The sequence below is a fragment of the Criblamydia sequanensis CRIB-18 genome, assembly GCF_000750955.1.
GTDB lineage: Bacteria > Chlamydiota > Chlamydiia > Chlamydiales > Criblamydiaceae > Criblamydia > Criblamydia sequanensis.
The window spans coordinates 1-230,686 of the sequence record NZ_CCEJ010000007.1 but is presented as its reverse complement, the minus strand read 5'-3'; the positions used below and the strand labels follow the sequence as shown (position 1 = coordinate 230,686).

173 protein-coding genes, 5 tRNA genes and 2 pseudogenes (1 of these 180 cut by a window edge) are annotated in these 230,686 nt (G+C 37.4%); 96 read left to right on the top strand and 84 right to left on the bottom strand.

Going from position 1 to position 230,686, the window contains the following annotated elements:
- On the bottom strand, window positions 1-1,055 hold the 5' portion of the coding sequence (locus CSEC_RS08025; protein ID WP_202593699.1) for an NADP-dependent isocitrate dehydrogenase. 388 nt of this gene lie to the left of the window's left edge; 1,055 of the gene's 1,443 nt are visible here — the first part of the coding sequence; the start codon lies at window positions 1,053-1,055; its stop codon lies beyond the left edge, outside the window.
- A gap of 68 nt (window positions 1,056-1,123) precedes the next feature.
- Between CSEC_RS08025 and CSEC_RS08020 the strand changes: the two genes are divergently transcribed.
- Window positions 1,124-2,161 carry a KpsF/GutQ family sugar-phosphate isomerase gene (locus CSEC_RS08020; RefSeq protein WP_154017662.1) on the top strand — a complete coding sequence of 346 codons (1,038 nt, stop codon included), beginning with the start codon at window positions 1,124-1,126 and terminating at the stop codon, window positions 2,159-2,161.
- A gap of 26 nt (window positions 2,162-2,187) precedes the next feature.
- Here CSEC_RS08020 and CSEC_RS08015 read toward each other — a convergent pair whose 3' ends face one another.
- On the bottom strand, window positions 2,188-2,724 hold the full coding sequence (locus CSEC_RS08015; protein ID WP_041017918.1) for a hypothetical protein: 537 nt from the start codon (window positions 2,722-2,724) through the stop codon (window positions 2,188-2,190).
- Between the two features lie 242 nt (window positions 2,725-2,966).
- Between CSEC_RS08015 and CSEC_RS08010 the strand changes: the two genes are divergently transcribed.
- Both CSEC_RS08010 and CSEC_RS08005 read left to right on the top strand, forming a co-directional pair.
- Complete coding sequence (locus CSEC_RS08010) at window positions 2,967-3,293, top strand: hypothetical protein (protein WP_041017959.1); 327 nt, start codon at window positions 2,967-2,969, stop codon at window positions 3,291-3,293.
- A 106-nt stretch (window positions 3,294-3,399) separates the two neighbouring features.
- Window positions 3,400-4,626 carry a hypothetical protein gene (locus CSEC_RS08005; protein ID WP_041017917.1) on the top strand — a complete coding sequence of 409 codons (1,227 nt, stop codon included), beginning with the start codon at window positions 3,400-3,402 and terminating at the stop codon, window positions 4,624-4,626.
- Between the two features lie 91 nt (window positions 4,627-4,717).
- Here CSEC_RS08005 and CSEC_RS08000 read toward each other — a convergent pair whose 3' ends face one another.
- From CSEC_RS08000 to nrdR, 6 genes are all read right to left on the bottom strand, one after another.
- Window positions 4,718-5,521, bottom strand: a complete 804-nt coding sequence (locus CSEC_RS08000; protein WP_041017916.1) for a TrmH family RNA methyltransferase — start codon at window positions 5,519-5,521, stop codon at window positions 4,718-4,720.
- Window positions 5,522-5,625: 104 nt separating this feature from the next.
- Entirely contained in the window at window positions 5,626-6,837 is a 1,212-nt protein-coding gene (locus CSEC_RS07995) for a CinA family nicotinamide mononucleotide deamidase-related protein (RefSeq protein ID WP_041017915.1), read from the bottom strand.
- A gap of 6 nt (window positions 6,838-6,843) precedes the next feature.
- Window positions 6,844-7,557, bottom strand: a complete 714-nt coding sequence (locus CSEC_RS07990) for a hypothetical protein (protein ID WP_041017914.1) — start codon at window positions 7,555-7,557, stop codon at window positions 6,844-6,846.
- A complete protein-coding gene (lspA, locus tag CSEC_RS07985) occupies window positions 7,558-8,115 on the bottom strand; it encodes a signal peptidase II (protein WP_053331906.1) in 558 nt (185 codons plus the stop codon).
- Window positions 8,116-8,256: 141 nt separating this feature from the next.
- The gene (locus CSEC_RS07980; RefSeq protein ID WP_041017913.1) at window positions 8,257-8,622 is read right to left on the bottom strand and encodes a TraR/DksA family transcriptional regulator; all 366 of its coding nucleotides are present in this window, start codon (window positions 8,620-8,622) and stop codon (window positions 8,257-8,259) included.
- 424 nt (window positions 8,623-9,046) lie between these two features.
- On the bottom strand, window positions 9,047-9,523 hold the full coding sequence (gene nrdR, locus CSEC_RS07975) for a transcriptional regulator NrdR (protein ID WP_041017912.1): 477 nt from the start codon (window positions 9,521-9,523) through the stop codon (window positions 9,047-9,049).
- Window positions 9,524-9,667: 144 nt separating this feature from the next.
- On the opposite strand from nrdR, the gene CSEC_RS07970 reads away from it, so the two are divergent.
- Complete coding sequence (locus CSEC_RS07970; protein WP_041017911.1) at window positions 9,668-13,447, top strand: hypothetical protein; 3,780 nt, start codon at window positions 9,668-9,670, stop codon at window positions 13,445-13,447.
- On the opposite strand, the gene CSEC_RS07965 is transcribed toward CSEC_RS07970, so the two are convergent.
- The 3 genes from CSEC_RS07965 to CSEC_RS07955 all read right to left on the bottom strand — a co-directional run bounded on the left by CSEC_RS07965 (window position 13,441) and on the right by CSEC_RS07955 (window position 24,113).
- On the bottom strand, window positions 13,441-14,541 hold the full coding sequence (locus CSEC_RS07965) for an FUSC family protein (protein ID WP_041017910.1): 1,101 nt from the start codon (window positions 14,539-14,541) through the stop codon (window positions 13,441-13,443). The two genes, CSEC_RS07970 and CSEC_RS07965, sit on opposite strands and share 7 nt — an antisense overlap.
- 15 nt (window positions 14,542-14,556) lie before the next feature.
- Window positions 14,557-15,144, bottom strand: coding sequence for a class I SAM-dependent methyltransferase (locus tag CSEC_RS07960; protein ID WP_053331905.1), 588 nt, complete (start codon window positions 15,142-15,144; stop codon window positions 14,557-14,559).
- A 65-nt stretch (window positions 15,145-15,209) separates the two neighbouring features.
- The gene (locus CSEC_RS07955; protein ID WP_041017909.1) at window positions 15,210-24,113 is read right to left on the bottom strand and encodes a hypothetical protein; all 8,904 of its coding nucleotides are present in this window, start codon (window positions 24,111-24,113) and stop codon (window positions 15,210-15,212) included.
- A gap of 245 nt (window positions 24,114-24,358) precedes the next feature.
- Between CSEC_RS07955 and hemF the strand changes: the two genes are divergently transcribed.
- Together hemF and CSEC_RS07945 are read left to right on the top strand one after the other, a co-directional pair.
- Window positions 24,359-25,150: an oxygen-dependent coproporphyrinogen oxidase gene (gene hemF, locus CSEC_RS07950; protein ID WP_041017908.1), complete on the top strand. Its 792-nt coding sequence runs from the start codon at window positions 24,359-24,361 to the stop codon at window positions 25,148-25,150.
- Between the two features lie 62 nt (window positions 25,151-25,212).
- Window positions 25,213-26,229 carry a hypothetical protein gene (locus CSEC_RS07945; RefSeq protein WP_041017907.1) on the top strand — a complete coding sequence of 339 codons (1,017 nt, stop codon included), beginning with the start codon at window positions 25,213-25,215 and terminating at the stop codon, window positions 26,227-26,229.
- A gap of 19 nt (window positions 26,230-26,248) precedes the next feature.
- On the opposite strand, the gene CSEC_RS07940 is transcribed toward CSEC_RS07945, so the two are convergent.
- A complete protein-coding gene (locus CSEC_RS07940) occupies window positions 26,249-26,935 on the bottom strand; it encodes a hypothetical protein (RefSeq protein ID WP_041017906.1) in 687 nt (228 codons plus the stop codon).
- Window positions 26,936-27,028: 93 nt separating this feature from the next.
- The gene (locus CSEC_RS07935) at window positions 27,029-27,979 is read right to left on the bottom strand and encodes an NAD-dependent epimerase/dehydratase family protein (protein ID WP_041017905.1); all 951 of its coding nucleotides are present in this window, start codon (window positions 27,977-27,979) and stop codon (window positions 27,029-27,031) included.
- 72 nt (window positions 27,980-28,051) lie between these two features.
- Here CSEC_RS07935 and CSEC_RS07930 point away from each other — a divergent pair, with 72 nt between their 5' ends.
- Both CSEC_RS07930 and CSEC_RS07925 read left to right on the top strand, forming a co-directional pair.
- Entirely contained in the window at window positions 28,052-28,660 is a 609-nt protein-coding gene (locus CSEC_RS07930; protein WP_041017904.1) for an HAD-IB family hydrolase, read from the top strand.
- Window positions 28,661-28,736: 76 nt separating this feature from the next.
- Complete coding sequence (locus tag CSEC_RS07925; RefSeq protein WP_041017903.1) at window positions 28,737-29,576, top strand: hypothetical protein; 840 nt, start codon at window positions 28,737-28,739, stop codon at window positions 29,574-29,576.
- Between the two features lie 224 nt (window positions 29,577-29,800).
- On the opposite strand, the gene CSEC_RS07920 is transcribed toward CSEC_RS07925, so the two are convergent.
- Window positions 29,801-30,637 (bottom strand): DUF6492 family protein, encoded by an 837-nt coding sequence (locus CSEC_RS07920; protein ID WP_053331904.1) that lies wholly within the window; start codon window positions 30,635-30,637, stop codon window positions 29,801-29,803.
- A 130-nt stretch (window positions 30,638-30,767) separates the two neighbouring features.
- Between CSEC_RS07920 and CSEC_RS07915 the strand changes: the two genes are divergently transcribed.
- From CSEC_RS07915 to CSEC_RS07905, 3 genes are read left to right on the top strand one after another with little or no spacing between them, the layout of a single operon-like run.
- Entirely contained in the window at window positions 30,768-31,988 is a 1,221-nt protein-coding gene (locus CSEC_RS07915) for a glycosyltransferase (protein WP_053331903.1), read from the top strand.
- Window positions 31,985-33,265 carry a hypothetical protein gene (locus CSEC_RS07910; RefSeq protein WP_041017902.1) on the top strand — a complete coding sequence of 427 codons (1,281 nt, stop codon included), beginning with the start codon at window positions 31,985-31,987 and terminating at the stop codon, window positions 33,263-33,265. The genes CSEC_RS07915 and CSEC_RS07910 overlap by 4 nt, the downstream gene beginning before the upstream one ends.
- The gene (locus tag CSEC_RS07905; RefSeq protein ID WP_041017901.1) at window positions 33,255-34,697 is read left to right on the top strand and encodes a lipopolysaccharide biosynthesis protein; all 1,443 of its coding nucleotides are present in this window, start codon (window positions 33,255-33,257) and stop codon (window positions 34,695-34,697) included. Before CSEC_RS07910 ends, CSEC_RS07905 begins: the two co-directional genes overlap by 11 nt.
- A gap of 11 nt (window positions 34,698-34,708) precedes the next feature.
- Here CSEC_RS07905 and CSEC_RS07900 read toward each other — a convergent pair whose 3' ends face one another.
- Window positions 34,709-35,425 carry a class I SAM-dependent methyltransferase gene (locus CSEC_RS07900; RefSeq protein ID WP_053331902.1) on the bottom strand — a complete coding sequence of 239 codons (717 nt, stop codon included), beginning with the start codon at window positions 35,423-35,425 and terminating at the stop codon, window positions 34,709-34,711.
- Window positions 35,426-35,528: 103 nt separating this feature from the next.
- Here CSEC_RS07900 and CSEC_RS07895 point away from each other — a divergent pair, with 103 nt between their 5' ends.
- From CSEC_RS07895 to CSEC_RS07805, 19 genes are all read left to right on the top strand, one after another.
- Window positions 35,529-36,923, top strand: a complete 1,395-nt coding sequence (locus CSEC_RS07895; RefSeq protein ID WP_053331901.1) for a TolC family protein — start codon at window positions 35,529-35,531, stop codon at window positions 36,921-36,923.
- Window positions 36,924-38,156: a multicopper oxidase family protein gene (locus tag CSEC_RS07890; protein ID WP_041017900.1), complete on the top strand. Its 1,233-nt coding sequence runs from the start codon at window positions 36,924-36,926 to the stop codon at window positions 38,154-38,156.
- A gap of 100 nt (window positions 38,157-38,256) precedes the next feature.
- Complete coding sequence (gene asnB, locus CSEC_RS07885) at window positions 38,257-40,245, top strand: asparagine synthase (glutamine-hydrolyzing) (protein ID WP_053331900.1); 1,989 nt, start codon at window positions 38,257-38,259, stop codon at window positions 40,243-40,245.
- An 8-nt stretch (window positions 40,246-40,253) separates the two neighbouring features.
- A complete protein-coding gene (locus CSEC_RS07880) occupies window positions 40,254-41,189 on the top strand; it encodes an NAD-dependent epimerase/dehydratase family protein (RefSeq protein WP_041017899.1) in 936 nt (311 codons plus the stop codon).
- 3 nt (window positions 41,190-41,192) lie between these two features.
- The gene (locus tag CSEC_RS07875; RefSeq protein ID WP_041017898.1) at window positions 41,193-42,254 is read left to right on the top strand and encodes an NAD-dependent epimerase/dehydratase family protein; all 1,062 of its coding nucleotides are present in this window, start codon (window positions 41,193-41,195) and stop codon (window positions 42,252-42,254) included.
- A 12-nt stretch (window positions 42,255-42,266) separates the two neighbouring features.
- Entirely contained in the window at window positions 42,267-44,234 is a 1,968-nt protein-coding gene (asnB, locus tag CSEC_RS07870; RefSeq protein WP_041017897.1) for an asparagine synthase (glutamine-hydrolyzing), read from the top strand.
- 14 nt (window positions 44,235-44,248) lie between these two features.
- A complete protein-coding gene (locus tag CSEC_RS07865) occupies window positions 44,249-45,388 on the top strand; it encodes a glycosyltransferase family 92 protein (protein WP_053331899.1) in 1,140 nt (379 codons plus the stop codon).
- A gap of 11 nt (window positions 45,389-45,399) precedes the next feature.
- Window positions 45,400-46,272, top strand: coding sequence for an alpha-1,2-fucosyltransferase (locus CSEC_RS07860; protein WP_041017896.1), 873 nt, complete (start codon window positions 45,400-45,402; stop codon window positions 46,270-46,272).
- Window positions 46,273-46,307: 35 nt separating this feature from the next.
- On the top strand, window positions 46,308-48,065 hold the full coding sequence (locus CSEC_RS07855) for an ABC transporter ATP-binding protein (protein ID WP_041017895.1): 1,758 nt from the start codon (window positions 46,308-46,310) through the stop codon (window positions 48,063-48,065).
- Window positions 48,062-49,195 (top strand): glycosyltransferase, encoded by a 1,134-nt coding sequence (locus CSEC_RS07850; protein WP_053331898.1) that lies wholly within the window; start codon window positions 48,062-48,064, stop codon window positions 49,193-49,195. The genes CSEC_RS07855 and CSEC_RS07850 overlap by 4 nt, the downstream gene beginning before the upstream one ends.
- A complete protein-coding gene (locus tag CSEC_RS07845; protein ID WP_041017894.1) occupies window positions 49,196-50,377 on the top strand; it encodes a glycosyltransferase in 1,182 nt (393 codons plus the stop codon).
- Complete coding sequence (locus CSEC_RS07840) at window positions 50,374-51,525, top strand: glycosyltransferase family protein (protein WP_041017893.1); 1,152 nt, start codon at window positions 50,374-50,376, stop codon at window positions 51,523-51,525. Before CSEC_RS07845 ends, CSEC_RS07840 begins: the two co-directional genes overlap by 4 nt.
- A complete protein-coding gene (locus CSEC_RS07835) occupies window positions 51,522-52,523 on the top strand; it encodes a hypothetical protein (protein WP_041017892.1) in 1,002 nt (333 codons plus the stop codon). The genes CSEC_RS07840 and CSEC_RS07835 overlap by 4 nt, the downstream gene beginning before the upstream one ends.
- On the top strand, window positions 52,520-53,968 hold the full coding sequence (locus CSEC_RS07830) for an MBOAT family O-acyltransferase (protein WP_041017891.1): 1,449 nt from the start codon (window positions 52,520-52,522) through the stop codon (window positions 53,966-53,968). Before CSEC_RS07835 ends, CSEC_RS07830 begins: the two co-directional genes overlap by 4 nt.
- An 80-nt stretch (window positions 53,969-54,048) precedes the next feature.
- The gene (locus CSEC_RS07825; protein ID WP_041017890.1) at window positions 54,049-55,347 is read left to right on the top strand and encodes a nucleotide sugar dehydrogenase; all 1,299 of its coding nucleotides are present in this window, start codon (window positions 54,049-54,051) and stop codon (window positions 55,345-55,347) included.
- A gap of 23 nt (window positions 55,348-55,370) precedes the next feature.
- A complete protein-coding gene (locus CSEC_RS07820) occupies window positions 55,371-56,492 on the top strand; it encodes a DegT/DnrJ/EryC1/StrS family aminotransferase (protein ID WP_053331897.1) in 1,122 nt (373 codons plus the stop codon).
- Complete coding sequence (locus tag CSEC_RS13475) at window positions 56,452-58,164, top strand: Gfo/Idh/MocA family oxidoreductase (RefSeq protein ID WP_079978013.1); 1,713 nt, start codon at window positions 56,452-56,454, stop codon at window positions 58,162-58,164. Before CSEC_RS07820 ends, CSEC_RS13475 begins: the two co-directional genes overlap by 41 nt.
- Before the next feature lie 6 nt (window positions 58,165-58,170).
- Window positions 58,171-59,268 (top strand): non-hydrolyzing UDP-N-acetylglucosamine 2-epimerase, encoded by a 1,098-nt coding sequence (gene wecB / locus CSEC_RS07810; protein WP_041017947.1) that lies wholly within the window; start codon window positions 58,171-58,173, stop codon window positions 59,266-59,268.
- The gene (locus tag CSEC_RS07805; RefSeq protein ID WP_041017889.1) at window positions 59,265-60,530 is read left to right on the top strand and encodes a glycosyltransferase family protein; all 1,266 of its coding nucleotides are present in this window, start codon (window positions 59,265-59,267) and stop codon (window positions 60,528-60,530) included. The genes wecB and CSEC_RS07805 overlap by 4 nt, the downstream gene beginning before the upstream one ends.
- Here CSEC_RS07805 and CSEC_RS07800 read toward each other — a convergent pair.
- On the bottom strand, window positions 60,515-61,840 hold the full coding sequence (locus tag CSEC_RS07800) for a hypothetical protein (protein ID WP_053331896.1): 1,326 nt from the start codon (window positions 61,838-61,840) through the stop codon (window positions 60,515-60,517). The genes CSEC_RS07805 and CSEC_RS07800 overlap by 16 nt on opposite strands.
- Window positions 61,833-62,669 (bottom strand): glycosyltransferase family 2 protein, encoded by an 837-nt coding sequence (locus tag CSEC_RS07795; RefSeq protein ID WP_041017888.1) that lies wholly within the window; start codon window positions 62,667-62,669, stop codon window positions 61,833-61,835. Before CSEC_RS07795 ends, CSEC_RS07800 begins: the two co-directional genes overlap by 8 nt.
- A 127-nt stretch (window positions 62,670-62,796) precedes the next feature.
- On the opposite strand from CSEC_RS07795, the gene CSEC_RS07790 reads away from it, so the two are divergent.
- Both CSEC_RS07790 and CSEC_RS07785 read left to right on the top strand, forming a co-directional pair.
- Window positions 62,797-64,116: a glycosyltransferase gene (locus CSEC_RS07790; protein WP_041017887.1), complete on the top strand. Its 1,320-nt coding sequence runs from the start codon at window positions 62,797-62,799 to the stop codon at window positions 64,114-64,116.
- Window positions 64,117-64,268: 152 nt separating this feature from the next.
- Window positions 64,269-65,726, top strand: a complete 1,458-nt coding sequence (locus CSEC_RS07785; RefSeq protein ID WP_041017886.1) for a coiled-coil domain-containing protein — start codon at window positions 64,269-64,271, stop codon at window positions 65,724-65,726.
- On the opposite strand, the gene CSEC_RS07780 is transcribed toward CSEC_RS07785, so the two are convergent.
- The 4 genes from CSEC_RS07780 to waaF all read right to left on the bottom strand — a co-directional run bounded on the left by CSEC_RS07780 (window position 65,723) and on the right by waaF (window position 70,790).
- Window positions 65,723-67,222: a bifunctional ADP-dependent NAD(P)H-hydrate dehydratase/NAD(P)H-hydrate epimerase gene (locus CSEC_RS07780; protein ID WP_041017885.1), complete on the bottom strand. Its 1,500-nt coding sequence runs from the start codon at window positions 67,220-67,222 to the stop codon at window positions 65,723-65,725. The two genes, CSEC_RS07785 and CSEC_RS07780, sit on opposite strands and share 4 nt — an antisense overlap.
- Window positions 67,223-67,234: 12 nt before the next feature.
- Window positions 67,235-68,257 (bottom strand): NAD(P)H-dependent glycerol-3-phosphate dehydrogenase, encoded by a 1,023-nt coding sequence (locus CSEC_RS07775; protein ID WP_041017884.1) that lies wholly within the window; start codon window positions 68,255-68,257, stop codon window positions 67,235-67,237.
- A 98-nt stretch (window positions 68,258-68,355) separates the two neighbouring features.
- Complete coding sequence (locus CSEC_RS07770; protein WP_053331895.1) at window positions 68,356-69,720, bottom strand: UTP--glucose-1-phosphate uridylyltransferase; 1,365 nt, start codon at window positions 69,718-69,720, stop codon at window positions 68,356-68,358.
- Window positions 69,717-70,790 carry a lipopolysaccharide heptosyltransferase II gene (gene waaF / locus CSEC_RS07765; protein ID WP_041017883.1) on the bottom strand — a complete coding sequence of 358 codons (1,074 nt, stop codon included), beginning with the start codon at window positions 70,788-70,790 and terminating at the stop codon, window positions 69,717-69,719. Before waaF ends, CSEC_RS07770 begins: the two co-directional genes overlap by 4 nt.
- A gap of 267 nt (window positions 70,791-71,057) precedes the next feature.
- Between waaF and CSEC_RS07760 the strand changes: the two genes are divergently transcribed.
- The 3 genes from CSEC_RS07760 to ruvA are packed head-to-tail and all read left to right on the top strand — an operon-like array spanning window position 71,058 to window position 75,529.
- The gene (locus CSEC_RS07760) at window positions 71,058-74,411 is read left to right on the top strand and encodes a hypothetical protein (RefSeq protein ID WP_041017882.1); all 3,354 of its coding nucleotides are present in this window, start codon (window positions 71,058-71,060) and stop codon (window positions 74,409-74,411) included.
- Complete coding sequence (gene ruvC, locus CSEC_RS07755) at window positions 74,411-74,905, top strand: crossover junction endodeoxyribonuclease RuvC (RefSeq protein WP_041017881.1); 495 nt, start codon at window positions 74,411-74,413, stop codon at window positions 74,903-74,905. Before CSEC_RS07760 ends, ruvC begins: the two co-directional genes overlap by 1 nt.
- A 15-nt stretch (window positions 74,906-74,920) precedes the next feature.
- Entirely contained in the window at window positions 74,921-75,529 is a 609-nt protein-coding gene (gene ruvA, locus CSEC_RS07750; RefSeq protein ID WP_041017880.1) for a Holliday junction branch migration protein RuvA, read from the top strand.
- Between the two features lie 48 nt (window positions 75,530-75,577).
- On the opposite strand, the gene CSEC_RS07745 is transcribed toward ruvA, so the two are convergent.
- The 3 genes from CSEC_RS07745 to mnmE form a co-directional block, all read right to left on the bottom strand.
- Window positions 75,578-76,228, bottom strand: coding sequence for a superoxide dismutase (locus CSEC_RS07745; RefSeq protein ID WP_079978012.1), 651 nt, complete (start codon window positions 76,226-76,228; stop codon window positions 75,578-75,580).
- Window positions 76,229-76,291: 63 nt separating this feature from the next.
- The gene (gene nth, locus CSEC_RS07740; protein WP_041017879.1) at window positions 76,292-76,915 is read right to left on the bottom strand and encodes an endonuclease III; all 624 of its coding nucleotides are present in this window, start codon (window positions 76,913-76,915) and stop codon (window positions 76,292-76,294) included.
- 9 nt (window positions 76,916-76,924) lie between these two features.
- Window positions 76,925-78,301: a tRNA uridine-5-carboxymethylaminomethyl(34) synthesis GTPase MnmE gene (gene mnmE / locus CSEC_RS07735; RefSeq protein WP_041017878.1), complete on the bottom strand. Its 1,377-nt coding sequence runs from the start codon at window positions 78,299-78,301 to the stop codon at window positions 76,925-76,927.
- A gap of 206 nt (window positions 78,302-78,507) precedes the next feature.
- Between mnmE and CSEC_RS07730 the strand changes: the two genes are divergently transcribed.
- A complete protein-coding gene (locus tag CSEC_RS07730; RefSeq protein WP_041017877.1) occupies window positions 78,508-79,404 on the top strand; it encodes a phosphatidylserine decarboxylase in 897 nt (298 codons plus the stop codon).
- Between the two features lie 16 nt (window positions 79,405-79,420).
- Here the strand turns inward: CSEC_RS07730 and CSEC_RS07725 are convergent, their stop codons facing one another.
- Window positions 79,421-80,152, bottom strand: a complete 732-nt coding sequence (locus tag CSEC_RS07725; protein WP_041017876.1) for a Bax inhibitor-1/YccA family protein — start codon at window positions 80,150-80,152, stop codon at window positions 79,421-79,423.
- 283 nt (window positions 80,153-80,435) lie between these two features.
- On the opposite strand from CSEC_RS07725, the gene secA reads away from it, so the two are divergent.
- From secA to CSEC_RS07710, 3 genes are all read left to right on the top strand, one after another.
- Window positions 80,436-83,504: a preprotein translocase subunit SecA gene (secA, locus tag CSEC_RS07720; protein WP_041017875.1), complete on the top strand. Its 3,069-nt coding sequence runs from the start codon at window positions 80,436-80,438 to the stop codon at window positions 83,502-83,504.
- A gap of 163 nt (window positions 83,505-83,667) precedes the next feature.
- Window positions 83,668-84,945 carry a hypothetical protein gene (locus CSEC_RS07715; RefSeq protein ID WP_041017874.1) on the top strand — a complete coding sequence of 426 codons (1,278 nt, stop codon included), beginning with the start codon at window positions 83,668-83,670 and terminating at the stop codon, window positions 84,943-84,945.
- A gap of 103 nt (window positions 84,946-85,048) precedes the next feature.
- Window positions 85,049-85,639, top strand: a complete 591-nt coding sequence (locus tag CSEC_RS07710) for a hypothetical protein (RefSeq protein ID WP_041017873.1) — start codon at window positions 85,049-85,051, stop codon at window positions 85,637-85,639.
- A 16-nt stretch (window positions 85,640-85,655) separates the two neighbouring features.
- Here the strand turns inward: CSEC_RS07710 and trpS are convergent, their stop codons facing one another.
- The 4 genes from trpS to CSEC_RS07685 all read right to left on the bottom strand — a co-directional run bounded on the left by trpS (window position 85,656) and on the right by CSEC_RS07685 (window position 91,368).
- Window positions 85,656-86,732 carry a tryptophan--tRNA ligase gene (gene trpS, locus CSEC_RS07705; RefSeq protein WP_041017872.1) on the bottom strand — a complete coding sequence of 359 codons (1,077 nt, stop codon included), beginning with the start codon at window positions 86,730-86,732 and terminating at the stop codon, window positions 85,656-85,658.
- A 9-nt stretch (window positions 86,733-86,741) separates the two neighbouring features.
- On the bottom strand, window positions 86,742-87,965 hold the full coding sequence (locus CSEC_RS07700; protein WP_237559223.1) for an amino acid permease: 1,224 nt from the start codon (window positions 87,963-87,965) through the stop codon (window positions 86,742-86,744).
- Between the two features lie 3 nt (window positions 87,966-87,968).
- Window positions 87,969-89,177, bottom strand: a complete 1,209-nt coding sequence (locus CSEC_RS07695) for an amino acid permease (protein WP_041017870.1) — start codon at window positions 89,175-89,177, stop codon at window positions 87,969-87,971.
- A gap of 547 nt (window positions 89,178-89,724) precedes the next feature.
- The gene (locus tag CSEC_RS07685; protein WP_041017868.1) at window positions 89,725-91,368 is read right to left on the bottom strand and encodes an FAD-dependent thymidylate synthase; all 1,644 of its coding nucleotides are present in this window, start codon (window positions 91,366-91,368) and stop codon (window positions 89,725-89,727) included.
- 304 nt (window positions 91,369-91,672) lie between these two features.
- Between CSEC_RS07685 and CSEC_RS07680 the strand changes: the two genes are divergently transcribed.
- The 3 genes from CSEC_RS07680 (at window position 91,673) to nrdJ (ending at window position 96,271) form a co-directional block, all read left to right on the top strand.
- Window positions 91,673-92,548, top strand: coding sequence for a hypothetical protein (locus CSEC_RS07680; RefSeq protein WP_041017867.1), 876 nt, complete (start codon window positions 91,673-91,675; stop codon window positions 92,546-92,548).
- A gap of 294 nt (window positions 92,549-92,842) precedes the next feature.
- Complete coding sequence (locus CSEC_RS07675; RefSeq protein WP_053331894.1) at window positions 92,843-93,850, top strand: hypothetical protein; 1,008 nt, start codon at window positions 92,843-92,845, stop codon at window positions 93,848-93,850.
- A 408-nt stretch (window positions 93,851-94,258) separates the two neighbouring features.
- Window positions 94,259-96,271 carry a ribonucleoside-triphosphate reductase, adenosylcobalamin-dependent gene (nrdJ, locus tag CSEC_RS07670; protein WP_041017866.1) on the top strand — a complete coding sequence of 671 codons (2,013 nt, stop codon included), beginning with the start codon at window positions 94,259-94,261 and terminating at the stop codon, window positions 96,269-96,271.
- Window positions 96,272-96,505: 234 nt separating this feature from the next.
- On the opposite strand, the gene CSEC_RS07665 is transcribed toward nrdJ, so the two are convergent.
- Both CSEC_RS07665 and CSEC_RS07660 read right to left on the bottom strand, forming a co-directional pair.
- A complete protein-coding gene (locus tag CSEC_RS07665; RefSeq protein WP_041017865.1) occupies window positions 96,506-97,261 on the bottom strand; it encodes a metallophosphoesterase in 756 nt (251 codons plus the stop codon).
- 153 nt (window positions 97,262-97,414) lie between these two features.
- Window positions 97,415-98,527 (bottom strand): alpha/beta hydrolase family protein, encoded by a 1,113-nt coding sequence (locus CSEC_RS07660; protein WP_041017864.1) that lies wholly within the window; start codon window positions 98,525-98,527, stop codon window positions 97,415-97,417.
- A 322-nt stretch (window positions 98,528-98,849) separates the two neighbouring features.
- Here CSEC_RS07660 and CSEC_RS07655 point away from each other — a divergent pair, with 322 nt between their 5' ends.
- The 5 genes from CSEC_RS07655 (at window position 98,850) to CSEC_RS07635 (ending at window position 105,966) form a co-directional block, all read left to right on the top strand.
- Window positions 98,850-99,701: a substrate-binding periplasmic protein gene (locus CSEC_RS07655; RefSeq protein ID WP_041017863.1), complete on the top strand. Its 852-nt coding sequence runs from the start codon at window positions 98,850-98,852 to the stop codon at window positions 99,699-99,701.
- 268 nt (window positions 99,702-99,969) lie between these two features.
- The gene (locus CSEC_RS07650) at window positions 99,970-100,659 is read left to right on the top strand and encodes a sulfite exporter TauE/SafE family protein (RefSeq protein WP_041017862.1); all 690 of its coding nucleotides are present in this window, start codon (window positions 99,970-99,972) and stop codon (window positions 100,657-100,659) included.
- Window positions 100,660-100,825: 166 nt separating this feature from the next.
- Window positions 100,826-102,916 (top strand): ABC transporter substrate-binding protein, encoded by a 2,091-nt coding sequence (locus CSEC_RS07645; protein WP_237559221.1) that lies wholly within the window; start codon window positions 100,826-100,828, stop codon window positions 102,914-102,916.
- 10 nt (window positions 102,917-102,926) lie between these two features.
- Window positions 102,927-104,420, top strand: coding sequence for an ABC transporter permease (locus CSEC_RS07640; RefSeq protein ID WP_041017861.1), 1,494 nt, complete (start codon window positions 102,927-102,929; stop codon window positions 104,418-104,420).
- Window positions 104,421-104,430: 10 nt separating this feature from the next.
- Window positions 104,431-105,966 (top strand): ABC transporter permease, encoded by a 1,536-nt coding sequence (locus CSEC_RS07635; protein ID WP_041017860.1) that lies wholly within the window; start codon window positions 104,431-104,433, stop codon window positions 105,964-105,966.
- A gap of 456 nt (window positions 105,967-106,422) precedes the next feature.
- Here CSEC_RS07635 and CSEC_RS13530 read toward each other — a convergent pair.
- From CSEC_RS13530 to CSEC_RS07590, 10 genes and pseudogenes are all read right to left on the bottom strand, one after another.
- Window positions 106,423-106,548: pseudogene (locus CSEC_RS13530) on the bottom strand (IS982 family transposase); the annotation flags it as partial.
- Between the two features lie 493 nt (window positions 106,549-107,041).
- Window positions 107,042-107,446, bottom strand: coding sequence for a response regulator (locus CSEC_RS07630; protein WP_041017859.1), 405 nt, complete (start codon window positions 107,444-107,446; stop codon window positions 107,042-107,044).
- Window positions 107,447-107,491: 45 nt separating this feature from the next.
- A complete protein-coding gene (locus CSEC_RS12760; RefSeq protein ID WP_053331893.1) occupies window positions 107,492-109,573 on the bottom strand; it encodes an ATP-binding protein in 2,082 nt (693 codons plus the stop codon).
- A gap of 29 nt (window positions 109,574-109,602) precedes the next feature.
- Window positions 109,603-110,997 carry an exopolysaccharide Pel transporter PelG gene (pelG, locus tag CSEC_RS07620; RefSeq protein ID WP_041017858.1) on the bottom strand — a complete coding sequence of 465 codons (1,395 nt, stop codon included), beginning with the start codon at window positions 110,995-110,997 and terminating at the stop codon, window positions 109,603-109,605.
- A gap of 20 nt (window positions 110,998-111,017) precedes the next feature.
- Window positions 111,018-112,511: a GT4 family glycosyltransferase PelF gene (gene pelF / locus CSEC_RS07615; protein ID WP_041017857.1), complete on the bottom strand. Its 1,494-nt coding sequence runs from the start codon at window positions 112,509-112,511 to the stop codon at window positions 111,018-111,020.
- Window positions 112,511-113,608 (bottom strand): tetratricopeptide repeat protein, encoded by a 1,098-nt coding sequence (locus CSEC_RS07610; protein WP_041017856.1) that lies wholly within the window; start codon window positions 113,606-113,608, stop codon window positions 112,511-112,513. Before CSEC_RS07610 ends, pelF begins: the two co-directional genes overlap by 1 nt.
- A 14-nt stretch (window positions 113,609-113,622) precedes the next feature.
- Window positions 113,623-114,996, bottom strand: coding sequence for a GAF domain-containing protein (locus CSEC_RS07605; RefSeq protein WP_041017855.1), 1,374 nt, complete (start codon window positions 114,994-114,996; stop codon window positions 113,623-113,625).
- A gap of 103 nt (window positions 114,997-115,099) precedes the next feature.
- Complete coding sequence (locus tag CSEC_RS07600) at window positions 115,100-119,023, bottom strand: tetratricopeptide repeat protein (protein WP_041017854.1); 3,924 nt, start codon at window positions 119,021-119,023, stop codon at window positions 115,100-115,102.
- A 53-nt stretch (window positions 119,024-119,076) separates the two neighbouring features.
- On the bottom strand, window positions 119,077-121,338 hold the full coding sequence (locus tag CSEC_RS07595; protein WP_041017853.1) for a polysaccharide deacetylase family protein: 2,262 nt from the start codon (window positions 121,336-121,338) through the stop codon (window positions 119,077-119,079).
- 35 nt (window positions 121,339-121,373) lie between these two features.
- Entirely contained in the window at window positions 121,374-122,231 is an 858-nt protein-coding gene (locus tag CSEC_RS07590) for a glycoside hydrolase family 191 protein (protein WP_053331892.1), read from the bottom strand.
- 250 nt (window positions 122,232-122,481) lie between these two features.
- On the opposite strand from CSEC_RS07590, the gene CSEC_RS07580 reads away from it, so the two are divergent.
- On the top strand, window positions 122,482-122,970 hold the full coding sequence (locus CSEC_RS07580) for a hypothetical protein (RefSeq protein ID WP_041017851.1): 489 nt from the start codon (window positions 122,482-122,484) through the stop codon (window positions 122,968-122,970).
- A 6-nt stretch (window positions 122,971-122,976) separates the two neighbouring features.
- On the opposite strand, the gene CSEC_RS07575 is transcribed toward CSEC_RS07580, so the two are convergent.
- Together CSEC_RS07575 and CSEC_RS07570 are read right to left on the bottom strand one after the other, a co-directional pair.
- Window positions 122,977-124,851, bottom strand: a complete 1,875-nt coding sequence (locus tag CSEC_RS07575) for a CocE/NonD family hydrolase (RefSeq protein ID WP_041017850.1) — start codon at window positions 124,849-124,851, stop codon at window positions 122,977-122,979.
- Window positions 124,852-124,951: 100 nt separating this feature from the next.
- Entirely contained in the window at window positions 124,952-125,362 is a 411-nt protein-coding gene (locus CSEC_RS07570) for a hypothetical protein (RefSeq protein WP_053331891.1), read from the bottom strand.
- Window positions 125,363-125,646: 284 nt separating this feature from the next.
- Here CSEC_RS07570 and CSEC_RS07565 point away from each other — a divergent pair, with 284 nt between their 5' ends.
- The 12 genes from CSEC_RS07565 to CSEC_RS12745 all read left to right on the top strand — a co-directional run bounded on the left by CSEC_RS07565 (window position 125,647) and on the right by CSEC_RS12745 (window position 139,684).
- The gene (locus tag CSEC_RS07565) at window positions 125,647-126,837 is read left to right on the top strand and encodes an MFS transporter (protein ID WP_041017849.1); all 1,191 of its coding nucleotides are present in this window, start codon (window positions 125,647-125,649) and stop codon (window positions 126,835-126,837) included.
- A complete protein-coding gene (locus CSEC_RS07560; RefSeq protein WP_041017848.1) occupies window positions 126,801-129,074 on the top strand; it encodes an AMP-binding protein in 2,274 nt (757 codons plus the stop codon). The genes CSEC_RS07565 and CSEC_RS07560 overlap by 37 nt, the downstream gene beginning before the upstream one ends.
- A 42-nt stretch (window positions 129,075-129,116) precedes the next feature.
- Window positions 129,117-129,755: a hypothetical protein gene (locus tag CSEC_RS07555; protein ID WP_041017847.1), complete on the top strand. Its 639-nt coding sequence runs from the start codon at window positions 129,117-129,119 to the stop codon at window positions 129,753-129,755.
- 221 nt (window positions 129,756-129,976) lie between these two features.
- Window positions 129,977-131,149, top strand: a complete 1,173-nt coding sequence (metK, locus tag CSEC_RS07550; protein WP_041017846.1) for a methionine adenosyltransferase — start codon at window positions 129,977-129,979, stop codon at window positions 131,147-131,149.
- A gap of 22 nt (window positions 131,150-131,171) precedes the next feature.
- Entirely contained in the window at window positions 131,172-132,230 is a 1,059-nt protein-coding gene (locus CSEC_RS07545; protein WP_041017845.1) for a polysaccharide biosynthesis/export family protein, read from the top strand.
- Between the two features lie 8 nt (window positions 132,231-132,238).
- Window positions 132,239-135,151, top strand: coding sequence for a hypothetical protein (locus tag CSEC_RS07540; protein WP_041017844.1), 2,913 nt, complete (start codon window positions 132,239-132,241; stop codon window positions 135,149-135,151).
- Between the two features lie 5 nt (window positions 135,152-135,156).
- A complete protein-coding gene (locus CSEC_RS07535; RefSeq protein ID WP_041017843.1) occupies window positions 135,157-135,927 on the top strand; it encodes a hypothetical protein in 771 nt (256 codons plus the stop codon).
- Between the two features lie 405 nt (window positions 135,928-136,332).
- A complete protein-coding gene (locus tag CSEC_RS07530; protein ID WP_041017842.1) occupies window positions 136,333-136,689 on the top strand; it encodes a hypothetical protein in 357 nt (118 codons plus the stop codon).
- A 318-nt stretch (window positions 136,690-137,007) separates the two neighbouring features.
- Window positions 137,008-137,526 (top strand): hypothetical protein, encoded by a 519-nt coding sequence (locus tag CSEC_RS13230; protein WP_202593698.1) that lies wholly within the window; start codon window positions 137,008-137,010, stop codon window positions 137,524-137,526.
- 20 nt (window positions 137,527-137,546) lie between these two features.
- Window positions 137,547-138,545, top strand: a complete 999-nt coding sequence (locus CSEC_RS07520) for an inverse autotransporter beta domain-containing protein (protein WP_041017841.1) — start codon at window positions 137,547-137,549, stop codon at window positions 138,543-138,545.
- 87 nt (window positions 138,546-138,632) lie between these two features.
- Window positions 138,633-139,145, top strand: coding sequence for a hypothetical protein (locus CSEC_RS12750; protein ID WP_053331889.1), 513 nt, complete (start codon window positions 138,633-138,635; stop codon window positions 139,143-139,145).
- A gap of 20 nt (window positions 139,146-139,165) precedes the next feature.
- Window positions 139,166-139,684, top strand: coding sequence for a hypothetical protein (locus CSEC_RS12745; protein WP_053331888.1), 519 nt, complete (start codon window positions 139,166-139,168; stop codon window positions 139,682-139,684).
- 38 nt (window positions 139,685-139,722) lie between these two features.
- On the opposite strand, the gene CSEC_RS07505 is transcribed toward CSEC_RS12745, so the two are convergent.
- The 7 genes from CSEC_RS07505 to CSEC_RS07475 all read right to left on the bottom strand — a co-directional run bounded on the left by CSEC_RS07505 (window position 139,723) and on the right by CSEC_RS07475 (window position 147,968).
- On the bottom strand, window positions 139,723-140,994 hold the full coding sequence (locus tag CSEC_RS07505) for an OmpP1/FadL family transporter (RefSeq protein WP_041017840.1): 1,272 nt from the start codon (window positions 140,992-140,994) through the stop codon (window positions 139,723-139,725).
- A 25-nt stretch (window positions 140,995-141,019) separates the two neighbouring features.
- Window positions 141,020-142,465 (bottom strand): cytochrome P450, encoded by a 1,446-nt coding sequence (locus CSEC_RS07500; protein WP_041017839.1) that lies wholly within the window; start codon window positions 142,463-142,465, stop codon window positions 141,020-141,022.
- A 90-nt stretch (window positions 142,466-142,555) separates the two neighbouring features.
- A complete protein-coding gene (locus CSEC_RS07495) occupies window positions 142,556-146,005 on the bottom strand; it encodes a penicillin-binding transpeptidase domain-containing protein (RefSeq protein WP_041017838.1) in 3,450 nt (1,149 codons plus the stop codon).
- A gap of 174 nt (window positions 146,006-146,179) precedes the next feature.
- Window positions 146,180-146,548 carry a hypothetical protein gene (locus tag CSEC_RS07490; protein ID WP_154017660.1) on the bottom strand — a complete coding sequence of 123 codons (369 nt, stop codon included), beginning with the start codon at window positions 146,546-146,548 and terminating at the stop codon, window positions 146,180-146,182.
- 177 nt (window positions 146,549-146,725) lie between these two features.
- Window positions 146,726-147,142 (bottom strand): hypothetical protein, encoded by a 417-nt coding sequence (locus CSEC_RS07485; protein ID WP_041017836.1) that lies wholly within the window; start codon window positions 147,140-147,142, stop codon window positions 146,726-146,728.
- 133 nt (window positions 147,143-147,275) lie between these two features.
- Window positions 147,276-147,710, bottom strand: coding sequence for a hypothetical protein (locus tag CSEC_RS07480; protein WP_041017835.1), 435 nt, complete (start codon window positions 147,708-147,710; stop codon window positions 147,276-147,278).
- 66 nt (window positions 147,711-147,776) lie between these two features.
- Entirely contained in the window at window positions 147,777-147,968 is a 192-nt protein-coding gene (locus CSEC_RS07475) for a hypothetical protein (protein WP_041017834.1), read from the bottom strand.
- A gap of 161 nt (window positions 147,969-148,129) precedes the next feature.
- Between CSEC_RS07475 and CSEC_RS07470 the strand changes: the two genes are divergently transcribed.
- Genes CSEC_RS07470 through recD form a run of 3 tightly spaced genes read left to right on the top strand, consistent with a single transcriptional unit; the run spans window position 148,130 to window position 156,695 of the window.
- The gene (locus tag CSEC_RS07470) at window positions 148,130-151,498 is read left to right on the top strand and encodes an exodeoxyribonuclease V subunit gamma (protein ID WP_041017833.1); all 3,369 of its coding nucleotides are present in this window, start codon (window positions 148,130-148,132) and stop codon (window positions 151,496-151,498) included.
- Entirely contained in the window at window positions 151,495-154,905 is a 3,411-nt protein-coding gene (locus tag CSEC_RS07465; RefSeq protein ID WP_041017832.1) for a UvrD-helicase domain-containing protein, read from the top strand. Before CSEC_RS07470 ends, CSEC_RS07465 begins: the two co-directional genes overlap by 4 nt.
- A complete protein-coding gene (recD, locus tag CSEC_RS07460) occupies window positions 154,905-156,695 on the top strand; it encodes an exodeoxyribonuclease V subunit alpha (protein WP_041017831.1) in 1,791 nt (596 codons plus the stop codon). The genes CSEC_RS07465 and recD overlap by 1 nt, the downstream gene beginning before the upstream one ends.
- On the opposite strand, the gene CSEC_RS07455 is transcribed toward recD, so the two are convergent.
- Together CSEC_RS07455 and CSEC_RS07450 are read right to left on the bottom strand one after the other, a co-directional pair.
- Window positions 156,646-157,248, bottom strand: a complete 603-nt coding sequence (locus CSEC_RS07455; RefSeq protein WP_041017830.1) for a hypothetical protein — start codon at window positions 157,246-157,248, stop codon at window positions 156,646-156,648. The genes recD and CSEC_RS07455 overlap by 50 nt on opposite strands.
- Window positions 157,241-157,447, bottom strand: a complete 207-nt coding sequence (locus CSEC_RS07450) for a hypothetical protein (protein ID WP_154017659.1) — start codon at window positions 157,445-157,447, stop codon at window positions 157,241-157,243. The genes CSEC_RS07455 and CSEC_RS07450 overlap by 8 nt, the downstream gene beginning before the upstream one ends.
- Before the next feature lie 244 nt (window positions 157,448-157,691).
- Between CSEC_RS07450 and CSEC_RS07445 the strand changes: the two genes are divergently transcribed.
- From CSEC_RS07445 to CSEC_RS07415, 7 genes are all read left to right on the top strand, one after another.
- Complete coding sequence (locus tag CSEC_RS07445; RefSeq protein WP_041017828.1) at window positions 157,692-158,492, top strand: SET domain-containing protein-lysine N-methyltransferase; 801 nt, start codon at window positions 157,692-157,694, stop codon at window positions 158,490-158,492.
- Between the two features lie 43 nt (window positions 158,493-158,535).
- Complete coding sequence (locus tag CSEC_RS07440) at window positions 158,536-160,353, top strand: ABC-F family ATP-binding cassette domain-containing protein (RefSeq protein ID WP_041017827.1); 1,818 nt, start codon at window positions 158,536-158,538, stop codon at window positions 160,351-160,353.
- Window positions 160,354-160,417: 64 nt separating this feature from the next.
- A complete protein-coding gene (locus CSEC_RS07435; RefSeq protein WP_041017826.1) occupies window positions 160,418-161,485 on the top strand; it encodes a hypothetical protein in 1,068 nt (355 codons plus the stop codon).
- Window positions 161,482-162,339 (top strand): c-type cytochrome, encoded by an 858-nt coding sequence (locus tag CSEC_RS07430; RefSeq protein WP_053331887.1) that lies wholly within the window; start codon window positions 161,482-161,484, stop codon window positions 162,337-162,339. The genes CSEC_RS07435 and CSEC_RS07430 overlap by 4 nt, the downstream gene beginning before the upstream one ends.
- Before the next feature lie 5 nt (window positions 162,340-162,344).
- Window positions 162,345-163,376: an alpha/beta hydrolase family protein gene (locus tag CSEC_RS07425; RefSeq protein WP_041017825.1), complete on the top strand. Its 1,032-nt coding sequence runs from the start codon at window positions 162,345-162,347 to the stop codon at window positions 163,374-163,376.
- Between the two features lie 139 nt (window positions 163,377-163,515).
- On the top strand, window positions 163,516-166,131 hold the full coding sequence (locus CSEC_RS07420; protein WP_041017824.1) for an alpha/beta hydrolase family protein: 2,616 nt from the start codon (window positions 163,516-163,518) through the stop codon (window positions 166,129-166,131).
- A 131-nt stretch (window positions 166,132-166,262) separates the two neighbouring features.
- On the top strand, window positions 166,263-168,254 hold the full coding sequence (locus CSEC_RS07415) for a hypothetical protein (RefSeq protein WP_041017823.1): 1,992 nt from the start codon (window positions 166,263-166,265) through the stop codon (window positions 168,252-168,254).
- Window positions 168,255-168,312: 58 nt separating this feature from the next.
- Here the strand turns inward: CSEC_RS07415 and CSEC_RS07410 are convergent, their stop codons facing one another.
- The gene (locus tag CSEC_RS07410; RefSeq protein WP_041017822.1) at window positions 168,313-170,199 is read right to left on the bottom strand and encodes a PfkB family carbohydrate kinase; all 1,887 of its coding nucleotides are present in this window, start codon (window positions 170,197-170,199) and stop codon (window positions 168,313-168,315) included.
- A gap of 159 nt (window positions 170,200-170,358) precedes the next feature.
- Here CSEC_RS07410 and CSEC_RS07405 point away from each other — a divergent pair, with 159 nt between their 5' ends.
- On the top strand, window positions 170,359-171,363 hold the full coding sequence (locus CSEC_RS07405; RefSeq protein ID WP_041017821.1) for a hypothetical protein: 1,005 nt from the start codon (window positions 170,359-170,361) through the stop codon (window positions 171,361-171,363).
- Window positions 171,364-171,410: 47 nt separating this feature from the next.
- The gene (locus CSEC_RS07400) at window positions 171,411-172,154 is read left to right on the top strand and encodes a glycerophosphodiester phosphodiesterase (RefSeq protein ID WP_041017820.1); all 744 of its coding nucleotides are present in this window, start codon (window positions 171,411-171,413) and stop codon (window positions 172,152-172,154) included.
- Window positions 172,155-172,163: 9 nt separating this feature from the next.
- Here the strand turns inward: CSEC_RS07400 and CSEC_RS07395 are convergent, their stop codons facing one another.
- Both CSEC_RS07395 and CSEC_RS07390 read right to left on the bottom strand, forming a co-directional pair.
- A complete protein-coding gene (locus CSEC_RS07395) occupies window positions 172,164-174,383 on the bottom strand; it encodes an ATP-dependent DNA helicase (RefSeq protein ID WP_041017819.1) in 2,220 nt (739 codons plus the stop codon).
- Window positions 174,384-174,473: 90 nt separating this feature from the next.
- Window positions 174,474-176,138 carry an RNA polymerase sigma factor gene (locus tag CSEC_RS07390; RefSeq protein ID WP_041017818.1) on the bottom strand — a complete coding sequence of 555 codons (1,665 nt, stop codon included), beginning with the start codon at window positions 176,136-176,138 and terminating at the stop codon, window positions 174,474-174,476.
- 275 nt (window positions 176,139-176,413) lie between these two features.
- Between CSEC_RS07390 and CSEC_RS07385 the strand changes: the two genes are divergently transcribed.
- Window positions 176,414-177,184 carry a competence protein CoiA gene (locus CSEC_RS07385; RefSeq protein ID WP_154017658.1) on the top strand — a complete coding sequence of 257 codons (771 nt, stop codon included), beginning with the start codon at window positions 176,414-176,416 and terminating at the stop codon, window positions 177,182-177,184.
- A gap of 2 nt (window positions 177,185-177,186) precedes the next feature.
- On the opposite strand, the gene CSEC_RS07380 is transcribed toward CSEC_RS07385, so the two are convergent.
- The gene (locus tag CSEC_RS07380; protein WP_041017817.1) at window positions 177,187-178,149 is read right to left on the bottom strand and encodes an F-box protein; all 963 of its coding nucleotides are present in this window, start codon (window positions 178,147-178,149) and stop codon (window positions 177,187-177,189) included.
- A gap of 170 nt (window positions 178,150-178,319) precedes the next feature.
- Here CSEC_RS07380 and CSEC_RS12740 point away from each other — a divergent pair, with 170 nt between their 5' ends.
- The gene (locus tag CSEC_RS12740; protein ID WP_161780975.1) at window positions 178,320-179,132 is read left to right on the top strand and encodes a DNA/RNA non-specific endonuclease; all 813 of its coding nucleotides are present in this window, start codon (window positions 178,320-178,322) and stop codon (window positions 179,130-179,132) included.
- Here CSEC_RS12740 and CSEC_RS07370 read toward each other — a convergent pair.
- From CSEC_RS07370 to CSEC_RS07355, 4 genes are all read right to left on the bottom strand, one after another.
- Window positions 179,129-180,343: a hypothetical protein gene (locus CSEC_RS07370; protein ID WP_041017816.1), complete on the bottom strand. Its 1,215-nt coding sequence runs from the start codon at window positions 180,341-180,343 to the stop codon at window positions 179,129-179,131. The genes CSEC_RS12740 and CSEC_RS07370 overlap by 4 nt on opposite strands.
- A gap of 151 nt (window positions 180,344-180,494) precedes the next feature.
- Complete coding sequence (locus CSEC_RS07365) at window positions 180,495-181,379, bottom strand: aldose epimerase family protein (RefSeq protein WP_041017815.1); 885 nt, start codon at window positions 181,377-181,379, stop codon at window positions 180,495-180,497.
- Between the two features lie 13 nt (window positions 181,380-181,392).
- Window positions 181,393-181,833, bottom strand: coding sequence for a hypothetical protein (locus CSEC_RS07360; RefSeq protein WP_041017814.1), 441 nt, complete (start codon window positions 181,831-181,833; stop codon window positions 181,393-181,395).
- A complete protein-coding gene (locus tag CSEC_RS07355) occupies window positions 181,833-182,675 on the bottom strand; it encodes an RluA family pseudouridine synthase (protein WP_041017813.1) in 843 nt (280 codons plus the stop codon). Before CSEC_RS07355 ends, CSEC_RS07360 begins: the two co-directional genes overlap by 1 nt.
- A 114-nt stretch (window positions 182,676-182,789) precedes the next feature.
- Here CSEC_RS07355 and rpsT point away from each other — a divergent pair, with 114 nt between their 5' ends.
- Both rpsT and CSEC_RS07345 read left to right on the top strand, forming a co-directional pair.
- Window positions 182,790-183,083, top strand: a complete 294-nt coding sequence (rpsT, locus tag CSEC_RS07350; protein ID WP_041017812.1) for a 30S ribosomal protein S20 — start codon at window positions 182,790-182,792, stop codon at window positions 183,081-183,083.
- Window positions 183,084-183,210: 127 nt separating this feature from the next.
- Window positions 183,211-183,894, top strand: coding sequence for a phosphocholine cytidylyltransferase family protein (locus CSEC_RS07345; protein WP_041017811.1), 684 nt, complete (start codon window positions 183,211-183,213; stop codon window positions 183,892-183,894).
- Here the strand turns inward: CSEC_RS07345 and CSEC_RS07340 are convergent.
- The 11 genes from CSEC_RS07340 to pgeF all read right to left on the bottom strand — a co-directional run bounded on the left by CSEC_RS07340 (window position 183,878) and on the right by pgeF (window position 191,358).
- The gene (locus CSEC_RS07340; RefSeq protein WP_041017810.1) at window positions 183,878-184,972 is read right to left on the bottom strand and encodes a CDP-glycerol glycerophosphotransferase family protein; all 1,095 of its coding nucleotides are present in this window, start codon (window positions 184,970-184,972) and stop codon (window positions 183,878-183,880) included. The two genes, CSEC_RS07345 and CSEC_RS07340, sit on opposite strands and share 17 nt — an antisense overlap.
- 3 nt (window positions 184,973-184,975) lie before the next feature.
- Window positions 184,976-186,040 carry a hypothetical protein gene (locus CSEC_RS07335; protein ID WP_041017809.1) on the bottom strand — a complete coding sequence of 355 codons (1,065 nt, stop codon included), beginning with the start codon at window positions 186,038-186,040 and terminating at the stop codon, window positions 184,976-184,978.
- Complete coding sequence (locus CSEC_RS07330; protein ID WP_053331884.1) at window positions 186,037-186,594, bottom strand: UvrB/UvrC motif-containing protein; 558 nt, start codon at window positions 186,592-186,594, stop codon at window positions 186,037-186,039. The genes CSEC_RS07335 and CSEC_RS07330 overlap by 4 nt, the downstream gene beginning before the upstream one ends.
- 181 nt (window positions 186,595-186,775) lie before the next feature.
- Window positions 186,776-186,847: transfer RNA gene (locus CSEC_RS07325), tRNA-Lys, on the bottom strand.
- A 2-nt stretch (window positions 186,848-186,849) separates the two neighbouring features.
- Window positions 186,850-186,924 (bottom strand) — tRNA-Glu (locus CSEC_RS07320).
- A gap of 171 nt (window positions 186,925-187,095) precedes the next feature.
- Window positions 187,096-187,647, bottom strand: a complete 552-nt coding sequence (gene frr, locus CSEC_RS07315) for a ribosome recycling factor (protein WP_041017808.1) — start codon at window positions 187,645-187,647, stop codon at window positions 187,096-187,098.
- A gap of 2 nt (window positions 187,648-187,649) precedes the next feature.
- On the bottom strand, window positions 187,650-188,378 hold the full coding sequence (gene pyrH / locus CSEC_RS07310) for a UMP kinase (RefSeq protein ID WP_041017807.1): 729 nt from the start codon (window positions 188,376-188,378) through the stop codon (window positions 187,650-187,652).
- 245 nt (window positions 188,379-188,623) lie between these two features.
- Entirely contained in the window at window positions 188,624-189,472 is an 849-nt protein-coding gene (gene tsf, locus CSEC_RS07305; protein WP_041017806.1) for a translation elongation factor Ts, read from the bottom strand.
- Between the two features lies 1 nt (window position 189,473).
- Window positions 189,474-190,313 carry a 30S ribosomal protein S2 gene (gene rpsB, locus CSEC_RS07300; protein ID WP_079978015.1) on the bottom strand — a complete coding sequence of 280 codons (840 nt, stop codon included), beginning with the start codon at window positions 190,311-190,313 and terminating at the stop codon, window positions 189,474-189,476.
- A gap of 146 nt (window positions 190,314-190,459) precedes the next feature.
- Window positions 190,460-190,530: transfer RNA gene (locus tag CSEC_RS07295), tRNA-Gly, on the bottom strand.
- 84 nt (window positions 190,531-190,614) lie between these two features.
- Window positions 190,615-191,358, bottom strand: coding sequence for a peptidoglycan editing factor PgeF (gene pgeF / locus CSEC_RS07290; RefSeq protein WP_041017805.1), 744 nt, complete (start codon window positions 191,356-191,358; stop codon window positions 190,615-190,617).
- Between the two features lie 82 nt (window positions 191,359-191,440).
- Between pgeF and CSEC_RS07285 the strand changes: the two genes are divergently transcribed.
- Window positions 191,441-192,847, top strand: a complete 1,407-nt coding sequence (locus CSEC_RS07285) for an NAD-dependent succinate-semialdehyde dehydrogenase (RefSeq protein WP_053331883.1) — start codon at window positions 191,441-191,443, stop codon at window positions 192,845-192,847.
- A gap of 48 nt (window positions 192,848-192,895) precedes the next feature.
- On the opposite strand, the gene CSEC_RS07280 is transcribed toward CSEC_RS07285, so the two are convergent.
- A complete protein-coding gene (locus CSEC_RS07280; RefSeq protein ID WP_041017929.1) occupies window positions 192,896-193,213 on the bottom strand; it encodes a DMT family transporter in 318 nt (105 codons plus the stop codon).
- Between the two features lie 61 nt (window positions 193,214-193,274).
- Between CSEC_RS07280 and CSEC_RS07275 the strand changes: the two genes are divergently transcribed.
- A tRNA-Thr gene (locus CSEC_RS07275) sits at window positions 193,275-193,347 on the top strand.
- Window positions 193,348-193,703: 356 nt separating this feature from the next.
- Here the strand turns inward: CSEC_RS07275 and CSEC_RS13130 are convergent.
- Window positions 193,704-193,782 (bottom strand) — tRNA-Thr (locus tag CSEC_RS13130).
- Window positions 193,783-194,059: 277 nt separating this feature from the next.
- Between CSEC_RS13130 and CSEC_RS07270 the strand changes: the two genes are divergently transcribed.
- Window positions 194,060-194,839 (top strand): hypothetical protein, encoded by a 780-nt coding sequence (locus CSEC_RS07270; RefSeq protein ID WP_154017657.1) that lies wholly within the window; start codon window positions 194,060-194,062, stop codon window positions 194,837-194,839.
- Between the two features lie 564 nt (window positions 194,840-195,403).
- Here the strand turns inward: CSEC_RS07270 and CSEC_RS07265 are convergent.
- Together CSEC_RS07265 and CSEC_RS13370 are read right to left on the bottom strand one after the other, a co-directional pair.
- The gene (locus tag CSEC_RS07265) at window positions 195,404-196,372 is read right to left on the bottom strand and encodes an Lpg1974 family pore-forming outer membrane protein (RefSeq protein ID WP_041017803.1); all 969 of its coding nucleotides are present in this window, start codon (window positions 196,370-196,372) and stop codon (window positions 195,404-195,406) included.
- A gap of 25 nt (window positions 196,373-196,397) precedes the next feature.
- The gene (locus CSEC_RS13370; protein ID WP_202593697.1) at window positions 196,398-197,549 is read right to left on the bottom strand and encodes a hypothetical protein; all 1,152 of its coding nucleotides are present in this window, start codon (window positions 197,547-197,549) and stop codon (window positions 196,398-196,400) included.
- Window positions 197,550-198,128: 579 nt separating this feature from the next.
- Between CSEC_RS13370 and CSEC_RS07255 the strand changes: the two genes are divergently transcribed.
- Window positions 198,129-198,377, top strand: coding sequence for a hypothetical protein (locus tag CSEC_RS07255; protein ID WP_041017802.1), 249 nt, complete (start codon window positions 198,129-198,131; stop codon window positions 198,375-198,377).
- Window positions 198,378-198,422: 45 nt separating this feature from the next.
- On the opposite strand, the gene CSEC_RS07250 is transcribed toward CSEC_RS07255, so the two are convergent.
- A complete protein-coding gene (locus CSEC_RS07250) occupies window positions 198,423-199,097 on the bottom strand; it encodes a hypothetical protein (RefSeq protein ID WP_041017801.1) in 675 nt (224 codons plus the stop codon).
- Window positions 199,098-199,695: 598 nt separating this feature from the next.
- On the opposite strand from CSEC_RS07250, the gene CSEC_RS07245 reads away from it, so the two are divergent.
- The 4 genes from CSEC_RS07245 (at window position 199,696) to CSEC_RS07230 (ending at window position 207,864) form a co-directional block, all read left to right on the top strand.
- Entirely contained in the window at window positions 199,696-205,143 is a 5,448-nt protein-coding gene (locus tag CSEC_RS07245) for an RHS repeat-associated core domain-containing protein (protein ID WP_041017800.1), read from the top strand.
- 2 nt (window positions 205,144-205,145) lie between these two features.
- Window positions 205,146-205,691, top strand: coding sequence for a hypothetical protein (locus CSEC_RS07240; RefSeq protein WP_154017656.1), 546 nt, complete (start codon window positions 205,146-205,148; stop codon window positions 205,689-205,691).
- Window positions 205,672-206,253, top strand: a complete 582-nt coding sequence (locus CSEC_RS07235) for a hypothetical protein (protein ID WP_041017798.1) — start codon at window positions 205,672-205,674, stop codon at window positions 206,251-206,253. The genes CSEC_RS07240 and CSEC_RS07235 overlap by 20 nt, the downstream gene beginning before the upstream one ends.
- A 291-nt stretch (window positions 206,254-206,544) precedes the next feature.
- Entirely contained in the window at window positions 206,545-207,864 is a 1,320-nt protein-coding gene (locus tag CSEC_RS07230) for a hypothetical protein (RefSeq protein WP_041017797.1), read from the top strand.
- A gap of 336 nt (window positions 207,865-208,200) precedes the next feature.
- Here CSEC_RS07230 and CSEC_RS07225 read toward each other — a convergent pair whose 3' ends face one another.
- Together CSEC_RS07225 and CSEC_RS07220 are read right to left on the bottom strand one after the other, a co-directional pair.
- The gene (locus CSEC_RS07225) at window positions 208,201-208,944 is read right to left on the bottom strand and encodes a hypothetical protein (protein WP_041017796.1); all 744 of its coding nucleotides are present in this window, start codon (window positions 208,942-208,944) and stop codon (window positions 208,201-208,203) included.
- 120 nt (window positions 208,945-209,064) lie between these two features.
- Window positions 209,065-209,739 (bottom strand): hypothetical protein, encoded by a 675-nt coding sequence (locus CSEC_RS07220; protein ID WP_041017795.1) that lies wholly within the window; start codon window positions 209,737-209,739, stop codon window positions 209,065-209,067.
- A gap of 318 nt (window positions 209,740-210,057) precedes the next feature.
- Here CSEC_RS07220 and CSEC_RS07215 point away from each other — a divergent pair, with 318 nt between their 5' ends.
- From CSEC_RS07215 to mvaD, 4 genes are all read left to right on the top strand, one after another.
- Window positions 210,058-210,309 (top strand): helix-turn-helix domain-containing protein, encoded by a 252-nt coding sequence (locus tag CSEC_RS07215; protein WP_336884493.1) that lies wholly within the window; start codon window positions 210,058-210,060, stop codon window positions 210,307-210,309.
- A gap of 107 nt (window positions 210,310-210,416) precedes the next feature.
- Window positions 210,417-210,605 (top strand): HipA N-terminal domain-containing protein, encoded by a 189-nt coding sequence (locus CSEC_RS13365; protein ID WP_202593695.1) that lies wholly within the window; start codon window positions 210,417-210,419, stop codon window positions 210,603-210,605.
- Entirely contained in the window at window positions 210,602-211,522 is a 921-nt protein-coding gene (locus tag CSEC_RS07205) for a HipA domain-containing protein (protein WP_041017793.1), read from the top strand. The genes CSEC_RS13365 and CSEC_RS07205 overlap by 4 nt, the downstream gene beginning before the upstream one ends.
- A gap of 87 nt (window positions 211,523-211,609) precedes the next feature.
- Complete coding sequence (gene mvaD / locus CSEC_RS07200) at window positions 211,610-212,725, top strand: diphosphomevalonate decarboxylase (RefSeq protein ID WP_041017792.1); 1,116 nt, start codon at window positions 211,610-211,612, stop codon at window positions 212,723-212,725.
- A 248-nt stretch (window positions 212,726-212,973) separates the two neighbouring features.
- On the opposite strand, the gene CSEC_RS07195 is transcribed toward mvaD, so the two are convergent.
- Window positions 212,974-214,032 carry a S66 family peptidase gene (locus tag CSEC_RS07195; RefSeq protein ID WP_041017791.1) on the bottom strand — a complete coding sequence of 353 codons (1,059 nt, stop codon included), beginning with the start codon at window positions 214,030-214,032 and terminating at the stop codon, window positions 212,974-212,976.
- Between the two features lie 264 nt (window positions 214,033-214,296).
- Here CSEC_RS07195 and CSEC_RS07190 point away from each other — a divergent pair, with 264 nt between their 5' ends.
- A complete protein-coding gene (locus CSEC_RS07190; protein WP_053331882.1) occupies window positions 214,297-214,758 on the top strand; it encodes an NUDIX hydrolase in 462 nt (153 codons plus the stop codon).
- A 186-nt stretch (window positions 214,759-214,944) separates the two neighbouring features.
- Entirely contained in the window at window positions 214,945-215,709 is a 765-nt protein-coding gene (locus CSEC_RS07185; RefSeq protein WP_041017790.1) for an SDR family oxidoreductase, read from the top strand.
- Window positions 215,710-215,724: 15 nt separating this feature from the next.
- Here the strand turns inward: CSEC_RS07185 and CSEC_RS07180 are convergent, their stop codons facing one another.
- From CSEC_RS07180 to CSEC_RS07170, 3 genes are all read right to left on the bottom strand, one after another.
- On the bottom strand, window positions 215,725-216,816 hold the full coding sequence (locus CSEC_RS07180) for a protein kinase family protein (RefSeq protein ID WP_154017654.1): 1,092 nt from the start codon (window positions 216,814-216,816) through the stop codon (window positions 215,725-215,727).
- Window positions 216,817-216,954: 138 nt separating this feature from the next.
- Entirely contained in the window at window positions 216,955-218,661 is a 1,707-nt protein-coding gene (locus tag CSEC_RS07175; RefSeq protein ID WP_079978009.1) for an arylsulfatase, read from the bottom strand.
- Between the two features lie 118 nt (window positions 218,662-218,779).
- Window positions 218,780-219,535: a hypothetical protein gene (locus CSEC_RS07170; RefSeq protein WP_041017788.1), complete on the bottom strand. Its 756-nt coding sequence runs from the start codon at window positions 219,533-219,535 to the stop codon at window positions 218,780-218,782.
- A gap of 107 nt (window positions 219,536-219,642) precedes the next feature.
- Here CSEC_RS07170 and CSEC_RS07165 point away from each other — a divergent pair, with 107 nt between their 5' ends.
- The gene (locus tag CSEC_RS07165) at window positions 219,643-220,158 is read left to right on the top strand and encodes a GNAT family N-acetyltransferase (protein ID WP_053331880.1); all 516 of its coding nucleotides are present in this window, start codon (window positions 219,643-219,645) and stop codon (window positions 220,156-220,158) included.
- Here CSEC_RS07165 and CSEC_RS07160 read toward each other — a convergent pair.
- Window positions 220,155-223,196, bottom strand: coding sequence for a tetratricopeptide repeat protein (locus CSEC_RS07160; protein ID WP_079978007.1), 3,042 nt, complete (start codon window positions 223,194-223,196; stop codon window positions 220,155-220,157). The two genes, CSEC_RS07165 and CSEC_RS07160, sit on opposite strands and share 4 nt — an antisense overlap.
- 75 nt (window positions 223,197-223,271) lie before the next feature.
- Between CSEC_RS07160 and CSEC_RS12735 the strand changes: the two genes are divergently transcribed.
- The 5 genes from CSEC_RS12735 to CSEC_RS07135 all read left to right on the top strand — a co-directional run bounded on the left by CSEC_RS12735 (window position 223,272) and on the right by CSEC_RS07135 (window position 230,617).
- On the top strand, window positions 223,272-225,683 hold the full coding sequence (locus tag CSEC_RS12735) for a response regulator (RefSeq protein ID WP_053331879.1): 2,412 nt from the start codon (window positions 223,272-223,274) through the stop codon (window positions 225,681-225,683).
- Window positions 225,680-226,732 (top strand): HEAT repeat domain-containing protein, encoded by a 1,053-nt coding sequence (locus tag CSEC_RS07150; RefSeq protein WP_041017786.1) that lies wholly within the window; start codon window positions 225,680-225,682, stop codon window positions 226,730-226,732. Before CSEC_RS12735 ends, CSEC_RS07150 begins: the two co-directional genes overlap by 4 nt.
- Window positions 226,722-228,128 carry a glycosyltransferase family 2 protein gene (locus CSEC_RS07145; protein WP_041017785.1) on the top strand — a complete coding sequence of 469 codons (1,407 nt, stop codon included), beginning with the start codon at window positions 226,722-226,724 and terminating at the stop codon, window positions 228,126-228,128. The genes CSEC_RS07150 and CSEC_RS07145 overlap by 11 nt, the downstream gene beginning before the upstream one ends.
- Before the next feature lie 54 nt (window positions 228,129-228,182).
- Window positions 228,183-229,721, top strand: a complete 1,539-nt coding sequence (locus tag CSEC_RS07140) for a BTB/POZ domain-containing protein (RefSeq protein ID WP_041017784.1) — start codon at window positions 228,183-228,185, stop codon at window positions 229,719-229,721.
- Between the two features lie 299 nt (window positions 229,722-230,020).
- Window positions 230,021-230,617 (top strand): hypothetical protein, encoded by a 597-nt coding sequence (locus CSEC_RS07135; RefSeq protein ID WP_041017783.1) that lies wholly within the window; start codon window positions 230,021-230,023, stop codon window positions 230,615-230,617.
- On the opposite strand, the pseudogene CSEC_RS13525 reads toward CSEC_RS07135, so the two are convergent.
- Window positions 230,597-230,686: pseudogene (locus tag CSEC_RS13525) on the bottom strand (VOC family protein); the annotation flags it as partial. The gene CSEC_RS07135 and the pseudogene CSEC_RS13525 sit on opposite strands and share 21 nt — an antisense overlap.

The window sequence follows — 230,686 nt, the reverse complement described above, 5'->3', positions numbered from 1 at the left end:
TGGACAGGCTTTAATTCTTTTGGCTTTTGATTCAGTCTTTGAATCACAGCTTCCGCAAATTCTTTTGTCCCCACTTTCTCGCGGCTTATGCCTTCTTTGTAAATGTCATAGGTATGAATTCCATCCTCTAAGGTCTTTAGCCAAGCATTATGGATGGTCTCAGCAAGTTTTGGCTCTCCGATATGCGCAAGCATCATTACGGCAGCCAGCAGTAAACCGGAAGGGTTTGCTAAATTTTGACCCGCTCTTCTTGGAGCTGAGCCATGGATCGCTTCAAACATAGCAAGAGTCGGCCCAATATTTGCCGATCCTGCAAGTCCAACAGAGCCGGCAATTTGAGCTGCCACATCCGAAAGAATGTCTCCATAAAGATTTGGCATTACAATCACATCAAAAACTTCCGGTGTATCCGCAAGTTTTGCAGCCCCAATATCTACAATCCAATGCTCATTTTCAATTTCAGGATACTCTTTTGCAATTTCATCAAAAATTTTATGAAAAAGCCCATCGGTTAATTTAAGGATGTTATCTTTAGAAAAACAGGTCACTTTTTTTCGATTTTGGGCTTTGGCAAATTCAAAAGCATATCGAATAATTTTTTCAGAGCCAGGCCTTGATATAATTTTCAGAGCGTGAACCGTGTCTTGGCTTTGCCTATATTCAATGCCCGTATAGAGATCCTCTTCGTTTTCTCGAATGACCACAAGATCCATATTAGGGTGTTTAGTTTTGACAAAAGGATTATAAGCCACACAAGGTCTTATGTTTGCAAAAAGCCCAAGCACGGTTCTTACGGTGACATTCAAACTTTTAAAGCCGCCTCCTTGAGGAGTTGTGATAGGCGCTTTTAAGAAAGCTTTTGTTTTCCGGATAATGTCCCAAGTTTTGGGCTCTATCCCGCAAGATTCGCCCCTTAGATAAACTTTTTCCCCAATTTCAACTTCATGAATATCGATGTTTGCTTTCGAAGCAAATAAAATCGCTAAAACGGCATCCATGATTTCAGGTCCAATTCCATCTCCTCGAGCTATTGCAATAGGTATTTTTTTCATCATGGCCTTCCTAATAAAAAGTGACTTTATTCTTGCAAAGTAGCTTGTTTCAAATTTTTATGCCAGAGCATATGAAAAAATCAGAGCTTGCAACTTCTAACAAAAAAGAACTATATTTGAAGACAAATAAAAAAAGTAAGGAAACTCTCTTGTTAAAAAAGCTTCTAGAAGAAGAACGTGAAAACTTAGAGTATTTTTTTGATAAAATTGATTTAGAGGCGCTTGAAAAAGTTTATTCTATTTTGAAAGCTTGTAAAGGCCTCATCATCTTTTCCGGCGTTGGCAAAAGCGCTCTTGTCGCTAAAAAAATTGCCGCAACCATGACTTCTACAAATACCCGAGCCATTTATCTCTCCCCTATGAACGCTCTTCATGGGGATATAGGGATTGTTAGCAAAGAAGACGTCTTCGTTTTGATCAGCAAGAGCGGAGAGTCTGAAGAGCTTGTTCAACTTCTTCCTTTTTTACGTAACAAGAAAGCCACTTTAGTGGCGGTTGTATCAAATTTATCAAGCAGGCTTGCAAAAGCATCGGACCTCGCCCTTTGTTTGCCTGTAAAAAAAGAGCTTTGTCCTTTTGATTTAGCACCCACAACATCAAGTATTGTACAAATGATCTTTGGCGATGTGATTTCTATCGCCTTAATGCGAGAGAAAAATTTTTCAATTGATGAGTATGCCTTTAATCACCCTGCAGGTCAAATCGGCAAACGACTTACTTTTAAAGTCGGAGATCTTATGCTAACCGGTTCTGAGATTCCAATAGCGCAATCAGAAAGCAAGCTAATTGATTGTTTAGTTGAATTATCTAATAAGCGATGCGGCTCTCTTTTGATTTCAAACAAAAGCTTGGAACTTCTTGGAATATTTACTGACGGAGACCTTCGTCGCGCGCTTCAACAACTTGGCTCTAAAGCACTTGACCTTCCAATAAAAGAACTGATGAATAGCAACCCTAGGACTATCACTCGGGATTCATTAGCAAGAGAAGCCCTGAAATTAATGGAAGGAAGTAAAAAAAATGAAGTGACCGTATTACCTGTTGTCGATGAGCATAAAAAAATACTTGGGCTTCTTAAACTTCATGACTTAATTCAAACCGGAATTTAACCCCCGATTGCCCCCTAATCAGGGGTTTAAGAGTCTTCAGCGTCCTCTCCGATAAATCCGATTCTTGTAAACGATCTTCTCGAAAAATAAGGGAAAAAAAGATCGCATTTCCATTTCTTTTCACTTTGGTTAACTTTTTTTTGTAAGTCGAAGGAAGGGTTATGAACGATAATTTTTTCGCTGTATTTAGAAGATTTTAACCAAATCCCAATCCCATAGTCATTCTTATCTTCAAGATAGCTTACTTTTTTTATTAAAGATAATGGCAGTGTGATTTGCCTTTTATTATTTTCGACATATTGTAAAAGTTCTTCACTCACAATGATTTCATTTGGTTTTCTTTGAAGCCGCATGAGTCTCCTATAAGGCAAAAGACCGTAGGTAAGTAAGGAGGCGCTTAAAATAAGAATCGGCAAGCCCCAGATTTTTAAAAGGGGTTCTCTTATAAAACTGCCAGAAAATGCTAAAAGAAGAACCCCTACCCCTGCTATAAAACTGCCTTTAAAAAGAGCTTTTTTTTCGACTTTAGGGGATACGGAGGAATATATTTTTAATAAATCCATTTGAGGCTCTTTTACTTATGCGTTTCATTTCAAAATTTTTATCATCTTTATCCGATAGATATTTTGCAAGGAAGAAGGAGGTCATCCAAGAGATGGAGCCATCTTCCGTAAAACTTTAATATTCAACTTTTTTTAATAAAGGGAATAAAAAAAAGGATTTTCTTCTATTTTTTAGCAAGTAAAATTTGACCAAATTAAAAAAAAATGTTAACCCTTCTTTAAAAGCTAAAAGGGAGGAAATCGTGGACCTTGTAACTACATTGATCAGTTTAATTAGCGGAGCTCTTGGCGGAAATGCTACTGGGGCTGTAATGAAAGAAAAGAGCATGAGCACTCTTGGAAACAGCGTAACAGGAGCTGTTGGCGGAGGACTCGGAGGCCTTTTAATGCAAGCGCTCGGTTTGCTTGACAACCCTGAAATTGCAAATGCGGCAGGTCAAGGTGTTGAACATCTTCTTGGCAATCTTGATCTTCAAGCCCTACTTTCAAGCATTGGAGGCGGCGCTGGGGGCGGTGTTGTTTTAACTATTCTTACAACTCTTCTTAAAAGCTATTTAAAATCACGATAAATTGTTCGTGCTTTTAAGCACTCTCTTAGATATCTTAAGTTAAAGGGTGCCCTAATAGCCTATTAGGGCATCTTCATATAACCCCTGGATGAAGGAATCGCTTTAAATGGCAGGCTTAATTGCGTCACTAATTGCAGCGTTTCTAGTCATGTTTACAGACATTGCTTTCTCAGAACTTTATACAACGCTTCTATTCTTATTCGGCGGTCTTTTCCTTTATTATTTATATTCTTTGGCTCAGGCCTCAAGTTTAAGCGCTATCCAAAAGATGCAGCAAAACCAAACTCCTTTTTCCTCAGATATCCTGAATAAGGACCCTTGGTTAACCTATTCAAATGCCTACCTCTCTGTGTTTGTCATTTTTTCAATCTATCTTATCTTTGACACAATCATTAAAAATGCGATTGGAATAAAAGGAGCCTTGGCTCTTTGGCTAATCGGTTTCGGATTAGGCACCTGGATTTTAAGTAAATCAGATGAGCGTTTAAGAAGTTATTTCAGTCCGTTTTTTCTAATCGATCGATTTTATACTCTTGGGAACAAAGCTATCTCTCAAGATAAAGATAAAGAACTGCTAAATCATCTCGATGCTTTAAGTGAAATTGCCTGCAATGCTATTGAGCATGTCCAACCAAGCTTAAGCATTACTTCCGCTCAATCTATAAGAAAATTGTCCAAAGATTATCTAACGGCTGCAAAAAGCCTCGGTCATACAGAAAAACGCGAGCCGAATAGTGAAGATCCCGTCATTTTCATGTTGTTTTATATCTTTCAGCGCTACGAAATGATCAGTGATTATGCTATTCGGAAAAGCTTTGAACCGGTGATAGCATCCATTGTGACCTCCCTTGGCGAGATGACTATAGATGCGGCTAAGTATGATATCTCCCTTGCCATCTACCCTATTTTGGAAACAGGTAAGATCGCTTCAAAAGCTGAAAAAAATGGATTCAAGGAAATCGGAGATAAAGCGACATTGACGCTTCTTGAATCAGGAAGACGCATCTTAAAAGAAATCGATGTTTCCTATCTTGAGCTTAAAGAAACTTTTTTTGCCCTTATTAGCCAAATTGAAAACATTTCTAAAGAAGCCTTTAGACAAGATAAGAATGTCAATATTGAACTTCTTATCCATCCTTTCACTATCCTATTAAATTTTTTCAAAGATGAAAAGCTCGCAAACCATAAAGACACCCCGATTATTGTAGCTGATATTAAAAGGGTCCTCAATGAGTTCCAACAGCTTGAGTTGATCTTAAAGACCATGCCTCCTCTTCCGACACTGGAAGAGACTTCTGCGATTGAAGAAAACGAAGAAGAACAATCCAAGTAATAGTTAAATCAATTTGATTTTTCGGATCGTTTCGTTGAAACCTGCATTTGTTTTTGCAAAAAATAGGGTCAAAAAAAATCTTTTATCCTTTCTAACTTCGCTGTCTAAGTGCCTCAAACATTAAAAGGGTTGCGGCCATGGCAACATTAAGAGAATCCGCTCTCCCAAGCATTGGGATTTTTACTTTAATGTCAGCTTTGTCCATCCAAAGAGGGCTTAAGCCAAGCTTTTCTGTTCCAAACGCAATAGCAATCGGTCCTTTTAAATTAGCTTTTGTAAATTCAATATCGCTATGAGGAGTTGCAGCCACAATGGAAATTTGATTTTTTTTAAGCCATTCTAAAAGTGCCTTACCTTCCATCTCAAAAACCGGAACTGTAAAGACGGTCCCGACACTTGCTCGAATAACATTCGGATTATGGATATCAGTCAAAGGATCAGCTACTATTAAAGCTGTGGCATCGACAGCATCAGACGATCTTAAAATGGTTCCCAAATTTCCAGGCTTTTCTATAGCTTCTGCCACAATTATGAGAGGATTTTCTGTTTTTTTTATAAGCGCTTCTAAATCACTCAAGGTTCTATGATGCTTACGCCCTATCCCGATAAGCCCATCCGGTCTATCTCTATAGGAAATTTTTCTAAATACAGACTCTATGCATTCAAAAATTTCAACCTTCTCTTTTCTAAAAGCTTCTATAAGGGCCTCTTCATTCTCCTCTAAAAAGAGAGCGGGGCAATAAAATAAACATTCTAATTTTTGGCCTGATTCCTGAGCCCTAAGTAATTCTCGATGCCCTTCGATGAGGAAGGCTTGATCCCCCTCTCGCGCTCTTCGCTGCATTAATTTGACAGCTCTTTTAATTTTTGGGTTTTGTAAACTGGTCAGGAGCATTGGATACCCTTTTAAATTAGTTTTGGAAAGTCAAGGTCACAAACGAATTCTCTCAAAACCTTTTTTTGGATGAACTCGTAATCGGTGGGCTGCATGAGGTGACCTTAAAATTTAAGCGTATGGTATAAAAAACTAAGAAGACGGTTTGCCCCTTCTTCCCGGATCATTTCTCGGGAGCCGAAAGCCTGTATTTTTTTAACTTTTGGAAGACTATCTTTAAAAGCCAAGGCCATGAAAATGGTTCCGACAGGTTTATCTAAAGTCCCTCCGTCCGGGCCTGCAATCCCTGTAATAGAAGCTCCGATATCCGAATTGAACCTAAGAAGAGCGTTTTTTGCCATAGCTAAGGCTGTTTCAAAGCTTACAGCTCCTTTTTCTTGCAATGTTTCATGGGGAACATTTAGCAAATCCTCTTTTATTTCATTAGAATAGGCTATCAATGACCCCTTAAAAACTAAAGAAGCTCCCCTTTGAGAAGTGATTTTGGAACTCGCAAGGCCGCCGGTGCAAGATTCAGCAAGACTTAAAGATAATTGTTTTTTCTTTAAAAGAGACTGAAGCCCTTCTTCAATAAGCCCATTTGTCGAATCATAAATGTAATCTTTGTATTTCTGATTGATTTCTTGAATAACTTTTTCAAACTCACCTTCCCTTAATCCACCGGGCAAGTCATAAGCTATGATCTCAAGAAGCCCAGGTTTTGGATAGATGCCAAAACTTAAAGTTCGATATTTACTCTTAAACTCTCTTAAAAAAGGGTCTACGTCCCCTTCTCTAAGGTCGGTCATGAAAAAAGTTTTTTCTTTTCCGCCCGCTTCTTTTATTTTAATTCTAGGCAGAACTTCTTTTTCTAAAAGATACGCCATCTCATAGGGAACCCCCGGAAGCAGAAAGATTTTTTTAGACTGCAAGTTAATAAGTTGTCCGGGCGCTGTTCCATAAGGGTTCTCAAGTATTTCGGCCCCGGCAATAACACTTGCTTGGTTAGCCAAGGTCTTAAACTCCCCGAATTTTTCTTTAAGGCGAATTTTTAAGGGTTCATTTAAGGCCATTTTTAAATTAAGAAAGTCAGCAACTGATTCTCTTGTAATGTCATCAAGTGTCGGCCCAAGGCCTCCCGTAATAATGACACAATCGCTCTCATCAAGAGATAGGGAAAGTTTTTTTTGTATTTCCCCTTTTTCATCTTGAATCATGTATATAGCGGAGATTTTCAACCCCAAACGAGTCAAATCTTTTGCAATGAGGGCTGCATTTGTATTCGCAATTTTACCCATTAACAGTTCATTGCCTATCGATAAAATTGAAACTTTCATTTCGGCTTAACCTTTGTTTGGGAGGGCAACTTTTAAACCTTGCGAGAGAAGGGCCGGGTGATTATTGATAAAACGGTAGCATTCTTTACCAATCCGTGCCGGAAAATTGATTCGCTCATTATTGACGATAAAGGGGGTTGGCGTCGTGTTTTGCCTTTGCCAAACAAGTAATTTTTTAAAAATGTTTGTATTAGGAAAGAGAGGGCTTTGATCAATTTTAATAATTTCTTCCGTCTCTTGATTTTTCATAAGCTGCGGGTACGAAAATAAAAGGCCAAAGAAAAAGGAGCCTTCCCCAAAAACCATCGATCGAAATTGCCCATCTTCATTGGAATAAGAAAGGGTATGCATTTGAACTTGAATGATCGGTTTTTTTATTTTTAGTAGATCTGTTTCGTGATTGATTGGAATTCTGAAGATAGAATCGGGATCGTTCGTTAAAAATGCAGCAAATAAGGCTCTATTTAATTCTTGAGGATGGCTTGCTTTTTCTATTTGATTCAGAACCGTCTCTTTATAATTTTCGATAAAGCTTTCTTCCGGAATTAACCAATCTTGATTTTTTATCACCCCTCCGGCTTTAAAAAGCCAAAAAGGTTTTAAAGTTTTAAAAAGAAGCCTCAGTTCATTTTCCGAAAGAAGCATGGGAGCTTTTATAAATTTAGACGCTTCCAAAGGCTTTGGATAGGAGGAAGACCCTATTTGAATTTCGGGATCCATTTACTTGACAGCCTTTCTTTCAATCTGTCCGTTTTTTAACTCAAATAAATAAGCCATGGCCATCCAGGCGACAGAAATAAATATAGCTGTGTCGGCAATATTAAAAACAGGGTAGCTGTATCCCCAAAAAACAAAATAGAACATATCGATCACATGACCATATGTAAAGTAGTCTATGATATTTGCAATCGCGCCCCCGATCAAAAGAGCGTAAGGAAAAAAAAGAGTTTTTCCAAAAGAAAATCGGCAGGCATAAAAAATGAGGAATAAGATAAGGGCGATTCTAAACAGTAAAAGGACTTCTTGATACTCAGAAAAAAGACTCCAAGCCGCCCCTTTGTTGGCTGTATGCACAATAGAGAACTGAACACCTAAAAAATTTTTGAAAACGCCAAAACCGCCATAGGGGTAAGAGCAGAAGAAACACATCTTAGGAAGTTTATTCTGCACCACATACTTGAGCCACTGGTCAAAAAAAAGAACTCCGGCAAAAAGAGAAAGCGAAAATAAAAAATTTCGATTTTTCAGGAGCCTCAGGCTAGTTAGGGAATTTTTCATGAAATTTGATTGCAACTTTTTTTAGGAGACGATTAAAGGCCTTACCGAAAAATTGGCGATTTAAAGATGCCACACTTCAGAATATTTTCTAAAGAAATTAGCTAAAACTCCAATTTTTCGTTAAATAATGTAAAACATTATTTAAATAAGCCCTCTTTCCAACTGCTCTTGAGCTTTGACTGTCATAGTAGCATAGGGAATAGCGTCGAGCCTAGCTTTTGGGATTTCCTCGCCTGTTACATCGCAGATTCCATAAGTATTATCAGCGATTTTTTGAAGCGCTCTTTCAATTTGTCTCAACAAATTGTACTCTTGAGTTGTCACTTCAAGACTAATGGTTCTATCAAAATCATCGGTACCCTGGTCGGCTTGATGTTGCGAATATCCGGTAGCCTCATCAGGTTTTTTTACTTCCTCTGTAGTCCCACGCAATTGCTTTAGAATTTGCTGATGCATTTCTTCTAAACGCTTTTTAAATTGGTCTACTTCCTTTTTTTTAAGAGGCATTCTTTGAACTCCTTAAAACGAAATGTTTCTTCTATAAGAGGGAAGTTAACGAAAAGGGTTAATCCATTAAGCCTTGTTAAACTTTCAAATTTTTCCTAATTATAGAGTATTTCTTTTATCCGCGTTACTTAAATCATGAACTTAAGCCGCGAAATTGTAAGATATTTTTTAATATATTAACTTTTACCGTAGCGGTATTTGCAATTTAACGCATTGATAGTAAAGCCCCCAAAAAGAGCACTACGGTTTAGTGCCGAGGCGACTTTAATTAACCTAAGAGACTTATTTCTGTCTACAAATTTTTAAATTCTAAAAAGATGTCAAGAGTTTAGTTAATATCTTCTTATTTTTCAATATTTTGTATCAGGCGGTCTTCTAAAGTTTATTTGAATAGAAAAGACCTTATCAATCAAAAGATAGCCAATCAAAATTTTTTAGATAAGACAGGTTCTTTCTGATCTTGCACAAACTTGATTGCTTCCATTAAATCACCAAGGTCTGTAAACCGTCGATAAACGCAGGCAAATCGAATATAGGCAATCGGGTCTAAGCCTTGAAGTTTTGCCATGACCATCTCCCCTATTTCTTTCGTAGTGACATCTTTTACTTGTCTTTGCATAAGAGTAAATGTGATTTGATGGGCTATAGCGAACATTTGCTCATGGCTAATTGTAGTATGTCTGCAAGCCGCTTCTAATCCTCGAATTAGCTTGCCTTCATCAAAGTCCTCATATCGACCGTCTCTTTTAAGAACTTGTTGAACAAGTTGAAAGGTTTCAAACGTTGTGAAACGTCTTTGGCAATTAAGACACTCTCTGCGCCTTCTTATGGCATTGATTTCAGGAGCTTCTCTTGAATCTGTGACTTTAAGCTCAGAGTGATTACAAAAGGGACATTTCATTACATAATACCTTTTTGTCTATTGTCAATGGCTATTTACTTTAATAATTTTGCCCTGTTGAGGATATTTTAAGATACAATAATTCAAATGAACTCTTTAGTATGACTTAAAAAAACCTAAAAAATAACCCTATGTGAACTGGATATGAACCATATCTCATCCCTTCCTGAAAAAAGTAGTGATAGCCCATGGCCTGCTAAATCTAATCTAAAAAAAGAATTTTTCTTAAGTAAGGAAGAGGTCTTTAATGAAGTGCATCAACTTTTAGAAAATAAAGAAAGCATGCAGAGAAAAATTAAGGACAGCTCACCTTCAACTCTCGCTCGGAATTGCGCTCTTTTATTATGTCCCTATCAAATGGAACTTTGCATTGAGGAAAAAAACATTCTACTGGAGCTTCTTTTTTTAAATCTTGAAAGACTAATTGAATTATGTCCCGACCCTCAATGCCAGTCCTTACTATCAAGAGCCTCAAAGGAATTAAGTCGAGAGTGCTTTTATAAACTGTCAGAGCAATTTTTTTTTAACGTATTTAAAGAAGAAGTTCCTGACCGAAACCTCCTTCTCAAGCTTACCCTTGATTTATTAAGGACAAATAATAATCTTGAAAGCCATCTCAATTTGTTGACTTTTATTGGAGATGCGATTCGTTATGAAATAAAAGAGGCAAGAGCAGAGGAAATTTGTAAATGGCATTTACCAGGGGAATTAAGTAAAAAATTATTTCTTCAAAACTATAAAGACAAAGATAATCAAGCCGGTTGGAATCTTCTTAAACGATTGATCATAGTTTTCAACGGTAAAGGCATAATAGAAGAAGAAATAGCTTTAAAAACAGCTTTTGGAGAAGACCTTTTCTCTTTAATAGAAGAGGCTATAGCAAGATCTAAGGGCATGTGGATTTTAGAGGTGTTTTCCAAAATCAAAAGCCTCTTTCAATCCCATAAGAAAAAAAACGATCTTATAAAAGATCTTGTAACCTTAGAGCTTAAGAAAGGCAATTTCGAAAACGTAAAAACCATTATTCATGTTTTAAAATTAAGTCATGAAGACATTGATCTTTTTTTCAAAACCATAGTCAAGCTATGTTTTAATCATTTTGAAATGACAAAAAATGAGACCGCTTTGGAAATGGCCTATCTCTGTATTTGTTTCCAAAGTAAAAAGAAACTCCGCTTTTCTTCTCTCTTATTGCAAAAAATTATCTTAGAAAGATTACGAAGTTTTGAGGCCATCCGATTAAATCTATTACAAGACCTATTGCCCCTCTTGACCTTACGCCATGAAAATACCATAAGAAGGCTTTACGACCTTCTTATTTATATGAATGCCAATGAAGTTTATGGACTTCTTAATTGGATAATAAAAAATGATTCTCACAATTTTAATTTTGAATCCCTTCTTGAGACTATTTTAGAAAACGCAGAAAATTCAGGGAAGCATCAATTTTTTAGATTTTATGTCTGCTTTAGCCTTCTTTTTAAGCATCGCAAAAAAATATTTAACGAGACAAGACTTCTTAAAATTATTTCTTTGATGTGTGAAAAAAAAAGTAGTTCCTTTTCAAGAAGTTTTTTAAGCACTTTCAATAATAATCCTCTGACACTCTTATTAAGAGATAAGCACCTCGAAAAGATGACAAGCCTCTTTAACCTGCAATTAGAGGAATTAACTCAAGAGGATCGAGATCTGGCTGTAAAATTACTTTTAAATAGGGCTGATTTTCCAGCACTAAGTCTTGAATCGACTTCAAATCTTTTTCAAAAAGCTCTTTTAGATACAAATGGAAAAGACAACTACCCTAAACATGATCCTCAAACCATAATTAGCCTTATAAAGTTGAGAATCGAGTTTATAGAAGAAAACAAGGTTTTAGATCTGGAATTCAAACCGGGAAGCGTAGACTTTATTTTTTTTAAATTGAATGAGGATAACGCTTCGATTACGCTTTTATTGATGAAATTGATCTCGATCATTATCAAAGAGAAAAAAATCGAACATTCTTATCTACCCGTTGTTTTAAAAGAGATATCAAAGAAAATAAGAACAGTCAGGAATCCCGAAAACCCTGCCTTTTGGACGGGAGAGTTTAACAAAATCCAAGAATCTCTTCTTTCTTACTATCCAAAAGATTTAAGCCTTCTTAAAGTGGTCGCGGAAGTATCCGAAGATCACCCCGATTATGCGATTCTTGTTTTGCAAACGTGGTTTAACTTAAAAAAAATAAAAGGACCCGTCACTAACCAGGAGGGACGGTTAAGTCAAAGAAGAAGAATTTTTACCTCTTTTTTTCCAAAACTCCTTCGATGTTTAAAACCGGAAACCTCGATCCTTGTTCTAACTTTTTTAAATTTTGCAGATGTTAAGCACAATATCAAAGGGGAAAACTACCAGGACTTTATTTCATTTGCCCTTGAAAATTTTTTAAAAGTAATCCATCAATCCACGCCGGAACAAATTTTAACCTTGTTTCCTCTTCTGCAATCCCTTCTTTCTAAAAACCACCTTGGAATTAAAAAAGAAATAATAGGGTTTCGTATTCTAAAAAGAATCCCCTTAATTTTTATGGAAAAAGGAGGCGACTTAAAGGGATTTAACCAACTTGAAGAAACTTTATTTTTATGCTTCCCTCGATTTAAATTTGATCAAATGGAATTTAAAATGAAGTTCTATAAAGAAACGATTGCTCTTAAAAAAGAATATTTAGATGAGCTTTTTCTAAGTTATAAAAGCGCAAATAGCGAAGAAACAAAAAATATTTTAGAAAAGTCCATTTTTACACAAGTTAGAAGCTCTTTAAAACCCTCCACTCCACAAAAGCAAGTCGCTATCTATCTAAAAAAAGTCCTCTTTAATCCAAGATTGCTAAATAGACCCACTTATTTTGCTAACACCACTAGTCTATTGGAGGCCATAGAAGGATATAGCTTTTTCGAGTTAAGTTTAGCATCTGAACTTCTAGATGAGTACTTCAATTACATCAAGACGTTAAGTAAGAAGGAAAGGGGGTTGAAAATCCTATATCATCTGGCTTTATGCACAAAAAATTTCTTGCCTTTACAATTGGATGTGTTTGTAGACCTCTTCCTCTGTTTAGCAAGTTTACGATGGCAGAAATACTCGGAGTATCAATCAGCCCGAATTCATTTGGCAAACATTTTCAAGAAGACTTTGCTTTTTTTGGTTTACACCTCAGAGGAACAAAGGCAAAAAATTCAATTTCTTTGCTGCTTATTTAAAATCATGATTCTTTCAGATCCAAAAACAATTGAGAATAGATCTTTTGCCTTAGTTGATAAAATGACTGCTCTATCTTCCAAAGACTATGTTGAAATGTTTAAACTTTTTAATATTTATCAAGAAAAAGAGGCTATTCAAGATTTTCAAAAAATTCTTTATTTTTGGATAGAAATAATTCCGAATCCGGAGGTATTGACCGAAGTTCACGAACACCTCATCACTTACTCGCTCTCCTCAAAAAAAGCGAATTACCGACTCCCGGATTTTTTTGAAAGTTTTGAAATTTGCCTGAAAAAAATACCTGGAATTCTCAACTTTAAAAATAACTTGCAACACCTTGTTTATCAATCACTTATATGCAGTATAAAACAAATTCCGATCTCTCATGACTTTAAGAAGAACATGGAGGCTACAGGGGCTTTTTTAAGGACTTGTTTTGATTTAAACCTAGTAGAAGGTGGTTCTTTGTTTGATTTATGGTTAACTACCGCCTCATCGCAATTGAAGACAAATAATATAATCGAAATTCTACCTGCACTTTTTTCCTCGAGTAATTTAGAAAATAAAAAATTAATACTGTCAATTCTGCAAAATGCTTGTAACGAACTTGTCCAAATAGACAAAAAAATTAAGATTGCGGCATATATTTCAAAATCATTAGCTTTATTAGATAAGCCTTATTGAGCTTGAGCATAGATTTGATGAACCCTATTATCCAATTTGCAAAGCTCTTCACCTAAAAGCCGCAAGTTAAAAAAGAAAACAAAAAAGCTTTCAATTTCTTGAAGGGAAAAGGATGATGTCATTTTCCCTTCTCTAATCCTCTTTAATTCTAAATCTAAAAGCTCTAATGATCCGAGAAGGTCAACCGGACGATCTCCCGCTTTTTTACTCTCAAACATATCGGCTAGCTGATCCATCGCCTTATTTGTTTTTCTGATTGTGTCTTTAGTAGATTCCCCTAACCCTTGGTCAATAAATTCTTGGACATATTTTTTTCGGGCTAACTTTAAATCTAAAATAGCTTCATAGGCTCTTTCTAGATGTTCTAAGATAAACATCCAATCTTCTATGGAGGTGCGAGTCCTTATTTCAATACGGGATTCTTCAAGGAAAGTGTTTGTTTCTCTTAAAAGCGCCACAATTTCCCTTTTTTCTTTCTCATAGAGCTTCTCTTCGCCATCTTTTTTCAGAATCTCCTGAAATAAATTTTTCATTTTTTTTAAGATGATAGCAATGTTTAAGCGAACTCTGCTTGTCGCATTCATAGGCCAAAGGGAATGGGTCACTATGACGGCAACAAGTATTCCAAGACAGGAATCCATTAAGCGAAAAAAGCCGAAAGTCCAAGGGCTGATATCCGGTTTTAAACGCCAAAGGACCATTAAAATAGTCACTGTAAGAGAAGCTATTCTAACGCTGTCTTTGATTCTTAAAAGAGAGCAAAGCATAACCGTAACAAAATTACTAAAACCAAGCGAGAGAGCATTCGACCCTAAAGTGACAGTTGATATTCCTGCCACAAAAATACCGACAAGGGTTCCTAAAAAACGAACCCATGCAGCCATGTAGGTGCCCCCTAGATGAGCTTGAACCACAACAATTGCAGTAACGACAGTCCACATTCCGCTTACAAGCGCATCAGGTCTATTTAAAACCTGGCTAAAACCAACCCCTAGAAAAAGCCCTAAGGTCGCGGCCACCCCTATTTTTATAGCAAAACGAAGCTGTAAAAAATCGACCCACTCCTCAAAAGATGTTAGCGGTTTACTTTCCATTTAGACCTTAAAAGTTCAAATAGGTTTTGGTTTGGCATGAAGAGCATCGACATTGCTATTGCTTTTAACATACGCATAGATACGAGTATGGTACATATCGTTTAGCTGCAAGCATTGGACCGGGTCCCATCCGGGAACAGAAAATGTATTGCTAATCACTATGGTGCCGGGCTTCAGCTCTTCTTCAAATTTAGCTTTAAGGTCTTGCATTGCGCGGGGATAAAGATAGCAATAAACAATAGAGGCATCGCTTAAATTAACATGAAAAAAATCTTTTTTAACAAATTTTAAGTTGGCTAGCCTTTCCATCTTATTCCAAAGAAGAGAAGTATAAAAAGGAACAGGGGATGTTTCAAAGCCAATGATCTGGCAGTGGGGAAGCTTTTTAGCGATTTGTATAGCCATTCCTCCCCAACCGGAACCTAAATCATAAACAATGCCTTGTGTCTCATTAGACATTAAAGCGAGCGCTTTATTCTTTGCTTTATCTGAAGTCGGCATAGGTGAGATGCCATTTCTTAAACTCCAGAATACGACAGAAACCCAAACCCATAGAATGAAAAAAAAGGAGATAAAAAAAAGGATTATGATAAACGCTTTCACTTAAAATTCCTTACGGGGCATTTTGTGTTCAAAAAAGGATTTATTCAAGGTCAAATGGTTAGGTTTCATTCCAAGGCTTTTTTAAAGCTTTCATCCTTTAATAAACCAGGATTTTCCTTATAAAAACCTTTTTTTAAGGCTTGAAAAAACAGTTGTTTTCCTTTGCTTTTTAAATTAGGGTCATCGCTTTTAACCAAATTAGAAAGCCAGCCATGAAAGTGATCCAAAGATTTCGGCGCCGCGTGTTTGATTAACTCAGCATTTATTTTTTCCACTATCCCTATGATTTCCCTCTTCCTTAGGAAAGGAAACAACCCAAATAAAAGCTCGGGTTTCTCAAAATAAAAGGCTAAGAATCTAGGCATATCAAGCAACGCTTTCGCCTCCTTCCTCCCTTCAATTTTTTGATTTTTAAATAAATGAACTATCCAATCATCTAACGATTTCAAGGATTCCAAGCAAATTTTTTGACCTAAAAGAAGCCCATTCATTTCCCTAAAAAGAATAGAGCTTTCTTCTTTATCTAAAAAAGGAAGAAAATCTAAAACAAAGGAAGGCCTTGAGGTAAAAACTGCTAAATTTTTCTTTTGGGTTAGCGTTTCTTTAAGATTTGCAATTATTTCATCAACAAACACCCGGTCAAGATTTTTAGATAAAAGAGTCTCAATCCAAAGGAATTTATTTTTTAAAGATTCAATGGAAGTAGGCTCCTTTATCAGCAAATTGTTTAGTTTTTTTATAAGCAACTGCTGTTCTTCTTTTTCGATAAAAGGTAAAAATTGCGTAACCTCCGATGGTTTTAAAATATAGAGTTCAAGCATCCTATCATTCATTAACCATTGCTTAGCTACCTCAAAAAAGGATTTATCTTTAAAAACATGAGATAACCAAGAATAGAGAAGTTCTGCATTAAACACAGATTTTGTAATCTCCTCAAAAAATCCTTGCGTTCTTTGAATGAGAGCCAAACGCTGCGTTTCTTCCACTCGAGAGAGAAAATAGAAAAATTCGGAAGGGTTTCTAATAAAATAATAGGACTTAAGTAAAGAAGTTATAAACTTTATTCTTGTTGCATTTTTAGAATTAAAGAAAAGGGTAAACCATTTTCTTAAATTTAAAATTTGCAGCTCCTTAATTTCCTCTTCCTCCGGATCCATCATGGCATCAGATATGTTTATAAAGGTGTGGCTATGTTTAAGTTCGGGGCTGCTTGTTGCAAGCATTTCAAATCTCGGATCTTTTTGTATCAAAGAATCGTATTCTTCATAGACTGTAAAGGCGAGTTCAGAAATCGTCTCGAAATATCTTATAGGATTGCGTTTAAAGATATTTTGCCCGTGGGCTAATTTTGCAAAACTGAATAGAAAATCCATTGTTTTCATTTTTCGAATAAAGCTATTATTTTGATTCATAATGGCTAATTCATCTGTCCCCTCTTGGATTACTTCACGGAAAGTCCCAATCTCATAGAGATAGCTAAAAAAGCGTATACAAATTTTTTCTCCAAAATACTGACCCTCCAACTTTTCATTTTCGAAAAGACATTTATCATTAGGAATAAGGGCTAGTCCAATCCAATGATAAAAAGGCTCTATTAATTTTTTACCCATTATTTTTTTAAAATTCTTTTCAAAATTGCTTCCTTCTAAAACTTTTATATTATTTAAGATTTTTTCTATTTTGACATTTCCTTTAATCACATTTTCAATGCCTAACTCTTTAATATTCGTACCTTTAACAATTAAATTGACGGGAATGTGAATAAATTCTTTCGAAGCAACAAACAACTTTTCCATTAGATTCCAAAAACGATCTATATGACTATGAAATATATAGGAGCCGGCGCAAGCAAGCATATTAAAGCCGTGTTTTAAAGCTAAAATCTCTTTTTGACTTATAAGAAAATCTACTAGATTTTCCACTAATTCTATTTTGCGTAAGGGACTGATTTTGGCATCTGCCCAGGTTTTTAATTCGATATAAGCAAATGCTTCAAATAAGACTTCTTGGTGTTCCGGAATATAGGCCATAGCGGTTAAAACAGAATAGATTAAATCTTTTGACAACTCCAAATGGTAATCCATAAGCTCTTCTTGACGGAGCGCATAAGGAGATACAATAAAGTCCCTAAATAGAGGCCCGAATTTTGTTATAGCATCGGGTCTTGAAATGATCAAATTCGATAAGATATTCTTGGCCACTCCATAAGTTTTACCTTGAAGCGTTAAATTAAGAGACTCGGTTACGATTAGTTGATGAAGTAGTTCTATCGCAATTTCTAAAAAACGAGTTCTTAAATTCATGAGGGACTTAACAGTCTCTTTAGACGCCTTTAATTTAAAAAGAGAATCAATAGCACAGCTATCTTCCGAAAAGAGCATGATTCTTCCGGCCATGCTTGACTCGACTTTTTTCTTCTCAACTTCTATTCCATAGTATTCTAAAGCCCTTAAACTTAGATTGTTTAAGACGGAAAGAACGGTAGGCACCTGTTCAGTTTTAGCAAACAGATAAACAAAAGAGATTATAAGGCTGCTTGTAAGCTCTCTTTCATTTGCAGAACCATAACCAAAAAGAGGCATTTCCTGAAGATACGCTCCAAGAGATACAAAAAAATCATTTTGATTGCTGGTCAAATAAAAATTTTTTAAATGCGCATGCTTATGAATCTTTAATCTTGCTTCCTGGTTGAGAATGATACTTTTCTTTCCGGCTTCCGATGCTTCTAAAAGAGCTTCAAACCGGATAGGATCTTCTTTAAGGATAGCTTGAGAGAGCAAATCCTTAAATGAAGGCATATTCTCATCTTCAATGTGTTTGATACACCAGGCAAGAATTTCCGGAAACTTTTCGTAGGACACAAAACCATTTAAGAGAAACTCTGTTAAAATAGGTTGAGCATTAGCCGGATCCTCCTTACCACTTAAGATTTTTTCAACAAGTAAAGAAAATAGAGAAGCAAATTCATCCGCGTCGGTAAGACCCAAATTTAAATGCAATTTGAAGAAAAAATAAGGTGAAATTCCTAAATTTCTGGAATATAGCTCAAAGAGAAAAGCCGACATGCCCTTTATTGAAAATTGGCCATCGGGGTTTGCTATAGATAAGATTTTAATAATAGTGCCTAATGTTTGATCGATTTGTTTGGCTTCGCAACGACTCTCTTTAACCAATAGCAGGGTGGCCCAAAGAGACTCAAAGGAAACCTTTACACGTTGCTGCCATAGATGCTCGTAAAGACAGTTAAGCATCGAGAGCCCGCTCTCATGTTCCAAGGTCTCTTCATAGCCAAATAAGAAAGCTGTCTCTTCAAGAAATTGTCCGGTTATTGCGCTTGGAAACTTATTCATCCGGCTGATTTGATTGCTGAATAAAATAGAAAGGAGATCTTTTTTCTCTTCAGGACTTATCTTTGCTTGTTCAAAAAGCGATTCAAGCATCTCTTTTTTATAAGGAAAATTTGATTCCTTAGTAATTTCCATAAAGAAAATAGCAAGAAAGCCGGAAAAGGGCTTGGCCTTTGAAAAACAATCATAAATGGTTTTATGATCAAAAAGAGAAGCTAAACGAGAGAGGTTAAAGAAATTTTTTTCCTTAACCTTTGAGCAAAGATCAAATAAAAATTCCTCATTGAAACCACGCCATATTTTGATAAGAGGCAATACAAACACTATTTCCTCTTCAGCAAGATTACTTAATTTTAAAAGTGAATCCAATCCTTTTTGGAAATCCTCTGAGGAAGAAGAGATCTTCTTTAAATCTATTTTTTCAACTTCTCTCAAGAAATTGAGTCTTTCATTCCGATCAAGCTCATCTATTTTTTCTATAATGGCAGAAAAGAGTTTGGAAAAATCAAAACTGCTCATTCTATTTAAGAGTTTTAATAAGACTTCTTTATTCATTGCAGGATGGGAAAAATCCAATAGATTAAGAAACGCATTCACTAATCGAGTTTCTAATTTGGAAATCCCCCATTCGATCCAATAAAGAGCTTCTTGCGTTAGCTTTTCATTCAATAAATTTTCTATATGAAAGGCTAATCCTTTCATTTGCTTTTCACTTAAGAACGGTCTTTTTTTGAAGGAACTAAAGGGGTTGTAGGTGGTTAAAGCAGATTGAAGCAATCGTGTGCGCTCGCTTTTTTGCGAATTTTCTAAAAGAACTTCTTCCAATCCGATTCTAAAATCGCTTTTCTCATAATTTTCAAGAAGAAACAAAAATAGTTTTTCATTTGAAAATGGAGATGAAATCCAGCTTTCCAAATGAATTACAAGTTTAAAAGTGTCTTCATTTTTATTTTTATGTTCGTTGATTTTTTTAATTTCTTCGAAAAGATTAAGTATTTCCTTAGCTATTATATGGGCTTGCTCTTTTTGCGCGTTTGGCATCCCACTTAAGAAATCTAAAAAGAGAGAGGGATATTCTTTTCCTCTCGCCTTAAGATGTGCAAATGAAGTCATTAATGGACTAATAAAGCTTGGATCGGGCTTTTCCCTTTTTGACAAAATCGGTTTAAAAATAGCTTGGAGGATGCTAACAAAAAGAGCATTATCTTTAGTTTTTTGAATAATGGGGTTTAAATGTGAGATAAGCGCTTGGAATTTTTGAGGTTTGTTTGGGAAAGACGCTTTTACATAGTTTGCTAAAACTTTTTTTGCTTGTTCTTGATAATCATTACCTTGTAATAAAACTGAAAGCTCGCTTAAGAAAGATTCACAAGGCATAAGGATTTGATGCTCGAGTAAAAGCTCTATCGCATCCATTCGAATTTCTAAAAAGGAATCTTCTTTTATAAAAGGAAAGAAATCCGAGATAACTTCTTCTTCAATTTTTTGTAAGTTTTTTTCCTTAACAAATTTTCCAAAACGACTCTTTAAATATTCCTTAACATTCTCGAATTTTGGATCTAATTCTTTTCTTCCTTCGAATAAAAAAATAAGATCTTCGTTTTCATCAAGGTTTACAAGAGGTAGAATCGGCTCTAAAAAGGATAAAGCTGATTCTAAAGAGCCATTAAGGAGCTTACGATTTGCTACCAATAAGGATCCTATAGAGCTATCGAAAGGAATCGAGCTTATAGCTTTCCAGGAAGCTTTCCAAACTTCTTCATTTTTGTCTTCCTTTCCTCTTATCCAGCCTTCTTTAAGGCTTAAAGCCAAAATTCTTAAGCTTATGCTATTTTGCGGTTCAATGGATGCCAAGGCTTGAAAAAGAAGCGATCCATCAAGGGCCCTTCCTTCTTTTATTAAATCTTCGACCCATTTAAGAAGTACCCTTGCAAAATCCTCATCAATTTTTCCTTTCACAATCGTTTTAAGAAGGGAGGTCATCGCGCAATTTAAAGATTCATTAGAAGTTATCAAAGATTCAAATATAGATTTAGAAACTTCAGGATCTTGAAAAAATTGGTGCACTCTTATCTTGGCATCGCTGTTTAAAATAGAGAGGTTTTTTTCTATTATCTTTTTTTTCTTATCAAAATCTTCGAATAGAGGTAAAAATTTAAGGGCTTTATCCTTAAAGGATGAAGAAAAGGCCTTTTCTAAAATGACCGTCAGAAGTTTTTCAAGCTGACAAGGCTCAAGAGGTTCTTTTTTTAACTGCCCGATCCTTTCATCTATCCATTCCTCAAAAAAATCATCGTTTTTATCTTCAAAATATTCATGAACAATTTCCAAAAATTTATTTTTATTTTCTTTTTCCTCGACTTCCACCTTTTTTCGGTTAAGTCTTTGGTATTCGGAAAATAGGGCCGAATCTGAACCTAAGGGTTTTATAAGACCCAAAATGGTTTTAAGACTAACCCCCAACTCTAAAAGATGATCTAAAACCTTTTTAAAATTAGGTTCTCTTCCGGTTAAACCTCCTTTTTCCAAAGCTTGTTGAATTAAGGCTAATTTTTGCTCTCTGCATTCTGCAATAGAAAGCAAGAGATCAAGAAATAAATAACCTTCAAGAAGAGGGTTTATAACTTGAGTTATAGAAAGAAAACAGTTTGCAAAGAACTCATCATTTTGTCTCCCCGAATAGAATGCTAAGAGTTCATAAACCTCTTCTATCTTTAAATCATTCAGTAAAGAAAACTTTTTCAAGATAAGATCCGAGATCTCTTTCTCTATGAAAAAACGATGGATCCTTAACCAAGTCCTTCTATCTGATGTTAAAAGCTTTTTTTGTATTAGTTCAGTTCTTGATGAAAGAGGTTTAAAAAGTATGGCCACTTTTTTTACGCTTTCAAAGGCGAATTCTGAATTTTCTAATCTGTTTAAAACTTCTTCTAAAAGACTCTCCAATTGATTTTTTTCTAAAAAATGGACTTCCAGTTTAGAAAATACTTTTAGGAAAAGATCTTCAAGACCCTCCCTTTTTTCATCTTTTAAAAATTCACTAAAGATAGCATGTAGCGCATCTTTTGAATTCTCGGCCCTAAAAAATTTCTGGAAAAAGATATCGACTTCATTAGTACACCCTAAATGGGCTGCTATTCTTAATAGGTCCAATACTTTATCTAAATCTAGTTTTGACTTGATAAAATAATCCAATAAATTAAGAAGCGTCCGGTTTGACTCTTGAGACGGTTTAAGCCACCTATAGCGGTCAAGCTTTAGTAGAGCTATAAATAAAAGATCTTGTTCACCTTGAATAGAGAGGATTTCTTGATATTGGGATCCATTAAATTTCAAGGAAGCGCATTCGTCCATCAAATCAAGGACGGTTTTTAAGAGGGAGATTTTTGAAGAAATTGAAAGCCCTGCCATGATATTTTTTGTAAGAATTTTTTTGGAAAAATGATGGCAGACGGAATAGTCCCTATCTTTATATTGAGAAATTTTGCAGAGGAGGTACACCTTAAGGTTGCCATCTTTTACTTTCTCTTTCATTCCATAAAATGCGCTTAAAAGGGTTCTTCTTTTTAAGCATATCGACGCTATATCCCATACGCTTTTCAATCTTTGCAAATTGCCTTTATAAAGAGCTAAGCACGCCACAAAATCACTTAAACTTTTACAATACTCAAGTTGGATATCTTTTCGATGCAAGGAAGGTCTTAATAGAGATATGGCAAAACTCTGAAAAGGGAAACGTTGTTTATCAAGAAATGGAATGAGATGAATTGCTTTTTCTAAAATTACCTCTTCTCTTTCTTGCTGATATATTTCTAAAAGAGAACACAAGAAATATTGGTTGGGGGAAAATTTTCTTTTCTTAGATAAGTTTTCCAAGGCTATTCCTAAAGCATTTTTTATGACTAAAAAGGGCTCAGAATGTGTTTCTTTTATATCACGGTTGCTGAATTGAGGGCCTAATAGATTTAAAAGGCAGCTCACCACTGCTTTTTTCTGCAATAAGGTCTCAAAAATAATGGGAAGTGTTTTTAAATCCGCTTTAGATTCAAAATAAACTTTATGGGTTTGCATAAAAAAAACTAAATGGCAATGAAGGGCTTCTTCCTCTAAATAAATCTCGTAAGAAAACTCAGGTATCGAATTTAAGGCTTTTCTTTGAGCTAAAACAGAGAGGATTAAGGGGAAAATTAGACTAGCCTCTTGAAATGATACACCCTCATTTTCAGGATACTCGGAATAAGAATGTCCCTCTTTTTTAATGAGAGTTAAAAGGGTTTTATAAATAAGTTTTCCAAAAGGCTGTGTCTCAATGTTCTCTAATGATAATTTATAGTTTCCTAGTATTTTATGGCTGTACAGCTGAAGATCTGATGATACTTTTAAAGAACTTATTTCTACCCTTTGCATCCATAAAAAATAACAAGGTAGAAAAAGAAGGCCTCGGTTACTGTTTAGGTTTAAATGATAGTTTAAAAGTGCATCAAAAAACTGAACTGATTCCTTCTCATCATTTGGCAAATATTCAACAGTTTTTCTTCTTGAGAGGCCTCTTGCTTCATAGGATAAAAATTTCAATGCATTGGGTTCTTGAGATAAAGAATGGAATTGATTAAGAAAGTAATCGAATACTACTTGCGGAAGAGAAAAGACAGTAGAATAGGGCTTGGGATAGGTAAAGTTTTTGTCATTTTCAAAAAATAAACAATCCAAACAGCATCTTAAGCCGTGATAAGAAGTCAAAGATTCGGAAGCTTTGGATTCATGGATAAAGAAAAAATCAAAGCTATAGCCTTCTTTATCTGTGAAAGAAAAAAGTGAAGAGGGTTTGCCTTGACTTCTTAAATCTTCGATGTCTTCGAGTTTGGTAAAACAAAGTTCTCTAACTAAAAAATCAATTTCATTTTTTTTATCTTTTAGACGCGGTAATGCTGCTAAAATTTGACTTGTATAATAGTTTATGGCTGCTTTAACAGGAGAGATGTGAAAGAAAGGCGCATTAATATAGAAGTCATAATCGTAGGGCTTTTTATCTTTTTCTTTTAAAATTTGAGCTAATTTTTCTTTATGTTCCTGCAAGGGGGGGATGGTTTCTGCAACCTGCAAGAGCCATTCTTTTAAAAAATCAATGGCCCCTCCTCCAAAAATTTCCCAGGAAAAAGAAGGAATGGCTTGTTTTATGAAAAACAAAAGGTGCGGCAGGGATGTAGGCAAAGAAAAAGAGACAACATTTGTTTCATGATCATAAAAAAAAGGAAAAAGGCTTGGGTCCTTTAAAAGAGAAGATACTTCTTGAATAAGGTTTAAAATTCTTTCAACCTTAGATTTCGGTATCAAGGAGAGGTCTTTTGGTTTAAACTCTATCGGTTTATAAAAAAAAGCCTTAAACCGATTGTAGGTCGCGTCATCAATCCTAAGACAAGAAAAAGGGATATCAGATTGCAGCCAACCTTCACTATCTAAAAGACCGGACGCTTCATAAATCTTCTTAAGTTCTGTTGCGGGAAAAAGCAATTCCTGAGAATCATCAGAAAAATCGCTTGCTTGAGAGCATAACGGTTGAGGGTCTCCCGTTATTGGAAAATTGAAATTTCTTAAAACTGAATTAGGCTGAGTATGCTGCATCGTTCACCCCGAATATAAAAAGGTATGAAATTCTAATTCTTAGCGTGATAATGGTCAAAGGATCTAAATGTCTTTACCCTTTTCAAAAGAAGATTTTTTTTCTTTTGGATCATAAAGGGCATTTCCTTAAAATTAGGCAGCTTAAAGAAGAATAAAAAAAAGAAGGATAGTTTTTTTCAAGATGGAGTAATCTTTTAGAAAAATTTAGCCAACGCTTTGGAAACAATTTAGGAAGGACTTTGAAAATGACAAGAGAGAAAAGAGAGGCCGCGTCTCAATATTTTTTATCCTTAAGGGATAAAATCATTCATTCTTTCGAAGAGCTAGAACCCTCTGAACGTTTTCATAAAGAGCCTTGGAATTATGAACAGGAAGGCGGAGGGGAAATATCCCTTTTAAGAGGGTCTGTTTTTGAAAAAGCGGCAGTTAATTTTTCAGCCGTTGCCGGCCCTCATTTTCCCTTAGATGAAAGAGAAGGCGCTTTTTACGCCACGGGTATTAGTTTAATTACGCATATGAAAAATCCGAAAGCCCCAACAGTTCACATGAATCTTCGCTTTCTTGAAACGAAAGAAAAATCCTGGTTTGGAGGAGGTTATGACTTAACCCCTATGGGATTTCCCTTTAATGAAGACAAAGAACACTTTCATGGCGTCGCGAAGAAAACTCTAGATGAATTGGATCCGTCCTACTACCCGCTTTTTTCCAAAAATGCCGAGGAGTACTTTTATATCCCTCATAGAAAGAAAGAAAGAGGCGTTGGCGGTCTATTTTTTGATCACTTTTATCCAAGCTTTGAAGAAGGGTTTAAGCTTGTCACCTCTCTTGGCCAAACTTTTTTAGACGCTATTATGCCGATCCTAAGAAGGAGAATCGGGATGAGCTATCAAGAAGAAGATAGAGAGCTCCAGCTAGAAATGAGGTCTCATTATGTTGAGTTCAATTTACTTTACGATAGAGGGACCCGTTTTGGCTTTCTCTCTAAGGGAAATCCAAAAGCGATTCTTTCCTCCATGCCCCCGCTTGTAAAATGGTAGACAAAGAAAGTGGAACCGTTTATGAATGAGAGTATTGTGATTCAAGTATAGAGGGATCTTTTATGTTGGGTGAGGGAACTATTCTAGGAACAATTTGCAATGGCACTGGCGCTATACTAAGCGTTGTTTCAGGTTACTACAGCCAAGAAAAATCGAGCCATCAGTCTATCAAACCCCTAAATACAGACATCCTCCGATCTCCTTTCATTACGGTTGTTCAAATCGCTCTTCTTCATTTTAAACCTCATAAAACAAAGTTGATTTTTGTACCGAATGCCCTTGAATATCAGGAGCCGGGAGTTTTAACAAAGATCGCTCGAACTTGGTATTATTATTTAGACCCATCTGCAGGGGCGGGAAGAGATTATTTATCGGCGATCAAAGACGAATTCGCTCTCGCTTTAAAATGGTACCCTGTCGGTAGCAATGAAAAAATGGATGAAATTTATAAAATTTCAAAAATGGGTTTAGAGGCTCTTGCAAATACCTATGCCAAAACGCATGTCGTATCCTTTTGTAATGAGATACAACAACTCATCGATACGGACTTTAAGCTTGAGGAAAATAGAAAAATAGCTTTGGAGCTGGCCAAACAAAAAGCAAAAAGAAAAAGAGAAAAAGAAGAAAAAAAGAAAGCAGTTGGAAACCCCGAAACATTAAGCGTGGGTACCCCGGAAAGCGTTGTCTCCCTTCCTCAAGATCTAACAGAGAATGAAGAAGATATAAAAGGCAAAGAGGTTGACAAATCTGAAAAACCTGATAATGAGACCGGACAAGAATTCAAACTAAAAATTGACCCAAGCGCAAACGATTTAGAGTTTGATTTTGAAATGGTTGAAAAACCAAATGAAGGCATCCCTGAAAAAGATCTTTCAAGAAAAATAAAAGCTCTGATTGATGAGACAAAAATCAATAGCATCCATGGTTTATTCCTAAGCGCTATGAAAGATAAAAATGAATCCAATAAAGAAAGCTTAAATTCCTCTATCAATTGCATTAACGAATTTGTTCAAGGACGAGTGGGGGATCTAAAAAAGACCATTTCTTCTCATTTTGACGGTGAGATTGTCTTAGGATAAAATTTAATTCTTCAGAAGTCTAATCGCTAAGGATATACTGTTCTTTGAGACCGGATCTCTCGCGTTTTAAACGTAGAGCCTCTCTTTTCTCTTCTTCTTCAAGACGTTTAACTTCTCTGTCAATAAGAGCAATTTCCCGAGTTTTAGGATAGCTTTCGATACGCTTCATCCAGTAATCTGACATTTTATCATCCAGTTCACCATCCAAGTACCAAGCGATACCGTCTTCCAAGGTTACGTGAGCAATGTAATAAGGGTCTACATATAAAATGTGGTAAGCGCCGTAAGTAATGTGCACTTCGATATTTTTATAATCAAATGGTCTTGGATCCATTTGGAAACTTAAAATGGAGTTGCTGTTGATTCTCTCTAAATAGCCATCCACAATATCGACAAGAACCTGTCTTGCTTCGCAAAGTTCTATGACCGCTTGAGAATAAAAATCCAAGCGAAGCTTATTAATCTTGGTATCGTAGTAAATTCTTGAGTCTTCGAGCTCCAGCCGGTGCTTTCTCTTTAATTCAGCCGCGTAGGAGATCACTATTTTTGTCATCTCCGTTCCGTCAACATAGCCGCAATCCTCTTGGTCTAAGTCAAGAGGCCAAGGCGACTCGTGATCATCGCAAACAGAAAAACTATCGATTGCGGTCGATCCACAGCAACCCGATAAAACAAGAGCTAATATCATAGGAAAAAGCTTTTTCATGCGAAAACCTGAATTGTCACGGAACAAAAATTCTTTATATCAAAAGGATCTATTTAAAGTATCACAAAAATGAAAATAATAAAATTCTCAAATTCATTTATCTTCATAACTTTTAAACCAGTCGGCAAATCGTTTGAGACCCTCTGCCAATTTTATTTTTGGTTTAAACCCTAAAAGACGCGAACTTTTTTCAATATCCGCGTAAGTTGAAAGGACATCGCCTTTCTGCATCGGTTTTAGTTCCCTAATCGCTTTTTTGCCAAGTGCCTCTTCTAAAAAATCGATAAACTGATTTAATGAGGTCGGCTCATTATTTCCGAGATTAAAAATTTCATTTTTAAAAGGATAGTCTATGGCGGAAAGAGTTCCCTCGATAATATCATCGATATAGGTAAAATCGCGTTTCATATTTCCGTCATTATAAAGCTCAATCGGTTTCCCGCTAAAAATATCTTTTGCAAAGCCATAGTAGGCCATATCGGGTCTGCCAAAAGGTCCATATACTGTAAAAAAACGAAGCCCGCAAACGGGGATGCCATAAAGATGATGATAGGTTGCCGCCATGAGCTCATTGCATTTTTTAGTCACCCCATAAAAACTAGCTTGTGTTTCAAGATTATCTTTTTCTGAAAACGGTTCTTTTGTTTGGGTGCCATAAACAGAAGATGAAGAGGCATAAATTAATTTGACGCTAGGCTTTAATTTAAGAATTTCAAGAACGTTCAAAAATCCCTGTATATTAGATTCCACATAGAGAGTCGGGTTTTCAAGGGAGGCTCTAACTCCTGCTTGAGCTGCAAGATGAACGATATGAGTCGGAGAAAAATTATCAACAAGCCCTTTAAGCTTATTTTGGTCTTTTAAATCCCCTTCAATAACTTTTAATTCGGGAATATTTTTAACCCTCTCTTTTTTTAACTTAACAGAATAGTAAGGGTTAAAGTTATCAAAACCCAAAACCTCATCCCCTTTTTTTAGAAGAGCTTTAGCTAGATGAAAACCAATAAATCCCGCGGCACCTGTTATTAAAACTTTTTTACTCATATAATATCTTACATTCGTTTAAGAAGAACTCATAATAAAAATTCTTAGTAATTTAATAAAGGTCCTTATTTTATGAACCCAAAAGAAACGATTGCAGCTTTTGATTTTGATGGAACGATCACAACAAGGGACAGCTTGCTGCCTCTTCTTTTTTTTTCAAATAATATAAGTGTCACTCTTTTAAAATTATCCCTTCTCGCCCCCTACTTTCTTCTTTTTGTATTAGGCCTCTATTCTAGGCAGAAAACCAAAGAAAAAATTTTAACTTCCTTTTTTAAAGGTAAAACGAAAGAAGAGATGCAGCTCCTTGGGGAATCTTATGCTAGAAGTAAGCTGCCTTCCCTTGTAAAAAAAGAGGCTTTGGAAAAAATTTCTTGGCACGCCTCTCAGGGCCACCGTTTATTTATAGTCAGCGCCTCTATTGACTGCTACCTTACGCCTTGGGCCAAAGAAAAAGGTTTTGAAGGGGTTATTTCATCTAAGCTGGATTATGATGAACAAGGGCGAGTTAAAGGAACCCTCCTTGGACAAAACTGCTGGGGTGAAGAAAAAGTAAAAAAATTATTTAACGCAATTCAACAAGACCCTTCTTCCGTGATACTTTACGCTTACGGAGACAGCAAGGGTGATCAAGCCCTCCTTAATAAAGCAAACTATTCATATTATAAAAAGTTTAATTGAGTTAATTATATTAACTTTGTTAAACTATAAAAACTTAATAATAACATTACTATTTAATAAACAAAAAGGCACCACCATGCAATTTCAAAATTCATATTTTTCTGGGGAAAGCCCAAGAGTGCAATACCCTACATTTCAAAGTTATGTAAAAGGGGAAGATGAGAGTGATTTTGATCAAGTTGAAGCGTACTCTGATGAAATCAAAGAAGAAGTAATAAAAGAAGAGAACGATACTCTCATGGGAGATGTAGCACCCTATTCTAATTGGGAACTTTTAAGCATTTTAAAAGACCAAACCGATGCTTCAGATACCGAAGAAGCGCTTTCTCATCTTTTCACATGTTGCCCTAATTCTGACTCTATAACCCTAAAACAAGTGCCATACACCCTTTACAAAAAATTAGAGAATGCGACCGGTTATGATCTAAACTTTGTTAGCAGCTATTTCCAAGCAGATATGCCTCAAGAGCATCTTGTGGGTCTATGCGTCATCAATAAATCAAACGATATCCCCCCGGAAGATGCAGTACACTATTCAAATTGGGAACTCGTAAGTATTTTAAAAGACCAAGCTGCAATTTCAGTGCCGGAAGAAGCACTTTCTCATCTTTTCACTTGTTGCCCTGGTTTCGACTCTATAACCCTCAACCACATGCCCTACACTCTTTTCAAAAAATTAGAGAAGGCACCCGGTTATGATCTAAACTTTGTAAGCAGCTATTTCTCTCAAGATATGCCTGAAGATCAGGTTGTGGGTCTATGCGTCATCAATAAATCAAACGATATTCGCAAGGAAGATGCAGTACACTATTCAAATTGGGAACTTGTAGGCAATTTTAATAATCAAACTGAAGTTTCAGAGCCGAAAGATGTGCTTCCTGATTTTTTTACTATTTACGGTGAGTTTAAAATATAACCCTAAAACAAGTACCTTCAACTCTTTTAAAAAAATTAGAAACGACGCCCGGTTATGAATTTAACTTTGTAAGCGGTTATTTCCACCAAGATATGCCTCATGATCAAGTTGTAGGTCTATTTCGTCATCACTAAGCTACCTAACTAAATTCTATAAACGCCGGTTTAAAATTTTTTTATAACCGGCGTTTTTCTGTCTTTCCTTTCTACCAGAAGCGTAAGGCTTTAATCTCTGAGATAATAGTGGCAAGAGACATAGTGATACCCTTCCTTTTTATATTTCTCCAAATTTTTTATAGAAGAAACATTAAGGTGCTTTAGAGGGCGAATCATTCGAGACCCTTTTTTAGAAAGCATAAAATTAAAATAAATTTCATACTCTGAAGCCCCGGAGAAAAAAAGATCTTGCGGGGCAACTTGAGAGCAAAAAGCTTTCCAAAAAGGAAGGTGATGCCGGGCTTCGACTTTTTCAAACAATTCTTTTAAATATTTTTTTTGAAAAAGCATGTGATGCACAATCCCGGATTTTTTAGGATCAACCTTTTTTAAAGCGGGCAAAAGCCGCTGCATATGGTCAAAATAGGGCGGGTGTTTTTCGTTGCCAAAATCATAAAGCCCTAAGCCGTCATTTCCTAAAAAGGTAACAGGGTTTAAAAAAACAGTATCCGCATCCACGATAAGGACATTTTCTGAAATTCCGTCGATGACAAAGGGCGCATAGAGTTTTAAAAGCTGCTGCAAATACCAGCCTGCCCGCCCGCCCTTGTCTAATAATTTTCGTCGAGAATCTTCATCTGTTGTCAAGTGCATCGCGACATCTTCTTTGGAGAAGGGGAAATTTGATTCCGGAACCCATTCGGCATCATCTGTTAATTTTTCTTTTGAAATAATAATGATTCGATTCGCTGCTTTCACATTTTTTCTTATGCCTTTAATGCAAAAAGGAAGAATCTCCAAATCCCCTTTGACACAAGGTATAACGACATCAATGCAAGGTCCCGCTTCGCAAAAGTTTAAGGAAAAGAAAGCTAAAGAAATAAGAAGAAATTTTACGGAGTTCATAATCTCTCTCTTGCTTTAAGAATGGGTGCGATTATAATTTTTGATGGGGCACATTATAATTTTTTTTGGTTTATATGCTTTAAAAAAAGCTAAGCACATTTGATTGTCTTAAAGATTTTTTCAAGCTATCATGATTGATTTTAAGGTATTAAAGCCTATGCATATCCTTTGGCTGCCCTCTTGGTTCCCAACTTCTGCCCACCCTTTAAATGGCATTTTCTTTAAAGAGCAGCTTAAAGCGCTTTCAAATCATGGCCTAAAAATTCGCATGATCTATCCGGATCTTCGACGGCTTCGGGAATTTAATGGAATTAACCTTATAGATAATCATTTCCAAAAATCTTTTTGCCGTGAAGACGCTTTAGAAATGGTTTTCTTCCATGGCTGGAATCTTTATCCAAAACAAATCAAAAAACAAAAAGAAGCTTTTATTAAAGCTTCTTTTAGCTTATTTCAAAGCTACATCAAGAAATTTGGCAAGCCTGATTTAATTCATGCCCAAAGCGCTTTCTGGGGTGCTTTCGCGGCGAAATCTTTATCCGATGCCTATTCCATTCCTTTTATAATTACAGAGCATTTAGGCGAATTTTTAAAAGGAATCGCCTTATCCCCGATTGATACTTGCTGGACAACCCCTATTTTAAAAGAGGTTTTTGAAAAATCATCTAAAATTCTTTCTGTTTCAAACGCTATTAGCGCGGTTTTGAAAAAACACTATCTACCAAATCAAGACCATAAATTTGATATTATGCCTAATTGCGTGGATACTGATTTCTTCAAACAAAGAAAGGAAAAACCAAAAGATAACTTTCATTGGATTTCTGTTTCCCATCTAACTCAAGATAAAAACCTTTCCTTTCTTTTAAAAAGCTTTAGCCAAGTCGTTAAAACATCTCCCAAAACCTGTTTATCGATTTATGGAGACGGTCCTTTAAGAAAACAGCTGCAAAGTGAAATCCAATCATTAAATTTAACCGGCCATGTCCGTTTATGCGGACAAGCGACAAGAGAAGGGGTTCGAGAGGCCCTTTCTAAAAGCCATGCCTTTGTTTTACCAAGTCTTGCGGAATCCTTTGGAGTAGCCTATATTGAGGCCTTAGCCACAGGACTTCCGGTTGTTGCGACTTTAAAGGGAGGTCCAAAAGATTTCGTGACCAAAGCGAATGGCTATTTAGTAAATCCGGAAAAGAAAGAAGAGCTTATCCACGCGATGATCGATTGTCAAAAAAATATTGATTTCTTTGATCAGGAGGCTATAGAACAAGAGGCAAAACAGCGCTTTGGGGTTCAAACGTTTGTAAACCGCCACCTTAATTTATATGAAAACCTTTTAACCAAAAGCCCTTCATGAATGTTCTCCTGATTTATGATTACTATGCCCCGCAACCCTTAAGACAAGCAATAAAGGAATACTTGGAATGTTTTGGCAAGTATAGCGAACACTCCATTTATTATTGCAATTACGCTTTTGGCTTGCCCAAGTATTTAAGCGCCGTTTCTTTCGATCTCATCTTATTCCATAACTTTTTTTCCGCCCAGTTTAGATGGAATAATTTGCCTTATGACATTTACCTCAAAAGACTCATGCCTTTGAAAGATTATCCTGCTAAAAAAGCGATTCTTTGCCAGGATGAGTTTATTCGAATGAACTACATCAACCGATTCGTATCCGACTTTGCAGTAGATCATATTTTTTCAGTCGCCGAAGAGAGTGAGTGGCCTAAAATTTACCCGGACGTAGACCCTAAGAAAGTCAAAATTCATAAAGTCCTCACAGGCTATCTTGATGATCAAATTCTAGAAACTTTAAAAAAACTGGAAACGGAAAATATAAATCGAGAAATAGACATTGGGTATAGAGCTTCACATGTTCCCCATACGCTCGGAAAGCAAGGCCAATTAAAGAATGAAATAGGCAAGCGCTTAAGGAAGGCTGAACAAGCTACAGGTTTAAAAACCTCCATCAAGCTTGTTGGAGAAGAGCAAGAAATGTTAAGCGGTTTAGATTGGTATCGATTTATGCTGAGCTGTAAAGCCGTTGCCGGAGTTGAAGGCGGAAGCAGCATCCTGGATTTCGATGGGAGCTTAGAAAAAAAAGTGAGCCAATTTACTCAAAAAAATCCAAAAGCAGACTTTAACACTGTTAAAGCCCACTGTTTTTCCGAGATAGATGGCAATTTAAACTTAAAAGCCCTCTCGCCAAGACATCTAGAAGCATGCGCCACAAAAACCTGTCAACTCCTTGTCGAAGGGGATTACTCAGGCATTTTAAAACCCCATATCCATTACATCCCTATAAAAGAAGATTTTAGCAATGTCGAAGAAGCTTTAATTTCATTTAAAGATGAAAATTATCGAAAAACACTTACTGAAACAGCCTTTAAGGATATTGTTCTAAGTAAAAAATATTGTTTATCTTCATTTGTTAAAAAAGTTATAAAAGAATGCGAGGTTAAAAAAGAAAGCCCCAAAAAACCCCTAATTTTGATGCTTAATAAATTCAGGGATAACTTTTTAAAAAAACGCATTCCTTTAGAATTTCGCTTTTGGAAAAAGATAAAACATTTAGTCCCGAAAACAATAGAAACTAAAATAAAACTAATGAGAAATCGATCCCATGAATCTTGAATTTAATTTAGGAAGGCTTATTAAAAATACCTTCATTTATTCAGGTGGATCGATTATTTCAAGGGTCGTTTCTTTTTTTTTGCTGCCCGTCATGACAAGCGCGCTCACGGCAAAAGACTATGGAATTTTGGGGATACTTGCAGCTTTAACCCAATTATTGACAAGTTTTTTTTCTTTGGGTTACAGCGTTCCCCTTTCAAGAGATTATCGTCTATACCCAGAAAAAGCCTCCCAGCATGGATTAATTTGGACAACCTTTCTTTTCTTATGCCTTTATAATTTGTTTCTATTGGGTTTAGGTTTTTTTGCCGCGTCCCCTCTTTCAGAAAAGCTTCTTGGTTCAAAAGAAAATGAGCCCCTAATGCTCCTTTCTCTTGCTTCACTCTCAATTATTGTAATCTCAGGCCCTTTTAACCTTTATTTAAGGCTTGAAGAAAGAGCTTTTACAGCGTTTTCTTTTTCAATTTTAGATCTTTTTCTTTCTTTAGGCTTTACCCTTTACTTTTTAAAAGTGATGCAATTAGGAGTCATAAGCTGTCTTTTAGGGCCTTTCATCTCTCAAATTATCGGCCTCCTATTTTATTTGCTCTATGGCCTTACCTATTTAATAAAAAAAGTGGATCTTAAATTATTGCCTCCACTTTTAAAACAAGGCACACCCTACATTTTTGGCTTTGCGGGCTACTTCCTATTAACAAGCGCAAGTCGCTTTATCTTGGAGAAACAAACCTCTTTAAGTGAAACGGGTCTATTTTTTATGGCCCAAAATTTAGCAAAACCCATCGACATTATTATCTTCGGTTTTGCAAGTGCTTGGCCGGCTTGCCTAAGCCGCCTTTCATTAAAAAAAGAGGAAGCTTCTGAAATACTTGGACCTTTAATTGTAAAAGCGCTGATAGCAAGCTTTGCTTTGTCTTTCCCTTTCTTTGCCTTTGCAAAACCTACAACCGCACTCATGTTGAGTAAAGAATTTTCAAATACTGCTCCCCTCATCGGATTTTTAGCCTTGGCCCAATCGCTTTGGGGAGTTTACCTGATTGGCTCAAGCTCTTTTATTTTGCAGAAGAAGAACTTTCTTCAAGTTACAGTTGAGTTTCTAAGCGGTCTTAGCTCTTGCTTTTTTGCCTACTTTTTTATTCCTTTTTATGGAGCGTTTGGTGCCGCGCTTGCCACACTTTTGGGTTTTCTTTTTTTAATTACGGCAACCTTTTGTTTTTCTTTGAAAATTTTACCTTTAAAAATTGAAAGCCGTCCTCTTTTTAAAACCATTATACCTTTTGCAGTAGGAATAAGCCTGACCTTTTTTCCAATTGAGGGAAAGGCTATCCAAATAGCTTTTGGTTTTGTTTTAAACGCTCTTTTTTACTTCTTTATTTACCAAGCGGTTAAAGAAAATAAAGAACCTTCCCTTTCGCCTGTTGCTTTATCTTGAAGACCATTGGCTTAACTTTTTCTCTTCAAGCTTCTTTTTTTTTCAAAGCCATTTTGAAGAAAGAGGATCTGCTTCATGCCGCAAGAGGTTCGATAAGTTAAAACTTTTGAGCCATTAAGATTAAAAGGCGGCTTTGTCAAATCAATTAATCTTGAAGAGCCGACCGGGATATCCACATTATCCGCGGTTAATGTCTTTTCATCGACATCATTTGTGATTAAGCAATACCTGAAATGACAGGTATTAAGAAGAAATTTTGTGACAAGAGCATTGGAAAGGTGCTGTAATACATCCTTACATATCAGCAATTCCCCTTTTGGAAGAGTGCTTTGGGTGGCATCTATATGAAGAAAGCGGATGTTTCCCTTCCCATATTTTCTTTTATTATTTTGAATGACAGATTTAACGACATCACACCCTGTGTATTCAATTCCTGTCCAATCAATCGTTTTAGAAAATTCCCAATCTCCGCAACCTGCATCTACAACCGATTTAATGCCATATTCTTTCAAGAAATTTTGCAAAAAAGCTCTATAGACTATCGTGTTAGAGAGTGTGGATCCTCCGCCTGAATGAGCTTCACCCTCTTCATTGGTACCCCAAACTTTATGTTTATAAATTTTGGAAAAAGCATCTTCACTCTCATCGCAAAAAAGTGCTACCCGATAAGTCAAAGCTATAGTAATAAGAAAACCAACGTTAAGTATTTTTTTTGATAAAAATGTCATGATAACCTCGTTTGACTTATGTTTTCTTTAAAGACTTCTTTTAAAAAAAGTAAAGTTTATTTTTTATAACTTATTAGAAAAAAAGCTGATGCCCTGCCAATAAATGATAGCAAAACTTAAAAGACTTTTTCTTTTCATCCTTTTTTCTGCCTTCTCTTATGGCTGTTACAGGCCTTGCAATCAGGGAGTGGAGGTTCATCAGGTTATTGAAGAGTCCCTTGGTAAAGATGTCTTTTGGCAAAGAAACCCGAATAGCTATTATTCATTGGAGGAGTATCTTGCTCATCTTGCGGAAGACCCTTTAAAAATTGATAACGTTATACAAATTGCTTTATTAAATAGCCCTCGCATACAAGCTCTTCTTGAAGAGGTCGGCATGGCTAAAGCAGACTTATTTGAATCCTATCTTCTCTCAAACCCGGCCCTCGATCTTTTGATAAAATACCCAAGAAAAAAGGATTTGTATACTAACCTTGAATGGTCTTTAACTCAAAGCATTGTCGATATTCTTTTAAGGCCTTTGCGAATAAAATTGGCAAGCGTCGATCTTCAAAAAGTTAAGTTAAAAATCACTCATGAGATTCAGCAGATTGCCTTTGAAGTATCGGATTGCTTTTACAAGCTTCAGACAAAAGAGCAGGCCTTAAGATTTTTAGAAACTATCCGGGAGCTCTCTTCTATCCGAATGGAAATTGCCGACAGGCAATACAGGGTTGGCGACACCTATTTATTAAGTGTTGCTAAAAGACATGCCCCTTTTTATGAAGCTGAAATTGAAATTTCTCATCTCGGATTAGAAATTATTTCACTAAAGGAACAACTAAATCGGCTTCTTGGTTTTTGCGAGGAAAAATCCTTGAATCTTTCACTTGAGTTTGAAGAAGTCGACTACCAGGGGCTTTCATTAGAGTGTCTTGAAGCTCTTGCTTTTCAAGAAAGGTTGGATTTACAAGCTCTTCGTTATGAAGTGATTTACTTATCTCAAAGCCTTGGGTTAAAAAGATGGTGGGTATACACTCAAGGACGGCTTGGGGTGGCTCAGGAAATAGATACCGATGGAACGCATGTTTTTGGACCGGCCATCGTTCTGGATATTCCTATTTTTAATTATGGCCAAGCCGAAAGACAAAGGTTATACGCATCTTTAAGGCAAGCTGAAGATGAGTTAAAGGAGCTTGAAATAAAAGTCCTCTCCGAAGTTCGCGAAGCGCATCATCTCCTCTTAATCAAACTTGATCAAATTAACAGCTATCGAGGAATCTTTTTACCTCTCGTAAATCAAATCGTTTCTCTTGGTGAAGAAAGATATAATATCATGAGCCTTGGTATTGATGAGCTATTAGAAAAAAAAATTGAAGAGCTTAAATTATGGAAAGATTACACCCAAGTTCTTGGCAGCTACTGGGATTCAAGGGTTTCTCTTGATAAAGCGATAGGTGGAAATCTCTATTTGATTCTAAATAAAAATAAAGCTCCCTTTTTAGATGGAGGCCTTTAGATGAGATCTTTTTATCTCTTTATTTTTTTAATAATAAGTTTTCAATTAAATGGCTCTATAATTACCCCTAACAATCGAAGCCTGCCTTTTGTAATGGATGGAGAGGTCAAAGTATTTCATTTAATAGCAGAGCCGATTACTAAAGAATTTGCGCCGGGATTTTTTGTAAATTGCTGGGGGTATAATGGCTCGACCCCCGGCCCTACCATAGAAGCCTATGAAGGGGATCGCGTTCGAATTTTGGTGACCAACCATCTTAATGAGCCGACAACCGTGCACTGGCACGGGCTTATATTGCCAAATGGGATGGATGGAGTCGTCGGCTTAAATCAAAGAGGGATTCAGCCCGGAGAAACTTTTAAATACGAATTCACACTTGTTCAAAATGGAACCTTCATGTACCACCCTCATGCCGATGAAATGACTCAAATAGCGATGGGCATGGAAGGTTTTTTTATTATTCATCCAAAAGAAGATAATTTTCCGGTGGATCGCGATTTTGCCATCTTTCTTCATGAATGGAAAATTCCAATCGGGCAAAAAACCCCGATGCCCTTTGAGATGTTCGATTTCAATCTCTTTACTTTTAATAGCATCCTTTACCCCAAAATAGAGCCTCTTGTAGCAAAAAAAGGAGAAAAAATACGCATTCGCTTTGCAAATGCCATGATGGATTCTCATCCGATTCATCTGCATGGCTATGAATTTAACGTAACTCGAAAGGGGGGAAAACGAATTGCTGAACAAGTCCAAGACTCACAAGTAACAGTTACCGTCTCGCCGGGCGAGACAAGAGATATCGAATTTATTGCAGATAATCCGGGAGATTGGGCTCTTCATTGCCATAAATCTCATCATACCATGAATCAAATGCAGCATAACCTTCCTAACATTTTAGGCCTTAATAAAAAAGGATTGGAAGAGAAGATAAAAAAATTTTTTCCAAATTTTACGGGCTTGATGGGAGTCAATGGCATGGGTGAAATGTTTCAAATGTTCGGAAGCCACGATCATTTGACTATGCCAACCCCCGAAAATATCGCTCCTATTGGAAGCCCGGGCCCTCATGGGGTCATTGAACTTAATGGAATGTTTACCATTCTTAAAGTAAGAGAAAATTTAACCTCCTATGACGATCCGGGCTGGTATGAAAATCCAAGCGGCACTCAAGCCGAAGCCATCCCAATGTCAATCGATAAAAAGCCATGCTCCTGGATGCAGAGTTCTCCTTAATTTTCCAATCAAAGTTTGTAGGCCTTACGAAATTTAGCCTTTGAATGATATTTCGTTTCTATTGTAAGGTATCATCCCATAAGGAGATAGAAGTAGCATTATGTGTGGTATTGGCGGTGTATTAGAGCAAGATCATCAAAAGATTCCTTTATTAAATGGGTATCTTGAAGAGATGAATCGCATTCAAAGGCATCGGGGACCTGATGGCAAAGGAATTTGGAGGCATAGAGAAGGCTTTATCGGCTTTTCCCATCAAAGGCTTTCTATCATCGATCTTGAAAAAAGCATTCAACCCATGCAAGACTGCTTTTCAAATGTTATCACTTATAATGGCGAAATTTATAATTTCGAAGAGTTAAGAGAAGAACTTAAAGGCTATCCATTTAAAACCCGCTCAGATACAGAAGTTATTTTAGCAAGCTACGAAAAATGGGGTTCTAAGTGCGTCCAGAAATTTAGAGGAATGTTCGCTTTTGCAATTTGGGATGAAAAAAAACAAACGCTATTTGCCGCAAGGGATCGATTCGGAATCAAGCCTTTTTATTATACTCTTGTAGATAATTGTTTTATTTTTGCCTCGGAAGTAAAAACCCTAATCCCCTTCCTGCCCGAATTTAAAATCGATTACGATGCGCTTAAAGATTATTTCGTTTTTCAATTTTGTCTCGGAAAGCGCACTTTGATAAAAGGGATTGAAGAGCTTGACCCAGCCCACACTCTAATTATTGAAAAAAGCGGCAAAATCAAAAGAGAGAGTTATTGGGAAGTTTATTACCATCTTGATTTTGACCACACCGAAAAATATTTCAATAATAAATTGCAGCACTTAATTGAAGACTCCATTAAGGCCCATCTTAAAAGCGATGTGCCAATTGGCGGCTATGTAAGCGGGGGCACCGATTCCGGCATTATCTCAGCTGTCGCTTCTCATTTTCTTGAGCGCGATGGAAAATCCTTTATGGGTTTCTCGGGAAGATTTGATGAAGGCGAAGAATATGATGAATCTTTTTACGCTGAATCAATTTCTAAAAAATGGAATTTTAAGCTTAATCTTCTCACTCTCACAAGCCAGGATTTTGTCGACTCCATAGAAACTATTTTATACCATCTCGACTTTCCGGTGGCAGGTCCGGGCGCTTTTCCCCAGTACCATGTCTCGAAAATGGCTTCGCAATCAAGAAAAGTCCTTCTTGGGGGACAGGGAGGAGATGAAATTTTTGGCGGTTATACTCGCTATTTGATTGCTTATTTTGAACAGTGCATAAAATCAGCCATCGAAGGGACAACTCATCTTGGCAACTTTATTGTCACCTACGAATCGATTATCCCAAATCTTGCCGCCTTGCAAAACTATAAACCGCTTTTAAAACACTTTTTTAAAGAAGGGCTATTTGAATCTCTAGATAAACGCTATTTTAGATTGATTGATCGCTCTTCGGAATTTAAAAATGAAATTCTTTGGAACGAGCTTGGAAGCTACTCCCCCTTTGAAAATTTTATCGAAATCTTTCACGGCAGTAATGTCGGTAAAGAATCCTATTTTGATAAAATGACCCATTTTGATTTTAAAACTTTGCTTCCGGCGTTGCTTCATGTTGAAGATAGAATGAGCATGGCCCATGGGGTAGAATCAAGAGTTCCTTTTCTTGATCATCCGCTTGTCGAATTTGCAGCTACGATGCCCTCCAACATTAAATTCAAAGATGGCAGTTTAAAAAGAATTTTAATTGAATCGATGCGCCACTGGCTTCCTCAAGAAGTGTCTGAAAGAAAAAATAAGATGGGTTTTCCTGTGCCTTTAAATGAATGGCTTAAAAAAGATTTAAAGCCTTTTATTCATGATCTTTTCTCAAGCAAGTCTTTTAAGGAACGGGGATTTTTTGATCAGAAAGCTGTGCTTGAAAATCTTAATACCGAGTCCAAATTCGGCCGTAAAGTGTGGGGAATTGCATGTCTTGAGCTTTGGCTCAAAATATTTTCAGACACTCATAGAGAAAAAAAAGAATTATTTATTTCTTCTGCTAAGCAAAAGTCTATTCAACATGAAGCTGCTTTTCAAAAGCAAGATTCCGTTTTAATTTTATCCTGAGGTTACCAATGAAAGTTTTAATTACAGGCGGCGCCGGTTTTATCGGCTCGCATCTTTGCGATAGATTGCTAATGAACGGCCATCAAGTACTTGTCATTGATAATTACTTAACCGGCCGTAAAGATAATCTTGAGCCGCATGCCAATCTAACCATTATAGAAGGCACTATTGCCGATAAAAATCTTGTCGATAAAGCTTTTGAATGCTTTAGACCGGATGTTGTCGTTCACGCAGCCGCCTCCTATAAAGACCCGGCTAACTGGGAAGAAGATGCCTATAGCAATGTTATTGGCACAATCAATGTTGTTAAGGCCTCCATGAAGCTTGAAATAGAAAGGATCATCTATTTTCAAACAGCCCTTTGCTATGGCCTAAAACCGAAAGAAAATCCTATTACGCTTAATCACCCGATCGACTCAAGAGGATCTAGCTATTCTATAAGCAAAACGTGCGGTGAACAATACATTGAACTTTCAGGACTTGATTTTATCTCCTTTAGACTAGCCAACGCTTACGGTCCAAGAAATTTAAGCGGTCCTTTACCGACTTTTTATCATCGTTTGACAACCGGAAAACCTTGCTTTATTGCCGATACAAGACGTGATTTTATTTTTATTGACGATTTAATTGACGTTGTCTTTAAAGCTGTAATGGGTGAAGGCCATAGAGGGTATTACCATATTTCAAGCGGCTCTGATTATTCCATAAAAGAGCTTTTTGATGAAACTTTAGCAAGTTTAAATATCACGCTTGAAAAAGAAGTCGAAATAAAACCAAGAAATCCCGATGATGTCGAAACCCTTCTAATCGATCCGAGTAAAACCAATACAGATTTCCATTGGAAAGTTAAAACACCTCTAAATGTTGGGGTTTCAAAAGCCATCTGTTGGTACGAACAATATGGCATCACGCAAACCTACACTCACTTAAAGCCGGTTTCTTAACTCATGGATTCTTTTTTGATTACAGGAGGAGCCGGCTTTGTCGGCTCTAACCTCGTTTTAGAACTGCTCTCTCGAAAGGATGTATCTTCAATTGTTGTGGTCGATAATTTTTTATCGAGTGAAAAAGAAGAACTTCCGGATCATCCCAAACTTCAAATCCTTGAAGGGTCTATTGCCGACGATTCCATCCTAAAGGAAATTGAAGATCAATTTGATTATATCTTTCATCTGGCTTGCTATCATGGCAATCAAAGCTCGATTGCTAATCCTCTTGAAGACCATCAAAACAATGCGCTTACAACCCTTAAGCTTTTTGAACATGTAAAATCGTTTAAACAACTAAAAAAAATTGTATATTCAGGAGCCGGCTGCGCGGTTAGCGATAAAAATACTTATGAAGCAAAAGCGACCCTTGAAAAGGATGTGGTTTCTTTAGATATGGACAGCCCTTATTCTATTTCCAAGGTGCTCGGCGAATTCTATGCCAAGTATTATTATAAGCAGCATGGTTTAAAAATTGTTCGGGCTAGATTTCAAAACGTATTCGGGCCAAGAGAAATTTTAGGGGCAGGAAAGTGGCGAGGGACAAAAGCCACCGTCTGGAGAAATGTAGTTCCAACTTTTATTTATAAAGCTATCAAAGGAGAAAGTTTGCCTTTAGAGAATGGCGGTGAATCCTCCAGGGACTTTATTTTCGTTAAAGACATCGTAGAAGGACTTCTCGCTTTAGCATTCAGGGGATCTCCAAATGAAGCCTACAATCTTGCAAGCGGTCAAGAAGTTACTATCTTAGAATTGGCCGCTCTCATTAATGAGCTGACAGAAAATAAAACCCCCTTGCTATTTTTGCCAAAAAGAGAATGGGACACTTCCATTAAACGGTTTGGATGCTCTCAAAAATCATATCGGGACCTTGAATTTAAAGCAAAAACCTCTCTTACTGCAGGCTTAAAAGAAACTATTGACTGGTTTCATGAAAATTTTGATAAAATTGAAAAAACGATGAGAAAGCATCTTAACCATATGCCCGAACTTAATGCCTATTTATCATTAGCTCAGCTGTAAGGCAGGTAAAGGATGTGCGGGATCGCTGCTTTGATTTCCTTAAATGGGATCCGGAATTTAAAAGACATTATAGAAATGTCATCTAAAGTAGCCCATAGAGGCCCTGACGATGAAGGTTTTGTCTTGTTCTCTAACTTTGAAAAAGCGCCCGAAATTCTTGGAAGTTCTGCTACCCCCGAGGACGCATTTCGTCTTCCCTTGCCCTACTCGCCCAAAGAAAAGATAAACCCGTCAGCTTGTTTTGGAAGATTAGCTTTATCGCATAGGCGTCTTTCCATCTTTGACCTATCAAGTTTTGGGCATCAACCGATGGCTTCGCCTTGCAGCTCTTTATGGATCGCGTATAACGGAGAAATCTACAATTTTCCTGAACTAAAAAAAGAACTTGTAAAGGAAGGGGTCTCTTTTAGAACGGGAACAGACACGGAAGTCTTGCTGCAAGGTTATAAAAGATATGGCGCTTCTTTTTTTCATAAATTGAATGGGATGTTCGCTTTTTTGCTTGTGGATCTTAACCAAAAAAAATTAGTGGCGGTAAGGGACCGATTTGGGGTAAAGCCTCTTTATTACACTCTCATCGAAGATAAATTTTTAGCTTTTGCTTCTGAAATTAAGCAGTTTTCAAGTCTATCCCCCTGGAAAGCCAAACTAAATCATGAAAGAGCGTACGATTTTTTAAAATCCGGGATTATCGATCATGAAAAAGAAACTCTATTTAAAAACGTCTTTGAGTTAAGAGGGGGGGAATTTCTAACTTGCGATCTTAATTTTCCTTTAGAAACCTTACAAATAAAGCCTTGGTACACACTCTCATTTACCCCTTTTCTTGGCAGCTTTAAAGAGGCCGTCTCTCAATATAAATCTCTTCTTCAAGAGGCCGTTTCTCTAAGGATGAGAGCCGATGTCGGATTTGGCTCTTGCCTATCCGGAGGCCTTGACTCTTCAAGCATCGTCTCCTTGGCAAGTCTTATCTTAGAGAGGGAGCAACAAAAGAAACCTCAAGCTACTTTTTCAGCTATTTCAGAAGACCCTTTAATAGATGAAAGCCCCTATATCAGCACACTTTTAGAAAGTCATCAAAATATTAAAAGCCATCTCACTTTGCCGACAGCTCTGGATCTTAAAAACAATTTTGACGCAATTGTCTGGCATCAGGATTTACCTTTTGGCTCTTCAAGCATCTATGCGCAGTGGAAAGTCTTTTCTCTTGTCAAAGACAAAAAAATTAAAGTGATGTTAGATGGTCAAGGAGCTGATGAGCTTCTTTGCGGGTACTATGAGTTTTATATTCCCTTTTTAAAAGAACTTCTAAAAAAGAAAAAATTCCTCTTTTTAGGAAGTGAATTAATCGGATGCAAAAAGAACAATCCTTTAATAAAACCTTTTAGAAGATTTTTTCAAAGCCTTCTGCCTGAGAATTTTGAAAACTCTCTTAGGACACGCCTTAAAAACAGTAAAGAAGATCTTTGGCTTGGAAAACAGCCGCATCAGAATAATTTCTTTTCCTCTAAGGATGTGGCGGATTTAAGTTATAAAATGGTAAACGCCATAAACCTGCCTATGCTTCTTCGTTTTGAAGACCGTAATTCGATGGCCCACTCCATCGAATCAAGAACCCCTTTTTTAGACTATCGTCTAGTTGAATTTACTCTTGGACTGCCCTCTCACTTTAAAATTTCCTTAGGGGAAACAAAAAGTATTTTAAGAGAAGCTTTAAAAGAAAATCTTCCCCCTATTATCAAAAACAGAAAAGATAAAATATCGTTTTCCACTTCAGAAAAAAATTGGTTTCAAAAAGAAGCCAAACACTTTTTTTTAAATAAAATCGAGGAATCGATTTCAGTAAGCAACGGGTTAATCAAACCCGAAGCTTTGATAGAAGCCAAAAAAATGGCAGAGGGAGCTCAAACTTATTCACCTATTGCATTTCGAACTTTATCTTTTGGTTCTTGGGTTAAACAATTTAAAGTAGTTATTTAAAAAGGCTTTTATTAGTGGCAAATATACCTTCCAAACTCTATCAATTCCTTAAAAAAAACCTTAAATCGAGATCTCTAAATTTTGTTCAAACGCTTTATAAGGGACGTTTACCATCCTTAAAAGTAAACCTTAAAAACGAGCTGCATAGTGACGAATTTCAAAATCTCGGGTTAAATAAGCTCTCGACTAAAGAACTTGAAAATTTAAATCACTACTTAACCAATCGTCCCAGGTCATTTTTAGATGCTTTTCCCTTTTGCCATGGGGAAAATAAACTTACATGGACTTTTAAAACAACAATAGTGTCTAAAGAAACCCAAAAACCTTCTTTCCTCACCCTTTCAACTATTTTTCAAAATGAAGCCGATTTTTTAGTGGAATGGCTAGAATATCATATGCTTCAGGGAACCGATCATTTTTTACTTTATAATCACTTCTCGACAGATAACTACCTTGAAGTCCTGGGGCCTTATATAGAAAAGGGGTGGGTAACCTTAATTGAATGGCCCTATGTCGATTACCCTAAAGCTCAACTTGATGCTTATAGCCATGCTTTAACCTATCTAGAGGGAAAAACCACTTGGGCCGCCTTTGTCGATATCGATGAATTCTTAGTCCCCCATGAGAAAGCGACTACCGTGGATTTTCTAAAAGACTACGAAGAATTTGCGGGTATTGCCATAAACTGGCAACTCTTTGGAACCTCAAATTTAGAAGTTCTTCCAAAAAAGGCTCCTTTAATTGAGCATTTAACGCATAAATTCACTTCTTCTTTTCATGACCCTGAATGGAACTCCAATCATTACACAAAATGCATCGTAAAGCCTTCTTTAATCGATAAAACTTGCTACAGTCCGCACATTTTTAAACCCATAGAGGGCTATAAAATTTGCGATCCTGATAAAAATATCTTAAAAGAGACTGATGTTAGCAATCCAAGAATGCCTCTTAGCAAAATTCAGCTGAATCATTATTGGTTTAGAACTCACGACTGGTTTTACAAAAATAAAGTGGAAAGACGAAGGTTAGTGGGTGAAAATTATTCAAGCGAAAAGCTAGATCTTCTCATTAAATCGGCAAATGAGGTAGAAGATAAGTCAATCTTAAAGTTTTTACCGGATTTGAAAAAAGCTTTGCAATCTGTTCGACATTAACTGAGGATGTTATGATACGTCTATTACTTCTGATGCTATGCCTTTCACCCTCGTTTTTGGTATCTGCCGAAAAAAGAGTCAAATTTAATAAAAAGCCTTATGTGATGTCAACCATTCATGCCCAGCTTGGCAACCAGCTTTTTGAAGTGGCAGCAGCCTTAAGCCTTGCCATAGATCATAACGCAGAAGCCTATTTCCCAGATTTTGAAACTAAGAAAACAGACAACATTCCAAAAAACAAAGAAATTTTTTTTTCGAATCTAAATACTCAAAAACCAAAAAATAAATGCTCTTATACCTATGAAGAACCCGAGTTTTCTTATCATCCAATCCCTTATAAACCCAATATGAAAATACATGGTTATTTTCAGTCGGAGAAATATTTCAAACCTAATAAAGATCGAATCCTTCCCTTATTTGAGCCAAAAAAAGAAATTATTGAATATTTGAAAAGCCGCTATCAAGATATCCTGGACCATCCAAATACGGTTGCCATACATATCAGAACTTATTTTGATAATGATCCGGAGCACCATTATTACCATTTAAATGGTCGAAGCTATGTTATAAATGCCATGCGTCATTTTCCAAAAGATAGTCTTTTCGTTGTTTTCTCTGATAAAATTGATTGGACTAAACAAGAATTAAAAGGGCTTGCCGAAAACATGCGTTTTATTGAAAAGGAAGCTTATTACCACGACTTTTATCTTATGAGCCTTTGCAAGCATCAAATCATTTCAAATTCTACTTTTTCCTGGTGGGCGGCGTACTTGAATAAAAATTCTAATAAAATAGTGGTCGCTCCAAAAAAATGGTTCGGACCAAGGCTTGCTCTTAACACAAAAGATTTATATCCGGAGGGGTGGATTTTAGAGAGCAACTAATTTTTATAAGAAGAGGCTACCAAATTTAGGTGTAAATGTTTTTTAGAGAATTACCTTTTATACTATCAAAAGAAGAAAAGAAAACTTACCTTATCATTATTGCAGCTATCGTTTTAACCTCGCTTTTAGAAACTGCTCAAATTTCAGCTCTTGCTTTTTATTTATCTTCTATTTTTGAAGGTTTTTGGGACAAAGGCATTTCATTTTCCATCAGACTACTTGGAATGCCGATTAATCTCGGTTTTTTTGAGTTTAGCTTAAGTTTGCTTGGATTAATCACAATCAAAATGTTTGTTCAGCTCTATACTCTAAAAAAGGTCTCAAAGTTTCCTTACGAGTTTTTTTTAAATTTAAGCCAAAAACTTTTCTTTCACTATCTAGAGCAAGATTATGAAACAACAATAAAAAAAAATAGCGCTCAACTCATAAAAAATTGTCTTTCAACTTGCCTTCAAGTGGCGCAAGGAATGCTCTCAAGCCTTCAATTTGTTTCGTATGCGGTGATTACAACTTTCTTGTTTTTTCTTTTGCTTTTTCAATATTTCTATTCCGCATGGAGTCTTATTTTATTTTTTTTAAGTATAGGTATTTTTCTAATAGCAAAATTTGGAAATAAATTAAGAAGCCTTGGAAAGAAAAAGGAAAGCGCGTCAGGACAGTGTTATGCCTTTTTGGCAGATGGTTTTTATGCTTTAAAAGAGATAAAAATTTACCGAAAAGCTTATTTTTTTAAAGATCGATTTCTCAAACCCTTAGAGGAGTTTTCTACAAGTATTTTTGAAGCGGCTTTTCTATCGCAAAGAGTTTCGCCTCTTGTTGAATACGCCTCCTATTTTCTTTTAATTCTATCTTTAACCCTCGCTTGGAGCTTGGGCTATAGCAAAGAAACATTTCCTGAAGCCCTAATCTTGCTTGCCCTTATCGCAAGAAGACTGCTTCCTGCTGTGAATCAACTCCTTTCTTTAAATCTGACTTTAAAAAATGCCGAATCTTCTTTCGTTTCTTTAAAAAAAGAGCTCCTAGAGGTGAAAAAAGAGAAAAAAGAATTTCACTTAGATTTTAATCATGAAATTACTCTTAAAGATATTTCATACTCATATAACGGTCATAATTACGCGCTAAATAATCTTTCTTGCACTTTTAAAAAAGGTACCTATGTTGCCATCATCGGCAAAACAGGCTCCGGCAAAAGTACTCTTCTCGACTTATTATGCGGTCTTATTAAACCTTCGTTAGGAGAGATTACAGTCGATGGGATCCCTTTTAGAGATCTTAAAGCGCTACAGCCAAAGATCGGTTATGTTCCCCAGCACACAGCTATTATTGATGATTCTCTAATAAATAATATTGCTTTTGGCGAGCCTGTTGATTTTAAAAGAATATTCGAAGCTTCAAGACAAGCTCATTTAATACACTTTACTGAAAAACTTAAAGATGGCTTTGATTCTAAAGTTGGAGATAAGGGAGTTCTTTTATCCGGTGGGGAAAGGCAGCGACTTTCTCTTGCAAGAGCTCTTTATAGAAACAGCGAGGTTTTAATTTTAGATGAAGCCTCTTCTGCTCTAGATACAAACACAGAGGATTTAATAGAAGCTGTGCTTAAATCAAAAGCTCCGCATCAAACAATATTTTCTGTGACTCATCGTTTATATAATATGGAAAGGTTTGATCAGATCTATTTAATGGAAGAAGGAAGAATCCAAAACTTCGGAACGCATGAAGAGCTTTTAAACACATCTTCTCTTTATCAAAAACTTTTAGGTCATAAAACCTTTGAGACAAACCGATCATGACTGAAAAAGCGCTTGTACTCTCCTTCTCCGATTTAAGAATAGATGCCAGAGTGAATAGGCAAATTGACTTCTTGTTAAAACTTAAAAAAGAAGTCACAGTGATCGCTTTTAATCCTCCGAAAACAACCATAAAAACTTTTATCCCAATCAGCCCTCCTTCCAGAAGTTTTTTCAACAAAGTAAAAATGTTTTTTTACCTTATCTTCAGGAAATATGAAAAAATTTACTTTGAAAAACCGGAAATTAAAGAAATATTGTCTTTTAATTTGAACAATTTTGATCTTGTCATTGCAAATGACATTGAAACCCTGCCGATTGCCTTAAAGATTAAAAAAAATGCCATTCTTTTATTTGATGCTCATGAATATGCCCCCAAGCAATTTGAAAGCAATTTTTATTGGAAACTAACAAGACAAGCCTTCAAAAGCTATTTGTCAAAAAAGTACATAAAAGAAGCCCATAGGGTTACAACCGTATCAGAGCCAATTGCTAGGCAATATCAGGAATTTTGCTCTATTAAAAAACCGACTGTGATTACTAATGCTCCCGGTTTTAGAAATCTAGCCCCCTCAAAAGTGAATAGCCAAAAGATTCGGCTTGTCCACCATGGCTTTTGCGATCAGACAAGAAAAATTGAAGATATGATTTCACTTTTCTTTCTTTTAGAGGATCGCTTTGCTTTAGATTTTTTTCTTCTATCAAATAATAAGAAGTATTTAGACAAGTTAAAGCGGCTCGCTTCGAAAAATAATCGTATCAGATTTTTAGAGCCGGTTCCCTTTTCAAAGCTGCCGGAAGCTCTAAATTCTTATGACATCGGTCTCTATTTGCAACCTAAAAGCTCTTTTAATGCCTTAAACAGCTTGCCTAATAAATTTTTTGATTTTATTCAAGCAAGACTTGCTCTTGCCATAAGCCCGTCTCTACAGATGGCTGAACTTATAAGAAAATATAAAAATGGTCGAGTAAGCTTAGATTTTTCTAAAGAATCCTTTGCTAAAATGTTAAATGATTTAAAAGTTGAAGAAATCGAAGATATGAAAAATAATTCAAATTTAGCAGCGAAAGAGTTATCTGAATTAAACAACTTTAAAATAATGAAAGAACTTTTGGCAGAAAACGGCTCTTAAATGAAATCTCCTCATGTTTTAATCATCCCCTCCTGGTATCGAACAGAGAGTAAACCTCTACGAGGGTACAATTTTAATTTTTGGGCCAAGACCTTAAGCTTGCGAAATTCAAAAGTTGGTCTTATTTTTTCAGATTTGCTTCCTTTAAGAAAAAATTTAAAAATCGATAAATTAAAAAACTATTATTTCAAGATTGAAGAAACCCATGATTCCGGCTTTCCGGAGCTTATTTTTAAGGGAGTGAATCTAGGTCTCTTCCATCCAAATTTTCGTCTCTATTTTTTAATTAAAACTTATGAAAGGCTCTTTAAGACCTACATAAAAAAGTTTGGGCGCCCTGACCTTATCCAAGCCCATAGTTTTTTGGCGGCAGGGGTTGTGGCAAGACATTTGCAAAAACGCTTTTCTATTCCTTATATCGTAAGCGAGCATGCCAGCTTTTTTTATAAAACTGCCTGTCATGGGGAGCTGATCCCAACACCTGTTTTAAATAAATATAAAGAAGCCTATCGCCATGCTAAGTGTGTCTCAGCCGTTAGCCGCCCTCTTCTTAATTGGCTTGCAGATAGCCTTCAGGTTGAAAATAAAGGAATAGTCCTACCCAATATCATCGAGCCTTTTCCTTTTAAAGAAAAAAAATCTAAAAGCGAACCCTTCATCTATTTAACCCTTGCCCACTTAAGCCGGATCAAGCGGATTGATCTTTTGCTAGAAAGTTTTAGATTGCTTGCAGATACCGGAAAAAAAGTTAAGTTAATTATTGCAGGAGATGGGGAGGAGAAGACCGCATTACTTAATTTACGAAAACAGCTTTGCCTTGAAAATTCTGTTAGTTTTATCGGCAGCTTAAAAAGAAATCAGCTGGCCCATTTTTTTAGCCAAGGAGATGCTTTTATCCTCCCAAGCTTTGTTGAAACGTTTGGAAATGCGATTGTTGAAGCCTTGCACTATGGTCTGCCTATCATTGCAGGAGCTATGGGAGCCCCGGGTGAGTATATCAATGAAAATAACGGGTTATTGTTTAATGGTTCGTCCAAAGAGGAATTAGCCCGTTTAATGGCAAAGCTTATGAACCATTCATTCAATAGCGAAATTATCAAAAATCATGCCAAATCCCATTTTGATAACAATAAAACCATGGATCTTCTTCAATCAATCCATCAAAAAGCCCTTTTGACATGAAAAGAAAAAATGTCCTCGTTATTTGTTTCACAAAGATAAGTCAAGATCCAAGGGTTCAAAACCAACTTATCTTGCTTGATAAACTTGGCTTTAAAACAACAGTTATCGGCTTGGATGAACCTTCCGTCCGTTGCTCTGAATTTATTGAAGTAAAAAAAAGAAGGAATTCCAATTGGCAAAGGGGCCTAAACTTAATTAAAAGAATCATAGAGTTGACAACCCTGGAATTTGAGCCTATTTATTGGCGGATTCCCATGATTGCAGACTCTCTTAAGCTTACTTTGCCTTCCTTTGATTTTGTTTTAGCTAATGAAATTCATGCTCTGCCTATCGGAATAAAATGGGCTAAAGAGAAGCCTCTCATCTGGGATGCCCATGAATATTATCCCGGTTCTTATAACTCTTCTTTTCTTAAAAAGAGCTATCAAAAAAAATATGCCGTCTCACTTTTAAAAACCTATTTGAGAAAAGTACCTTTTATGACGGTATCAACCGGCATTGCTAATCTTTATAAAGAAAATTTTGATGTAAATAGATTTTTTATCCTTCCGAATGTTCCCTTAAAGTATGATTTAAAAGTTAAGAAAGTAAACCCAAGCGAAATTAAAATAATCGCTCATGGAAATGCAGATCCTAAAAGGGAATGGGAAAAGATTTTTGCTTTTATGCTAAAGCTTCCCTCCCGTTTTACACTCGATTGCATTTTAGTCTCTCAAAATAACACCCCTTATTTGAATCACCTTAAGGTCTTAGCTAAGAAACTTCCAAGAGTTCGTCTTCTTGAGAAACTTCCCATGAAGGATCTGGTTCCTTTTTTAAATCAGTATGATATCGGTCTTATTCATCTTAAAGAGAAGCCGGAAAACCACACCTTCGCCCTGCCTAATAAATTTTTTCAAAACATCCAGGCAAGAATTGCTGTCGCCGTTCCCCCTTTAGTTGAAATGAAAAAAATTACCTCTGATTTACAATTAGGGTTTATCGGAAATGATTTTAACCTAGATTCCCTCTCAAACCAAATTGCAAGTGCCTCTTTTGAAACAATCGAAAGATTTAAGGAAAGATGCCATGAAGCGAGTTCTCATTTTTGTTTAGAGAATTATATTTTGGGTTTTGAACAATTTTTAAACAATGCTATGGCTCTATGAGTTCTTCTAAAAAGTGGGTTTATTTATTTCTAATCAACCTATTATTGATGCTCGGACTAGTGGCTTCTTTAAACTTCGCTTTTGATCCATTTCTTTATTTTGGGCGCGAGAAACCTTCCCCCTATCCCTTGTTTGATGAAAGGGAGCAAAAGATTAATTTCTTGCTTAATCATAAAGAAACTATCTATGGAGCTCTCCTTATTGGATCAAGCCGGATAGCTTCACTTGATGCAGACTATTTTAAAGAAAAAACATTAAATCTGGGCTGCAGCGGCCTCTCGATAACAGAATACTTTGATCTTTTGCAATTTGCCTTAAAAACCTTAAAAACAACACCTCAGAAGGTGTATTTAGGGCTTGATTTCGGTCAAATCGATGAGCGCTCTATGAAACTCACCGAAATCAAAAAAATTCTTGAAAAACGTCAAAAATTTGTTTATTTTTTAAATCCCCTCCTTTCTTTTGAAGCCTCGCTTATCAGTTTAAAAAAGTTATTTGGACAGGAAAATGGGTTAATTTCTTTGACCGACTCCTTAAGTCGAATCTACAAGGAACTTGATGAGAAAGAAAAAGAAGCTAAGATTAACCATCAGCTTAAAGCCTATAAAAATAGACGTCTAGAAATTCAAAATTTCCAGGAATTGCACTTTAAAGAAAAGCTTAAAGCCCTTATCCAAAATTTTCCCGAGATAGAATTTCAGGTGTTTACAACCCCTGAGACAGCCCGTCTTTTTAAAGAAATCAAATCCTCTCCTCTTCTTCAGGTTTATAAAAGTTGGCTGAAAGAGCTTGTCTCCCTTTTTGAAAAAATTAAGCACATCCATTTTTTTGGTCTATCGCCTGAGGAAGAATTTGAACTATTTTTTGACGCCCATCACCTTAATCCGAAAAAATCGCAAATTATCATCGACATTTTAGAAAAAAGCGATGAAGAAGAAAAACTGTTTCAATCCCTCACTTTAAAAAATATCGATTCCTTTATGAGGGAAAGGCTATGATTTATAGTTCTTTCGAATTCATATTTCTCTTTTTTCCGATAGCGCTCTTCGGCTATTTTTCTTTAAAAAAAATAAAGAAAGAAATGACAGGTTTTTGGCTTTTGCTTGTCTCCCTTATTTTTTATGGTTCTTGGAATGCGGCCTTTCTTCCCCTTCTTATTTTTTCAACTCTCTTTAATTGGTTGGTAGGACGGAAGATTGAGAAAATGAGAGAGGTTAAAAAAAAAGCAAGGTCATGGCTTATTATAGGAATCGCCTTTAACCTTTTATTTTTAAGCTATTATAAATATAGCAGCCTTCTTTTAGATTTACTGAATACGCTTTTTTCAACCTCAATACCCTATCAATTATCCGATTTTCCAATCGGCATTAGCTTTATAACCTTTCAGCAAATCACCTATCTTGTGGATCTCTATTCTAAAAAAATTGAAAAGCATGGAGATATTTTTGCGTTCAGCTTATTTGTCTCTTTTTTTCCGCAACTCATAGCGGGCCCAATTGTTCTCTACCAAGAGCTCATTCCCCAATTGGCTGATAAAAAAAAGCCGAATGATTTTGATTTGATAGCTAAAGGGATCTTTATTTTTTCAATCGGTCTTTTTAAAAAAGTCATTCTTGCAGACTCTCTTTCCTATTGGGTGGACCTTGGGTTTTCAAATGTTGAAAAGTTAACTTTTATTGAAGCTTGGATTGTAGCCTTCGCTTATAATTTTGAGCTTTATTTCGATTTTAGCGCTTATTCGGATATGGCTATCGGCATCGGATGGATTTTAGGCATTCATTTACCTCTTAATTTCAATTCCCCCTTAAAAGCAGACAATATCCAGGAATTCTGGAAAAGATGGCATATAACTTTTAGCCGTTTTATTAGAAATTACCTCTATATCCCGCTTGGTGGAAGCGCTTTTGGAAAATTGCGGCACGCAAGTGCAACTTTTTTTGTTTTCTTCTTAACAGGGCTATGGCATGGCAGCGGCCTTACTTTTATTCTTTGGGGTTTGGTGCATGGGGCAGCGATTATCTTCTATCAGTTTTGGAAAAAAACCGGGGTCGTTCTTTCAAAAACAACAGGAATTTTCACAACTTTTATATTCTGCTCAATTGCAAGAATTATCTTTAGATCTGAAACTATCTTTCAAATGAAAGGCATTCTTCATACCATGGCCTTAGGAAAAGGAGTCTCTCTTCCTCAATATATGAATGGGGTTATAGCATTAAAAGGGCTTTCCTTTAATGGCGTCATGCCCCTTTTTAGAAAAGACATCCTGAGCTTGGTTTCCTTTCTTGCCCTATCATTTATTCTCTGTTTTCTTTGTAGAAATTCTAATGAACTTTCTAAGCAATTTATCCCGAATAAACGCCACCTTGGCTTTAGCCTTTTTCTCTTTATGAGCTCCCTTTTTTATCTTGGCAAAGCCAAAAGCTTCATCTATTTTGCCTTTTGATTTTTCATGTCTTATCAAAAAGGTCTTGTTCAAACTTTTTATATCTGATAAAGTTTTTAGACTCTAACTATAGGTTGCTCATGCCCTTAACAATAGATCGCATCCACTCAAACGAATGTATTATTGGAATTATCGGCATGGGTTATGTAGGTTTTCCCTTGGCCTTAACTTTTGTCGAAGCCGGTTTCCCGGTAATTGGATTTGATATCGATCAAAAAAAAGTGGAGGCTATCTCCAAAGGAGAAAGCTACTTTAAACATATCCCTGAAAGTAGATCAAGAGAGGTATTCAGTAAAAAATTGCTATCGGCAACAAGCTCTTATGAAGAAATTTCCAAGTGCGATGCCGTTATCATCTGTGTGCCGACACCTTTAGATCATCATTTAGAGCCCGACCTGCAATACATTATTCAAACAGCCGAAGCGATCGCACCGTACCTTGCTCCCAACACATTAGTTTCACTTGAAAGCACAACATGGCCGGGAACTACAGAGGAAGTACTTTTGCCTCTTTTAGAAGCTAAAAGCCAAAGACGCATCGGAAAAGATCTTTACTTATGCTTTAGTCCTGAAAGGGAAGACCCGGGAAATAAAAAGTATGGCACTAAAACCATCCCTAAGCTTGTTGGCGGAGTCGATGAAGAAAGCTTAAGTTTAGCAGTCGCCCTTTATTCCAAAGCAGTTTTACATGTAGTTCCCGTTTCAACGACAAGAGTGGCCGAGCTTGCTAAACTCTTTGAGAATATTTTTAGAAGCGTTAATATCGCTCTCGTTAATGAGCTTAAACTTATTTGCGACCCCATGAATATCGATGTTTTTGAAGTAATTAGAGCCGCCGGCACAAAACCTTTCGGTTTTATGCCTTTTTGGCCGGGGCCCGGTCTTGGAGGCCATTGCATCCCTATCGACCCTTTTTATTTAACCTGGAAAGCGAAAGAGTATGGCATTAGCACAAGATTTATTGAACTTGCCGGTGAAATTAATCGATCCATGCCGAAATACGTCGTCTCAAAGGTTCAAGACTGCTTGAATTATTACAGTAAGTCATTAAAAGGCTCTAGAATCCTAATACTGGGGCTTTCTTATAAATCTGATATCGATGATATGAGAGAGAGTCCAAGTCTTGAACTTATTCATTTGCTTGAGAAAAAAGGCGCCATTTGCGACTACCATGACCCCCTTGTGCCGGAAATCGGATTGAGCCGCGAGTATAATGATTTAGCCGGAAGAATAAGCCAGCCTTTATCCTCAAATTACGATTGCTTCCTTCTTGCAACAGCTCACAGCTCATTTTCCAAAGATGAAATTATGTCTTATGCCGTACCAATTGTTGATACAAGAAATTTTTTACCGAAACAGCGTCTTGTTTTCACAGCTTAAATAATAAGGAAAAAGCCAAACTTATGGAATTCATAGACCTCAAACAGCAATACAATCGTTATAAAGATGAAATTGACCTTAGAATAAAAAATGTTCTAGATAAAGGTCATTACATCATGGGAGAGGAGGTTTTTGAACTCGAGAAAGAACTTGCCGCCTACACAGGATCAAAGCATGCGATCGCTGTCTCATCCGGAACTTGCAGTTTATTCATCGCTCTTCTTGCCCTGGATGTTCAGCCAGATGATGAGATTATTACCGTTCCCTTTACATGGATAGCTTCTTCTGAAGTGATTTCCCTAACTCATGCAAGGCCCGTTTTTGTTGATATTGAACCTGATTATTACAATATCAATGTCAGTTTAATCGAGAAAGCTATCACAAAAAAAACAAAAGGGATCTTAGCTGTCAATCTATTCGGACAAATGGCTGACTATGAAGCTTTAAATGATCTTGCGAAGAAACATAACCTGTTTGTCATCGAAGATGCTGCCCAAAGCTTTGGGTCGACTCAAAATGGTATTCATAGCTGTAAAAAAACGCTTGTTGGCTCAACAAGCTTTTTTCCTGCGAAACCTCTAGGGTGTTATGGGGATGGAGGCGCCCTTTTTACAGATGATGACAAACTCGCCTCTAAATGCAGAGCCATCAGAACCCACGGGGGCGAGATGCGCCATCATCATCCTTATCTTGGATTAAATGGTCGTTTAGATACTTTGCAAGCGGCTATCTTGCTCGCAAAATTGCCTCATTTTAATCAAGAAATAGAAGCCCGTCAAAAACACGCTGAGTATTATAACGAACTCTTAAATGGAATTGTTGAAACTCCGGAAGTGATGGATTCAAATACCCACGTTTATGCTCAATATACTATCCGGGTAGAGGAAAGAGAACTTCTCATTAATGCCCTAAAAAAAGAAGGGATCCCCTCAGCTGTTTATTATCCGAAATGTCTTCATGAACAGCCCGTTTTCGAACATTTAGGCTATAAGCTTGGTGATTTTCCCGAAGCTGAAAAAGCTTCAAAACAAGTCCTTAGCCTCCCTATGCACCCATGGTTAAAGAAAGAAGAGCAAGAGCTCATTGCTGAAATCATAAAAACCCATGCTTCCCATTATCCAATCGAAGCATTACAATGTTGTTAATAAAATAAATTCAAGGGATTCAGTTGTGAAGACAGTAGCTTTATTAGGCGCCGGAAGATGGGGAAAAAATTTAGCCCGTAACTTTTATTCATTAGGAGCGCTTCATACCCTATGCGACCCAAATGAAGCTCTTTTAGATCATTACCAAAAGATTTACCCGGATATTCACTTGACAAGCAACTACACAAGTGTCTTAGCAAATGATGCCATCAAGCAGGTTGTCATAGCAAGTCCGGCCCCTTTGCATTTTTCTCTCGCCAAGCAAGCTTTGGAATCCGGTAAAGACGTTTATGTCGAAAAACCTCTTTGCTTAGATGTAAAAGAAGGTGAAGAGCTCATAAAGATTGCCGATAAGAAAGGCAAAATCCTAATGGTTGGACATATCCTTCAATATCATTCAGCTGTAAAAACACTAAAAGAAATTATTGCAGGAGGAGAGCTTGGAAAGTTGCATTACATAGCCTCCAATAGGCTTAATCTTGGCAGTTTTCGTGTCGAAGAAAATGCTCTATGGAATTTTGCCCCCCATGATATCTCAGTCATTCTTTCAATAGCAGGTCATGTTCTTCCAGAAGACATCACTTGCACAGGCGGCGCTTATATTTCCGAGGGGGTAGCCGATACCACTATGACCACTATGCGATTTAATAACGACCTAAGAGCTCATATCTATGTCAGTTGGCTTCACCCTTTCAAGGAGCAAAAATTAATTGTAATCGGCTCAAACGGCATGGCCGTTTTTGATGACACGAAACCATGGGAAGAAAAACTCGTTCTTTACCGCAACCACGTGAAATGGAGTGGTGGAACTTTTCCGGAAGCGAACCAATGTCCGCCGGAATATGTGAAGCTTCCGCAAGAAGAACCCTTAAAGGAAGAATGCCTTCACTTTTTAAATTGCTGTAGAGATAGAATCACCCCGAAAACAGACGGAAAAGAAGGGGTTCGAGTATTGTCTGTTTTACAAGCAGCTCAAGAAAGTTTAGCTAAAGATGGTATAAAAGTTAGTTTAAATGATTATAAAGCAAGTAAGCCTGCAAGCTATTACGCTCACCCAACGGCTGTGATTGAAAAAACCGCTAACATCGGCGCTAATACAAAGATTTGGCACTTTAGCCATGTTATGGAAGAGACTGTCATTGGCGAAAATTGCAACATGGGTCAAAACGTCGTGATCAGCCCAGGAACTGTAATCGGCAATCGAGTAAAAATTCAAAATAATGTAAGCGTGTACACAGGCGTAACTCTAGAAGATGATGTTTTCTTAGGCCCTAGCATGGTTTTTACCAACATCAAAAATCCACGAAGCGAGATCGTTCGAAAGAAAGAATACATCGCCACCTACGTCAGAAAAGGGGCTACGATTGGCGCTAACGCCACCATTCTCGCCGGCATTGAAATAGGCCGCTACGCCTTTATTGGCGCAGGTTCAGTTGTGACAAAAAGCGTAAAGCCATTTTCAATTGTCGTCGGCAATCCCGCTAAAGCAATAGGATGGATGAGTCAATATGGTGAAAAATTAGACCTTCCCGTCGAAAATGATTCGCCGATTCCTTTAAGAGCCGCTTGTCCAAAAACTAATGAAAGGTACTACCTGCTCGGTAATTCTCTTCTTTCCGAAGACGAAATTACAGAGAATGAGCAAGAACTTCAAGAAATGGCGAAAAACTAGATGCCTATTAATCTGACAACTATTATCGGCGCAAGGCCTCAATTTATAAAAGCCGCTTCTGTCAGCCGTGCTTTAAAGAGCCGTTCCCCTGAAATTAAAGAATCGATCATTCATACAGGCCAGCATTATGACAAAGAGATGTCTGATGTTTTCTTTGAAGAAATGAAAATTCCGAAACCCGATCATTTTTTGGGGATTGGGGGCCTATCTCAGGGGTCTATGACAGGCAGAATGATAGAAAGCATTGAATCCATCTTTCTTAAGGCAAAACCTGATTGGATTTTAGTTTATGGCGACACCAATACAACGCTTGCAGCCTCTCTTGCCGCCGTGAAGTTACATATCCCTATAGCTCATGTAGAAGCCGGACTTCGATCCTTTAATAAAAAAATGCCGGAGGAGGTCAATCGCGTTTTAACAGATCATCTCTCTTCACTTTTATTCACCCCGACTTCTAAAGGAAAAGAAAACCTGTTAAGGGAAGGGGTCTCTCCAAAAAAAATTATAGAATGCGGAGATGTGATGGCTGATTCTGTTTTTTTCTACGCAAAGCAAGCGGAAGAAAAAATTCATCTTCTTAAAGAATTGGATTTAAGCCCGAGAAACTATGTTCTAACCACTCTTCATAGACAAGAAAATACCGATCAAAGCGATCGATTCAGGGAAATTCTTGAGGGTTTATTTTTGGCAAGCAAGGAAAGACGGATTGTTTGGCCTCTTCATCCAAGAACCGAGAAAATTTTAAAAAATGAAAATTTATACGAAAAAGCCTCTCGGTTACTAACTCTTCTTCCCCCTCTTGGGTATCTGGATATGCTGTTTTTGCAAAAAAATGCGCTTGTCATTGCAACCGATTCAGGAGGAGTTCAAAAAGAGGCCTATCTCCTTAAAGTGCCTTGCTTAACTTTGAGAGAAGAAACAGAATGGGTAGAGCTTTTAGAGAAAGGGTATAACCGTTTAGTCCCTCTTTCAAGAGAGGCTATTTTCGAATGCCTGACTACAAAAAATGAATCTTCTATTGAATGGGAAAGTTCTTTATATGGGGATGGAAAAGCTTCCGAAACTATTGTGAAAAACTTGATTCAATTTTCTAAATTAGAATGAAAATTCTTCTCATCACCCGCTATTTTCCTCCCTTGGACAGCATTGCTACGTCAAGAATGGTAAGTTTTGCAAAATACTTAAGCCGCAAAAATTGCTCTCTTACCGTTTTGACAACTTCTAAAAAAGGTCAAGTCAGTATCCCCTTTGCTATGGATTCCTCTCAATTTGAAGTGATCGAAGTTCCCTATTTTGACCCGATAGCATCTCTTGGGATCGATAGGCTGCAAAAAAAAACTTCTTCTTCGTTTTGGGGTCCGCTCAAAAAACAGTTAAAGAGGAGTCTTATTGATTTTTATAGAAGCCATATGAATGAGCGTCTACCTGGCAGAACAGACTTATGGGTTCTAAAAGGGGTTCAAAAATTAAAAGCTTTAAAAAAAGAAGGCTATCATTTCGATAGAATCATTAGCTCCTACGGACCCCCGACAGCTCACATGCTTGGGTATTTTGCTAAAAAAATCTTCAACTGCTATTGGATTGCCGACTATCGCGACCTTTGGATTGAAAATGATCTATACAAGGGACTATGGCCCTTTAAATGGATTGAAAAAAAGATCGAAGGCCGTCTTTTAAAAGAAGCTGAAATGATAACGACTGTATCAAGCCCTTTGCAGCAAACCCTTATACAAAAATTTTATCCGATCCCGGTTCATATTATAGAAAATGGTTTTGATGAAGAGCAAATGTCTAAAGTTAAGGGGGATTATTTTTCACACAAAGAAAAAAAGTTTCGTCTTGTGTATACAGGCTCTCTCTATTGGAAAAAAAGAAATCCCCTTCCGCTTTTTAAAGCTCTTTATGAATTAAAAAAAGAAAAGGTCCTAACCTCGCAAAATTTTGAGCTTCTATTTTATGGGTCTTATACAGGACCTCTTTTAGAAACTATTGAAAAAATGGAGCTTGAATCATTAGTCCGCTACCGTGGTATTGTCGGAAAAGACGAGGCTTTAAGCATTCAAAAATCAGCCGATTGTTTTTTATTTTTAGAATCTCCGGACTCGAAAGGAATACTGACAGGTAAGCTTTTTGAATACCTTTATTTTCCATCGCCCATTCTTGCTATAGGCATCAAAAGAGATTCTACAGCCGCCAAAATAATTGAAAAAGCAAACTCAGGTTTTATAGCTGAAAACTCGGTCCCCTTAATTAAAAATCTCATCATTGAACTTATAAAAGGAGTGTCCTTAACGAAAAATACCTCCTTTATTAATCAATTTTCAAGAGAAGCAAAGGCGGAAAAGCTTTATCAGCTCATTTTATAACCCGCTAAATTTTTTTTTACATGATAGTCATATCCTGCTGCAAAAAATAGAAGCGCCATCACTTTATAAGCTAAGTAAGCATCAAAAAAAATCATGTTAATCGAAAAGGTAAGAATCATCGCTTTCATAGCAAGGGATATTTTAAAGAGCTCTCTAAAGAAAAGGAAATGAAGAATAAGACCTACCACGCCAAGCTCAACTAAAATTCTTAAAAACCCTCCATCAAGTCCTGCAAACGCAAACCCCGGACCTACTCCCATTAAATAAACTTCAGGGTTTTTATAAAAAATTTTAAAAGCATAGCACCATTTATGAATCCGAAGCCACCAACTCGTGTCATAATCGCTAGTTAAAGATACAATTTCATTCCCCATGGGATTATAAAACGTCTCAATCTCATCCCATACATGACGAACAAGTTCTATATTTTGCCATGAAAAAAGGGCTCTGCTTCTATGGTAGATACTTTCGGTTGCTAAAATTCCTAAAATGCCTACAAAAGCTCCCATTACCAAAAAGAAAGCGGCATAAAATTTAGTCACTTTCGAGCCTTTGGTCAAATCCTTTATCACTTTAATGAAAAAGACAAGAAAATGGGAGCAAAGAGCTATTCTTGAGCCTGTTAAGATGACAAGATAAGCTGTAAAAAGACAAAGCCAATAAAAGTACGTATCATAAAAAAATCTCCCCAACTGCCTTCCAAAAAATTGAATTAATTTTTTAGGCGGTTTAGTTGCAAAAAGAAGATAGCAAAAAAGTAAGTTTAGAAAAGCGCCTGTTTCTGAAGGAAAGGAACAAAGCCCTGTTACTCTATCTTGAACATTAGAGAGATAGCCATAATTTGTAAAAGCTCCTATGATTCCGGCTTTTTGCAAAAGCATAAGGCTTGCATTCCAAACGAACAGCTTTTGCATGATCGAGCTTAAAGAAAAATAGTCGTAGCATTGATAGCCAATATAGAAAAAGAGGAAGTATTCCAGTGGCCGGACAGCATAAAATAAGCTTGCTTGGACATCAATAATTCCTAAAAAAACAAAACTTCTATTCAAAAAAAAGGAGACAATGGAAAAGAAAATAATCGCTGCCAAGAAACATTCGATTTTTAAAGGTTCTCGAGAAAGTGCAAAGCTGCCAAATAAATAAATAAAAGCAAAGCCAAGCAAAATCACATCATCAAGGCGAATGCCCGCAGTTTCACTCTCACCCATAGAAATCAAATTGATTTTGGGGATAAATAAAAGCGGCAAAACAAGCCAGATAAAAAAAAGGGTGCTTTTTTTATTAAATACGATGAGGGTCTTGCTAGACATTAAAGATCAACACCGCTGCATATTTTAAAGAGGAGTAGCACATGCCTAAAAGCGATCCCATTCTTTTGTGAATGATGAGCTCATTTCTTGCAGACATCAATCTGTATTTTCGAGCCATTTTTTTTCTATTAGGATCCCATCCTCTGCAATGATAAGCCGCAATTTCCGGCTCATAAGCAAGCTTCCAGCCTTTTTTTTGCATGCGCATGGATAACTCAATATCTTCTTTGTACATAAAAAAACTTTCATCAAAAATATACTCATTTTTAATAAGTACTTCTTTTAGAGCCGTTTTTCTTATAAACATAAGCGCCCCGCAAATGGCTTTTACATACTCTTTAGTCTCGAAGTCTTTGTTTTCAGTTTCCCCTTGCCCTCTATCATACCAATACCCCCAGAAAGTTCTAAATATGCCTGTCGAGTCATATTTACCCGTAGGTTCCTCTTTTGTATTGTCAAAGCCAAGCAGTTTACCGGTCAATATTCCAACCGATTGATTAAGAGGCTTCTCCATAAAATCAATAGCTTTTTCGATAAAGCCAGGCGTTAAATACGCATCGGGATTTAATAATAGTACATAATCAGAAAGAGGATCGACAAATTTTAGTCCGTGATTGTTACCCTTGCAAAATCCCACTTCTTCACCGGCATTATGAATCTGGAACCCCTTAAATCGGAGAAAGGCTTCAAGGTAACTTTTATCCTTTGACCCGGTATCCACAATTAGCACTTCATAGGGTTTGGTCGTCTGATTATTTAAACAAGTGACGGCCTTAGTAAGGAAGGCTTCGCTATCATGGGTGACAATAATAACAGAAACTTTTTTCATTTTGATAAGTAAAGCAATTTTCGGTGTATATTAACTTTTCGCTATTTCAAAGGCTAGGAAGTTTTTCCGTGCTAAAAAAATAGCTCTCTTTCCTATACTCGTTTTAATTTTATTGGAGAGATTTACTTTGAGAATCTTAATTTTGACCGCTTTTTTTCCCCCTCAAAATTCAATTGCATCACTCCGGCCTTATTCATGGGCAAAATATTGGACGCTTCTTGGCCATCAAGTAACGGTTTTAACGCCTGGTAAACAGATAAGCAGCACGGACTTGGATTTTGAAAATCCCGGATACAGTGTGATTGAAGTCGATCTTCCTTCCTGGCTTAGGCGATTAAAACATTCATATCAAGGGGAGCCGCCGCAAATTAAAGATTCAACCCGCTTCTTTTCAATAAAAAATTATTTAAAAAGAAAGGCTGTTGCTTTTTTTAACACCCTTCGTCACTCAAAAGGGATTTTTAACTCGTGCCGCATGCCAGATTTTTTGGATTTCTGGAAAAAAAGAGCCTGGGATGAACTATCTAAAGAAGAACCTTGGGATCTTGTGGTCAGCACATCGGGCCCTTATACGGTTCACTTTTTAGCAGACAAGCTCAAAAAGAAGAAACTTGCTAGAGCTTGGATTGCAGATTTTAGAGACACTTGGAGTAATAGCTTTATTTACCCCGGAATATTTCCCTTTAATTTACTTGAGCCCTATTTTGAGAAAAAGCTCATGAAAAATGCGGATTTCATAACGACGGTCTCCTCTCCTTTTGCAAGCGTTCTTGAAAAATTACATGGACTTAACAAGGTTCATGTCATTGAAAATGGATTTGACCCGGAGGATTTAAAAACCCTGGATAAACGCCCCATTTTTCCACAGGATGGGAAACTTAGAATTGTCCATACGGGGACGATTTACCTTGGAAAAAGAGACCCAAGTCCCCTTTTTGCAGCTATTGAAAAGATCGCCTCCTCTCCTTCGAGTCGACCTTTACTTAATAAACTGGAAGTCTTATTCCCAGGACCTTATCAAGCAAACCTAAGCTCTTTAATTGAACAGTATAAAGTTGGGGACTGGGTGAAAATGCCGGGATTTTTAAGCCGTCCTGAGGCTCTTCGAATGCAACGGGATGCGGACTACCTTCTTTTTCTCCCCTGGAATGACCCGAATATTGATGGAGTGCTTACAGGGAAAATTTTCGAGTATTTATTTTCAAAAACGCCCATTTTATCCATAGGTTGCGAAAAAATCGAAGCGTCACAAAAGCTTATATTGGAAGCAAAAGCCGGACTTTCTTTAGGAAATGCCGCCAACATCTATAGTTTTTTACTCAACATTCTTGAGGACAAAAAGGAAAAACCATTACTCGAAAATGACTCTTTTTTAGAGAAATATAAAAGAAATTTTTTAGCCAAACAGTTAATAAACCTAGTAATTGGAGAGAAAAATACTATCTAGGATAAAAAAAGCAACTAAATTTAAATGTTTTTTTCTAAATCTTAACAGAATATTAAAGAACAATATTTAGAATAATTCGATATTATAGATCCTAGTGGAAATAAAAAACTATTTGGATTAAAATTTCGTAATTTTTAATAAAAGAGTTTCTCATGAATTCTACACAACTATCTGAATGCTTCCAAACTGGTAACTATTATAACTTTCCTGAAATGGAACGTTTAATTAACACAGTTATTGAAAACCCCACTAAAGATGTAGAAATCCCCTCTAATCTATTTCAAAACTCGTCTAAAGGACTCTTTTTAGCAACCCTTTCAAAAATTCGCATTTTTTTCTGCTCATTCTGGAAGAAAATCGTATTTCTATTTTCTAAATCAAGAAAAGAAGCTTTTGAAAATGCCATCAAAAAAATTACCGATGCTTACAAAATTAAAAACGAATCAGTTGAAAATATTGTAAATCTTTCTAAGAACTTTTTAAATAGACGGGATGCGTTTAATACTTCAAACGAAGCTTTGGCTCTAAAGAAATTATCAAATGAAACTAAGATTTTAGAAAATCAAGACTCCATAGCTGAAAAAATAGCGGCCAAAGATGAGCTTTTAAGAAGTGCTAAAGATTATAAACAAGCCACCTCCGGCTTTTTTGCTTCTGTTAAAGGATTCATTTCAAGTAAAGCCAAAGAAGAAGCAAAGAAAAAAATTCTATCTTTAGATGAAACTTTTGCTTTTGATAAGCTCGATCAGGTAATTGCAGACCTTGAATCCAATAATGACAAAAGCGATCATCCCTTGCTTGCTTCTATTAGAGAGCTAGAGACTAAATACGAAGAGTTGAACAAAGAAAAAATCTCCTTACAGGAGCAAGAAACAGCCAACAAACAAGTCATCGCGTCTTTAAAAGAAGAAATAGAGGAAGCGCTTCAAAAGATTCAAAGCGATGCCTGTTTAACCAATGCCTGCGGAACTGAAGAAAAAAAGCTGAAAGAGCTCAAAAAAGAATTGGAAGCTCAAGGTCTTTCTGAAGCTGCAGCCCCAACTGTTGAAGAGCATAAACCTCTTGTGGATCTCTATCAAGCAATCGAGCAGCATACCGGTCAAGAAGATATGGCTTTTCTTTGGAAATCTCTTTTCAAGCGCTTTGATGAGGGAACAAAAATTACTTCGTTTATTTGCGACGCAAAAGGAAATTTCGAAATCCATTTAAAAGAATCCTTAGCTATTTGGCTCCCTTCTGAAAGTCCTAAAGGCGGGTCTGTTTTTATTTTAGGAAGCGGTCAAGAGGGAAAACCCACCTCAGTTAAAGGGTCTTTGCATAAAAATAAAATGGAGTTCTCTCAAAATATTTTTTCTTACTGCGACACGGAGTCACCTCTCGGTATCAAACTAACTAATTATAAAGGTATGACTTTTGAGGGCCGCGACAAGATCCATATGGCAGGGTCTGTTAAAGTTTTAGGTTTCGATGCAGGGGGCTCTAAAATTAAGACTTTTCATGAATTAAAAGAGGCTTGGGCAACTTCTGATAAGAGCACTATTATTTCCTCTAAAGAATCGGTTTATCAAAAGTTTCTTGCAGACAAGATTCGTGAAGCAAACAACCCTTAGAGAGCTTCTTTAAAGACGTCGCTATAGTGACTATAGATATCGCTTGCTATTACACAATACGAAGTTAAAGCCTTTGCCGCTTTTTCACCTGCCATGCCGTGAAAAGCAGGAGCTATATAGGCCGCTTTCTCAATTTCTAACCCTTGAGCGATAAAGCTTGCTATAAGCCCTGTTAAAACATCTCCGCTGCCGGCAGTCGCCATTCCGGGATCGCCAAAAGCGCTTATATAAATCTTGTCTTTTATGAATATGAAAGTCGGAGCTCCTTTAAGAATAAGAAGAACCCCTTTCTCTTTGGCATAAAGCTGACACTTTTCAAGAAATTTTTCATCCACAGGTTCTTTTTCCAAGGTTTCTAAAAGCCTTCTCATCTCTCCAAGGTGGGGTGTCAATACACTACCTTTAGGTAGGGGAAAAGCATTTTTAGCTACTATGTTCAAAGCGTCGGCATCAAGGACTAGGGGTTTATCTACTTTTGAGATTAAATCCTTAAAAAATTCCACGACCTCATCTGATTGGCCAAGTCCCGGGCCTATGGCTATGCAAGAGGCTTTATTTAGCTCTAAGGCTAAGGTCTTGCCTTCCTTAACATTGAAAGGGACTTTGATAATTTCATATAAGCTTGCCGCTAATAAATTTTCAATCCCCGCGGGATGGAATAAATGCACCATACCGGCTCCGGATCTTAAAGCGGAGGAAGCGACTAATAAAGAAGACCCCGGCATTTCTTTAGAGCCGGCTACAATCGAAACGGCACCCGCTTCATACTTATGGCGCGTTCTTTTAATTTTGGGGAGGTTATTAAACACATCTTCTTTTGTGATATAAATGTAAGGGCTTTTTACTTCTTCGATTAAAGAATTCGGCAAGCCAAAGTCTGCGTAAGATAACTCACCTATATGTTCAAAGCCCTGATTGATGAAAAAACCGATTTTGGGAAGACCTAAAAAAACAGTTTTTTTAGCCTTTATAGCAGCTCCTTTTACAACGCCTGTATCTCCATTAACCCCGGATGGAATATCTACCGACAGAATAGGGAGCCTTGAAGCATTCGCTTTTTCAATAAGAGAGGCATAAGGCTCTTTTGGAGCTTCTTTTAGACCCGTTCCAAAAAGACCATCGATAATAAAACCGCCTGCCGGTATCGGGAAGTCTTCTTCAGGGTCATAGTGCCTAACTTTAACCCCTTTATTCATTAGGTTCTTCACCTTTTTTTGACAAAGCGGGCTTGCGCTTTCTAAGGGCGACGCAAGAAGCGCTACTATTTGAAAACCTTTTTCTAAAAGAACGCTTGCCGCAACGGCCGCATCCCCTCCATTATTTCCTTTACCGATCAGAAGAAGGCATTTTTTTTCTAATTTTTTTTCATTAACCCAATCAATGGCATGCTGAGAAACTTTCATGCCAGCATTCGACATAAAATCTTCATCTTTATAGCCAAGACCATAGGCGCTCTTTTCCAAGCGGGCCATCTCAGAGGATGAAACGACTTTCATAAGGTTATTCTCTTATAAATGTTCTTCTTTTATCGTTCTTTGCATAAGCTCCATCACCACTTTTTTAATCTGAAGCTTTCCTTGTAAGATGTGATAAACAGCTTCTGTTATCGGCATGGTGATCTTCATTTTTTGACTGAGTTCAAAGGCAGAAATAGTGGCATAAGCACCTTCCACAACCATGCCAATTTTTTCCTTGGCTTGATCGGGTGTATACCCTTCTGCTAAGAGATGGCCGAATCTGAAATTCCGGCTCATCAAAGACCCGCAAGTCAAACAAAGATCTCCCATCCCGGACAGGCCATATAAAGTTTCTGGATGGCATCCTGATGCTGTAGCCAATTTTCTAATCTCATGCAAGCCCCTTGTCATTAAAGCTGCGTGGCAGCTAAATCCAAGGGCTAGCCCTTCCGCAATTCCACAAGCGATGGCAATCACATTTTTTAAAGCTCCCCCGAAAGCCACGCCTTTGATATCGCTATTTGGATAGACTCGAAAATTTTGAGTGCCAAAAAGTTCGGAGACAAAATGCATGACCGATTTTGTGTAAGCGGTTCCGACAACAGAAGTCGGAAGCCCGCGGATCACATCATGGGCAAAACTTGGACCGGATAGCAAACCCACCTGATCCCGAAAGGATTCCCCAAGGACTTGTATGGCAACTTCCGGGAGGATTAAACCGGTTTTTTGCTCAATCCCTTTAGATGTTAAAATTAAAGGACAAGAAGGCATGCCAATAGCTTTAACTTTTTCAAGAACGTTCCTTACCCCGTTTGATGATACCGATTCAATAAGAACATCGACGCCGTCTAAAACTTCATTAAGATTTGTTGTAAAGCTCATCTCCCCCGGAGAGCGATGCCCGGGCAAAAGTTCATGCTCTCGGGTTAGCTGAAGCTGCTTTACCCAATCTTCACGGCTTGACCAGGAAATGACTTCATACCCTTTCGAGGCTAAAAGAGAAGCTAAGCAAAAACCCCAAGAACCTGTTCCTAGGTAGCCAATTTTTAATTTTTTATCAGTTTTTAATAACATTATAAATTCCAAAAAAGTGAAAGCAGCTCGCTTGTTATTAACTTTATTACAATACTAATCTAAGTTTGCTTATAAGCGATTAAAACTTTTTTATCCTTTTAATCCCTTGCGGAGATATAAGCTTTTAAGGGTATGGATCTTTTGTGCCATTTCTTTTTTAATTCAGAAGTCGGGTAATAAAAGGCAGGATCTACTTCAAACGGTTGAATATCAGGAGCTTTTGTCTCTGTGACTGATTCTATTTTTATTTTATCAAGAGCCATTAAATCTTCTTGAACAGTTTTAAGACTTGCATTCCCTTCCTTATTTTTTAAAGGACTGTAGCAAAATTTCCTCTCCTCGAGAAGAAGATCAACCTTTGCATAAGGTAAAACATCAAAAATAAACTTTTCAAACTTCCAAGCAAAAGGTTCTTTACTGATTACGATAGCCTCTTTTTCTCTCGAATAAATGGGAACTGATTTAAAGGCTAAATGCATCGGAAGAGTAATATTGGCAAGAGATTCAATAAAGTTCAGGTCAAAACAAAAGTAACTGATATTGGCATAGGGGAAAAGGAAAGCCCCATTTACTTTGGCTTCATAGAGGTTTTTTGGAAACTCGCTATACTCTACTACTTTTGTTTTATCTTGATCTTGAATAAAGACCCCGACTTTTTCGTCCGGGTCGATCCTTTGGACGCATTTGATGGTGACATCGCTCTTTAACTCCGCCGCCATTCCAACAAGTTCTTTATCAAATGGGTCTGCCAGCGGGTTATCAATCAATATAAATAGCAAATAACGTATTCCTCGTTGTTTCCATTTTGAGAACACGCAGCTTTTATATAAAGCCTGAAGGGAAGATCCATTTCCATCCGGAGCTTTAGCAATTTTACATTTGCTCTCAAGAAATAACGAACCTTGATTATCAAGGACAGGAAGATTGGGCTGAGTAAAGAAATCAAGGTCTTTTTCTTCCATTCCGAAAAAACGGTTTTCTTTAAAAAACTGCTTTGTCTCTTCTTCATTGATAGATGAGGTCATAATAGCCAAAGGCAATTTTTCTTTCGCTTGATCAGAAGCTTTAAGAACTTTTTCAGAAAGAAGCTGAAAGAGGCTTTTTTTTAAGACAGGAGTTACGGGAAATAAGCCTTTAGGATGATCAAACTTAAGTCTTGTTCCTTGACCCCCAGCTACAACAAGACAGCCGACTAGCCCTTTTGATATTAGCTCTTTCCCTTTATCTTCAAAGGATTGATTTGGACTCTGATAGGGGTTTTTAATAGGTTTAAAATTTATTTGTGCCTGAGCGTCATTTCTCGTGCGTAAAATTCTTTTTTGCTCTTTAAGAACGTCAAGATCAAGGTTTTCAATATCTTTTAAAAGCGTTTTTTTGTCCGCATCATTAAGAGATTCAAAATCGATTAAGAGTTTTTCCTCCCCGATACTTTTTAATTTTTGCAGACAGTCTGACGCAATCATATCACTTTAAGAGCTTGATTTGAATTCCGGATCATTTCTAACAAACTTTTATAAACCTCATCTGAGGAAATTTGGGTCATACAACGGAAGTCTATAGGACAAACCCTCTTATAACAAGGTGAACATGAAACCTTCTTTTGGATTACCTTAAAATTACCGTAAGGCCCTGTTTTTATCGTACTTGTCGATCCAAAAAGGGCAAGGACAGGCAATTCCAAGGCAGAGGCGATATGCATAGGTCCGCTATCGTTTGTTAAAAATACGTCCATAAGGGATATAAGCGCTATAAATTCTCTTAAAGAAGTTTTACCTGCCAGATTTATGACTCTTTCTTCATCAAGAGGGTCTACAATCTTTTGGACAAGTTCTTGATTAGCCATATCGCCGAAATAAACAATTTTTAAATCAGGATGGGTTAAAAGCTTTCTTGTCACTTCCTGGAACCTCTCAGGCAGCCAGCACTTTGCCGTTCCATAAGCGGCACCCGGGTTTATACCTACAAGAATATCTTTTTTTGGAATAACCTTAAAACGATCCAATAGGGCTTTAGCTCTAAGAATTTCAGATTCGTCCAAATAAAGGTAAGGCTTAGTTTGAGAGACCGGAATGCCAAGGGGTTCTAAAAGTTTTTTATAAGTTAAAATCTGATGTTGGGCTTCCTTATTTTCAGGGAAATTAAGAGGGACTGTCAATAGCCAAGATCTAAATCTCCCTTTAAAACCGATGCGATTTTTTACATTTCCTCTATAAAACCACCATGCAGAAGAAAAGGAATTGGTGGTAAGTATCCCTAAGTCAAAGCCTCCGAATTTCAAAGGATCAATGATGTCATTTCGCGGCCCTTGAATCCACCCGTTTATTTTTTTAAAACTAAGGATCTCATTGATATTCGGGTCTTTCTCTAATAAGGGAGCTACGTTTGATTGGCACATGGCCGTAATCTCAGCATTTTTAAAAAAATGGCGAAGATCTTTTATGAGCGGGGTGGCCATAATGAGATCGCCTATCCAATTAGGCATGCGAATGATAATTTTCTCAAACTGTTCAGCCTTTAAGTCGATGTGCATCATTAAATTCGCCAAAAATAAAAATTAAAAATTGCTATAGAATAATAGCTTCTACGATTGAGCTTATTTAAACCCAAGTACTGAACTATTATAGGTCACAAATTGGGTTTTAATTCTAGATAAAATTCTTTTTCTTTAGCTGAAAAGGGATTGAAAGTAATATTATTTAAAGAACATAAAGCTTGTATGAAAAAAATAAAATTCTCATCCTGACGATTCATCCAAAATAGTATCCATAAAATTTGTGGGATTGGCAAAGGAGATTACGCTTTGAACCAAGAAGAAGCTCAAAAAAAAACTTTATCCTCAGGGGATAGCGGACAAGAGAGTGTTAGCGATCTTGAAAAAGATCTCTTGCTAAGACAACGCGATCTTGCCCTCCTTCAACATGAAATGAAAATGATTAAAGAGAAAGAATCCATGTCCCAAACTCCTGGAGAAGCACTGCACCTCAAAGAACTTTATGTAGAAGCAAGAAAAAAGTATGAAGCTGCTGAAAAAAAACTCATTGAGACGGATGCTGAAATACACACCTACAAAGGGCAACAAGAAATCTTACGCAATCTCATTGAAAGCTCTAAAAGAGAAAATGAAGAAACAAGAAAAAGACTTGAAGAAATTCTTTTAAAGGCTTCTTTTTTAGAAAAAGAAAACGAAACTTTAAAGCAGGAATATCAAGAAAAAGAGTCTCAATTGAGCTATCTTTCCAGCTTGCAACATGAGCTTAGCAAAACAAAAACCGAGCTCAAAGAAGAGAAAAATCAATCGATAAAAAATAAACAAAGGCTTGAAAAATACATTGAACTTTTATCTTTCAGGGAAAAACAACTCTCCAACTTTAAAGAGTACCAATCCAATTACGAAAAAGCGCAAATCATCATCAAAGACCTTGAAACTTCCCTCCAGAAAAAAGAAGAGTCATCCCGTGTAACCGAGCTAAATCTTAAAACTCTTATTGAACGGGAAGAAGAGCACAAACGCCATAGCGATCAATTAGAAAGGGCGATTCAATTCTTAAGAGAAAAAGCAGAAGAGTCAGAGCTTGAAAAAAAGCAGTATGAGCAAGAGTTGCAAAACATGCAAATGCTTCTTGAGCAGTCTAAAGATGAGATGAGCCTGCTTGAGAAGGGTCTAGACCATACGAAATCTCATGTCCTCGAACTAAGTTGTGAAAAGCAAGAAATCCAAAGCGAAATCAAATTATTAAAAGAAGAGCTCTTAAAAGATAAGCTTCTCATCCAAGAAAAAGATAATAAAATTGAGGCCTTCTTAAAAGAATTAGACCATTTAAAATCAGAAAATCAAAAGCTTGAAGAACAATTTCAAAAAAATGAGCAATTTAAAAACCAACATGCAGAAAAGTATGAAAATCTATCTTCCCACTTTGAAAAGAAAGACGCTTTGCTAAACGAAAAAAATAAAGAAATTGAAGCTCTCAAAATCCTTCTCGAAGAAAAAGAGAGCGCTATCAAAGGCAAAGAAGAAGTTCAAAAAGAGATGGAAACACTTCTTCAGCAGTTTAGCGAACTAAAGCAACGGCTTTTCGATGCTCTTCACGAAATCGAAGTTTTAAAGCTAGTAAATGATAAAGAAAAAGAATCTCTTTCTCTTGCTCTCAAAGAAAATAACAGCATTCAAAATGAACTTGAAAGTCGGATTGAAGTCATTTCGGAGCTTGAAAATAGCTTAAAAGAGAAGGAATCTTTAACAGAAAATCTCTTAAATGAACTTCATGTTTTTCAAGAGCAAAAAGTGATCTTGGAAAAAGAGGCAGCTGACGCTAAAATTTATCAAAAGAATTTGGAGTCTGAACTTGTCGAGGCAAAAAATAAAATCGTAAGTCTAAACACCCGTATAAATGAACTTGAACCTGAAATAAAAAGCCTCGTTGAGTCGCATCAAAATCATTCCCATATTGAGGAAGAGCTTGAAGAGGCTAATTTTAAAATCTCGTCTTTAGAAAAAGCTGATTTAAAAAAGCAAACGTTGATTGATACTTTGGATAACGCTCTACAAAACCTTGAGGAGCTTTATGAAAAAGAGAAAAATAACCACCTCCTGCAAAAAAACGAATATGAAAAACTAAAGGCTTCCTATAAGCAGCTAGAGGAAAAATATCAAAAAGAAGAAAGCGCCCATCATTCTAAAAATTCTGCTTTAGAAAGCATGACTTTAGAAGCAAATGACGCTAAACTTTGCATCCATTCCCTAGAAAACGAGCTCAAAGAATCCCTTAAGACCTTAAAATCCCATCAGTTGATACTTGAAGAAAAAGAAAGGGAAGGGAGGTCCCATCAAGAAGCCTTAGAGAAAATTTCCCAATCCTATCAAGCTCTTGAATCTGAAAAAGCTATTTTAAAAAGAGAGTTAGAGTCTTGCAAAGAAGAGCTTATTCACTCCAATAACAAGCTTGCCGAGCAAGAAGCCTCCCTAAACGATCTTCTTCAGGAAAAAGAAGCTAGAGAGAAAGAAAAGCTTGAGCTTAAAGAGAAAGAGGAAAAACTTAAAAAAAGCATTCAGGATCTCAAAGCTTCTCTTGCAGCAAGAGAAGGACAGTATCATAGCAAGGTCGCAGAACTTGATGAAGAGCTAAATAAAAAACAAAAAGAAATTTTAGAAAAGCAAGAATCCCTTGATGAGTATGCTAAACTTGAAATTGACTTGAAAGAAGCATTAGAAAATTTGAGGGATAAAATCGCGCTTATAGAAAAACTTGAGAAAAGCATACTAGAGCGCGATCTTGAAATCGGCCAAAAAAACGAAGAGATAGAAAAGGGTCGTCTTGTTGAAGAAAATCTAAAAAATCTCTCCCTAGAGCTAAATAAGAAAGAAAGTTACATTCTTGAATTAGAGGATAAGCTTTTAAAAGAGTCTCAAACGAATGAAAGAAAAAGCAATGAACTCGAAAATCAGATCGATATTCTTGAAGCTTTAAAGGAAGAGAAAGCAAAAATACTCGATGAGAAAAAAGCGCACCAAGAAGAGATTATCGCCCTAAAAAAGAAATCCGATGAAAGCGATCAAAAAGCTGTGATTGCGCAGCAGCATCTTGCGAAGAAGGTAAAAGAAATCACTCTTCTTTCAGAAAAGCATGAAGAGCTCCGTAAAACCCTTCAAGACTTACAAAATGAGGGAAAAGAGCGTGATGCAAAACTTCAAGAGGCATTAATTTCAAGAGAAGCCGAATCAAAAGAACAAGAAAGCATAAAGCAAAAACTTTTAGAAGATCAGCTTTTGAAAGAAAAAAAAATAACCGAGTTTCAGGAACTTTACGCAAAATCAATGAAAGAGCTAAAATGGGCTCAGGAAGAAAATGCTCGCCTTAAAGAACAAAAGACTAAGCTTGATCAATTGCAAAACCTTCTGAAGGGTCTTGGCGTCTCATTAAATACTGAAATAAAAGAAGAGTCCCCTAAAGAGGAAGGTTTAAGCGATGAGCTCCCTTCTTTGGAAGATGAGAAGCCTTTTGAAGAAGAAACCGAAAATAAAGAATTAAAAGAAACCGAAGAAATAAAGCTCTTGGAAGAGCCAAAGGCTAACCCTCCTAAATCTGGAACGGTATATCAAAATTTATTTGACTTAAATCAGCATACAAATCGACCAAGAAATAATTTGTTCGACTAATGGAATCCAAAAAAGGAAAAATTTATTTAGGGATTGATCCTGGTACTAGAGTCACAGGCTATGGCCTCGTCTCTTTTGAAAATAATAGTTATTCAGCTTTAGATTACGGCTGCGTAAGGCCGCCTCCTGCTCTTCCCCTGCCGGACAGGTATTTAATTCTTTTCGATAGCGTGAGTTCTATTATCGAACGTTTTAAGCCTGATGCAATGGCCATTGAAACTCAGTTTGTCAGTAAAAATTGCGGAAGCGCCCTTAAACTTGGCATGGCAAGAGGCGCCATCATGGTGGCCGCAAGAAAGCTTAATATTCCCTTATTTGAATATTCACCGACAGAAGCTAAAAAAGGAATTGTCGGCCATGGTAGCGCAAGTAAAGAACAGGTGCAAAAAATGGTCATGCATTTTCTTAATCTTAGTGAAATGCCAAAACCCCTTGACGCATCCGACGCTTTAAGCTTAGCTTTATGCGCCGGCTTAAGAGCTCAACATTTTTAAACATTTAGGTCCCTTATGTACGCCCATATTCGCGGTAAACTAATCTTTTCATCCCCGATTTTCGCTGTTTTAGAAGCGAACGGAATCGGCTATAAAATTTTTATCCCGACAAACCTATTTGGGGAGCTTGGCGCCACCGGCGAAGAAGTTTTTTTATTTATCTCTTTTGTCGTACGAGAACAATCTCATGCCCTATATGGCTTTATAAATCAGGAAGGGCGGGATCTTTTTGAAGTCTTGTTGAACGTGAGCGGAATTGGACCCAAGACAGCTCTTAGCTTAATTGGGCATCTATCCTACGAGGATTTGATTGCGGCTATTAGACGTGAAGATGATAAAGTTCTCTCCAAAGTTCCTGGCATCGGCAAAAAAACCGCGGAGCGATTGATTTTGGAGGTTAAAGATAAGCTTCCTGTTGGGACCAATCGATTAGCAGACCAATACACTTTAAAAATAGGGGCTAAAAATTCTAAAGAAGATCTAGCCTATGATGCCCTTTCTGCCTTGCTAAACTTAGGTTACAAAGAAGCGCATGCTCAAAAGGCCATTCAAAAAGCTCTTCTTCAAGGCGGAGAAGAGGTCGAACTTGCAAAACTAATTACATTGTCATTAAAAAATATCTAAAGTTAGAAAAAAAGATTTCATTTTCAGAAACCTTTTTTTTGCAGGGTTTTAACTTTTAGCTGTTGTTAGGCGCTCATTGACTTTTTTCCAATTGATGTTATCAAAAAACACCTCAATATATTTGGCGCGGTCAAGTCCAAATTGGGTGATATAGGCATGTTCAAAAACATCCATGACAAGTAAAGGCTTTCCGCCAGCAAGATGGCCTACATCATGTTCATTAATCCATTGGTTAATCAAACGACCTTCTTTTGGATCAATGTAGGCCACAACCCAGCCAATACCCCGCATGGCGCCCGTTGCTACAAAATCTTTTTTCCAATTATCAAAGCTGCCAAAATCAGATTCTATCTTTTTTAAAAGGGGTGAATCCTTAGGATTTTCGGATTTTCCAAGATTATCAAAATAATATTCATGCAAAAGCATCCCATCAAATTCCCAGCCGAGCATTCTTTTTAAACCTGCAAACTCAGGGGTCTTATTTTGACCGCTTTCATTCAAAGCCTGGAGTTTTTTTAGGAGGTTATTTGAATTTAAAACATAGCCCTGATAGAGCTTAAAATGCATTTTTAAAAGCTCATCATCAAGGCCTTGAATATTGCCAATCAGATAGGCATAGTCTTTGGCTTGATAGTCAGAAAAAACAAGAGATTGCGATAAAAGAAAAATAAAGCTTAGTTGGATGAAAAACTTTCCCATAAATGTTCCCCTTTTCATTTATTTCAAAATAATGAACGGTCGGGTTTAAGGAAAAGAAAATCTTTATTTTTCCATAGCCCAGCTGCATATCGGACAATCTGCCGGATTGTGATTTCTTGCAGGGCAATAGGATCTTCCAAAATAAATCATTTGCAAATGGACTTGGCTCCATGTTTTTTTTGGAAAAGCGGCTTTCAAATCATTTTCTGTTTCTTCCCTATTCTTTCCTCTAGTTAATCCCCATCTTTTAGCAAGCCTATGGATGTGGGTGTCTACAGCGAAAGCATCTTCTCCAAATGCTTGAGAGACTAAAACAGAAGCTGTCTTTCGGCCAACTCCCGGAAGAGCCAAGAGCTCATCAAAACTTTTAGGCACTTCGGAATCATAAGAAGAAACTAATATTTTTGAGAGCTCATAAATATTTCTAGCTTTTGTTTTAGCAAGGCCGACCGGTCTAATTAGGTCTTCTATCTTTTTTTCACCAAGCTTAACCATTTCCTTTGGGGTTTTGGCTTTTTCAAAAAGAAGGGGTGTGATCTGATTGACCCTGGCATCGGTGCATTGCTGCGAAAGGATAACAGCTATTAGAAAGGTATAAGGATCTCTATGGGTCAGCGGGATTTCAGGCTTTGGAAATAGCTCATTTAAAATCTTAAGGATTTTTTTTGCTTTTTCTTCTCTTTTCATTTTTTCCGCTTATTTTCCGATACAGAATTTTGAAAAAATGGCGGTTAGAATATCTTCACCGGCATCAAAACCGATGATTTTTCCAAGCTCATTTAAAGCCGATCTCATTTCAATCATTAAAAATTCAGGAGAAGTCCCTTGGTTTAACCCTTCGATGAGTGCCTTAAGGGAATGAGCGGCGTTTGAAAGAGCTTCCTTATGCCGGACATTAGTAACTAAAATTTCTTCTTTGGAAGGGATCGACCCTTGCCAAATAACCTCATCGATCGCTTGGTGAAGCTTTTCAAGCCCTTCTTTATTTTTAGCGGAAATAAAGACAACATGAGGGATGTCTACTTGAGGCAAGGTTTCATGAGGCAAATCGGTTTTATTCCAAACGACAATCGTTCTTTTTTTATCGAGCAGCTCAAACAACTTTTTATCAACTCCATCCGTCCCTAATGTGGCATCGAGAACCAAAAGGATTAAATCGGCTTTATTTATAATGTCGTGAGTCCTTTTGATCCCTTCTGCTTCAATGGCTTCTTTAGCTTCCCTTATACCGGCTGTGTCTATCACTCTTAAGTTAATACCATTTAACCGTAAATGATCTTCAATGACATCTCTTGTAGTTCCGGGGATATCTGAAATAATGGCGCGATCCTTATCTAAAAGCGCATTCATTAAAGAAGACTTTCCAACATTCGGGCTTCCGACAAGACATAGCGCTAACCCGTCATGGATAATTCTTCCCTCATGAAAAGAGAAGATGAGCTTTTCTATCTCTTGATGAATGGAAGTTATGGCAGCAATAACTTCTTCGATGGGAGCAAATTCTAAACCCTCTTCTGGGAAATCAACCCATGCTTCTAATATGGCGGCATAGCCAATAAGCTCGTTTTGGAACTTAAGAATTTGTTTCGATAGTTTGCCCTCAAGCTGTGATTCAGCAGCCTCTAATGCCCTTTCATTTTTTGCGCAAATGAGATCTTGAATGGCTTCAGCTTGGGCTAAATCTATTTTTCCATTAATAAAAGCTTTGAAAGTAAACTCCCCTGCCATAGCAGCTCTTGCGCCTGCTTTTAAAACAGTCTCTAAAACGCGCCTTGTAATTAAGCTTCCCCCATGGCAAAAAATCTCAACGACATCTTCCCCTGTAAAAGTTTTAGGTTTTTTCATAGGCAAAATCAGAACGTCATCCACCTTTTCGCCATTCGTATTCAAAATTTTACCATAATGGGCGGTATGGGATTGATACCTTTTTAGGTTGCCGGAAAAAACTTTGGCCGCAACTTCAAAGGCATCATCTCCAGAGATTCGGATCATGGCGACTCCCCCTTCACCGGGAGGCGTGGCCACGGCGGCTATTGTTTCGCCCGGCCGGTAGGGCTGATTAGAAAAATGCATAAAGGGTGCTCTATTTATTTAGAAAAAAAATTTTATCAAAATTAAAGTTTTTATGCTTCTAAAGAGTTTTTTTAACTTATTTGACAATAAGGTTATTGATTGTTTACTATAGGTTTCTTTCGATTGTTTAAAAGACTCATTTTCCAACAAAAACGAGTTTCGAAAGAAGTCTATTTAGGTATTACATTTAAAGAGTTCCTTGTTTTATGAAACCCCTTCTTTATTTTGACCGGAAAGCCGGGATGGTCAGGGAAGAAAAAATCTATGGTGAAAATTTTTTATCCTTCCTTTACGGAGGCACCTTTATTGGAAATTTTATTAAAAATTTAATTTCCAACGTCCCTTTTTTCTCCTATCTCTATGGAGTTTCTCAAAGCAGCTTGCTTTCTAAAAGAAAAGTCCTCCCCTTCATAAAAAAGTATGAAATCGATACTGAAGAATTTCTCAAAGATCCTAATTCTTTTAGCTCTTTTAACGATTTTTTCATCCGTCAATTAAAAAAGGAAGCGAGGCCTATTGCCCCGTCTCAAAAAGATTTTGCAGCACCGGCTGATGCAAGGTATCTTGCGTTTCAAAATATTGCTGAAACAGACGGCTTTCTAGTTAAAGGAAAAAAATTTACCCTAAGCACTCTTTTAAATAACCCGATTCTTGCCAAACGCTACGAAAAAGGCTCTTTACTTTTAGCAAGACTCTGTCCCGTCGATTATCATCGTTTTCATTTCCCTTGCGATGGCATAGCTTCTAAACCATCCTTGGTTAAGGGTTCACTTTATTCGGTAAACCCGATCGCGCTTCGTCAAAACATCTCCATCTTCCAAGAAAATAAACGAAAAATAACAGAAATTGACTCTCAAGTTTTTGGACTCATCCAGTACCTTGAAGTCGGGGCCACTTTTGTCGGATCCATTCACGAAACTTTTCAAGAAGGGCCTGTTAAAAAAGGGGACGAGAAAGGGTATTTTTCATTTGGAGGCTCTGCTCTTATCTTACTTTTTGAGCCCGGAAAAATACTGTTTGATGAAGACCTGCTTAAGAATACAAAAGAAGGCCTTGAAACGCTTTGCGTTATGGGGGAAAGAATGGGAAAAGCCCCAAATTAATGGGGCTTACTATCGACTATCTTTCTCGCATTTTGGCAAGCAGTCTTAAAAACTCGATGTAAAGCCAAACAAGCGTGACCATAAGAGCAAAGCTGCTATACCACTCCATATATTTTGGCGCGCCCATCTTAGCCCCTTGCTCAATGGAATCAAAATCGAGCACAAGATTAAGTGCTGCAATCGTCACAACGAAAAGACTAAACAAGATACCAAAAGTTCCTCCCGAATAGACAAAAGCTAAGTTAATGCCAAAAAAGCTAAGGACAAGAGCTACAAGGTACACAATCGCAATTCCGCCGGTTGCCGCCACAATGCCAAGCTTAAATTTTTCCGTCACCGGAATAAGCCCGGATCTATAGGCAAGAAGCATGGCAAAAAGGGTTCCAAAGGTTAAAGAAACCGCTTGAAAAGCAATGCCCGGATAAGCTTGCTCCAAAATTGCGGAAGCGCCGCCAATAAATAACCCTTCAGCCAAGGCATAAAGCGGAGCTGTGACAGGCGACCATTCCTTTTTGAATACAGTCGCCATCGCTATAATAAAGCCGGCAATTAATCCTCCCATCATCCATGGGGTTGCAGATGCCGGATTTTGACTTACTTGCATCCAGGTGAATCCGGCAGTGAGAAGCAATAGAAGCAAAGAAAGGATTGTTTTCATGATGACGCCCGGAACCGTCATTGTTTCAACGCCAATAACACGGCTCCTATAAAAAGTGTCGTCTTGGAGTGCAGGATTTGAAGTACGCATGAGATTCTCCCTACTTAATGATAAGTTCTTTCAAAGGTCATTTAAAAAAACAAAACCGAATTAAACAAATTTAACACCTGTTCTGTCATTATTAAAAACTTATTTTCTCCCCTTTTGCCATTCAAAAGCAAGATCAAAGAGATTTTTAAAGGATAATTTTCAATTTTTTGTTTCCTTTTACACTTTTTTTAAAATTAGAGTGAATATTTTCAAGTTTACTTGATGAAAAAAAGGGCTATGCCATAAACTGAATAGTTTAAAACTCAAATATAAGTGCGGTTCCATGTTTCAATTTTTAAAAAAAATATTCGGAAGCCGGCAAGATAGGCTAGTTCAAAAATACCGCCAGCTTGTCGCGAAAGTGAACCAAGAAGAAGAAAAATTGCTTCATTTAAGCGACGCTGAATTGAAAGCTAAAACCGATGAGTTTAAAAAAAGGATACGAGCAGGAGAATCCCTTGATGACCTTCTTCCTGAAGCTTATGCTGTTGTAAAAAACGGTTGCAGGCGCATGGCCGGAATGGAAGTCCATGTTTCAGGCTATGATCAGAAATGGGACATGGTGCCTTATGATGTCCAAATTGTAGGGGGAATTGCCCTGCATAAAGGATGCATTGCCGAAATGCAGACAGGCGAGGGAAAAACACTCACCGCCGTTATGCCCCTTTACTTAAACGCTCTCACCGAAAGGCCCGTCCATCTTGTCACTGTGAACGATTACCTTGCAAAAAGAGACTGCGAGTGGGTCGGGTCTGTTCTCCGCTATTTAGGAATTACAACAGCTGCTTTAACAAACGATGTCCCGCCGGAAGAGAGAAAGTCGATTTATTCCCACGATGTCGTTTATGGAACGGCTTCTGAATTTGGTTTTGATTATTTGCGCGATAATTCCATGGCTATGTCCCGGGAAGAACAAGTCCAAAGAGGTTATTATTTTGCTATTATCGACGAAGTGGACAGCATTTTAATCGATGAAGCGAGAACTCCTCTTATCATCTCGGGTCCGGTTCCTGTCAGCCGGCAAATGTATGATGAATTAAAAGAGGGAGTTGCCAACCTCGTTAAAAGACAAAGAGACCTTTGCAATAAAATTGCAAGCGAAGCTTATAAAGTCATCAAAGAAGACGTTGAAAATACAAACGTTGAAGAAAAGAGAAAGAAGTCTAAAGAAGAGCTTCGAAATGAAGAAGAAGCAGTTCGAAGGCTTTGGCTTGTCGGAAAAGGAACCCCTCGAAACAAAATTTTAAAGCGCGTAAAAGAAAACCCGGATTTTAGGGCAGCTCTTGACAAATGCGATTTATATTACTATGCGGAACAAAATAAGGAAGAGCGAAAGCACGTCTTATCCGAGCTTTATCTAATTGTCGATGAAAAAGCGAATGATTTTGAGCTCACAGACAAAGGGATCGCAGCTTGGAATGAATTTGCCGGCGAACAAGGCAGCGCCGATGACTTTGTAATGTTCGACCTTGGTGAAGAGTATGCCAAAATAGATAATGACGTCGAACTTTCATCGGAAGGCAAGATCGAAGCCCGTCTTAAATTACAAGAAGAGGATCTTAAGAGAAAAGAAAGAGCCCACAACTTAAGACAGCTTCTAAGGGCCCATCTTATGATGGAAAAAGATGTCGATTACATAGTCCAGGAAGGCAAGATCGTCATCATCGACGAGAATACCGGAAGGCCTCAACCCGGCCGACGCTTTTCAGATGGCTTGCACCAAGCTATCGAAGCTAAAGAAGGGGTCGCTGTCCAAAAAGAAACTCAAACGTATGCCACCATCACCTTGCAAAATTACTTCAGGATGTATGATAAAATTGCCGGGATGACGGGCACTGCCGCAACTGAAGCCGGAGAGTTTAAGCAAATCTATAAATTGGACGTTTTGGAAATTCCGACGCATAAACCGGCTCAAAGGCGAGATTCCGATGATGAAATTTATATGACGGAAAGAGAAAAGTATAACGCCATTTTAAAAGAAGTCAAAGAAGTTCACGAAAAAGGAAGACCGATTCTTATAGGAACGGACTCTGTTAATGCTTCAGAAAAGTTATCCCGTATTTTTAAGCAAAATAACTTGCCTCACACGGTACTTAATGCCCGTCATAATGAAAAAGAAGCTGAAATTATAGCAGAAGCCGGTTTTGAAAAAGCGATCACCATCGCAACCAATATGGCAGGGAGAGGAACCGACATTAAACTTGGGCCAAAAGTGGCAGGTTTTGGCGGCTTGCATGTTATTGGAACGACAAGGCACCAATCTCGAAGGATTGACCGTCAGCTTAGGGGAAGAAGTGCAAGACAAGGAGATCCCGGAACTTCTAAGTTCTACATCTCTTTTGAAGATTATTTGTTAAGGCTTTTTGCTTCGCCGAGAATGACTGCCATTCTTCAAAAATTTAGACCTCCTGAAGGCGAGCCCATCTCAGCTGGTATTTTGAACCGCTCAATTGAAACCGCTCAAAAAAGAGTGGAGCAAAGGAATTACACCATAAGAAAACACACTCTTGAATATGACGATGTCATGAACAAACAAAGACAAGAGGTATACGCGTTTCGAAATGAAATTCTCCACGAAGAAAAAATTGATCAATTAGCTTTGGAAATTCTAGAAGCAGTCGTTAAACAAGCAGCCGATGAATATCTTGCAAGTAGAAGCGATGAACATAGAAGCGTTTCCGGCTTTAAAGATATTTTGCAAAGAAAGTTTCCCCTTTCTTTTGATGAAGGGGAATTCGAAGAAGATTCGATGGAGTTTGAAGAGCTGGAGCAAAAAGCTTTCGAGAAAATTAAAAAGTCCTTCTTTCAAAAAATCAATCAAGAAGTAAATAAAATTAATTTGCCGGAAGCCGCAAGAGGGATTGTCCCAAATCCAGAGAAACAAGTCGATGAAGCTATTCGAAATATCATGCTTCGAAAGATCGATCAACTATGGATTGAACATCTTCTAACCATGGATCACTTAAGAGCCGATGTGAATCTTAGAACTGTCGGACAAAGAGACCCTTTAACCGAGTTTAAGCACGAAGCTTTTAATACTTTTGATGAGTTTGGAAGAACTCTTAGGTCTATGATCGCTCAAGATCTCTTCCGATTTGAAATGATGCCTCGCAATCACGAAGCCCTTGAAAGATTCTTAGCTTCTCTAAAACTTGAAAGATCGAGATCCTTTATGGATGAGCTCGATGAGTCGCAAGGCACCCTCCCCCCGAAAAATGGGGAAAGGGAGTCTTCTCAAGAAGCTGAAAAGTTAGAGCCTATCACTGTAGGCCCGAAAGTGGGTCGAAATGACCCTTGTCCTTGTGGAAGCGGTCAAAAATATAAAAAATGCTGCGGCAAGGATCTCGAATAAACTTATAACTGCTTCATCCTTCTTAAAAGCGAAAAATTATTAATTAATTTTTCGCTTTTTTTATTCCGCAAAACATCTTTACATTTTTTTATTAATATAAATAATTGTTTTTAATTAAATAATAGTTTATAATATTTACAAAAAAATGTTAAGGAGTATAAAAATGGATTTTCGTACTCATTTTAGTGATGGAGTGGTTAAGGCATGGACGCCGGATACTCCTATTAGTTTTTCAGGAGACTTATCTGAAAGTTCAAAAAGCGATTGGGTTGCCCCAAGCAAGCTTGAGTATCCGGAACCCTCATTTTCAGACCCATACGAAAGAGTCGAGGTAACCTCTAGGGAATTAGAAGAAACTTCAGCCTCTATTGAATCTTTCATTAGAAGTTCAAAGCCGGCTCAAATCTTAAGGAAATCTGTTAAAGAAGTTTCTATTGGACAAGGAGATCAACCTTCCTCTTCAATCGGTGAAAAAGAAGAAATAGCAGCTCCAGTTTTTAACTCAAGGAAAAGAAAGGGTTCTTTCCAGGTAAGAAAAAAAACTACAGATTCTAATTCTAGCGAAAGTAACGGTGAAGCTGAACTTGATATTCGTCTAAGAGCTAAAGAATTAAAACAGGCTAAAAAGGCCAGGGTTTCAAGCCGACCAAAACAAGACTCTCCTCTTAGAAGCTCGCAAGATTCTCCTGTTCGGAGCAGATTTGACGGGGAAGAAGAGGAAGAATATGCTGGGCCTGTAAAACCTGCTGTAAGAGCTTCTGGCCCCCCTATTGGACCAAGCCGTCCTTTAAGTTTGGTTTCAGCGCCTCCTCCGCAAGCGACGCAAACAGGCGTTACTCTTAGGGGTGAAGAAATCAGCAACATTCTCTTTTCTCAAAAGCGTATATCTGAAAGCTTATCGGATGGGACGCCTATTTTTACCCCTTATCAGCCAGAGAGAGACTACAGTCTTGAAAAGCTGATGAATAGAAAAGGCGTTTTAAGCGAAAAAGTAAAGAAAGAGAAAGAAGCTGTAAGTCTTCAGGAGCACTTACGTACAAGAGGTTGGGATTCGAAAAAGCCAAACCTAAAAACAGTTAAAATGGTTGCATCCGATGACCCAAAAGACGGCTTAACTTCTTTTGATAATAGAAGGCTTACTCTTGCTAAAGTGATTGTCGATAATTATTCTCATTCGTTAGAGATTAAAGCCGACATTCATCCAGCAGCTAAACCGGCTACGCCTCAACTTTGGAGTCAAGTTCAAAGCAGTGCCAGAAATACCCCTATATTGCCGGGAATTGGGATAGATACCTATGGCCATGCCCTTCTTGGCCGTATTACCAATAACGGGCAATTACCTCCAGTTGTTGGTTATAGTGACATGCCAATCGTTTCAACTTCAATGGGACCGAGGAAAATTCGAGTTATCCACGGCCAAGTAAGTTTCACAAGATCATAATAAATTAAACTAAGGCTAAGGAATTAAAACCTTAGCCTTTTTATTTGTTTTAACTTATATTATTATTTAATTTTAATAGTATCTTAATTTTTTATGGTTTTTTATGATTCATGACCCGGCCCTTAGCCCTTCTTTTTCTTGGGATAATAAAGACATCTATACGCAGGAAACTTTTAAAGAATTAAAAGATAGGGCATACGAAAAAAACTCTCCCTACTATGTATTTGTTCAGATAGAAACCGAAACTAATCCGCAAGCAAGTTTTTTTTATGACGGCATTTCTTGGAGATTATCCTCGCAAAAGGACCCTTTATACAGGGGAAAAATCGTTAAAGTTCAATATTTTGCAGTTAAAACGTTTACGATAATGCGAGGAAATACAGTTAAGGCTGATGAGGACTCGATCGTTTTATTTCCTCCTAGAATCTATTATTCTACTATCCTTAATGACGAAAGGTTAGAAAGAATTTGCTTTTCAGCGGTAAACTTTTTTGCAGTGAATCCGGATAGCTTAGCTGACATCAAAAAAATAAGAGGAATTCTAAAAGACTACCTTACGGCAAGAGCGGTTAAGCTAAAAGAATCCTCGCTTTATACCCCGGATCAGGTTTCTTTATATACTCACCTTCTTCAAGAAATTCTTTTATGGAAGGTTTCTGAAGAGAAGACTCTAGTTGAAAAGATAACCCTTTAAAAAAAGCTTCTCTACTCTAGGTTTTAACTTCCCTTTCTCGCCTTTCTTTTGCGATACGCTGAATCTTGTTCCATGCCCCATAAAGTCCCATGGCAGAGCGCATTTCCTTTAAAGTGGCATTTGCAAACTCTTCCATTTTTTTAGTTCCAAGATAAAGCACCTCTTCAACCAGACCTTTCTCTTGGCTGAAATAATTCCTTCTTTCCCGGATAGGGTCTAAAAATTCGTTGATGGCAAGACTAAGCTTTTCTTTAACCTCTACATCCCCGACTTTCCCTTCTCTATACCTCGCTTTTAAATCCTCTACTTCATTTTTATTAGTATTGAAAATATCGTGGTAGCTAAATACGGGATTACCCTCTACTGTCCCCGGCATATCGGCACGAACACGATTCGGGTCTGTGTACATGCTTTTGACTTTCTTTTCGACAGTCTTGCTATCATCCGACAGGTAGATGGCATTTCCAAGAGATTTACTCATTTTTCCCTTATTGTCTATGCCGACAAGGGTTGGTACATCGCTCAAAAGTACTTCAGGAAGCGGGAACACTTCTCCATAATATTGATTAAAGCGTCTTGCTATGTCTCTTGATAACTCGATATGGGCTTCATTATCTTTGCCGACAGGGACAAGGTGCGCTTTTGACATTAAAATATCTGCGGTTTGGAGGACAGGATAGCCTATCAATCCAAAAGGAACGCTTTCGGGGTCAATATGAGCGTTCCGAGCCATTTCTTTAAGGCTTGGCAATCCGGCAATTCGATTTAAAGAAATCAACATCTCAAAAATAAGATTCATTTCATAAACGACAGGAACCGCTGATTGAAGGTAAATCGTGGATATTTCAGGGTCTATCCCGATAGCTAGGTAGTCTAAAACCGTTTCTCTAATATTATCCCTAAGCTCCAAAATACTTGGCTTATCCGGCTTTGTTGTCAAAGTGTGAAGGTCGGCAATAATAAAATGGCAATCATATTCTTTTTGAAGGCGGAGACGGTTTTTTAAAGAGCCGACATAGTGTCCAAGATGCAACTTTCCGGTAGGTCTATCTCCTGTTAAAATTCGTTTTTTTTCATGAGAGTTAGAAGACATAGTAATTCCTTAAATTAAAGTTGCAAGGTTTATAATTCCAAGTTTTGTAATCACTTCAAGACTGATTAAACCAATTGCGATAATCATCACTAATATTAAACTTAATTTTCCGCCGGGAGCTTGATATTCGCCGCTGTAATGATCGATATAGCGTCCCTTATAAACCATAAGAGCCGGCATTAGGACTAAAAGCGTCATAACCCCAAAAGCCCCCGCATATTCAAGAGCTGTTAAAAAAGCTCTCGGATTAAGCCACATAATAATTAAGGGGGGTAAAAAAGTTAAAAGAAAAAGAACCGATTTACCTGAAGGTGTTTTTTTTACTTTAAATCCATCCGCCAAAAAGTCTTGGAGGCTTAATGACACCCCAAGAAAAGAGGTGATGATGGCAAAAAATGAAAAGAATCTAGCTATCATGGAAAGCCAGTTATTTCCAAGAATCCCTGTCAGCAAGTGGACCCCGTTTTCCCCTTCAAGATACCCTTCTTTTATCCCGAAAGCCCCTTCAATCGGTATGATGCCAAGCGATACAAAGACCCAAAGGATATAAATGATAAGAGGAATAAAGCTGCCGATAAGTAAGGACAAGGTAAGTTTTTTTACATCCCGGTTTAAGTAGCAAGAAAGGGTTGGGATAATAATATGAAAGCCAAAAGAGGTCGCAATCACAGAATTGCTAATAAGAAGGTATTTCCAGGCGGTATGCTTCAAATTGTCCGTTTTAACTTCCGGAAATAAAGTCACAATCATTAAAAAATAAGCAATCGCAAGCCCGGTCATTAAGAGCCTATTTACAAAATCAACCGCTTTTGTGCCATGATAGACAAAGTAGCCAAAAACCAAAAGAAGGGGAAGAACGCCCGCATAATGCGGCAAATCTAAGCCAAAAACCGCTTGAAACATGTCTTGCATGATCTGAGAGCTGCCGGTTAGATAAGCAGTCGTTAACGCATAAAGCAAAAAAAGATAAAAAGTCCAGCTGGCAGCCTCTCCTGGAAATCCAAGCGTCTTTCTTGCCATAGAGATAATATTAGTTTTACCTCCCATAAAAAGAGTGGCTTCAAGCATTAAAAATGCTGAGTAAGTTAAAAGCATCCAATAAAAAACAAAAAGAATAATAGACGGAAAGAAGCCTGCAAGACCTGTTATGGTTGGCAAAGCAAGCATGGCGGCGCCTATGGTAGTTCCGGAAACGAGTAAAACTCCTCCAATGAGTTCTTTTTTATTCAACAAGGCTTAAGCTCCCACATCTTTATAGACAGCTTGATAAAGCTGGATTAAAAAAATAAAAATACTAAAAAGTAAAACGATCGATAAAACAAAATTTCCACCGGGTACAATTATATTTCTCCACTCCTTAGATTTTCTTCCTGAATAAACCATTAGGACGGGCAATACTCCAAAAAGGATGACAGCTCCAAAGCCTCCTGCATATTCAAGGGCGGCTAAGAATAAATTCGGATAAATAATCGAAAAGAGAAAAGGCGGCCCTAAGGCTAAAAGACAAACCGCAAGGCGATTAAGCCACGTCTTCTTTAAAGGCAGTCCATCGGATAGAAAGTCCACAAAACTTAAAGCCACCCCAATAAAAGAAGTCACAATGGCAAAAAAAGCAAAGGATTCAGCCACGCTTACAAAAACATTAGACCCTATGATATCATGCAGCATGGAGGTCACCATCTCCCCTCTCTGACTGCCTTTCTGGAAGATTTCAAGAGGGATAATCCCAAGAACTAGCCATTCCCAAAGCAAGTAGACGAGAAAAGGAATGAAACTGCCAATAACCACTGCCGCTACCAATTTTTTCGTATTTCTTTTTAAATAGGTCGCAATGCTTGGAATCAAGTTATGATAGCCAAAGGAGATCACCATGACAGGAAGAGCAAAAAAAGAAACTTTCCATTCTTTAAAAAAAAGATTGCCGGAATCGACATAAGAAAGCCCAAAGGCTACCAAAAGAAAATAAGAAAGGATAAGGCCAAGCATTAAAAATCGATTCAAAAGATCGACAGCATACGTGCCGATATAAACGGTAAGTCCAAAAAAAAGGACAAAAAGAGCGCTGCCCAAACTTTCTTTTAAGGTAAATCCAAAAAAGGAATGCGCAAATTCGGAAAAGAGTTTGCCGCTGCCGGAAGTATAGGCCACCATGAGGGCGTAAAAAAGAAAGACAAAAGAAACCCAACTGACGATCTTGCCGAAATATCCAAGAGTTTTTCCGGCCATAGTGATTAAATTGACATCGTAATCAAAATTTAAGGCCACTTCTAAAAGAAGAAGTCCTGTAAAGGTCATAAAGACCCAACTAAAGATAAACATTAAAATTGAAGGAATAAACCCTGACAAGGCCGAGATCATAGGCAGCCCTAACATTCCGGCTCCGATGCAGGAGCCTGAAATTAAGAGGATGCTCCCGAGTAAACTTCCTTTAGATTCTTCTTTCATATTATTTTCCGATTATCAAACTTTTAATGAACAAATTTTTGAAATTATGAGAGAGGCAAGGGGGAATATGGCCTATGGCCAAAAGAATCGGAAGAAAAAAGGAGTGAAAAGATCTGCTTTCATAAATAAATACCAAAAAAAGAGTATCTTTATTGAATAAAACATTCAAGAAAAAGTTCTTATCCCTTTCTTTTCGCCAAGCTTTCATTCCCTTAATTAGAGACTCTACCTATTCTTCCAAAGTAGAATAAGAGGACTTGTAAGGCTCATCTAAAATGGAGGATTTAGCCCCTCTTGGACAGGAAACAAGTCCAGTCCGGCACTAACTATCCATTTTTCTGATGCCATTATCAATTAATTATTTTGATGGTAGCTTTCACAAAGCGTTCTTAAGAGGTGTTTCTTACAAATCATCGATCAGGTTTTATTTGGTTTAAGAGTTTGGCTCTTTACTAGATGTTTTCTGATATTAGACTTCTTTCGAAAACTCCATTCAATTGTTAAAAATAGAGTTCCTAAACTCCTAAATAAAAGAAAGATAGACCAATTACTTCTGCAAAAGGCCAATTTTTTCGGCTTTTTTGGTTTCTTGTCCCATACGGCCAAGCTCGTAGCCTCCGTAATCCAGGAAGCGGAAGTAACGCTCAAAGGAAGGGTGCTTTTCAATGACTTGCTTTGCCATGGATTGGGCAATATAGCGGTAATTAGGATGGCCAGCTGGCGAAGATCTAAGTTCGGTCAACCACTGAAGCCCTCTTAGGTTCACATGAAAGTACCAGCGAATATTAAAGGCCATTGGAACGATGTACTGAGCTTCTTCAGGAAACTCTTTTGCGATCAGCTCAAAGCTTGCGCTTGCTTGATCCATGGCTCTGCAATATTCCGCCTCCCACTCAGTATTACGAATTTCAATCGGCACAAAATAGCCGTAATCGCAGGTTAGTTTTTGCTTTTCTTGCGTAAGGAGGCGATGCCTTTGAAGGTCTCGGTAAACGCCAAAATCAGCTACAATGTCGAAGGTAAAAAACGCATGCTCGAGGGCTCTTGGAGACTTATGCCTTCGCATTTCGCGGCCTTGAACAGAAGCTTCCAAAATGCGATCGATTTCTTGTTTCGGTAATTTTTTACAATACTCTAAGAGCTCTTCCATCCCTTTATTGACATTCGGGTAAAGAAGCGCTGCAGCCACTTTTCTTTCAGCGTCTTCATCTGAATAAACAAGCTTTACCCCGCTTTCTGTTGACGATGACACTAAGGGAGCGTGCTCTTTGGACACATGCTCTAGCTCTTCTTTCATCTTATGAAAGTGTCTTTCGTAGGCTTTGTGAGTATGGTGGGAAAGAGCTGATCTTCTTACAAAAGACGGGATGACTTTAGAAAGTTCTTCATAAATTCTTTTCCCCATATCTTGCATCTCAGACAGGCTTGAGCAGTGGAGTTTATGGATTAAACCCTCAAAAAAACGGCCATTACCATAAAGGCCCATATTGGTTAAAGTACCGGAAGGCAAGAGCCCTCTTAAGCAATCAAGAACTTTCGCTCTTAAGGCAGCTGTATAAGCAGTTTTCGATATTTCAGCGTCTTTTGGTTTTTCTTTCTCGATCATAGCGGTCAAGGGAGGAATAAGACGGCTATAGGTATCAAAAAGCTGATTGCAAGTATTGATATAAAGGTCTCGAAAAGCGCTTGTCATTAGGACAGGTTCTCTATAAAAGAGATAGTCTCCGTTAACTTTTTGATCGAAATAAATGTAGCGTGTGGACTTCTCTAAAGGAGAGCCGCCAATGCGGCTATCTTCTATCATTTTGGCGGCTAACATCGAAATATTTTCAATCGCAAGATGGGCACCGCCTAGCTCGCCTATTGAATCATCGCCATAGCCATCCAAAATCCGGTCATAGAAATTTTGAGCTTTTTTAATAGCTTCTGCTTGCTCGACTTGAAAGGCTTCATCCGCTTCTTTAAATCCCGCGATTTCATTAAAGCCGGATTCATCGCTATTTGAGATAAATTCTTTTAAGAGAAGGGAGCGAAGCCCCAAATTTGATCTTGAGTAACGCGAAAAAAGGGCGCCCTTTATAACTTCCGGAAGATTCCTTAAGGCGAAGATGTGTCCTTGAGTATTTGTTACATAGCGCTCAAGTAATTTCTTTTGCGCTTCGGTAAAATTTTCATAATCATCAAGAAGCATGGGGGCCCTTTTACATTAGGTCTTAAGCAAAGTTAAGTGAAAAAAATGTCTTTTGTTTTTCCGTTGGATCTTAATTTAATCAACCGTCTTCTTGCTTTGTATCTTCAAAGCTTGTTAATTTAATTGGATCCGGGCCTTTAAGGTTGCCATATTTTCTTTTGCATATGCAAGAAAATTTAAACTTCGGCTTTAAATCTTTGCGGGTCTATTTATTGGGTTTTTTTTAATCTTAAATTTTTACTTATCAGTCGCTTCCAAACTTTATTACAAACCTAACCTTAAGAAGGCCAATGGTTTCAAAAAAATGAATTTATCAAAAGAAGACATCGAAAACTTATTAAAATGGAATGAAGCCGGATTAATTCCGGGTCCCAATGAAAATTTTACGGGTTTTTCAAAAAGAGCGGAATTTTGTCTTAGTATACGCGATCATTTACCTGAACTCCCTCCTTTTGATCCGCTTGAAAACAAATTAATCGAAGAGACTGCTCTCTCTTCTCAATTTCTTTATGGAATGCACCCTGCTTGGGTGCCTATTTTCTTCAGCAATCATTCTCTTTTCCCTTGGGATGGAGCCTTTTCCCTAATTTTTCAATTAAAAGAGGAATCGCCTGACTCTGCCTTTATTCAGCTTCGAAAAAAATTGAAAGAGCAAACAAGTTATCTAGGGTACAGCCGAAAAGAGCTAGTTTTACATGAACTGTCCCATATCGGACGCATGGAATTTGATGAGCCGGAATTTGAGGAAATGCTGGCATGGAGATCCTCGAATTCCTCTTTCCGAAGAAACTTTGGCCCTATTTTCAGCTCCCAAAAAGAAAGCGCAACTCTCGGAATCTTGCTTTTATTAACCATTACATTTGATGTTTTGGCTTTTTTCTCCTCAGAATACGCTTACATTTCCCTTTCACTTTACCTAAAAGCCATCCCCTTTCTTTTTTTTCTTTTTTTACTGTTTAAACTTTTCCTTAAAAGACGCAAGTTTTCTAACGCTTTATTTCGCCTAAAGCAATTTTTTAAGTCCGAAGAGAAGGCTAACGCGGTGATTTATAGGTTAAGAGATGATGAAATCCGTCTTGCGTCCCGATTAAATGAAAAGGAGCTCGTCCGTTTTATGGAAGAATTGAAGGAAAAAGACCTTCGGGGATTTCTTATTACTGAAGCTTATCCAAGCATTTAAACCATTTTTTTTAAGGTTAGTTTTAACAAATTACGTTTTTTGCTACAATTAACTTATTAAAAGAGAGTAACATTATTTCCCCCTCTGACCGAACTCTCATTAGGTTTTCTTTTGCTTCTTTGCAATAGCTAAAAAATAGGATTTTCTCTTTTATCTTTAAACCATAACTTTGTTATACTGGCGGATTAAAAAAAACTCTTTTTGCTTAGGGAGCTTCGCTAAACAAGGTAAAAGCACCCGTTTTCGTGAACCTTAAGCCAAAAAAAATTAAATTAGGGAAGTTAAAGTTTAGGCATGGATATAGACCGAAGAGCTCTTTACAATGCATTACGTATGAATTGGCTAAACGATCCTACGATCGAAGTAGAGCCTTGGCAGGTAGAAAATTACCGTGATATGTCCCTGCCTCTTCTTTTTAGCCGTCTTCGACAAAATGGATTTAGCCTAGATAAAGATTCCTTTACCTCTCTTTCTGAAAATTTTGACACCCCGGAAGAATTAACGACTCACTTAATAGATGAAGAGGGTGTAAGCGCAAAAGAGGAAGATCAGGTCTATCTTATCACATTCGAATTATGGAGAAGGCTTCAGAAAGATAAGCCTTGCCTTAGCATTTTTTGCGATGAATTGGACCACCAGATTTATCTTTATGACCATGGACTTGCCAAATCGGCCGAAGATATACAAGACGCACTTTCAAACCTTCAAGTTATTTTGGAAGAAAATAGCGATGAAGGGGCAGACCCCGAGTCTGTTCTTAATCTTATTAATTACGGCTCCGCGAATGATATTGAAGCTTTTCTTTTTGATTTTATTTTGGAGCAAATTGAAAACGACAATTACTCCTATGCTCAAGACCTTTTGGAAAGTTTCCAGTATTATGTGTCTGACAAGAAATGGTTTCAACTTCTTCATGCCCGCCTTCTTTTCGGCATAGATCCAACGGCTGCGAAACCAATTCTTAACTATCTTATAGATCAAGCAGAAGATGATGAGGATCTTGAGTTTAATCTTGAACTTCTTTCCGAACTGATCCAAGAAGAAGACGAGGAAATCTTTTTAAAACTATTAAAATCGACCCTTCCTTTGCTTGAGCAAGAAGAGGATTTTCAAGATATGCTTTTGTTGACTGCCGATTTTTTCAATGAAAAAGAAAAAATTAACGAAGAACACCTCATCCAAAGTTTGTTAAAAAAACGATCTTCAATACCTCTTGATAATATCTTAGATAAAAACGACCCCGGAGTTCTTGAGCTAACGAAATTAATAGAAACGAGCGTTTATCGACCCAATCAAAAATAGGCCAACTTCTAAATCATAAAGCTTAAATTGCTTATCATTTATTAAAATAACGGCCTTAAATAATTTTTGAAGCTTGAGTTTCAATAACTAAAGAATTAACTAAATGAATAGATAAATCGAGTTTATTTATTTCAAAACCAGAATCTTAAGAAGCCCTTTTCAAATGCCTTTAAACTGGTTTTCAAAAGAATTCTGCATCTTGACTTTTATCGGACAAAAAAGATACAACTATGGCTTAAAACACAATATGTTGTACCGGTAAAAAAATTGAAATACCATATCTTGTGTTTAAAAAGAAAATCTTAAGACTTAAAAGTTTTGAGAAAAAATCTAAAACATTTTCTAAAAATTTGCTTTATTAAAAGCCATATAGACTTAAACAGTCTGTCATAAGAGAAGAGAGGGATCATGACAAAGCCTACAGCACGTGCCTTAGCAACTTCGCTTCGCACTTACCATCGTCCTGTTAAAGAAGGCGATGATAGGCTCGAAAGCTGGAATCAGGTTGTAGAAAGAGTGATACAACACCAAAGATGGCTATGGGAAAGAGCCCTTGGCAGATCTTTGATTGAAAGAGAAGAGCATGAACTGGAAGAATGCCGCCAGCTTATTTTAGGCCGCTATATTGCTCCTGCCGGAAGAACTCTTTGGCTTGGCGGAACAGAGCTTAGCCGAAAAAGAGAATCTTGCATGTTTAACTGCTCTTTTACACATGTTGAAACAGTATATGATCTTGTCGATGTGCTTTGGCTTCTTTTACAAGGCTGCGGAGTTGGCTTTAGACCGATTACCGGGACCCTCAATGGCTTTCGCTGCCCGCTTCATGAGATTCGAGTCATTCGATCCAATAGAACAGAAAAAGGCGGCATCCCTCATAACGTAGAAACATATGATCCTGAAACTAGAACTTGGACAGTTAAAGTCGGCGATTCAGCAATCGCTTGGGCTAAAGCTATTGGAAAACTAGTCGCTGGAAAATTTCCTGCAAGAACTCTTGTCCTTGATTTTTCTGAAATCCGGCCGGCCGGAACTCGCCTTAAAGGCTATGGCTGGATTTCATCCGGTGATGAGCAAATTGCCAAAGCCTTTAAAGCCATCGCTGAAATTCTATCTAATAGAGCCGATCAGCTTCTGACTCGAATGGATATTTTAGACATCGTTAACTGGCTTGGAACCATTCTTTCAAGCAGAAGATCTGCGCAAATCGCTCTTTTTGAATACGGACAACCAGAGTGGGATGATTTTGCTTTAGCTAAAAAAGAGTGGTGGTTAAATGATAAGTCTCATAGACAGCAGTCTAACAACAGTCTTCTTTTTTATAGCAAACCAACAAGAGCTGAACTTGAGCGTATCTTCCAGTTAATGTTAGATTCCGGCGGGTCGGAACCCGGCTTTATCAATGCCACAGAAGCCGAGAGAAGAGCTCCCTGGTTTAGAGGCTGCAACCCTTGCGTTGAAATCCTTCTTGGAAATAAAAGCTTCTGCAACCTGACAGAAATTAACGTTTTAGCTTTTAAAGGCGACAAAGTAGGCTTAGAAAATGCCCTTCGTCTTGCAGCGAGAATGAATTATCGCCAAACCATGGTCAATTTAAGGGATGAAATCCTTCAAGAAGCTTGGCATTTAAATAATGACTTTCTCCACCTTTGCGGCGTTGGTCTTACAGGAATTCGAGCAAGGCCTGATTTAACACGCTATGACTTCAAAAGAATGCGAAATATCGCAGTGAGCGCAGCTTACAGCATGGCCAATGAATTGAATGCCCCTCTTCCGAAAAACGTCACATGCGTTAAGCCAAGCGGCACCATCAGCAAAATAATGGGTACAGAAGAATGGGGAGAAGTGCCGGAAGGAACCCACATTCCTCTAGGCCGATACATTTTTAACAATATCACTTACTCAAAGCACGATCCTTTAGTGGAACGTTTCAAAAAGGCAAACTATAGCATTATTGAAAAACCGTTCGAGCCGGAGTCTGTTATTGTGAAGTTTCCAATTAAATATGAAAGTGTTCCTTTCACAAGAAAAACAGTGGCTCGTAAAAATGGAAAAATTGAAGAAGTTGAAGTCAACACTGATTCTGCTGTAAACCAGTTAGAGTGGTATCGTACTCTTATGGATACTTGGTGCGAGCAAAATGTTTCCAATACCATTTCTTACGATCCTTCAGAAATTCCGGAAATTATCGATTGGTTCCTGGAGCATTGGGATTGTTACGTCGGGGTATCCTTTATTTTTAGAAACGACCCTACTAAAAAAGCGGAAGATTTAGGTTACGCTTATTTGCCTCAAGAAGTGGTCACTAAAGAAGAATATGAAGAATATGTCGCAAAACTTCTTCCGATCAATTATGAAGGATTGGAGTTTAGCGATGAGGAACTAGCAGAAGAGTGTCTCACAGGAGCTTGCCCTATCCGGTAAGAAGTCTTTAGACTTCTTTCGAAATTCGCTTTGATTGGAAAAGGGAGTTGTTTTGGGACAAATTTTTTGATAAATTTTGAGGCCATATGCATACATATGGTCGAGAAATTTAGCGGAAAAGATGCCAAAAAGAACCCATTTAACAATCGAATGGAATTTCGAAAGAAGTCTATTATTCCAAGTGTTAGAGATGAAGGTTAAAGCCCTTAGGGGTTTTAACCTTTTTTTTAAATCCTAAGGAAGAACTAAAATGGGCTTAAAATGTATAAAATCACCCGCGGCAAAAAGATAGCGAACCCCATTTTTTTCTCCAAAAAAAGGATTTAAGTTTTCTTTCATGCTGTGAATATGACCAAAGACACACGTTTCAACTTTATATTTTTCAAGTAAAAGAGAGACTCGGCTAGCTTTAAGATCCACGCCAATTGGCGGGTAATGGGTCATGGCAATTCGATGTTTTGCTTTTGAAGAAAGCTGCTTTAAGCTTGTTTCAAGTCTTTGCATCTCCCTTAAGAAAATTTTTTCGTCCTGATCTTTATCTTCTTCTTTTGCCATCAAATGAGAAAGGGCATCGTTTGGAGTATAATCAATGCAGCCATCAAAATTAAATTCATAGGTATCCCAAAGCCTTGATCCCGCAACTGAAATATCCTTCCAGTTAAACGCAGTATTTTGGATGAGATGAATTGAAGGGGGTAATAAGGTTTCTAGCTTTTTTAGAGAGGACCACCAATAGTCATGATTGCCTTTAATCATAACCTTAGTTCCCGGCAAAGAGTCTATAAATTTTAAATCTAAAACCGCATCTTTTGGCTCTTTTGCCCAGGAAATATCCCCGGGAAGGAGGATTAGATCGTCTTTTCCAACGATAGACAGCCAATTTTCAGCAATTTGCTCGGAATGGTTCTTCCAACGCTCACCGAAAATATCCATTTTTTTATTGGGAACGCCAAAAGATAAATGTAAATCCGCTAGTGCAAATACAGGCATTTAGTTTCGCTTTTTTGTTTTGTGATTTCAGGTTTTAATTAAAAGAGTAGCATAAAGCTTTTGATGAGAAAAACTAAAAAATTGTTGATTCTAGCCGGGATTTAAAGCCGCGGGTTGTTTCTTGGAAATCAGATCCCGCGACTAATAAGATTTCTATTCTTCGAATAACTCTAGGGCGATATCACTAATCCGCTTTATAGCCTCTTGGCCTTGGAACAGCATCGAACAGTGAGTTGTGATTTCAGGTTTTGCCGCATCAAGCTTATAGGTCTCAAAGTAGACTTTTGTGTGGTCTGACTTAATATCTTGGGCGAGTGTTTTGATAATAATCGCTTTTTCATTTTCCTCATTTTTGGCTACTTTTTTAAAGCCTAAGTAACCGCGAAGAGTTTTATAAAGAGAAGCTTCTCTATAAGGAATCATATAATCTTCCTTATGAACAATGAGAGCTTTCTTACTTTGGTTATTTTTCTCTTCCCAAAGCTTATAAGCCGGCAAGTTCCAGTGAGCCAAATAAACTAAGGTCCCAAGGAAAGCGCCTTTTAAGGCGGCAACAGCCTTCGCTGATGACTCAAAAGACTTTTCATTTAAATAAGGCGGGCAATTTTTGGGGTCCGCTGGATCGGTATTCATAAGAGCTACTTGGGCACTAATTCCACCCCCTAACGAATACCCATGTAAAAGGACCTTTCGCTTTTGAAAACCTTGATCCATTAAAAATTGAAGGGCTGCATCCCCATCAATTACAACATCTTTACCGTAGGAAGGGCTGCCCTCGCTTTTAAGGACGCTTCTATAATTAAATAAAAGAATAGTAGACTCGGTTTGCTTTGCATACTCGATGAAGGCATCATCGCTTAGGTATCTTTCGTATAGACTGCCCATGCCGCAAAAGAAGATGATTGCTGTTTCTTGAGACTTATCTCTTAACGGGTCTTTTCCCTGAGGATTTATTTGAATCCCATTTATTTTGGCGCCATCGAAAGTATTAAAGAACACTTCTTTAGCTTGCGGGTAAGTCTCTAAAAAGGCAGTTCTTTGGTTATGCAGCTCATTTTTAGTCTTCTCCGATACATAAGCTGCCATCATAAAGGATCTTTTTGCTAAGTATTCAAGCCCTTTTTGAATTAGAAGAGATACACCGAGAGTAAAAACTGCTAAAGCAACAGTAACAATTCGACGAGTCAGGCTTACATTTAGGTGTTCCGGTATATTTTCTGGCATTTTAGCCGTAAAGAGAGTCTCTTTTCTGTCTTGAACAATCATAATATACACTTAAATAAATTATTATAAATAAAGTAATATACCAGAGTAACATTTTCTTAACAATAAATTATTAATTCGGTTGTTTTTATATAATTTAATAAGATAATACGGTTTATAAGTTCACCTTTAAAAAAAGTCGTAAGAAAATAAAATTTTTCTTATAAGAAAGTAGATTTAGGGAAATCGTTAAGTCCCTTTATTTTCCTCATTTTGAATTCACTTCATTATAATAGTGCTGACATTTATACTACCTTTGAAAGCTAAAAATTACTCGATGTTCTAAATTAGGTTAACAGATGGGCTACGCTCGAAACTCTTAGTTATGTTTGAAGGTTTAATCGATAAATTAAAAATTTTTTTTTCAACGAAAACAGGAAAGATTTCGACCCTCTTTCTCTTAATTTTTTTGGGGCTTTATTTCAATTTTTGCGAAACAAAGATTAAAAAAAATTCCTTTTCCAAAAAAGTTTTTTTAATCGCTCATGACCCTATTTTTTATCCTCTTAATCTTATGGGAAGGGATAAAAGCTTTGTGGCTTTCGCAAGCGATCTTTTTTATGAAATCGCAAGAAAACAAAACATCCGGATTCAATTAATTTCGATCCCGCAAAATGCCCTTTTTGAAAAATTGGAAAGAGGAGATTATGATGCCATCGTGACACTTATCTCTCCTCTTGCTTCATATAGACAGAAGTACTTGCTTTCCTCCTCATTTTACGAAGTTGGGCCGGTCCTAGTCTCTAAAAATCTCAAAAGCCCGATTTCCCTTGAAGAGATTAAAACGAAAGTAATAGGAGTAAGACGAAATTCTCTCGATGCCTTTTATTTCGAACCCCTTGGCATTTTGATGCAGCCCTATGACACTCTGACAATTGCTTTTGATGATCTTGAAAGGGGGCGGATTGATGCCATTATGATCCCTTACCTTCAAGCCAATACCTATTCGCAACTTTTCTCTTCCGGAAAATACAATATCATAACTACTCCTTTGACCGATGAGGGCTTGCGGATTGTAGCTCCAAAAAATGAATCCAACCAATTTTTAATTACCGAATTCAATAAAGGATTAAAGGAAGCTAAAGCAAGCGGCATCTATGATGCGCTCTTAAAAAAATGGGGTCTTTCAAACCCGATCACCCTTGAAGAATCCATAAACTTAGATGTTGTCCCCTAATCTTATCAAAAAACTTTGAAGATGCCTCTAACCTCTTGTCAAAAAAAGAGGGAACTTTTTTAATGACGGACAAAATTACGTATAAAGGCGGTTTTGTTTGTTTTTAAAAAAAAGAATTTCTCTATTTACTTTCGCCGCTCTTTTTATTTTTATTCTTTTTTCGTCTATCTTAACCGGGGTAACCTTTATATGCTTTAGCCGTAAGTCCGGAAGATGCGCCATCGATCATCAAAAAATGCAGGAATTACGTCTAAAAAAATAGAGGCTTATGGCAATTCTTTTCTCTATGCTGCCGGTCTACCTTTTCGGCAATCTCCACTGCTTTGGCATGTGCGGACCTTTAGTCATGATGCTGGCTAAACACCGCTATCGGATGTTTTATTTTATTGGCAGGCTTACTGCCTTTTCTTTTTTTGGACTCCTTTCAGGCAGCCTTGGCATCGTTTTAAAATTTGTCTTTGAAGGATTTAATGGGAGCGCCCTTTTAAGTTTTTTTTTCGCCGCTCTATTCGCAGGTTTAGGCTTTCTTAGCCTGAATGCGAAAAAAAAGGTCCTGCCCGACTCTTTTGCAAGACTGCTAAGCAAAACAAGCCAAAGACTTGCCTTGCTTCTTCTAAAAGATAGACCAGAAACCACCTTCTTTTTTGGTCTTGCCACACCCCTTTTGCCATGCGGCCAGTCGCTTTACGTCTTTTCTATTTCAGCTCTGCTTGAAGACCCGCTTTTGGGAGCTTTGAACAGCTTTCTATTTGCGCTTCTGACCTCGCCCTCTTTATTTGCTGCTTTGCATCTGCAAAGAAGACTTCAATCAAAAAATTATTTCTCGGATTTTTTTGCCTATTCGGCATTTTTCGCTTGTTTTTTAGTGCTTTTAAGGGGTTTTGCAGAACTAAACTTGATTTCCCATCTTAGTTTTGAAGTCCCCCTTTTCAATGGCATTCACTTTGTTCTTTTTTAGAAAGGCTTTTTCAATTCATAAAATGATTTTCAAGCTATTCACTTTTTCAGTAGACTTTCTTCAAACTTAAGGGTCCTTAAAAAATTGAGGATTTTTGACGCTTTTATTGCTAAAGTTTGAGAGCATAAGAAGCGGAAGAAAGGTACATTAAAAGGTTTATTTTATAATGATCAAACAAGAATCTTGGCCTATAACACTTTTAAAATTAGCATTAGGCATCGGAATTTTTTTCCTCCTTCTCATGCTCTACTGGTCTTCAAACCTTGTTGAAGAAGACTTAATTGCGATAAAAAATGAAATACAAGGGTTTAAAAAAGAACTCCGCACTCTATCGGAAGGCGTAAAAATCCAAGAAAATAAAGACACTTCCTTAAAATCATCTTCGTCTCATGCCAAAAATGTAACTTTAAGGCCTCATATCGACCCTTCACTTCCAAACATGCTTGAAGTCGATCCTTTTGAAGACCGATATGTGGATATTTTAGGTGAAAATTTTTCGCCAAACGGTACCTTTTATAGCGCCACTTATGGAAAACCAGACACGCTTCACCCCTTTAGTAATTTTGCCGAAATTAGCAGTTGGCTCTCTCTTTGCGGCATCTATCTTGCAAAAACGCACATTGGCAAGTATGAACAAATGGCCCCTTATGGGGCATTAAAAATTGAAGAGCGGACAAATAAAGAAGGCAAGCCTGAATTTTGGGTCCATTTAAGGGAGGATATCTTTTGGGAACCTCTTGAAAAGAGATTTTTTCCGGAAGGTTTTAAGTTGTCTGAACATTTCTTAAAACGCTATCCGGTAACCTCCGAGGATTATAAATTTTTCTTCGATGCAGTCATGAACCCTTTTGTTCAAGAGCCGGGCGCTGTAGCTATTCGAACCTATATCGACGACATTGTAGATTTTGAAATAATAGATGACCTGACTTTTGTCGTAAGATGGAAGACCATAAAAACAAGCGATGATCAGCTTATTATTCGCTATATAGCAAGAAAATGGACAGCAGCCCTAAGACCCCTTGCTTCTTTTGTTTTTAAATATTTTGCCGATGGAAAAAAAATTGTGGAGGATGATCAAGATAAGAATACCTATCGTAACAGTTCTCTTTGGGCGCAAAACTTTTCTCAGCACTTTGCGAAAAACGTCATTCCAAGCTGCGGCGCTTGGACCTTTGATGGCTTTACAGAAAGATCCATTTCCTTTAAACGAAATCCCAATTTCTTTGACCCTCATGGGGCTTTGGCTAATCGAACAGAAGTCTTTTTTAAAAATTCACCCGATACCATTTGGCAAGAGTTTAAAAGAGGGTCTCTAGACACCTATAATTTACTTCCTAGCCAAGAAAAAGAATTTCAGGATTTTTTAGAAAGCCCTTTATATAAAAATCAAAAAGAAAATGATGAGTTTGTAAATCGATTAAGCTACTTTCAACGCTCTTTCACGTGGGTGGGTTGGAATCAGAAAAATCCTCTTTTTAAATCAAAAACTATCCGTCAAGCCTTAACGATTGCCATAGATAGAAGGCGCATCATTGACGAGATTTTAGGGGGTAAAGCAGTTGAAATACACGGCACTTTCTTTGTTTTTAGCCCATCTACAGACCCTAATATCTCTCCATGGCCCTATGACCCGCTCTTGGCAAAAAGAATTTTAGAGCAGGAAGGCTTTGCGGACCTAGATGGTGATGGGATCTTGGAAGGTGAAATCGATGGCAAGAGAGTCCCTTTTCGATTTTCCCTCACCTATTTCGTTAAAAACCCAACTACTAAGGCCACTTGCGAATCTATTGCGACACAACTTAAAGAAATAGGAATTGACTGCAAATTAAATGGGGTGGACTTAACGGATCTATCTTCTAGTATAGATGAAAAAAGCTTCGATGCTCTTTTTCTTGCGTGGGGCTTAGCTACTCCTCCTGAAGATCCAAGACAGCTTTGGCACTCTTCGGAAGCTAAAAAGCCCGGGTCCTCAAATGCTATCGGATTTTCAAATAAGGACGCTGATCGCATCATAGAAAGACTCGAATATGAATATAATTTAGAAAAAAGAATTGAGCTCTATCATCAGTTTGATCGTCTTATTCACGAAGAGCAGCCCTATACTTTCCTCTATACTCCGGAAATTTCTCTTCTTTATAGAAATTGGATTCATAATGTGTTCCTTCCCTTGAAGCGTCAGGATTTAATCCCGGGTGCTGAAGTTGCGGAGCCGAATTCCGCGCTATTCTTTACAACCAAAAAAAATCAGTCAAATTGAGAGATGGCCTATGTGGAATTATCTTTTAAGGCGGCTTTTTCTTCTTCCGATCACCCTTTTTTTTATTATTTTGATAAACTTTTTTATCATTAATTTAGCCCCCGGGGATCCGGTGACTGTCACTGAAGTGTCAGCAGATGGGGCTAAAAGACAAGAAGGGCAAAGCGCGGCATCAACAGATGACAGATACCAGCAATTTAGAGAGTTTTACGGTTTAACACTCCCTATCATTTACAATATATGGCCGGAAACTTCAATAAATTGGATTTTAAAAGAACTCAATGAATTAAATTCCTTTTTAGACGACCCTGATAAGTCGGCTCTCACTTTTAAGGAATATAATCAAAAACGAATTCTCCTTGGAGATATGTCGCGCTATCTTATGCCGAAGCTTAAAAGCATTATGGATGACAAAAGTGAAAGTTTTGCTATCCGTCAATTAGCTTCTCAATTCTTTATCCGCGGCGGGACAAGAGTTGTCACTATAGGAGGAGATTTAGGTGAAATGGAGCGAGCTCAAAACCAAAGAATTTCCAAGGGAAATACTATTTTAAGAGAATTGGCCCCTAAAAGAAATGAAACCCCTCAAGAATTTGCTAAAAAAAATGAAGCCCTCGGAAAATGGTTTGAAGAGAATAAAAGTGATTTTTATATTGAGCCTAACTTTAAAACAAAACTTAAGATTTTTTTTACCGAAACAAGATTCTATCGTTATTTCTCAAGAGTTCTAACCCTGAATTTTGGATCTATTAGGAACGATCCTAATAAAAAAGTGATTGATGAGGTATCAAGAAGATTTAAATACTCATTAACTCTATCCATCCTTCCGATGATAGCCACTTTTTTTCTCTGTATTATTTTTGGGTATGTGATGGCAAGTTATCAAAACGAATTTTTGGATAATGGATTAAGCCTTCTTTTTCTTATTCTTTATGCCACTCCAATCTTTGTTGTAGCTCCTTTCCTTATTGAAAAAGTAGCTTTGAACGGGCATTTTCCTTTTACCGATATACCCATTCCTTTAAGCGGCTTTACAAGCAAAGAAAGTATTTACAATAACCTGTCTTCTTTTGAAAGGCTGACAGATGTCTTAAAACATATTGCCCTTCCTCTTGTTGCAATTTTATATGGCGGGTTAGCAGCTCAAGCACGCTTTGCAAGAACTGCCTTTTTAGAAGTGATGCGGCATGATTATGTGAGAACCGCAAAAGCTAAAGGAGCAAGCTCTTTTGACATTGCCACAAAACACATTGGCCGAAATGCCAGTATTACCCTTGTAACCGCCATTGCAGGCTCGCTCGGAGTCATTTTAGGCGGCTCGCTTATCGTTGAAACGTTATTTGAAATCGATGGCTTCGGAAAGTTTTTTTATGATGCGATTATTAACCGAGACTACAATGTGATCATGTTTTCAACCCTTGCAGGCTCCCTTTTAACTTTGCTAGGTTACCTATTTGCTGACATTTCCTATACCATATTAGATCCACGCGTAACTTTGGAGTAAAGAAGAGTTTATGCAAGATTCCTATACTGAACGAGCCTGGAAACGTTATCGAAAACATACTCTCGGAATGATTGGTTTATCGGTTTTTATACTTTTCTTTTTTGTCGGGACCTACGCTCCATTTTTTGCATCAAGTCTTCCGATTGCAATAAAATATGATGGCCAATGGTATTTTCCTCTTTTTCGCCATCTTTTTTTTCCGGGCTTCTACACGAAAGCGATCGATCTTTTTTTTAACTTGCTGATGTTTACACTTCCCCTATCTCTCCTTTCTTTCTTTTTGTTTAAAAAGCACACAAAGCTAAGATTTTTGGCTATTTTAATACTTGGCTTTGTACAACTCATCCTTTTTCTTTTTATCTTTAATAATGCCGTAAGCGATCCCGCAAGCGATAAAGAACTTTCAATCAAGAAAAAACAAGCTTTTGATAAACATTTGGACCAAGATTGGAATTTTGAATTGGCTTATATGAACGACTATAAGAAACTTTTACTTGTCCTCGCTGAATATTTAAGTGAAAAAAGACAAAACGATTTAGAAGTTTATAAGCCTGCCTATTTTGCAATTATAAAAAAGCAGCAAATGGATAGCGTTAGTTCCTTAAAAAAAGACATAGAAAAAAGCTTTCCCTCTATTTGGGAGCAAACAAAACAACAAGTTGAAAAACTAAAGCGCGATTATCTAAAAATTTTAGAAAATAAAAAAAATGGACCGCTTGGCGAACAGGCAAATATACAACTAAAGTACTTAACCGGCCGAGAAAGATGGCTAAGACAAGAGAAAGAAAAAATATCCTTTATTCTCATGCCTCTTTTCTCAACTTTTCATTGGGAAGATAATGCAGGAGGCAATCAATATTTAAACCAAATCATCCACTGGACAAAACTTACCCGCATCAATCGAAAGGATCTCCTCTCAGCTCTTATTTTCGGGATTCGTGTTTCTTTAGTGGTTGGGGTATCAGCTGCTATTTTATCTTTAATCATAGGAATACCTATAGGAGGCCTTGCAGGTTATTTCGGCGGTAAATTTGATATAGTGGTAAGCCGCCTTATTGAAGTTTGGGAAGCTATGCCTGCCTTTTTTATGCTTCTAATGATTGTGGCCATCTTGCAAAGTAAATCTATTTTTTTAATTATTTTAGTCATCGGTTTTTTTGGCTGGACGAGCATAAGCCGCTATATTAGAGCCGAATTTTTTAAACAAAGAAACCTGTCCTATGTGGAAGCCTGTAAAGTGATCGGGCTTTCTAATTCGAGAATCATTTTTTCCCATATTCTGCCGAATGCCATCCCCCCGGTGCTTACGCTTCTCCCTTTTGCTGTCATGGGGGCTATTACAAGCGAGGCCGGTCTTTCATTTCTCGGGCTTGGGGAGGAAGGCTCCTCTTCTTGGGGAGTTCTTATGGACGAGGGTAGGTCCGCGTTTCCGGGAGAAAGCTATCTTTTGTGGCCTCCAGCCATTCTTTTGACCATTTTATTGATTTCAATTGCGCTTATTGGAGATGCCCTTAGAGATACGCTTGACCCTAAGCTTCTTCGATAAATTCCCCTTTTTTTAAGGAAGTATTTAAGAAAAAGGGCTTCTAATTCTTAAGGTATTCAGCTTCCTTTTTAAAAAGTTCCCCTGCGGACAACATCATTATCTATCCCTGGAAAAGCAGAGCCTTGAGGCAATAATTGGAATTTCTTTTCTCACTTTTCATATTACAGACCCTTTGGGTTGCTGAAAACACCTTAAAATTACAGGTCTCGACCTTGGGCTTTTCTCTGAGGGGCTTTTTTACGGAAGGACGAAGATTGATTTCCCTGTGACGTCGATAATTTTAGGCCTTTAGCTCTCTTAAACTTATTCGGGCGTTAATTAAAATCCAACTTGTCCGCTAAATCCTAGCGCAAGTTGAGTTAGACAATTGAGATGGCTAACCTAATGCCGAAGCCAAGGGTTCCTCCCTTAGCAAGGCGTTAGATGCGTCAGATCAGTTGTCTAATTCAGCTTGTGCTACAACGCCTGTTTAATAGAAAATGAGATAATAAAAATCACTTGTTTCAGCAAGAAGCCTTCTTTAGTAACTGCATGTATTTTTCTTGGAAACATGCTTACTATTTGACTAAAAGTGGTTTCTATTCTTACATTCAGGCAAACCTCAACAGGCATACTATCAATAAGATACTATACACTTTCATTTTTGTTGCAGAATACTTTACTAACCGCAAGGAAAATAGATGGCCATACAGAAATATCAATCTCATGTAGGCGTCGGTTTAAACGACTTTCACTTAACCTATTTGGAATATCTCCATCGTGCTTTAAAATTAATCTTTTTCTAGAAAGATTTTCATTGAAGAATAGAGCAGAGACAATAGTCACGGCTAATATTTCTCTCTGAGGTCATGCAACATTGCTTATCATCTCTTAATCCGAAAGCAGAAAGAAAATCGTCACAAATGCAATAGATGCAAATAATTTTGACGTGCATAAAAATCTTTTAGTAAAAAAAGACACTATGCACAAAATATCACACAAGCCTCTCACTTGCCAATGCTCATGCGTGATTTAGGGGCAATTTGGGTTTAAAGATGCCTTTAAACATATTCCTGAAAGTTTATTTGACAGATTATTAGTCTTCTTTTTTAGGCAAATATTTAAGAAGAATGGCTTCCAAATCTTGAGCTCTTAAGGGTTTGCTTATAAAACCATTCATCCCGGAAGCTAAGTATTTTTCTCGATCCCCGGGAAAAGCATTTGCCGTGAGAGCTATGATGGGAATATCTTTCTTCTCACTTTTCATGTCACGGATCATTTGGGTTGCCGCAACACCGTCAGTTACAGGCATTTGTATATCCATAAAAATAAGATCATAGTCATAGTTTTGCAAGAGGTCAAGAGCCACTTTACCGTTTTCTGCGATGTCGACACTGCAACCCATCATTTCAAGCATTTCTTTAACAACTTCCGCATTTAAGGAATAGTCCTCAACGACAAGAATGGATGCATCAAACTTTGTTGTAATTTTTTTTATCATAATTACTACCCTGCTACCGTACCTTCCGGTCTACTCTTTCTTATATTAAACTTCTAGATTTTGTTGTTTTTTTTTAACGATTTCTCTTAGCAGCTGTTTAAATTCGTCAGGAAACACAGGGATCGAGATAAAATGATATAAGTCATTTATTCCCACTTGTTTATTAAAAGAACCGTTTAATAATATTATTCCAAGGCCCGCAGTTTCTTTTCCACAATCCATAATTTCGGGCGACTCTACGATTAAAAAGTCAGGCATCGCTTCATGGACGGCCTTTGATTTCAATTTAGCTAAAAGCTCTTCTAAAGTTTGAAAAGCTTCAAACTCCACATTCCAAAAGCTCAAGTATTTAGCAATAGAATCAGCAAGGAATGGATTTTTGATTCCAAGATAACCTCTTAATTTGAAAAAATCCATGCCGGAAAGTTGATCTAAAGGATCTTCAAGGGAAGGTTGAAGGGGAATTTCAAATAAAAAACGCGATCCCTTTCCTTCCTTACTTGTAAAATCGATCTCGCCATTCATTTTTTTAATCAATTTTTTGCAAATGGCAAGTCCAAGGCCTGTGCCGCCAAACCTTCTTGTGGTGGAAATGTCGGCTTGCATGAAGATGGTAAAAATTCTTTTTTGCGCTTCTTCGGGGATGCCAATTCCAGTATCGACGACTTCAAAATGAATGATATGATCATCATCTTGTTTTCTTGAAAGATGGACCTTTAAAGTGATGCTTCCTTTTTCTGTAAATTTGATGGCATTTCCGACAAGGTTCGTAATCACTTGGCGAAGCCTCACCGCATCAAAGATATAAAGCCTTAAAAGCTTAGGATCAAAAAAAACATTAAAAGATAAGTTCTTTGATAGGGCTTTTGGTAAAAATAAGAAAACAACCTCTTTAATAAGCATAATCAAAGACTCCTCTTTCTTATCGAGCCTTATGCCGCCAGCTTCTATTTTAGAGAGGTCTAAAATATCATTAACAAGGCTTAAGAGAATCTCGGAAGACTGATAGACAGCGTTCGCATACCGTTTTTGCTTATCGTTTAAATCTGAATTCAAAAGTAATTCGGCCATGCCCATAATACCATTTAAGGGGGTTCTAATTTCATGGCTCATATTGGCTAAAAAATTGCTTTTGGCTTGATTGGCGAAAAGAGCTTGATCTTTGGCAAGGAGAAGCTCCTCATTACTTATTTGGAGCTCTTTTAAAGAAGCCTCGAGCATTAACTCCCTTTCTTTCAGTATTTCTTCCGCTTGCTTTCGATCATTTTCATTCAATAAATCCTCATACATGATGATAAAAGATTGCACCGCCGGGATTAAAAGCTGCATGGTTTCAATCTTGAACTCATTGCAGTTGCTTGCAAGACAAACTACCCCAAAAAGCTCATCTTTTTTTATAAGAGGCATAATAAGAATACTTTGAAATATTTTTTTTTCATTCTCTCTATAGGTTTTGAGCAGCGTTTTCTTATCAAGGGTTGCTTTTTCAATCTCTTTCTTTAATTCAGCATAAGGTGTTGAAAGAACACTTTCTTCACTAAAAAGAGGTTCAAATAAAGACCAATTGGACTTTGGAAAAGCGGCAAATAACTTAAGCTCTCCCTTTGAATTTTTTAAAGCTGCTAGAGCTAAAACGCTTTTTGTAATGGCTGCTATATCGCTTAAAAGTTGATCAAAGATCTCTTTAGTATTTTCCAAAGAGCGCTCTTTAATAAATTGGGATAAAGCAAGGGCAACAGAATCAAGTAAAATATTGCTGACATGGTAGCTTTCCTCTATCTCCTTATGCCTTGTAATATCTTTAAAAAGGCCATAATAGAGGATTTTTTCATTTGGAAAGACAATCGTGCTAAGGTGGATCTCTAAAGGTAAAAGCGAATTGTCTTCTTTTTTGTAAATCGTTTCTAAAGAAATACTGTTGTTGGAAGAGAAAAAACGTTCATAGGGAGGTGTAAATTCGGGAAAAAAGTCGCTCAGTTTTTTATTCGTTAAGTTTTTAATACCTAAGATTTTCTGTCCGCTTGAATTGATGAATTTGATATCCCCCCGAACATTGAAAGTGATGATCCCTTCACTTGCAAGATCTAGAATGGCTAAAAGTTCATCTTCCTTGTATTTAGAATACATTTTTTATCAACCCTGAAACCTCTTCCTAACTATTCAATGCTGTCCTTATAGTTCACAGCCTCATTTGTCGTAATGAAGGTATGATAGGGAAGGATCCTAACAAACTCTTCGAGTAAAATCGCACTATAAACAAACGTTAATATACAGGATAGGCAATAGCCTATTCCATAATAGGGAAATCCAAGCTTTAAGGTGATCAAGGTGAATAAGACATTTGATGTAAAAAACAAAAGGGAAATGTCCAACACCTTTCTATTTTCAAAATAAGAATTTGTGATAATTAAAAAAAGGCTTAAAATTTGAAAGGAAGCCCCAATGACTCCAAATCGGAAAATACTAAGTTGTATATAGTTAATTGAAAATAGCACAAAAATCTTTGGAGCAAATAAAATGACAATCGCTGCTATTCCAAATTGCATGATCATCAGATTGCGGCCATGATAGTGAATGCTGCCCATGAGCTTTTCTTGATTTTCACGGATTTTACTGTAGTTGGCATTATTTAAAATATCTTTATAATATTTAATATATCTTTCATAGAAAGCTGTTTCCTGACTGATTAAAAACATAGCAAGAGAAGGGATGACAGTGAGGTAGGCAATAAACATGGCATTGTCATAGTTTGTATAAACCCAAAAACCGGAAGGGAGCCTTTCAGCTTCCGGAGCTGTCCATAAAATCCATTTATCCACCCAAATAGCCAAGGTGTAAAAAGTCCCTGAGAGAGCAAGTTTTATATGCTTTTTAAAAAATGAAAAAAAATTTTTTGGAGGGATATAACATTTAGGGTATTCGACCAAAAGAAGCGCTATTAATGAAGCAACCACTATTAAAAGTCCAAAATTAAAACCCATGAGCATCCCTGTAGACCCATACGAATTCGCAAACAGGAAAGCAAAAATGACCCCGATTGCCATCCCTCCAATGAAAGAAAAAGAAACACCTTTATAAGTTTTTAAGGTTGAAATAAATACAGTCGAAAGCCAGATAAAAAGACATAGATAAAAATTGAAAACCGCTAAAATTCGATTAATTAGAGTCAAATCAGTATAAAAGCCATAAAACCAAACGACAATTGGCAATACCAGGATAGCGTTAAGTATGAGGACTTTAAAAAACATCGCGGGGACGGATCTTAAATCCCTGAGGTAAATGTGATCCGCTATGTACCTTGTTGCGATAACAGTTAATGTCGCGCTAAAAACAAGGCTAAAGCAGAAATTATATAAAACTATGGCTCGAAAAACCTCTTGGCCTCCTGACAAATGAAGCGTTCTAGTTAGAAGATAAATAGTGCCGAGCGCGATAACTGTTGAAATCCAAGGGGCCGAAGAGGCTAAGATTCCGTGAAAATAAGCGTAAGCCATTCCCGAAAGAGAGTCTTTTTTTGCTAGCTTTCGAAGTATAAAACCAATGCCCGCCATTGAACGGTCCTTTTTATTGCCTAAAGGCTTCTATCTTTTAATTCGGAATAAAGTTTCCGGTAAAGAGCTTCTTGATCTTGAATTTGGTAATATTTGGCAACTCGATTTTTTATAGCCTCGCTTGCAGCTTTATACATGCTTTCAGAAGAAAGCAACTCATAGATGCCGTTAGCAATTGATTCCGGGTTTGCAAGTTTGCAAATGACTCCCCCGGCGCCAAGTTTTGGGGATTCATCGCTTCTTCCAAAAATAAGCTCCCGGCAAGCGCCTACATCTGTTGCCACACAGGGTATTCCAATTGAGCCCGCTTCTAATATGACAAGAGGCTGGGCTTCGCTTATGCTTGTAAGCACCAAAAGATCAATCTTTCCAAGATATTCTTTTAAATCAACTTTTCCGGTTATCCTTATGGTATCTTCAAGGTGTAATTTTTCTATAAGTTCCAAACAATCTTGATAATAATCAGGCTCTTCATCTGTCGGTCCCATTATGAATGCCTGAATATCCGGAATTTTCATTTTTACAAGCAAAACAGCCCGTATAAAGCTTTTTACATCCTTAATAGAAACGACCCTGCCAATAAAAGCGATCGTTTTTGGGTGATCTACGCTTCTTTCTATTCCTTTAAATTTATCGATTTCAACTCCGTTAGGTATGGTCATCAGTTTATATAGGTCCGCCCCATCTTTGATTTGAAACTCCTTATTTCCTTCAAAAAGTGTGACAATGACATCGGCAGCTTCATAGCATAATTTGGAATAGCCGGTAAACATATCGCTCCAATAATCCTTTAAATCGCGATCCCCTAAAGAAACATCGAGGTTTAAATCCATTCCCTTGCTGTTTTCCAACCATTCAGCGGAAGCAATTTCAATCTTACGTTCATTCGTATAAATCCCATGCTCTGTCACAATGCATGGGTTTCCGGTCTCTACTTTTGCCCTTGCTAAAAAAAGGCCCGCAAACCCTGTGCAAAGCGCATGATAAACTTTTGCTTGCGCCATTGGGTATAGCAAAACCGAATAAAATCCGCCGAGAAGACACCAATAAGACCAAAAAAAATTAATAAAGCTGCCTTCTCCTAAGGTAGAAAGATACATCCGAACAAGCATTTGCCACGATTCTTGAGATCTGAAAAGCAAATCCCTGCCGATTTTTCCTTCATACTCATTTAAGCTATGAATGATTTTCGAGAAGGAGTCGAGATTCGGGCTATGCTGAAGATTAAGAAGAGGCACCTCTAATGATTCAAATAATCTTTTCCGTAATTTCGGATTAAGGGTTTCCCCTTCCGGCAAATTTTGCAAAAAGATGTTTTCAATGGAGAGGACGTTTTTTGGAATCTCGTATTTGATAATAGGATCAAAATTAGAAGGTAAAAGAGAGACTATTTTAAAATTGAGATCGTGATGCCTTTGAATCAAATGGTGTGTCCAGGTCGATAAGCCTCCTGTGACATAAGGGTAGGCCCCTTCCAAAATTAAACAAACATCAGCAACAGAGGTTGGCTTCATTAGGAGCCCCTCAAATATAATTTCTCTTTAGGTATGCCATTTTTCCAAAGCATGATTTCATCAACTAAAATATCATGCGTTGCGCCATCCCCTTTAATTTTTATATTATTTTCCTTTATAATCCTTCGAATTTCTTGATATTGCTTATTTTGAAACAAAGCCCTAAAAAGTCCTTTTAGAGCTTCGTCATCCACAAAACCATGCTTATCTTTTAAATTATAAAGATAAAAAATGGCCTTTGGAAGCTGATTACCGCTCAAGTAAAGCCTTCCAAGAGAAAAGCTAATCTCTTTATCGTCAGGATATTCTTTCTCTAATTTTTCAAAGATAGCTATGGCTTTGGCTCTTAACTTTTCACGTCTATCCCTATCAATAAGATCAAGCTCTGAAAGAGATTCTAAAAGATTGGCATATTTAAACTGTAAATCCACATCGTTTGGATTTTGTAAAACCTCATCTTCAAGTTTTTTTAAATGTTCACTATATTGGTTATCAATTCTTGCAACAGCTGTGGCAGCTAAAATTCTAACGGAGGAAGCTTTATCCGACAGGGCTTGAAGCAAAGGTTTTGTAAACTCTTTTCTAAAGTATTTTAAAACTCTTTCAATGGCTATTTTTTTTTGAGACTCTGTTCCATAGCGCATGACTTCTTCATAAGAATAAGGGATTTTATCGGGATCATACACATCAAGACCAAATCGTATTCTTTCATAGACCCGAAAAGCGTTTTCATCTTCCGGATCCTCAGGAAAAAATTCCTCTATGGTTTTTTCTAAAGGCTCTACTCGTCTTAAATAAAATGAAGACAGTAAGCTTGTTGCCATGAAAAGAAAAGCGCCGAATGGCCCGAGAAAAAAAACAAAAGCTAAATTCATTATGGGGTATCGAAGGTCAAAATCCAATTTTTCGTAAATAAAATAGACGGAAAGACAAATAAGAGAGAGAAAAATGTGGAAGAAGAAAAAATTGTGAGCCGAAAGCTTATTCCCGTAAAGAAGAAAAAGAGCATAGGATTCAGTAAAAAAAATAATCAGGCTTAATAAAAAAATAGTGAACCGATGCTCTTTTTTACGTATGTAATTAGATTTATAAACCATATTTCAAATTCTTTTTAAATGCGATAGCAGCTATTTTCGAACTGAAAGTGTTTCAAGTAATTATCATGAAGTAAATGTTCTTCAATAATCTCAGCTTTGATATGCGCTTCATTTAAGCTTATTCCGGGTGCTAAAATGTGATAATTTCTTTCAGTCTTATCCCCGGAAAAAATATAAACCGGCGTATCAAAGGCTTTCTCAACAATACTTTTAAAAGCGCTTTCTCCCATTTCTATGTTTTCCAAAGGAATACGCTTTCCCTTTTGGTTGCTAAAAGAAAGTATGGCTGTATCTATCCCTTTTTTTGTTTTTAGCTCCCAAAAAATTTCCGTCAGAATTTTAAAAAAGGAGTAGGAATATAGAACGTTGCTTGAAGAAAACAAGCTCTTGGAAAGGATATTTTTATACTTTTTTGCATTGGCATAAGCCATGCTAATAAGAAGGGAGAGATTTTTTATCGCTTCAATTGTCAGCATATTTAAATCAATAAAATCCATTTCTTCAATTTTTATCATTCCAAAAACTTTTAAGGTTTTAGGATCAATCAAAGGTACAGCCAAAACACCTTCTTTCTGCAAATATTTTTCATCTTCTTCGTTGATAATCGATAAGATGCGCTGATTTCCCGCCACTTCTTTAAATATCGAATGTTCATTTGAAATTCTAAGAAGAAAAGAATCCTTTTTATCCCAGCCTTTTGAATCTACAATTTCAAAGCCATACTCTCCAAGAATATAAACAGAAAATTTTTTTGCTCTAATGGCCGAATCAATGATTTCAACTAATTTAATCATAATTTGAGCGGTGCTTAAACTTTCAATGCCTTGGATAGCTTCATAGGTTTTAATAGCTGTATTAGTTTCACCGACAAGATAGGCTTCCAAATTTTCTTTTGACGCTTTTAAAAGATTGAATTCTTCCGCTACTACATTTTCTCTTCTTTTAGCATCGCTTAATTCTTGAGCGAGTCTTTCATTTTCAAATTCAAAACGCATCCGGAGCTCGCCTAAAACAAAAGCACTGATAAACCAAAGAAGAGGCATTTTAACAAGATAATATTGGTATTCAAATAAGCTTTGCTGGGCAGCTTGTTCCGGAATATTGTTAAAGTAAAGGCATAGCGTGGAAAGAGCTGTGGCAAAAAGGCCTTCAAGTGTCCCATACTGAACTGAAATTAAAACGATAAGGATGGTAAAAGGATGCGGGTTTATAGATAAAAATCGATTTCCTTCTCCAAAGTATTTATCAAAGAGTAAAGCTATGGTAAGAAAAACGAGAATTTCAATAAAGGCAGCAAACCTTACACCGAAAATTTTTTTAGGTGTTTTTTGTGGAAGCATTTCCTCTGAAAAACTTCTTATTTGATTTGTTTCATTAATGGAGGCCATAATCTTCACTTAAATAAATTTGGATCCGAGAATATAAAGTATATTAAAAAGATTTTAATTTCGAAATTTACTAGTTATTTACGATGAAAATATACTTTTCAAGTCAATAATAATATCTTAGGAAAAAATTCAAACTGTGAACTGTTTGCGTTGTCTTTTCACTGCTTGTAGCGTAACGATATTCAGCCCGATAATTCCAGCCTCTTCTTTTACAGTATTCAAGTGCGCCTCCAAACGTTGGAACTACGTGCTTGACAACAGCCATCCTATCAAAGGTAAACCCTCCATAAAGCTCCATTAAAAGACAATTGGGAAACCTCTTATACATAAAAGCATAAAAAGTATGTTCTTCGCGGCTATCTAAAGGAAGAGGCCTATAAGTTTCACCTTCATCATTTATTTTTTTTGTCTCATCTATTTTTTGTTCTTTATCCAATTGATAAACGAGGTTAACTTGGGAATCCTTTCCAAGACAGCAAGCGAAAGGTGCGATATCCGGCACCCTATAGCTTAAAAAGCCTTCTGCTATCCAAGAACTTGCAGCATCATATAAACCCTTCAAGTTATAGCGGTTCACTCCCAGCCTTAAAACCCCTTCCAATTGATTTGTAAATCGATGGTAGCCTTCAACATAAACATCATCTTTTGAACCGAATTGGGCCGTTGATTCTACAAACTCCCAAGAAGGCCTATTCCATTCAAATCCAAAGGTAAGCCGATCGATGTACCAAAGTCTTTTGTATTCACCCCCAACGCCCATAACCCCGGCTTCCCCAAGAAAGAAGCGAGCTCTTAAATCAAGACCTGTGTAGACATGTTTTTCAAGCCAAAATTCTCCTCTATTTCGGATAACATCAATCGAGACGTTTTCGCCTTCCATATCGGTAAAGTCATCATCAGATAAATGATCCGATTCTAAAATCGTCCCCCACCTTAAGTAAGGGTTGATGTCATAAATTCCGATAAATCTGGTAAACCTTTCTAGTTGATCATTGCCGGTTAACCGATATTCATAATTTAAGCCATAAAAAGGGGACCAATCAAATAAAATTAAGTCTCTTGCCCGATAGAAAGCGCTGCTATAAGGCCGCACACTCAAAGCATCATTAATTAACCAAGCGGCTTCGCGAACATGGCCGCCTACAAAATAAAGATCGGCAAGCATAGCCAAGATATCAGGATCGCAAGGGTATTCCAGATTCAAGCTATTCAAAAGTGAAATAGCCCGTTGGATTTTATTCGTCTCTTTATAGAGCCTAACCCATGAAAGGTAATAAAATTTCTTTGAATTCTGATCCTCGTCCCCTTCTTGATTTTCAGAGGGATGATAGCGAAGCAAAATACGGTAGGCCGCCCTAAAATCCCGCCGATCCATTTGCAGATTTGCATAATCGGAATAAATGCTGACTTGATTTTTATATTTGCAAAGCAAGTTTTCAAATAATTCAAAAGCTTGATTTCTTAATCCGACTCTTGCAAGAGATATCCCTCTGATAACTCCAACGGATACTTCTGAAGCTTCTTTTTCAGGAAGGCGATTGATTTCTTCAAGCGCGAGGTGATAAAAAGAGAGAGCTTGGCAAAAATACTCTTCCCTCCATAACAATTCACCGTAAGTATAATAAATTAGATAATCCGCCCCGAACAAATCAATAAAATCATTCAAATAGCATTTAGCAAGACAGTTGTTTCCAAGAAAAAAGCTGACAAGCGCTAAGCCCTTAATGACTTCTCTATTTCGAGGATCTATCGTGAAGGCTTTTTCAAAAACCATTTCTGCAAGTTCATTTAAATTAGCGTAATGAGCCGCCCATGCTAACTTAATCAGTTTTTCTAATCGATTCTCTGAAAGGATAAGTTTAAAAACCGCTTCTCTAATTAGATCAGAACGATGCAAAAGAAGAGCGGCTTCTAAATACGCCTCTCTAATATCATCATCTGTTTCAATTTCTTCAATATCGGCAAGTTTTAAAACTTCTTTCGGGTATTTGGAATCCAAAAGCAGCTTTAGCCATTTTCCCTTTTCTTTATAATGGGTTTCTTTTAACTGCCTCAAGACCCACTTTACCTGTTTGGAACTTAACTTCTCGCCCCATAGGTAAAGCAGCATTTGCACATCTTGATCGCTATAACTTTTATTTTTGGACAATTTTAAAAAAATGGGAAGGGCATCTTTTCGATAGCCAATGTCTTCTAATAAAAAGGCATACTCCCTTAATTCATTTTCAGAGAGCTTCTGAAATCTGATTTGCTTGATAATCTCGGCATGAAGAAGGGGGTATAAAGTTTTATCCTCTTTTGAAGCTAAATAAAGAGCTTCAAAATAAGCTTTATCTACCGGATACCCCATGGCTTGAAGTTTTCCAAATAATTTAAACGCTTCTTCATTTCGATGATTTAGAAGAAGGGCTACAGCATAAAACTTCTCGCTCTCAAAACCGGGAGATTCTTTCATAAGCTCTTCGCCCATAAAAAGAAGAAAGGGGAGATCTTCATTTCTAAAGGCGACATCGAAGATATCTTTTAAAACTTGAGGGCTTTCCCCTTCGTGTTTATTTAAAAAATCTTCAACTTCCTTCGTATGATGAGATGAGGCTGCAAGCAAAAGCCACGCATAATCATCAGCGTCAATTTCTTCGCTTGGCTTTCTTACAGCTTCGAGTTTCTTTAACCCCTCGTCTGAAAGGCCTAAATTTGAATAAAGAGCTGCGAGAGTGTATAAACTTGCGGCATCAATTGCCTCAAAGCTTTCTATACTTGAAATGATCTCTTTGGCAAGCTCGCTATAACCTTTTAGATTTGCAATTTCGGCAAGAGACACCTTTTCCTTATCTCTAAAATTTTCAATATTATATAAACTCAAAAAAAAAGTTTCTTCTTCAAGGGTTGCAACTCTTGTAACGAGCGCTATTGCAAATTGCGCCGCTTTATTTCCATTCCAATCCCCTCTTTTTAAAGAGTCTTGTAAAAGATGAAGAAGCTCTTCATCTTGTGTTCTTATGGCTCTAAGAGCTATTGAAAAGGCAGCGTCTGAATTCAGCTCTTCAATGACTTTATCTTCTATTAAACTTCTAAAAAAGGCATCATCCGGCTCATAATCTGAAGCGAGGGTTATAAAATCAGGGGTTAGTTTTGGCCAAAGAGTATGATTAAGCCAATCTGATTTTAGCAATGCGTAAGCTTTTTCTCTTTCTCCGATTTGCAAAAGCAAACCGATTCTAGTGGCGGAAATTACAGGTAAATTTTTATCTTTTTCCGGCGCCAAATCTAAAATTTCAAGAGCTTCAAAATAATTTCCCCGGCTTGCTAAAAGACTTGAAAATTTTAATACCGTATTCGGGTTGTTATTTTTATAAAGAAAATTTCTTGCTAGGGATAAGCTGATATTAATCTCTCCATAATCTGCAAAAAGACCTATTAGATAAGAGACAGTGTCATCTGACATTTCTTTGAGCGGGTACTCATAGAGAAGTTTTTGGGCAATCAAAATCGCTTTATCCAACTCTTCGTCTGATGCATAAAGATAGGATAGTTCTTGATACTCCCGACTGGTTGCGGCGCCTTTTTCGATTAGCTCATTTAAGGCCTTGATGCGAGCTTGTCTTTGACCTAATTGAGAGTAAAGCTCTTCCCTTTGCCTTAAAATTTTCACATCCGGATTAAATTTATAAATCGCCTCAAGGTTAAGCAAATAATCATAGGGCCTATTGGTATCAAGGTATAAAGTCCCTAAATATTCTCTTGCTTGTTTGTCATTCGGGTGGGTTTCTACATACTCTTCAAGAATCCTAATTGCCTTTTCATCCTGGGCATAGTTTAAAGAAAGCCAAACCAAAGGCATAAGAACAGATAGGGAGCGGTCTCCGCTTTGATATAAATCCTTAAAATGTTCGTACGCTTCCCCATAACGTTTGTCGTAATAGTACATCAAGGATTCTTCTTTTTTTGAGGGGATAAAAAAGAAAGAGAGGACGATGGCGGCTATAGCAATTGCTAGAACAAGAATGTAAAAAGCCTGTTTTCCCATTAGGTGTGTAAAAGCCCAGCCAAAAGTTATGAAACATTAAGCGCTTTTAAATCTTAATTTTTTAGCAACGAAAATGAAAACCGCTCTTTTTTTTCATATACGGTATCAATATTTAATTCCAATAACCCTTTTTGAGATTCAATATTTTCTTTTCTGCCTTTGAAATTAATGGAGTAAAGGCCTTCTTGAGGAACTTTCCATACCATTCTTAAAGGACCATAGCCGCTTAAGTAAACTTGAACGTTATTATTTTCATCCGTTTTAAAATTAGAAAGGGCATAAGTTGAGCTTACAAGATAAGGTTTTGAAGCCATGGGCAAGTTCCCGATTTGCAAGTGTTCTTTTAATTGAATGCTTGGATCTTTGATAGAGGGATCTAAAAACACATACAGGCTGCCATGTAAATGCCTCTGTCCAATAACTCCTTTTGATGCGTCAAAATCCACGCATTTTAAAAAGGACTTGTCCCATCTAAGCGTATTTACAAACCCGCGATTATCAATTTTAAATTCATTATCGCTTAATTTTATTATGGCCGCTTGATAAAAGCTTTTAATGAGTTTAGCAAAAAAGCTTGTTTCAACAGGGATAATTTCTTTTTTTGATAGAGCCGAAATATTCTCTTTTAAAGCGCTTAAGCTTGCTAACTTTTCACCTGAATACATGTGATAATAAAGATCTATTGGCCTAAGTCGAATCGGAATTCCCGTGGTATTCCAAGTGACTTGAAGTTGATTAAAAGCAAAAAACCTTGTTTTCCAAAAATCCGTATACTCATTTTCATTCGCCATAGAGGAAAAAGGTTGAATCAACCCGTTGACTATTCTAGCTAAAGGCTTGACATCGCCATAAGATGGAAATTCTCCATCAAACCTTGTGCCCCCTCCATTTATTTGGGGAATATTAGCTTGCTTTACGAGATAAAGCGCTTTAAAAAAAGGCCTGCAATTGCCGGACCAATGAAGTGACTCAACTTTTTTTCCTTTAGGCAGCAAGGTTTCGATTTTCGAAATAGACCCTTGAATTTCCTGATTCAAATTAAAAGGCATATTGGCAAAAGCCCTTGGTACTGTATACCCTTCCTCAAGAATGGGGTATTCAAAAGGGGCATCGGATTCCTCTTCGGCATTTTTAGATGGAAAGCCTAAAAGATTCCAAAATGAGGTCATAAAACTTCTCTTCTTCCATGTGCCAAAGGAATAAAATGAAAGGAACGGCTCTTCTTTTTGAGGGGTATAATTTTTAAAAAAATTCCAATCAAAAGGATGGCTATAAGTATGTGTGGCAGGTTGAATCCAATCAAGCTCGTAAATTTTTCTTGCGATTTTCTGACTTTCCTCTGTTCCAACCCATTCAAAATCAACATCAGCCCCGATAACTGCAACAGATACCGGCAGATAAGGATTTTTCTTTAAAATCTCCTCGTAAATAACTTCAGAAGAAGAAGGGTTTGTTTTATCAGGGAGGTTAATTTCACTTTTATTATTCCAACCGTCCCCGTCAATTTGGGAGTAAAAAATACGCTTGCCGCAAAGTGTTGTCGTATCCGGTTTTGGAAAGAGGCTGAGATCTAATGCTTTTGAAAAAAACGTAAAAGGGTTTAAATACCACTTTTTATAATCCTTGCCGCCATAGGTATTTTCAAAGAGCGCATACCCTTGGCTTATATAAGCGCCTCTTGGACTATAGCTTGCAAGACAGCTTACTTTCTTATCTTGTTTTGTGTAAGCAGACAATATCTCTATCGTATCTTGACTTGTAGATTTAACAATCGGAAAGGGTTCTAATATCGGACCGAATTCTCTTTCAAAATCAAAAAACTCAAACCCGTTCATTTGTAATTTTATGTTGTAAGTATAAACAATCCAATCAGACTCCATTTTCAGTCCAAAAAGACTCCAAAAATCTTCTATTTGAAGCTCTATGTTTCTAGCATAACGGAGGTTATCCCAAGGAGGAGTGCCTATAAGAATGACTTTTATATTCTTTTTTAAGGATTCAATTAAAAAAGTTAATAAAATTTGAGCTTCCTCAAACTCCATTTGAGGCATCTCAAAGAGAAGAATGGCATTTACATTTTTAGTCTCTTTAAAATCACTTAACTCTTTTATATCTTTAAATTTTACGATTAATCCTAAGTGTTCTAAGGGTGTCGTGGCATATTGGAAAGCATAAGTAAACCAAGGATCTTCAATTTTACTTCTTGAATAAGGCGCTATCACTTCCCTTTTCAATTCTTGAATGGTTTCGAGAGGGTGGATTAAACATAAAGAGAAATAGAATAAGAGGAAGATTTTCACTTTTGTTAATTTCATTACCGAGTTCTTCCCTTATTGTTTGAATCTTCCAATTAAGGTTTTTCTTGTATTTTCATTAAATCAATATCCGCAACATAAGGAATAAACCCTTCTTTTTCAGATCTTTCGTAAATGGCTTTAATCCCTTGAGAATCACTTGAATTCCAATAATCCAGAGTATAAATGGTAAGATGAGGAAAAAGTTTTTTCAAATTCTTTAAAAAGTCTATTTGCCTTTTGATTTCTTCTTCATTTTCTTTGCGGTATTCTTTTTTAGAAAAATCATAACTTGTAAATAAACTCTCAGCTAAAACCATGTTGATAAGCCCCCCGATTTCGGGCAGGATTTCATAGGCTCTATTAACCATAATCGGAACGTCAGGGTAATTTATTCGTATCGCTTTGATAAGTGAAATGGCAGATTCTCTCATCCCGCTAAATTGACTTGGATTTTGTCTTTCAAGCTCTAGGGGGGTATCTAAAGTATCGATGAAGAGGCCATCAAAACGTTTAAAAAGAAGTAAAGGAATGAGATCTTCTATTACAAATTCCGCCCATTTGAGGCTTCTGATATCGATTGCATATTCAGAGGGCCAGTTTGGATTTTCCGAAAGAAGAATTCCTAAATCCAAAACTTTGCTAAAGTATTTGCGGCTTTTTTCTATTTCTCCAAGATTGAGATAGCCAAGAGTTGTAACATCCGATTGATTAATAGTTTCAATTAATGGTAAAGTCGTGTCATCCATTACAAGAAGATTAAAGTTTTTTAAAGTATCTTTTGAAATCTCGCTATTGTAAATAATAGCAAATGGCCTATTGTCAGCAAAAGATCTGCTTTCACAAAATAAAATTATCGTCCATAACAGCCAGAAATATTGCATCGAAAGTTTATTCATTACTAAGAGTCTCATAATTGCTCTAAAAACCATATGTATAGACTTGTCTTAGATGTCTATTATTTTTTCCAGATAAAAAACGAAACTTTTACTTTATCTTGCTTTTTTTTCACTAATTCGGAAAAAAATATAGATTCTTAAACATTGAAAATAAGAAACTTTTAGCTTAAAATACAAACCCGCGTCCATTTTTCGGTTCTTCAAAGCCAAAAAATGATGTTTGAAAAACAGTATAAATTTTTTAATCGCTTTAGCAGGAGATCCTATGTCCTCTCCAGAAATCACTTGTTCTGATCCTTCCTCTCTTCTAAATGATTTAAATAATCGTTTTGCTTGCCCTTGTCATAACCAGACTGTAATATACAAAGTGCCCGGCGGGTCTTTTAGTGTAAGAGTAGAAGTCAAAAAAGGCTCTGATATCATAAGCGGCATTGTATCAAGAACTGCCATGGATGTGTATCAAATTGGCAACCAACTTTTTGCCTTGCCGAGTAACAAAAAAATCACAATAGAAGTTCAAGGAAAAGCAACAACTAGCAAGATGTCTCTTGAGAAAGAAGGGAGCAAATCGGATCTTAAGGATTTTTCCAAAGTTATAAAACTATTTAAAACCCTCTTCAATTTGAAATGGAACGATAAACCCTACCCTTTTCCAAAATCCCATGAAGCCGGAGAACATTCTCAAGGGTTCCATCACGACTCTCGCGAATATTTATCACTTAAAAATCAAATGGTAATAAGCGTAAGAAACTAATGGTTTTCAAAGACTTTTAGTTGAGAATAAGGATTCAAAAAAAGCTTTAAAAGCTCTTTTTTTAGAAGGCTCTTGCGCTTTCGGTTCTAAATAGGGGATCTCGATAAAAGATGAGTAGATCCCCCCATGATGAACCGTTTGATAGGCTTTAATTTCATTAGTATCCCCTTCGTTGCTGCCTCCTGTGTTCAAATTTCTTCCATGGTTTGGAAAATCTGAAGAGGTGATTTCAAGCCCCATTCGGTGATTTTTCAAAAAGGCATGGGCAATATGCCCCAAACTGATCTCAACCCGATAAATTTTCCCTCTTTCAATACCGTGGGTTGCTCTTACTGAATCTAAAAATCTCATTCTAACATAACCTGAGAGAAGAAAATGGGAATCCCCCCCGGGGTGGATATCTATTAGCTTTCCAACAAAATCCGTATCCATGGCGCTTGATGAAACATATAAAACAAGCGTGACAGGGCCTGCTATTTCAAAATCGCTTTGCATCTTAGACGAGGCATAAAAAAGAACATCTTGTCTTTCATAGAGGCTTCTTTGGTTTCTTGGACCCTCCGTTCTGTTGCCATAGATCATATTGTTGCCAATAGAAGGGCACGGGTTTTCAGGATCGTATGTGAAGCTATCTTTTCCGGAAAGTTTAACAGGCTCAAATGATAAAGATCCGTCTCCAAAAAATGTATTCGCTTTCCCGCCGCTTGTTAAATACAAAATTTTGGCTCTAGAATCGCTTGGAGGCCATGAATCCCCTTCCCTCCATTCATTTTTTCCCATCATGAAGTATCGAACCATAAAGGATCCAAGATCCACTGAAGAATTATCTTTTAAATAAAAATCAAACCATTTTAGAAAATACTTCATCTGATTTCGAAAGAGGGCTTTATAGCCATAATTGATTCCCGGAAAATGTAAACTGGGCTGATGGCTCCATGGCCCAATGATCAACTTGCTTGCTTGATGCAAAGTCGTTTTGGAAAGTCTCTTCGCTTCTAAAAAATCTTCGATAGTATTATTTAAAAACCGATCAAACCAGCCAGCCACATATAGAATCGGGATGATGATTTTTTCTCTTCGATGGCTGACGCTTATAGCTTTCCAATACTCATCCGGTTGAAGGTGGGACATCCAGGTTTTGAAAGTTTCCATCCCGCCTTGAAGCCTTTTATCGAACTGTAAAACAGGAAGCTGCATAATAGTCAAGTCCACCTCTTCATGGGTGACGTCGCCTTCATGCCTTCCTTGATGCTTTGAGAGCCAATAAATAATATCTTTCAAATAGGGAACTCCTTTATCAAACCATCCCGTATAGGCATTCTGACAGCAAAACATCGGAATCATCGTTTTTAGACCGGAAATTTGGGCGGGAGCCGCAAGCCATGCGCTTGAGCCTAAATAGGAAAAGCCGAACAAAGCCATAGAGCCGCTGCAAAAGCTTTGTTCTTGGATAAAAGCGAGGGTGTCTTTGCCGTCTCTTTCTTCGTTTATAAACGGAGTATAGTCTCCTTCAGAGCCATATCTTCCCCGAACATCCTGAATAATAACGACGTAACCCTGGCTTGCAAAGACCGATGCAATTTCCGGATAAGTGTGATCCCTGTTATCTTTTCCATAAGGCGTTCTTAAGATAATTACAGGAAATCTTTCTTCCTTTTTTGGACGAAAGACATCGGAGGTTAGCAAAGTCCCGTCAGACATCGGAATTAAAAAATTTCGATCGATTTTAATTTTAAAAGCCGGAGCAGGCAGCCCCAGGACATAACAGTAGATTCTTATATGCACCTGATAAAAATAAAACGCATAAATGAGAAGAGCGATCAATAAAATCAAAATGAGGGCATAAAGAAACGATAGAAAGCTAATGTCTCCAAGGACCATAAACAACACCGCGAAACGCCATAAAAATTCCTACAAAGCAACTCTTAAAGAGCTTAAAAATATAAATCTTAAAAAAATTTAAAAAAAATAACACCTATTATTAATTAATTTTTAGCCATTCAGCAATAAGTTCAGCATCCTCTTTCATTTGCTCTGAACTTAAAGGATTTATTTTAATTTTACGAAGAGCCTCTTTATATTCACTATCACTTCTTTTTTTTAATAATCGATAAAGCATCCAAATCCCAAGAGTAGACGGCCTTCGGTCTAGTGAATAAATGAGAGCTTTCTCATAACCTTTACATTTTTCAATAGCATGGACAAGAGGTCCCGGGGATCCAAGTTCTTCTTCAGGGTATTTTTCTAAAATCCCAAAAAGAGCAGGTAAGGCTTCTTCTTTATTCTTTGCCTGCAAAAGTTCATCTGTTAATTTTGAAAGCCTCAGCATATAATCACCCTCCATGCAAAATATTTTTAAATCTGATATGATATCTGCAATTTGTCGAACCATAAGATGCGTCCATTGAAATTAGGGGAAAAATCAACCTTTAGGAATGATTTAAGACCTGATTTATATTTTTTTCACTTTCAATAGTGAAGGGCTGAATTTGAAAATTCAAGTTAAAATAATAAATTCTTTATCAAAGGAATTTCGACAAAAATTTTATTTTATTAGGAATATAATAAATAAAAATTTTAAAATGAACCCATTAGTTTTTTTTGGGAACGATAAACAAATACCTTGAATAAATTTTTTGAATACTCGTTAGAAAACTTAATTGTTTTAGGATAAGCATGTCAACTAAACTTAAGACAAGTCAAAGAGGGTCTCTTTTTGGGCTCATTGTTTCCCAATTTGTCGGGGCATTTAATGACAATGCCTGGAAGATCATGGTCTTTACTCTCGCCACAAGACCCCTTTTACAAGAACCTCTTGCCCAAGAAGTTTTTGAATACTCCTCCCAGATGAAAGCGACAGTCGCTCTCCTTGTTTTCCTTTTCCCGATGCTGATATTTTCTTTCCCGGCAGGTGCTTTAGCGGATCGCTTTAGCAAAAGATCCATGATTATTATCATGAAAGGCTTTGAAGTCCTATTAATGCTTCTTGCCACTTTAAGCCTATACCTTATTCCCGCAGAACTCCTCTTCCCCTACATTCTTCTTGGCGCCATGGGCATGCAAAGCGCTTTATTCAGCCCGGCAAAGTATGGAATCCTTCCTCAAATTCTTCCTTACGAGAAATTATCGAAAGGAAACGGCTTGATGGAAATGTGGACTATGATTGCCATCATAGCAGGCACAGGCCTCGGCCCCATTATGTTAGCCTTAGACAAAGGAGGGCTTGCTCCCGATCTTTCCTGGACAGGTCCCGTTATTCTATCTGTATTGTCCTTAATTGGATTCGCAATGTCTTTCCTAGTTCCAAAAGTTGAACCCGCGCAAAAAGAAAGCAAAGGATCTATAGAAACTCTAAAAGATGCCGGAAGAGCAATGTGGACGGATCGAATTTTGCTCTTGGCCATTTTAGGCACTTTCTTTTATTGGTTTATCATTAGCTTGCTTGGACAAAACGTCCTTGTTTATGCAAAAACACTTGTGAAGCATTTAGAAAAAGGGGAGCTTCTTCAAGGCTTGCCGCCAGCCTCTTACGGCATTGGAATTGCGCTTGGAGCCCTTATCGGCGGAAAAATTTCAAAAGACCGCATCGAATACGGCCTTATCCCATTTGGTGCAATAGGATTTGCCATCCTTTCATCTTTTCTTGGTTTAGTGCAGCCTAAAATACCCGGCACAGTAGCCACTTTAATTTGCATGGGAATGTTTTCAGGGATGCTGATTATTCCTCTGCAGTCTCTTGTGCAATGGAGAGCTCCTGTCGGAGAAAGAGGAGCGGTTATAGCCCTTAGCAACGCCTTGAATATCGGGGGCATGAAAGGGCGCCTGCCGCTATGGCATATCTTGGTCTTGACCTTAAAGAAACTTTAATCGCCTCCTCTATTTTTGTTGTAGGGGCCACTATTTGGTCCATTAAACTTTTGCCGGAAGCCCTCACTCGGCTTGTTTTTGTTATCTTGACAAATACCTTTTATAAAATACGAATTATAGGGGAAGAAAATATTCCGAAAGAGGGAGGGGCCCTGCTTGTTTCCAACCACTTATCGGCGCTAGATGCTTTTTTTGTATTAGCCTCAGTTGATAGGCCGGTCCGTTTTTTACTCAGCCACAAACATTTTGCCAAGTGGTGGCTTAAGCCCTTTGCTCTTGCCATGGACGCAATCCCTGTCCCTTTTGACGAAGAACCGGAGCAGGTTAAAATAGCTTTAAAAGCTGCCGCAAGACATCTTAAAAGAGGCCATCTGGTCTGTGTTTTCCCTGAAAGACAAGTTTCAAGAACAGGAATGATGCAGCCTTTCAGTGATGATATTCAAGAAATTATGGAAGGTCAGACAGCTCCTATCATTCCGATTTACCTGGATAGAGTCTGGGGAACAGTCTTGTCACCAAAGGGGGGGCGCTATATCCCGAGAAGACCGCAGAATATCCCTCACCCTATGACGATGCTTATTGGAAAGCCGCTTCCCCCGGAAGCCTCCCTTGTCCAAATTAGAAGAACCATCCGAAAATTAGGCTGCGAAGCTTGGGAGAGTAGAAAAGATGATGAAGTTCCTATTTACTTGCATTTTATAAGAAGCGTCTGGAGAGCTCCTTGGGCTTTATCGCTTGTCGATGAACATGAAAAGAAACATTCAAGAATTTCAATTCTTAGCAGGGCCATCTCCCTTGGGCGCATCTTAAAAAATCGATGGCTTGAAAAAAAACTAATAGGGGTTATGCTTCCTGAAAGTTTAGGAGAAGTTCTCTTAAATTTATCTATTTCTATCTCAGGAAAAACTTCTATCAACCTAAGCTCTAATTTTGATTCGGCGGCGCTTGATCAAATTATGACTTCTTTAAAGCCTGAGCTTATCATCACAACAAAAGACCTTTATCAGAAAAATTTTGAAGCCTTGGAAGATAAAGAAGTGGCATTTATTGAAGATATCATGAGCCAGGTTAAACTTCGCCATCGCTTAAGCTCAAGTGTTATGGGTCTTATCTTCCCGACGACAACCCTTGAAAAGATCTCCGGCTCAAATAAATCTCCCGGAATCGAAGATATTCTTTCCATCCAATTTACAAGCGGCGCCATGGATAGGCCAAAAGCTGTCTCTCTTTCTCATTTTAATGTTTCTTCAAATGTTGAATCGGTCTCGCAAGTCATTCCATCAACTAGCGCGAAAGATAAATTGCTTTTAGCTTTAGACATTTCAAACAGCTTCGGGTACATAGCCATGTGGATAGGCTTAAACCACGGGCTTCCGCTTGTTTTTACCCCCTCTTTTCTTGATGCCAAAACAACCGCAAAGCTTGTAAAAAAATTAAAAATCACGATGCTTTGGACAACCCCCTCTATTCTTCGCTATTATTTAGAGCATGTCAACCCGGATAGTTTTGGCTCTCTCAGGTTTGTCTTGACTGCCGGAGAAAAACTGAATGAAAAAATCGCTTCTAGGTTTAAAGAAAGATTTGGAATTCAACCGATGGAAGGTTACGGGACTGCTGAAATGTCAGGAATTATTACAACCAACACCCTCGATGTTCGATTGCCAGGAATCTATCAACAAGGTTCTCAAAAAGGGTCGGTCGGACAACCGATTCCAGGAGTTATGGTTAAAGTCGTTGATCCCCTCACCTTTAAAGAAGTTCCTCGTGGAAATGCAGGGCTTCTTCTTGCTAAAGGACCTAATCTTATGAAAGGCTATGCCATGGAAAAAGATGCGGGCCACGACGCTTTTCGAGATGGCTGGTTTATCACACAAGATGTAGCTTGTATGGATGAACATGATTTTGTCACAATCATCGACCGTAAAACAAGATTCTTGAAATGCGGAGAGTTTTTTATCCCTTTTCATACCATAGAAGATCTTCTTCACGAAGAGTTTGACGCAGAACCCTATAGCTTCGCATTGACTAGCGTGAGTGATCAAATAAAGGGAGAAAAAATCATTCTTGTCCACACTCAAGAAAAATTGGATCACATGAAAGTCAACGGAACTCTTGAAAAAAACGGGCTTTTTCCATCTAATGGGCAATTTGAATTTTTGAAATTAAATAAGCTTCCTATGACAAATTCCGGGAAAATTGATTTTGCGGAGTTGAAGAAACTAGCCGGAAATCATTAATTTCAAGGGAAAGTTAAATAGAATGAGAACAACAGGATCTTTATGAAATTCGCTCCATTTATCTTAAGCTTCTCTTTTCTTTGCTGTTTTATGGCTGAGCTTTCGGCTTATTCCATATTAACCAAAACTCAAAATCAAATTGGAAAAACAGTTGAAATCAAAGAGATTGTTCCTGAAAAAAGCGAGGAGCAAGCAGTTAATCTTGAGACGCCTATAAAAGAAAATGAGGACTTTGCCGAAATTTATGAAGAGTCCCCTCAAAATAGTTATTATGGCGAGCTTGGTGTAGTTTTAGATCCCGGCAGCCCTGATACGGACGTCTTTCAAGCAGAATTTGCGCAAATAAGGCATGAAGGCCGTGATTGCAATCGCTTGGTTTTAGTTTTAAGGAATTTATTGCCATGGCTTCTTTCGATAAACGAGCACCCCAGATTGACCTCTTTTGTTGAATCCATCCAAGATTACATTTGTTTTATAAAAGAGAAGGGTCAAGAAAATTTTGTAAGAGATGCCCTGCTTATTGGCAAAAAAAATGGCTGCGACTATGAAATCCGCATGAATTTAAGCCATCCCTTTTATAATTACTATGATAAATCCCTTTCTTTTGAAATACAAATAGAAGACGAAAGCTTGCAAGAAGATTGTTTGCAATACGTTTTCTTGCTTCTTGAAAAAAAGTAAAGCCAAACTTGCTTAAATTAGTCTGACGCCTATATAGTTTCATTTCTAACTTAAAAACATCTTGGCTCTCCCTTAAAAAAGGAGCTTGTTTTTCTGTTAGCTAAGTCAATCTTGCTTAAAGAACATTATATTTTTTAATTTTTTATATTAAAAATTTTAGCTTAAAAACTAATAACGCAAACTTTTTTTATTGGTTCTATAGTATTTTATCGGTGGCTCGCATGACGCATTATTTATTCACTTCAGAATCCGTGTCTGTCGGACACCCGGATAAAATCGCAGATCAAATCTCTGATGCCATTTTAGATGCCTGTTTAAGTCAGGACAAAGACTCAAGAGTTGCTTGTGAAGCCCTTGTCGGTCTTGGCCTTGTCGTATTAGCCGGAGAAGTAACCACAAAAGCCATTGTTGATTTTCAAGCCGTAGCAAGAGAAACAATTAGAGAAATAGGTTATGACGATCCCTCTCTTGGTTTTGATTATAAATCTTGCGCTGTTTTAACAAGCATTCATCAACAGTCTCAAGATATTGCAGTAGGGGTTGATAAAACTTCCTCTAAAGAATTAGGAGCCGGCGACCAAGGCATCATGTTCGGCTATGCTTGCGATGAGACCCCTGAACTTATGCCTATGCCTATTATGCTGGCTCATGCTATCGTAAGAAAACTAAAATCCCTTAGGGAAAGCTCTGAGCTTAATTATCTAAAGCCTGACGCCAAATCGCAAGTGACTATCGAATATGACAACGCCCATAAACCGAAAAGGCTTCATTCGGTTGTCATTTCTACGCAGCATTCTCCCGATGTAAAACAAGAAATTCTAACCCGTGATTTAAAGCGGCTCACTGAAGAAATTGCGCCATCCGGATTTATTGATAGCAATACGCAATTTTTTATTAACCCGACAGGAAGATTTGTCATAGGCGGACCGGTTGGCGATACTGGCCTTACAGGCCGTAAAATTATTGTAGATACCTACGGGGGAATGGGACGGCATGGCGGCGGGGCTTTTTCCGGCAAGGATCCAACAAAAGTTGATCGATCAGCATCCTATGCTGCAAGGTATGTCGCTAAACACATTATAGCGGCAAAATTGGCCAAACGATGCGAAGTCCAGCTTTCCTATGCTATCGGAGTATCTCATCCTATTTCCATCAAAGTCGATACTTTTGGAACAGGCAAGGTCGATGAGAACCTTATTGCGGAAGCCATCCCCTTAGTATTTAATTTATCTCCACAAGGCATTATTGATATGCTGGACCTTAAACGGCCTATCTATAAAAAAACTGCTTTTGGAGGTCATTTTGGCAGATCGGAAAAAGAATTTAGCTGGGAACAAGTAGATAAAATCGAAAACTTAAAAGAAGCTATCAAGCATCGCTCTTTCACGCATTAACCTTTTAGGCATTCAATAAAACATGTTAAACCATCATCGATTATCTCCTATTGTTTTTCTCTTTTTACTTTTTTCTTTGACAGGTTGCTGTCAAAAGGTTCGAGACTTTTCAAGATTCGGCGCGGATGAATTTGTGATTGATTCCTATAAAATCAAAGAAGGCAAGCTTGCGATTTTGGAAATGCAAGGAATCCCATTAGAGGAGGTCCCTTGCGAGGCCATGTATGAATTTAAAGATGTCATCGATGAGAACGATACTCTCATCATAGCGGTGTATCATCCGACAAGAAAAGATCTCATGGAATCTATCCAATTCATCAATGATACGGTTGGGGGATTTCGTGTGAACAATGGAAGGGTTGATCTTCCGGATATCCCCCCGGTTTTGATAGCAGGCCTTACCCTCGAAGAAGCTCGAATTAAAATACAAAACGAGTTTCGCAATCAAATTAGAGACACCGAAGTATTTGTAAACTATAAAATGAGGCGGGCAAAAAAAGTAGAACTTACAGGCCTTGTAGCAACCGATGCCGTCCCTGTAGATGGCAGAATGAGACTTTATGAGGTCATAGCTCATGCAAAAATTCCACCTAATGCTAATTTCTATAATAGTTATGTCGTTCGAGACGGTTGCCAACTAGGCATAGATCTTCACAAACTCATTCATGAAGGCGATATGTCTCAAAACATCGTAATGCGAGGAGGGGACAAAATATTTATCGCAGCTCCGTCAGATAGCTTAGTCATGGTCATGGGAGAAGTGGGTTTACCAAAGCCTGTCGAAGTTCCTTACGGTTTTATTTCCCTTAGGGAAGCTCTTGTTTCCGCCCATGGGATTCCCTTTACAGGAGATAAAAGAAACATTCAAGTCATCAGAGGAAACCTTCCTTGCCCTAAAATCTACACTCTTTGCTGGGAGCACATCATCCACCTCCCGAACGACAGTCTGTTGCTGATTCCCGGAGATACGGTTTACGTCTCTGAAACGCCGCTCACTAGATGGAATCGATTCATCGATCAGTTACTGCCAAGTGTGACCGGAATTCAAGCAGGATATGGACTTTATAGGTTAACGAACTAGGAATTTTTATGAGCTTTGAATCAAAAGATAATAAGGAAATAAATGTATCGATTTTTGATTTTATAGCCATAATTAGGAAATACCGGTTTAAGATAGCATTCATAGCTTTAATCTTTGCAAGCCTTGGCATCGCCTATGGCAGCATGAAGCCTCTTAGGTTTGTCGCTGAAGCCTTGTTTCGTGAAGAAGGTCAAACTCAGTCCGATGGCCGTATGGCAAATCTTTCTCTTTCTTCTTTCACAAGCAGCGATCAAAATAAAGCCATCAGTTTTTTTAAATCTCGATTTTTGATTGAAAGAGTTATCAAAGAACTTAATTTACAAGTAAGCCTAATCACGAAAAGCCCTAAAGAGGCTCTTTTTGAAACGGTAGCCAATAACTTAAAAATAGAGTTATCCAGCCTTATAAGTAAAATTAAACCTCAATTCAAAGAAGATTCAAAAGCCGTGGATGTACGGGAAGTCATTTTCTCTTTAGAAAAGTCTCTGAAGCTGAAATTTAGCTTTCTTGGAGGAAATGCTTACGAGCTTAAAAATGAAGAGGAAAATGAAACTTATGAGGGTCATTTTGGAAAACCTCTTTTCACAAAAGATTTTTCCTTTACTTTGGATCTGCTAGATGAAAGCGAACTTGCCAATTTAAAATTTATCTTGCTAACGCCGACTCACGTTTTAGTCAAACAGTTCTCAACTCTTCTTGAAGCTAAACCTGACCTTAAAGACAAAAAACTTGTAAACTTAAGCTTTACTTACCCACTAAGAAAAACGGCGGTCCTTTTTTTAGATACTTTGATGGATGCTTACATCAAGTACCAGCAAGAAAAAAGTGATAAGCTTTCTAAATCCCAACTTCAATATTTAAAAAAAAGACAACAGGAAGAATCCATTTCACTAAAAGAAGTTTTAGATTCTTATGCCCGGGAACTTGAATCGCATGTCTCTCTAAGCGGCTTTCCTAAAGGGGAAGATGCCATGCGATTTCTTGTTACAAAGCAATTTGATTTAAAACAAAAAGATTATGCCCTTTTGCTTGAAATTAATAGATTAAAAGAATTAAGCGAAGGAGATCTTGCCTATTACGACCCGTATAACTCACACGGGGATTCACAGATCATCAATACGTTGCTTGGAGAAATGCGTCATCTGAAAATGAAATCCGATGAAGCTTTGCAAAGTATCAATAAAAATAAGCAAACCGAAATAAGCAGCCTAGAGCTTGCAAACCACATTAAAAATTTAGATAAAATACGAAATACCATAGCAGGTCTTCAAAAAATTAAAGATTCTTTTAAAGATGACAGGCACTTAAACCCTTTTTCAGATGAGTTTTTTGAATCCATAGAATCCACACAAATTTTAAACTGGTATAAACAGCTTCTTACCTTAAAAAAGGAATCTAAAAATCAAAACAACTTAAATTCTTTTCTTCCCTTAAAGGATAAATTCATTTCCTATCTCTCCAATCTTATCCAGTTTCATACCGTGCAAGAAAAAACGGTCGAGGAAAGAATTATTTATCAAACCAATGAAAGCAAAGAATTTAATGGTTTAACTCTAAGCATGGCTGAAAATCTTCTTGAAATTTTGCATGAAGACCTTAAGGAAACCCAAAGCGATCTCCAACAGCAACTCTTCATTTCAGACTGTGTCAGCAATGAAGCAACTGAGCTTGGTCCCTTAATTTCCATGACAAACGATATTGTCTCCTCTGACATGCTAAGCCGCTATAATAGGCTTCTTCTTGATCTAAAAGATGAATCTAATAGAAGCCATAAAGAACAGGAACGGATTAAACAAGAATTAGATTTTACAAGAAATTGTTTTGAAAAGCACCTATCACAAATAGTTTCATGGCTTAGCTTAAAAACAGAACTTTTAAAAGATAAAATTTTAAACCTAAAAGAGACGGTCTTTGTCCTTTATCAACAAAGCATTCTGTTATTAGAAAAACAATTAAAAGACTATACGGAAAGCCGTATCCATAACTTGGAAAAAGAAAAAGAACTCATCAGTGAGCATTTAAAATCTATTCAAAAAGAAATGGCCAATGTTCCAAAAACGTGGGTAGCCGATATTTTAGTTCAATATCAAGTGGATTCCGCAAAATTATTCGGGAGGCAAATCTCTCAAATGGTTGAATCTAAAAATATCGCTATGAATCTGGAGCTGACGAAATCTCATCCGGTCGATCTTGCGTTTGCTGCAAATACACCAAAACCTCCTGCACTTTTTATATATGGACTTATAGGATTTCTTTTTGGGGGAAGTTTATCTCTGATTTCATTTGTCTGCTATGAAGGTTTTATGGGACTTCGTCTCTCTATGAAAAATTTGCAAGGAGCCCATAAAAAAGTCGCCGGACCTTTTAGATTAAAAGATGCTTTAAATACATCAGAGCTATCCGATGAGAATCTTCTGGCCCTTAGACAGGTTCTTTCTTTTGCAGAGATTGAGACGCCGAAAAAAACTTTGCTTCTGTCCATGGGCAACTACGTGGATTATAGTGAAAGCTTGGCTAAACTTTTAAAAAAAATTGGAAAAAAGGTTCTTGTTATGGATCTTAGCTTTAGTCAAGCCTCAAATGAGGATGGGCTGTATGCCTACCTTTTAGGGGAGAGTCAAACAGCTCCGATTTTAAATAAGGATGGGTATCATTTTATCCCCGCGAATGGAATCACTCGCTATAGCAACGAACTTTTACTTTCTAATCGTTTTAAAGAACTTCTTTTACGTTTAGCGCCGAATTATGATGTTATTCTTGGTGTTTCAACAGGTCTTAGTAATGAGGTGGATTTAAAAAATTTAATCCATCTTTTTGGAAAAGCCGTTATCAGCATACATAATGAACGCGTGCAAGATTTTGAAGAGATCTTAAGCATTGAAGATAATGAAGCTCTTACACTCTTTCTTTTTGTGGAATAATTTTCATGTTATTTTTAAGAAAAAAAATTTTATTATTATTTTGTCTAATTCAATTTGGACAAGCGACTGCTGCAGGTCCAATCACACATGCTTATTTAGCAGAACGTTTTTTAGAAAATTTTCCGCGGGAAAATTTTGAAGCTGAAAAATCCTTTATGATCGGAACTCTTTATCCAGATATCCGTTATATTTCTAAAGTTCATAGGAAAGAAACGCACATTGATGCCAATACATTAGATGATATTTTAGAAGAACCGGATCCTTTTATTGCAGGTGCAAAGTTTCACACTTATGTAGATAAAGAGAGGAATATCTACGTCCTAGCTTCCAATGTTTATCCAAGGCTTATGCCTAACGCTCCGATAAACTTTAGAGCCCTTCTCATTAAATTAATTGAAGACGAATACTTGCTTTCCAAATTAGACTGGAAAAACTATCTTTCCTTGCTCTCCAAAGTGCATCAAGGAGAACTTAGCCAAGGCGTTCCGGAAGCTACAGTCAAAAGGTGGCATACTTTTCTAACCCTTTATTTTCGAAGCTCCCCCCTTTCTTTTTTATCCCTGATGAGTCTTTTAAAAAACCCGGTCGGCCCTTATTCGCAAAAAGAAGCCCTGCTTGTTCTTCCTGATTTTAAAAAAGCAATGGAAAATCCTGCCTTTAAAGACTATGTCTACGGGATGGTCGCTATCTTTGAAAATCATATCCAAACAAAAAAAAGACAAATTAAACCCCTGATTGCGCCTAATCCACAGGCAAGCGACCCAAGGTGTCAATAGATTTTTTAGAATTGCCTGAAGGCAATGCCGGGGCTTTTGCCGAATGACAAAGATAAAAAAGATATGACTAATTGCGGATGATTGCCTGTGAGCGTAATATCCTTTCCAAACAAGGGAGGATGCTATGCATCAACAGATGATTGCAATTTTTTGTATTTGTGATGAAGTAGTAAAATATTTTGTTCTCAAAGATGATTCGCAATGCAAAATGACAACTAAGCGAACGAGGTTTGCATTAATTTCTGCACCTCATTTCCGGTTTGATTATAAAAAACCCGTCTAATCTCCTTAACTTTCAAATGAACTACTTTCTAAACTAACAATTTCTTTATATAAAAAATAAACAATTGAACTAGCCTATAAGGTTTAAGGTTCACTAAATTATCTTTAAAAAAGGAATATTATATGCAAGTAACCGCATCGCAAGGGCTAATTAATCAAGTTCAAACTAATGCCGCTTTTAATTTTAGCGTCAGAACAAGTATCCCGGTTTCTGTCACTTTATGTCTTTACAAAGGGGATAAGTACCATTCTCAGCTAAATTCAAAATCTTTTGATCACTCAACCCGTTTTTCTGCTGCCATTCCAAACGATATTACAAGCATAAGAGCTTATGTTGGCAGTAAGATGGGAGCTTTATGGGAAGATATTTCTTCTAAAAATGAAAGATCATTAGAGGTCAAAAATCTAGGATATGGAGATTATTCAGTCTACTGTCACAACTTTGAAATCTACAGCGCGCTAGAGCAAAAATTAGGATAATTAATTAACTTCTTTACGTCTTAAGATAAAGGAAAAGCACTTACGTGTTTTTCCTTTACCCGTATTGAGTTGGTAAGTAAAGCCGCCGATCGGGTAATTCCATTCCTTTTCATTCAATCTTTCCGAAACTGAGACAGTTTAGCTAAAGCTTACTGTCAATCAAGCCAGAAGACAGGTGCGGCTAGGTGCTAACACATAAGACTCTACAAAAAAATAGTACTATCAATTGTAACGATTCCGATTGACAGGAAACATTTTTTTTTCAAAGTTAAAACCTAAATTGAAAAAAAAATTTATAGCACTAAAAGGGATAGCAACGTGAAAATACGATTAAAAATGTTTTCTTTTCTTTTATGCCTTCTTTGCATGTCGGCGAATGCCGGTTTTGGAGCAATCCATCACAACATAAAAATGGCTTGCAAATGCTCGCCCGGCGATCAAGGGCCGCCTGGTATTGATGGCCCGGACGGTCCTACTGGACCTGATGGACCGGACGGCCCTCCAGGGCCTCAAGGCCCTCCTGGAGATCCGGGAACACAAAATGCCGTATCGAGCTGTAATCTTTTTATTATTGATGGGAGAATAGAAGTTCCAGCCTCAGGTTCAACCGCTGGAAGCGGTCCGGGCTATACCTATGTGGCTTTTCCGGACCATGTGGAGCTTCTTTTTACCGTTGGTTTGCCCGGCTGGACCGTTCAAGCAACTGCAGAAGCGGCCCCTGGAGAGTCGGCGGTCGTCAGCATTGATAATGTCACTTACTTTCCCGCTTTTTCAATTCAAATTGATGGAAACGCAACATTTGTTAATTTCCTCGCAACCTCTTGCTTGACGGCATAACCTCATAAGGGAAATTTATAATGCTAAATTTTTTAAAAAGAACATTTCATATAGCAATTACCTTCCTCCTATCTTTTGCAAGTTTTGCAAACAGCGAGAATTACGAAGGAGACCCTTGCTTTGCACCCAATTTTTATCAAGGTGATAGTTATCCGGTTGGTGATTTTCAAAGTGAGGAATCCCTTTATTTTGAAGATTTTCAAACAAATTCATCAAATATAGGAACAGCCCTGGCATCGGTTGGCTACCTTTCTTATACAAGCGAGAGAGGCCTTGGTATCAATTCCGGCTATACCACCTTAGGGCTGTTTGCTGCTATTAAAGACGACTATTTTGCAGATTTCCGTTTCCATCTTATGGATAATGGAAAGTATGCCTTTAACATCGGAGGAGGAGCAAGATACCTTTCCAATTCCTATATTTTAGGGGCTAACATCTATTATGATTATAGGGAAACTTCTTATAAAAATTATCATCAGTTAGGCCTTGGGCTTGAGTTTTTAGGCTGCAGCTATGATATCAGGGCGAATGCCTATATTCCTCTTGGATCCACAAGATCCTCTTCACATACTTGTATTTATGAGTACGATGGCGGCTATTTTGCTCTTAATCGGGATTTTGAATATTCCTTTTGGGGAGCGGATTTAGAATTCGGAGTCCCCATAAGCTGCAAAACTTGCGCCGGTGACATCAGGTACTTTTACCTAGCCGCAGGTCCCTATTATCTTAAAAGCGATCACACTTCCGATTTTTGGGGGGGTCGCTTTCGATTAATCTCTTATGTAAATGAGTATATACGTTTAGAGGGCAGATTGACCTATGACCATGTTTTCAAAACAAGAGGCCAAGGCGTTGTCACACTTGAAATACCTTTTGAGCAGATCTTCAGTCTTTTTAATTGTAATTCGCTTTGGAGTGGATGCAGCTCTTGCTGCTTTGATCCCATTTTTAGAAATGAAATCATACCGGTTCAAGATCATTGCCGATGGGAATGCAACTACAACTGCATCATAGATTGATAAATGTTAAAAATCTAAAAAGCAGATTTTTAGCTTAAGATATATTAAATTCTTCATCCTTTAGATGAAGTGTAAAGGTTAGTTAAAATGAGACACAGAATTTTCATTAGTTATTTGATTATTGCAATTTGCTCCATCTTTTCGAATATTGATTTGCAAGCTGCTGGTTGCTGCCCAGGCCCTCAAGGCCCGCCAGGACCCCAAGGGCCTGAAGGTCCCGCAGGTCCGGCAGGAGCTCCTGGAGAGCCGGGCGATCCGGGTCCTGAAGGACCTCAAGGACCACCTGGAACGCAGGAGGTATTGACTTCTTGCGTATATAGAATCGTTCAAGACAGCATTTTATTGCCGCCTTTTGGAGGCACTGGACCACAAGGCGATTTCAATATAGATTCCATTTCAAATTCTCAAGCGGTGATTACTTTTACAACTCCTGATGCTACAGGAGATTATGTTATTGTAGCAACGGCTAGACAAACGACCGGCAATATCCCGGTTCCTATAACTATAACAAGAGTTGGCCAAACAGTCACATTCGATCTTGATGGGACGGCAACGATAATCGAATTTTTTGCTATTCAATGTTTGGATGTAGCTGAATAAAAATTAATAGGGTTAATACGATGAAAAAATTTCTCTTTATAGCTCAATTCTTCCTTCTTGCTTCTGTAATGCTGATGGATGCTCCTCTAGAAGCAAGAAAATGCTGTCCGGGTCCAAGCGGCCCGCCAGGACTTCCCGGAGACCCGGGAGAACCCGGGCCGGATGGCGCGCCTGGTGCGGAAGGTCCTGAGGGACCTGTCGGACCACCCGGAACACCCGGTGATCTTGGAATAAATACTCAATGCTTGACAAATGTTTCTGCCGGCATTGTAGCTTTGCCTTCCGCCGGATCCACCGGGGATTATTCTTGGACCGCTACAGCAAATACATTGACATTAACTTTAAACCCGCCATTCACCCAAAATGCCACCATCATAGCTATACCCGAAGATCCGAACGCTTTATCTGATGTGATAAACATTAATAGAGGCCTTACGACAATCGACTTAAATGTGATAGATTCGAATACAGGGGATCCGGATACAGCGGGATTTATAAATTTTGTCATTATGGAATGCGTTGAATCCCCAACGCCATAATACTAAAAAGCCTCTTATTACGATAAGAGGCTTTTTTCTTAAAAGAAATAGATCACATTTACGTTGAGAAACGCCCCATAGACATTTTCAAAAACGCCTGAGACACGGCCTGCCAAGGGACCTCGATTGACATCACAGAGTAGATCCCCCTGCCATTGTAATTCCGCTGAAAAATCAAAAATCAAGCTTGTCGATTTTGCATAACGGCCTCCGGCCCCAAAACGGATTTGCTCACCGATTGGAAAATCAAGGGTTCTCTCTTTATTTGTGACAGCAGAAGAATCATAAGCCACGCCTGTTGAAAAGGAAAGACAGTCATTATAATACCATATGGCTCCGAAAGCTGCATGCCAAGTGTCTTCGTACTTTGGCAGGAAGCGAAAAGTCGTTCCATCAAGATCGCTAAGACTTAAAATGACTTTTTGAAATTCAGACCATTTTTGAAAGCCGAAGTCTAACATCAAAGCGAGATCGTCAGACCATTCATGGTAACCGCTCAGGATGAACCCTTGAGGCACCCTTACATTTAGATTTACCGTACTTCCAATAATTCCAACGTCTTCTAAAAGAGTTTCTAGATTTGGACCAATGTTATTAAACTCAGGCTTATCTTCAAATTTTAATTTAACTTTTGTCAGGTATTGAAGACCGAATCTTGTTCTGCAGGAAAGCTCATAGAGAACACCAAAAACAGCGCCGCAGCCAAATTTAGTATCATTTAATGAAAAATAACCGTCGTCCATGCCGTCTAGGGCATTATTAACAGCGGATCTTTGTTTTAGAAAGGCATACATAATGTTAAGACCGGCTCCAAAAGAAAGACAATCGTTGACTTTATAGGAGACGGCCGGCACAAGAGATAATCCTTGGCAAAGGGATTGTTGAATGTAATAGCGTCCCACCCAATCATGATTATATGATAAATCGGCTCCAAAGTATCCAAGGCTGCCAAAGCCAAAGGTTAATTTTTCACCATAAGGCTCAACATAAAAAAAACTACCTGAAGGCAGCCACTTAGAAGCCATCCCATCATCACCGGATGTTGTGGTAGCGTCATCCGGATTAAAGTGAACGTGTTGAAAAATAGTTTGAGCTCCAAATTCGACTCCCCTGCAAAGCCTTGACATGCCGGCGGGATTTGTAAACACGGTAGAGGGGTCTTGAGCCCTGGAGCTATAGCCGGCAGAAGCTAAGCGCGTGTCTGCCGATGAAATCTCATATAAAATAGCCCCTCCTGAAAAGGCCTGGATCGGAGTTATGAAAAAAAGAGGGAAAATAAGATTTCTTAATTTATTTATGTGTAAAAACATGTAAAACCAGCTTCGTTAATTTCATTTAATCATATTTTTTTGAAGATGTTGATTCATCCTTAATTCTTGGCTCAAACCATATTTTTGGAGAGTTATCAAATTGAAGAGTCACTTTCGCAGAGATTTTCACCTCATTTTCATTTTGATTCGTGTGGATGGTATACCCTTCAATTAGTTTTAAAATAAGCTCTGATATTTCATAAAAAGCAAGCACACGCCCGGGGCAAGCGTTCACTCCCTCTCCAAAAGGAAAGCAGCGCCACTCCGGATTTTCAGCAAGTTTAATCATAAGAGGGACAACGATGTCATCTTCCTGGATAATTGTTTTTCTTTGAAAATCTTCATCTCGAAGCCTATACACAAGGCAAATCTCATTATCGCATCTTCGACCCGTGCCATAAACAGGCGGAAATTTTCGTAACATTTCGAGAAAAAAAGTGTTAATTTTCCTTGATCTGTTTTTAAGGTTTTCAAACCTTTCATCGTTAACTGATCGAAGACTGCTATAGAGTGTATTCTGCAGCTTCGGATTTAACGCTAGTTGAAATAGAATGTAGGTTAAAAGGGAAGAAGTCGTTTCCTGACCTGCAAAAAAAAGAATGAAAATCATGGCTTTTTTTTCGGATTCAGAAATTTCTTGACCTTCAAATAAAGGAATTCTGTCTTGTTTTAAAATGGTTGTGACAGCTTTCCGGAAGTCTTTAAGTGATTTTTGATACAGCGCTTTCTCTTCCTCTGTTACTCCCATGATAGATTTTACAATATAATAGTTAATATAATTAACAGATTCAGAAATACTTGCGCTTACCCTTCCGTTATTAAACATAAGGGAGGTAATGATACGTGAAGCATATAGCCTTGTTTCAAGAGATACGTCAATCAGCTCTTTTTTAGCCCATTCCTCAATAAACTCACTCGCTGTTTTCTGTATCTCGGGAATATAATTTTTTATGGCTTCTTGGTTTAGAAACGGCTCTAATAAATCTCTGTATCTTTTTGTATGTTCAGGAGAACAAGTAAACATCATCGAATTTTTATCAAACTTTTCCTTAGGAAACACTTCTTTTAAAATATTAAAAATTTCCTCCATAGTACGAGTGTCTCTAAATAACCCATCTTCTTTTCTATGATGCTTAAATAGCTCTTTGACAACCACCGGGTCTAACAAAAATCGACGGGTCCCTTTAAAGCTATAAAGGGTCTCCATAAATAGGGTATGTTTATCATAACCTGCTAGCCGGAAAGCTTTTTCTATAAAAGTTTGAATAAAGGGTTGTTTCCAGGATAAAACATCGGCGCCTCCGAAATACATAGAAAGGGTTCCAAAAATTCGATAGGTGAAGTCAAGCGGCGCTTTAAAGGGATAGGTCACTGCACGATATAGTAAAGAGCCTTTATCTTCTTCAACTTCTTCAGGAGTTGCTTTTCTAAAACAAGCTTCAGCAACAATTGAATTTTTCATAGCTTGCATAAATTCACCTTTTTCTTTTTTCGCTTGCCGTAAGTTCTAATTATTCAAAAATTTTAAAGCAACAAGCATTCATTTTAAGTAAAATTAATTTCACGATTCTTTTTGGTATTTCTTTTTGATTTCACGCCACTTATTGACAAGCTGACTTGCAATCGGAATCGTATCTTTTCCGTAAGCGCCATATCTTAAGTAAACCACCACCACAAGCTCAGGGACGCCATTTTTATCGCGAATGACAATAGAATTAGATTCTCCTTCCGAATTTTCAAACGAGATCCCTCCAAACCATAGATGGTTGTATTTATTGGTTCCATAAAGGGCATCGATGTCTATTCTTTCGATGGCCTCAGATGTGCTTGTTTTTCCAACAAGCTGTCCCCTCAAGCCTATCAAACTTGGAATGGCTTCTTTAGAGTCTTTATATAGTTCTTTAAGACCCCATAGAGCCGGAAATTCAGACGCACGTAATACAACCCTTTTCATCCCTTCGATCAAAATTTTTCTGACCTCTTCCGGTAAAAAGATTTCTCTTATGACTTCTGCAGGCTTTTGCTTAATGATGTTTTTTGATTCTGATTTTGTAGATTCTGTAAAAAGAGGAAAGTCAATCCCTAGATATCCCATTTTATCTGAAAATAAAAAGGGCGGCCTTGTATCTAGGATTTCTTCGCCGCGTTTTGGAATCCTTCCAATGGAAAGATGAAGAATTTTAGGCTTTAAGACCTTACCGCCATTTGCCAAAGCAGATAGCATGACAGCTGTTTGAAGCGGGGTCACAATTAAAGAGCCTTGCCCGATTGAAAGAAAGTAAAGGTTCGTTCGATCAGAAGAGACATCTTCCGGAACGCTCCCTGAAATTTCATGCATCAGCTCTATGCCTGTTTTACTACCGTAGGAAAACATTTTAGCAGCTTTAGTTAGATCGTCAGGGTCTTTTAAAATATCACCCGCTAAAAGAGCAAAGTAGGGGTTGCTTGAACGCTCAATTGCGGAAATAATATCCATCTTACCCAAATGGTTGGATAAGCTTCTCGGCAGCCTTCCTCCTTTATAAAAGCGGGGAATCGCCTTTCCATTTAGATGCGAGCCGACAAACTCATCTTTTCCTTCCTTTCTAAACTCATCTATAATTTCAAGCGGGTTTAAGCTATTGGAATTGGCAATTCTACCGCCTAATGATTTATATCGCTGCGTTAATGCTGTGTAAGCGGTTACAAGCTTAAAGATAGAACCCTGAGTGGTTGAATGGCGGTAGGCATAAGAGCGTGCGTTTCCGAAACCATAAATAGGATAGAAAGCCGAAGCAAGATGCTTTTCAAGCTGTTTTGACGAATCGCTTCTGATTCCGAGATAGCGGCCGAGAAGAGGCCTGTCTAAATCTTCAAAAGATCGAAAAGTTTGCAAAAATTCTACCGCAAGATTCACTTCCAATCGTTTAAATTTTGATTTAAGTGTTTGATAGGAAGAATACCAATTGCTATAAGAATGTGCGCCTTTTTCAAGTTCTTTATGCCATGTGGAAAAATATTGGACATAAGGCCCCAAATTTTCATCGGGATGAAACTCTTGCCAGTGCCCCATTAGAAACGCGGTTATCAATTGCCATTTATGGCGGGACCAAAATTTATGGAAAAGTTCATTTTCTTTTTCATCTATATAATCAATATAAGATCTTGAAAATTTTTTCTCAGCTTTTTCTAAAGCTCTTTTTTCCTTAAGAAAGTTTTTTTCGTTAGCTTCTCTCCAAGGAGCAAATGAAATTTCATGAAATAGCCCCTTCGCCATAGTTTTAACTTCATGACGAATGGCGCTTGCCGCTATCAATAACTCCCTATATTCATTAAGTGTCATCTTACCAACGGCTTTTAAAAGATTTTCGCCAAAACGGTCTTGCAAGACAAGCATGCGGCAAAGATCAATCATCAAGGATTTTTCATGATTATAAATGCACTCTGAAATACTTTTGACTAAGGTTTGTTTTAATTTCAGAGCTTGAGCTTCATGGAGATGAAAACTCTCTTCGATTTTCTTTTGAGCTAAAGCTCCGATTTTAGAGCCAGATTGGATATGGGGTTCAGAAGAAAAAAGATAATTTATCAAAACCGTCAAATTTTTTTGACCGCTTAAGAATAAAAGCTCTTCTCCTGATCTTGCCACTTTTACGGCTTCATCAAGTGTAAATCCTTTGGATAGCTTTTTCTTTAAGACACTTGTTTCCGGCAGTAAAAAATCCAGATAGGTTTCCCAGCTTAGACTCTTTTCTTCTTCCTGAATGCCCTTTAAAGGATCGAACCGCTCTCTTTTCATGGGAACTTTACCGTCCCAAATAGCACCAAGATAAGCTTCTGTTTCAAACCAGCGCAAAATATTGTTTTCTTTTTCCTGCTTGATTTTTGAGTCGCTTGAATGGATAAAATCGTTTGGGTCAAACCTTGGGTGAGACGCTAAAGCCAATATCTCTCCCGTCCTCGGCTCCATGGCAACAATGGCTCCCCCTTTAATCCAGGGATCTTTTGGGGATTTGCTTTTCTCATAGTCAGAAATCCTAGGCTTCCTTAAGCTTTCATTTTGGATAAGAAGCTCTTCTGCGTACGCTTGAAGCTCTGAGGAAAGCGTTAAAAGAAGGCGATGGCCGGGAAGAGGGTTTCTTCCGCCCGGAAGCTCCCTTAAGAAATTTCCCCTCGCGTCAGAATCATAATATTTTTTTCCATGATAGCCTCTCAAATCCTTTTCAAAATAGCCTTCTACGCCCATTTTTCCAATGGAATCAACCAGAGTATAAGCTTTATCCTTTAACTCTTTTAAGCGGGATAAACCTTCCTCTCTTGTCAGAGTGATAAAAGACTCTTCTTTTTCTTCTTCATCATTTGAAAGAAAAGCCTCTAACTCTTTAATTTCGCTAATGATTTTATCATATTCTTGTCTGTTGATAGCCCCAATATAACCTATGATATCAGAAGCTACTCGCCCAAGCGGGTAGACTCTTTTGGGGTACATGCCCGCTTGAAGCCCTAACCAATCTTTTTCGAGCATCTTTAAGCGGTAAAACTCTTTTTCAGTTAGGTCTTCCTTAATGACAAAAGGCAAGTGATTATAAAGAGAAGCTTTTGCGTAAATTAAATCTACAATTCTTTTGGGATCTAAATTGAGCTCTTTTCCTAAAAATTCCGCAAGCTTTTGAATGTACTCTTTTCTTTTATTAACCCGTACCCTCTCGCCATTTTCTAATTTTGTATAGCCAACTGTTGGAATCTCTTTTATTTGCGAGTAAATAATACTGGCTCGATATTGAATTTTATTAACAGCCAGGGGAATATTGAACCGATCGCGAATCGTCGCTCTTTTAGCAGGTTCTAAAACAGTTTTTTTCTTTGGCTTGACCGCCTCTTCGTAGCGATCATCGCTTTGTATAACGGTAAGATGCCAAAGCCTGAAAGAAATGAGCAAAAAAGCAATAAGGATATAGTTTAAAATTTTATTGATCTTTTCGGAAATTTTAGAATCATCAGATGAAGAATAGCGCTCTTTTGGCTTAGACATGGAGGATCCTGACGACTCGATAAAACTTGAAGAAATTTGATGCTAGTTAACAAAAAAATTGAGATAGGAAACCAATTCAATTTGTTTTTAGATAATAGTAGGACGCCTCTTTTTTCTTCAACCTCATGTGTGACCTATTAATAAACTATCATTAGACTTCTTTCTAAATTCCATTCAAATGTTAAAATTGCTGACTATCACTTTAAAAATCGCGTAAGAAGAAAGTGCTAATAAAACTACTCCCAAGCCCAATTCAGATTGAGCTTCAGGGTCGCCGGAAATGACCATTAATTTCCGTGTAGAGTCAAAAAAAAGATAAGCTCCTGCTCCGCATCCGAAACTGGCAACGCAAAAAATCCCAATAACCGTTATCTTAACTAAATTACAAGTTTTTCTATTAGGTATCTCTTCTCTTACAGCTCTTCCGGACATATTAGGCATGAGATCTTGGGTATTATTCGACGAAGGCGCTCCTGTTGCGTTTATTCGAGCATCCAAGAAACCTGGTTGATTAAGACTATAGGCTGTTCCCTCTACATTCATTCGCGATAACCTTAATTTTTTTATCAAAGGAGGTTTGGTAAGAAAGCCATTTTCAAAATCAAAAACTTGTTTCCAGACATCTTTCCAAAAATGTTCTATATGACACTCTGGGCAATAAATCAAGTTTCAAAGGCCCAAGTTTAAACGTTTCTTACAACACGAGCACCTCCAATTCGCCTAAACAGAAGAGGCCTCTTCAGGCAGCTCTCTTGAAGCAATCTTACGAACGGCGCAAACACCCGCAGCAGTCATTCCTAAAACTGTGATAAAAGTAACAGTTAGAAGAATAAATGCGAGAACAATCTCACCAGAATCGGGTCTATCTTCCGAAGAATTCTGCAACTTCTTAACAGCTTTGGCTAAAAGAAATAAAGAGGTCCCTCCCCCAATGACCGATGCTACCAAGATTGAGCCTATAGTGAGCTCAATCACACGAGAGAGAGCTCTTTTAGGGGGCTCTCGAGTCACAGCTCTTCCGGACATATTGACGATCAGAGATTGACGCTCAGAATTAGATGAGTGATTGTTGGATCCGATTTCAATTTCCGGTAACGATTGAGTTGTAAAAGATTCCGTTGATCCAGCGGCTTTCATTTGTATCCCCTCTTTTTTCAATTAAAAGGGTTTAGCAGGAAAAGAGGTTTATTTTCAAAATTAAATTTTTAGAATCAGGGTTGAAACCTTGGAAATCAAAAGCTGATGAGTGTTTAATTTTTTTTAAAGATTCTCAAAGAGAGTCTCTTATACCTTGCAGAGCGATTCGCCTTTTACGGGATTCTTGGATGACACTAGTACAGGCGGTTAAAGTGCAGGTAAATGAAAACGCTAAAACAAATATAAAGGTAACACCAAGTATAACAGCTCCCGTATGGAAATCAAGAAGCGAGTCTTGATCGCTTGGCCATTCCTTAAACCTCCTAGTAGATCTATATAGAAAAAATAAGCCGGCTGATCCCCCAAAACCACCAAGGGTCAAAATAGCAAAAGCTAATGCCATAATGTAATTGCAGAGGCCCGGTTTCGGAGCTCTTCGACTCGCTTGCCTTCCGGAAAGGTTGCCAACTTGCGCTTCGTCATTAGATGGCACTCTCTCTATTTCGTTCTCTGAAACAACTTGAAGATTATCTGTCCCGTCCGTTTTTATTTCCCCTGTCAGCAGCATTGGCGCTCCTTATTTTTTAATCAAAAGGTTTAGCAAGAAAAAGCATTATCTTTCAAACAAGGGAAATTAATTTTTTCGTTCTTTATGAGCTTTGCCTTTGTCTTTACAAGGCTTTCCTTCCTGGCAATCACTGCAGCAAGGTTTCTTTTTAAAAAGAGCTCTTTCTTCTTGCTTGAGTCCGCTTGGCATAAATGAAGCTAGGCAAGGGATGGAAAACAAGGTCATAGCCGCTACAAAAAAACAAATATTTTTTTTCATTTTAGGACCTGGATTTAGGGTTTTTCAGCTCCTCTCAAACTAAAGGGCAAGATTATATTATTCAAATATTTTATTATTACATTTGTTTTTTTAACTTTATTAAGTTGCCGTCTCAACTCGTTTTCCCTTATAATACTTTTTTTTTAAGAAAATGTAATGTTATGCTACGCATTTATTTTAGCAATCATCTAGATCATCTCTTCTCCTTTCTTCGTGATAATTTGCTCGAAAACCAAGGACCTTTTGAAAAAAAAGAGATTGTCATTCCGCATGCACCCTTAAAATCATGGATTCGAGCAAGACTTGCTGAAGACCCTATTTTTGGAATTGCTGCCGGAGTAGACTTTTACTTCCCGCATGAATGCTTTGAGTTAAAAACGAGATCTTCTTTTTTTAAAAAAATCCCGAGCGATACTGAGTTAAGCTTCGCCATCAGCCACTATTTTTTTAAAAGAATTAAAGAGGATCCAAAGGATCTAGACCAAGAGCTCCTAAAATTTTTTAATTTAAAAAATCAAAAGTGTCTTTCCTTAAAGGAAGAAAAGAAATTAATATTATTCTCAAATGAGCTTGCAAGCCTCTACAATCACTATAGCCGTCATGAAAAAAACGCTAACGTTTTTTTTGAGAATCTAAAGGAAAATTCCTGGCAAAAGAAACTTTGGAGTTATCTTTTTGGAAAGCAAGGCCTTTTTTCAACAGTCACCCAAGGGCTTGAAAATTTCCAATTTGCAAATGAAAAGAACCCTAAAGGAGGAAGCCTTCATTTATTTGCCCCTGCTTTCTTTTCCGAATCAGAACTTGCCTTTTTTTCAAAACTTTCAGAGTCAACAAGCGTTTCTCTTTACGTTTTTTCATTAACCCGTAGTTTTATTGGAGACGTTTTATCTAGAAAGGAAGCGGCTTACCTTTCTCGAGCCCTCAATACAATGCCGGGTAAAGAATCTTTTTTAGAACATTCCTCTCTTTTTTTTGACAGCAACCAACTTCTCGCTAACTGGGGAAGATCAGGCAAATATTTTTTTAATGCTTTAGATTCCATGGAGTCTAAAACGGATTGGTTTGAAAAATACGAGATTCATTCAGAAACCAAAAATTACTCTTCTTATCAAAATTTATTAGACAGCGAAATTTCTTTTAAAGAAGGAAAGTTTGGAATTCTTCAAGCCCTTCAAAGCGACATCATTCTTGGACGAATCTCAGAAAAGGCGCCTCCTTTAGAAATTCATGAGACTTATGAAAACTCTCTTCGCATCCATAGATCCGTTTCCAAAAGCCGGGAAGTAGAAGCTTTGTATAATGACCTTGTCTTTCTGTTCGAAAATCAAATTGAAAGTTCAAAAAAAATCGAGCCTCAAGAGGTGCTTGTCGTAGCTTCCAATATCGCTTTATATGAACCTTATTTTCATCGTATTTTTGGCTCGCCTGAAAGCAAGCTTCCTTATCGTGTGGCAGAAATTCAATTTCCTGAAAAAAATCCCTTAATCCAAGAGTTTCTTTTGCTGTTAAGGCTAGGAGAAACTCGGTTTGAGAAAAAAGATCTTTTTAAACTTTTGAACTCAAAAGCTCTTAGATCCAAATTTGGTTTTGATGAGGAAGCCATTCAACTTATAAGCAAGTGGCTTAAGCCTTATTTATCTTGGGGATTGTCTGAATCCCATCAAAAGGAATTTTTACAAGAGGAGCATCAGATAGAGATTGAGACCTGCCTGAAACAAAATTCTTTAGAGGAAGCCATCTCTCATCTTTTAAGCGACCGGCTTAAAATAGAGTCTTCCGAAAAAGACAATTTTTTAGGAGTTACGGGACTTAGTCTTTTAGATCGGCTTATTGTTTTTTTAAGGTCTCTTGAACATGATTTAAAAGCGTTTAGACAAATTAAGAAAAATTTGCAAAGCTGGCAACTTGAGTTGACTTACCTGCTTAAGGATTACTTTGACATTGAAATTGACGATTTTAAAGAAGATGCCGCGCATTTACTTAAAGCTTTTCAATTAATCGGGCGAATGCAAACCCAAGAGGATTTGTTATTTAGTTTTGGAGCAGTAGCGCTTTACCTCGATAAAATTTTGCAAAATGTTAAAATTTCACATAGGGATTCTTTGCAAAATACCCTTACTTTTTCAACCCCTAAATCAAGCAGATCGATTCCCTATAAAATCATTGCCTTTTTAGGTCTGCAAGATAACTGTTATCCAAGCCTTGGTAGCAAGACAAGTCTTGACCTCTTAAGAAAAAGCCCTCTACACACTAATTATCCAAGCGAATTAGACCAAGACCTCCAATCTTTTATAGAACTTATTTTAGCCTCTCAGGAACATTTGATCTTAAGCTATACCTCGACCACAAAAGAGAAGGAGCCCGGAGAGAACTCAGCTCTAATCCGCGAGCTTCTTGAATATTTGGATGAGGCCTTTCTTATAAAGGGACAAAAACCTTCTAACGCTTGTTTTTTTAAACACCCTGAAAAAAGTGAAGATGAAAGCTATTTTACTTCCGATTCTCCATTAAAAAATTACCGAAAATCATGCTTTAAGTCAGCTCAAAACAAAAGATGCCAAACAAAGCTTTTTATGCCTTTGCAAATTTCGGAAGATGCAAGCGATTCAAAAAAATGGGTAAAAGTTCTCGAACTCAAAGAAATCAGCGCTTTCTTAAGAAATCCCCTCAAAACCTTTTTTAGAAGAAAATGGGATGTTTCTTTTTATCAATCTAAAGAGAAAAAAGAAACTTTGTCTCTTGGATTTTATCAAATTCAAGACCTAATGATGAAATCTTTTACTCCTTCGAATAATAACTCTTTAGAAAAGCAATTTTCTAAAGAAAACCTGCTTCCCGGGATCGTTCAAAAAGCGGCTAAATATCGTGTGAAAAGAGAAAAAGACAATCTTGAACAACTTTTTTCTCTCTATGATAAAAAATTGGATCTTCTTCATACGGTTGATTTCCTGCCGGGAATTCCAACCCTTAAGCAAGTAGGAGAAAACAAGTGGGTGGCTCCCGCTTTTAAATTCACATTTGAGGGTCAAGGTTCTATAGAACTTCTTGGAAGCTTAAAATCGATTAGTAAAGCCGGGATTATTTGTTTTTCAAAGCAAGATATGGGCTCTTTAATTCCTCATCTGCCGGAGCTTTTGCTTTATGCTTCCCTTATTGAAACCTATGATTTCCCTTTCGAAAAAGCTTTCTTTTCCATATCGGATAAGCCTGCCTACGTTCCCTTTTTGGAAAAAAAAGATTCTCTAAATTCTCTTAAAAGTCTTATTCAGCACTATATAGATAGCCTTCAGCACCCTTTTCCTTTGCTTCCTGAATGGATCCAACCGGTTGCGGAAAAAGATTGCGTTAAGCTGAATGATATCTTGCAGGGTTCCTTCGAAGAGAGAGAAATAAATAAGGGTCCTTTTTTAGAGCGGAACTTCCGCTCCGTTGCTTCTTTAGACGCGGATCACCTCATTAAAGCCTATGAAAAGCCGAGCGCTCTTTTAAAAGACCTTGTGGAACCTTTTATTTCGAGGGGTAAAAAATGAAAGCGTTCAATGTTCTAGATAGAAACCTTCCCTTATTTGGAAATAAAAGCATTTCAGCTTCGGCCGGAACCGGAAAAACTTTTGCCATTGAACATCTTGCTTTAAGGTTTCTTATTGAAAAAGACTTATTGCTAGATAGGCCCTATACCCTGGATGAACTCTTAATCGTAACCTTTACAAGAGCTGCGGCAAAAGAGTTAATAATACGCTGCTTTAGAGCGATCAAAGAAGCTCTTTTTCTTGTCAAAGCTTGGTTAAATGATGAAGATTTAAATACCCCCCTTGATTTTTTAAAACAATACAAAGAAGAGGGCAAAGAAAGACTTAGGCAAATTAAGCATTATCTTGAAATTGCCATTCAATCTAAATCTGAAGCTGCCATTTACACCATTCATGGTTTTTGCGCCAAAATGCTTCAAGAACATGCCTTTGATGCCAATATTGATAATAAAGGGGTTATTTTTGATAACTTTGACCGCCTTGGCTTGGATAGGCTTTTTAATGACTTCATTTATTTAAATCTCAACGAAAAAAATATAAGCGCTTCTCAATTAAACAAGCTTCTAACTCAAAGGGAAGCGAGGGAACATTTAAAAAATGAAATTTTAAAGTTATCCGAGATGCCTTATGAAATCGCTAAGAACCCACCTTTTTTTGAATATCTTCAAAATTTTAAAAATATTAGAAAAAACTTCCTTTCACGCTATAAGGTTACTAAAGAAAACGTCATTTCAGATCTAAAAGCCTTTTTTATTGAACCCTCAAGAAAACATGATAAGAGAAGCCTTATTTACTTCTCAGAACTGCTTACGCATCTTTTTGATGAAACAAAAGAAGATAGCGAACTTTTTGATCAATTTATTGCAGAAAGCGATACTTTCGAGGACTTTTCGATCTATGCAAAAAAAGCTGAGGCACATTCAATAAAGAAAAAGCCTCTTTATTATCCGCATTTATATGAAGATTTAAATGAAACCCTTTCAAAAACGATCTTGGAAGCCTCCCAAAAAGAGAGAATTCTACTAAATTTAGCTTTTTCCTTTAAAAGTTTGCTGAAAAAGAAGACGGAAGGCTCTGAATACTTTATTCCTGATGCTTTAATTGAAAAGATGTCGCTTGTTGCAGAGAATCCTTCTTTTCAAGAAACTTTAAGAGAGCGATTTAAAAGCGTTATCATTGATGAGTTCCAAGACACCGATCCAAGGCAATGGAATTTATTTAAAAAACTATTTATATCACCCGGCCAAAAGGGTCCAAACCTTATTTTGGTAGGGGATCCAAAGCAATCCATCTACCTTTTTCGTAGCGCCGATATCTATACCTATCTTGATGCCATAGGACATATTGATAAAGAGCATCACTATTCATTAAACTGCAATTATAGATCCAATAAGGAGCTTGTCGGCGCAATAAATCGGGTTTTCAAAGCGGATTACGCCCCTGATTTTTTTAAACTTCCAAGAAAAGAATCTTCTTTTCCCTATGAAAGCAATCAAGCGGATGAGACAAGAAAAATTAAGCCTTATCAGGATGATTTAAAAGCTTTTCACATTTGTTTAGCCGAAGTCAAAAAAGAAGATTTACCCTCCCTCAGACATTCCAAAGATAATTTTTTTGAAGAAAAGTATTTCTTTCCATTTTTAGCGTCGGAAATAATAAGACTCCATACTCAATCTTTGGTGCCGTTTAAGGATATGGCTATACTAGTTCATTCTCATACGCAAGCCGACACTATTTCATCCTATTTAAAAGAAAGAAATATTCCTTGCAAAATACCAAAACCAAAATCTCAAATCGATGAAACTTTATTAGAAGATCTAAGGTCCATTTTGGAAGCTCTTCATGAGCTTAAAAACGAATCCCTGGCAAAATCTGCGCTAACAACCACATTGCTTGGTTTTGAAGCTAAGGATCTAAAAAAAATGGAAGATCTTCTCTTTCAAGAAGACGTCTATGTTTATCTCACCTCTTTAAAGAAATCTCTTTTGGAAGATGAACTAGGCATTTTTTTTGAAAAGCTTTTTAATTTTAGTATAGAAGGCTACCCCTCCCCAAAAGATCGCTTGTCAAAGCAAGTGGATGGCGATACATATTTTATGCACTTCCAGGGTCTTATCGAAATCCTCTTAGAAGAAGCAAGAAAATCAAGACTAACCTCGTATGATCTTATCTCCCTTTTAAAAGATCCTTTTTTCTTTGCCGACCCGGAATTAGAAAAAGAGCTGCAAGCCTATTTTGAAGAAGGGAAGGATTCTGTCATTATCGAAACGATTCACTCAAGTAAAGGCCTTGAGTATGAAATTGTTTTTGCCGCAGGCCTTTACAGATCCTCAAACAAGAAAGAGGCGATATTTCCTTCCTACTCAGAGGAAAATGGTTTCACCCTAAAAGTTCGAAATCAGGAAGACCCCTCTTATCTTTCCTACCTCGATGAATTAGAAGCTGAAAAAACAAGACAGTTTTATGTTGCGTTAACAAGGGCCCGGGAAAGAGTCTATTTGCCTTTTCCGATCTATGAAAAGACAACCGTTGATACCCCCCTTGATCTTTGGCAACAAGCTTTAAAAAAAGGTTCCCTCTCAGGTCAGGAAGAACTTTCTCCCCTTTTGAACTTTTTAGAAGCCTCTAAAAATGAAATTTCATTTCAATATTTAGAGAAAGCCCCCGTCATAGTTTCTTTTGAAAAACCTGAATTAAAACCCTTGATCTTTACCGAAGCCTCTCTTTATCCCTTTAAAAGAAAAAGCACTCACTCCTTTACCTCTATTTCAAAAGCTCTTCATGACCTCAAAGAACCCAATTTTGAGTGTGCAAGTCCTGTAGAGAAACCGCTTTTGCCGGCCGGAATTGAAACCGGTATATTGCTTCATAACATACTTGAAAATGTGGAAGCTTTTAATTGTCGCAATCTTAAAGAAATCATTGAAAAACGATCTAAAGGGACTTCTCTTTATGAATATAGAGAGGAAATCGAAAGAATATTGGAAAGCAGTTTTCAAGCTAAACTCTTGAATTTTACTCTGAAAGATATCGACCTAACAAAATCAATTCGCGAGATGGACTTTCTTCATCCAACGCATCGCTCATCTCAAGAAGAAGAGTATCTTCAAGGGGCGATAGACCTAATCTTTTACCATGAAGAAAAATACTATATCCTCGACTGGAAAACAAACTGGCTTGGAAATAAAAAAGAAGACTACGAAAAGGAATCCTTAATAGCCGAGATTGAAAAAAATCGATATGACCTGCAAGCTAAAATTTATAGGGAAGCTTTAAGAAAATATCTAGCGATTTATGAAAAAAAACCTTTTCATGAAATTTTTGGAGGCTGTTTTTATCTTTTTTTAAGAGGGACTGTTTTTGGGCCTGAGAGCGGCGTTTATTTTATTCCCTTCAAGGAAAGCTGATGAATTTTTTGCCAAAACATAAATTAAGCGCCAGGATAGGCGAATGGCCTTTTGTTAAGGCCCTTTTCGAAAATGATTTCTTTGGCAGTTTAGAGCTTGAATTGATCTTAGAAGCCAAGAAGTTGTTTTCCAAGCTATCTGAAGAAATGGCCCTGGCCATTGGTTTTGTTTCTTTGGCCGAAAAACAGGGCCACCTCCTAATTCAATATGAAAAAGCTTCTCTCTTTCCTCCCTCACGTGTTTTAGGTGAAATTCAAGAGAGGGATGACTCTCTTTCATTTGAAAAGATCGATCTGGCCGTAACGAACGGGATTAAAGCCTTAGAGGAACTTTTTCAAGACCTCCCTTCTGAAGAAAAGGAAACCTCTTTTATTTTGGCTGAAAAGAAAAAGCTTTATCTAAAGAAAAATTGGAAGCAAGAAAAAGAAATCGTTTATCAGCTTAAACGCATTTTATCTCAAAAACCAACCCTTAAAATTAATCTTGATGGTTTTCAAGCTCTTTTGTCTCAAAAACACTCTCAAAATTTATTTGATGAGGTTCAAGCAAAAGCCATAAATTCTATCATTCATCATTCCCTTGGCCTCTTGACAGGGGGACCTGGAACCGGTAAAACCTATACCGCAGCTCACGCTTTAGATCTATTTTTTAATTCCCTCTCTGATGATGGCAAACAAAATTTAGATGCTGCAATTGCGGCCCCGACCGGAAAAGCTGCAAGCCATTTCCTAGCGGGGCTTAAAAAAATAGTGAAGGACGATTGGATTGAAAAGGCGGATTGCGGAACGCTTCATTCTTTACTAGGTCAAGAAAATCAATTTGAAGAATCCAAAGAAGGTTGGCTATCAAAAGATCTTGTTCTTATCGATGAAGCCTCTATGATTGATTCCCATCTTTTACTTCGTCTTTTAAAAGCTATGAAAGCAGGCTCTCGTTTAATACTTATTGGCGATAAGCATCAACTTCCCCCGGTCGATGCAGGTTCGCTTTTCGGAGATTTTTTAGACGGTTTTAATAAACATGTCTTCTTTCAAACTATTATCTCTGAGCTTGAGAAAGGGAAAAGACAAGAAACTGAGTCCCTTTCACTTTTTGGAGAAGCTATTTTGAAAGAAGATATCGAAACAGCCTTATCTTATCTTAAAAGCGATGAAAATTTAGAATGGACCGAATGGGGCGAAAAAAGTAAAAATAGCGACCTCATAAAATCCATCCTGCATGAGAACTTTAACTTCCTTTTAGAAGAAGAGGATTCTTTAGATTTTCTCTTTAGCCATCTTAAACGCTTTTGCGCTTTAACCCCCCTAAGAAAAGGCCTTTTCGGCGTTGAGCATTTAAACAGTTTTTTTCTTAAAGAAATTAAAAAATTAAATAAAAAAGAAACTTTAGTTCTTCCCATTATGATTACCAAAAATAAAGCGTCGCTTCAATTATTTAACGGGGAAATCGGCTTTCTTTTTTGCAAAGACCCTTTCCAACTCCAAAAAGGAGACCGCGCTTATTTTCAAACCAAGCCTCAAGAATTTAAAGAAATCCCGGCGCTTTTACTTCCGGAATTTGATTTAGCCTTCTCTTTTACCATCCATAAATCACAAGGCAGTGAATTTGAAAAGGTTCTTATTTTGTTTGGAGAAGAAGGGGCAAATTTTGGAAAAGAGATTCTTTATACCGCTGTCACACGGGCGAAACGTAAGCTTACCCTTTTTTCAACAGAAGAAATTTTAAAAAAATGTGTTGCTTTTAGCGGCAGACGCCTTTCGGGGCTTCAAGAAAGGATTCTTGATTTATAAAAGAAGCTGTTTTTAAAGTCGCAGGGCTATTTTCCTTAACCTCTTTCTCCCAGTCTTCTATGGGAGTGATGCCATCTGCCATATAGGTTGTTTTAAGCCATAAAAGGTAGAAGAGAGGGCCGAAATTATAGGCGGCATCTCTTGTCAATTCATAATAGGAAGGCCTTGGCAAAATTGAAGAACTGGTGTAAGAGCTATTTTGCGGGGCATAAAAAGTATAGGCTATCTTATACACCGGTTTATTATGGATGAAATTTTCCCATTCCTGGACGATAACCGGAATGAGGTCATACCCTTCTTCCCGTAAAAGTACTTTCGCCATGTCTTCTCTTGAAACTTCAATGAGAACGCCATTTGTTACATCACTGTCGGACTCCGAGGGAATCACATTAAGCATGCCCCGAGCTGCCGGATCAAAAGGAATTCCCCACTTGGAATTAGGTTTAATTTCAACATCGCGATCAAAAACCCTTTTTATATTGTAAGCTATAGCCATTTTCCTTGTATCCATCGATTTTTGGCCAAGAGTTTGTTCAGCCGAGGTTTTATCCATCCCCCCCCCTGCCATAACTAAAGATCAGAAACTTCTCTTCGCCCTTATCTGTTAAGTAGTCTATAATTTCAGGATAAGGATAGCTCCATGAGCGATAGTCTTTTAAGGAATTCTTAGCTTCTAAAAAAGAGGTTGTTTCAGCAAACGTTTTTGGGAAAATAGGTATAAAGCAGAAAAAAATAATAAAAATTAGTTTCAAAAGTACATTCTCCTCAAACAAATAGATAATGCTAGTAAGCATCAATTATTCTATAGAAGACGTCTTATTTTTAATAATAAGGTCATTTAATAAAAATTTCAATTTTTTATTGATAAATGTATTGAAGATATATCTTATTTATAGTTATTGCTTTATAAAAAATTAGCCGGATAGTTATAGGTGATAAATAGAGCCTAAGTATAAACTGAATTGTTTATGTTTCTTCTAAGAGGACTTAAAAAATTTGAAAGACGAACCCCTTCTTCATCAAGCTGTTTTAGAAAATGATTTAAATACCTTAGAAAAATACAAAAAGGACCCCTCCCATTTTCTTGAAACCAATGAGCTTGGATTTAGTGCTCTTGAACTTGCAAAACTTTTAAATAAAGAAACTTGCATCCAATCCTTAAGCGAAAAGAAAGAAAGCTATTTTAAAGTTCAGAAAGATAAAAGCACTGAGCTTGACACCTTAACTGCTAAAACGTTTAAAGAAAAATTTCACGTAAGTCTTATCCCTACTCTTTATTTTGAATCTTACGAAAAATTAAAAAAAACGATTCGGGAAAAAAGCCTCACTTTTTCATTCTTAAACATAGGTGCCGAAGCAAGAGAAAAAGGCAAGTTTTATAGGGAAGATATTTTCGATGGTTTTAAAGCCCCCCTTTTCATAAAAAAAATATCCAGGAAAAAAGGATTTGGCCTTTTTGCGGAAGTCAAAATCCCCTCAGGTGCAGCTATTGGCGAGTATGCAGGAAAAGTTGAAGAGCATTCTCTACTCTCAAGAAAAACAACTAACCCCTACTGCTTTGAATACCAAAGCGCTTTTTGGTCTTTTAATAAACGCTTTATCGACGCCTCTTCAGAAGGCTCCTTAATGCGGTTTGCCAATCATAGCGATCTGCCAAATGCTGAACCTGTGATGGCTTACGATCGAGGACTCTTGCATATTTTAATTTTTACAACAGCTCCCATTCAAACGGGTGAAGAAATAACTATAAACTATGGCGAAGATTTTTGGATTAACAGGAATAAATGGAAAGCTTAAACTGGATCTTACTTAACCTTAAGAAAAATGCAACTGCCAAAAAATGATTTTATTTGAAGACATCTCGAAATCCTACGGGGAAAATCCTCTTTTTGCACATGTTTCCTTCTCGATTGGAAAAGGGGAAAAAGTCGGGCTTGTCGGAAGGAATGGCTCCGGTAAAACTACACTTTTTCGATTAATCACAAAAGAAGAGCCCTGCGATGGGGGCCGGATCTATGTTCCAAAAGGGTATCGCATCGGCTATTTGAAGCAGCATCTAAAACTTAGCGAACCGACTGTTTTAGAAGAGGGTGCGCTAGCACTTCAAGAAGAAGAATCGCATCAACATTATAAGGTTGAGAAAATTCTTCAGGGCCTTGGCTTTTCAAACGAACAGTTGGAACAACCCCCAAGTCTTTTGTCTGGTGGTTTTCAAGTCCGTTTAAGCCTCGCTAAAGCCTTGATATCAGAACCTGATTGTCTTCTTCTTGATGAGCCGACAAACTACTTGGATATTGTCTCGATACGCTGGCTTGGCAAATTTCTTGAATCCTGGCCAAAAGAATGTCTTATCATTTCACATGACCGAAGCTTTTTAGATTTAGTGACGACCCATTCCATCATGATTCATCGCTCATCGATTAAAAAGCAAAAAGGAAAAGTCGATGATCTTTACCGGCAGATTCTAGTAGAAGAGGAATTGCATGAAAAAACAAGACAGAATTTGGAACAGAAAAAAGCCAAGATAGAGGAATTTATTGACCGATTTGGCGCTAAAGCGACAAAAGCCTCCCAAGCTGAATCAAGAAAAAAAATGCTTAGCAAAATGCCCTCGTTAGAAAAATTAAATGATTTAAAGCACTTAAACTTTAACTTTAATTATTTTGAAAGCCCTGCAAAAAGACTTTTGCATGCCGACAACCTTTCCTTCTCTTATGATCACGAGGATAGAGCGACCCCGCATCTTATCCACCGATTCTCATTAGAAGTTGAGATTCAAGACCGTATTGCCATCATTGGAAAAAACGGCGAAGGAAAAAGTACTCTTTTAAAGCTTATGGCCTCGCAAATTAAACCTCTTCAAGGCCAACTCCTGCCTTCTCCTCATTTACGGATCGGCTACTTTGGGCAAACCAACATCGATCGATTAGACAAAGACAACACGATTTTCGAAGAAATTGCAAAAGCGAACCCGCTCCTTGCAGCTCAAGAAGTGCTTGCCATAGCCGGCGCTATGATGTTTAGCAAGGACGCACAAGAAAAAAAGATAAATGTTCTCTCGGGAGGCGAAAAAAGCAGGGTTTTACTTGGGAAAATTCTGGCCTCTTCTTGCAACCTGCTGCTACTTGATGAACCCACACACCATCTGGATCTTGAGTCGATCGAGGCTTTAAAGACAGCCCTTGAGTCTTTTAAAGGGGCTTATATTTTTGTAACGCATAATGAAGACATATTAAGCGCGCTTCCCTTCAATAAAATCGTTCACGTCAAACAGAACGCTCAACAACTTTTAATAGGCGGCTACGAAGATTTTCTTTCAAAAATGGGTTGGGAAGAGCCTGAAATTTTTACTAAAGAAAATAAGGTTTTAAAAAAAGATCCTTCAGAAAGCCTAGTTTTACGAAATCATTTAAAAGTTCTTAAAAATAAAATTTCTAAAACAGAAAAAGCCATTGAAACTAAAGAAGGGGATTTAAAAAAAGAAGAAGATAGGCTTATGAAAGCTTCTTTTGATTCTAAGGCTAAGGAAATCGCAGAAACTTCCAAAATCATTAAAGCCATTCAAGAGGAGTTGGCCTTACTCTTTGAAGATTGGGAGAAAGAAAGCGAAGAGCTTGAAAAATTAAAATCTGAACTTCTTCTGAAAGGGTATATTTAACCGCTTGAAAAATAGTTATCCCCTCGATTAGATTGAAAAAAAGTTTCTTATTTTTGGAAAAATAATGTTGTCCTTACAAAGCTTCCTATTGTTTCTCGCTCTAACTTGCTTAACCTCTCTTTCGGCCAAGGATGAATGCCATTATCCTTTTCCCCTTCGTTATAAAGTTTATGATCTTGGCGATACAGACCTGCCCTCGGATTATCTTGCAAGGCATGCTTGGCCCATTTCTTTAGGGCCTCGCATCAATAATCAAGGACATATCATTTGGAACACTTCTAATGGCGGGGTTTTTTGGGACCGATGCAACCGAAGGCGATTTTTTTATTACAAAAAATACCCTGCATTTTTTCACGCTATTAATGACAAAGGGCTTACGTTAACATCGGTTAATTCGGAAACCGGAAAAAACTGGTTTTTATGGCCCTCAAGCATTTGGAAATCTCAGGAAAGCCTTATTGAACTTCCTTTCAGAAACAACGGCTTTGCAACTCAATATCACTTCTTTGCCATAAATAATAATTCGACGATTGTTGGCACGAAAATTGAAAACAACATCCCTAAATTTTTATTTTGGACGCCTGAAAGACAGGAGCGCTACCTTAACTTTGGCCCTTTATTTGATGTGAATAACTCTGATAGTATGCTAGGCCTTGAAATTTGCGATCCTGAAAAGAAGCCTTTTATTTGGCAAGTTAAAAGCGGGTTAATCGCGTTTTCTGATGATACCAAGCTTAATCGCCCTTCTGAAAATGTCCTTTTTAGAGAAAGCGCCATTGCAAGCGACAACACGGTTTTTGGCTCTTATATAGGAACCAAAGATAATTTTATGTATCATTGGAACTATTCTTGGAATCCTTGCGATGACTTATTCATAAAAATGGATTTAGACCAAATGAAAATCTCGGCCGTTAATTCCATTCACACCCTTGTTGGAAGTGTGAATGGCCATGCGGCTATTTCATATAAAGGAAGTGTGCCTGCAAAGCTAAGCGATCTTGCCAATTACCATGATGGTTCTTTGCATTTGTTGGAAGCAACCGATATAAATGATCTTGGTGAAATCGTAGGCTACGGTCTTTGGGAAGATGAAATGAGAATTTTTCTTCTTATTCCGGAATGCGAGCCATGACTGATAATAATAAAAAAACCTTTGCCCCTTTTCTTAAAGGTTTAAGCCTTACTTTAATTTTGATTTTGTTCGGGCTCGGAGCTATTAAAATTATCGCGAACACTTCCAATTCTTCAACAGAAAAAGCGATCGCAAGAAAGCTTGCCAAAGAAAATGAAAATTTTAAAAAATTAAAATTTGATCTTGTCGACCCGGAACTTGCCCCGAAAGGCATTCATGATGCAGTCTTACTTGGGTATAACATCATGATAGATACTCAAAAATATGCCAAAGATTTTGTCGGAAATAAGTTAAACTGCACGAATTGCCATTTTTCAGGGGGAAATACAACAGGAGGCGAAAATGGCTCTATTTCACTTGCCGCGATAGCAAGTGCCTACCCTTGCTATAACAGCCGCTCACAAAAAGTTCTTTCACTTGGAGAGAGAATCAATAGTTGTTTTGAAAGAAGCTTAAATGGAAAGCCCTTGGCTCTTGGAAGCCAGGAAATGGTGGCCCTGGAAGCTTACCTCCATTGGATTTCAAGGAATTATCCTATTTATGCCCCTATTCCATGGAGAGGATTAAAGGAGTTAAAAGCTGAAAAAACGCTCTCCCCTTCGAATGGAAAATTAGTCTATGAAAGAACTTGTGCGCTTTGCCATGGCAAAGAGGGCGAGGGCGGAACAAATATCCCTCCTGTTTTTGGTGATAGAGCTTATAATGACGGCGCAGGGATGAATGATCTCGGCACTTTAGCTTCCTTCATTCATGCGAACATGCCTTATGAAAATCCTACCTTAACTGTCGAAGAAGCCTTTGATGTCGCAGCATACATTATGGAAAAGCCCCGTCCTCACTTTGACAAGGAGTAAAACGTATGAAAAAATTTTTTCTCCTTTTCATTTTTTTATCAGGTACTCTTATTTCTCAAGAAAAGCTATTTCAAGATGTTCTTACAAGAGAAGTCGGTATTAAAACCTTAGTTTTTCATGACAGCCAAAGAGAACGCCTATTAATCACGGAAATTTATCATCCGAACCACACCACCTCTCAAGGAAAATCCACTAAAGATCTTTTTGATAGAAACCTTGCTGCCAAAGAAATTCCTTTTCTTGAGGGAAAAGACAAACTGCCTCTCATCTTATTTTCTCATGGCTATAAAGGGGATCGGTTTACCTTAAGCTGGCTTCAAGAGACTCTTGCGTCCTACGGCTATATTACAGCATCTGTTGATCACTTTAGCAGCACCTGGTATTTGCAAGACCCGGAAGAAGCGATGAAAAGATGGGAGCGGCCTCTAGATATTCAATTTGTTTTAACTTCGCTTTTAAACGATCCTCTATTCGGCCCTCATATTGATTCTGAAAGAATAGGATTTATTGGCTATAATTTAGGGGGATTGACGGGCATTTGGCTAGCCGGCGGTGTGGCCAATCTTTATCGGAAACCCAATCTATATGATAACGCATCTTTTGAACTTGATGAGGGTACAACAGATTTAATGCTAAGTGAAATTGATTTCAATAAAGGTAAAGAAAATTTTAAAGACCCGAGAATAAAAGCCGAAGTTCTATTCTCCCCTGTCTATGGTTTTGCTTTTGATAAAGAAGGTTTAAGCACGATTCAAATTCCTATTTTAATTATCGCGGGAGATCAAGACCCGGCTGATCCTAAAGAGAATGCCATCCATTTTGCAAAATGGATTCCAAAGGCTAACTTATCTCTTTTACAAGGGGTCAATACAGCGCTTTTTGTGAATGAAAGAATCCGTTTAAAAGATAAAAACATTCCCGAAAACTTTAGGAATCTTCATCGAGAGATAGTTAAAAAAATTATTCAATTTCTTTCAGCCGCTCTGCCTTCTGAAACGGTTCAAAAAATACCTCAACTAGAAAATACCCTACCGTAAAATTTAAACTAATTTTGTTCTATTCCCCCTGCATTATTAGTTAAAAAATAATCATTTATTAATTAATAAGACCTATCTATACTCTATTATTTTTAAGTATTTTAAATACAATTTCTTATTAATAATAACAGTAGGCTCTATGCAGAATTTTCTTGATTTAATGAATCCTCTAAGCTCTCGCTATAACGCATGTGCTGATTTAAATAAATTATCACCTGTAAGTTATGTGACAGTCATTTTCGTCACAGCTATAGCTTCTCTTTTAACCGCATTTCTTGGAACAGCCCTTGTTTTCCGTCTCTTAGTGGGCCGTCTAAAACCAATTGAGCTTCCTCCTGCAAAGCCGACTCCTTTAACAGATACGGCCACGAAAGTTGCGGATTCAGCAAAAGATTTACTTCCGGGGGCTAACCCGGCCTCCAAAGAACCACCTCTTGCCCCTCCGCCGCCTGATTTAAAACCCCCTTCGCGAACTAGAAATTCAAAAGAGGAAGTTACTCTAGCCTCCTATTTCGATGGGACTCGCACACTTAATAAAAGACAACCTGTTGCCACCCCTCAAGTGCCTCATATTGAGCAAGCTTCTGATGAGGGACTAACGCCCCCTCCTGCGCCCACACCGCCGCCTGTAAAGGCTCTTCCTTCTCAGAAGTCTACCCAGGCTTTTACCTTAGATTCTTTTTTTGATGGCACGTTATCTCTTAAGAGTGAAAAAATGGTGTTATCAAATGGCGTTATTGCTCAAGTTGAAGCGAACCAAGCTTCGGGAACATCTGAGTTAGAACCCCCGATTAAGAAAAATTCAAGCGTCGAAGATTTAAAAAAATTACTTGAACAAACAGGCTCTTTTAACGACGAAGTTGAAACGTTTAAGCAGACCCACTGTATCCAAGAAGAAGAAGGCAGCGGTAAAATTGAAAAAGAAGCCAAAGAACTCGCTGAAAAAGAAGAAAGCGATTTTGGTTTTGAAAATCTATCGCTTGAATCCAGTATCTTTTTTAATCAAAGAACAAGAAATGATCTTGGGCTTAACCCGGAAGAGTGCAATTTAACTTCTTATCTTTCGTATCTTAAATCGGATTGGAGTGTTTCAAATGGTGTTCAAGAAACCCCAATCACTTTTAAAGACGGCAAAATCATTCCTATTGATTCAAGTGATGAGGAAGGGAAAAAACTTGCCTTAAGTAAATTCTTGCATATCTTGAAAGAAACTTATGGAACAGAGCTTTCTCACGTCGTTATCTATCGCTACAAACTTAATGAAGAAGTCTTAACTTTAGAGACGATTAAAAAAGCCCTTATCGGAGTTTCGGCAAATGTTAAGGCAAGCGACCTTGAAAAACTATTTACAGAAATTAAAAAGGATGAAATTTCTCGCTATAGAGCTTCAGAACTTTTAAAGAAAATAGACTTGGCTCACTTTGAAGCAATTAGAGCTAAAAACGAATTTAGAGAATTAACTTCTGAAGACATTCAATTTTTGCTCAAAGCTTTCAAAACTTACCAATCAAATGATTCAGCTGAGATTGAATCTATAGGCGGAAGCCTTTCTTGGACTCTTTCTGAAAAAAGCGCTAGCGATTTTTGTCTCACACACGATGTAGGACTTCTCTCCACTCTTTCTGAATGGAATGATTTAAGACTTGAACTAGACTATGAGGGAGCCCTTTCTGAATATATAGGGAAAACCGTAAGTTACCATGAACTTAAAGAAGGCATGGTGATCACGCTTCCTCGGAAAGACAATACGTTTTGCTTTTATAAGGTAGCGAGTAAACTTGCCCCCAAAAAAGATGCCGTGATCTCCTTCCTTTTTGTTCCTTTAATCGAAAGCCAGGATCTAGACCCATCCACCGGGCCTAATGTGCATTTAACCTTTAGAGGGACCATGCCGGGAGTAAATGATCTAGACTCAGGTGGAAGCCTCTATAGAGACCAGGATTGGACAGGGATTGGCAGACGTGCGTTTAAGGCAAGAAAACCGGAAATTTTAGAAATGGTAACTTCTTACTTAGAAGCCTCTCAACCTTCGCAAATTCATATCTCTGGCCATAGCTTGGGCGCTTGCGATACGCAAAGAGGCTTAGCCTTCCTAGCTTCTCACTACGCTAATGCTGAAGAGACAAGCCCTTTAAAGAAAATTAAAGGCCTTCATGCAGCCGGCCATAACCCGCCAAGAGCCAACCCAACTGTGAACTTAGTTTTAAAAAAAGCAGTTGCTAAAATATCAAAGCAGGAAAAACCGATTGATATGTCTTTACTCTATGTCCGTTATTTTGACAAAAACTATGAAGATATTGTTCAAAAATGCGGAGACGTTTTAGCAGGAACTGATACGGCAAGCGGACCAATTGATGGGGACGACGAAGTATTTAAAAACGCAGCCTTCTTCAAAAGGCGTATGATTGAAATAACGATGGATGAGGAAAATGACATCTCTGGAATTCTTCCACGCCATACGTCAAGAGCTTTTAATAAAAGAAGGTATCCTGAAACCTTTACTTCGAAAAAGCTTGACTGTGCCAAGGAAGAAGATAGAAAAGCCTTCGATAAAATAGCGGCACGCCGTTTTGAATGGGACGAAAAAAACTATTCTGCTTTGCAAAAAGTCCTTTATGGGGCGTTTTGGTATTCCAGCTACTTAGTAAGAACGCCAAAAAATTATCTTATAAGATTGCCTTTCCATGGGCTTTGCTATCTTGGACTCGAAATTCAGCGTCAAATGGCAGCCGACCCGCAAAGAAGACATATCTAATTAGATAAAGCTATTCTTAAAAAGAGCTTCTTTAAAAGAAGCTCTTTTTTTTTTGACTACTCCTAGAAAATCTTGAAGCAAAACCCAAGACGAGGTATCTAAATCTTTGTAAAAGATTTTTTTAGGGAGCCTTGGTTATTTCAGATTTACTTTTCTTTAAAGCCAATAAAATTAAAACGGCTTTAAAAACATTAAAAAATCTTCCAACGGATAAAGAGGCTTATTACGATTACCCCTCGGGTAAAATCGTAATTTTACCCAAGTCCTCGTTGCACTTGCTGTCTCAGCTTCGAGTCTTCTATCACGTATCCCTTAGGAAAAATTGGAAAGAGTTAGCGCGAGATTTAGAGATTCGAATAAGCCGTTTATCAAATGCTTTATCTAAAAGAATTTATAGTGAGAAAGAAAACTTTATAAAAAAAGGCCCTAATGCCAAAAGCGTTTTTGAACTTAGAAAAAAGTTTCACGCCTTTTTTGATTTGATTGAAGATCTCTATGTACTCGCGAATCAATTAGGCGGCGAGCACCGAAAAACCATCTTTGAAAATATCCAAAAAATTTATATCCGCTCCATCAAGGAAAATGAAAAAATTTTAAAACCCCTTCATTTTTTTACAGAGAGCTTTGGCAGCTTCCAATCACTTTCTTTAGAATCGTATCAAAATTTTCAAGATAAGCCATGGGATGAAAAAATCAGCATTCTATCCAAAGCAGGCTACCTTTTAGCAGAGATGATCAGCAAAAAAAAAGAGCTTGGAGAATGGGCTTCACTCATCGATCTGGATGGAAAAATGCAGCTATTTTTCAACACAGCGAAATCCATGCTTTTTAAAGAGCTAAAGGAAATGGAACAAAACCCTAAAAAAGCGGAGTCTTTCAGAAAAGAGCTCACTTTTTTAAATATTTATCTTGAAAGCTTACAGCATCCCGATTCGATTGGGAAAGAATTAAGCTATAGCCTAAACCACATTTTTCAAGACAAAGAAGCCTTGCTTAAACCTCCTACAAGCTTTTTTTCCAAAAATTTAAGCGCTCTTGAAAATTTGGTTCAAGACGCTAAAGAAAAATTAAAAGTTTTAGAAGAAAACAAGGAAAAAAAAGAAAAAGAAATTCACGAACTTCAAGATAAGCTAAAAATCGAAAAGGGGAGCTTTAACTTTAAATCTTTTGCCTTAGATACCCTTGCAGCGGCTCTTCCTAAAACAGAGTTTTTGGAAAATGTTTCCTTTCAAGAAGAGCTAAAAGAATCTAATCAATCCATTCAGATCCTAACTCGTCAAATCAATGAAAAGGAAAAAAGAAGCCCTAAAGAACTTCAGGAAAAACTTTTTCAAATCGGGTTATTAAAGCCAAGCCTTGATGAATTAAACCACCCTGAAAAGCTGCTTGCAAGCGAAAGTTTAAGCGCCCCGTTTGAAAAAGCCCTTTCTTCAATGCTTGAAACAAAGTTAACTATAGAGCATGAAATCTATTCTCTAAACAGTACTATTGCCAAAATAGAAGAGAATATAAATTCTCATATAGCGCTGCTCAAATATGATTTGCAAGTGCAAGACAAACCGCAAGAGGAAAAAGAAAACAAGCTTAAGATGCTTGAAAAAGACGCGGCCCTATTAAAAGAATTTGATGACAATTTAGAAGCTATAAAACAAGAGCTTTCTATTTTTAATAGTCTCCTTTCCCCTCTTCTCATCACAGAGGAGGAAGCTAAGGACTTATATCATTCTTTGGCAAATCCTATTATGTCAGAAGGGGCTCAAGGAGAGCTTCCAAAAAACTTAGAGCCTTTAAAAAGGGCGTACGAGAGCTTAATTTATGCTATAAAGAGAAGAGATGCATGCATTTTAACCCCGCTTCTTGTTTACAAACTAAGCTTGGAATCTAAAAAGCAAGACATCGAATCGATTTACTTTATGTATAACGAGAAATTACAAGTCCTAAAAACCCTTCAAAAGCAGAGCCAAACCCCGATTAACTTAACTGAGCTCCTTATTGAAAAGGAAATAAAAAAACTAGGCAGCAAAGAAATTGAAACGGAAATTGCTGAAGCTAAAAAAAACCTTCACTATTTAGAGGGGATTAAAGCCGTTCTTATTACACTAACTCTTGTTCAAACTACCTAGAATTTCTTCTCTCAACCTAAATTAGTCAATTTAAACTGTATTCGAGATAAGACGATAATCATGGGTTCAATGCCAAGCTTTGGGCAGACGCAAATTCTTCCCCGAGATACGGCTTATTTTCCCAAGTATCAGCAAGCCTGTTAAACCTATAAGAAATTTCATTAATGACGACTGCATCAGAGATTCGTCTGCCAAACCAATGCTCCGCAATTTCCCCCCATAATGACCGTCCCACAACAAAACCATGGATTTTTTTATTTTTTTCTCTAAGTCTTTTTAGAGGCAAAGTCTCTTCCTGAAGAGCTTTTTGATCTCCTAAAAGGAGAATGTGTGAACTGATGGGATCGTATTCGTCCATTAACTTTTCTAGATCTTCCCAATCTTTTAAATCCTTAAAAGGCTGAATCTGCCAAAAAGTCGGCCTTATCCCCATCTCATAGCAGATTTTCATGGCTTTTTTTGTCTCTTCAAAATTGCCATAGCGCGATTTGTCATAAAGCTCGATTAAAAATTTGTGATGGGTTAATTGAGATGCTTCTTGCAGCTCTTTTAAACGCTCAAATTGGATTTTCATCATTGATTTATCGCCAAGGTGGCAAAGCACCTTTACAAGTTGACTGCGAGGCCAAGAAAGCATTAAAGCGAGAGCATGTTTTCCGTCTAGAAAGTCTATTTCTTTCGATTTTCCGTCGTCAATCGCTCTTGAAGTAAAAAATTGCGACCGTGTCGAATCATGGAGAATTTCCTTCCCATATTGTTCATCTACAATGATGCCAAGTCTAGTTTTTCCAAGTCGTCCGCCAACAAGCCTAAACCCTTCAAAGAGCAATTTTTTAAAATGATTAATATCTTTTTCATCACGGTGATGCTTCTCTGAAAGCTCTTGAAAATGACCTTTATGTTCAAATGAAAGAAGGCAAATGCTGCTTTCCTCTTCTTTTTTCAAATGGCTTTCATGAAGAAGGGTCGCATTTTTTTGTGAATTTTTTTCGATGAAGACCTCCACTTCATCTGAAAAAGGAAGAGCGCTGACGACATCCTCTCTTGACATGACAAGGGCTTTTACAATTTCAGCTGTAAGAAGCGCCGTCTCAATAGGCCCTCTTCTATACCAAACCGATAAAAACCCTGCGATAAAGCTATCTTCCCTTCCAAAATTATTTAATAATTGAAGCGGTATCGGATCTGAAAAGATAGCGGAGCCCTCTTTTGGATAATAGCCATTAAGACCGTCAAAATCGATGAATAGGATGTCTGCTTTTGAAGCTCTTTTTAAATTTTTTAGGGAGATTTCAATGGGAAGCGGACCAAAAAGAGCATCTAAATCTTTGGGGGTGGCAATAACAAGGTCTGCAAAGGGAAGAAGAGCTTCTATTCTTTCCTTGATAATTCCAGGAGCCTCATGTTTTGAACTTTCTTCAATTTCCGCTTTGTAATAATGAGGAAGCGTTAAGTCTAAAACAAGCCTTGATCTAGAAGGTAAATGTTTAATAGCCTCTTTTGCAGATTCATAAAGTTTTGGATAAATGAAAACAATGGGGGAAATAATGAGACAATCGATATTTTCAAAATTTTTGTTGTCTAACTCTAAATTTTGATCGGCTGACTCTTTTCGAAATAAGGCGATTGAAGTTGGATCTTCAGAGTCAAGGGCGACAAGAGCCAAAGAAGTATGATTTCTCTCATCCAGTTCAATAAAAGAGGTGTCGATTCCTTCTTTTTCAAGCTCGCTTTTAAAAAACGTACCTAGAGGGTCATGGCCTACTCGTCCAATAAGCGCTGTGTCGAGCCCAAGTCTTTTTAAACCCAAAGCAATGTGACAGGGCTTTCCTCCAATAGATTTAGCAAAAGTAGTCGTTTCAGCAAGCCCGATTCCAATTTCAAGGCTTAAAAGATTAACCATTGCCTCGCCAAGACAAGCTATTTGAATGGACTTAAGTTCCATTATTCACTCCTTTTCCTTTGCGAGTTCAAAATAGCCTATGGGGAGAAAAAAAAACATGATTTTATCTCTCGTTTTAAAGTAAATCTTATCTGATTCTTAATCAATTTTTAATATAAGCAGCTTACACTTAATTATATAATATAATTAAGATGCACTAAAATGTTGAAAGTTAATAAAAGTAATTTCCTCCCTATTATTGTTGAAGCTGAAAATTCAACGGCCCCTGCCTTAAAAAATTTAAACCAAAAAGAAAGAAAGGCCCTCCACCTTTTTATTCAGGCGGCTCAAAGTCAAGCTGAAGAGGTGGAAAGTCCCTTAAGCTCTCAAGAGCTTGGCAAGCTAAGAAAAAAGCTTAAGTCTTCCTCTTTAACCTACCGTCAATCTTCCTTTATTATTCGAATCCTGAAAGCCATAGCGAATTTTTTTAAGTTTAGGATAAGCACCGAATCCATACAGTTAGATTTAAAAAAACACCACTTTAATAATTATAAAAAAACCATTCCTTCTATTCTCTTAAGCATGAAGACTGATCCGGAAGATTTGACATCGCACATCCATCAGCATGCCAAAATCTTCCAAGTGGAAGAAAATGGAATCCATGCAGGGCACCTGAAAGATGTCAAACGAGGCCTTTTCAGCGTCACTATAGAGGAAGAATTCTCTAAAAATAAACGATTTTCAAATAACTCCTCTCTTGTCGGTGAATGCGCTTTAAATGACTTTAAAAAGGGATTGGACGATCTTTTTCTTGAAAACGAAAGAGATTGGCGGTTACTTACTGAAAGTATGATTTCGCAAACTCCCTTTAATGCTCTTGTCGATCCGCTTTACCTCTCTTTTAATATCAGTGAAACCGGACTGATTCCAAAAAGTGAAGTCGGGGGCATCACTTATATTCGATTTTTAAACACAAATCACCTAGATAAGAATGTTAATGTCATTATAAAAAGAAATGAAGTTGGAGGTATTGAAAGCCTTCATTTTTCATTTAAAGCAAATCTTCCCTTAACGGCTTATGATGACAGGGAAGATCTGAAGGCAAATGAAGTTAAGAAGAAAGATGTGATGGCAAACATCGAAGTACACCAAAGTTTTGACGCCTCTTTGGATGAAGACAAAAATCTTATTCTTAAAAACTTTGATTACGCTTATACATTAAAGTGATCTTAAAAAATTTTATTTTTGTCCTTTCCTAAAGAACATTTCTTATTATGACAAAAAAGCCATTCCTTATAGCACATAGAGGCAACTCTTCAGAAGCTCCGGAAAATACATTGTCTGCCTTTCGAGGAGCCATTGATCTTGGGGTTTATTGGATTTGGATTGAGCTTGATATTCAACTCTCTTCTGATAATCATTGGGTGGTCTTTCATGATGAGTGGCTAAAAAGAACAACAAACGCCATCCGTCCTCTTAAAATTTCAGACCTCACTCTTGAAGAAATAAAAAATCTAGATGCAGGCCATTGGTTTCATGATTCGTTTAAGGGAGAAAAAATCCCAACTCTTAAAGAAGTGTTTGATTTGCCCTTAAATGGCGTTGGTTTAATGGTGGAAATAAAAGTGGAGGAAGAGACGGATATTTCCCGTTTTGCAACCGAAATGGAAAAGCTTTATGCAGAATTTAGAAGAGAGCCATTTTTTGAAAATGTAATTTTCGGAAGCTTTTCAGCCCCCATGCTTAAAGAGGTTCTTAAAATTAATCCAAGCGATCGATTAATCGGCATCGCGGAAAAAACCAAAGAATTAGAAGCCCACCTCGAAAATAACATCACTCATGTGGCTATTTCAAGCGAACTTGCCACACTTGATAGGGTCAAAGATTTAAAAGCTAGAAATAAGGAAGTTTGGGTATTCACAGTCGATGATAAAAGCCTTGCAAAAACGCTTCTTGAATATGGAGTAGACGGTATCATTACCAATCGGCCTAAAGATCTAAAAAGCCTTTTTTATTAAACATGGAATTTAAGCCATTTTGGAATACTTATACGTTTTCTTATAGAAAGCCTTCATAGAATCCAAAACCTCTTTTTGCGATCCGATGACTTTATTTACCGGAGGCAGACTCAATAAAAAAGATTGGCCATACCCTTTTTGTATAATCCTTTTATCTAAGCATAAAATGCAACCGCGGTCATTTTTTCGCCTTATGAGCCTTCCAAAACCTTGCTTAAATTTAACAATGGCGCTTGGAAGGGCGTATTCAAAAAAAGGGTCCCCTCCTTTTTTTAAAATCTCATCGCGCCTAGCTTCATTAATAGGCTCACCCGGCACTCTAAAAGGCAGTTTTACCAAAACAACAAGTCTTAAAGCATCGCCTGCAACATCAACGCCTTCCCAAAAAGAATCCGTTCCGAAAAGTATGGATCTTTCTTTATTTTTAAAGCGGTTTAACAATTCGCTTCTTGAAAACTCTCCTTGTATAAGAGGAAACAGTCTTTTTTCATGAAGCTTATCTTTTAAAAGATGATAAGCGCGATGCATTTGGCCAAAAGAAGTAAAAAGAAAAAAAGCGTTTCCTTGGCTTCTAATGGCTGACTCTAAAAGTATTTGCGAGGTGTGCTCCAAAAAACCTTCTTCAAGCGGTGAAGGCAAATCATTTGGAATTAAAAGAAGCGCTTGGTTTTCATAAGAAAAGGGGGAAAGGTACACTTTTTCAAGCAGTTTTTTCTCGTCTAGGAAATCTTCGGATAAACCAAGCCTTCTTTTAGCGAATTTAAAATCACCGTCTGTTGTCAAAGTCGCGCTGCATAATAAGACTGACGACAACGGGTTAAATAGCTTTGAGGATAACGTGTTAGCAAGATCAAGTTCTGCGTCGACAAGCCTGACATCCCTTAAGCTTTTGGTATCTGAAGACTCTATCCAGCGCACCTTATTTTCAGGAATTCCTGGAAGCAAAAATTGGGTTATAAAATTTAAAACCCCTTCTAGCCTCCCTAAAACAGCTTCGATATCAAGCCTTAAACCGGCTGTTGCTTCAAGCAACTGGCTTGACCCCAAGTTTCCCAAATCCTCTAATGACCCCTTTAAGGTAGCTATAAGCCGTCTTCCTGTATCGATAAAAGTTTTTGAATGGGTTGAGACAACTGTATTCCAAGCTTCTTTTTCATGGTGGGTCTTTAAAAGCCTGAGCTTGACCGATAACTCTTCTTCCTTATCTTTTCCTTTTTCCTGGTGATTTTCGGCAAACTCGCGAAAACTCTCAAAAGCATCTATCAAAGTAGTCAGAGTTTCTTTTCTTAAGCCGTTGACATCAATAGTAAGCTTTGTAATCAAAGCTTGCATAGATTCAGGAACCCCTCCCGGATAAGCAGAAATTATTTTTTGCAAGAGCTGTGATAATTTTCCGGTGGGTTTGCCGCGGCCTTCGACATGCAATCGAGATAAGTTTCTAATCACTCCCTGGATGCTTGCTTTAGAGGCTAAGTGCTCGCAAGCAATTTCCTCGATATTATGCGCTTCATCTAAAACAAGCCTTGCATAGTCCGGTAAAATGCCATTTTGGGTTTCTCGTCTATAAGCTAAATCGACAAATAAAAGGCTATGATTGACAATCAAGATTTTGGCGTCAGCCGCTTCTTTTCTCGCTTTAAAAAAGTGGCATTCACGATAATAAGGGCATTTCTCCCTGGAGCAAGCATCGCTTTCGGCTCCGATTTTTTCCCAAAGGGCGCCTGATGGATGAAAAGGCAAATCGCTTTTTGTTCCATCGGTTGTTTTTTCACTCCAAGACTCGATATGCTGCAAAGCTTCAGCTTCATTCACATCTAGCAATACAAGCTCATCAAGGGTATCTTTCATTTTTCGGATGCAGACGTAATTGCCCATGCCCTTAGCTAAAACCACTTTAAAATCAAGGCCCAAGGCTTTTTTGATAAAGGGAATGTCTTTTGCCACAAGCTGTTCTTGCAAGTGGATGGTATGGGTGGAGATAACTACACGTTCATTCGTTCTTAAAGCAAAAAAAATAGCCGGAATTAGATAAGCCAAGCTCTTCCCGGTTCCGGTTCCGGCTTCTATAAGAGCCACCTTTTTTTCATTAAAGGATCGAACGGTGTCTCTAAGCATATCAAGCTGCTCTTGACGCACTTCAAAACCTGGCATGGCAGCATGAAAAGGCCCATCATCTTTGAAAAGATCCAGGATCCATTCTTCATCTAAAGGCTGAGTGGCCGAATTCATAACTGTTTTATAATATAAGGATTGAAAATATTACGAGACGCTTGGCACTTATCCAAAGCGTCTCTTTAAGATTTGATCGCCTGAATAAATTTATTCAGCTTCCATTAAATCAAGAAACGCCTTTAACTGCTTGGAGCGTGTCGGATGGCGCATCTTACGAAGAGCTTTTGCTTCAATTTGACGAATACGCTCTCTTGTAACATTGAATTCAACCCCTACTTCCTCGAGCGTTTTGGGTTTGCCGTCAAGCAGGCCGAAACGCTGGATTAGGACTTTCTTTTCTCGATCTGTTAATGTTTCCAAGACTTCGTTCATCTTATCTTTTAGAATCGAATAGCCGGTGGCTTCAGCTGGCGAATCAGCGCCTGTGTCTTCAAGGAAATCCCCGAATTGGCTTTCACCGCCGTCCCCGACTTCTGCTTGTAAAGAGATCGGGTGCTGCGCAATTTTATAAATCTCTCTCACTCTTTCAGGCGTAATGCCAAGCTCGAGAGCAAGCTCTTCAGGTGAAGGCTCCCGTCCTGTTTCCATCATCAACTTTTTAGCGCCGCGAAGCACCTTGTTAATCGTCTCTATCATGTGGACAGGGATTCGGATGGTTCTTGCTTGATCCGCAATGGCTCTTGTGACAGCTTGCCTAATCCACCAAGTGGCATACGTTGAGAATTTATAACCTCTTCGGTATTCAAACTTTTCTACCGCTTTCATAAGGCCCATATTTCCTTCTTGAATTAAGTCAAGGAAGGACAAGCCTCGGTTGGTGTATTTTTTTGCGATAGAAATAACAAGACGCAGGTTCGACTCCACCATCTCTCGTTTCGCTTCCTGGCTTTTATCCATCCAGCGAAGGAGCATGCGGACATCTTTTTTAAACTCATCAAGCGTCCTTCCTGCGGCAAGTTCCTTTTTTCTAAGCTTTCTTTCGGCAGCCTCGAGCTTTTGCAAAGCAAACTTATTTCTTTCAGCCCTTGGACGAAGCTCTTGAATTTCTTTTTCAAGTTCAAGGAAGCGGTCATAAGAATTCATGATCACTTCGCCAAAGTCTTCGATGATATTCGGACGAAGATGTAAAAGCCTTAAGTAAGCCTGGGTACGGATCCGGCATTTTTCAATTTCTTCAAGAATTCTGGCCTGGTCGCTTTTCTTTAAGTCTTTTTCATAAAGGCCTGCTAGAATTTCATCTACAACAGCGTCTTCTTTTTTAAGAAGATCCTTAAGCTTTGGCAAACGCAAGAGATATTCTTGCTTGTTTTCCACTTCTTTTTCAGCAACGCACTTATCATAGCGTTCTTTTCCGGCAAGCAAATAGCTTGCAATAGAAATGGCTTCCGAATTGGAATATCGGAAACGCATGATAATTCTTTCAATCTGCTGTTGAGCTTTTTCAATTCTCTTTGAGATCTCAACCTCTTCTTCACGGCTTAAAAGAGGAACCGATCCCATTTCCTTAAGATACATTCTGACAGGGTCGTCCGGGGCGCCTTCCATTCTTTTAGGAAGGCCTTCCATCTCTTTAGCTTCTTTCTTTTTTTCCTTCTGGCGATCCACTTCCGTTTGGTTTAGGATTTGAATATCCATGCCGCTCAAGAAAATAAGGACCTGGTCTATTTGCTCCGGAGAGTCAAAAGACATCGGCAAGATTTCATTGATTTCTTCGTAGGTGATATATCCTTGCTCTTTAGCAAGAGAAACGAGCTCATCTACTTTTTGCTGATGCTGGGTTGGAAATGTATTTTTGAAATTATTTTTGCTCATAAGTTCCAAAAGCCTTAAGATTCACGTCATGATCGAGGTAAGAAGCAAGTGGGCTAAAGCTTTTCACGACGAGGGATTTAATTGGTGAAGACAGCTGTAATGCCAAATTGAGAATACAGCAGGGAAAGTGTGCTCTTTTGTGCCACTTTTTGTCAAGAGAACCCTGCATATAATCATATTTGAAATTTTAAAATTTAAAGATAGCATCTTTGTATGATAAAAAACTTTTTTTTACAAGAGATGTTTTATTTATTTCAAGGGGCCATAAAACTGTAATGAATCTTTTTGCTTATAATGAATTTGGAAAATTAATCTCCGCGAAAAATGCGAGCCGCTCTCAAGATTATTTTTGTCTTGAGTGCAAAGGAAAGCTTCGAGCTAAACAAGGTGTAAAAAAAATCTTTCACTTTTTTCATATTCATCAAGCCCGAGACTGCCGGCAGAGTAAAAAAAGTTTAGAGCACACCATGGCTCAAAATAGTCTTCTCGCTCTTTTGCCAAGAGGGGAAAGCTTTCTTGAAAAACCCTTTCCGGAAATTGGAAGGGTGGCTGATGTCTTTTGGGAAAAAGAGAAAATCGTATTTGAAGTTCAATGTTCCCCCATATCTCCTTTTGAAGTCTTAAATCGGGTCAGAGATTATAATTCTATCGGGCTTACCTGCATTTGGATTTTACATGAGAAAAGATTCGGCGGTTATTTAAAAACAAAGGGATGGTCCTTGGATAGAATCCCTCACTACTACACCAATATGACAAAGGATCAAGAAGGTTTCTTTTATGATCGTTATTTTTTCAAAAAAAGAATGGTTTTCCTAAATAAACCTCAGAAAATAGAAAAAAAACAATACTCTAATTGGCCGAAAGAAATACAAAATCGCCTTCAAAATCGGTCTTTATGTTTTGAAGGCGATTTTGTTTCAAGCTATTTAAAAGAGAAGCCCCATACCGAAGATTATTTCAAAGAAGCAAAAAGGAAGACTTACGCAGCTTTTAGACATCTATCCGCTTTAGTCCACATCATTTTAAAAAACTTCGGCTGGCGTTAGCTTTAGATATGTAAAAACTTCTTAACTTTTTTCCCAAACCCTGTTTTAAGGCTCTTTTTAACTTCTTCAGCAAACTTTTTGGCATCAGGTATGTTATATAAATGTAAAAGAGGGCGAATGTTTTTAAAGTCAGCCCTTAACGCTTCTTTTGCCACAGCCTTTCTAAGCTCAACGTCCAGAAGATAGAGATTTGAAATATGTAAAGTCACAATACGCGGGTTATGTTTTGCGGCTTCACAAGCAACTGTTGCTCTATTTTTCTCATCCTTTATTTTAAAATTGTGGAAGTTTTCAATTAAAGCTATGGGATTAACAGAAGCTAAACGAAGGGCTACAGTGAGTCGATTTTCTTCACTAAATTTAAAAGTCCTAATGTGCTTTGCTATCTCATTTGAAAATATGCGAATCGCTTGAAGGCAAACTTTAAGACGATTATCTTCGTCTAAATCAAATTTTTCAATATGAAGGGAAATAGACGGATCAAACTCGGCTGATTTTATGGCCAGTTTAAGTCGGTTTTCTTGACTTTCAGAATAATAAAGGCTTTCGAAATGGCTAATAAAATTCGGATCCTTATCAACTGCCAAATAAGAATGATGAAACCTGCATTCATTTAGCAAACCGTTAATATGGGACTCAAGCTTGACTCGAAGCTCGCTATGTAAAAACACGCTTTGAACCGCCTCCATCTGTGTGAGAAGATAAAGCTCGGAGGAAACTTCCTGCATTTTTTTAAATTCTTTAAAGAGTCTTTTGCAAAGTTCCTTCTTGCTCGTTTTCCGGTTTGTAGATCCGGCAGCTTTAAAGAACTGACTCCAGAGCCAATCATCTCCATGTAAGCTTTGCCATTTTTTTGAAACAAGACCAGCTTTGCAAAGAGTAGAGGGGGGTAGGTATTGAAAAACCGCAAGCATAACTTCATCAGGGAGGCTCGCCGGAAGGTGATAATTACCTTTGACTTCCATAAAAATTCATCCAAAATTATAAATTATTATTAATAGTAATGGAAATTATAATTATTTGTTTGATTTTTATAAAGATTTATTAATAAAGACCTTCATTTTATTAAACATTTTTTTGAAGCCTTAAAAATCTGAAAAAAGCTATGATCTGACTTTTTTATATTCGGTGAATGATGGCTAAAAAAAGATCAAAGGAAAAACTTAAATTTGCTTCTCTTTGGAATTCAGCAAGCCCAGCTTGGCTAAAGGGAGCAGGGATTGGCTTTCTGGCAGGTTTTGCCATGAATTTTGGATTTTCAGAGCTAAAGGAGTGCGAGCTTTGCCATTTTCCTTCTTTCTCTCAAGAAGAAGCGGTTGACGCTCTTCCGAAATCACACATTAGATTAGACAAGGGAGCGTTCATAGCCGACTATGACGGTCGTCTAAAGCAGCCTTCCTGGACCTTTCACACATTGACTCGCGAAAACTTACATGAAGCCCCAGCCGTATCTAGAGAAGATATCCCCTTTCAGGAAGATTTGTCTCTTCCCAAGCAAATGCGCTCTTGTCTTCAAGACTATAAAGGGTCCGGGTTTGATCGCGGGCATCTTGTGCCTGCAAGAGACCTTGCCGCGCAACCTGAAAGTTTTGTTGAAAGCTTCAAATTAAGTAATATTTCACCGCAAACTCCGGATCTTAATCGAGGGCTTTTGGCCTCGCTTGAAAAACATACAAGGGATTTAGCTCAGAAATTTGGGACGATACAAATTATGACAGGGCCTCTTTTTCTTCCGCAAAAAGGAAGGGAGGGAGTAAAAAAAGTCAGTTATCCGGTTATTGGGGTCAATAACATCGCAGTCCCAACCCACTATTTTAAAATTATTAAAACCCCGGCCTTTGAAGAAGCCTATATCCTTCCCAATACTTCTCTAAAAGAGGAAGACCACTATCAAAACTATAGGGTGAGTAAAGAAGAAATTGTTAGAGCCGCCGGGATTTCATTCTAGGAATTGTAAAAAACGCCTATGGCGCTATTTCTAAAGACGCCTGTGGGTATAAGACCTAGTTGACAGCGAAGAAGAACATCTTGGCCGGCTTTATTTTTCATGACAAGGCTTGCTTCAGCTTCATAAAGAGTATTCATTTTAGCAATCGCGCTCTTCCATTCATTTAATCCGCCTTGAACGATATTTTCAAAGTCCTGAACGAATTTATCAGGGCCGAAGCCTAAAAGAGCTCTGATTTGATTATTGATGAAAAGAATCCTATTTTCTTTCTGCGAATAAACAAGGACAGCCCCTGTCGTTTCGCTTCTTAAACTATCGCAAAGGCGTCTTAAATCAAGGCCATGATTATCAAAAGGAAGGTCTCGAAATCTTGATTTTTCATTTGTAAAGTGATGGGAGACGGTTATTTTTTGCGCAATGTCAAGGCATCTTTTTAAGAGCTTCTTAGCCTCATCTTCAGTCCTTACTTGACTTTTAAAAGAACAAGCTGCCTCTTCTTCATTTCTAAAATCGGGAAAAGTCATTTTAAACTGACCATGAGGCTCCATTTCTTTGAAGGGCACGGCCCGAACTTCCGGTTCTTTGAATTCTTTTATTTCGCTTTCAACATCCGCTAAATCAACAAGAGTCTTAATTTCATAGGCCATATCTCGGATTTTAGATTGGAGCCTTTCATTTTCTTCTTGCCGCTCTTCTAAGGATGCCCTTAAGCTGGAAATGTTTTCTGCATACTCTTGAAGCAATATTTTCTCTTCGGCAAGCCTATCTTCGGAATCCTTTCTAAATCTATCAAAATCATCTTCAAGCTGCTCTCTTAAGGAGATTTCAAATTCTTTTTCCCTTGTCAACCGAAGGAGCTCTTCATTCCGATACGAAATTTCTTCGCGAAGCTCTTCTTCTTTAGCTCTTAAATTTTCAAGCTCTTCTAGCTCAACCCTTCTTTCCTCAGAAAGAAAAGCTTCTTTTTGATCTGGATTTTCTTTTTCAGAGGAGCCTTCGAAACCCTCTCCCTCATTTTTATAGAAATTAAAAAGAAGGCTTAAGTGTATAAGAGAGGCTGCTGATAATATTAGAAGAGCTATAGAAAAAATAGTCCAAGAGGAAAAAGTTTGATTTTTTGAAAAGCCAAGGACAAAAATAAGCGGCGCCGAATATACTAAAAGGGCGCTTATCGTAACAGATTGTCTTGTGAGCTTAAATTTCGGGGTCATAGCTTCTCTTTCTTTACGGGAAGGGAATCAACACTTTCCCGCAATTATTGATTAGTATAGCCAAAATTAAATTAAAAAAACAGTTTACATTTTTTTTAAAAACAAGAACTTTTTCCAATTATGCCATGACTAAAGCTTCAAAGGCGGGCAGCTATTGAATGGTAAGTAAAACATCAATTGAACTGACCGTAAGATTGGGATGTCTAGGATCTTGAGCGCTAATGGGTTCAATACAAATAAAAGAACCTTTTTCAGGTCTATAGAGCTGCCAGGAATTTTCCTCGTTAAGAGAATGTGTTTTTATTGTTAGCTTCCATTTTAAGGCATCCAATAAAATTTCAGTGTTCAATGGATCCGGATAAGAATGAAAAGCCATATCTACTCCTTGATTTGCGGGGAAGCGAAGTTCATGGGTCGTTTTGTTAAACCAAGGCTTTTCATCTAAAAGAACTCTTGCGCCGTTCTCATTTAAAAAATAGGATTTAACTTTCGACTTCACAAAGCCGTTATTTTCAGGAAGATGATAATAGTAGTGAAGCCCGACAAGAGAATCGGTATCGCTAACAACTGAAAGTTTAATATTTAACCCCTCAGCCGAAAGCTTCGCTTCAAAATTCATGGTAAAATTTTGGCCTTCAATTTCCTTTAAAGAAACTCCATTCCAACTATCGGACCCTTTTAAAACCCCTTTTATCTCATCGGCAGCGGCTTGAAAGTTCCACGGAGCATATCTTGATATGCCATGAGAAAAAGGATCAATTTCACCTGACTTTTCAAGGACTCTTTTTATGTGAGGGAAAGCCTCTTCATTCGGGATATACGAAATGGCATTATAACGTCTTCGATGAAAGTGAGGTCCTATAAGAGAGCCTAAACCTGCAGATCTTTCATCATAAAGCGTTCTTGTTGAGGGATCAATAACCTCAATATCTCCTTTTTTATAACTAAGAAGATTCATTCCTCTTTTAGGAGCGAAAACGGCCTCTAAGGGTGTTCCATCAGTTGCCTTAGCTTTTAAAATCACCAATTCGTCCATAACCTATCCCAATTTACGCTTTTTTAGAGAAAGAATAACCTAAGGCTACAAAGTACAAAAACCCGCCTAGTAGAATCAAGCTATAAACGACTTCTTTGTAAGGAAAATTTTTTTCTAGGGAAGAAATTTCGGGAGAGTTTTTGGAAAAATAAACAGGAAGGGGCGTTTGTATTTTTTTTATAGCAGAAGAGGCGGCAAATTCGTTTCTATAAAACCTGCCCCCTACTCTTGAGATTCCTTGATAGGTTTTATCTTTAATTTTATACCCGTAGCGGCCTTCAACGGCATACTTTTCATCGGATATTTCTTTCACAAAAAAGTTAGGCGCTTCAATTTTTGTCTGTCCGTCCAGTTGGAAATAAAACCAACTTTTTTTTAGCGCGTCATAGGCATATATAGCCGTAGCTATTGAAAATAAGGCAACGAGAGCTAAAGTGACATATTTTCTTTGCATTAGCGTCCTTCGATGACTTGGTAAAAAATATCAGGGACAGGGGAATCAAAACGCATTAACTTATTTGTGATCGGATGAATAAATTCAAGAGATTCGGCATGTAAAAAAAGCCGGGATGCCTTTTTTTGAGCGCCGTATTTAGTATCTCCAAGGACCGAATGCCCGGCTTTTTGACAGTGGACTCTAATTTGATTCTTTTTGCCGGTTTCAAGGTGGACTTCAAGCCAACTCAAATTTTTGGATGTTTTCTTTACCGCATAATGGGTGATGGCAAGCTGCCCGCCTTTTGGGTCATCCGTTGTTCTCACGATGTAGTTTGGATCTTCAAAAAGATAGGATTTCCATGTTCCCTCGCTTTCCGGCAGATGACCCTCAATTATGGCCACATACCGCCTTTTAATCCTGTGGGCCTCAAAGGATTTTTTTAAATTATCTCGAGCCGGCTCGCTTAGGGCAAAAATTAAAAGACCTGAGGTGTCTTGATCTAGGCGATGAACGGGAAAAACCCTTTTTGGTTTAAAAAATCTTTTTAAAATACCATGCGCCGTCGTTAACGTCTCAAAATCTGTGGCTACACTTAGCAAACCTTTAGGTTTATCAATCACCGCAATGTCTTTATCTTTATACAATAGGTCGATCCCTTTTTCTAAAAAAATCGGCTTATCCCTAATAATGATAAGGTCTTTTTCTTTTAAAAGAGCCGTTAAGCTGCTCGGAAACCTGCCGTTTACCAACACCCTTTTATTTTGATAAAAAGATTTGACTTGAGTGACGCTTGAGTCAGGATACATTTTCCTCAAGCAATCGATTAAACTAGACTCTTCCCTGACAATCCATTCCATAAATTAAAAAAACCTTACTATTAGACGCTTACCTTGACGAATTATTCAAAGCATTTTATAATTCCCAACCATGCTAAAACATTAAGCCAATGAAAATCAACCCCAAGAGGAAAAATGGCTAAAGAAACCGCTCCAAAAAAGAAGACTAAGCGTCCAACGCCTGAAAAGAGAAATCTTCAGAACGAAAAGCGCCGAGTACAAAACAAAGTGTTCCGTTCTAGCCTTAGAACGTCCATAAAACGTTTTAACGAAGAAACGACTAAAGATGATAAAGATCTTTTGAAAGAAAAATTAAGCGAAGCCTTTAGTTTGCTTGACAAAGCTGCAAAACGCGGCATTATCAAGAAAAATGCAGCTAGCCGCAAAAAAGCACGCCTTGCAGCAGCTTTTGCAAAAAACGCTAAGTAGTTTTTAACATCAACCTTTAAATCTTTATGATTTTAATAGGTTGATGTTGCTTTTTCTCCTTTTCTATTCTTGCAATTTCCTTTCATAGACGTTAAAAGAAGTCAAAAGACAACTCCATTTAACTGATATGAAAGTGATCATTTTAGCTGCAGGAAAAGGGCGTAGGCTTGGGCCTTTGCAAAGCCCGAAACCCTTGACAAAACTAGCTAACGGGAAAAGTATCCTTTCCTGTCAGGTAGATCATCTCCTGAAACATTTCTCCATTCACGACATCTTGATTGTGGTAGGCTATAAAAAAGAGCTTATCATGGAAGCTTTTCCTGACCTTGGTTTTGTCTATAGTCCGGGTTATGAAGAAGAAAATACCTCTCAAAGCCTCTTAAGAGCCTTATATAAAATCGAAGATGAAGACCTTCTATTCTTAAATGGCGATGTCGTATTTAAAGAGTCTGTTCTAAGCAAGCTGTTATCTTCAAAAAATAGCTCGCTTCTTGTTTCTGAAACTGAGGTTTCCGAAGAAGAAGTTAAGTATGACCTTAAAGACGACGGCAGCATCCGAAATATATCCAAAGAAGTGAAACATCCTTTAGGGGAAGCTCTGGGCATCAATTTGATAAGAAAAGAAGATCTCCCTCTTCTAAAAAAAACATTAAAACTTTGCTTGCCAAACGATTATTTTGAAAAAGGGATAGAAATAGCTATCGGGGAGGGTCTAAAAATTTACCCCACAATCGTTTCTAAAGAGAGCTGCATGGAGATCGATTTTCCAAAAGATCTAGAAAGAGCAAATATTATCATGAAGCATTGGTAGTTTTACAAGCTGCCCATATTTCTTCTTTTATTTGTGAAAAAGGCTTTTCTTCTCCGAAAGTATAATTATAAAGCTCTTTTCTAATCGCCTTAAGAGAATCGCTTTCTTTTTCAAGGTTGGCTTCAATCATGGGGTAGAGGTTTTCATAGTCCTTGGGGGATAAACTCACACCTGCATTCGCTAATAAAAGGCGTCTATCGGTTTTAGGATTGCGTTCAAATTTATTAAGAAAGAACATAGGTCTATCGAAAATTAGAAAGTCGTAGCCAATAGAAGACATGTCTCCAAGGTAAACATCCGTATAATAAAGAAGGGGGTAAACAAGAGGAAAATCTGTCAAAAACTGAATATTCGGCTTATTTTTATATTTCCCGATGATTTGGTAATAAAGTGCCGTGTCATCTAGTTCTAGCTGGGGATGTAGCTTTACTATTAAATTGAAAGATTCGGGAAGCTTTCCAATCACTTGGTCATACGCATCAAAAAAAGTGGTGGATTCTTCAAGGTCAAGCCAAGTGGGGGCATAGAGAATAACTTTTTGTTTTTTGGGGAAGCGATGAATCACCTCTTTTAAAACAAGGGAGTTGAAAAATTCCTGATGCTTTTTGTAATAGGTGTATCGATAATTTCCAACGATTACATATTGATTCAGATTTTGAAGGACATTCTCAGCTTTAAAAAGATCCATCATGTTTTGGCCATAAACCAAAGTGATATCTTCATTAGCAGCTTTTCTTAAATAAAAACCTTTATCTGAAAAACCGTGAGGCACATGAACATTGCGCATCGTCTTTTTGTATTTGCTTTCAAGAAAGTCAAATTTAGCGTGAAACACCTCTCTATCCCAAAGATCGGACATGAAAAGGACATCATAATTTTGAATTAAGGTTTCAGGGGTAAAATCAGCAAAAGGGATTTTTTCAAGAAGGGCATCGGGATAAAATTTTTTAGTAATGTCATAAGAATCATCCTCAATTAAAAGTAAGGGGATTCCCATGACATCCGCTATAGGAACGAGATGGTCATTGTAGTGAAGATGAGACGATTGGTTGATAGCGACAGCTTTTAGCGAACTCATAGCTTATATAAGCAGCTCAACTTTTTCTAAAGCTTTATGGATGTATCCGGCTCTTGCATGACCTACTTCCTCTTGCTGTATGGGAGTTTGTTGACAGCAAATTAGGTGGGCTCTTCTGCAATTTAAAAATAATTCGTTTAAACTCTCATTTGAAATGCCTTTGATCCAATCAAAATCTACCCCAAGCTTAATTAAGCTAATGGCATTAAGCGCTTCTAAAGCTTCAATTTGATAGGAGTGTATTAGAATGCCAAAAGCTCGGCTGACTCGATCTTTAATTTCAGGGTTTTCTTTTTGTTTGATTTTTGAACGCGCGCTATTCTCTTCTAAGGTAAGACGTGTGGCCGCTTGGTGAAGCGAAGATAAAATCGTCTCTTCAGTGACAGCTAAGCTATACTGATTTTTTAATACTAGAAGATCGCCAATAATTTCAGTCGGACTGCCATGAAGCCCTGTTATTTCTATGGAATCATCCATGATTTTATCGAGGGTAGCATCTATAGCTCCTGTATGGATAAGAGCCGGCACTTGAATATAAATACTCATTTCCATGCCGGTCCCGCTCTCTTCGGGATGGCTTGTTAAAAAACCAAAACGCGGCGAATACGCATACTTTAAGGTTTTCCCGACCGCGGATTCAATTTTTATTAGTTCGTTTAAGGACTTCTCAGGATCTGATTTTACATTAATGATTCTGAATTGAATATGGTCATGAATATTTAGAGTGGTTAAAAACCGTGAGCTATGGTCGACGATAAACGCCTCGCCTGCATGAGCATGGTGAAAATCACTTGTCGTTAGAAAATGCTCGGTTAAATATTCCTTGTCAAGCGGATCCATTTTATCGGCTTTAAATAAAACAGGATTATCCAAATCCTCTTTTAAAATCTCTTTGCCAATCAAAGTCACAATCGCTTTTTGCCGATCTCCTGAAAGACGCGGAGGAAAATTGAATTTCTCAACATTTCGCTTTAGGCAAAGAGAAGAGGCTAACCAAATTTTATTAGAGTTATTTCGCCAAGGACTTTTCTCTAAAAGCATATCCCTTGGCTTAACAGAATCCTTCATTGCTTTTTTTCTCTCTTTTCTTTTTCTGCACTTTCAGTCAATGCGTTAATCTGATCGCGAATCATGGCGGCCTGTTCATAATCTTCTCGTTTAAGCATCTCGCTTAAAGCTTCATTTAAAGCAATCAATTGAAGCGAGGGGCTTATCTCCACGACTTCTCCAGGAGACCTTCCCATATGAAGCTGAGATTTTTTTGAAGTGCCTGTCTTTGGAGGAAGCCTTCCCCTGGTATGCAGTTCTTTTAAAATATCTTCTGCAAAAACAGCATAGCATTGGCTGCATCCAAGCGGATGCCCGACAAGAAAAGATTCCAAAGTCATCCCGCAATTGCCGCAAGCAAGTCCGGCTCTAACCGCCTCACCCTCAGCCATTTCAAGAGGAGCACCCCTTAGCTTTTTCTTTAAGCAAGGACAATCGTTGCACATGGAGAATTCGGTAAACTTTCCCTTTTCGATTTCTGTATATCGGATGGTAATCGGCTTTTTGCATTCGCTGCATTCAAGCGGGCGATCGGGCAATTTTTCTTTAGGTTCCTCGGAGAACTCTTGAATCATGATGCTTAACGTGACCGTTTTAGGTTAAAAAATATTTTAATTGAGAGTCAGGTAATTCTTTTTTTTAAGAAATTCAAAATAAAAGACGTTAGCATGTTCTACCTAGGATAAAACAGAGATAACGTAAAAAATTGAATATAGAAGATACGGATAATTATGTAAAGGAAGGGAAATAAGCAATTGAGACTTGATGGATTCGAACCATCGACCCTCCCCTTAAAAGGGGGATGCTCTACCGCTGAGCTAAAGTCTCGTTGACCCCAAGGGGATTCGAACCCCTGTTATCGGAATGAAAATCCGGTGTCCTAGGCCTGGCTAGACGATGGGGCCTAAAAGCTAGTTTTAAAAGACTTAAGACATTCTCTTAATACTTGCATTAACGAGGCTTAAATATACATCTTGGGGCTGATTTTTTACAATAAGGAAAATCATCGAAGATGATTTTTTTTAAGAAATTTAAGAGGCTCGTTTTCTTAATAGGGGCGAGCCCCTTGAGAATCGCTAGATTGTCAAAATTTCTTTTTCCTTTTGCGCGACCATATCGTCTGCCAATTTGCAATATTTGTCTGTCAGGGTTTGGATTTCCTTTTCCTCTTTTTTCACAATGTCTTCTCCAATATTCCCTTGAGCCTTTTCATCACGAACAATTTTATTATTGTGCGCTCTTACATTCCTTATGCCAACTTTAGCTTCTTCACGGCGCTTGTGGCACAGTTTGACCATGTCCTTACGGATGTTCTCATCCATGGGAGGAATGTTAATACGAACAACATCCCCTTCCACAATAGGTCTTAAGCCCAAATTTGCCTTCTCAATCGCTTTGCCGATAGACGCGCAATTTTTTTTATCGAAAGGAATGATAAGAAGCTGTCTTGATTCAGGGACTGTTATATTTGCAAGGTCCCTAAGACGCATTGGCGAGCCATAAACTTCAACTGAAACGCTATCAAGTATTCCTGGATTGGCCCTTCCGGTTCGAATGTTCTTTAATTCTTGTGCTAAGTGGTTGAGAGCGGCTTTCATTCCTTCTTCTGTTTGCTCTTTGATTCGCATGGCTAATCTCCCTTGACTAAAGTGCCTAAACGTTTATCGGATAATATTTGTTGTATTTTCATTTTTTTCAATAGCTCCATACTAAAAACAAAAAGCGGAATTTGATTGGTTCTAAGGAGGGCAACTGATGTTGCATCCATGATCTCAAGCTTTTCGTTTAACATGTCTCTGTAACTTATTTCTTCATAGCGTTCTGCGTCTTTATATTTTAACGGATCTTTTGTATAAACCCCATCTACTTTTGTCGCTTTCATAAGGCAATCTGCCCTAATTTCTGAAGCTCTTAAAGCCGCAGCCGTGTCCGTTGTAAAATAAGGGTTGCCGGTACCCCCGACAAATAGAGCCACTTTGCCTTGAGAAAGAGCTTCTTCTGCAAGGTCATTTGTAAAAGATTCCATAACTTTAGGGCAGTCAATAGCGCTTAAAGCTTTTGTTTTTATCCCTTTTTGAGTGAGTTTATTTTGAAGCGCTACACCATTAATAAGGGTAGATAGCATGCCGATATGATCTCTTGGCACTCGGTCTAGTTCAAGAGGCATAAGCTCTCTTCCCCTAAAAAGATTCCCGCCTCCAAAAACAACGCCCAATTCATACCCTTCCTGATGAATAGAGGCAATTATGCCGGCTGTTTCCTCTAGTGCTTTCGGATCAATGCCAAATTTTTTTTCACCTGCAAGCGCTTCTCCTGAAATTTTTAAGAGCAGTCTTTTGTAAGACCCCGTTTCTCTCATTTATAGTCTCCTTTAAAAGAAAGCTTAAGTCGAAGGATTAAAACTCATTTTTTTTCTAATAGACTTCTTTCGAAACTCCCTTTGATTGAAAGGAGTCTAATTTATAGCTAGAAAGAACTTATAAAACATTTATTTAACTTTCAAGGAGATAAAAATAGACTTTGAATCTCACTTCCTAAAAAATAATCCAAAAAAAAACCCGCAAAGAAACTCTTTGCGGGTTTAACAAAATAAAAACTTTAAGGCTATTGGCCTACGTCCCATCTGATAAAAGAAACGACTTTAAGATTTTTGCCTTCTTCCTTGCCTTTTGCAGCTACAAATTGAGCTACAGTCAGCTTATCATCTCTGATATAAGGCTGCTCGACTAAGCAGTTTTCCTTGCAATACGCTTGGATTTTACCGCTGATAATCTTATCTTTTACGTTTTCGGGCTTACCGGCTATTTGGCTTTTTACAATTTCTTTCTCATGCTCGATAACACTCTCGGGAACTTGCTCTGCATTGACATATAAAGGACTTGCTGCCGCAACGTGCATCGCAATATCTTTTGCCAATTTTTCTTCATCGCTTGCACCTTCAAGGTCAACAACGACACAGATTTTTCCGCCAAGGTGTGTGTAGATTCCATAAGAATGGTTTGCTTTTTTTGGGAAGATAGACAAGCGTTTAACTTGAATATTTTCACCTATAGTTTGTACAATACTGGCTCTATATTCATCTACAGTCATCCCTTTTTCTTTAGCATAGCTTTGCTTTAAGAAAGCCTCTAAAGATTCAGGTTTTGTATCAGCCGCTTGTTCAGCCACATGCGTTAAAAACTGCTGGAAGCGGTCATTTTTAACCACAAAGTCAGTTTCAGCATTGACCTCAACTAAAGCTATGCAATCTTTTGCTTCAAAGAAACCGATTTGACCTTCGTTTGTCGCGCGGCCTTCTTTTTTAACAGCAGATGCCATTCCGGCTTTTCTAAGGTTTGTGATCGCAGTTTCGATGTCGCCGCCTGCTGCAACGAGGGCTTTTTTGCAATCCCCCATTCCAATGCCGGTGCGCTCGCGCAATTCTTTAATAAGATCGACTGTAATTTCCGCCATATTAATCTTTATCCCCTTCACCTGCTAAAGCGCCTTCATATTTCTTTGAGGCTGCCATTGACTCGGATTCTTCTGAATCTTCTTCTTTGCCGAAACCGACTTGCATTTCATTTTTCTTATCGATAATGCCTTGCGCTAAAGCTTCAAGAATAAGCTTAATGCTTTTTAAGGCGTCATCGTTACAAGGAATGACATACTGGATAGGGTCCGGGTTGCAGTTTGTGTCCACAAGGGCCATAACCGGGATGCCGAGTTTATTAGCTTCTGCCACAGCAATGTGTTCTTTGCCTGGATCGACTACTACAACAAGCCCTGGGGGTTTGCGCATAGCCCGGATACCGGAAAGGTTTTTGTCGAGTTTAATTTGATCTTTAGTCAAGAGCGAAAGCTCTTTTTTAGTCAAGGTGTCGGATTGCGTTGAGATTTTCTTTTCAATACGCTCAAGCTTTTTTATAGACTGACGGATGGTGCTTAAGTTAGTTAACATCCCGCCAAGCCAACGTTCGGTTACATAAAACTCTCCGCACTTTTCTGCGAGGTCTTTAAGAACTTCTTTTGCTTGTTTTTTAGTGCCGACGAAGAGGACTGATCTATGTTTGCCGACAATTTCTTTAATGAAGCCGACAGCGCTTCTGAGAAGTTGAAGTGTTTTTGCGAGGTCAATGATGTAAAGACCATTACGCTCTTCGAAAATAAATCGCTTCATTTTTGGGTTCCAACGATGAGTTTGGTGTCCAAAATGAGAGCCCGCCTCTAAAAGGTCCTTAATAGAAACAGAAATTTGATCTTGTTGTGTTTGTTCGTCCAAGCCTTGTCCCTCCTTAAATATTGACTTTGGCATTTTGCTAAAAAAAAGCAAAATTTCGGTCTTGGTAATTATTTTTAGCGAATCGGCAACTTGCCCACGCTTATCTTTTAAAGAAAAGAGCCGCTAACAGCGTGTTTGATAAATTGATGTTCAGATCTGAGATGAGAGAAATCGAAAATAGCGCCTGATCAGAATCGAACTGACACTCGTAGCTTGGAAGGCTACTGTTCTACCATTGAACTACAGGCGCGGAATAACTTCACGCTAATGAAGGAAGATTATTGCGATCCCGGCAATTATTTTCAAGGGAATCTTAAAGAAAAAAACACCCTTTTTACCTAAGCGCTGCAAAAGTTGCGTTTCGGCCCGTAATTTTGTCTCGCCTATGAGAGAAGAAGGACTCATTTTCTTCAAAAGTGCATATTTTAGCGATTTCTAGATGGTGTTTTAAAATTCCAAGCTCTAAAAACTGATCTTCCGCCACCGCCCAAAAATCAAAGTGGCAAGCCCCAATGCGAAATTTTGCAAAAGAGGCCGGCAATAAAGTTTCCCAGTCTTTGAACTCAGCGTGTTTAGGCCCAAGGCTTGGGGAGACCCCAACCAATAAATCTTGAGGTTTTGAACCATATCGGCGCTGCATCGCTTGGACAGCTTCCTTGTAAATGTTGGCCTTTTGACCGCGCCAACCGGCATGGACAGCGGACAGCGCATGATGGATCGGATCGTAGAGAATAGCTGCTTGACAATCCGCATGAGTGATGATGAGGGCAAGATCTTTTTCACTTGTCATTAACCCATCAGAAAGAGCTTCTTTTGCATCGCTTGCTTCTAAAACGGTGTTTCCATGGACAAGTCGACCTCTTTGATAGCGGCTTGCCTTAAAAACCGATAAAGCTTTATCAAGATTTTTTTTCAAACATTCTTGATTATCGTCTGTTGAAAAGCCCATATTGAGAGAATCATAAGGAGGAAAGCTTGTTCCTCCGCTTCTTAAAAAAATAGCGTGGCTTAAGGCCTTTAGATCTTGAAAAAGTTCAAATTCCAGCCACTTTAGTGAATCTTTCGTTTTTGTAATCATTTAAACCAAAGCCTTGCGTCAAATTAAAACCCAAGATAAAGAGTAAGGTTGCCACTTTTAATATGAAAATAAAAGGTTTTTTATGGGGCTTATAGAACTTGCCAAAGCTAAATGGATTGCAAGTGTTATCGATGGAAAAATGGAGAAAGGGAAAACCCCCTTACTCAATAAAAACTCAAAGCCTCAGGTTTTCCCTATCTCTAAAAAAAACATTTTACGATCAATCAAGACATCAGCTTCCTCAAATTGGAAAGACATTAACGTTTATTCAAGATCTGGAAGCTTAAGGAAAACTTCATCCCTTTTAAAAAGCCATAAAACACTTCTTGCTAAGGTTATGGCAGAAGAGATGGGAAAACCTATCACTGAAGGGGAAGCTGAGGTGGACTACGCCGCTTCTTTTTTTGATTGGTTTGCAGGGGAAGCTGAAAGAGTGTATGGCCTGGAAGTCCCTTCCTCAAAAAATGAAAAGCGATGCTTTATTCGCTATGAGCCAATTGGCCCGACGGCTTTAATTACGCCCTGGAACTTTCCTTTAGCTATGCCGGCAAGAAAGGTCGCAGCTGCCCTTGCTGCCGGCTGTCCTATTATTTTAAAACCAAGCCCTGAAGTTCCTCTATCGACACTGCTTTTACAAAAAGCTTGCTTGGACTCTGGCGTTTCGCCAAGCGCTTTTTCTGTTTTAATTGGAGATGAAGTTGAAATCGGGAAGGCTCTTTTAGAATCGTTTGAGATTAAAAAACTAAGTTTTACAGGAAGTGTTGAGGTAGGTAAAAAACTCTACTCCAAAGCTGCTCTTACTTTAAAAAAAGTGACTTTAGAGCTTGGCGGGAATGCCCCGTTTATTATTTTTGAAGACGCAGATTTAAAAAAAGCGGTAGCTGAACTTATGGTCGCAAAATTTAGGAATACGGGTCAAACTTGCGTTGCAGCGAATCGCATCCTTGTTCATGAATCTCTTATTGAACCTTTTACAAAACTTCTTATTAAAGAATTAAATCGTTTAAAAGAAGGCTCTCCTCTAAATAAGGATACGGATATCAGCACAACTCTTCATCCCCTCTCTATTAAAAAAGTAAAATCTCAAAAAGAAGAGGCGATGAAAAAAGGGGCTAAATGCGTGTATCAAAAATCCGGTTTTTTATCTCCCTCCATTCTTTATCCGGTCGATGATACTATGACCATTTTTAATGAAGAAACGTTTGGACCCTTAGTACCCATCACTCCCTTTAAAGACGAAATGCAAGCGATCGGTCTTGCAAATAAAGGAAACTTTGGTTTGGCAGCTTATGTTTTTACAAACGATTTATCTCGCGTTTTTTCAATCTCTGAAGCGCTTCACTATGGCATTATCGGGATTAATGATGGTTTGCCAAGCGCCTCCTACGCATCTTTTGGAGGCATTCAACTATCAGGACTTGGCCGGGAAGGCGGCCCAAACGGCATTTATGAATATTTGACCGAGAAATACCTATCAATAAGGGTTTAAGACCCCCCTTATTCTTTTGTAGATTTTCAATTAACCTTCGGAAAACAACTAGGGCGTTAATAATTTTAGGCCAAAGATGCCGACAAGGATCATGGCTATGCAGACAATCTTTAAAATATCGAATTCTTCACCTAAAAAAAGAATGCCTACAATCACGGTTCCGGCAATGCCAATGCCTGTCCAAACAGCATAAGCGAGCCCTAGAGGTAAAGTCCTTAAAGACAAATTCAATAGCCAAAAGCTTAAGATCATGGCCAAAATCATAATGGCAAGTGAAAATGGTTTGGAAAAACCATCTACTTTCTTTAAAAAATAAGCCCAGACGATTTCAAGTATTCCGGCTAAGAAAAGATAAACCCAAGACATAGACCACCCGCATTTTAGGACTACAAAAATAACCTTAAAATTGAATAAAATTCCACTAAAAGCCTGAATAGCTCAGTTGGTAGAGCAGCGCATTCGTAATGCGGAGGTCGCGGGTTCGACTCCTGCTTCAGGCAATCCATAACCCCTCTAGATTGAATAATTTAGAAGGGTTTCACTTTCGTTTTACCCATTACTGAAATGAAGTGGCCTTGCCCTTTTTTTGTACCAATCTTAAATAGAAAGTTCCAGTCAATTTTAAGGCTTTTTCAGCTCTATTGGGGACGTTCATATTAGGCTTCTGAAGTTCGTATAGAAATACTTCATTTTTGCATCAACCTTAAGAATAATTTTTGATTAAGACTCAAGACAATATCTTACGTTAGACAGTTTTTAGAGCTCCTAGTTTTTTGGAAATCCTGACAGGAAAGAATTTTTTAGAGAAAAGGGTGACATAGGAGATAATATTTCAGTTGCCTAGGAAAAAGAGGATTGCCTGAAGCAGGGATCGAACCCGCGACCTCCGCATTACGAATGCGGAAGAAGTTTACCCAATCCAATATTATCCAGCCGCTTTGAGTAGTATGTTAACGGGATTTTTCTTAAAATCCTATCGGATCATATTGGTTTTGCATGGCCGAAATGGTGAGTCATTGCACAGCCATTGCACCGTCTTTCAGGCAGCTATAATATAAAAAATGTTTTAAAATGATCTAAGTCAAAAGGTTTAATTATCAAAAAATTATTTTTTTATTGTTTTTTGTTATTTTCCATACAGTTTCATTTATAATTTTCGTTATTGTAGATGGCTTTGAAAGTTTTTTTTTATTAATCGTTTTGAGGTTTTATATGACAATTCCTACAAATACTAAGCCTTCTTATTTTGTTTTTGATCGTACATTTTTCGATGAAAGCTTTGATAATTTCGATCCAAATAATGCATCGGCATTAGATAACTCAGGTAATTTCAGGACAGCTTTCTCTAATCCCAAATTTAGAAATGCTGCAATAAAGAGAGTTTCTACTCCAAAAAAAATAACTCATTGTAATTCATCCGCAAAGCCAAATGAATCTTATGAAAAAAATCCCGTCTTACAAAAAAATAGAGTTATGACAATCGAATTAAAAACAGCGTTATCATCAAGTTCTAACTTTATTGAATTTGCATCTATTGTAAAAAAGGTTAAAGAAGATATTTCTTTCTTTGGAGGGCGGTATATTTATGCTGAAGGCTATAAAGGATCAATAGACATAGAAGCATTAGCTTCTCGAGCAATTGAATTAATGGCAAATAATTATGAATTCAATCAGGAAGAACGTATTACAAGAAAAGAAGTTGTTTCTGTTATAGATGATTTATTTGAAAAAAATTATTCACGAAAAGTCACAAACATAATAACACGGATTTGCTGTGCCATAAGGGATTTCTTTCGCAATCTTGCAGTCCTTCTTGGTGGAGTATTTTGTGGAAAAGTAAGTGTAAGATGGCAATGGAAATATTCCGATGAGCGTGATTCATTTAATTATTACACGAGATCTCAATATGAAAAGGTGTTCGGAAAACCACCTTCAACTCCAGCAACTTTGAAGGGATATAAAATTCCTGAGAGATGGGGTCCTAAATATTAACCTTAAAACATGCAAAAAGTGATACATCCTTTAGTAACGAGAATGTCAATGCTTTAATGAATTGTAGCTTAAATTTTGGCTGATTACCGAAGAACAATATAAGGATTTTCTACAGATCAAAAGGATTGAGAGGAATAAAGATAAAGATGACAAATACCTTAGAACTTGTTCAATCTAAGATTTATGTTCTCTGTAACATATTCACTATGGTTTAGGTTGATGTTATCTGTAATGCTGCCGGAATGATGGTGCAGAACTTGTGCAAGATCTTTTTTCGAAAACATTGATATAAAACAAGTCCTATACCGAATGTAAAAATGCATAAAAGTAGACATACAAGCCATGATTCATTTGATATTTTTCGGCGAAGCGTTGCTATTATCACATTAAGCTTCTGAAAGATTCTGAAATGGACAAAAAGCTACAACAATGCTAAAATTGCATCCCTCAAAGAACAAGACTGTTAAGTGTGGTTCTTTGCTGTCAGTTTAGAGGTGTGTGGCATTCGTAATGCGAAGATCTAGTCCAAAAGCTCTTAATTCAAAGCTTTTGGACTAGAGATGATTAATACTCTATACCGATAGAGAAATTCACCCCGTCAAAGCTTAAATCACCATGACATAATCTGTTATAGTCATAGTAGCGATGATGTTCTAACCCAAGTTGCAGTATAAGCTGGGTATTGCAATAACAGGTTTCCCAACGGATACCTACCCCAGCATCAGCTACGGCTATGCTAGCGTCCTGATTTCTTCTTGCATTACAAAAGCTGATTGTATCAATAGTTTGTTCAAATTCATGAAAGTGAACTTTAAAATTTCCATACAGACAGGCTACAGAAAGATTGGCATATACACTAAAACCACATCCTATACCTACGTCGCCTTCAATTCCGATTAAAGGTCCTATTCCTGTAAAATCTTGCCTATTATTAACATCGATAAGAAAAAAATCCTCTACGAGGGCTGTTTCTAAAGAAAATCCATCCAATTGTATTTTTTGATCAATCCTAGCATATCGCAAGCCGGCATAAGGCCTTAAGCCGACACATGAATTCAGATCATAATCATAGCCTACGATTAGATCTAACACATCATAATCGACATCCCATCGAATTGAATTTTCGTTTCTCGAACCATCTGAATGCGAACGTAAATGGGACCATAACGAACCGACAAATACAGGACAATCGCCAAATTCATAAAATGCCCCAATCCGAAATCCGGGTTTCCATTTATAATCCGGTTCTATCCATCTTCCGGAGGTATCTGTAATGACGGTTCCTTGCGGTGTTACAACAGTTGAAACATCACCTGGAATACATACATCAAAACCGCTATTAAAGGCCCTCCAATATAATAGCTCAATGCCTATGTAACCTCTTCCGCAACAAGCAGGTTGGCAAGGCTCGCACGAATAACAATTATTATTATCCTGGCAATCTGAATAATTATAATAGTCTCCAAAGGCACATCCAACTGAATTTGTCACCACTAGAGCTAAGAGAAAGTTTATTTTTTTTAGTGAAATCATAAAAATTTTTTCCTATATTTAGTGGCTATTGAATTCTTGTTATTACAAGATGCGCAGAAACAGACTCTGTACCGCCAGCAAGTGGGGTTATGGTTAAGGCTGTAGACTCCGATGCTGGGTTGCGTACTGTAAGAATTGAGTTGACTACCGAGGTTTGTACAATAGCCATTCCAACGATCTGAGAAGTGCCCGTTGCTCTACCCACCACTGTATAGGCAAGCTCAACAGCGCCACCGCCTGAATCTAGAGTCAAAACCAACTGTCCGGCTTCGGTTACACTAACCTGGAAAAAAACTTGATAGGTGCCGATGTCAGTTAAATTAAATGTATCGCTTCCGGTACGAAAAATTCCGCCTCCGCCAATTGGTCCATCCTGTGGGAAATCAACGTCCCCGCCTGCTGCAACTGTAGCCGCATTGTCCGGTGGCATTAGAGCATAAAAGTCAGCAAAATCAAGGATACCTCCTGCAGGGCCTGCGGGGCCTGCCGGACCTGCGGGACCTGCCGGACCTGCGGGACCTGCCGGACCTGCGGGACCTGCCGGACCTGCGGGACCTGCCGGACCTGCGGGACCTGCCGGACCTGCGGGACCTGCCGGACCTGCGGGACCTGCCGGACCTGCGGGACCTGCCGGACCTGCGGGACCTGCCGGACCTGCGGGACCTGCCGGACCTGCGGGACCTGCCGGACCTGCGGGACCTGCCGGACCTGCGGGACCTGCCGGACCTGCGGGACCTGCCGGACCTGCGGGACCTGCCGGACCTGCGGGACCTGCCGGACCTGCGGGACCTGCCGGACCTGCGGGACCTGCCGGACCTGCGGGACCTGCCGGACCTGCGGGACCTGCCGGACCTGCGGGACCTGCCGGACCTGCGGGACCTGCCGGACCTGCGGGACCTGCCGGACCGACAACGCCGATTCCTCCGTCAGTTATAATTTGTTGGAGGACTGATATAACAAGAGGCTCCACCTGGGGAAAAAGAAGAATATTGTTATTTAGGGCTACTTGGATGGCCTGCAAAACTTCAGCTACCGTAGGCCTTGGAGAACAACTTGTACACCCGGTACAAAGCATTTTGTCCTGAATTAAGTTTACGCTTGCATCTTTTCCATTCTCTTGGACTGCAGAAAGCGGAAGAATCGATGTCAGAGCTAAGATAAGTACACGCCAAATCATAAATTTCCTTTTGATAATTTAATAATCTTTAATTCGCATCGCATATACCAAGCGATTAATCGTCTCAATTTTATTACCTCTGGAAATTTTGATGCTTCAAGAGCATTTACCTTCCTTCGGGTAAACACAATTTTTAAAGGAAAAAATTCACTAAAAACTTATGACAGCCAAGTTCATTTAATCAGCTATTTATAGCAAAATTGATAAAACCAAAAATAACATCTAAATTCGACAACACCCTATCCAGACCTGCAAATATAAACAATATTTTTTTACAATTTTTAATTTAGTTTCCTCAATTTCAAATCATTAGGAATGTTACAGAAAAAACCTAATTATTTTTTTTGAAACGGGATTCTTAAAGGTCTTTTCATTCCATACCGAACGTTTAGTAATTGCATGAATGTAAGAGCCTATTTTTTCGCTCTTGATTGATTTATAAAGCCATTTTTTATAGATAACAATTACAGCTCCATTCAAAAATCATGCGGGTTAGTACTAAAAGTATCGATTATGATAAACTGTAAGGAAAACCGTATCCAAATAATGCGACAGAGTTAAAAATTTTTAAGAGAAAAAATGAATCTAATCACTCGACATGCAAAGGTTGAAGATGCTCCAATAATTGGAGAAGCTGAACGAAAAATTGCGGAAGTACCTGGTTTCTTTTTTTCAGAACCCTCTGAATTAAGGGATGAAAATGTAGTAAATACGATTACTGCTTTTAGTTTTAAAAAAAAAAAAGCGGCGGTATACCTTATAGCAGAATCAGAAGGCAAGAGTCTGACGGCCCTTCATTCCTGTAATGGACTCTTAAAAAGAAAGTAAAGCTCGCTCAAAGCAAAGCTTCACTTTCATTAGAAGGCTTTAGATTTAAATGGAGCTTGCTTTTTCCTGGCATGCGATATTCAAAATTTCCAAAGCAAAAGGCATGCTTAGATCTAAAATTTTAAGCTGTAATTCGTTTGGCAGGGCATCAGCAAATTTTGAGCCTTCTGAAAAAAGAGCAAAAATTATCAATAGGCAAGGCAAATATTTCTCTTTCCAGTGATAATTGACAGCTTCAGCCTTTGGTCCAATGTATTTTTGAATTGTATAAACTTTTTTCTCGTCTGTGTATGATAAATCTGTCTTTAAACAAGATCGAACCTTTTTTAGGGTCGAATTATAAATTCTAGCTATAGGAAAAGTAACACTTGCAATAGCGGCAACAGCAACAATTTCTAATCCGATTAAGGTCGTTGACGCTGCAACGTAGCCGGCTAATTTGTATTTACATGCTTTAAAAGCTTTTTCTGCTTGAACTAAAGGTAAGCATATGGCCACTGCTGACCCAAATAAGAAAGGGCCTGCGGAGACCATAAGGATAACAGTATGGGTCAATTCCACAAGGTGTCTCAAATCTCTACAAAAATTATTGTGGCTAATTCTTCCATTAAGGGCAGTTAAAGTCTTTTTATCTTTATCTAAATCACGAGTGAGATGCTTTTTGCAAGCATCAGACACCTCTTTGAATGTTAATGTAGAAAAAATACCTTGTAAATTCATAAAACCCTTATTATTTTTAATCTTTATAAAGACAAACAATATTATCTATATTAATAGTTTTATTCAAATAAAAACAATTATCTACCTAATTTTAAAAAATAATAAAGGTAATGTTTAATAACACCCCTAACAACATTAAAGATCGGCATGAACCTAAGCCGTTGAAAATTCACCTAGATCTTCATGTAGATTTTTAATTAAAAATATTTGTTACCTAAAACTATCAAGAAAATTATAACTTCTAAAATTAGACGAATCGTTTCCACACTTAGTCTAATTTAGCCTCTGTTCTCCGAACTCAATAAACTAGATGTAAAATTCGGTTTTAGAATTTTCAAAAAAATATTTATTTTAAAATTGCTCTCTAAACACTATATAAATGATGAAAAATCCGTTTTTGGATCCCTTTTACTATTTGGAAGGGCATTTACAATATCGAAATCTTTTTTAATTTCATAAACATCTAAATTTTAATTCTATACATAGAATTATCAAGTCTAAAATTAATTTTAATCTGTGAATTAAAATTATAATTCTTTATAAGTCCGGACTTCTTTTTTTTAAACAACGCAAACTGCTCTACATCAATGGCTCGTTCATGAAATTCATTTTGCTATCTTTATTGACCTTTTTTTCTACGACCCTTTTTTCTGAAGCTAAAGAGAATGACACTGTTCAACAAAAATCACTAATTAATTTTGAAGGACTCCCTTCTGCTGTGGTTGGAGGATGTGTTAATGCTGTCAGCGGCGATTATTTCGAAGTCGAGGCAGATCTTGTTATTCCAGGAATAGAACCTTTCGTTATTCAAAGAAACTGTTCAAGCTCACACTGTGGGGTGGGAAATTTGAGCTGGGGATGGAATTTAAATCATTCAGGGGTTGTGTGTGAGTCTCAATATGTTCAAGGAAGAAACGGCATTAAAGATAAGGACAAAACAACTCTTGTGGTATCTAGTGGCACAGGAACAATTGTTAACTATGAGTCACCCTCTGATAAGAATTTTAAAATTGATCCCTCTATGTGGAAAAAGGGTTTAACAAACGGGTCAGCCAACTTTCCAAGTGGAAAAACAAACTTAGGAAACAATCTCTGTAATTTCGATAACGGTTGGACCTTAAAAACCGGATCGGGAGATTCCTATGAATATAAACTTCAAAAAAATAAAGCGTATCTTTTATCAGCTTATAATAAAGCCAATCGATTTAGATACATTTATGGCTATGACAGCTCGAGTTTAGTTTCGGAGGTCACCCTTGTTAGTCCCCAAAAAGAGCATTTAGCATCCGTCGCAATCAATAGAGAGAAAAATGCAATCAATATTTATTCCCCCACCGGTAAAAGGGTTCGATTGAATTTAACTTACTTTGACTGCTTGCAGAATTTAAAAGGGGGTTTTATAACCTCCGTTGAAAGTGATTTTGGTCCCACAGTTAATTATACCTATGAAAACTTTAAGACACTTGATGATCTTAAAGTAAATCATATCATAAAAAAATCCGTTTCCCCTGAACGTTTCACAGAAATAAGCTACTATAAGTATAAAGACAAAAAAAATACCGGGACGTTGACATCGAAACCTGATTATCGTTTTGCCAGGGTAAAAGAAATCATAAGGCCGCTTGGGCTATCAGGAGAACCTTGCAAAGCTTATTCATTTTCTTATAGCGTTGATAACTTATCTCAAAACGGCATAAGTGCCGGCTACACTCAAGTCAATGATGCTTTAGGTCGAAAAAGTATTTATCGATATAATGATTCCCACTTGGAATGCATAGAAGAATACCTCGTAAAAAGATCGGGTGAGTTTAAACTTTACCGTAAGAACATCACAAATTTTGGTAAAACCGGTTCATTTTATCAGAATGGCCACTTGGTTGGATTTGGAGTGGTCGATGAGTTCCAATTCTGCAAAAAATTTACGCAGTATCTTTATGATAACGTCGGGAATGTAACTAAAGTTTGTTTATATGGAAATTTAACGGGCGGGAATTTTTTGCCTGTTGAGTTTGATGGGTATGGCATCCCTAAAAGAAGCGGCGTAGAGGTGTATGAAAAAAGCTATCAATACAGCGCTGACGGGTTTAATAATATAATAGAAGAATCAGACAGTAGAAAAAGAATAGTCTATAGCTACTATCCTGAGTCCTCAAATTACAAAAGCCAACTTGTTTACGTCGGTAATAAAATTGTACAGCGTTCCTTTTTTGAATATGATGAAAGCGGCTTTTTAATTAAAGAAACAAAAGATAACGGCTCCTCTCAAGAGGTTGATAACTTACAAGACGCGTCTGAAAGGCATATAACAATCACACACCCCAACCTAGTTTACCCAAGAGGCCTTCCTAAGGAAATCGAATATCTATCTTTTGATTTTTCAAAAAATGAAAACAAACTTCTTAGAAAAACGGTAAATACTTATTCTCTTGAAGGACAACTTATTAAAGAAGAGCTTTTCGACGGAGAAGGTTCATACATTTTATCAAGAAGCTGGGAGTATGACTCTCAAGGCAATCTAATCAAAGAAATAGATGCTCTTGGACATACTATAAATTATGTTTATGACGAATTCAAAAATTTAATATCTAAATCAGGCCCCCTTCCTAAAAATACAACCACCTACACCTATGATTTTTGTAATAGACTTGTCAAGGAAGAAATTTCTAATGGAGAAGGTTTTAGTGTTTCAAGAAACTTTTATTATGATAAAGCCTCTCAGAAAATTGGTGAAACGGATCATTTTGGAAATCGAACGGATTACACTTATGATGACCTTGGCCGACTAGTTAAAACAGAGCTTCCTGCGATTGTTGGCAAAGACGGCATCCTATTTAGACCTACTACTATTACTGAATATGACACTTTAGATGGAGTATGTAGAACAATTGATGCCATAGGGGGCGAAACTATCACTAAAAATACCATACGCCAGTCCCCTTACCATCGAATAAATGCGGATGGAACAGAAGAGAGGAATGAGTATGCACTCGACGGTACCTTAGTTAAATCCATAGATCAGCTTGGCAATTTGATCATTCTTGATAGTGATTATTTTGGCAGGCCATTGAAAAAGACTTTTTATGACTCATCAGGAAATAAAATAAAAGAGTCTTCATCAAAATATAACGCCTTTCATTTGATCTCTGAAACTGATTGTCTCGGCATAGAAACTCAATATGAATATGATTTTGCAGGAAGGCTTTCTTTTAAGAAAAGAGGCCTCTTCAAGGAAATTTATGAGTATGACAATTTAGGACGCTTATATAAAACCGTTACTTTTGCAGATGAATCAAAGGCAACTTGTTCTTATAAAGAATACGATCTTTTAGATCGTGTCATTGAAGAACGAATAGAAACGTTAGAAGGCGAAATTCTATATAAAAAGAATTATGAATACGATGCGCTCGGCAGAAAAATTAAAGACATTTCTTGGGGGGAGAAGGGAGCTGAAATCATACAAACCTCTTACAATTTGTTTGGAGAGATCGTTGAAGTTATAACAGCAGAAGGTGATAAAACACTCACTTCTTATAACTATACTTATCAAAATGAGCATGGCCAAAGAGTTTTACTCGTTGAAATTACAGATGCCCTCGGGAATATCCATAGGATTGAAAAGAATGCTCTTGGTAAAGATGCCATTTTTGAAAAGTATAATGCTTTAAATGAAAAACTTTCAAAAAAAGAATATGTTTATGATGGCCTTGGAAATATTGTAAAGACCATAGAAACAAGTTATTTAGGAAAAGAGACCAAATCTAATACAACAGAAAAAACCTATGATTTATCAGGTAAATTAATTTCGGTTGTCGAATCCTCTCAATCTGATCAACGAAAAAAGACGCAAGTTCACTTCAATACTAAAGGGCTTAAAGAGGCTGTTACTAAGCCAAGCGGGGTTTCTCTTGTTTATACTTATGATGAGTTAGGAAGGGCTAAAGAGTTAAAATCAACCGATGGATCTATTCATTATATCTTTCAACATGACCTCTTAGATAATGTAATTAGTGTTGAAGATCTTATCATGAAAACGTTCACTTTTAGAGAATATAATACCGACAATCAGTTAGTGAAAGAAACACTAGGCAATGGATTGTCCCTTTCCTACACTTATGACTCTTTGGGTAACATTTTAACGATAACTCTACCTGATGGATCCTCCGTTGGTTATACCTACGAAGCTAAGAATCTAAAAGAGATTGTTAGATATTCACCTGAGATGAATGAAACCTATCATTATTCTCTTAATGGATATGATCTATCAGGGAGGTTATTAAACGCCTCTTACCCTAATCTTGAAACCTCTTTCTCGTACGACAAAATAGGGCGGGTCTCAGAGATATCCACACCTGTATGGTCGGAAAATCTTATCTATGACAAAGCCGGGAATGTCATCGAACGAAACTTAATAGATAGTTCGGGCCCTCACCTTTCTCATTTTTCGTACGATGGCTTATATCAGCTGAGTGCGGAAAAAGGAACGTTTACAAATAACTATAGCTATGACGGATTTAACAATCGCTTACAAAAAAATGAAGAATTTTACGAAGTAAATGAGTTAAACCAAATTATCTCAAAAGATGAACAATCTTATTCTTACGATGATGATGGAAATCTCATACACCAATATTCAAATGAGGATTCCAAATCCTATAGCTATGATGCGCTGGGAAGACTTACTCGCTTTAAAACGGATAAAATTGAAGTGTCTTACCTCTATGATTCATTTAATAGAAGGCTTTCAAAAACGGTCATTGAAGAGTACGGCAATGAGACTTTTGAAAAATATCTTTATGCATCGAATAATGAAATCGGCTCTTTTGATAAGAATAATCAAACCATATCTTTCCGAGTTTTAGGTCAAGGCTTAGCCGCTGAAATTCGCGCTACCATTGCTATAGAAATGCAAGGTCTTACCTATGCGGTGATAAATGATCACAATGGTTGCATCACTTGTCTTGTGGATATAAAAACAGGAAAAGTCTGCTGTCAAATTGATTATAGCGCTTTTGGAGAACAGAAATTTACAAGCTCTAAATTAAAGAACCTCCCTTGGGGATATTCAAGTAAAAGATTGGATCCTGAGACAGGCCTTATTTTCTTTGGAAGACGTTATTACAACCCCGAAGATGGCCGGTGGATTACGAAAGATCCTCTTGGTGATGCTGATGGGCCCAACCTTTATGCCTACGTTAAAAACCAGCCCTTGACCCATTTTGACGCCTACGGCTTTTTTGGAATGAATGGCTTAAACAATTATGGTTTAGAGTATCATTTAAAAAATCCATGTCCGAAAGTTTCTAATCAAGCGCATACTAACGTTCCGACTCAAGTGGCGACACAAATACCTAAACTAACCTATCGAAACTTTGAAAAAGAGCTTTATTATTATTCTTGCAGAGGGGATCCATCTAAAATTGCAAGAATGAATGGAGTTTGGTCTCGAGCCTATTCTGTAAAAGGCAAAAAACTAGACAAAAAAGCCATTACGTTTGTTAACGGTATAAATAATACTTATGACTACGCCGTTAAAACAGCGAAATATATTTCTACTTTTTCAAGAGATCATCGAGTTGATGCAGTTTATAATTGCAGTCATGGAGTTTTGAATGATTTAACTGAAAGCTACATAAATCTTAATTATGAATGCACAGAACCATCATTAAAGCTACGTGAGCTTTGGGATCAAAAATTTGATGAAATTGGGCCGGATGGCTACATTCTTCATTATTGCCACAGTCAAGGTGCTATCCATACACGTAATGCTCTCATAGAATACCCTGAAGAATTAAGAAATAGAATTCTAATTGTAGCTATTGCACCTGCAGCTTATATTGATCGTTATTTATGTGCAAACGTGTTTCATTATCTAGTTGATTCAGATATTGTAACTATGTTGGATAATCCAGGCTTTGATATGGCAGTTAAACAAGGAACCATTAAGTTTCTAGAATCACTAGCCGGAGGTTTCCAAGATCATTCTTTTAGAAGCGTAACATATAAAAACGTCATTTATAATCATGCAACTAAATTTATAGGACATTAATGATGATAAAGATCGTAACAGCATTTTTTTTTATTTTAACAATTCCAAAACTAATGTCGCAATTACCCTTGGAAAAAAATTATATCTACGTTGTAGCGAGAATAGAAAAAAATTTTGAAGATAAAATTTTAAAAAAATACCATCTAAGATGTATTGGAAGTGGTGGATACCTTATGTACAATGTTAAATCATTGGAGTTGGCATTTCAGCATAAAGGGGTTTTAAATAAAAATGATCTTAGAAAACTTTTAATCGAACTCACAAGTCAATATCTAGAAGATATAAATAGCAATGAAGAAATAAGACCCTATTTGGAAAATTATCCTTTTACACCAAAAAATGTAGATATAACCATTTATTTAATAGATTTACATAAGCAGGAAATTTTTTACCCAAATATATGTATTGCTGAATCTTCATATGGAACAATACGTTTTAAAACAGTTGACGAAGCTAATCCAATAGCACCATTCTATACCACAGAAAAAGAAACTTATGAGGAAGCTTTAGAGAAGTTAAAGCAATGTAATGAAGTGCCCTCATCCTAGCAAAACAAAAAAATTTATGTTCAAAACCATTGCATCACTTTTAGTATTTTTACAATTTTTCTTGCCCCCTAAGGCACGCAGTCAGGAAAACGACTACCTCCATATTACAGGTAACATTAGAAAAGATTTTGAAGCGAAAATTTTACATACATATGGATTAAAATGTATTGGGTCAGGTGGAAGCCTGATGTACAATGTTAAAAAACTGTCTATGGAATTTCAGCACAAAGGCATTTTAAATAAAAATGAACTAAGAAAGCTCCTAATTGAACTAACAGATCTTTTCTTAGAAGAAATAAATAACAACGAGGAAATAAGGCCCTATTTGGAAAATTATCCTTTCACTCCAAAAAATATAGATATTACGATATATATAAGAGATTCTCAAAATCAAAGGGTTTTTTATCCTAATCTATGTGTAGCAAGCTCGCTGTACGGTAAATTACTTTTTCATACAAATGATGAAGCCAATCCAATAGCACCATTCTATACCACAGAAGAAGAAACATATGAGGAAGCTTTAGAGAAACTGAAGCAATATAATGATGAGAGCTCTTTTTAAGGAACGGGTTGATTTGAGAGTAAGCGTCGCTGAAGAGAAGGTTGAATTAAATACTTTAAACAAGCTAGATTCATTGCTCGCGGTGCACTGAAATAATAACTTACATACTAACAAGAGGTTTAAGATGGCATCTTATCAACCTACAAAAAAAGACGGCACCAAAGTTTGAAGTTTCTGTTATTCATATTAAGAGGCTCCTACCATAGAGACATTTAATCATTAATATTAAAACGAATTAATAAGGTTTTCTTAGTATTTGAAGCTTTTGATCAAAGAGACTTGAAAGATAAAATGTCAGAACATCATAAAAAAATATCAAAAAATGATCGATTAATGGATAAAATCAGACCCATCACAAGAACTTCTAAAAAAATGATTATTTTTATTGTCATTGCTTTGATAACAAGCCTTTGCCCTGCTTTTTGCGCGGAAATTCAATTAGATATTTCTAAAGAGTTCAATGAGACACAATATAAGAACCATATCAAGGAATTTCAAAGAGCTTTTGGAAAGCAAATTGAAGAGGAATTTGGTTTAAAATGGGTAGAAGGAGGTTTTACACATAAATTTTTTAGTGATAAACCCGAATTTTATGCTTATCGCCGCGCAACACTTGAAGAAGCGAGAGCGCTTGTATTAGCAGTAATTTTCAGACTCTCAGAAGCCGTTCATGCAGACCCAATCATGCTTTCTTATTTTAACAAATCATCTTTAAATCCAGACGTTTTGGGAGTTGATATTAGCTTTTTACATTCACCTAATTGGAGCTATGACGATGGTAGTATTGAAAGCGTGTATTCTTATTACTCTAAGGAAGATGCAAGCGGTGTCAAAAAGCTGCATCTTCGATATGCTGCAACAGATCCATTTAGTGATATTTCAGATTTTAAAAATATTGTTTATAGTAAAATTGAAGAATCTTTTGAAGACGCTGTTAAACTTAATGCTGTAAACCCCATCATAAATCCTGCCATTCATCACCCGAAGGAATTTGAAGACGAGTTACATCGAATTTTAACTTCTTTCGAAAAAGAAATGAAAGAGAAATATAACTTGTTTTTTCGGTCTATTGGATGGATGGTAGCTGGGGACGCGCCTTCTGAAATATCTGAAATTCGTACTAAATGCACATATTTTTATCCTGTAGATTGCGAGGAAGCCAGAGCTCTTATACTATTGGCAACTGAAAAGCTACTCGCTTCTTTGAATAACAATGAAACACTTAAACCATATTTAAAAGACTATCCTTTTTCAGCGAATGGCATAAAATTGCGAATGCTTTTTAGAAAAAAGAACTATTTTGTTGGGGATGTTCCCTACTATGATGAAAGTATGGAGAGCGTGGTCCTTAGTGATGATACCATTACTTATTATCACCATATTCCAAGTGCTGAAGATTCAAATATGCACGATAGAGTCCTCTACGCAAAAGAATTATACCAAGAGGCTCAAAATACCTTTAAAAACACTCCTCCATTAACTCTATTTAAGAAAGCTGCTACAGGTATAAAAAACTTCATATTTGATTCCATTCATTTTTTGGAATTGGCAGGTATTTATGTTTTTTATAGTTTCTGGTATTCTATTGTTTATTTTACTTCTGAAACGTAGTTTCCCCAAAAAAAACTAAGTATTTTGGAAGTATAAAGCTATTGGAGAAAATTATTGGTACTGCACAAAGTTGCTGTTTGGATCCCCTTATTAAGGTGTGATGACTATAGCGACTAGCTTGTATCGTTTGGAGCAAAAGTTCAAAGAAAAACTAGAGAAAATTTTTAAAAAATTGGTCACTTATACCACCGCAATATCTATTTTTAAAAAAAAACGATTGATGCTATGGATTTTTAAATGAATTTTCAATGAAAAATTGACATGGCTCTTAGCATCCATGATTGTTAAATTAAAAAGATCATGTATTCGCTAAAAATTATACAAATTAAAAATAAATCACTTCACAAACCATCTATCAGGGCGATTATATCTCATCATATCAGGTAAAGTTGAAGGTGTTTTGCCAAATACTTTATGATACTGGGAGATTGTGTAATACTTAAATGAGTCACGCTCATTGCCATACATCCAACAATAACGTAGACCAATTGAACCGCAAAATAACCCACCAAATATAATGGCAACATTGCGGAAGAAGTCTCTTACAGCAAGGCATACTCTTGTGAGTAAATTTGTTACTTTTCTCGAATAGTTATTCTTAAACAAAGTATCAATAATAGGTTTTATCTCTTTTCCAATAACCCTCTCTTCTTCCGTGAATTCGTAGTTGCCAACGATTAAGGCTATTGTTCGAGCCGCTAAAATTTCAATATCTACAGAGCCTGCATAGCCCTCAACATAGATATGCCGTCCGCCAAAAAAAGAAATATCTTCTTTAGCTTTCTTTACAATAGCTCCAAATTCTATGAAGTTAGAGGCCTTTGAGACTGCTTGAGATAAAGAACGAGAATTGCTTAATGAAGTTTTAGCGCAAGAGGACACCCCTTGATCCTTCTTTTCTATGTTCTCGCTTGTATCCTTATTAAATAAGGAAGCACTAGCAACAGAGGCTATTTTTGGCACATTACTTTCACTTGGAGCGTTTAGCTTATTTCCAAAGACAGTAGGGTTCACGATGTACCAAGTATCATCATCATCCCATAAGGGTCTTGCGGTGTTGATTAGAGGAGGGTTTGCCATACGAGCCTCGAAAAAATATAAAAAGTAATTTCAAGGGTCTGATTATTTATCAATAAATTTAGTTTGTAAACTAAAATAATGACTTTACATAAAAACATTAATTAAAATTATTATTTAATTTTATTTTTGGGCTATTTTTTCCTTGGTGGCGATTTCTAAAATTTCCAAAGCAAAGGGCATGCTTAATTTTAAAATTTTAACCTGGAGTTCATTTGGAAGGGCATTAGCAAATTTTGATCCTTCTGAAAAAAGGGCAAAAATTAGCTTCAGACGGGGCATATAATAATGCTCCCATTTATAACCGGCTTCTTTTATTTTTAAACTTACAAGGCTTCTTCTTTCTTCAGCTTTTTCGAATTCGAGAAAAGATAGATCTGGTTTAAATGCTGATTTGACTTTTTTATAAGCTGCCCTATAGACCCCAATTACAGGTATGCTGACAAAAAAAATGGCGCCAAGCGTTGCTGCTTCTAATCCAATATAGGTCGTAGCAGATGCTGCAAAACCTAATAAGGGATGTCTATAGGCTTTCAAGACCTTTTCTGCAAGGTTTAAAGGCGCCACTACAGCTAAACCTAGACCAATGCAAAACGGGAACACAGAACCTAGAGCAATGCAACAATGGGTCAAGTTCACGACCTTTCTCATTCTGTTGCAAAATATTGTTCTGCTAATACTATTATTAAGAGTGATTAAAGCCGTTTTATCTTGATCTAATTCCGGATTAAGACGCTTTTTACAAGCCTCAGACACTTCTTGAAAGGTTAATCCTGAAAAAATTCCATGTAAATTCATATTTAGCCATATTTTTTACTAAATATATTAGTTATATGAATGTATTCTTTTCAATTAGTAGTTTTAGATACAGATCATGAAATGATTAAATATTTAGTAAAGAAAGTGTAGATCCAAAAAGCTATAAGAATGAAGGTAGATCTAAAATCCGAGAAAAGGAAGATAAGAAACGTCACTGGATTCATTCGATAAATTCAAAATCAAATTTAAAGCTAACTAAATTGCTGCTATAGCGGTAATTTTTTCTTAAATATACGCTCAATTGCCTAGATCCCACGATTATCTTACTTTTTTAATGCTATAGCGGTAATTTAACCTGTGTTGAGCCTCGTGAATTTAGACCTTATTGCCTCCATTGTTCGGTTTCACCGGAAGAAAAGCGGATTGTCGCAGACTCAACTTGCAAAGCTGGCAGGACTCGGTAAAACAGTTATTTTTGATATCGAAAACGGAAAGCTCTCAATTCGCTTAGATACTCTTTTAAAAGTTTTTAAAGTTTTAAATTTAGAAATAAAGTTTCAGGGTCCTCTCATGGCTTTATTTGAGGAGAGCTTGAATGAAAAGAGCTAAAGTATTTGTGAATGGAGTTTTAGCGGGAAGAATAGAGGAGATATTCAGAGGGAAAAATTGATTTATCTATATGGAAGGATATAAAGGCCCCCTCCATATCTTTAGAGATGCCGACCACAAAGCAAGTCTATGAATATGACAAATTTCCGCCGTTCTTTGAGGGACTGCTACCCGAAGGTATGATGCTAGAAGGACTATTAAGACACGCTAAGCTTGATCGTGATGATTTGATAGGCCAACTCATTACAGTCGGCAAAGATCTTGTCGGAAATGTGACAGTTGAGGCATTTGAATGAACCGCTTTCCAATTACTTATGAGCTCTCAAACGATCTTTATTCACCTAAGGGACTTCGGCTTTTATCAACCTCTTTAAAAAATTTAAAAAAATTTCCTTACACACCAATTGAACAAATACAGAAGGCTGTACAGTATGCCTCTAAACTATCCATCCAAGGGGTTCAACCCAAGTTGAGCGTTGCTTTAAACGTAAAGGAAGAAGAATTTAAAATTGTGGAAAAAGGTAGACGATTCATTTTAAAACCACCTCATCATTTATATGAGGAAGTTCCTCAAAATGAAGATCTGACGATGAGACTTGCTAAAGCTGTTGAAATTGAAATTCCCTTTCATGGGCTAATCTACAATATAGATAATTCTTTAAGCTACATAATTAAAAGGGTTGATCGATCAGGAAACCAAAAAATTGCTGTGGAGGATTTTTCTCAACTTTTAGGATATAGCAGAGACACCAAGTATGAAGCCAGCATGGAGAAGGTTATTTTAGTTATTGAAAAACATTGCACTTTTCCTGTTTTAGAAAAATTGAAATTATTTCGGCTTGTAATCTTTAACTTCATTATTGGTAATGACGATATGCATTTGAAAAATTTCTCGTTAATAAGACGAGAAAATAAAGTAGAATTAACCCCTGCTTACGATCTCTTAAATACCTCAATTATCATGAAAACTGAAGAAGAGATCGCTTTACCGATCCGAGGTAAAAAAAGCAGATTAAACCGAAAAGATCTAGTGGAATATTTTGGAATGGAGAGACTGGGACTTTCTAAAAAAATTCTAGAAGAGGAAATTTTAAGATTTAAGAAATCACAAGAAGAATGGAAAACTTTAATTGCGGAGAGCTTTCTTTCTTTAAGAATGCAAACGCAATATAAGAACCTTATTGAATCAAGATGGGTTACTTTAGATAAGTAGTAATTATTAGACTTTTCCGATCCGGTAATCCTTGCCAAATTGTTTGAGCTGCAACTATACTTCCATGAAATTTAACGTAGGCAGCTTATGTTTAAAATTTCAATAACGCCAATCCTATTTTTTATTACATTCGCTTTATCAAATTTATATTCAGATGAAGCTAACCCTAAGACCTCTTTAACCCATAGTGAATTAGATTTTTCTAGAACCGTTTACGTTAGAGCCCCTGTAAATATCTCATTTATTAAATACTGGGGCAAAAGAGATGAGGTTTTAAAACTACCTACCAAGGATAGCTTTGGCGTTTCTTTGCAAGAAGTCTTCACAGAAACTTCCATCTCTATTATTGAGAAGGATAAGGATGAGATAGTTGTTTTTGATGATGAAGCGAATAGGCAAAAAACAATAAAAGGCATACAAAACTATTTAGATCTCTTCAGATCATTAACAGGTCTTTCTCATCGCTTTAGAGTGGAAACTAAAAATAATTTTCCAACAGCAAGCGGTCTTGCAAGTAGCTCAAGTGGCTTTTCGGCCCTTGCAACAGGCCTTGTAAAAATCTCAAATCTTGATTGGCCTATAGCTAAAATATCGGCGTTAGCGCGATTAGGATCAGGTTCTGCTGCAAGATCTGTTTCTAGCGGCTTTGTTCGCTTTTATCGCGGTGAAAAAGAAGACGGCTCTGATTCATTTGGCGAAACTATCTTTGAAAAAGATCATTGGCCGGATTTTCGCTTGATTGCCGTCATTACTACCAAAAACGCGAAATTCCTTTCTTCAAAAGAGTCTGCGCCAATATTGGTAAAAAATCCTCTTTACCCCATATGGTGTGAAGTTTCTCATAATCGTGTTGATAAAGTCGTGGAGGCAGTACGTCAAAAAGACCTAAAACAGCTCGGAGAAATAATGGAACGGGATTGGGTTGAACTTCAAGAGGTCCTTGCTAGCTGCACGCCGCCTATTTGTTATGCAACGGATGCTACCTATCAAGTCATTAACCAAGTGCAATCCTTCAGAAGCCAAGGAATAGAATGTTATTTTACAACTCACGCAGGCCCCCAAGTGCAGATTATCTGTCTCGAGCATGACCTACCCATAATCATGGCAAAGCTGCAAGAACTTGATGGCGTGCTTGGGTTAATTGCTAGCCAAGCAGGCTCCGGCTCCTTTGAAAATTGTATTATGGTGGATGAGACGCTCTAACTATCACCTAAATTCATTTCCATCTTTTTAAAGGTTTTTTATGCAAGATTGTTTCCAATTACTCGTATGTTCTTAATGTGCGCATTTTGCGCTAACTTAGGCTTTTTATATTTTAGAATTTTTGAGGTTCACGCACGATAAAGGGAAAAAATTAAAATGCATGGTCCTTTTTAACGGCCTTTTAGTGATATTAAATTTCGCTTTGAGACTCTTATTGAAGAACCTTCCTCCAAAATTTTGTGAATTCCTTAACAAAATTCTATGGTTTCAGATCGGCAGTTAATCTTAATCCTTCCTCCACTAGGAATGATTATTTGAGGATCGGTGTGTCCAAAATTCATGTTAAAAATTATAGGAATATGTATGCCATAGTCCTTAAGCGCATTTTTAATCGCATTTTTTTGATTTGAAATAAAGGCCTCTCTTCCTTCAGGGGGGTACTGACTACAGAATTGAGCTTTAGGAGTGGCTACAAGAATGGCTTTAAACTTCTTTAGCAACTCCAGTTCTCCTAAAGCTGCTACGAAACGATAAATAAAACCGCTAGAAGGCATTTCTTCGGAAGTTTCTATAAATAAAATGGCGCCCTCTAATTCATCTTGAGACGGCAAATATTTTCTGATGGATAGATGGAAATCCAAAATTTCAAGAGACCCTCCCCAAAGTCTTCCTTCAATTAAATTGTTTTGCTTGTTATGCCAAAACAATCCTTCTCCCTTATACATAGGTCGTTTTTTATTAAGGTTGTCTTTTTGAGACCAATCCAAATCAGCGTCACTATATTCAGGAGAGGGAAAAACTTTTCCAATCGTTGGATAGAATAATGCCTTTCTAATTGATTGTACCGTATAGTCATGCATACCTCCACCCATTGCGAACTGAACCATAACAGCCCCTCCATAATAAGAGACAAGTCCTAAATTCCATAAAAATAAATGCAGGTTAGTGCAATCACTATACCCCATAAAAATTTTTGGATTTTCTTTAATCACCTCTTTATTAAGGAAGGGGAGAATTCTAACTTGATCATTGCCGCCAATCGTCGCAAAGATGGCTTTTATTGATGAGTCTCCAAAGGCTCTATTAATGTCATCAGCGCGGGCTTCAGGATTTTGAGATAAATATTCAGGGCTTTTACGTGCAGTTGGAAATTCCACCGGCTCTAATTGAAAAATATCTCTAATACGATTTAAGCCTTGCTCATACACCCAAGGAAAAAGAAATGGCATTCCGGAAGAAGGTGAAACAATAGCAACTTTGTCCCCAGCTTTTATAGTAGGAGGGCGTATAAAATTTTCTTTATTCATTTTTTTATAGATTGATTGTTATAGAAAAAAGCTTTTATTCCAAATTGAAGCCGGCTTAGTAGAAGTTATAAAATAGACTATTAAATTTTGTTTATTTTTACAACGCTTGCCGCTACCAAGCATATTGAACCTCCTAAAAATGAGTAAGAAACATCTGCAAGTTCTAGATCGATACATGAAAAATTTTGAATCAAATTTTTTCGGAGATAAAGTATGCTAAATGGAATTTTTCAAATGAAATGAATTTATCTTTAAGGTGTCCTCATGGACCTAAACCCCTATTCGATAGACGCAAGGTTTGCTTTGGCTGTAAAGCCGTTTTACATGGTAGCCTATATGGTGAAAATCTACGATGGAAAATCATATTATTTGCTTTTAAGAAGATGCGGTAAACACCTTGGAGGTAATTGGCAAATGATTTCAGGCGGAATCAAAGAAGGAGAAACCGCTTGGCAAGCATCTCTACGAGAAATAAATGAAGAAAACGGGATTACACCTGATCGATTGTATTCAGCTGATGCTTTGGAATGTTTTTATGAAGTTTCAAGGGATGCTATCGTCATGGCACCGGCTTTTGAAGCTTTTGTCGATACCCCTTCAGAAATTACGCTTTCACAAAGTGAACATGATGCTTTTATATGGGTAACTCATAGCGAGGCCTTAAATTATCTAGAATTTGACAATCAGAAGCGAATTATCTCACATTTAGAGACTAATTTCGTATAAAACTCCGAATGAACGAGTTCGCATCCATTTTTAAGGTGGTTATATTCTGATCCATCACACAGAATCAACATCCTGCGCTTATTTAAAAATAACTTTACAAGTATAGGATTTTGATTCATCTCTGTAAGAATAGGGGGATTCTCTTGGAATTAACCTTATTCTTAAGTGCTACAAGGAGAGGTTTTTATGAAAATCGTGGTTATTGGTGGAACCGGGCTTATAGGGTCTAAGCTTGTCCGCAATTTAAAAAGATTGGGACACGAGGTTATCGCCGCCTCTCCCTCTACCGGTGTGAATACCCTTACAGGCGAAGGTCTAAAAGAGGCCCTTAAAGGGGCAAATGTAGTCGTCGATGTTTCCAATTCACCCTCCTTTGAAGAAAATGAGGTTTTAAAATTTTTTGAGGTTTCAACAATAAACCTTATTGATGAAGAGAAACAAGCGGGGGTTTCCCATCACGTGGCCCTTTCAGTTGTAGGGACAGACCTTCTCCCGGATAGCGGCTACTTTAGGGCGAAGCTTGCTCAAGAGAACCTTATCAAAGCATCCAAGATCCCCTATACTATTGTTAGGGCCACTCAATTTTTTGAATTTTTAAAAAGCATTGCAGAGTCAGGTATCAGCGAAAATAGCATTCATTTACCCTCTGCTTTCATTCAACCTATAGCCTCTGAAGATGTCGCGTCCGCTTTGCTTGAAGTAGCGCTTGAAAAACCTGTCAATGGCACCCTTGAAATCGCCGGGCCCGAACGCTTCACCTTGTCGGATCTTGTAGAAGAGTATTTGAAAGCCACAAATGACCCTCGGACAGTTGTGCATGATAATAATGCACCCTATTATGGAGCGAAGCTTTCTCAAAACACACTTGTGCCACAGAAAAAAGCAAATCTTGGGGCCATAAATTTTAAAAATTGGTTGAAAGCTTATAAAATGAGCCAAAAGGAAGATTAGCTCTGGAGCTTATTCTTAAAAAAGCTCATTTTCAAGATCAACGCTTGGATAAGGGGTTTCTTTTGTTTCTTTTATTAAACTATTAAAAAATTGACCCATCTTGAATGTTAGTGCCGCATTTCTTTTTAAGATGGATTCGAGAAAAGGCGTTAAAGAATCGGGTCTAAATTCAGGGATTCTGTCTTCAGCATAAACTTTCATAACCTCTTCCATGCCTTCTTTTCCAAAGGTATTTGCTACAATCCAATTTGCAAGGCTTGCTAGAACAAAGTAGCGATCATAATCTTTATGAAGGTTAAAAAACTGAACTTCTTCCTCTGAAAGATCAAATTCAGAACTTAGTGCAAGGCCAAAGTCTGAAAAATACAGATGCTCGCCGTCGGTTAAAATATTATGGAAATGGGCATCAAAGTGAATCATTCCTTCGTTTTTTAAATAGAGGGTGGTTTCTTGAAGTTCTTTCTCTACCATAGCAATGGCTTTGTCAATAGCCCTATTTCCCTTCTTAAGCTCTTTATGAAGCCAGGTTTTTAGCTTTTCCGGGATATACTCAGAGAAAAGAACCACATTGCTTTCAGCCCGCTCGTTAGCTATAATTCTATCGCCAATCTCTTTTGAGTTACCCCAATAAGCAACCTCTTTTTGAAACTCTTCTTCTCCAAGAGGTTTTCTTTCCTTAAAATTTTTAATAATACGATAGTGATATAGCATTGGGAAATTTATAGTTTTTCCAGCAAGAACCCATTCTGTTGCTTTTTCATTTGCAGCAACTTCCCGCCAGACATTAAAACCAGAAGAGCCCACACCGTATTGATAGTAAAGGGGGATCTTAAAGACATTCCTAGTCGAATTTAAGTTCTCTTCATTTCCTTCAACTTCGTTTAGAGAGATTAGTTTTACAAATATTGGAATACCGTTAAATTCTATTCTTAAAGTGGATCCCCAACTCGACTCCAAGGGAGTCCCTTGCTTAAGGAGGCTCAAAAGATCATCCTCACTAAGCGCTTCTAAGGATTTGGAGAGACTCTCATAGCGAAACCAACGATCATCGGCATCTAACTTAAAGCTAAATATAAGGGTTGTTAAGAAAAGAATTATTTTATTCATAAGACGAGTCATTGAGGTACATAAAGGATTTATTGTACCTTTTTTGAACCGTTTTAACAAGAAGCTTCCTCTTTTGTTTTATCCAAAGAGGAAGCTTAAAACTTTTTTTCCTAGGAGTCGTCCAATTAAAATGATCTACTATTTTCCCTCATGCGATTTCATCATCTCATCAATTTTTGTTTTTACAGCAGAGAGATTGAAAGAGGCGGGATCTTGCATGGGAGGGTACTCAAGGGCCGTAGCGGCTAGTCGCTCAACCGCTTTTTGAACTACTACAAAACGCCAAAATTCACGAGCAAAAAAGTCATTCATGTAGCCCCCGGCCATATGGTTGATGCTTTCACCTCGAACGGACGGCGTTCTTTCAAACGGATCCTGTCGTAAATTCACAATGGTCGGCATATCGGTTACGATTTTCTCGCCGGGCCAGCCCCAAGGCTGCTGAAAGAATTGGAATTTAAAATCATCAATTCTGATGGCGCCAAGTTGGGCTCCTCCAAAATAGAAGATTTCATGCCTTGCAGAAGGGCCTTTTCCGTTAAGCAGGCTTATCTGATTATACCCGTCAAGGTGGTTTTTATAAGATCGATCACCAAGTTGAACCCCATCTAGCAATTGCTTAGTAATATCTGGGTTCCCGGCTGCTGCAAGTAAAGTTGGAAACCAGTCCAAGCCTGAAAAAATCCCGTTTTCAATAGAACCCGGTTTTACATGGCCCGGCCATCTAACGATGCAAGGGACTCTAAAGCCGCCTTCAAAAACTGTCCCTTTTGTAGCTCTAAAAGGAGTCATGCCCCCGTCTGGCCAAGTAAAGACTTCAGCTCCATTATCTGTTGTAAAAATAACAATCGTATTGTCCGCTTCGCCAATATCCTCTAAGTGCTTTAAAAGCGCACCCACAGAATCGTCTAATTGGGCCATTCCGGCTTCTTCAACATTATAGTTTGTTTTAGAATTCATGAGAGCTTGATATTTAGGAGAAAGATAGGTAAAAACATGCATTCTTGTGGTGTTATGCCAAAGGAAAAAAGGCTTACCCTCTTGTTTTGCCTTATCCATAAACCCTTTCGAAGCTTCGACTAGAACTTCATCAAAGGTCTCCATATCATACTTTGCTTTTCGACCCTCCTGCCAATTTTGTCTATCTTTCATGTTGGGAAAGGGGGCTAGGGGCCCTTCATCTTGGATTTTTTGCTTTCCGATTCTTCCCCATCTAGGTTGTTCTGTTGGGTCATCAAAATCAGTTGCCCATGAATGAATAAGATTTCTCGGGCCGGTTTTATCAATCCAATCTTCGGGATAATCAAACCAATAGGGGTCTGACATAGCATCCAAATGATAGAGGTATCCAAAATACTCATCAAATCCATGAACGGTTGGCAAAAATTTATTTAAATCACCTAAATGGTTTTTTCCAAATTGAGCGGTAGCATAACCAAGCTCCTTTAAAGCCGTTGCAATTGTACAGGCCTCTTTTGGGATTCCGACATCCGCCCCAGCTTGACCGACTGTTGTCAAACCTGTTCTAATGGGAAGCTCGCCTGTGATAAAATTAGCACGCCCCGCCGTGCAACTAGCCTCTGCATAGTAGTCTGTGAACAGCATCCCTTCCTTGGCGAGTCTATCGAGATTAGGGGTCTTTCCGGACATAATCCCTCTATGATAAGCACCGATATTAAACCAACCCACATCATCTCCCATGATGACAAGGATATTGGGCTTTTTATTGCTGCTTGGCCTATTGGGGGATCTAGAATTTTGATCTTGAGCGGTTGTTTGCCCTACGAAGATCAAAAAAAACAAAAAGATCAAACTTTTTAAACCGCTAAAGATGAACTGCTTCATAAAAATTCTCTTTTTAAAATAATTAAAAAATCTTATTTACAAGCAATACCGATCTTTTGGTTTCGTGTCTAGCACTTAACCTAACTCTTTTTTAATCAGAAAATTATAAAAAAAATGTTTATAGAAGGAGTTGAACGTTTTCGTCTTCAAAAGCTTTTTGCAAAATTTTTGAATTTGCAGCTCTATATTCAAACGTTTTAAGGTTTTGATGGTTGATTTTATGGCTAGGGTCATGAAAAGGATTCTCATCTTCTTTAAAACCCATGGCAGCATATATCTCTAAAGCTGTCAAATCCGTTGGTCTGGCAAAGAGAAAAATTCTTTTGGTCTCAGGAAGGATTTCAAAGATAATCCCCATAAGATATTTCCGCAAAAGACTTGGGACTTCTTCTTTCATGAAAAAATTAATCACTTTAACATCGCCAAGAGCCATAGCCGGAGTGATTGAAAATAAAAGAAAGCCTAAATTTTCTTTTTCATCGAAGCTTTTTAATCTGACGCAAAAATACAAATCGTTGAGAAGTGGTTTAATGACCTCTTCGCCAAACTTAGAAAGATCGGCATTGTAAAATTGCATTACCGAATCTTTAATAGAGTTTTTAATGGCTTGAAAGTTTGCTTTCTCAAGGCCATTTTCTAAAAGGGGCTTACAAGCCATGAGAAATAATTCACTCGAGGCCGCGTTTGGATATTTCTTTAAAAATTTAAGCTCGCTCTCCGAGATCTTTTCAGCTGCAAGAGGGGCTAGATCTTTTTTAAAGGAGAGAATCTCAGGGGAAAGAATATCTGTTTTTACCCATTCTAGAATAAAAAGATCCTTAATAAGGATTTTTCCGTTTTTCTCTTTAGTATTTGCCTTAGCAAGCCAATTCATTTTGGATTCTTTGAAGTAAGAAAGAATATTAGAATTAATTTTAACCTATTCTGAATTACTTTTGAATGGTAAAATCATCTTTATTTTTAAATCGCACGGGTCGATGTATGCCTCTATCTATTATTCGTGAAATGCAAGAAGAAGATATAAAATCTTTAGTTGACAATTTTTGTTTCCCCTGGAGTTCTCTTCAAGCAACCAATCATAAATGGCAGCAATACTATAAAGAGCATCAAAATCAAATGCGTACGGTGTATCTTTTAGAATATGAAGGGGAAATAATTGGGTATGGGAGTCTCCTTCATGCATCGGATTATTCGTATTTTGAAGAGGCTAAGATTCCGGAAATAAACGATGTTTGGATTTCTGAAAAATGGCGTAGGAAAGGTTTTGGCAAAAAACTAATTCTTTATATTGAAAATGAGGCGCGAAAAAAAGGGTACCCCGAGATCGGCCTGGGTGTTGGGCTCTATGCTGATTATGGAAATGCTCAAAAACTATACTTTCAACTAGGCTATAAGGCAAATGGCAAAGGGATAACCTATAAAACCATTCCGGTTATTCCTGGAGAGAAGTACGCTGTTGACGATGATCTTGTGCTTTGGCTTACAAAAGTTCTTTAAAAAATCCATCTGTAATCACCTCTTAATGCAAAAGCTCTATAGCCGGCTGTGTCCCAATAATAAAGGGCTTCAAAATTCACATCTCGACTGCTTCTAAAGACTTTTCTAATCTGCATGGTGACACGATTGGTGTTGATAAATTGTTTTTTGAGAAAGAAGACAGCGTTGATCGGTTGATTTAAATCTCTCGAGCTTCTCCAACCATGTTGATAGGCAATTTCCGCATAATCAAGCCAGGACCAAGAACGCCAATAATAGATTTTGGCAAGATGCTCCCATTGCTTTTTAAAAGAGTAGTAATCGGTTTCAGTTTCTCTAAAGCCTCCTATTTCAAATTGGTATCGAATGACGAAATTTTCTTTATATTTCGGAAAAGTAGTTTGGAGCCAAAAACGCCCTCTCCCTTCATCGTTTCTGATATCATCATGATACTTTCTATAATAACCTGAGGCTCCGGCAAACTGAGCTAAAGGCAATGCTTGGTACTCATAAAAAAAGTCGAAATTGTCTCTTGCTAAGAAAAATGAGAATATTTCTTGGAAATTTTTAACAATAAACGAGTCCCTATAGTAGTTTAAGCTGCTATGATGCCATATTTTTCGTAAATCAACGCCGCACCAAGGCTCTACACGGATCGCGTTTTGAAATTTGTAAATGGGATCTCCTCGATTTGAGGCCTCTTTAAAGGTAACCCCGGCAGTAAGTTTGGCCATAGGGCTATAAAAATAATCTAAGCCGGTCGTAGATCTGAATGTATGGACGTAAAAGTTATTAAGCCCATTTGCCAGATTTTTTTCCCGCTCATAGCCTGCTCCGACTTCCTGATAGCCAATCAAACCCTCTTTAAGAGCGACTTGATACCTGGCTTCATTTAACCAGACATAGCGCCTGGCAGCTTCCTCTTTAGTCTCTAAGTCTTTTTCAAGCTCTTGCGCATATTTTTCGGTCAATCGGATTGAAGGTTCTAGTAAAAGACGGGTATCATAATACTCTCTCCACGCTATGTTTTTATCATATTTGCCTTTGATGAATAGATAAGCATTATGATAGGCGTTTCTTGCCCGGCAAAAAAACCTCGTTCTAAAATCCAACCTTGCTAAAGCAAGGTAGGCATCTCCATATTCAGGGTTCCTATCTAAAAGAAGCGCCAAGCTCTCATACGATTCATCCCATCTTTCTAAAAGCAAATAGAGATAGCCAAGCTTTAATAAAGCATCATCTCTAAAACCTTTGTTACATAAGCTTTCCCGTAAATATCTTTCGGCCATTCGAAAACGCCCTATCCAAGCGGCTACTTTTCCTGTGTTATACAAATACTCTGGGTCATTTGGGTAATCACAAAGAAGGAGACGCCACACTAAAAATTCAAGATCTAAAATAGACCTTTTATCTAAGGCTTTGGCACATTCAATTCTTCTCTCTTCCTCTTTTGTTCTCTTTGGTTTCTCGTCTTTTTTTTCATTTTTAGCTAATTGCTGTTCATTTGCTTTTTTTAAGCCGTCTTTGGCATCTTGATAGTCGGGGTCTTTTTTCAATATTTTTTCAAAACCGGCTATGGCTTCTTTAAATTTTTCCTGCCATAGATACACATAACTTAAGCGAAGAAGAGCGTCATTATTGTCAGGATCTAGTTCTAGAGATTTTTTTAAATAAATTTCCGCCTGTTTGAAATCCTTTTTCTTACTATAGCTTTCGCCAACTTGATAACTATACTCTGCCTTCTTCGGAAACTCATTATGCAATTTAAGCCATATTTCTAGGGCCTCATCAGGGCTTTTCGCTTGCTTGGCAGTTTCAAGTAGCTCTTGCTCATATAAAGAAACTTTTTTTGGACCTTCCTCTTTTTCATCAGAAGCATAGGCTTTTTCAAGCCCTTCTTTAGCCTCTTGATATTCAGGATGGCTTTCTAGAATTTTTTGAAAACCTTCAATGGCAAGTTCTTTTTTATTTTGCCAAAGATAGACATAGCTTAATTTGAGAAGCGCATCCATATTTTCTTTGTCTGCTTCTAAAGATTGGATGAGGTATTTTTCCGCTGTCTCATAATCTTTTTTTTCAGCGTAAAGGGTCCCTAAATGGAAGCTATACTCAGATTTTTGAGGAAAGGCATGAAAAAGTTCTAACCAGATTTCAATAGCTTGATCGGCATCTTGAGTGTGTAGGGCCTCTTGAACGAGCTCTTTCTCATAGAAAGAGCCGCCTTCTTCATGATAGCTTTCTTTTGACGTATAAGCTTTCTTAAGCCCTTCTATGGCATCTTCATAATCAGGATGAGTTTCTAGGATTTTTTGAAAACCAGCAATCGCAAGACCCTTTTTATCTTGCCAAAGATACACATAACTTAGTCGTAGCAAGGCATCCGTATTGGAAGGGTCTAAGTTTAAAGCTTGCTGCAAAAAGAATTCTGCTTGAATGTAGTCTTTTTTTTGAGCGTAACTTTCGCCAAGGCGGTAGCTGTACTCGGATTTTTCGGGATATTTTTCATATAGTTTCGTCCATAAGAGGATGGCTTGATTTAAATCGCTTGTTTTAAGAGCTTTATTTACAAGATTTTCTTCTGTATCATCGGGCTTTTTCTCAAGCGTCAGCTTCTTTGCTTCTTCTTCCGGACCTAGAAAATCTTTGTTTTTTTTATTTAAATCTCTTTTGCGCTCGGTGGTTTTTAATAAGCCTTCTTGAGCGTCCTTATAATCGGGATGTGCTTTCAAAATTTTTTGAAAACCCTCTTCCGCGGCCTCAAGGTCGCCTTCCCATAGAGAAAGATAACTCAATCGAAGAAGAGCGTCGGTATGATCGGGGTTTAACTCTAAAGTTTTTTTATAATAGATTTTAGCACTTCGAAAGTCATGAAGCTTGTAATAGCTTTCTCCTAATTGATAGGTATTTTCCTGGTTATGAGGGTCATTTTTGTATAGATCGTTCCATTTTTGAATCAAATCGTAGGACTGAATGACCTCAATAGGTTTGGAAACCTCATTTCCTTGAATAAGGTTTATTTTTAGTAAGAAGAATAAAAAAATACCGATTGTAAACATCATTGAGAAATGTTACAGCATTGCTGGTAACGAGGTGTGTAAAAAAATATCGATAACAAAATAATAAAAAAAAATAAGATGAATGCGAGTAATTCAAAAAAATATTTATTAATCTCAAAGCAGTCTTATTTTCAAGATCTATTTTCATCTCTTTTCCCTTTATTTAATGCTGAGCTTGTACAAGAAGAAAATGAAGGGTTGGAAGGGGCTCTCTTAGACTTTGATTCAACAAAGAAAGATTCCATTCTAGCTAAAATCAATTCATTAAAAAGCAAAAACCCCAACTTAAAATCAATCTTTATTCTATGCGAACCTTTTAATCAGAAGAAGCTGAAAGAGCTTTTTGAAGAATTTCACCCCGATTTTATCCTTCCTGTAGATATTTCAAGCGAGGAAGCAAAAGCTTTTTTAAGAGCCCTTTTCCAAAAAGAACAAAACCTAATCTCTAAAATTAAAATTTCTAACGAACTCTTGGAACGCTATAAAGTTTCAGCTTTTGACAAGATCGGAAAAATGGAAGCCTTAGTAGACTCCCTCTCTGAATTTTATGATCTTGAAAAAGTTAGAAATTTACGAATGGAGGCTCATAAACTTGCGGGAAGCGGTTTATCTTATGGCTATAAATCTTTAGGTGAACTTTGCCGTCTTTTAGATATTAAATTAATGCCGCTTCTTGAGCCTGATCTAAAAAGCCCCTCCTCTGATTTTATCACCTTTTGCAAAAAAATTATTAGACAGACTCTATTTGCTTTTCAAAAAATTGACCTTCAGCCTGAAAAAGAAAAACCTCTAGAAAGCTACAAAAAAAGTCCTGCAAAGAAAGAAAAAGATACTTTTAGCATCTATTTAGTAACTGCGGACACGCTTATACAACACATGTTTAATGTCCATGCCGCCAAGAAACGTATTAAACTCATAAGTGAAACGGATCCAAAGCTTGCCATCGAAAACTTAGAATCCGGGGCTATCCAACCAACATGTTTGATTGTTGAAATGGATTACCCTATCAATAAATTAAAAGGAGAGGATGTCATTGAAGCTTCTTCAAAAAAAGACCCTCCTAGGATTGGAATTATTATTTCAGATGATAATTTGGCCACAGAAGTAGGCCTTGTGCAAAAACATTTCTCTTTTATTTTGAGAAAACCAATTACAGAAAGCAATATTAACCTGATTCTTAATCAACTAGTCTCTTCTTCCCTCCCGGCGTCTATTAAGGCTCTTATCGTTGACGATGATCCCGATGCTGCTATTATTTTAAAAAACGCTCTTCAAGAACTCCATATTGAAGCAGATATCTTGACTGATGAAAAAATGCTTCTTGCAACATTACAACAAAAATCCCCGAATATCATTTTTCTTGATTTAGGTTTGGCTTCATATAGCGGGTGGCATTTACTGCAAACGCTAAGATCCGATATTCGCTATAGCCATCTGATTATTGTCATCTATACAGGTAATCATTCCCCTGAAATATTATCTAAAGGAATCGAGCTTGGAGCAGATGATGTTTTATTAAAGCCCCTTGATTTCACAACCCTGAATATGAAGGTTTCGTACTTGCTTCGAAGAAATCGGGTTGGAATTGCCGAACGGGACTTGGATTATAAAACAGGATTTTCCACATTTGAAAAATTTACCAAAGATGTTGAAGCTTATCTCTTCTCAATCCCGCAAGGATTTAGACTTGGGTTGGTTTTAATAAAAACCTCTGATCTAGACACTTTAAAAACATCATATGGGGAAGAAAATATTTCGAATTTGATTCAGGGTCTTTCAATCATTGCCAAAATCAATTTTAAGAAAATGCTTGCATCTGGAGTTATTTCAGAAGGATTTCTTGCCCTTTTAATTGAAGAGCCAACCTCAGGAGAGATTGAATTTGAATTTGAAACGCTTGTCCGAGATTTTTTTAGGGATATTCAAATTTATAGCAAAGCCGAAGTCCCTATAAAGCTCTCTTCAGGCGCTTGTCTTTTTAAAAATTCTTCCACACTTTCTTTCAATAAAATCATGGAAGTTGCAAACCAAGCCCTCTCTCTTGCCTTAAAAGATGATAAACAAAGGATTATTATTTCCTACCCTGCGGGTGAAGAAACAAGCTCTTCGCAATTTACCCCTTGTATTGTGATTGTAGATGATGATACCGACCTTCAGTCGTTGATGACTCAGACTTTTGAAAGAGAAGGTTATCAAGTTATTAGCTTTACAACTGGCCAAGAAGCGATTGATTATTTTGTTAAATTAACCTCACTTGATAAAAAATACATCCTTATCCTGGATCGGGTGCTTTCAGATATGGATGGTTTGGATGTTTTAAAAGGAATAAAAATTAAATTCCCAACCAATATCCATATAATTTTTTTATCTTCTCTATCATCGGAATCCGATATAGTAAGAGGGTTTCAGGAAGGTGCCATCGATTACGTCACAAAACCATTTAATTTAAGAGTACTTTTACAAAAAGCGCGCGCTTTGATAAACCTATGAAGTTTGAAAATATCTATTATGTCACACTCCTTATCCAAAGCCTTGTTTTAATTATTGCCATTATCAGCATCGTTTTTATCGCTTTTTTTCAAATTCGGTCTAAAAATAAAATAAAAAAATTAAAGGCAAAAATCACACAATCTATCAACACAGCCCTTTTGCAAGAAGAATATGACCCTAGCCTAATTGGAAATTTTTCCAAGAAATATCAACAAGAAGCTCTTTTATTAACCCTAGAAGAACTTAATCAAAACTTTAAAGGCGAAAATTGGGATCGGTTACGGAAGGCGTTAGTCAAACAAAATTTAAGTGCTTATAAAAAGTCTTATCATCCAAATGCGTTTTGGAAAACTAAAACATGGGCAGCAAGATGCATTCGATTAGATCCTTCGCTTGAAGATAAGGAAACACTAGAAAAGCTATTAAATGAAAAAAGTTTTTATGTCCGATCTCTTGCTATCGACGCTTCGGTTGAATTAGAGGATAAAGAACTTATCAGCAAAGTTCTTGAGGGAATGACAAAGGAAACTAAAGCTTGTAGATATGTTTATCGGAACGCATTTATGTCAGGCACGAAAAAAACCCTTGATTTAGTTTTAGAAGACTATAAAAAAGCTGGAAATAATGATCTATTACGAATTTGTTGTCTTGACGTGATGATGTGCCAAGTGCAAATCAATCTTCCCGATCAGCTTGCAGGGGATATTCTTTCAAGCAATCAGGAGCTTAGAGAGATTGCTTCTCAATTTCTTGCCAAATATTCGCGTAGAGAGACAAGAGATCTTTTAGTGTTAGCATCGGATGATCTTTCTTGGAAAGTTAGAAAAAATGCCATAATCGGCCTTGCTAGATTAAATAACCCTGAAAATGTGCCTATTTTTGAGAAAAGGCTTTGCGATCCTTTTTGGGACGTTCGTTTTGAAGCCGGGAATGCCCTTTTAAATTGCGGCGACCAAGGAAGAGCCATCTTAAGAATGCAAGAAAGCTCTTTAAATCCGATTTCTCATGATATAGCGAGATATTTATTGACCTCATCCTATGATAAGTAATTTTATTGAATATTTAATACTTCCTTACTTTGTCCTTATAAATTTTATTTACCTTACGCTCGCTATCTATTCAATCTATGCCATTTTCAGTCAAAAAAAAGAAATCGAAGCAAACAACTTAGGTATTTTACTTAAAGATGAAGAGCTTCCCTCGTTAAGCATTATTGTTCCCGCTTATAATGAAAGCTCGAGCATTGTATTCTGCGTTCAAACGCTTTTGAATTTAGCTTATAGAAAGAAAAATTTGATCGTTGTCAATGACGGCTCAACGGATGACACGTTTGAAATTTTAAGACAATATTTTAGGTTGATGAGGATTCACATGCCCCATCAAACCATCATCGAAACAAAACCCATTCTAGGCTATTACAAAAGCCTAACTTATCCGAATTTGACCGTCGTTAATAAAAAAAATGGAAAAAAAGCAGATGCCATTAATGCCGGAATTAACGTTAGCAATAGTGATTTTGCAATTATTATCGATGCCGATACTCTCATTGACAGCAAAGAGATGAACCGAATGATCCGCTATCTTATTACTCATCCTGATGTTGAAGCGGCAGGAGCGAGTGTAAGAGTGGCCAATAATTGCAAAGTGAAGTTAAACGGCATCACAGAAGTGCATCTATCTGATAATAGCATCGCCGCTTTTCAAACCGTTGAATATTTAAGAGCTTTTCTCATAGGAAGGGCCGGCTGGGATTTAGTTGGAGGGGCTCTTATTATTTCCGGAGCATTTACATTTATTAATTTGGAGAAATTAAAAGAACTAGGGGGGTATGACACCAAAACCCTCGGTGAGGACATGGAACTCATTCTTCGCTATAAGAAATTTCAATTAGAAAATCATTTATCACCTTATACCGCTTTTTTATCCCAACCCGTCTCTTGGACAGAAGTGCCGGAAGACCTTAAAACTTTATCAAAACAAAGAATGCGCTGGCAGCTTGGGTTAATGCAAGTTCTTTGGAAACATCGAGAAGTCTTTTTTAACCCAAATTACGGGGTTCTTGGCATGTTTATTTTCCCCTTTTTTGTCTTTGGAGAAATGCTGTCTCCTTTTGTTGAGCTTCTCGGCTACATTTTTATTATTATTAGCTTATTTGAACCTTGGGCATGGATGTATGGCCTTCTCTTTTTGGGGCTTTCTTTTGGCATCACGACTCTAGTTAATTTGCATGCGATAGCGCTTGAGCAATTAGCTTTTCATAAATACACTTCCGCAAAGGACATTCTAAGATTGATCGGGTACGCTTTTTTAGAAAATTTTGGATATCGGCAAATGATTCTTTGGTGGCGTCTCAAAGCTACTAAACGGCTTCTATTTAAACAAACGGCTTGGGACGTTGTAAATAAGACGGGTTTTCAAAGAAGAGATAAGAAGAAGTCTAGTTAAAGTGAGCCATTTTTCTAAGAGACTTTTATCGTTCACTACAAATTTTTTACGGTTATGCAATTTACAACAAAAGCAACTCCTTTTTTTTGCATTCAAAATATTTTTGATCTCTGCAAAAGAGATTTTAAAGTGGGCTCCTCTTCTAGAGTTTCTGTACTAGTTAAAGCTATTTCCCTACAAGCTTCAACTCATTTTATAGAAACCGATCCTATAGTTTTAACAAAGTTATCTAATCTAATTATAAAAAAATGGCGTAAAAATCTTTTTGAGGTCGACAAAACTGTTCTTTTAAATGCGATTAGACAATTTCAACTTTACCATGTTTTCCTGAATGGAAAACCAAGTGAAACTGTTATCATTCATTGTAAAGAGGGTAATATAGCTTTTAATAAAAATCTTCTCTGTCTCTATACAGATTATTTTAACAACATGTTTACAACTTCAATGAAAGAAAAGGAAAAAAACGAGAATCAGGAGCATCATGTAGATTTCACTAAGCACTATAAACAAGAAACTTTAGTGCTTTTTAAAGACTGGCTCTATGTAGGTAAATGTCCATGCACACATGATTTTGACTCCATTGAGTCTCTAATTGACTTTTTGAAATTTTCACATCTTATCGGTTTTGAAGAAGGGTTTAAAAAATCAAAACAATTTTTAGATCGTTTTATTTTGTCTACTTGCTTTACTAGCGAAAAGCAATATGAAATAGCCCTTAATCTACTTTTCGAGATCATTCCAATAGACCCTGCATTTATCGATTATTTTTTTCATGTTTACGAAGGTTATATAGGCATGCCCTTACACCATCAGCTTATTCCTAAAACCCATTATGCGAGTATACCAATCGAAAAATTCTACTCCTTAAATAGTATCTTTCCTGAATTAGATCCGAAACCGATGCCTCTTTCTGAAAGTCTTGGAAAATTTAAATATGAAGAAGGGGATTGGTCTGTTTTTGACCAAAAACCATCCCCTGGAAGGGCATGTCGATGGCTTAGGTTTGTAAATGAGGATAAAAATTCGCTGCTTGGGGTAATTGAATTTTGCGGCCGTATAGATAATGGCCTTCATTTTATACTAAGGCCCAATCAAGGGGTTTCAATACGTCAATTTCCTGCAATTCAAAAATACCTTGTTGAGAACGGACTTGACGAGGAGCCTTTTGATTATGGTTATGCATATGTAGCTGAAATAAATAAGGTAAGGAAAATTTTTGAATTATTGAAAGTGAATCAAATGATTCCTATGGACTATCTATCTTTTATGCAAAAAATTATCGATTCCGAAAAAGCAAACACTTTTGAAAAATTTATTAAATCAGATCCTATTGAACAGGAATTAAAGGAGGAATTCAATACTTATTATCCTCCTTTTGAATTGTTAAAATCACTTGTGCGGGGGTTAAGAATACAAAAGGATAGCGAAATTGATTATATAGTCAACCTTATGTTTATTGATGCTGAAAGCTTTTCAAACATTGAATATCTTTTCTACAACAAACATTTATCTGTCAGCATAAGGGAAGTCTTAAAACTCGCTCTAGAGCATGTCCCCAACAAAAAAAACTGGTCGATTAATCCTTATAATTGAAAAGCCTGATGAGACTGCTTATAGGACTTTTTTATTAAACTTTCGAAACCCAATAAAAGCCCCTCAGATCAAAAAGTCAAGCTTTTAAGGCTTTATTCATACTGAATAGAGTTTTATCTAACAGAAGCCTTAAAAATTTAACTAATAATTTGTACTGAAGAGTGTTTCGTCAAGATCGACCATCTCAAAGTTACTTTTCGAGATTCTTACAAGATTAATTACCGATAAGAAAGTTTATTTACTAGAAATAAGAGTTAACTTATCATTTAAGCGAAAATTAATAATTAGCATCAATTTTTATGAATTCATCAGCTTTATTCTATTTCCTGTCTTTTTTAATAACCTGTTTTATTTGTTATTGGATGTTATTAAGGAAAAAGAAGGTTTGTTGCGCTCTTACTGAAGATGATCTAAAGCCATTTTTTGAAAAACTGGATCTTGCGAGGGAAGAAAAAGTAAGGAAGCATTGGTTAGCCATCCTTGCCTTTTCCTCCCTATACTCAGTAATTTTATTTTTAAACAATGATTGGACAGACCATAACCATACGGGTGATTCCTTTAATTTCTTTATTTCCTTACTTAAAGGGTTAGGGATGGAATTGCCCGGAACGCTCATTACCTATTATTTCGCCTATAAAAAACGCGGAACTGTGTGGTTGCTTTTGCAGCTCATTACCATACCTATTGCAATCGTTATATTTTACTTTACAACCTATCCTGAATTGACTACTTCTCAATTGGTATTTTTTGTCTTGGATTTTTTTATTGAAGCGTATTATTGGTTTTGCAGCCTTAAACTTTTCAAGGTTAATTCAGAAAGAAAACATCAGAAAGCTCTCGCTATGAAAGCCAAGCTTGAAGTTAATACCAGCTTTTTAAACATGCTGGTCAAATAGAAGCGTATTTCCATCAGGATCGACTACCATAAAGCTTGCAGGTCCTTTTGTACTCTCGTCAGCTTCTGC

What these genes read in the sequence shown, in the direction of transcription:
- CSEC_RS07680 (WP_041017867.1), top strand. Translation starts at nt 91,673, where the DNA reads ATGAATTTATCAAAAGAAGACATCGAAAACTTATTAAAATGGAATGAA.
- ruvC (WP_041017881.1), top strand. Translation starts at nt 74,411, where the DNA reads ATGGAATCCAAAAAAGGAAAAATTTATTTAGGGATTGATCCTGGTACT.
- CSEC_RS07520 (WP_041017841.1), top strand. Translation starts at nt 137,547, where the DNA reads ATGCTAAATTTTTTAAAAAGAACATTTCATATAGCAATTACCTTCCTC.
- CSEC_RS07285 (WP_053331883.1), top strand. Translation starts at nt 191,441, where the DNA reads ATGGGGCTTATAGAACTTGCCAAAGCTAAATGGATTGCAAGTGTTATC.
- CSEC_RS07360 (WP_041017814.1), bottom strand. Translation starts at nt 181,833, where the DNA reads ATGCAAAGAAAATATGTCACTTTAGCTCTCGTTGCCTTATTTTCAATA.
- CSEC_RS07650 (WP_041017862.1), top strand. Translation starts at nt 99,970, where the DNA reads ATGGCAATTCTTTTCTCTATGCTGCCGGTCTACCTTTTCGGCAATCTC.
- CSEC_RS07345 (WP_041017811.1), top strand. Translation starts at nt 183,211, where the DNA reads ATGAAAGTGATCATTTTAGCTGCAGGAAAAGGGCGTAGGCTTGGGCCT.
- CSEC_RS07955 (WP_041017909.1), bottom strand. Translation starts at nt 24,113, where the DNA reads ATGCAGCATACTCAGCCTAATTCAGTTTTAAGAAATTTCAATTTTCCA.
- CSEC_RS07160 (WP_079978007.1), bottom strand. Translation starts at nt 223,196, where the DNA reads ATGATGTTTACAATCGGTATTTTTTTATTCTTCTTACTAAAAATAAAC.
- secA (WP_041017875.1), top strand. Translation starts at nt 80,436, where the DNA reads ATGTTTCAATTTTTAAAAAAAATATTCGGAAGCCGGCAAGATAGGCTA.
- CSEC_RS07595 (WP_041017853.1), bottom strand. Translation starts at nt 121,338, where the DNA reads ATGAAATTAACAAAAGTGAAAATCTTCCTCTTATTCTATTTCTCTTTA.
- CSEC_RS07695 (WP_041017870.1), bottom strand. Translation starts at nt 89,177, where the DNA reads ATGAAAGAAGAATCTAAAGGAAGTTTACTCGGGAGCATCCTCTTAATT.
- asnB (WP_053331900.1), top strand. Translation starts at nt 38,257, where the DNA reads ATGTGTGGTATTGGCGGTGTATTAGAGCAAGATCATCAAAAGATTCCT.
- tsf (WP_041017806.1), bottom strand. Translation starts at nt 189,472, where the DNA reads ATGGCGGAAATTACAGTCGATCTTATTAAAGAATTGCGCGAGCGCACC.
- CSEC_RS07965 (WP_041017910.1), bottom strand. Translation starts at nt 14,541, where the DNA reads ATGGAAAGTAAACCGCTAACATCTTTTGAGGAGTGGGTCGATTTTTTA.
- CSEC_RS07845 (WP_041017894.1), top strand. Translation starts at nt 49,196, where the DNA reads ATGAAATCTCCTCATGTTTTAATCATCCCCTCCTGGTATCGAACAGAG.
- CSEC_RS07240 (WP_154017656.1), top strand. Translation starts at nt 205,146, where the DNA reads ATGATAAAGATCGTAACAGCATTTTTTTTTATTTTAACAATTCCAAAA.
- CSEC_RS07190 (WP_053331882.1), top strand. Translation starts at nt 214,297, where the DNA reads ATGGACCTAAACCCCTATTCGATAGACGCAAGGTTTGCTTTGGCTGTA.
- waaF (WP_041017883.1), bottom strand. Translation starts at nt 70,790, where the DNA reads ATGATGCACATCGACTTAAAGGCTGAACAGTTTGAGAAAATTATCATT.
- CSEC_RS07945 (WP_041017907.1), top strand. Translation starts at nt 25,213, where the DNA reads ATGTTGGGTGAGGGAACTATTCTAGGAACAATTTGCAATGGCACTGGC.
- nrdJ (WP_041017866.1), top strand. Translation starts at nt 94,259, where the DNA reads ATGACAAAGCCTACAGCACGTGCCTTAGCAACTTCGCTTCGCACTTAC.
- CSEC_RS07905 (WP_041017901.1), top strand. Translation starts at nt 33,255, where the DNA reads ATGAATCTTGAATTTAATTTAGGAAGGCTTATTAAAAATACCTTCATT.
- CSEC_RS07185 (WP_041017790.1), top strand. Translation starts at nt 214,945, where the DNA reads ATGAAAATCGTGGTTATTGGTGGAACCGGGCTTATAGGGTCTAAGCTT.
- CSEC_RS07135 (WP_041017783.1), top strand. Translation starts at nt 230,021, where the DNA reads ATGAATTCATCAGCTTTATTCTATTTCCTGTCTTTTTTAATAACCTGT.
- CSEC_RS07180 (WP_154017654.1), bottom strand. Translation starts at nt 216,816, where the DNA reads ATGAATAAAATAATTCTTTTCTTAACAACCCTTATATTTAGCTTTAAG.
- CSEC_RS07270 (WP_154017657.1), top strand. Translation starts at nt 194,060, where the DNA reads ATGACAATTCCTACAAATACTAAGCCTTCTTATTTTGTTTTTGATCGT.
- CSEC_RS08005 (WP_041017917.1), top strand. Translation starts at nt 3,400, where the DNA reads ATGGCAGGCTTAATTGCGTCACTAATTGCAGCGTTTCTAGTCATGTTT.
- CSEC_RS07835 (WP_041017892.1), top strand. Translation starts at nt 51,522, where the DNA reads ATGAGTTCTTCTAAAAAGTGGGTTTATTTATTTCTAATCAACCTATTA.
- CSEC_RS12760 (WP_053331893.1), bottom strand. Translation starts at nt 109,573, where the DNA reads ATGTATTCTAAATACAAGGAAGATGAACTTTTAGCCATTCTAGATCTT.
- CSEC_RS07775 (WP_041017884.1), bottom strand. Translation starts at nt 68,257, where the DNA reads ATGTTATTAAAAACTGATAAAAAATTAAAAATTGGCTACCTAGGAACA.
- CSEC_RS07935 (WP_041017905.1), bottom strand. Translation starts at nt 27,979, where the DNA reads ATGAGTAAAAAAGTTTTAATAACAGGTGCCGCGGGATTTATTGGTTTT.
- CSEC_RS07410 (WP_041017822.1), bottom strand. Translation starts at nt 170,199, where the DNA reads ATGGAACTTAAGTCCATTCAAATAGCTTGTCTTGGCGAGGCAATGGTT.
- CSEC_RS07645 (WP_237559221.1), top strand. Translation starts at nt 100,826, where the DNA reads ATGATCAAACAAGAATCTTGGCCTATAACACTTTTAAAATTAGCATTA.
- CSEC_RS07820 (WP_053331897.1), top strand. Translation starts at nt 55,371, where the DNA reads ATGGAATTCATAGACCTCAAACAGCAATACAATCGTTATAAAGATGAA.
- CSEC_RS07540 (WP_041017844.1), top strand. Translation starts at nt 132,239, where the DNA reads ATGAGCTTTGAATCAAAAGATAATAAGGAAATAAATGTATCGATTTTT.
- CSEC_RS07170 (WP_041017788.1), bottom strand. Translation starts at nt 219,535, where the DNA reads ATGAATTGGCTTGCTAAGGCAAATACTAAAGAGAAAAACGGAAAAATC.
- asnB (WP_041017897.1), top strand. Translation starts at nt 42,267, where the DNA reads ATGTGCGGGATCGCTGCTTTGATTTCCTTAAATGGGATCCGGAATTTA.
- CSEC_RS08015 (WP_041017918.1), bottom strand. Translation starts at nt 2,724, where the DNA reads ATGGATTTATTAAAAATATATTCCTCCGTATCCCCTAAAGTCGAAAAA.
- CSEC_RS07560 (WP_041017848.1), top strand. Translation starts at nt 126,801, where the DNA reads ATGGCATATCTTGGTCTTGACCTTAAAGAAACTTTAATCGCCTCCTCT.
- CSEC_RS07545 (WP_041017845.1), top strand. Translation starts at nt 131,172, where the DNA reads ATGTTAAACCATCATCGATTATCTCCTATTGTTTTTCTCTTTTTACTT.
- CSEC_RS07245 (WP_041017800.1), top strand. Translation starts at nt 199,696, where the DNA reads ATGAAATTCATTTTGCTATCTTTATTGACCTTTTTTTCTACGACCCTT.
- CSEC_RS07380 (WP_041017817.1), bottom strand. Translation starts at nt 178,149, where the DNA reads ATGGAAGTCAAAGGTAATTATCACCTTCCGGCGAGCCTCCCTGATGAA.
- CSEC_RS07535 (WP_041017843.1), top strand. Translation starts at nt 135,157, where the DNA reads ATGTTATTTTTAAGAAAAAAAATTTTATTATTATTTTGTCTAATTCAA.
- CSEC_RS07255 (WP_041017802.1), top strand. Translation starts at nt 198,129, where the DNA reads ATGAATCTAATCACTCGACATGCAAAGGTTGAAGATGCTCCAATAATT.
- CSEC_RS07425 (WP_041017825.1), top strand. Translation starts at nt 162,345, where the DNA reads ATGAAAAAATTTTTTCTCCTTTTCATTTTTTTATCAGGTACTCTTATT.
- CSEC_RS07605 (WP_041017855.1), bottom strand. Translation starts at nt 114,996, where the DNA reads ATGGCCTCCATTAATGAAACAAATCAAATAAGAAGTTTTTCAGAGGAA.
- CSEC_RS07440 (WP_041017827.1), top strand. Translation starts at nt 158,536, where the DNA reads ATGATTTTATTTGAAGACATCTCGAAATCCTACGGGGAAAATCCTCTT.
- metK (WP_041017846.1), top strand. Translation starts at nt 129,977, where the DNA reads ATGACGCATTATTTATTCACTTCAGAATCCGTGTCTGTCGGACACCCG.
- CSEC_RS07465 (WP_041017832.1), top strand. Translation starts at nt 151,495, where the DNA reads ATGAAAGCGTTCAATGTTCTAGATAGAAACCTTCCCTTATTTGGAAAT.
- CSEC_RS07920 (WP_053331904.1), bottom strand. Translation starts at nt 30,637, where the DNA reads ATGAACTCCGTAAAATTTCTTCTTATTTCTTTAGCTTTCTTTTCCTTA.
- CSEC_RS07165 (WP_053331880.1), top strand. Translation starts at nt 219,643, where the DNA reads ATGCCTCTATCTATTATTCGTGAAATGCAAGAAGAAGATATAAAATCT.
- nth (WP_041017879.1), bottom strand. Translation starts at nt 76,915, where the DNA reads ATGAAAAGAGAAGAAAAAGCAAAAAAAATCCTTAAGATTTTAAATGAG.
- CSEC_RS12735 (WP_053331879.1), top strand. Translation starts at nt 223,272, where the DNA reads ATGAATGCGAGTAATTCAAAAAAATATTTATTAATCTCAAAGCAGTCT.
- pyrH (WP_041017807.1), bottom strand. Translation starts at nt 188,378, where the DNA reads ATGAGAGAAACGGGGTCTTACAAAAGACTGCTCTTAAAAATTTCAGGA.
- rpsT (WP_041017812.1), top strand. Translation starts at nt 182,790, where the DNA reads ATGGCTAAAGAAACCGCTCCAAAAAAGAAGACTAAGCGTCCAACGCCT.
- hemF (WP_041017908.1), top strand. Translation starts at nt 24,359, where the DNA reads ATGACAAGAGAGAAAAGAGAGGCCGCGTCTCAATATTTTTTATCCTTA.
- pgeF (WP_041017805.1), bottom strand. Translation starts at nt 191,358, where the DNA reads ATGATTACAAAAACGAAAGATTCACTAAAGTGGCTGGAATTTGAACTT.
- rpsB (WP_079978015.1), bottom strand. Translation starts at nt 190,313, where the DNA reads ATGCCAAAGTCAATATTTAAGGAGGGACAAGGCTTGGACGAACAAACA.
- CSEC_RS12745 (WP_053331888.1), top strand. Translation starts at nt 139,166, where the DNA reads ATGAAAAAATTTCTCTTTATAGCTCAATTCTTCCTTCTTGCTTCTGTA.
- CSEC_RS07910 (WP_041017902.1), top strand. Translation starts at nt 31,985, where the DNA reads ATGAATGTTCTCCTGATTTATGATTACTATGCCCCGCAACCCTTAAGA.
- CSEC_RS07635 (WP_041017860.1), top strand. Translation starts at nt 104,431, where the DNA reads ATGCAAGATTCCTATACTGAACGAGCCTGGAAACGTTATCGAAAACAT.
- CSEC_RS07400 (WP_041017820.1), top strand. Translation starts at nt 171,411, where the DNA reads ATGACAAAAAAGCCATTCCTTATAGCACATAGAGGCAACTCTTCAGAA.
- CSEC_RS07895 (WP_053331901.1), top strand. Translation starts at nt 35,529, where the DNA reads ATGATAGCAAAACTTAAAAGACTTTTTCTTTTCATCCTTTTTTCTGCC.
- CSEC_RS07470 (WP_041017833.1), top strand. Translation starts at nt 148,130, where the DNA reads ATGCTACGCATTTATTTTAGCAATCATCTAGATCATCTCTTCTCCTTT.
- CSEC_RS07435 (WP_041017826.1), top strand. Translation starts at nt 160,418, where the DNA reads ATGTTGTCCTTACAAAGCTTCCTATTGTTTCTCGCTCTAACTTGCTTA.
- CSEC_RS07890 (WP_041017900.1), top strand. Translation starts at nt 36,924, where the DNA reads ATGAGATCTTTTTATCTCTTTATTTTTTTAATAATAAGTTTTCAATTA.
- mnmE (WP_041017878.1), bottom strand. Translation starts at nt 78,301, where the DNA reads ATGCATTTTTCTAATCAGCCCTACCGGCCGGGCGAAACAATAGCCGCC.
- CSEC_RS07455 (WP_041017830.1), bottom strand. Translation starts at nt 157,248, where the DNA reads ATGGATAAAACCTCGGCTGAACAAACTCTTGGCCAAAAATCGATGGAT.
- CSEC_RS07175 (WP_079978009.1), bottom strand. Translation starts at nt 218,661, where the DNA reads ATGAAGCAGTTCATCTTTAGCGGTTTAAAAAGTTTGATCTTTTTGTTT.
- CSEC_RS07925 (WP_041017903.1), top strand. Translation starts at nt 28,737, where the DNA reads ATGCAATTTCAAAATTCATATTTTTCTGGGGAAAGCCCAAGAGTGCAA.
- CSEC_RS07940 (WP_041017906.1), bottom strand. Translation starts at nt 26,935, where the DNA reads ATGAAAAAGCTTTTTCCTATGATATTAGCTCTTGTTTTATCGGGTTGC.
- nrdR (WP_041017912.1), bottom strand. Translation starts at nt 9,523, where the DNA reads ATGAAATGTCCCTTTTGTAATCACTCTGAGCTTAAAGTCACAGATTCA.
- lspA (WP_053331906.1), bottom strand. Translation starts at nt 8,115, where the DNA reads ATGAAAAATTCCCTAACTAGCCTGAGGCTCCTGAAAAATCGAAATTTT.
- CSEC_RS07970 (WP_041017911.1), top strand. Translation starts at nt 9,668, where the DNA reads ATGAACCATATCTCATCCCTTCCTGAAAAAAGTAGTGATAGCCCATGG.
- CSEC_RS07565 (WP_041017849.1), top strand. Translation starts at nt 125,647, where the DNA reads ATGTCAACTAAACTTAAGACAAGTCAAAGAGGGTCTCTTTTTGGGCTC.
- CSEC_RS07220 (WP_041017795.1), bottom strand. Translation starts at nt 209,739, where the DNA reads ATGAATTTACATGGAATTTTTTCAGGATTAACCTTTCAAGAAGTGTCT.
- CSEC_RS07205 (WP_041017793.1), top strand. Translation starts at nt 210,602, where the DNA reads ATGAACCGCTTTCCAATTACTTATGAGCTCTCAAACGATCTTTATTCA.
- CSEC_RS07675 (WP_053331894.1), top strand. Translation starts at nt 92,843, where the DNA reads ATGGATATAGACCGAAGAGCTCTTTACAATGCATTACGTATGAATTGG.
- CSEC_RS07640 (WP_041017861.1), top strand. Translation starts at nt 102,927, where the DNA reads ATGTGGAATTATCTTTTAAGGCGGCTTTTTCTTCTTCCGATCACCCTT.
- CSEC_RS13475 (WP_079978013.1), top strand. Translation starts at nt 56,452, where the DNA reads ATGCTTCCCATTATCCAATCGAAGCATTACAATGTTGTTAATAAAATA.
- CSEC_RS07855 (WP_041017895.1), top strand. Translation starts at nt 46,308, where the DNA reads ATGTTTTTTAGAGAATTACCTTTTATACTATCAAAAGAAGAAAAGAAA.
- CSEC_RS07780 (WP_041017885.1), bottom strand. Translation starts at nt 67,222, where the DNA reads ATGAAAGTCGTTTCATCCTCTGAGATGGCCCGCTTGGAAAAGAGCGCC.
- ruvA (WP_041017880.1), top strand. Translation starts at nt 74,921, where the DNA reads ATGTACGCCCATATTCGCGGTAAACTAATCTTTTCATCCCCGATTTTC.
- CSEC_RS07480 (WP_041017835.1), bottom strand. Translation starts at nt 147,710, where the DNA reads ATGCTGCTGACAGGGGAAATAAAAACGGACGGGACAGATAATCTTCAA.
- CSEC_RS07485 (WP_041017836.1), bottom strand. Translation starts at nt 147,142, where the DNA reads ATGAAAGCCGCTGGATCAACGGAATCTTTTACAACTCAATCGTTACCG.
- CSEC_RS07580 (WP_041017851.1), top strand. Translation starts at nt 122,482, where the DNA reads ATGTCCTCTCCAGAAATCACTTGTTCTGATCCTTCCTCTCTTCTAAAT.
- CSEC_RS07405 (WP_041017821.1), top strand. Translation starts at nt 170,359, where the DNA reads ATGTTGAAAGTTAATAAAAGTAATTTCCTCCCTATTATTGTTGAAGCT.
- CSEC_RS07570 (WP_053331891.1), bottom strand. Translation starts at nt 125,362, where the DNA reads ATGGTTCGACAAATTGCAGATATCATATCAGATTTAAAAATATTTTGC.
- CSEC_RS07860 (WP_041017896.1), top strand. Translation starts at nt 45,400, where the DNA reads ATGATACGTCTATTACTTCTGATGCTATGCCTTTCACCCTCGTTTTTG.
- CSEC_RS07370 (WP_041017816.1), bottom strand. Translation starts at nt 180,343, where the DNA reads ATGACCCCGAAATTTAAGCTCACAAGACAATCTGTTACGATAAGCGCC.
- CSEC_RS07805 (WP_041017889.1), top strand. Translation starts at nt 59,265, where the DNA reads ATGAAAATTCTTCTCATCACCCGCTATTTTCCTCCCTTGGACAGCATT.
- CSEC_RS07530 (WP_041017842.1), top strand. Translation starts at nt 136,333, where the DNA reads ATGCAAGTAACCGCATCGCAAGGGCTAATTAATCAAGTTCAAACTAAT.
- CSEC_RS07150 (WP_041017786.1), top strand. Translation starts at nt 225,680, where the DNA reads ATGAAGTTTGAAAATATCTATTATGTCACACTCCTTATCCAAAGCCTT.
- CSEC_RS07995 (WP_041017915.1), bottom strand. Translation starts at nt 6,837, where the DNA reads ATGAAAGTTTCAATTTTATCGATAGGCAATGAACTGTTAATGGGTAAA.
- CSEC_RS07385 (WP_154017658.1), top strand. Translation starts at nt 176,414, where the DNA reads ATGAATCTTTTTGCTTATAATGAATTTGGAAAATTAATCTCCGCGAAA.
- CSEC_RS07145 (WP_041017785.1), top strand. Translation starts at nt 226,722, where the DNA reads ATGATAAGTAATTTTATTGAATATTTAATACTTCCTTACTTTGTCCTT.
- CSEC_RS07825 (WP_041017890.1), top strand. Translation starts at nt 54,049, where the DNA reads ATGCCCTTAACAATAGATCGCATCCACTCAAACGAATGTATTATTGGA.
- CSEC_RS07880 (WP_041017899.1), top strand. Translation starts at nt 40,254, where the DNA reads ATGAAAGTTTTAATTACAGGCGGCGCCGGTTTTATCGGCTCGCATCTT.
- CSEC_RS07830 (WP_041017891.1), top strand. Translation starts at nt 52,520, where the DNA reads ATGATTTATAGTTCTTTCGAATTCATATTTCTCTTTTTTCCGATAGCG.
- CSEC_RS12740 (WP_161780975.1), top strand. Translation starts at nt 178,320, where the DNA reads ATGGCTAAAAAAAGATCAAAGGAAAAACTTAAATTTGCTTCTCTTTGG.
- CSEC_RS07600 (WP_041017854.1), bottom strand. Translation starts at nt 119,023, where the DNA reads ATGGGAAAACAGGCTTTTTACATTCTTGTTCTAGCAATTGCTATAGCC.
- CSEC_RS07745 (WP_079978012.1), bottom strand. Translation starts at nt 76,228, where the DNA reads ATGGGAAAGTTTTTCATCCAACTAAGCTTTATTTTTCTTTTATCGCAA.
- CSEC_RS07980 (WP_041017913.1), bottom strand. Translation starts at nt 8,622, where the DNA reads ATGCCTCTTAAAAAAAAGGAAGTAGACCAATTTAAAAAGCGTTTAGAA.
- CSEC_RS07875 (WP_041017898.1), top strand. Translation starts at nt 41,193, where the DNA reads ATGGATTCTTTTTTGATTACAGGAGGAGCCGGCTTTGTCGGCTCTAAC.
- CSEC_RS07900 (WP_053331902.1), bottom strand. Translation starts at nt 35,425, where the DNA reads ATGACATTTTTATCAAAAAAAATACTTAACGTTGGTTTTCTTATTACT.
- CSEC_RS07630 (WP_041017859.1), bottom strand. Translation starts at nt 107,446, where the DNA reads ATGATAAAAAAAATTACAACAAAGTTTGATGCATCCATTCTTGTCGTT.
- CSEC_RS07915 (WP_053331903.1), top strand. Translation starts at nt 30,768, where the DNA reads ATGATTGATTTTAAGGTATTAAAGCCTATGCATATCCTTTGGCTGCCC.
- CSEC_RS07930 (WP_041017904.1), top strand. Translation starts at nt 28,052, where the DNA reads ATGAACCCAAAAGAAACGATTGCAGCTTTTGATTTTGATGGAACGATC.
- mvaD (WP_041017792.1), top strand. Translation starts at nt 211,610, where the DNA reads ATGTTTAAAATTTCAATAACGCCAATCCTATTTTTTATTACATTCGCT.
- CSEC_RS07685 (WP_041017868.1), bottom strand. Translation starts at nt 91,368, where the DNA reads ATGCTTCTTGATGATTATGAAAATTTTACCGAAGCGCAAAAGAAATTA.
- CSEC_RS07330 (WP_053331884.1), bottom strand. Translation starts at nt 186,594, where the DNA reads ATGATTCAAGAGTTCTCCGAGGAACCTAAAGAAAAATTGCCCGATCGC.
- CSEC_RS07500 (WP_041017839.1), bottom strand. Translation starts at nt 142,465, where the DNA reads ATGCAAGCTATGAAAAATTCAATTGTTGCTGAAGCTTGTTTTAGAAAA.
- CSEC_RS07665 (WP_041017865.1), bottom strand. Translation starts at nt 97,261, where the DNA reads ATGCCTGTATTTGCACTAGCGGATTTACATTTATCTTTTGGCGTTCCC.
- CSEC_RS07850 (WP_053331898.1), top strand. Translation starts at nt 48,062, where the DNA reads ATGACTGAAAAAGCGCTTGTACTCTCCTTCTCCGATTTAAGAATAGAT.
- CSEC_RS13365 (WP_202593695.1), top strand. Translation starts at nt 210,417, where the DNA reads ATGCCGACCACAAAGCAAGTCTATGAATATGACAAATTTCCGCCGTTC.
- CSEC_RS07430 (WP_053331887.1), top strand. Translation starts at nt 161,482, where the DNA reads ATGACTGATAATAATAAAAAAACCTTTGCCCCTTTTCTTAAAGGTTTA.
- CSEC_RS07800 (WP_053331896.1), bottom strand. Translation starts at nt 61,840, where the DNA reads ATGTCTAGCAAGACCCTCATCGTATTTAATAAAAAAAGCACCCTTTTT.
- CSEC_RS07340 (WP_041017810.1), bottom strand. Translation starts at nt 184,972, where the DNA reads ATGAGTTCGCTAAAAGCTGTCGCTATCAACCAATCGTCTCATCTTCAC.
- CSEC_RS07660 (WP_041017864.1), bottom strand. Translation starts at nt 98,527, where the DNA reads ATGATTGTTCAAGACAGAAAAGAGACTCTCTTTACGGCTAAAATGCCA.
- CSEC_RS07730 (WP_041017877.1), top strand. Translation starts at nt 78,508, where the DNA reads ATGAAACCCCTTCTTTATTTTGACCGGAAAGCCGGGATGGTCAGGGAA.
- CSEC_RS07195 (WP_041017791.1), bottom strand. Translation starts at nt 214,032, where the DNA reads ATGAATAAAGAAAATTTTATACGCCCTCCTACTATAAAAGCTGGGGAC.
- recD (WP_041017831.1), top strand. Translation starts at nt 154,905, where the DNA reads ATGAATTTTTTGCCAAAACATAAATTAAGCGCCAGGATAGGCGAATGG.
- CSEC_RS07335 (WP_041017809.1), bottom strand. Translation starts at nt 186,040, where the DNA reads ATGAAGGATTCTGTTAAGCCAAGGGATATGCTTTTAGAGAAAAGTCCT.
- CSEC_RS07785 (WP_041017886.1), top strand. Translation starts at nt 64,269, where the DNA reads ATGAATTCTACACAACTATCTGAATGCTTCCAAACTGGTAACTATTAT.
- CSEC_RS07420 (WP_041017824.1), top strand. Translation starts at nt 163,516, where the DNA reads ATGCAGAATTTTCTTGATTTAATGAATCCTCTAAGCTCTCGCTATAAC.
- CSEC_RS07590 (WP_053331892.1), bottom strand. Translation starts at nt 122,231, where the DNA reads ATGAGACTCTTAGTAATGAATAAACTTTCGATGCAATATTTCTGGCTG.
- CSEC_RS07140 (WP_041017784.1), top strand. Translation starts at nt 228,183, where the DNA reads ATGCAATTTACAACAAAAGCAACTCCTTTTTTTTGCATTCAAAATATT.
- CSEC_RS07395 (WP_041017819.1), bottom strand. Translation starts at nt 174,383, where the DNA reads ATGAATTCGGCCACTCAGCCTTTAGATGAAGAATGGATCCTGGATCTT.
- pelF (WP_041017857.1), bottom strand. Translation starts at nt 112,511, where the DNA reads ATGAAGCCAACCTCTGTTGCTGATGTTTGTTTAATTTTGGAAGGGGCC.
- CSEC_RS07505 (WP_041017840.1), bottom strand. Translation starts at nt 140,994, where the DNA reads ATGTTTTTACACATAAATAAATTAAGAAATCTTATTTTCCCTCTTTTT.
- trpS (WP_041017872.1), bottom strand. Translation starts at nt 86,732, where the DNA reads ATGTCTTCTAACTCTCATGAAAAAAAACGAATTTTAACAGGAGATAGA.
- CSEC_RS07990 (WP_041017914.1), bottom strand. Translation starts at nt 7,557, where the DNA reads ATGGATCCCGAAATTCAAATAGGGTCTTCCTCCTATCCAAAGCCTTTG.
- CSEC_RS07390 (WP_041017818.1), bottom strand. Translation starts at nt 176,138, where the DNA reads ATGAGCAAAAATAATTTCAAAAATACATTTCCAACCCAGCATCAGCAA.
- CSEC_RS07265 (WP_041017803.1), bottom strand. Translation starts at nt 196,372, where the DNA reads ATGATTTCACTAAAAAAAATAAACTTTCTCTTAGCTCTAGTGGTGACA.
- pelG (WP_041017858.1), bottom strand. Translation starts at nt 110,997, where the DNA reads ATGGCGGGCATTGGTTTTATACTTCGAAAGCTAGCAAAAAAAGACTCT.
- CSEC_RS07495 (WP_041017838.1), bottom strand. Translation starts at nt 146,005, where the DNA reads ATGTCTAAGCCAAAAGAGCGCTATTCTTCATCTGATGATTCTAAAATT.
- CSEC_RS07475 (WP_041017834.1), bottom strand. Translation starts at nt 147,968, where the DNA reads ATGAAAAAAAATATTTGTTTTTTTGTAGCGGCTATGACCTTGTTTTCC.
- CSEC_RS07840 (WP_041017893.1), top strand. Translation starts at nt 50,374, where the DNA reads ATGAAAAGAAAAAATGTCCTCGTTATTTGTTTCACAAAGATAAGTCAA.
- CSEC_RS07770 (WP_053331895.1), bottom strand. Translation starts at nt 69,720, where the DNA reads ATGATTGCGTCAGACTGTCTGCAAAAATTAAAAAGTATCGGGGAGGAA.
- CSEC_RS07365 (WP_041017815.1), bottom strand. Translation starts at nt 181,379, where the DNA reads ATGGACGAATTGGTGATTTTAAAAGCTAAGGCAACTGATGGAACACCC.
- CSEC_RS12750 (WP_053331889.1), top strand. Translation starts at nt 138,633, where the DNA reads ATGAGACACAGAATTTTCATTAGTTATTTGATTATTGCAATTTGCTCC.
- CSEC_RS08000 (WP_041017916.1), bottom strand. Translation starts at nt 5,521, where the DNA reads ATGCTCCTGACCAGTTTACAAAACCCAAAAATTAAAAGAGCTGTCAAA.
- CSEC_RS07555 (WP_041017847.1), top strand. Translation starts at nt 129,117, where the DNA reads ATGAAATTCGCTCCATTTATCTTAAGCTTCTCTTTTCTTTGCTGTTTT.
- CSEC_RS07575 (WP_041017850.1), bottom strand. Translation starts at nt 124,851, where the DNA reads ATGGTCCTTGGAGACATTAGCTTTCTATCGTTTCTTTATGCCCTCATT.
- CSEC_RS07280 (WP_041017929.1), bottom strand. Translation starts at nt 193,213, where the DNA reads ATGTCTTGGGTTTATCTTTTCTTAGCCGGAATACTTGAAATCGTCTGG.
- CSEC_RS07235 (WP_041017798.1), top strand. Translation starts at nt 205,672, where the DNA reads ATGAAGTGCCCTCATCCTAGCAAAACAAAAAAATTTATGTTCAAAACC.
- CSEC_RS07725 (WP_041017876.1), bottom strand. Translation starts at nt 80,152, where the DNA reads ATGCGTACTTCAAATCCTGCACTCCAAGACGACACTTTTTATAGGAGC.
- CSEC_RS08020 (WP_154017662.1), top strand. Translation starts at nt 1,124, where the DNA reads ATGAAAAAATCAGAGCTTGCAACTTCTAACAAAAAAGAACTATATTTG.
- CSEC_RS07355 (WP_041017813.1), bottom strand. Translation starts at nt 182,675, where the DNA reads ATGGAATGGATTGTCAGGGAAGAGTCTAGTTTAATCGATTGCTTGAGG.
- CSEC_RS07250 (WP_041017801.1), bottom strand. Translation starts at nt 199,097, where the DNA reads ATGAATTTACAAGGTATTTTTTCTACATTAACATTCAAAGAGGTGTCT.
- frr (WP_041017808.1), bottom strand. Translation starts at nt 187,647, where the DNA reads ATGCGAATCAAAGAGCAAACAGAAGAAGGAATGAAAGCCGCTCTCAAC.
- CSEC_RS07655 (WP_041017863.1), top strand. Translation starts at nt 98,850, where the DNA reads ATGTTTGAAGGTTTAATCGATAAATTAAAAATTTTTTTTTCAACGAAA.
- CSEC_RS07490 (WP_154017660.1), bottom strand. Translation starts at nt 146,548, where the DNA reads ATGAATGTAGAGGGAACAGCCTATAGTCTTAATCAACCAGGTTTCTTG.
- CSEC_RS07610 (WP_041017856.1), bottom strand. Translation starts at nt 113,608, where the DNA reads ATGGTTTATAAATCTAATTACATACGTAAAAAAGAGCATCGGTTCACT.
- CSEC_RS07225 (WP_041017796.1), bottom strand. Translation starts at nt 208,944, where the DNA reads ATGGCAAACCCTCCTCTAATCAACACCGCAAGACCCTTATGGGATGAT.
- CSEC_RS07710 (WP_041017873.1), top strand. Translation starts at nt 85,049, where the DNA reads ATGATTCATGACCCGGCCCTTAGCCCTTCTTTTTCTTGGGATAATAAA.
- CSEC_RS07715 (WP_041017874.1), top strand. Translation starts at nt 83,668, where the DNA reads ATGGATTTTCGTACTCATTTTAGTGATGGAGTGGTTAAGGCATGGACG.
- CSEC_RS07230 (WP_041017797.1), top strand. Translation starts at nt 206,545, where the DNA reads ATGTCAGAACATCATAAAAAAATATCAAAAAATGATCGATTAATGGAT.
- CSEC_RS13370 (WP_202593697.1), bottom strand. Translation starts at nt 197,549, where the DNA reads ATGATTTGGCGTGTACTTATCTTAGCTCTGACATCGATTCTTCCGCTT.
- CSEC_RS07795 (WP_041017888.1), bottom strand. Translation starts at nt 62,669, where the DNA reads ATGAAAAAAGTTTCTGTTATTATTGTCACCCATGATAGCGAAGCCTTC.